This is a genomic window from Phenylobacterium sp. P4_E10, from assembly GCF_056401675.1.
Map to the genome: position 1 here is coordinate 106,175 of NZ_JBFUIW010000002.1, position 217,498 is coordinate 323,672.

At 68.0% G+C, this 217,498-nt stretch carries 227 protein-coding genes, 1 tRNA gene and 2 pseudogenes (2 of these 230 cut by a window edge); 126 read left to right on the forward strand and 104 right to left on the reverse strand.

Features of this window, described 5'->3' with window-relative positions; genetic code table 11:
* Positions 1-913, forward strand: the 3' portion of a protein-coding gene (locus AC1DQJ_RS02540) for an MFS transporter (protein ID WP_477599949.1). It extends 422 nt beyond the left edge of the window; the window shows 913 of its 1,335 coding nt (coding positions 423-1,335); its start codon lies off the left edge, out of view; the stop codon is at positions 911-913.
* Between the two features lies 1 nt (position 914).
* The gene (locus tag AC1DQJ_RS02545; RefSeq protein ID WP_477599951.1) at positions 915-1,631 is read left to right on the forward strand and encodes a DUF599 domain-containing protein; all 717 of its coding nucleotides are present in this window, start codon (positions 915-917) and stop codon (positions 1,629-1,631) included.
* Here the strand turns inward: AC1DQJ_RS02545 and AC1DQJ_RS02550 are convergent.
* From AC1DQJ_RS02550 to msrA, 3 genes are read right to left on the reverse strand one after another with little or no spacing between them, the layout of a single operon-like run.
* The gene (locus tag AC1DQJ_RS02550) at positions 1,628-1,966 is read right to left on the reverse strand and encodes an MmcQ/YjbR family DNA-binding protein (protein ID WP_477599953.1); all 339 of its coding nucleotides are present in this window, start codon (positions 1,964-1,966) and stop codon (positions 1,628-1,630) included. The two genes, AC1DQJ_RS02545 and AC1DQJ_RS02550, sit on opposite strands and share 4 nt — an antisense overlap.
* Positions 1,963-2,307, reverse strand: coding sequence for an MmcQ/YjbR family DNA-binding protein (locus AC1DQJ_RS02555; protein WP_477599955.1), 345 nt, complete (start codon positions 2,305-2,307; stop codon positions 1,963-1,965). The genes AC1DQJ_RS02550 and AC1DQJ_RS02555 overlap by 4 nt, the downstream gene beginning before the upstream one ends.
* Positions 2,304-2,957, reverse strand: coding sequence for a peptide-methionine (S)-S-oxide reductase MsrA (gene msrA / locus AC1DQJ_RS02560; protein WP_477599957.1), 654 nt, complete (start codon positions 2,955-2,957; stop codon positions 2,304-2,306). Before msrA ends, AC1DQJ_RS02555 begins: the two co-directional genes overlap by 4 nt.
* A 138-nt stretch (positions 2,958-3,095) precedes the next feature.
* On the opposite strand from msrA, the gene AC1DQJ_RS02565 reads away from it, so the two are divergent.
* The 3 genes from AC1DQJ_RS02565 (at position 3,096) to AC1DQJ_RS02575 (ending at position 5,069) form a co-directional block, all read left to right on the forward strand.
* Entirely contained in the window at positions 3,096-4,010 is a 915-nt protein-coding gene (locus AC1DQJ_RS02565) for a tetratricopeptide repeat protein (RefSeq protein WP_477599959.1), read from the forward strand.
* Positions 4,011-4,063: 53 nt separating this feature from the next.
* Positions 4,064-4,930 (forward strand): hypothetical protein, encoded by an 867-nt coding sequence (locus AC1DQJ_RS02570; RefSeq protein WP_477599961.1) that lies wholly within the window; start codon positions 4,064-4,066, stop codon positions 4,928-4,930.
* A 49-nt stretch (positions 4,931-4,979) separates the two neighbouring features.
* A tRNA-Ser gene (locus AC1DQJ_RS02575) sits at positions 4,980-5,069 on the forward strand.
* Here AC1DQJ_RS02575 and AC1DQJ_RS02580 read toward each other — a convergent pair.
* The 4 genes from AC1DQJ_RS02580 to AC1DQJ_RS02595 form a co-directional block, all read right to left on the reverse strand.
* Positions 5,061-5,237: a hypothetical protein gene (locus AC1DQJ_RS02580; RefSeq protein ID WP_477599963.1), complete on the reverse strand. Its 177-nt coding sequence runs from the start codon at positions 5,235-5,237 to the stop codon at positions 5,061-5,063. The two genes, AC1DQJ_RS02575 and AC1DQJ_RS02580, sit on opposite strands and share 9 nt — an antisense overlap.
* A gap of 147 nt (positions 5,238-5,384) precedes the next feature.
* Positions 5,385-6,005, reverse strand: coding sequence for a DUF502 domain-containing protein (locus AC1DQJ_RS02585; protein ID WP_477599965.1), 621 nt, complete (start codon positions 6,003-6,005; stop codon positions 5,385-5,387).
* 181 nt (positions 6,006-6,186) lie between these two features.
* Positions 6,187-6,561, reverse strand: coding sequence for a DUF6491 family protein (locus tag AC1DQJ_RS02590; protein ID WP_477599966.1), 375 nt, complete (start codon positions 6,559-6,561; stop codon positions 6,187-6,189).
* Positions 6,562-6,659: 98 nt separating this feature from the next.
* Positions 6,660-8,051, reverse strand: a complete 1,392-nt coding sequence (locus AC1DQJ_RS02595) for an L-serine ammonia-lyase (protein WP_477599968.1) — start codon at positions 8,049-8,051, stop codon at positions 6,660-6,662.
* Positions 8,052-8,139: 88 nt separating this feature from the next.
* Here AC1DQJ_RS02595 and AC1DQJ_RS02600 point away from each other — a divergent pair, with 88 nt between their 5' ends.
* Positions 8,140-8,676, forward strand: coding sequence for a GNAT family N-acetyltransferase (locus tag AC1DQJ_RS02600; protein ID WP_477599970.1), 537 nt, complete (start codon positions 8,140-8,142; stop codon positions 8,674-8,676).
* Between the two features lie 55 nt (positions 8,677-8,731).
* Here AC1DQJ_RS02600 and AC1DQJ_RS02605 read toward each other — a convergent pair whose 3' ends face one another.
* On the reverse strand, positions 8,732-11,350 hold the full coding sequence (locus AC1DQJ_RS02605) for a TonB-dependent receptor plug domain-containing protein (protein ID WP_477599972.1): 2,619 nt from the start codon (positions 11,348-11,350) through the stop codon (positions 8,732-8,734).
* Between the two features lie 657 nt (positions 11,351-12,007).
* Here AC1DQJ_RS02605 and AC1DQJ_RS02610 point away from each other — a divergent pair.
* The 5 genes from AC1DQJ_RS02610 to AC1DQJ_RS02630 all read left to right on the forward strand — a co-directional run bounded on the left by AC1DQJ_RS02610 (position 12,008) and on the right by AC1DQJ_RS02630 (position 17,168).
* A complete protein-coding gene (locus AC1DQJ_RS02610; protein WP_477599974.1) occupies positions 12,008-13,612 on the forward strand; it encodes a flavin monoamine oxidase family protein in 1,605 nt (534 codons plus the stop codon).
* A 57-nt stretch (positions 13,613-13,669) separates the two neighbouring features.
* Entirely contained in the window at positions 13,670-14,161 is a 492-nt protein-coding gene (locus tag AC1DQJ_RS02615; protein WP_477599976.1) for a RidA family protein, read from the forward strand.
* Between the two features lie 112 nt (positions 14,162-14,273).
* A complete protein-coding gene (locus AC1DQJ_RS02620; protein WP_477599978.1) occupies positions 14,274-14,789 on the forward strand; it encodes a Rid family hydrolase in 516 nt (171 codons plus the stop codon).
* Positions 14,789-15,988 carry an alanine racemase gene (locus tag AC1DQJ_RS02625; RefSeq protein ID WP_477599980.1) on the forward strand — a complete coding sequence of 400 codons (1,200 nt, stop codon included), beginning with the start codon at positions 14,789-14,791 and terminating at the stop codon, positions 15,986-15,988. The genes AC1DQJ_RS02620 and AC1DQJ_RS02625 overlap by 1 nt, the downstream gene beginning before the upstream one ends.
* 67 nt (positions 15,989-16,055) lie before the next feature.
* Positions 16,056-17,168, forward strand: coding sequence for an S-(hydroxymethyl)glutathione dehydrogenase/class III alcohol dehydrogenase (locus AC1DQJ_RS02630; RefSeq protein ID WP_477599982.1), 1,113 nt, complete (start codon positions 16,056-16,058; stop codon positions 17,166-17,168).
* A 48-nt stretch (positions 17,169-17,216) separates the two neighbouring features.
* On the opposite strand, the gene AC1DQJ_RS02635 is transcribed toward AC1DQJ_RS02630, so the two are convergent.
* A complete protein-coding gene (locus AC1DQJ_RS02635) occupies positions 17,217-18,578 on the reverse strand; it encodes a hypothetical protein (RefSeq protein ID WP_477599984.1) in 1,362 nt (453 codons plus the stop codon).
* Positions 18,579-18,719: 141 nt separating this feature from the next.
* Here AC1DQJ_RS02635 and AC1DQJ_RS02640 point away from each other — a divergent pair, with 141 nt between their 5' ends.
* Positions 18,720-19,505: a hypothetical protein gene (locus AC1DQJ_RS02640; protein WP_477599986.1), complete on the forward strand. Its 786-nt coding sequence runs from the start codon at positions 18,720-18,722 to the stop codon at positions 19,503-19,505.
* Here AC1DQJ_RS02640 and AC1DQJ_RS02645 read toward each other — a convergent pair.
* The 5 genes from AC1DQJ_RS02645 to AC1DQJ_RS02665 form a co-directional block, all read right to left on the reverse strand.
* Positions 19,477-19,884, reverse strand: coding sequence for a cupin domain-containing protein (locus AC1DQJ_RS02645; RefSeq protein WP_477599988.1), 408 nt, complete (start codon positions 19,882-19,884; stop codon positions 19,477-19,479). The genes AC1DQJ_RS02640 and AC1DQJ_RS02645 overlap by 29 nt on opposite strands.
* A 65-nt stretch (positions 19,885-19,949) precedes the next feature.
* On the reverse strand, positions 19,950-20,750 hold the full coding sequence (locus AC1DQJ_RS02650) for an aminoglycoside 3'-phosphotransferase (protein WP_477599990.1): 801 nt from the start codon (positions 20,748-20,750) through the stop codon (positions 19,950-19,952).
* A gap of 105 nt (positions 20,751-20,855) precedes the next feature.
* Complete coding sequence (locus AC1DQJ_RS02655) at positions 20,856-22,739, reverse strand: acetyl/propionyl/methylcrotonyl-CoA carboxylase subunit alpha (protein ID WP_477599991.1); 1,884 nt, start codon at positions 22,737-22,739, stop codon at positions 20,856-20,858.
* 2 nt (positions 22,740-22,741) lie between these two features.
* On the reverse strand, positions 22,742-24,334 hold the full coding sequence (locus AC1DQJ_RS02660) for a carboxyl transferase domain-containing protein (protein ID WP_477599993.1): 1,593 nt from the start codon (positions 24,332-24,334) through the stop codon (positions 22,742-22,744).
* A complete protein-coding gene (locus AC1DQJ_RS02665) occupies positions 24,331-25,488 on the reverse strand; it encodes an isovaleryl-CoA dehydrogenase (RefSeq protein WP_477599995.1) in 1,158 nt (385 codons plus the stop codon). The genes AC1DQJ_RS02660 and AC1DQJ_RS02665 overlap by 4 nt, the downstream gene beginning before the upstream one ends.
* Before the next feature lie 110 nt (positions 25,489-25,598).
* Here AC1DQJ_RS02665 and AC1DQJ_RS02670 point away from each other — a divergent pair, with 110 nt between their 5' ends.
* Positions 25,599-26,456 (forward strand): LysR family transcriptional regulator, encoded by an 858-nt coding sequence (locus AC1DQJ_RS02670; protein ID WP_477599997.1) that lies wholly within the window; start codon positions 25,599-25,601, stop codon positions 26,454-26,456.
* 208 nt (positions 26,457-26,664) lie between these two features.
* On the opposite strand, the gene AC1DQJ_RS02675 is transcribed toward AC1DQJ_RS02670, so the two are convergent.
* Entirely contained in the window at positions 26,665-27,189 is a 525-nt protein-coding gene (locus AC1DQJ_RS02675; protein ID WP_477599999.1) for a GNAT family N-acetyltransferase, read from the reverse strand.
* Between the two features lie 97 nt (positions 27,190-27,286).
* Between AC1DQJ_RS02675 and fghA the strand changes: the two genes are divergently transcribed.
* Complete coding sequence (gene fghA / locus AC1DQJ_RS02680; protein WP_477600001.1) at positions 27,287-28,120, forward strand: S-formylglutathione hydrolase; 834 nt, start codon at positions 27,287-27,289, stop codon at positions 28,118-28,120.
* 23 nt (positions 28,121-28,143) lie between these two features.
* Here the strand turns inward: fghA and AC1DQJ_RS02685 are convergent, their stop codons facing one another.
* Positions 28,144-29,010 carry a dienelactone hydrolase family protein gene (locus AC1DQJ_RS02685; RefSeq protein ID WP_477600003.1) on the reverse strand — a complete coding sequence of 289 codons (867 nt, stop codon included), beginning with the start codon at positions 29,008-29,010 and terminating at the stop codon, positions 28,144-28,146.
* A 112-nt stretch (positions 29,011-29,122) separates the two neighbouring features.
* Here AC1DQJ_RS02685 and AC1DQJ_RS02690 point away from each other — a divergent pair, with 112 nt between their 5' ends.
* Both AC1DQJ_RS02690 and AC1DQJ_RS02695 read left to right on the forward strand, forming a co-directional pair.
* The gene (locus AC1DQJ_RS02690; RefSeq protein WP_477600005.1) at positions 29,123-29,356 is read left to right on the forward strand and encodes a hypothetical protein; all 234 of its coding nucleotides are present in this window, start codon (positions 29,123-29,125) and stop codon (positions 29,354-29,356) included.
* The gene (locus AC1DQJ_RS02695) at positions 29,353-30,180 is read left to right on the forward strand and encodes a PIG-L deacetylase family protein (protein WP_477600007.1); all 828 of its coding nucleotides are present in this window, start codon (positions 29,353-29,355) and stop codon (positions 30,178-30,180) included. Before AC1DQJ_RS02690 ends, AC1DQJ_RS02695 begins: the two co-directional genes overlap by 4 nt.
* Positions 30,181-30,186: 6 nt before the next feature.
* On the opposite strand, the gene AC1DQJ_RS02700 is transcribed toward AC1DQJ_RS02695, so the two are convergent.
* From AC1DQJ_RS02700 to AC1DQJ_RS02710, 3 genes are read right to left on the reverse strand one after another with little or no spacing between them, the layout of a single operon-like run.
* The gene (locus AC1DQJ_RS02700) at positions 30,187-31,944 is read right to left on the reverse strand and encodes an amylo-alpha-1,6-glucosidase (RefSeq protein WP_477600009.1); all 1,758 of its coding nucleotides are present in this window, start codon (positions 31,942-31,944) and stop codon (positions 30,187-30,189) included.
* Between the two features lie 52 nt (positions 31,945-31,996).
* A complete protein-coding gene (gloA, locus tag AC1DQJ_RS02705) occupies positions 31,997-32,512 on the reverse strand; it encodes a lactoylglutathione lyase (RefSeq protein WP_477600011.1) in 516 nt (171 codons plus the stop codon).
* Position 32,513: 1 nt separating this feature from the next.
* Positions 32,514-33,497 carry a helix-turn-helix transcriptional regulator gene (locus AC1DQJ_RS02710; RefSeq protein ID WP_477600013.1) on the reverse strand — a complete coding sequence of 328 codons (984 nt, stop codon included), beginning with the start codon at positions 33,495-33,497 and terminating at the stop codon, positions 32,514-32,516.
* 84 nt (positions 33,498-33,581) lie between these two features.
* Here AC1DQJ_RS02710 and AC1DQJ_RS02715 point away from each other — a divergent pair, with 84 nt between their 5' ends.
* Positions 33,582-33,965: a hypothetical protein gene (locus AC1DQJ_RS02715; protein ID WP_477600015.1), complete on the forward strand. Its 384-nt coding sequence runs from the start codon at positions 33,582-33,584 to the stop codon at positions 33,963-33,965.
* 132 nt (positions 33,966-34,097) lie between these two features.
* Here the strand turns inward: AC1DQJ_RS02715 and AC1DQJ_RS02720 are convergent.
* Positions 34,098-35,048 (reverse strand): annotated as a pseudogene (locus AC1DQJ_RS02720) (NAD(P)H-dependent flavin oxidoreductase); the annotation flags it as partial.
* Between the two features lie 137 nt (positions 35,049-35,185).
* Here AC1DQJ_RS02720 and AC1DQJ_RS02725 point away from each other — a divergent pair.
* Complete coding sequence (locus AC1DQJ_RS02725; RefSeq protein WP_477600017.1) at positions 35,186-35,698, forward strand: hypothetical protein; 513 nt, start codon at positions 35,186-35,188, stop codon at positions 35,696-35,698.
* A 13-nt stretch (positions 35,699-35,711) separates the two neighbouring features.
* Here the strand turns inward: AC1DQJ_RS02725 and AC1DQJ_RS02730 are convergent, their stop codons facing one another.
* The 3 genes from AC1DQJ_RS02730 to AC1DQJ_RS02740 all read right to left on the reverse strand — a co-directional run bounded on the left by AC1DQJ_RS02730 (position 35,712) and on the right by AC1DQJ_RS02740 (position 37,937).
* Positions 35,712-37,277, reverse strand: coding sequence for a carboxylesterase/lipase family protein (locus tag AC1DQJ_RS02730; RefSeq protein WP_477600019.1), 1,566 nt, complete (start codon positions 37,275-37,277; stop codon positions 35,712-35,714).
* An 85-nt stretch (positions 37,278-37,362) separates the two neighbouring features.
* A complete protein-coding gene (locus AC1DQJ_RS02735) occupies positions 37,363-37,638 on the reverse strand; it encodes a putative hemolysin (protein ID WP_477600021.1) in 276 nt (91 codons plus the stop codon).
* A 50-nt stretch (positions 37,639-37,688) separates the two neighbouring features.
* Positions 37,689-37,937 (reverse strand): DUF333 domain-containing protein, encoded by a 249-nt coding sequence (locus AC1DQJ_RS02740; RefSeq protein WP_477600023.1) that lies wholly within the window; start codon positions 37,935-37,937, stop codon positions 37,689-37,691.
* Positions 37,938-38,285: 348 nt separating this feature from the next.
* Here AC1DQJ_RS02740 and AC1DQJ_RS02745 point away from each other — a divergent pair, with 348 nt between their 5' ends.
* Positions 38,286-38,597, forward strand: coding sequence for a GNAT family N-acetyltransferase (locus tag AC1DQJ_RS02745; protein WP_477600025.1), 312 nt, complete (start codon positions 38,286-38,288; stop codon positions 38,595-38,597).
* Positions 38,594-38,905, forward strand: a complete 312-nt coding sequence (locus AC1DQJ_RS02750; protein ID WP_477600027.1) for a GNAT family N-acetyltransferase — start codon at positions 38,594-38,596, stop codon at positions 38,903-38,905. The genes AC1DQJ_RS02745 and AC1DQJ_RS02750 overlap by 4 nt, the downstream gene beginning before the upstream one ends.
* Here the strand turns inward: AC1DQJ_RS02750 and AC1DQJ_RS02755 are convergent.
* From AC1DQJ_RS02755 to AC1DQJ_RS02770, 4 genes are all read right to left on the reverse strand, one after another.
* Positions 38,902-39,198 (reverse strand): UBP-type zinc finger domain-containing protein, encoded by a 297-nt coding sequence (locus tag AC1DQJ_RS02755; RefSeq protein ID WP_477600029.1) that lies wholly within the window; start codon positions 39,196-39,198, stop codon positions 38,902-38,904. The genes AC1DQJ_RS02750 and AC1DQJ_RS02755 overlap by 4 nt on opposite strands.
* On the reverse strand, positions 39,195-40,013 hold the full coding sequence (locus tag AC1DQJ_RS02760; protein WP_477600031.1) for a hypothetical protein: 819 nt from the start codon (positions 40,011-40,013) through the stop codon (positions 39,195-39,197). Before AC1DQJ_RS02760 ends, AC1DQJ_RS02755 begins: the two co-directional genes overlap by 4 nt.
* 76 nt (positions 40,014-40,089) lie before the next feature.
* On the reverse strand, positions 40,090-41,166 hold the full coding sequence (locus AC1DQJ_RS02765) for an acyl-CoA dehydrogenase family protein (protein WP_477600032.1): 1,077 nt from the start codon (positions 41,164-41,166) through the stop codon (positions 40,090-40,092).
* A 1-nt stretch (position 41,167) separates the two neighbouring features.
* A complete protein-coding gene (locus AC1DQJ_RS02770) occupies positions 41,168-42,355 on the reverse strand; it encodes an acyl-CoA dehydrogenase family protein (RefSeq protein ID WP_477600034.1) in 1,188 nt (395 codons plus the stop codon).
* A 570-nt stretch (positions 42,356-42,925) separates the two neighbouring features.
* Here AC1DQJ_RS02770 and AC1DQJ_RS02775 point away from each other — a divergent pair.
* From AC1DQJ_RS02775 to AC1DQJ_RS02830, 12 genes are read left to right on the forward strand one after another with little or no spacing between them, the layout of a single operon-like run.
* Positions 42,926-44,830 carry a HAMP domain-containing methyl-accepting chemotaxis protein gene (locus AC1DQJ_RS02775; RefSeq protein WP_477600036.1) on the forward strand — a complete coding sequence of 635 codons (1,905 nt, stop codon included), beginning with the start codon at positions 42,926-42,928 and terminating at the stop codon, positions 44,828-44,830.
* Positions 44,831-44,860: 30 nt separating this feature from the next.
* A complete protein-coding gene (locus AC1DQJ_RS02780; protein ID WP_477600038.1) occupies positions 44,861-45,142 on the forward strand; it encodes an STAS domain-containing protein in 282 nt (93 codons plus the stop codon).
* 11 nt (positions 45,143-45,153) lie between these two features.
* Entirely contained in the window at positions 45,154-45,519 is a 366-nt protein-coding gene (locus tag AC1DQJ_RS02785; protein WP_056017186.1) for a response regulator, read from the forward strand.
* Positions 45,520-45,546: 27 nt separating this feature from the next.
* Complete coding sequence (locus AC1DQJ_RS02790) at positions 45,547-47,862, forward strand: chemotaxis protein CheA (RefSeq protein ID WP_477600041.1); 2,316 nt, start codon at positions 45,547-45,549, stop codon at positions 47,860-47,862.
* 2 nt (positions 47,863-47,864) lie between these two features.
* Positions 47,865-48,338: a chemotaxis protein CheW gene (locus AC1DQJ_RS02795; RefSeq protein WP_477600455.1), complete on the forward strand. Its 474-nt coding sequence runs from the start codon at positions 47,865-47,867 to the stop codon at positions 48,336-48,338.
* Positions 48,335-49,210: a CheR family methyltransferase gene (locus AC1DQJ_RS02800; protein WP_477600043.1), complete on the forward strand. Its 876-nt coding sequence runs from the start codon at positions 48,335-48,337 to the stop codon at positions 49,208-49,210. Before AC1DQJ_RS02795 ends, AC1DQJ_RS02800 begins: the two co-directional genes overlap by 4 nt.
* A complete protein-coding gene (locus tag AC1DQJ_RS02805; RefSeq protein WP_477600044.1) occupies positions 49,207-50,244 on the forward strand; it encodes a protein-glutamate methylesterase/protein-glutamine glutaminase in 1,038 nt (345 codons plus the stop codon). The genes AC1DQJ_RS02800 and AC1DQJ_RS02805 overlap by 4 nt, the downstream gene beginning before the upstream one ends.
* Positions 50,244-50,633 carry a response regulator gene (locus AC1DQJ_RS02810; RefSeq protein ID WP_477600046.1) on the forward strand — a complete coding sequence of 130 codons (390 nt, stop codon included), beginning with the start codon at positions 50,244-50,246 and terminating at the stop codon, positions 50,631-50,633. Before AC1DQJ_RS02805 ends, AC1DQJ_RS02810 begins: the two co-directional genes overlap by 1 nt.
* Positions 50,630-51,190, forward strand: coding sequence for a chemotaxis protein CheD (locus AC1DQJ_RS02815; RefSeq protein ID WP_477600048.1), 561 nt, complete (start codon positions 50,630-50,632; stop codon positions 51,188-51,190). Before AC1DQJ_RS02810 ends, AC1DQJ_RS02815 begins: the two co-directional genes overlap by 4 nt.
* Positions 51,190-51,555, forward strand: a complete 366-nt coding sequence (locus AC1DQJ_RS02820; protein ID WP_477600050.1) for a hypothetical protein — start codon at positions 51,190-51,192, stop codon at positions 51,553-51,555. The genes AC1DQJ_RS02815 and AC1DQJ_RS02820 overlap by 1 nt, the downstream gene beginning before the upstream one ends.
* A 13-nt stretch (positions 51,556-51,568) precedes the next feature.
* Positions 51,569-52,165: a response regulator gene (locus AC1DQJ_RS02825; RefSeq protein ID WP_477600052.1), complete on the forward strand. Its 597-nt coding sequence runs from the start codon at positions 51,569-51,571 to the stop codon at positions 52,163-52,165.
* The gene (locus AC1DQJ_RS02830) at positions 52,162-52,611 is read left to right on the forward strand and encodes a hypothetical protein (protein WP_477600054.1); all 450 of its coding nucleotides are present in this window, start codon (positions 52,162-52,164) and stop codon (positions 52,609-52,611) included. The genes AC1DQJ_RS02825 and AC1DQJ_RS02830 overlap by 4 nt, the downstream gene beginning before the upstream one ends.
* A gap of 6 nt (positions 52,612-52,617) precedes the next feature.
* Here AC1DQJ_RS02830 and AC1DQJ_RS02835 read toward each other — a convergent pair whose 3' ends face one another.
* The 3 genes from AC1DQJ_RS02835 to AC1DQJ_RS02845 all read right to left on the reverse strand — a co-directional run bounded on the left by AC1DQJ_RS02835 (position 52,618) and on the right by AC1DQJ_RS02845 (position 55,243).
* The gene (locus AC1DQJ_RS02835) at positions 52,618-53,091 is read right to left on the reverse strand and encodes a hypothetical protein (RefSeq protein WP_477600056.1); all 474 of its coding nucleotides are present in this window, start codon (positions 53,089-53,091) and stop codon (positions 52,618-52,620) included.
* A complete protein-coding gene (locus AC1DQJ_RS02840) occupies positions 53,088-53,687 on the reverse strand; it encodes a response regulator (RefSeq protein ID WP_477600058.1) in 600 nt (199 codons plus the stop codon). The genes AC1DQJ_RS02835 and AC1DQJ_RS02840 overlap by 4 nt, the downstream gene beginning before the upstream one ends.
* A gap of 65 nt (positions 53,688-53,752) precedes the next feature.
* Positions 53,753-55,243 (reverse strand): CehA/McbA family metallohydrolase, encoded by a 1,491-nt coding sequence (locus tag AC1DQJ_RS02845; RefSeq protein ID WP_477600060.1) that lies wholly within the window; start codon positions 55,241-55,243, stop codon positions 53,753-53,755.
* A gap of 147 nt (positions 55,244-55,390) precedes the next feature.
* Here AC1DQJ_RS02845 and AC1DQJ_RS02850 point away from each other — a divergent pair, with 147 nt between their 5' ends.
* On the forward strand, positions 55,391-56,521 hold the full coding sequence (locus tag AC1DQJ_RS02850; protein ID WP_477600062.1) for a zinc-binding dehydrogenase: 1,131 nt from the start codon (positions 55,391-55,393) through the stop codon (positions 56,519-56,521).
* A 140-nt stretch (positions 56,522-56,661) separates the two neighbouring features.
* Here the strand turns inward: AC1DQJ_RS02850 and AC1DQJ_RS02855 are convergent, their stop codons facing one another.
* Both AC1DQJ_RS02855 and AC1DQJ_RS02860 read right to left on the reverse strand, forming a co-directional pair.
* Positions 56,662-57,801, reverse strand: a complete 1,140-nt coding sequence (locus AC1DQJ_RS02855; protein ID WP_477600064.1) for a thiolase C-terminal domain-containing protein — start codon at positions 57,799-57,801, stop codon at positions 56,662-56,664.
* A gap of 14 nt (positions 57,802-57,815) precedes the next feature.
* Complete coding sequence (locus AC1DQJ_RS02860) at positions 57,816-58,208, reverse strand: Zn-ribbon domain-containing OB-fold protein (protein WP_477600065.1); 393 nt, start codon at positions 58,206-58,208, stop codon at positions 57,816-57,818.
* Between the two features lie 172 nt (positions 58,209-58,380).
* Between AC1DQJ_RS02860 and AC1DQJ_RS02865 the strand changes: the two genes are divergently transcribed.
* Positions 58,381-58,833: a DUF1810 domain-containing protein gene (locus AC1DQJ_RS02865; RefSeq protein WP_477600067.1), complete on the forward strand. Its 453-nt coding sequence runs from the start codon at positions 58,381-58,383 to the stop codon at positions 58,831-58,833.
* Here AC1DQJ_RS02865 and AC1DQJ_RS02870 read toward each other — a convergent pair.
* On the reverse strand, positions 58,778-59,467 hold the full coding sequence (locus AC1DQJ_RS02870) for an ArsR/SmtB family transcription factor (protein WP_477600069.1): 690 nt from the start codon (positions 59,465-59,467) through the stop codon (positions 58,778-58,780). The genes AC1DQJ_RS02865 and AC1DQJ_RS02870 overlap by 56 nt on opposite strands.
* Positions 59,468-59,549: 82 nt before the next feature.
* Between AC1DQJ_RS02870 and AC1DQJ_RS02875 the strand changes: the two genes are divergently transcribed.
* The 3 genes from AC1DQJ_RS02875 (at position 59,550) to AC1DQJ_RS02885 (ending at position 60,900) form a co-directional block, all read left to right on the forward strand.
* Positions 59,550-59,858, forward strand: coding sequence for an NIPSNAP family protein (locus AC1DQJ_RS02875; RefSeq protein WP_477600071.1), 309 nt, complete (start codon positions 59,550-59,552; stop codon positions 59,856-59,858).
* Positions 59,855-60,178 (forward strand): antibiotic biosynthesis monooxygenase family protein, encoded by a 324-nt coding sequence (locus tag AC1DQJ_RS02880; RefSeq protein WP_477600072.1) that lies wholly within the window; start codon positions 59,855-59,857, stop codon positions 60,176-60,178. The genes AC1DQJ_RS02875 and AC1DQJ_RS02880 overlap by 4 nt, the downstream gene beginning before the upstream one ends.
* 83 nt (positions 60,179-60,261) lie before the next feature.
* A complete protein-coding gene (locus tag AC1DQJ_RS02885; RefSeq protein WP_477600074.1) occupies positions 60,262-60,900 on the forward strand; it encodes a glutathione S-transferase family protein in 639 nt (212 codons plus the stop codon).
* 5 nt (positions 60,901-60,905) lie between these two features.
* Here the strand turns inward: AC1DQJ_RS02885 and AC1DQJ_RS02890 are convergent, their stop codons facing one another.
* The 3 genes from AC1DQJ_RS02890 to AC1DQJ_RS02900 are packed head-to-tail and all read right to left on the reverse strand — an operon-like array spanning position 60,906 to position 63,632.
* Positions 60,906-61,325 (reverse strand): hypothetical protein, encoded by a 420-nt coding sequence (locus tag AC1DQJ_RS02890; protein WP_477600076.1) that lies wholly within the window; start codon positions 61,323-61,325, stop codon positions 60,906-60,908.
* Positions 61,322-62,341: a phosphotransferase family protein gene (locus AC1DQJ_RS02895; RefSeq protein WP_477600077.1), complete on the reverse strand. Its 1,020-nt coding sequence runs from the start codon at positions 62,339-62,341 to the stop codon at positions 61,322-61,324. The genes AC1DQJ_RS02890 and AC1DQJ_RS02895 overlap by 4 nt, the downstream gene beginning before the upstream one ends.
* A gap of 7 nt (positions 62,342-62,348) precedes the next feature.
* Positions 62,349-63,632, reverse strand: coding sequence for a cytochrome P450 (locus tag AC1DQJ_RS02900; RefSeq protein ID WP_477600078.1), 1,284 nt, complete (start codon positions 63,630-63,632; stop codon positions 62,349-62,351).
* A 269-nt stretch (positions 63,633-63,901) separates the two neighbouring features.
* Between AC1DQJ_RS02900 and AC1DQJ_RS02905 the strand changes: the two genes are divergently transcribed.
* The 3 genes from AC1DQJ_RS02905 to AC1DQJ_RS02915 all read left to right on the forward strand — a co-directional run bounded on the left by AC1DQJ_RS02905 (position 63,902) and on the right by AC1DQJ_RS02915 (position 67,458).
* The gene (locus AC1DQJ_RS02905; protein WP_477600079.1) at positions 63,902-64,984 is read left to right on the forward strand and encodes an Rv3169 family protein; all 1,083 of its coding nucleotides are present in this window, start codon (positions 63,902-63,904) and stop codon (positions 64,982-64,984) included.
* A gap of 211 nt (positions 64,985-65,195) precedes the next feature.
* Complete coding sequence (locus AC1DQJ_RS02910) at positions 65,196-66,101, forward strand: AAA family ATPase (protein ID WP_477600081.1); 906 nt, start codon at positions 65,196-65,198, stop codon at positions 66,099-66,101.
* Positions 66,102-66,105: 4 nt separating this feature from the next.
* Positions 66,106-67,458, forward strand: a complete 1,353-nt coding sequence (locus AC1DQJ_RS02915) for a VWA domain-containing protein (protein WP_477600083.1) — start codon at positions 66,106-66,108, stop codon at positions 67,456-67,458.
* Here the strand turns inward: AC1DQJ_RS02915 and AC1DQJ_RS02920 are convergent.
* The 8 genes and pseudogenes from AC1DQJ_RS02920 to AC1DQJ_RS02955 form a co-directional block, all read right to left on the reverse strand.
* On the reverse strand, positions 67,421-67,852 hold the full coding sequence (locus AC1DQJ_RS02920; protein ID WP_477600085.1) for a hypothetical protein: 432 nt from the start codon (positions 67,850-67,852) through the stop codon (positions 67,421-67,423). The two genes, AC1DQJ_RS02915 and AC1DQJ_RS02920, sit on opposite strands and share 38 nt — an antisense overlap.
* Positions 67,853-67,892: 40 nt before the next feature.
* Positions 67,893-68,246, reverse strand: a complete 354-nt coding sequence (locus tag AC1DQJ_RS02925; RefSeq protein WP_477600087.1) for a hypothetical protein — start codon at positions 68,244-68,246, stop codon at positions 67,893-67,895.
* Between the two features lie 192 nt (positions 68,247-68,438).
* Positions 68,439-68,705, reverse strand: coding sequence for a hypothetical protein (locus tag AC1DQJ_RS02930; RefSeq protein WP_477600089.1), 267 nt, complete (start codon positions 68,703-68,705; stop codon positions 68,439-68,441).
* A gap of 157 nt (positions 68,706-68,862) precedes the next feature.
* Positions 68,863-68,982, reverse strand: a pseudogene (locus AC1DQJ_RS02935) (LuxR C-terminal-related transcriptional regulator); the annotation flags it as partial.
* A 149-nt stretch (positions 68,983-69,131) separates the two neighbouring features.
* Complete coding sequence (locus AC1DQJ_RS02940) at positions 69,132-72,464, reverse strand: carboxyl transferase domain-containing protein (protein WP_477600091.1); 3,333 nt, start codon at positions 72,462-72,464, stop codon at positions 69,132-69,134.
* Between the two features lie 52 nt (positions 72,465-72,516).
* Complete coding sequence (locus AC1DQJ_RS02945; protein WP_477600093.1) at positions 72,517-73,728, reverse strand: TetR family transcriptional regulator; 1,212 nt, start codon at positions 73,726-73,728, stop codon at positions 72,517-72,519.
* A 16-nt stretch (positions 73,729-73,744) separates the two neighbouring features.
* The gene (locus AC1DQJ_RS02950) at positions 73,745-75,925 is read right to left on the reverse strand and encodes a xanthine dehydrogenase family protein molybdopterin-binding subunit (protein ID WP_477600095.1); all 2,181 of its coding nucleotides are present in this window, start codon (positions 75,923-75,925) and stop codon (positions 73,745-73,747) included.
* A 3-nt stretch (positions 75,926-75,928) separates the two neighbouring features.
* Positions 75,929-76,396, reverse strand: coding sequence for a (2Fe-2S)-binding protein (locus AC1DQJ_RS02955; protein WP_477600097.1), 468 nt, complete (start codon positions 76,394-76,396; stop codon positions 75,929-75,931).
* Positions 76,397-76,673: 277 nt separating this feature from the next.
* On the opposite strand from AC1DQJ_RS02955, the gene AC1DQJ_RS02960 reads away from it, so the two are divergent.
* A complete protein-coding gene (locus AC1DQJ_RS02960) occupies positions 76,674-77,003 on the forward strand; it encodes a UrcA family protein (protein ID WP_477600099.1) in 330 nt (109 codons plus the stop codon).
* Positions 77,004-77,070: 67 nt separating this feature from the next.
* Here AC1DQJ_RS02960 and AC1DQJ_RS02965 read toward each other — a convergent pair whose 3' ends face one another.
* The 3 genes from AC1DQJ_RS02965 to AC1DQJ_RS02975 all read right to left on the reverse strand — a co-directional run bounded on the left by AC1DQJ_RS02965 (position 77,071) and on the right by AC1DQJ_RS02975 (position 79,856).
* Positions 77,071-77,841, reverse strand: coding sequence for a DUF4908 domain-containing protein (locus AC1DQJ_RS02965; RefSeq protein WP_477600100.1), 771 nt, complete (start codon positions 77,839-77,841; stop codon positions 77,071-77,073).
* A 52-nt stretch (positions 77,842-77,893) separates the two neighbouring features.
* Entirely contained in the window at positions 77,894-78,619 is a 726-nt protein-coding gene (phbB, locus tag AC1DQJ_RS02970) for an acetoacetyl-CoA reductase (RefSeq protein WP_477600102.1), read from the reverse strand.
* Positions 78,620-78,680: 61 nt separating this feature from the next.
* Entirely contained in the window at positions 78,681-79,856 is a 1,176-nt protein-coding gene (locus tag AC1DQJ_RS02975; RefSeq protein ID WP_477600104.1) for an acetyl-CoA C-acetyltransferase, read from the reverse strand.
* A 179-nt stretch (positions 79,857-80,035) separates the two neighbouring features.
* Here AC1DQJ_RS02975 and phaR point away from each other — a divergent pair, with 179 nt between their 5' ends.
* Both phaR and AC1DQJ_RS02985 read left to right on the forward strand, forming a co-directional pair.
* Positions 80,036-80,656, forward strand: a complete 621-nt coding sequence (gene phaR / locus AC1DQJ_RS02980) for a polyhydroxyalkanoate synthesis repressor PhaR (RefSeq protein ID WP_477600106.1) — start codon at positions 80,036-80,038, stop codon at positions 80,654-80,656.
* Between the two features lie 31 nt (positions 80,657-80,687).
* Positions 80,688-81,008, forward strand: coding sequence for a hypothetical protein (locus AC1DQJ_RS02985; RefSeq protein ID WP_477600108.1), 321 nt, complete (start codon positions 80,688-80,690; stop codon positions 81,006-81,008).
* Here AC1DQJ_RS02985 and AC1DQJ_RS02990 read toward each other — a convergent pair.
* The 3 genes from AC1DQJ_RS02990 to AC1DQJ_RS03000 all read right to left on the reverse strand — a co-directional run bounded on the left by AC1DQJ_RS02990 (position 81,005) and on the right by AC1DQJ_RS03000 (position 82,666).
* A complete protein-coding gene (locus AC1DQJ_RS02990; protein WP_477600110.1) occupies positions 81,005-81,319 on the reverse strand; it encodes a DNA-binding protein in 315 nt (104 codons plus the stop codon). The two genes, AC1DQJ_RS02985 and AC1DQJ_RS02990, sit on opposite strands and share 4 nt — an antisense overlap.
* Before the next feature lie 122 nt (positions 81,320-81,441).
* Positions 81,442-81,870 (reverse strand): hypothetical protein, encoded by a 429-nt coding sequence (locus tag AC1DQJ_RS02995; RefSeq protein WP_477600112.1) that lies wholly within the window; start codon positions 81,868-81,870, stop codon positions 81,442-81,444.
* A gap of 67 nt (positions 81,871-81,937) precedes the next feature.
* Positions 81,938-82,666 (reverse strand): glycosyltransferase family 2 protein, encoded by a 729-nt coding sequence (locus AC1DQJ_RS03000; RefSeq protein ID WP_477600114.1) that lies wholly within the window; start codon positions 82,664-82,666, stop codon positions 81,938-81,940.
* 48 nt (positions 82,667-82,714) lie between these two features.
* Here AC1DQJ_RS03000 and AC1DQJ_RS03005 point away from each other — a divergent pair, with 48 nt between their 5' ends.
* Complete coding sequence (locus AC1DQJ_RS03005) at positions 82,715-84,388, forward strand: ArnT family glycosyltransferase (protein WP_477600116.1); 1,674 nt, start codon at positions 82,715-82,717, stop codon at positions 84,386-84,388.
* On the forward strand, positions 84,385-85,293 hold the full coding sequence (locus AC1DQJ_RS03010) for a hydroxymethylglutaryl-CoA lyase (protein WP_477600118.1): 909 nt from the start codon (positions 84,385-84,387) through the stop codon (positions 85,291-85,293). Before AC1DQJ_RS03005 ends, AC1DQJ_RS03010 begins: the two co-directional genes overlap by 4 nt.
* On the opposite strand, the gene AC1DQJ_RS03015 is transcribed toward AC1DQJ_RS03010, so the two are convergent.
* The 7 genes from AC1DQJ_RS03015 to cysS form a co-directional block, all read right to left on the reverse strand.
* Positions 85,290-86,228 carry a glycosyltransferase family 2 protein gene (locus AC1DQJ_RS03015; protein WP_477600120.1) on the reverse strand — a complete coding sequence of 313 codons (939 nt, stop codon included), beginning with the start codon at positions 86,226-86,228 and terminating at the stop codon, positions 85,290-85,292. The two genes, AC1DQJ_RS03010 and AC1DQJ_RS03015, sit on opposite strands and share 4 nt — an antisense overlap.
* A complete protein-coding gene (thrS, locus tag AC1DQJ_RS03020; RefSeq protein ID WP_477600122.1) occupies positions 86,225-88,207 on the reverse strand; it encodes a threonine--tRNA ligase in 1,983 nt (660 codons plus the stop codon). The genes AC1DQJ_RS03015 and thrS overlap by 4 nt, the downstream gene beginning before the upstream one ends.
* The gene (gene yidD / locus AC1DQJ_RS03025) at positions 88,204-88,479 is read right to left on the reverse strand and encodes a membrane protein insertion efficiency factor YidD (protein ID WP_477600124.1); all 276 of its coding nucleotides are present in this window, start codon (positions 88,477-88,479) and stop codon (positions 88,204-88,206) included. The genes thrS and yidD overlap by 4 nt, the downstream gene beginning before the upstream one ends.
* A gap of 56 nt (positions 88,480-88,535) precedes the next feature.
* Positions 88,536-88,985 (reverse strand): iron-sulfur cluster assembly scaffold protein, encoded by a 450-nt coding sequence (locus AC1DQJ_RS03030; RefSeq protein WP_477600126.1) that lies wholly within the window; start codon positions 88,983-88,985, stop codon positions 88,536-88,538.
* Positions 88,982-89,524: an SRPBCC family protein gene (locus AC1DQJ_RS03035; protein ID WP_477600128.1), complete on the reverse strand. Its 543-nt coding sequence runs from the start codon at positions 89,522-89,524 to the stop codon at positions 88,982-88,984. Before AC1DQJ_RS03035 ends, AC1DQJ_RS03030 begins: the two co-directional genes overlap by 4 nt.
* A gap of 19 nt (positions 89,525-89,543) precedes the next feature.
* Complete coding sequence (locus AC1DQJ_RS03040) at positions 89,544-89,873, reverse strand: GIY-YIG nuclease family protein (protein WP_477600130.1); 330 nt, start codon at positions 89,871-89,873, stop codon at positions 89,544-89,546.
* 139 nt (positions 89,874-90,012) lie between these two features.
* Entirely contained in the window at positions 90,013-91,416 is a 1,404-nt protein-coding gene (gene cysS / locus AC1DQJ_RS03045) for a cysteine--tRNA ligase (protein WP_477600132.1), read from the reverse strand.
* A 209-nt stretch (positions 91,417-91,625) separates the two neighbouring features.
* Here cysS and folE point away from each other — a divergent pair, with 209 nt between their 5' ends.
* The 7 genes from folE (at position 91,626) to AC1DQJ_RS03080 (ending at position 99,532) form a co-directional block, all read left to right on the forward strand.
* Positions 91,626-92,258: a GTP cyclohydrolase I FolE gene (gene folE / locus AC1DQJ_RS03050; RefSeq protein ID WP_477600134.1), complete on the forward strand. Its 633-nt coding sequence runs from the start codon at positions 91,626-91,628 to the stop codon at positions 92,256-92,258.
* A gap of 182 nt (positions 92,259-92,440) precedes the next feature.
* A complete protein-coding gene (gene hisI / locus AC1DQJ_RS03055) occupies positions 92,441-92,833 on the forward strand; it encodes a phosphoribosyl-AMP cyclohydrolase (protein WP_477600136.1) in 393 nt (130 codons plus the stop codon).
* On the forward strand, positions 92,830-93,459 hold the full coding sequence (locus AC1DQJ_RS03060) for a LysE family translocator (protein ID WP_477600138.1): 630 nt from the start codon (positions 92,830-92,832) through the stop codon (positions 93,457-93,459). The genes hisI and AC1DQJ_RS03060 overlap by 4 nt, the downstream gene beginning before the upstream one ends.
* Positions 93,460-93,910: 451 nt before the next feature.
* Positions 93,911-94,825 carry a helix-turn-helix domain-containing protein gene (locus AC1DQJ_RS03065; protein WP_477600140.1) on the forward strand — a complete coding sequence of 305 codons (915 nt, stop codon included), beginning with the start codon at positions 93,911-93,913 and terminating at the stop codon, positions 94,823-94,825.
* 56 nt (positions 94,826-94,881) lie between these two features.
* Positions 94,882-95,838, forward strand: coding sequence for an RluA family pseudouridine synthase (locus AC1DQJ_RS03070; protein ID WP_477600457.1), 957 nt, complete (start codon positions 94,882-94,884; stop codon positions 95,836-95,838).
* 218 nt (positions 95,839-96,056) lie between these two features.
* Complete coding sequence (gene rpoH, locus AC1DQJ_RS03075; RefSeq protein ID WP_477600142.1) at positions 96,057-96,944, forward strand: RNA polymerase sigma factor RpoH; 888 nt, start codon at positions 96,057-96,059, stop codon at positions 96,942-96,944.
* A gap of 278 nt (positions 96,945-97,222) precedes the next feature.
* Complete coding sequence (locus AC1DQJ_RS03080) at positions 97,223-99,532, forward strand: TonB-dependent receptor (protein WP_477600144.1); 2,310 nt, start codon at positions 97,223-97,225, stop codon at positions 99,530-99,532.
* On the opposite strand, the gene AC1DQJ_RS03085 is transcribed toward AC1DQJ_RS03080, so the two are convergent.
* The 3 genes from AC1DQJ_RS03085 to AC1DQJ_RS03095 form a co-directional block, all read right to left on the reverse strand.
* On the reverse strand, positions 99,529-100,341 hold the full coding sequence (locus AC1DQJ_RS03085) for a response regulator (protein WP_477600146.1): 813 nt from the start codon (positions 100,339-100,341) through the stop codon (positions 99,529-99,531). The genes AC1DQJ_RS03080 and AC1DQJ_RS03085 overlap by 4 nt on opposite strands.
* Positions 100,342-100,409: 68 nt before the next feature.
* Positions 100,410-101,696 (reverse strand): adenylosuccinate synthase, encoded by a 1,287-nt coding sequence (locus AC1DQJ_RS03090; protein WP_477600148.1) that lies wholly within the window; start codon positions 101,694-101,696, stop codon positions 100,410-100,412.
* 173 nt (positions 101,697-101,869) lie between these two features.
* A complete protein-coding gene (locus AC1DQJ_RS03095) occupies positions 101,870-102,478 on the reverse strand; it encodes an acyloxyacyl hydrolase (protein WP_477600150.1) in 609 nt (202 codons plus the stop codon).
* Between the two features lie 107 nt (positions 102,479-102,585).
* Here AC1DQJ_RS03095 and AC1DQJ_RS03100 point away from each other — a divergent pair, with 107 nt between their 5' ends.
* On the forward strand, positions 102,586-103,005 hold the full coding sequence (locus AC1DQJ_RS03100) for a VOC family protein (RefSeq protein WP_477600152.1): 420 nt from the start codon (positions 102,586-102,588) through the stop codon (positions 103,003-103,005).
* Positions 103,002-103,982 (forward strand): threonine ammonia-lyase, encoded by a 981-nt coding sequence (locus tag AC1DQJ_RS03105; RefSeq protein ID WP_477600154.1) that lies wholly within the window; start codon positions 103,002-103,004, stop codon positions 103,980-103,982. Before AC1DQJ_RS03100 ends, AC1DQJ_RS03105 begins: the two co-directional genes overlap by 4 nt.
* Before the next feature lie 6 nt (positions 103,983-103,988).
* Here the strand turns inward: AC1DQJ_RS03105 and AC1DQJ_RS03110 are convergent, their stop codons facing one another.
* The gene (locus tag AC1DQJ_RS03110; protein WP_477600156.1) at positions 103,989-104,489 is read right to left on the reverse strand and encodes a hypothetical protein; all 501 of its coding nucleotides are present in this window, start codon (positions 104,487-104,489) and stop codon (positions 103,989-103,991) included.
* A gap of 348 nt (positions 104,490-104,837) precedes the next feature.
* Here AC1DQJ_RS03110 and AC1DQJ_RS03115 point away from each other — a divergent pair, with 348 nt between their 5' ends.
* Both AC1DQJ_RS03115 and AC1DQJ_RS03120 read left to right on the forward strand, forming a co-directional pair.
* Complete coding sequence (locus AC1DQJ_RS03115) at positions 104,838-106,607, forward strand: hypothetical protein (RefSeq protein ID WP_477600158.1); 1,770 nt, start codon at positions 104,838-104,840, stop codon at positions 106,605-106,607.
* A 136-nt stretch (positions 106,608-106,743) separates the two neighbouring features.
* The gene (locus AC1DQJ_RS03120; RefSeq protein WP_477600160.1) at positions 106,744-107,607 is read left to right on the forward strand and encodes a toll/interleukin-1 receptor domain-containing protein; all 864 of its coding nucleotides are present in this window, start codon (positions 106,744-106,746) and stop codon (positions 107,605-107,607) included.
* Between the two features lie 13 nt (positions 107,608-107,620).
* Here the strand turns inward: AC1DQJ_RS03120 and AC1DQJ_RS03125 are convergent, their stop codons facing one another.
* The 3 genes from AC1DQJ_RS03125 to AC1DQJ_RS03135 are packed head-to-tail and all read right to left on the reverse strand — an operon-like array spanning position 107,621 to position 113,332.
* The gene (locus AC1DQJ_RS03125; protein ID WP_477600162.1) at positions 107,621-110,761 is read right to left on the reverse strand and encodes an efflux RND transporter permease subunit; all 3,141 of its coding nucleotides are present in this window, start codon (positions 110,759-110,761) and stop codon (positions 107,621-107,623) included.
* Complete coding sequence (locus AC1DQJ_RS03130) at positions 110,761-111,897, reverse strand: efflux RND transporter periplasmic adaptor subunit (protein WP_477600164.1); 1,137 nt, start codon at positions 111,895-111,897, stop codon at positions 110,761-110,763. Before AC1DQJ_RS03130 ends, AC1DQJ_RS03125 begins: the two co-directional genes overlap by 1 nt.
* Position 111,898: 1 nt before the next feature.
* Positions 111,899-113,332 carry a TolC family protein gene (locus AC1DQJ_RS03135; protein ID WP_477600166.1) on the reverse strand — a complete coding sequence of 478 codons (1,434 nt, stop codon included), beginning with the start codon at positions 113,330-113,332 and terminating at the stop codon, positions 111,899-111,901.
* A gap of 240 nt (positions 113,333-113,572) precedes the next feature.
* Between AC1DQJ_RS03135 and AC1DQJ_RS03140 the strand changes: the two genes are divergently transcribed.
* The gene (locus AC1DQJ_RS03140) at positions 113,573-115,222 is read left to right on the forward strand and encodes a M28 family metallopeptidase (protein WP_477600168.1); all 1,650 of its coding nucleotides are present in this window, start codon (positions 113,573-113,575) and stop codon (positions 115,220-115,222) included.
* A gap of 17 nt (positions 115,223-115,239) precedes the next feature.
* Positions 115,240-116,043 carry a DUF72 domain-containing protein gene (locus AC1DQJ_RS03145; protein WP_477600170.1) on the forward strand — a complete coding sequence of 268 codons (804 nt, stop codon included), beginning with the start codon at positions 115,240-115,242 and terminating at the stop codon, positions 116,041-116,043.
* Between the two features lie 70 nt (positions 116,044-116,113).
* Here AC1DQJ_RS03145 and AC1DQJ_RS03150 read toward each other — a convergent pair whose 3' ends face one another.
* Positions 116,114-116,422 (reverse strand): hypothetical protein, encoded by a 309-nt coding sequence (locus tag AC1DQJ_RS03150; protein ID WP_477600172.1) that lies wholly within the window; start codon positions 116,420-116,422, stop codon positions 116,114-116,116.
* Positions 116,423-116,661: 239 nt separating this feature from the next.
* Between AC1DQJ_RS03150 and AC1DQJ_RS03155 the strand changes: the two genes are divergently transcribed.
* The 13 genes from AC1DQJ_RS03155 to AC1DQJ_RS03215 all read left to right on the forward strand — a co-directional run bounded on the left by AC1DQJ_RS03155 (position 116,662) and on the right by AC1DQJ_RS03215 (position 128,887).
* Complete coding sequence (locus AC1DQJ_RS03155; protein ID WP_477600174.1) at positions 116,662-118,596, forward strand: methyl-accepting chemotaxis protein; 1,935 nt, start codon at positions 116,662-116,664, stop codon at positions 118,594-118,596.
* A gap of 132 nt (positions 118,597-118,728) precedes the next feature.
* Positions 118,729-119,646, forward strand: a complete 918-nt coding sequence (locus AC1DQJ_RS03160) for an SDR family oxidoreductase (RefSeq protein WP_477600176.1) — start codon at positions 118,729-118,731, stop codon at positions 119,644-119,646.
* 45 nt (positions 119,647-119,691) lie between these two features.
* Positions 119,692-120,015 carry a hypothetical protein gene (locus AC1DQJ_RS03165; RefSeq protein WP_477600178.1) on the forward strand — a complete coding sequence of 108 codons (324 nt, stop codon included), beginning with the start codon at positions 119,692-119,694 and terminating at the stop codon, positions 120,013-120,015.
* 69 nt (positions 120,016-120,084) lie between these two features.
* Positions 120,085-120,708 (forward strand): TetR/AcrR family transcriptional regulator, encoded by a 624-nt coding sequence (locus tag AC1DQJ_RS03170; protein ID WP_477600179.1) that lies wholly within the window; start codon positions 120,085-120,087, stop codon positions 120,706-120,708.
* A 5-nt stretch (positions 120,709-120,713) separates the two neighbouring features.
* Positions 120,714-121,772: an alpha/beta hydrolase gene (locus tag AC1DQJ_RS03175; RefSeq protein WP_477600181.1), complete on the forward strand. Its 1,059-nt coding sequence runs from the start codon at positions 120,714-120,716 to the stop codon at positions 121,770-121,772.
* Positions 121,753-122,730: an NADPH:quinone oxidoreductase family protein gene (locus AC1DQJ_RS03180; RefSeq protein WP_477600183.1), complete on the forward strand. Its 978-nt coding sequence runs from the start codon at positions 121,753-121,755 to the stop codon at positions 122,728-122,730. The genes AC1DQJ_RS03175 and AC1DQJ_RS03180 overlap by 20 nt, the downstream gene beginning before the upstream one ends.
* Before the next feature lie 118 nt (positions 122,731-122,848).
* The gene (gene map / locus AC1DQJ_RS03185) at positions 122,849-123,595 is read left to right on the forward strand and encodes a type I methionyl aminopeptidase (protein WP_477600185.1); all 747 of its coding nucleotides are present in this window, start codon (positions 122,849-122,851) and stop codon (positions 123,593-123,595) included.
* Positions 123,596-123,672: 77 nt separating this feature from the next.
* Positions 123,673-123,807: a 50S ribosomal protein L34 gene (gene rpmH / locus AC1DQJ_RS03190; protein ID WP_056017364.1), complete on the forward strand. Its 135-nt coding sequence runs from the start codon at positions 123,673-123,675 to the stop codon at positions 123,805-123,807.
* 33 nt (positions 123,808-123,840) lie between these two features.
* The gene (gene rnpA / locus AC1DQJ_RS03195; RefSeq protein WP_477600187.1) at positions 123,841-124,242 is read left to right on the forward strand and encodes a ribonuclease P protein component; all 402 of its coding nucleotides are present in this window, start codon (positions 123,841-123,843) and stop codon (positions 124,240-124,242) included.
* A 12-nt stretch (positions 124,243-124,254) separates the two neighbouring features.
* Positions 124,255-126,066 carry a membrane protein insertase YidC gene (yidC, locus tag AC1DQJ_RS03200; protein WP_477600189.1) on the forward strand — a complete coding sequence of 604 codons (1,812 nt, stop codon included), beginning with the start codon at positions 124,255-124,257 and terminating at the stop codon, positions 126,064-126,066.
* Positions 126,063-126,713 (forward strand): ribosome biogenesis GTP-binding protein YihA/YsxC, encoded by a 651-nt coding sequence (gene yihA, locus AC1DQJ_RS03205; RefSeq protein ID WP_477600191.1) that lies wholly within the window; start codon positions 126,063-126,065, stop codon positions 126,711-126,713. The genes yidC and yihA overlap by 4 nt, the downstream gene beginning before the upstream one ends.
* Before the next feature lie 205 nt (positions 126,714-126,918).
* Entirely contained in the window at positions 126,919-128,061 is a 1,143-nt protein-coding gene (locus tag AC1DQJ_RS03210; protein WP_477600193.1) for an acyl-CoA dehydrogenase family protein, read from the forward strand.
* A 79-nt stretch (positions 128,062-128,140) separates the two neighbouring features.
* Positions 128,141-128,887 carry a Crp/Fnr family transcriptional regulator gene (locus AC1DQJ_RS03215; protein WP_477600195.1) on the forward strand — a complete coding sequence of 249 codons (747 nt, stop codon included), beginning with the start codon at positions 128,141-128,143 and terminating at the stop codon, positions 128,885-128,887.
* Positions 128,888-129,046: 159 nt separating this feature from the next.
* On the opposite strand, the gene AC1DQJ_RS03220 is transcribed toward AC1DQJ_RS03215, so the two are convergent.
* A complete protein-coding gene (locus AC1DQJ_RS03220) occupies positions 129,047-130,306 on the reverse strand; it encodes a Xaa-Pro dipeptidase (protein WP_477600459.1) in 1,260 nt (419 codons plus the stop codon).
* Positions 130,307-130,476: 170 nt separating this feature from the next.
* Between AC1DQJ_RS03220 and argB the strand changes: the two genes are divergently transcribed.
* The 4 genes from argB (at position 130,477) to AC1DQJ_RS03240 (ending at position 133,723) form a co-directional block, all read left to right on the forward strand.
* Positions 130,477-131,391: an acetylglutamate kinase gene (gene argB / locus AC1DQJ_RS03225; RefSeq protein WP_477600197.1), complete on the forward strand. Its 915-nt coding sequence runs from the start codon at positions 130,477-130,479 to the stop codon at positions 131,389-131,391.
* Entirely contained in the window at positions 131,388-132,050 is a 663-nt protein-coding gene (locus AC1DQJ_RS03230) for a pyrimidine 5'-nucleotidase (protein WP_477600199.1), read from the forward strand. The genes argB and AC1DQJ_RS03230 overlap by 4 nt, the downstream gene beginning before the upstream one ends.
* Complete coding sequence (gene dapD / locus AC1DQJ_RS03235) at positions 132,050-132,880, forward strand: 2,3,4,5-tetrahydropyridine-2,6-dicarboxylate N-succinyltransferase (protein WP_477600201.1); 831 nt, start codon at positions 132,050-132,052, stop codon at positions 132,878-132,880. Before AC1DQJ_RS03230 ends, dapD begins: the two co-directional genes overlap by 1 nt.
* Before the next feature lie 333 nt (positions 132,881-133,213).
* Positions 133,214-133,723 (forward strand): hypothetical protein, encoded by a 510-nt coding sequence (locus AC1DQJ_RS03240; protein ID WP_477600203.1) that lies wholly within the window; start codon positions 133,214-133,216, stop codon positions 133,721-133,723.
* Here the strand turns inward: AC1DQJ_RS03240 and AC1DQJ_RS03245 are convergent.
* Positions 133,720-134,367: a hypothetical protein gene (locus AC1DQJ_RS03245; RefSeq protein ID WP_477600205.1), complete on the reverse strand. Its 648-nt coding sequence runs from the start codon at positions 134,365-134,367 to the stop codon at positions 133,720-133,722. The genes AC1DQJ_RS03240 and AC1DQJ_RS03245 overlap by 4 nt on opposite strands.
* Positions 134,368-134,552: 185 nt before the next feature.
* Between AC1DQJ_RS03245 and dapE the strand changes: the two genes are divergently transcribed.
* Positions 134,553-135,701, forward strand: coding sequence for a succinyl-diaminopimelate desuccinylase (gene dapE, locus AC1DQJ_RS03250; protein WP_477600207.1), 1,149 nt, complete (start codon positions 134,553-134,555; stop codon positions 135,699-135,701).
* A 125-nt stretch (positions 135,702-135,826) separates the two neighbouring features.
* On the opposite strand, the gene truA is transcribed toward dapE, so the two are convergent.
* Entirely contained in the window at positions 135,827-136,564 is a 738-nt protein-coding gene (gene truA / locus AC1DQJ_RS03255) for a tRNA pseudouridine(38-40) synthase TruA (protein WP_477600209.1), read from the reverse strand.
* Entirely contained in the window at positions 136,564-137,490 is a 927-nt protein-coding gene (fmt, locus tag AC1DQJ_RS03260; protein ID WP_477600211.1) for a methionyl-tRNA formyltransferase, read from the reverse strand. Before fmt ends, truA begins: the two co-directional genes overlap by 1 nt.
* Before the next feature lie 92 nt (positions 137,491-137,582).
* On the opposite strand from fmt, the gene AC1DQJ_RS03265 reads away from it, so the two are divergent.
* Complete coding sequence (locus AC1DQJ_RS03265) at positions 137,583-137,891, forward strand: hypothetical protein (RefSeq protein ID WP_477600213.1); 309 nt, start codon at positions 137,583-137,585, stop codon at positions 137,889-137,891.
* A 91-nt stretch (positions 137,892-137,982) separates the two neighbouring features.
* Here AC1DQJ_RS03265 and def read toward each other — a convergent pair whose 3' ends face one another.
* The 3 genes from def to AC1DQJ_RS03280 are packed head-to-tail and all read right to left on the reverse strand — an operon-like array spanning position 137,983 to position 141,789.
* Positions 137,983-138,492, reverse strand: coding sequence for a peptide deformylase (gene def / locus AC1DQJ_RS03270; RefSeq protein ID WP_477600215.1), 510 nt, complete (start codon positions 138,490-138,492; stop codon positions 137,983-137,985).
* Between the two features lie 15 nt (positions 138,493-138,507).
* Positions 138,508-139,779, reverse strand: coding sequence for a DNA recombination protein RmuC (locus tag AC1DQJ_RS03275; protein WP_477600217.1), 1,272 nt, complete (start codon positions 139,777-139,779; stop codon positions 138,508-138,510).
* Positions 139,780-139,833: 54 nt separating this feature from the next.
* Positions 139,834-141,789: a TonB-dependent receptor plug domain-containing protein gene (locus tag AC1DQJ_RS03280; protein WP_477600219.1), complete on the reverse strand. Its 1,956-nt coding sequence runs from the start codon at positions 141,787-141,789 to the stop codon at positions 139,834-139,836.
* A gap of 470 nt (positions 141,790-142,259) precedes the next feature.
* Between AC1DQJ_RS03280 and typA the strand changes: the two genes are divergently transcribed.
* The gene (typA, locus tag AC1DQJ_RS03285) at positions 142,260-144,092 is read left to right on the forward strand and encodes a translational GTPase TypA (protein ID WP_477600221.1); all 1,833 of its coding nucleotides are present in this window, start codon (positions 142,260-142,262) and stop codon (positions 144,090-144,092) included.
* A 145-nt stretch (positions 144,093-144,237) separates the two neighbouring features.
* Here typA and AC1DQJ_RS03290 read toward each other — a convergent pair whose 3' ends face one another.
* From AC1DQJ_RS03290 to AC1DQJ_RS03300, 3 genes are read right to left on the reverse strand one after another with little or no spacing between them, the layout of a single operon-like run.
* Entirely contained in the window at positions 144,238-145,308 is a 1,071-nt protein-coding gene (locus AC1DQJ_RS03290) for an HlyD family secretion protein (RefSeq protein WP_477600223.1), read from the reverse strand.
* A gap of 1 nt (position 145,309) precedes the next feature.
* Positions 145,310-146,896, reverse strand: coding sequence for an MFS transporter (locus tag AC1DQJ_RS03295; RefSeq protein WP_477600225.1), 1,587 nt, complete (start codon positions 146,894-146,896; stop codon positions 145,310-145,312).
* Positions 146,897-146,938: 42 nt separating this feature from the next.
* Entirely contained in the window at positions 146,939-147,400 is a 462-nt protein-coding gene (locus AC1DQJ_RS03300; protein ID WP_477600227.1) for a GNAT family N-acetyltransferase, read from the reverse strand.
* 41 nt (positions 147,401-147,441) lie between these two features.
* Between AC1DQJ_RS03300 and AC1DQJ_RS03305 the strand changes: the two genes are divergently transcribed.
* The gene (locus AC1DQJ_RS03305; protein ID WP_477600229.1) at positions 147,442-148,608 is read left to right on the forward strand and encodes an aminotransferase; all 1,167 of its coding nucleotides are present in this window, start codon (positions 147,442-147,444) and stop codon (positions 148,606-148,608) included.
* Positions 148,609-148,714: 106 nt separating this feature from the next.
* Positions 148,715-149,227, forward strand: coding sequence for a hypothetical protein (locus AC1DQJ_RS03310; protein ID WP_477600231.1), 513 nt, complete (start codon positions 148,715-148,717; stop codon positions 149,225-149,227).
* A gap of 33 nt (positions 149,228-149,260) precedes the next feature.
* On the opposite strand, the gene AC1DQJ_RS03315 is transcribed toward AC1DQJ_RS03310, so the two are convergent.
* Positions 149,261-150,025 carry an SDR family oxidoreductase gene (locus AC1DQJ_RS03315; protein ID WP_477600232.1) on the reverse strand — a complete coding sequence of 255 codons (765 nt, stop codon included), beginning with the start codon at positions 150,023-150,025 and terminating at the stop codon, positions 149,261-149,263.
* Between the two features lie 87 nt (positions 150,026-150,112).
* On the opposite strand from AC1DQJ_RS03315, the gene AC1DQJ_RS03320 reads away from it, so the two are divergent.
* The 6 genes from AC1DQJ_RS03320 (at position 150,113) to AC1DQJ_RS03345 (ending at position 156,839) form a co-directional block, all read left to right on the forward strand.
* Positions 150,113-151,078, forward strand: coding sequence for an alpha/beta fold hydrolase (locus AC1DQJ_RS03320; protein ID WP_477600234.1), 966 nt, complete (start codon positions 150,113-150,115; stop codon positions 151,076-151,078).
* A 74-nt stretch (positions 151,079-151,152) separates the two neighbouring features.
* Positions 151,153-151,905, forward strand: a complete 753-nt coding sequence (locus AC1DQJ_RS03325) for a sulfite exporter TauE/SafE family protein (RefSeq protein ID WP_477600236.1) — start codon at positions 151,153-151,155, stop codon at positions 151,903-151,905.
* 62 nt (positions 151,906-151,967) lie between these two features.
* Positions 151,968-153,443 carry a M20 family peptidase gene (locus AC1DQJ_RS03330; protein ID WP_477600238.1) on the forward strand — a complete coding sequence of 492 codons (1,476 nt, stop codon included), beginning with the start codon at positions 151,968-151,970 and terminating at the stop codon, positions 153,441-153,443.
* Between the two features lie 58 nt (positions 153,444-153,501).
* Entirely contained in the window at positions 153,502-154,113 is a 612-nt protein-coding gene (locus AC1DQJ_RS03335; protein ID WP_477600240.1) for an ATP-dependent Clp protease proteolytic subunit, read from the forward strand.
* A 1-nt stretch (position 154,114) separates the two neighbouring features.
* On the forward strand, positions 154,115-155,716 hold the full coding sequence (locus AC1DQJ_RS03340) for an alpha-amylase family glycosyl hydrolase (RefSeq protein ID WP_477600242.1): 1,602 nt from the start codon (positions 154,115-154,117) through the stop codon (positions 155,714-155,716).
* 16 nt (positions 155,717-155,732) lie between these two features.
* On the forward strand, positions 155,733-156,839 hold the full coding sequence (locus AC1DQJ_RS03345; protein WP_477600244.1) for a Rieske 2Fe-2S domain-containing protein: 1,107 nt from the start codon (positions 155,733-155,735) through the stop codon (positions 156,837-156,839).
* On the opposite strand, the gene AC1DQJ_RS03350 is transcribed toward AC1DQJ_RS03345, so the two are convergent.
* Entirely contained in the window at positions 156,822-157,790 is a 969-nt protein-coding gene (locus AC1DQJ_RS03350; RefSeq protein WP_477600246.1) for a hypothetical protein, read from the reverse strand. The genes AC1DQJ_RS03345 and AC1DQJ_RS03350 overlap by 18 nt on opposite strands.
* Before the next feature lie 118 nt (positions 157,791-157,908).
* Between AC1DQJ_RS03350 and AC1DQJ_RS03355 the strand changes: the two genes are divergently transcribed.
* Positions 157,909-158,691: an alpha/beta fold hydrolase gene (locus tag AC1DQJ_RS03355; RefSeq protein WP_477600248.1), complete on the forward strand. Its 783-nt coding sequence runs from the start codon at positions 157,909-157,911 to the stop codon at positions 158,689-158,691.
* 7 nt (positions 158,692-158,698) lie between these two features.
* Complete coding sequence (locus tag AC1DQJ_RS03360; protein ID WP_477600250.1) at positions 158,699-159,103, forward strand: VOC family protein; 405 nt, start codon at positions 158,699-158,701, stop codon at positions 159,101-159,103.
* A gap of 7 nt (positions 159,104-159,110) precedes the next feature.
* On the opposite strand, the gene AC1DQJ_RS03365 is transcribed toward AC1DQJ_RS03360, so the two are convergent.
* A complete protein-coding gene (locus AC1DQJ_RS03365; protein ID WP_477600252.1) occupies positions 159,111-159,743 on the reverse strand; it encodes a glutathione S-transferase family protein in 633 nt (210 codons plus the stop codon).
* 73 nt (positions 159,744-159,816) lie between these two features.
* Between AC1DQJ_RS03365 and AC1DQJ_RS03370 the strand changes: the two genes are divergently transcribed.
* The 5 genes from AC1DQJ_RS03370 to AC1DQJ_RS03390 all read left to right on the forward strand — a co-directional run bounded on the left by AC1DQJ_RS03370 (position 159,817) and on the right by AC1DQJ_RS03390 (position 164,414).
* Positions 159,817-161,457 carry an acyl-CoA dehydrogenase family protein gene (locus AC1DQJ_RS03370; protein WP_477600254.1) on the forward strand — a complete coding sequence of 547 codons (1,641 nt, stop codon included), beginning with the start codon at positions 159,817-159,819 and terminating at the stop codon, positions 161,455-161,457.
* A gap of 681 nt (positions 161,458-162,138) precedes the next feature.
* A complete protein-coding gene (locus tag AC1DQJ_RS03375; protein WP_477600256.1) occupies positions 162,139-162,792 on the forward strand; it encodes a TetR/AcrR family transcriptional regulator in 654 nt (217 codons plus the stop codon).
* 195 nt (positions 162,793-162,987) lie between these two features.
* Positions 162,988-163,605, forward strand: coding sequence for a TetR/AcrR family transcriptional regulator (locus tag AC1DQJ_RS03380; protein ID WP_477600258.1), 618 nt, complete (start codon positions 162,988-162,990; stop codon positions 163,603-163,605).
* Positions 163,606-163,638: 33 nt separating this feature from the next.
* The gene (locus AC1DQJ_RS03385) at positions 163,639-163,842 is read left to right on the forward strand and encodes a twin transmembrane helix small protein (RefSeq protein ID WP_477600260.1); all 204 of its coding nucleotides are present in this window, start codon (positions 163,639-163,641) and stop codon (positions 163,840-163,842) included.
* A gap of 2 nt (positions 163,843-163,844) precedes the next feature.
* Entirely contained in the window at positions 163,845-164,414 is a 570-nt protein-coding gene (locus AC1DQJ_RS03390; RefSeq protein WP_477600262.1) for a cob(I)yrinic acid a,c-diamide adenosyltransferase, read from the forward strand.
* Here the strand turns inward: AC1DQJ_RS03390 and AC1DQJ_RS03395 are convergent.
* Complete coding sequence (locus AC1DQJ_RS03395; RefSeq protein WP_477600264.1) at positions 164,411-164,719, reverse strand: hypothetical protein; 309 nt, start codon at positions 164,717-164,719, stop codon at positions 164,411-164,413. The genes AC1DQJ_RS03390 and AC1DQJ_RS03395 overlap by 4 nt on opposite strands.
* A 159-nt stretch (positions 164,720-164,878) precedes the next feature.
* Here AC1DQJ_RS03395 and AC1DQJ_RS03400 point away from each other — a divergent pair, with 159 nt between their 5' ends.
* Together AC1DQJ_RS03400 and AC1DQJ_RS03405 are read left to right on the forward strand one after the other, a co-directional pair.
* Positions 164,879-165,625 (forward strand): electron transfer flavoprotein subunit beta/FixA family protein, encoded by a 747-nt coding sequence (locus AC1DQJ_RS03400; RefSeq protein ID WP_477600266.1) that lies wholly within the window; start codon positions 164,879-164,881, stop codon positions 165,623-165,625.
* Complete coding sequence (locus tag AC1DQJ_RS03405; RefSeq protein ID WP_477600268.1) at positions 165,625-166,569, forward strand: electron transfer flavoprotein subunit alpha/FixB family protein; 945 nt, start codon at positions 165,625-165,627, stop codon at positions 166,567-166,569. Before AC1DQJ_RS03400 ends, AC1DQJ_RS03405 begins: the two co-directional genes overlap by 1 nt.
* A 79-nt stretch (positions 166,570-166,648) precedes the next feature.
* On the opposite strand, the gene AC1DQJ_RS03410 is transcribed toward AC1DQJ_RS03405, so the two are convergent.
* A complete protein-coding gene (locus tag AC1DQJ_RS03410) occupies positions 166,649-167,020 on the reverse strand; it encodes an energy transducer TonB family protein (protein ID WP_477600270.1) in 372 nt (123 codons plus the stop codon).
* Positions 167,021-167,145: 125 nt separating this feature from the next.
* Between AC1DQJ_RS03410 and AC1DQJ_RS03415 the strand changes: the two genes are divergently transcribed.
* The 6 genes from AC1DQJ_RS03415 (at position 167,146) to AC1DQJ_RS03440 (ending at position 172,784) form a co-directional block, all read left to right on the forward strand.
* The gene (locus AC1DQJ_RS03415; protein ID WP_477600272.1) at positions 167,146-168,024 is read left to right on the forward strand and encodes a LysR substrate-binding domain-containing protein; all 879 of its coding nucleotides are present in this window, start codon (positions 167,146-167,148) and stop codon (positions 168,022-168,024) included.
* Positions 168,025-168,168: 144 nt separating this feature from the next.
* Entirely contained in the window at positions 168,169-169,047 is an 879-nt protein-coding gene (locus AC1DQJ_RS03420) for a 3-hydroxybutyryl-CoA dehydrogenase (RefSeq protein ID WP_477600274.1), read from the forward strand.
* 101 nt (positions 169,048-169,148) lie between these two features.
* Positions 169,149-170,456, forward strand: coding sequence for a flagella assembly cyclic-di-GMP phosphodiesterase TipF (gene tipF / locus AC1DQJ_RS03425; RefSeq protein ID WP_477600276.1), 1,308 nt, complete (start codon positions 169,149-169,151; stop codon positions 170,454-170,456).
* Positions 170,457-170,508: 52 nt separating this feature from the next.
* Positions 170,509-171,372 (forward strand): TIGR01459 family HAD-type hydrolase, encoded by an 864-nt coding sequence (locus AC1DQJ_RS03430; RefSeq protein ID WP_477600278.1) that lies wholly within the window; start codon positions 170,509-170,511, stop codon positions 171,370-171,372.
* A 43-nt stretch (positions 171,373-171,415) separates the two neighbouring features.
* The gene (locus AC1DQJ_RS03435) at positions 171,416-171,844 is read left to right on the forward strand and encodes a MaoC family dehydratase (RefSeq protein WP_477600280.1); all 429 of its coding nucleotides are present in this window, start codon (positions 171,416-171,418) and stop codon (positions 171,842-171,844) included.
* Positions 171,845-171,848: 4 nt separating this feature from the next.
* The gene (locus tag AC1DQJ_RS03440; RefSeq protein ID WP_477600282.1) at positions 171,849-172,784 is read left to right on the forward strand and encodes a bifunctional riboflavin kinase/FAD synthetase; all 936 of its coding nucleotides are present in this window, start codon (positions 171,849-171,851) and stop codon (positions 172,782-172,784) included.
* A 128-nt stretch (positions 172,785-172,912) separates the two neighbouring features.
* Here the strand turns inward: AC1DQJ_RS03440 and AC1DQJ_RS03445 are convergent, their stop codons facing one another.
* Positions 172,913-173,308 carry a GreA/GreB family elongation factor gene (locus tag AC1DQJ_RS03445; protein ID WP_477600283.1) on the reverse strand — a complete coding sequence of 132 codons (396 nt, stop codon included), beginning with the start codon at positions 173,306-173,308 and terminating at the stop codon, positions 172,913-172,915.
* Positions 173,309-173,789: 481 nt separating this feature from the next.
* On the opposite strand from AC1DQJ_RS03445, the gene ileS reads away from it, so the two are divergent.
* The 3 genes from ileS to AC1DQJ_RS03460 all read left to right on the forward strand — a co-directional run bounded on the left by ileS (position 173,790) and on the right by AC1DQJ_RS03460 (position 177,882).
* On the forward strand, positions 173,790-176,702 hold the full coding sequence (gene ileS, locus AC1DQJ_RS03450) for an isoleucine--tRNA ligase (RefSeq protein WP_477600285.1): 2,913 nt from the start codon (positions 173,790-173,792) through the stop codon (positions 176,700-176,702).
* Between the two features lie 52 nt (positions 176,703-176,754).
* Entirely contained in the window at positions 176,755-177,240 is a 486-nt protein-coding gene (lspA, locus tag AC1DQJ_RS03455; protein WP_477600287.1) for a signal peptidase II, read from the forward strand.
* Between the two features lie 78 nt (positions 177,241-177,318).
* Entirely contained in the window at positions 177,319-177,882 is a 564-nt protein-coding gene (locus tag AC1DQJ_RS03460) for a DUF3035 domain-containing protein (RefSeq protein WP_477600289.1), read from the forward strand.
* Between the two features lie 77 nt (positions 177,883-177,959).
* Here the strand turns inward: AC1DQJ_RS03460 and AC1DQJ_RS03465 are convergent, their stop codons facing one another.
* A complete protein-coding gene (locus tag AC1DQJ_RS03465; RefSeq protein WP_477600291.1) occupies positions 177,960-178,616 on the reverse strand; it encodes a DUF4142 domain-containing protein in 657 nt (218 codons plus the stop codon).
* 182 nt (positions 178,617-178,798) lie between these two features.
* Positions 178,799-179,770, reverse strand: coding sequence for a TraB/GumN family protein (locus tag AC1DQJ_RS03470; RefSeq protein ID WP_477600293.1), 972 nt, complete (start codon positions 179,768-179,770; stop codon positions 178,799-178,801).
* 63 nt (positions 179,771-179,833) lie between these two features.
* Between AC1DQJ_RS03470 and mutL the strand changes: the two genes are divergently transcribed.
* Positions 179,834-181,708: a DNA mismatch repair endonuclease MutL gene (gene mutL / locus AC1DQJ_RS03475; protein ID WP_477600295.1), complete on the forward strand. Its 1,875-nt coding sequence runs from the start codon at positions 179,834-179,836 to the stop codon at positions 181,706-181,708.
* 124 nt (positions 181,709-181,832) lie between these two features.
* On the opposite strand, the gene AC1DQJ_RS03480 is transcribed toward mutL, so the two are convergent.
* Both AC1DQJ_RS03480 and AC1DQJ_RS03485 read right to left on the reverse strand, forming a co-directional pair.
* The gene (locus AC1DQJ_RS03480) at positions 181,833-182,417 is read right to left on the reverse strand and encodes a GDYXXLXY domain-containing protein (RefSeq protein WP_477600297.1); all 585 of its coding nucleotides are present in this window, start codon (positions 182,415-182,417) and stop codon (positions 181,833-181,835) included.
* Positions 182,414-183,466: a DUF2157 domain-containing protein gene (locus AC1DQJ_RS03485; RefSeq protein WP_477600299.1), complete on the reverse strand. Its 1,053-nt coding sequence runs from the start codon at positions 183,464-183,466 to the stop codon at positions 182,414-182,416. Before AC1DQJ_RS03485 ends, AC1DQJ_RS03480 begins: the two co-directional genes overlap by 4 nt.
* A 101-nt stretch (positions 183,467-183,567) precedes the next feature.
* On the opposite strand from AC1DQJ_RS03485, the gene AC1DQJ_RS03490 reads away from it, so the two are divergent.
* On the forward strand, positions 183,568-183,969 hold the full coding sequence (locus AC1DQJ_RS03490) for a VOC family protein (protein WP_477600300.1): 402 nt from the start codon (positions 183,568-183,570) through the stop codon (positions 183,967-183,969).
* Positions 183,970-184,018: 49 nt separating this feature from the next.
* Here AC1DQJ_RS03490 and AC1DQJ_RS03495 read toward each other — a convergent pair whose 3' ends face one another.
* The gene (locus AC1DQJ_RS03495; protein ID WP_477600302.1) at positions 184,019-185,629 is read right to left on the reverse strand and encodes an ATP-binding protein; all 1,611 of its coding nucleotides are present in this window, start codon (positions 185,627-185,629) and stop codon (positions 184,019-184,021) included.
* 378 nt (positions 185,630-186,007) lie between these two features.
* On the opposite strand from AC1DQJ_RS03495, the gene AC1DQJ_RS03500 reads away from it, so the two are divergent.
* Positions 186,008-186,283, forward strand: coding sequence for a YjhX family toxin (locus AC1DQJ_RS03500; protein ID WP_477600304.1), 276 nt, complete (start codon positions 186,008-186,010; stop codon positions 186,281-186,283).
* Here AC1DQJ_RS03500 and rsmD read toward each other — a convergent pair.
* Both rsmD and AC1DQJ_RS03510 read right to left on the reverse strand, forming a co-directional pair.
* Positions 186,266-186,841 (reverse strand): 16S rRNA (guanine(966)-N(2))-methyltransferase RsmD, encoded by a 576-nt coding sequence (gene rsmD / locus AC1DQJ_RS03505; RefSeq protein ID WP_477600306.1) that lies wholly within the window; start codon positions 186,839-186,841, stop codon positions 186,266-186,268. The two genes, AC1DQJ_RS03500 and rsmD, sit on opposite strands and share 18 nt — an antisense overlap.
* On the reverse strand, positions 186,841-188,622 hold the full coding sequence (locus AC1DQJ_RS03510) for a pseudouridine synthase (protein ID WP_477600308.1): 1,782 nt from the start codon (positions 188,620-188,622) through the stop codon (positions 186,841-186,843). The genes rsmD and AC1DQJ_RS03510 overlap by 1 nt, the downstream gene beginning before the upstream one ends.
* Positions 188,623-188,628: 6 nt before the next feature.
* Between AC1DQJ_RS03510 and tadA the strand changes: the two genes are divergently transcribed.
* Positions 188,629-189,075 carry a tRNA adenosine(34) deaminase TadA gene (gene tadA / locus AC1DQJ_RS03515; protein ID WP_477600310.1) on the forward strand — a complete coding sequence of 149 codons (447 nt, stop codon included), beginning with the start codon at positions 188,629-188,631 and terminating at the stop codon, positions 189,073-189,075.
* Positions 189,076-189,259: 184 nt separating this feature from the next.
* A complete protein-coding gene (locus tag AC1DQJ_RS03520) occupies positions 189,260-190,135 on the forward strand; it encodes an SDR family NAD(P)-dependent oxidoreductase (RefSeq protein WP_477600312.1) in 876 nt (291 codons plus the stop codon).
* Here the strand turns inward: AC1DQJ_RS03520 and AC1DQJ_RS03525 are convergent.
* The 5 genes from AC1DQJ_RS03525 to AC1DQJ_RS03545 form a co-directional block, all read right to left on the reverse strand.
* Entirely contained in the window at positions 190,132-190,716 is a 585-nt protein-coding gene (locus AC1DQJ_RS03525) for a GNAT family N-acetyltransferase (RefSeq protein WP_477600314.1), read from the reverse strand. The two genes, AC1DQJ_RS03520 and AC1DQJ_RS03525, sit on opposite strands and share 4 nt — an antisense overlap.
* Positions 190,713-191,471, reverse strand: coding sequence for a TSUP family transporter (locus AC1DQJ_RS03530; RefSeq protein WP_477600316.1), 759 nt, complete (start codon positions 191,469-191,471; stop codon positions 190,713-190,715). The genes AC1DQJ_RS03525 and AC1DQJ_RS03530 overlap by 4 nt, the downstream gene beginning before the upstream one ends.
* A 305-nt stretch (positions 191,472-191,776) precedes the next feature.
* Complete coding sequence (locus tag AC1DQJ_RS03535; RefSeq protein ID WP_477600318.1) at positions 191,777-193,093, reverse strand: acyl-CoA dehydrogenase family protein; 1,317 nt, start codon at positions 193,091-193,093, stop codon at positions 191,777-191,779.
* Positions 193,094-193,465: 372 nt separating this feature from the next.
* Positions 193,466-193,852 carry a VOC family protein gene (locus AC1DQJ_RS03540; RefSeq protein WP_477600320.1) on the reverse strand — a complete coding sequence of 129 codons (387 nt, stop codon included), beginning with the start codon at positions 193,850-193,852 and terminating at the stop codon, positions 193,466-193,468.
* A gap of 65 nt (positions 193,853-193,917) precedes the next feature.
* A complete protein-coding gene (locus AC1DQJ_RS03545) occupies positions 193,918-194,337 on the reverse strand; it encodes a hypothetical protein (protein WP_477600322.1) in 420 nt (139 codons plus the stop codon).
* Between the two features lie 217 nt (positions 194,338-194,554).
* Between AC1DQJ_RS03545 and groES the strand changes: the two genes are divergently transcribed.
* Entirely contained in the window at positions 194,555-194,842 is a 288-nt protein-coding gene (groES, locus tag AC1DQJ_RS03550; RefSeq protein ID WP_477600324.1) for a co-chaperone GroES, read from the forward strand.
* A gap of 51 nt (positions 194,843-194,893) precedes the next feature.
* Positions 194,894-196,537, forward strand: coding sequence for a chaperonin GroEL (gene groL, locus AC1DQJ_RS03555; RefSeq protein WP_477600326.1), 1,644 nt, complete (start codon positions 194,894-194,896; stop codon positions 196,535-196,537).
* A gap of 65 nt (positions 196,538-196,602) precedes the next feature.
* Here groL and AC1DQJ_RS03560 read toward each other — a convergent pair whose 3' ends face one another.
* Positions 196,603-196,956: a phage holin family protein gene (locus tag AC1DQJ_RS03560; protein WP_477600328.1), complete on the reverse strand. Its 354-nt coding sequence runs from the start codon at positions 196,954-196,956 to the stop codon at positions 196,603-196,605.
* A gap of 79 nt (positions 196,957-197,035) precedes the next feature.
* Between AC1DQJ_RS03560 and AC1DQJ_RS03565 the strand changes: the two genes are divergently transcribed.
* A complete protein-coding gene (locus AC1DQJ_RS03565; protein ID WP_477600330.1) occupies positions 197,036-197,239 on the forward strand; it encodes a tautomerase family protein in 204 nt (67 codons plus the stop codon).
* Positions 197,240-197,335: 96 nt separating this feature from the next.
* Positions 197,336-197,899, forward strand: coding sequence for an EF-hand domain-containing protein (locus AC1DQJ_RS03570; RefSeq protein WP_477600332.1), 564 nt, complete (start codon positions 197,336-197,338; stop codon positions 197,897-197,899).
* 53 nt (positions 197,900-197,952) lie between these two features.
* Here the strand turns inward: AC1DQJ_RS03570 and AC1DQJ_RS03575 are convergent, their stop codons facing one another.
* From AC1DQJ_RS03575 to AC1DQJ_RS03590, 4 genes are all read right to left on the reverse strand, one after another.
* Complete coding sequence (locus tag AC1DQJ_RS03575) at positions 197,953-198,789, reverse strand: TIGR00282 family metallophosphoesterase (protein WP_477600334.1); 837 nt, start codon at positions 198,787-198,789, stop codon at positions 197,953-197,955.
* 6 nt (positions 198,790-198,795) lie between these two features.
* Entirely contained in the window at positions 198,796-199,371 is a 576-nt protein-coding gene (locus AC1DQJ_RS03580) for a 5-formyltetrahydrofolate cyclo-ligase (protein WP_477600336.1), read from the reverse strand.
* Between the two features lie 240 nt (positions 199,372-199,611).
* Complete coding sequence (locus AC1DQJ_RS03585; protein WP_477600338.1) at positions 199,612-199,938, reverse strand: cell division protein ZapA; 327 nt, start codon at positions 199,936-199,938, stop codon at positions 199,612-199,614.
* A 4-nt stretch (positions 199,939-199,942) separates the two neighbouring features.
* Positions 199,943-200,230, reverse strand: coding sequence for a DUF4164 family protein (locus tag AC1DQJ_RS03590; RefSeq protein WP_477600340.1), 288 nt, complete (start codon positions 200,228-200,230; stop codon positions 199,943-199,945).
* 147 nt (positions 200,231-200,377) lie between these two features.
* Here AC1DQJ_RS03590 and tkt point away from each other — a divergent pair, with 147 nt between their 5' ends.
* Both tkt and purT read left to right on the forward strand, forming a co-directional pair.
* Complete coding sequence (gene tkt, locus AC1DQJ_RS03595) at positions 200,378-202,348, forward strand: transketolase (protein WP_477600342.1); 1,971 nt, start codon at positions 200,378-200,380, stop codon at positions 202,346-202,348.
* 77 nt (positions 202,349-202,425) lie between these two features.
* The gene (gene purT, locus AC1DQJ_RS03600; RefSeq protein WP_477600343.1) at positions 202,426-203,628 is read left to right on the forward strand and encodes a formate-dependent phosphoribosylglycinamide formyltransferase; all 1,203 of its coding nucleotides are present in this window, start codon (positions 202,426-202,428) and stop codon (positions 203,626-203,628) included.
* Between the two features lie 8 nt (positions 203,629-203,636).
* On the opposite strand, the gene AC1DQJ_RS03605 is transcribed toward purT, so the two are convergent.
* Complete coding sequence (locus tag AC1DQJ_RS03605) at positions 203,637-204,008, reverse strand: MliC family protein (protein WP_477600345.1); 372 nt, start codon at positions 204,006-204,008, stop codon at positions 203,637-203,639.
* Positions 204,009-204,191: 183 nt separating this feature from the next.
* On the opposite strand from AC1DQJ_RS03605, the gene gap reads away from it, so the two are divergent.
* From gap to AC1DQJ_RS03625, 4 genes are all read left to right on the forward strand, one after another.
* The gene (gene gap / locus AC1DQJ_RS03610) at positions 204,192-205,199 is read left to right on the forward strand and encodes a type I glyceraldehyde-3-phosphate dehydrogenase (protein WP_477600347.1); all 1,008 of its coding nucleotides are present in this window, start codon (positions 204,192-204,194) and stop codon (positions 205,197-205,199) included.
* 87 nt (positions 205,200-205,286) lie between these two features.
* Positions 205,287-206,477 (forward strand): phosphoglycerate kinase, encoded by a 1,191-nt coding sequence (locus AC1DQJ_RS03615; RefSeq protein ID WP_477600349.1) that lies wholly within the window; start codon positions 205,287-205,289, stop codon positions 206,475-206,477.
* Between the two features lie 23 nt (positions 206,478-206,500).
* Positions 206,501-207,586: a class II fructose-bisphosphate aldolase gene (gene fba / locus AC1DQJ_RS03620; RefSeq protein ID WP_477600351.1), complete on the forward strand. Its 1,086-nt coding sequence runs from the start codon at positions 206,501-206,503 to the stop codon at positions 207,584-207,586.
* Between the two features lie 112 nt (positions 207,587-207,698).
* Complete coding sequence (locus AC1DQJ_RS03625; RefSeq protein WP_477600353.1) at positions 207,699-207,962, forward strand: hypothetical protein; 264 nt, start codon at positions 207,699-207,701, stop codon at positions 207,960-207,962.
* Here the strand turns inward: AC1DQJ_RS03625 and AC1DQJ_RS03630 are convergent.
* The gene (locus AC1DQJ_RS03630; protein ID WP_477600355.1) at positions 207,959-209,617 is read right to left on the reverse strand and encodes an MFS transporter; all 1,659 of its coding nucleotides are present in this window, start codon (positions 209,615-209,617) and stop codon (positions 207,959-207,961) included. The two genes, AC1DQJ_RS03625 and AC1DQJ_RS03630, sit on opposite strands and share 4 nt — an antisense overlap.
* Before the next feature lie 104 nt (positions 209,618-209,721).
* On the opposite strand from AC1DQJ_RS03630, the gene AC1DQJ_RS03635 reads away from it, so the two are divergent.
* A complete protein-coding gene (locus AC1DQJ_RS03635) occupies positions 209,722-210,021 on the forward strand; it encodes a GIY-YIG nuclease family protein (protein WP_477600357.1) in 300 nt (99 codons plus the stop codon).
* A gap of 74 nt (positions 210,022-210,095) precedes the next feature.
* Here the strand turns inward: AC1DQJ_RS03635 and bfr are convergent, their stop codons facing one another.
* Complete coding sequence (gene bfr, locus AC1DQJ_RS03640) at positions 210,096-210,587, reverse strand: bacterioferritin (RefSeq protein ID WP_477600359.1); 492 nt, start codon at positions 210,585-210,587, stop codon at positions 210,096-210,098.
* A gap of 110 nt (positions 210,588-210,697) precedes the next feature.
* Entirely contained in the window at positions 210,698-210,883 is a 186-nt protein-coding gene (locus AC1DQJ_RS03645; protein WP_477600361.1) for a (2Fe-2S)-binding protein, read from the reverse strand.
* Between the two features lie 204 nt (positions 210,884-211,087).
* Between AC1DQJ_RS03645 and AC1DQJ_RS03650 the strand changes: the two genes are divergently transcribed.
* The 5 genes from AC1DQJ_RS03650 to AC1DQJ_RS03670 all read left to right on the forward strand — a co-directional run bounded on the left by AC1DQJ_RS03650 (position 211,088) and on the right by AC1DQJ_RS03670 (position 215,229).
* Entirely contained in the window at positions 211,088-212,503 is a 1,416-nt protein-coding gene (locus AC1DQJ_RS03650; RefSeq protein ID WP_477600363.1) for a cytochrome ubiquinol oxidase subunit I, read from the forward strand.
* Entirely contained in the window at positions 212,500-213,525 is a 1,026-nt protein-coding gene (gene cydB / locus AC1DQJ_RS03655; protein WP_477600365.1) for a cytochrome d ubiquinol oxidase subunit II, read from the forward strand. Before AC1DQJ_RS03650 ends, cydB begins: the two co-directional genes overlap by 4 nt.
* Positions 213,509-213,670 (forward strand): hypothetical protein, encoded by a 162-nt coding sequence (locus tag AC1DQJ_RS03660; RefSeq protein ID WP_477600367.1) that lies wholly within the window; start codon positions 213,509-213,511, stop codon positions 213,668-213,670. Before cydB ends, AC1DQJ_RS03660 begins: the two co-directional genes overlap by 17 nt.
* A 10-nt stretch (positions 213,671-213,680) precedes the next feature.
* Positions 213,681-214,328 (forward strand): thiamine phosphate synthase, encoded by a 648-nt coding sequence (thiE, locus tag AC1DQJ_RS03665; RefSeq protein WP_477600369.1) that lies wholly within the window; start codon positions 213,681-213,683, stop codon positions 214,326-214,328.
* 106 nt (positions 214,329-214,434) lie between these two features.
* Complete coding sequence (locus AC1DQJ_RS03670; RefSeq protein ID WP_477600371.1) at positions 214,435-215,229, forward strand: inositol monophosphatase family protein; 795 nt, start codon at positions 214,435-214,437, stop codon at positions 215,227-215,229.
* An 11-nt stretch (positions 215,230-215,240) separates the two neighbouring features.
* Here the strand turns inward: AC1DQJ_RS03670 and AC1DQJ_RS03675 are convergent, their stop codons facing one another.
* Positions 215,241-215,696 carry a cupin domain-containing protein gene (locus tag AC1DQJ_RS03675; protein WP_477600372.1) on the reverse strand — a complete coding sequence of 152 codons (456 nt, stop codon included), beginning with the start codon at positions 215,694-215,696 and terminating at the stop codon, positions 215,241-215,243.
* A gap of 57 nt (positions 215,697-215,753) precedes the next feature.
* Here AC1DQJ_RS03675 and AC1DQJ_RS03680 point away from each other — a divergent pair, with 57 nt between their 5' ends.
* Complete coding sequence (locus AC1DQJ_RS03680) at positions 215,754-216,779, forward strand: glycerophosphodiester phosphodiesterase (RefSeq protein WP_477600374.1); 1,026 nt, start codon at positions 215,754-215,756, stop codon at positions 216,777-216,779.
* Positions 216,780-216,851: 72 nt separating this feature from the next.
* Here the strand turns inward: AC1DQJ_RS03680 and AC1DQJ_RS03685 are convergent, their stop codons facing one another.
* On the reverse strand, positions 216,852-217,498 hold the 3' end of the coding sequence (locus AC1DQJ_RS03685) for an ABC transporter transmembrane domain-containing protein (protein ID WP_477600376.1). It continues 1,204 nt past the right edge of the window; 647 of the gene's 1,851 nt are visible here — the last part of the coding sequence; its start codon lies beyond the right edge, outside the window; it ends in the stop codon at positions 216,852-216,854.

The following is a 217,498-nucleotide window of genomic DNA, read 5'->3' on the forward strand; positions in this document are numbered from 1 at the left end:
CCTGTCAGTCGGCGGCGAGTACGGCGCCAGCGCCACCTACATGTCGGAAATGGCCAGCCGAGCCCGGCGCGGCTTCTGGTCCAGCTTCCAGTACGTGACCCTCATCATGGGCCAGCTGCTGGCGCTGGGGGTGCTGATCCTGCTGCAGAACGTGATGGACAAGGCCGCGCTCGAAGCCTGGGGCTGGCGCATTCCGTTCTTCATCGGGGCGGTGCTGGCCGTGGTCGTGTTCTGGATCCGCAGCCGGCTGGACGAGAGTCCCTCGTTCGAGGCCGCAAAGCTGTCGGGCGCGCCGCGCGCCACGACCATGCTGCTGTTCATGAAACACCCGCGCGAGAGCGTGATCATCTTCTGCCTGACCGCGGCGGGCTCGCTCGCCTTCTACGCCTACACGACCTACATGCAGAAGTTCCTGGTCAACACCTCGGGCTTCGACAAGAATCAGGCGACGACCATCACGGCCGCGGCGCTGTTCATCTTCATGTGCTGCCAGCCGCTGTTCGGCTACCTCTCCGACCTGATCGGCCGCCATCGCTCGATCGCCATCGCCTTCGGCCTCGGCGCGGCCCTGACCTATCCGGTGATGACGGCGATCGCCGGCGCGAGCAACGCCTGGACGGCGTTCGGGCTGATGACCCTGCTGCTGGTGGTGCTGTCCGGCTACACGGCGGTCAGCGCCATCGTGAAGGCCGAGCTCTTCCCGGCCCACATCCGCGCTCTGGGCGTCGCCCTGCCCTACGCCATCGCCAACGCGCTGTTCGGCGGCACGGCCGAGGCCGTCGCCCTGTGGTTCAAGAAGCAGGGCATGGAGAGCGGCGCGTTCGTGTATGTCGCCGTGATCATGGGCGTGGCGTTTGTCGTCGCCCTGCGCATGCGCGACACCAATCGCGAAAGCCTGATCGCCGAGGACTGACGTGAACTTCCTGAACGCCCTGTCAGCGGCCGACTTCGCCGCCATCGCCTTCTTCGCGATCGCCTGGCTGGCCTATGAGCCGCTGCTCAAGGCGGCGGCCGGCGGCAAGCGGCTGATCAACACCGACATGACGGTGATCCGGGCCTCCTGGATGCGGACCATGGCCAGTCGCGACAACCGCTTCATGGACGGGCAGTTGCTCGGCCATACGCTGAACTCCGCCTCGTTCTTCGCCTCGTCCAACCTGATCCTGATCGCTGGCGCCGCCAGCGTGCTGTTTGGCGGCGAGGGCGCGTTCCGCAGCGCCTCCAGCCTGATGGTGCTGAAGACGTCGTCGCGGCTGCTGTTCGAGGCGCAGATCGCTCTGGTGCTGATCACCCTGGCGCGCGGACTGCTGGATTTCATCTGGGCCATTCGGCAGATGAACTACTGTCTGGCGGTGATCGGGGCGACGCCCGACAACGACGACGTCGAGTTCCAGCGCAACTATGCCGACGCGGCCGCCCGGCTGCTGAATCCGGCGCTGTCGTCGTTCAATCGCGGCATCCGCGGCTACTACTTCGCCCTCGCCGCGGCGGCCTGGCTATTTGGCCCGGCGGCCTTCGCCCTGGTCACCCTTTCGGTCCTGGCCTTGCTGGCGTCACGCCAGCGCGGCTCGCCGTCGGCCCGGGCGATCAGCGACGCGCGTCGCATTCTCGAGTCTCGGAAGGACACCTAGAGCCCGAGCTCGGTCCGCGCCTTGCGGGTCAGCTTGGCCGCGATCAGTTGGTGCGAGCTCTCCAGCCATCCGCTCGCCTCGTCGATGCCCACCTCGTCCAGGTCGACGATCACCCAGTGCCCCTTGGCCAGATAAGGCGCCTGACGGCCCGGCCCGCCCTCGTCGGTCAGCACCGCGAAGCCGATCTCGCTGACCTTGAAGGAGAGGCCGCCACGCAGGCCGCAGATGGCGAACACCTTGTCGCCGACCTTGTAGACGTCCGAGCCGCCCCACTGGACGATCTTCGTCACCGCCGGCAGGGCGAACGCGGCGGCCTCGACCTCCTCGCGGGTCATGCCAGGCCGATCTCCGCGCGCTGCTTCTTGGTCAGCTTGGCGGCGACCAACTCGTGCGAGGTCTTCAGCCAATCGGCGACCTCGGCGGCGTCGAGCGCCGCCAGATCGTCGAACATCACCCACTTGGCGCGGGCCATGTAGGGCGCGGGGCGGGCGCGGCCGGACTCGGTCAGCGCCTCGAAGGCGATGTCGGTCACCTTGAACGAGCAGTTGGTGTAGCCGCCGTTTGTGCCGGCGAACATCTTGCCGCCGACCTTGTAGATGCAGTCGTCGCCCCACTGGACGTCCATCGTCGCTCCCAGCAGGGCTCGGGCGGCGGCGTCGAACTCCTCGCGGGTCATGCGCTGACGCCGACCCCGATCGGGCAGGTCACGCCGGTGCCGCCGATCCCGCAGTAGCCGGCGGGATTCTTGGCCAGGTACTGCTGGTGATAGTCCTCGGCGAAGTAGAACTCCGGCGCCTCGGCGATCTCGGTGGTCACCGGGCCAAAGCCCTGGTTTGAGAGCGCCAGCTGATAGGACTGCAGCGAGGCGGCCGCGGCGGCGGCCTGGGCGTCGTTGTGGACATAGATGCCCGAGCGGTACTGGGTGCCGATGTCGTTGCCCTGGCGCATGCCCTGGGTCGGGTCGTGGTTCTCCCAGAACACCTTCAGCAGGTCCTCATAGGTGACGGCCCGCGGGTCGAACACCACGCGCGCCACCTCAGCGTGGCCTGTACCGCCGCTGCAAACTTCCTCGTAGGTCGGGTTCGGGGAGATCCCGTTCTGGTAGCCGACGGCCGTCACCCAGACGCCCGGGACCTGCCAGAACTTGCGCTCGACGCCCCAGAAACAGCCCATGGCGAAGTCGGCGATCTCCAGCCCCTCGGGATAGGGGCCCTTCAGCGGCCGGCCATTGATGAAGTGGGCCTCGGCCGTCGGCAGCGGCGTCGCGCGGCCCGGCAGAGCGGTGTCGATGGTGGGAAGGTCGAGGGACTTCTTGGCGAAAAGCATGGCGCGCCCAATGGTGGAAATTCGTCGGCGAAGATAGGACCCGCGAGCCGCGATTGCACGCGCTCTCCAGCTTCGCATCCCGCTGACATAACAGCGTTTTCGTGGGATACTTGAGTCAAAGGCAGGGAGAAGCCGCCGATGGGCAAGTTTCGACAGGTCCTGATGGCCGCGATCGTCGTCAGCTTCACAGGCGCAGGGGTCAGTCTGGCGGCCGGAAGCGGCGGAGGCAGCACCGACATGCCGTCCGCCTCGGGTCCCTCCTACGATCCTGCGGCCGAGTACATGAAGGGCGTCGCGGCCCTGAACGCTCAGAACTACAGGGACGCCGAGCGGTCCCTGTCGCACGTGGTCGACGCCGCTCCGAAGAACGCCGAGGCCTGGCGGCTGCTAGGCATGGCCAATGCCGGCCAGAACGACCTGAAGGGCGCGCGCAAGGCCTATGACCACGCCGTCAAGCTCGACCCCGACAACATCCAGGGCCGCCAGGGCCTGGGCGTGGTGCTCGGCGGGCTGAAGGACGCCAAGGCGCAGGAACAACTCGACTGGCTGAAGGCGCGCAGCGCCGGCTGCGGGAGCTGCGCCGACGCCGCGGCGCTGAAATCGGCGACCGACGCGGTGGAGGCGGCGATGGGCGCCGCGCCGGCGGCGGCGCTCAGCGGGCCGATGATCCTGGCTGGCCCACAGGCTGGAGACGGGGCCTATCTGAAGGCCGTCAGCCTAATCAACGAGCACCGCTATGACGAGGCGCTGGTCTCACTGGACAAGGCGCGCGAGGCGTTCGGCCCGCACCCCGACGTCCTGACCTACCAGGGCTATGTCTGGCGCAAGAAGGGCCAGTTCGACCGCGCCGAAGCCTATTACCGCCAAGCCCTGGCCGTGGCCCCGACCCACAAGGGCGCCAGCGAATACTATGGCGAGCTGAAGGTGGAGCGCGGCGACATGGCCGGCGCCAAGGCCCTGCTCGCCCGTCTGGACCAGACCTGCGCCTATGGCTGCGCCGAGGCCGAGGAACTGCGGCGTTGGATCGAAGTCGGCGGCGATCCGGCGCTCTAGGCGCCGCCCTCGTCGTTGGCCTCGCCAGCCTCGCCGCCGCGCAGGCGCCCACCTTGCGCGCCATGGGATGGCTGGCCCCAGGTTCCGACCCCGCCCTCGCCCTGACCTCCGAGCCGACCGAATGCTACGCGCCCGCCCCTGAGGTTCGCGCCTCCGCCGAGATCGGCCGCGCGGCGTTCCGAACGCCGGTGCTGCTGGGCGGCCAGGCGGCGCGGGCCGGACTGTCGTGCGAGAGCTGCCATCGCGGCGGGCGCAGCAATCCCGACTTCCTGTTTCCCGGCGTCTCTGGCGCGGCCGGTACCGCCGACGTGACCTCCTCGCTGTTCTCCTCGCACCGCGGCAACGGCCGGGACGACCCTGTGCCGATCCCCGACTTGTCAGGGCCGCGCGAGCGGCTGAAGGTGGCGACGGAGGGCCTCGCCCCGTTCATCCGCGGGCTGGTGGTCGAGGAGTTCGACGGCCGCGAGCCGCCACCGAGCGTGATGTCGGGCCTGGTCGACTATGTCGGCGCCCTGCGGCCGCAGGCCTGCCCGGCGAACGCCTCGCGGCCGGTGACTTCGGCGGGACTGATGGACGACGCCCGGCGCGCGGCCATTGCGGGAGCCACGGCGGAGGATTCGGCGACGAGGCTGCTGATGATCGCCTCGGCGCGGGCCAGGCTTGGATTGATCGACGAGCGCTATGCCGCGCCCGGCCTTGCCCCCGAGCGCAGCGCTCTGCGCCGCGCCGACGCTGAGCTGGCGGCCCTCGCCCAGGCGGTGCGCGAGGGCGACCAGACCGCAGCCAAACGCCTTACGGAATGGGCCGCGCGGACTCCCAGCTTGGCCGGGCGGCTGGCCCGTCGCGAGCCCCAATCATTGTTCGATCCGAAATCCCTTCGCGCTGCGGCGCAAGCGCGCTTGCCCGCGAAGGCGTCATGAGTATATTGCGCGCCTTCCGCGAGGGGCGCGTGCGTTCCTCATGGCCTGTGGTGAGGTGGCGGAGTGGTCGATCGCGCACGCTTGGAAAGCGTGTATAGGTGAAAGCCTATCGAGGGTTCGAATCCCTCTCTCACCGCCATTTTCCGTATTGAAGCGACACTTTGAATGCGAGCCGCCAACGCGGCGCGCTGGCGCGCGGCGGATCGGCCGGGTGCGGGATAAAGGGACGCTCGCAGGGCAGCAGGTCGTCGGGAAGTTCCTTGGAGAGAATTTTTCCGGTCGCTATGCCCGCCAGGAAACTCGTCATGTCGCAGTCGAACACTTCAAAACTACCCGGGCGCGGGGACGCTATCCGTCATTGTTCGTCCAGGAATTGTTGCGTCGCTATCGACAACACGCCGCAGATCGGTGGCTACGGACGCGCGGTCACGGCCTGGTCATGCGAGCCCCGGCGCTAGTCGAGCTTGCCCGCCCGCTTCAGGCTCGCCAGCTGTTTGTAGATCTCCTCCGAGCCCTTGCCGCGCCCGCGCATGATGACCCAGAGCTGCTTGAGCGTCAGGTCGGTGCGATGGATCTGGTCGGCGTGCGCATAGGCCACAGATCCTGACGACATCTGCGGCGAACCCGGAAGGTAGACGGCGTGCCACTCGCCCTCGGCCTCCAGCAGCAAACCCATAGCCCAGCCGGCGTCCGTGGGCACCAGGACGATCGGCATGTCTTCGTCCTTGGCGTCGTCCTCCGACCCGACCTTTTTTGCGACTCCCTGAAGCAGGCTGAATTGCGGAAAGGCCGCCGCGACGCCTTCCTGAATCGAATCCAGGACGGACTGCCCGGCGCCTGTGCGGGCGAACAGGCCCACCAGGAAGGCTCCCAGGATGACGCCGAACACCGCGGCCACGGTGCTAGCCGCGATTCCTCCGACGCTGGTGACACCCAAGGCCGTGACGACCGGTTCCGTGAACCCCGTCATCAGCCCGACTATTTTGCTCACCACGAACAACACGACGAAGATTGGCAGTAAAAACAGCGCGCCGCCGATCAAGGTGGATCGCGTGAACTCACGCGCCTGCTTCAAAGACGCCCGACGGCGCTTGGCATCACTTGATAAGGCCATGACACATCTCCTGAACGGGAGCCGCTCCCAGCAGAACCTGCATCGACCTTTTCCGGCCCAATGTAGAGACACGTTGCCGTTAGGCCGCCGAGACGGTCGTTTGGTGATAAACGCCGCTCAGCCTTCCAGGGCCATACGGCGGCTACTTCGCCTTTGCGGCGGCGATCTTCGGCGGCGGGGCGGAGGTCGTCAGGCTGTTGATCTGGCAGGACTTCCCATCGACCAGGATCTCGCCGAACTTGTCGAGCGTGCCAGCGCCGCGCGGGACGAAGCCGATCTTCAGAGCGTCGTCCAGGCCCCAGCAGCGGCTCACCAGTTCAGCCCGATACCAGAGGCGTTGATTGTCCTCGATCCAGAGAGCGGTCTCGCCGTCCGCCTCGAAGTTGCGGATGCCCACGCTGTTGGCGAACGGGATGCCGGCTTCGACGCCCAGTTGGCGCTCAACAGGCGGGCTCTCGGCGATGGCGCCCGCGGCCAGCAGGCTCGCGGCGCCCAGGACTGTGATGAAGGTCTTCATCGGAGAGGTCTTTCGCAAACTCGCCCCACTCGAGGTCGAGTGTGGCCGGCCTCCATTGAACGCCCATCGAGAGCGCCGTTCACTCGCCATCTAGCCGCTCAGCATTCGACGATGTTGACGGCCAGGCCGCCGAGCGAGGTCTCCTTGTAGATCTCGCTCATGTCCTCGCCGGTGCGCTTCATGGTGGCGATCACCTTGTCCAGCGAGACAGTGTGCTGGCCGTCGCCCAGCAGAGCCAGGCGCGAGGCGTCGATGGCCTTCACGGCGCCCATGGCGTTGCGCTCGATGCAGGGGATCTGGACCAGCCCGCCGATCGGGTCGCAGGTGAGGCCAAGGTTGTGCTCCATGGCGATCTCGGCGGCGTTCTCGATCTGAGCGTTGGTCCCGCCCAGCGCCGCCGTCAGCCCGGCCGCGGCCATCGAGCAGGCGACCCCGACCTCGCCCTGGCAGCCGACCTCGGCGCCCGAGATCGAGGCGTTGCGCTTGTACAGCGAGCCGATGGCCGAGGCGGTCAGCAGGAAGTTCCGCCGCCCTTCGGCGTCGCCGCGATGGAAGCGGTCGTAATAGCGCAGCACCGCGGGCAGGAGCCCGGCTGCGCCGTTGGTCGGCGCGGTGACCACGCGACCGCCCGAGGCGTTCTCCTCGTTCACCGCCAGCGCCCAGAGGTTCACCCAGTCGAGGGCGGCCAGGGGGTCGGAGATGTTGCGCTCGAGCTTGGCCATGAGGTCGGTATGGATCTGGCGCGCGCGGCGGCGGACATTCAGGCCGCCCGGCAGGCAGCCGTCCTGGCGCATGCCGCGCTCGATGCAGGCCTCCATGGCGACGAAGATTGCGTCGAGGCCGGCGTTGACCTCTTCGGCGCCGCGCACCGCGGTCTCGTTGGCGAACGTCAACTCGCCGATGCTGAGGCCCGCCTGCTCGGCCTGTTCCAGCAGCTCAGCGCCCGAGGCGAACGGATAGGGCTGGGCGACAGTCCTGGCGGGCGCCGCATTGGTCGCGATCTCCGCCTCGTCGAGCACGAAGCCGCCCCCGACCGAGAAGTAGAGCCGCTCATCCAGCAGCGCCTCGCCGTCATAGGCCCGGAAGGCCAGGGCGTTGGGGTGCTGCGCCAGGCGCGTGCGGCCTTCCCAGAGGATGTCGCGCGCGGCGTCAAATTCGATCTGCGGGCCGCCGGCCCCAAGCTGCAGGCGGCCGCTGGCGTGGATCGCCTCCAGTGCGGCGTCGGCGGCGTCGGGATCGATGCTGGCGGGCATGAAACCCGCCAGGCCCAGGATCACCGCCCGGTCGGTGGCGTGGCCGCGGCCGGTCAGGGCGAGTGAGGCGTAGAGCGCCACCTCGACTCGGGTGGTCCGCGCCAACAGACCCGCCTGGCCCAGCCGTTCCAGGAAACGACCGCCGGCGGTCATGGGACCCATGGTGTGGGAACTCGAGGGCCCGACACCCAACTTGAACAGATCGAAGGCGCTGGCCATGGTCGGTTGGTAAGCCATTGCGCGAACGCCGCCAAGGCGGGGCAGACATTGGCTGTTGCCCGAGGTTTGAGGTGACGCCGACCGCCGGTTTGGCTAGGCCGGCGGCATGACCAGTCCCTTGACCATACGCCTGGCCACAAGCGCCGACATTCCCGCCCTGAAAGGGCTGATGGAGCGCGCTATCAGCCAGCTGCTGCCGGCGTTCCTGGCGCCCGAAGAAGTCACCGCTTCGCACGAGGTGATGGGCCTCGACACCCAGCTGATCGAGGACGGCGTCTATTTCATCGTCGAGGTCGATGGGGCGTTGGCCGGCTGCGGCGGCTGGAGCCGGCGCGCGACCCTGTTCGGCGGCGATCATTCATCCGGACGCGACGCGGCCTTGCTCGACCCAGCCGTCGACCCAGCGCGGGTACGGGCGATGTACACCGATCCCGAGTTCACCCGCCGCGGCGTCGGGCGGCTGATCCTGGAGACCTGCGAGGCGAAGGCCGCCGCGGAAGGCTTCAGCCGCTGCGAGATGGCCGCGACCATGGCCGGCGAACCGCTCTACGCCGCCTGCGGCTATCAGCGGATCGAACCGTTCGAGGCGGAGACATCGGCCGGGGTGAAGGTGCCGCTGGTGCGGATGGGCAAGTCGCTCTGAACGCAATCGGGCGGCCCTTGCAGGCCGCCCGACCACTCATACCTGAGCCGTCAGATCAGAACTTCATCTGGATCTTGGCGTAGTAGAAGCCGCCCTGCCAATCGACGATCGAGTCCGATCGGTAGATCCGGCCGTTGGTGCCTTGCTCGCCGGTGAGGTCCCGGGTCGGATAAGTGTCGAAGAGGTTCCGCACGCCCAGCGTCAGCGTGTAGGAGTCGTCGATGTCCCAGTTGCCCTCGACGTCGAACTGGACCTCCGGATCCCAGGTCTGAACCGTCGGGATCGAGACGCTGTACATGTTCTTGTACGAGCCATAGACGTTCGCGCGGCCCATGATCGAGAACGCGCCCATGTGATGGGTCGCGGTCAGGACCGAACGCCAGTGCGGCGTCGAGTGCTTGAAGTCGAAGATGTACTCGCCGTCGAAGAAGGTCCGGGTCGTACCGGTCGCGTCGACGAACTTCTTCACCTCCTCGACCACCGGGTTGTTGATGTTGAACGAGGCCGAGAAGTTGGTGCTCTGCCCGTTCTCCCAGGCGCGGGCGTAGGTGGCGACCAGGTCCAGGCCGGTGATGCTGGCGTCGAAGGCGTTCTGGAAGAAGTTCACCTGGCCGATGGTGTCCGCGCCGGGGATGCCGGCGGCGACCATCGCGGCGGTGATGGTCGGCGTCACCGTGATCGGGGTGATCGCGTAGAACATGTCGTCGACCTTGATGTGGTAGGCGTCGACCGTGATGTTCAGGCCGTCGAACAGCTCCATGGTCAGGCCGACCGAGTAGTTTTCAGACTTCTCGGGACCGAGCGGTGCGGCGCCCAGATACTGAGCGACCGGATTGGTGGCCGGGAACAGGCCTTGAGCGACCGGCACGCCATTGTTCACCACCGTCGAGGTGTAGGTGGTGAAGGTCTGGCCGGTGGTCGGCGCACGGAAGCCAGTGCCGACGGAACCCCGGACCGCAATGCCGTCGACGATCTCGAAGCGCCCGGCGACCTTGTAGTCGACGGTCGAGCCGAAGTCGGAGAAGTCCTCGGCGCGCAGCGAGGCCTGCACGAACAGCCGGTCGGTCACGTCGAGGCTGGCCTCGGTGTAGACCGCATAGGAGTCCCGGGTCAGGCGGCCCGAATAGAGCGGCGGAAAGCCCGGCGCGCCGTTGGAGCCGACCCCAAGCACCGCATAGACCGGGTTGGTGATGGTCCGCCCGTCGAGGATGATGGTCGAGCTGTTGCAGACGATGCCGGCGTTCTGCGGCGCGGTCGGCCGCAGGGTCCGCTGGGCGACCGCGGTTTCGTTGGTGCAGAAGTCGTGTGGGTCTTGCGTCGAGTACGGGCCGGCCGTGTAGGACGCCACATCGCCGGTGAGGATCTCATAGCCTTCCTTGCGGTATTCGGCGCCGAAGGCGATGGCCAGGGGGTTCTCGGTGAGGCCGGTGGCGATCGCGTAGGTGAAGTCGGCGTTGAGCGACCATTCGTCTGCGACCAGCGAACCGACATGGAATTCCGTCGGGCTCGCCTGGCCCAGCGAGAAGTTCACTGTCTCGGTCAGATCATAGGCCAGTTCGTTGCGGCCGTAGCGGCCCGAGAGGTCGTAGCCCAGGCCGTTCAGCACTTCGCCCCGGAAACCGCCGGCGACGCTGTAGTCGTAGACGTCGCCGAAGAACTGGGGCGTGAAGCCGCGCGGGAAGATCTGGTTGGCGCGGAACAAGGCCCCGGTACGGGTATAGACGTAGTCGTCGGCCTGGTTGGTGGTCGCGCCGATGTCGATCGGCGGGCGATAGTTGAAGTCTTCCTTGGCGTGGCTCTGGCCATAGTTGCCGAAGATGTAGAACTCCAGGTTGTCGGAGAACTCGTAGCCCGCATTGACGAACACGCGCAGGGCTTCGGATTCCGGCTGGCCCCACTTCTGCCAGACGTCGGGGATGCGGCCAGGGCCATAGCCCACGGACTGGGCGTAGGCGGCGCTGTATGCCGAACCCGGCGCGGTGGTTTCGGTCGGGAACAGGGCCGAACAGAAGCCGGCGAGCTGGTTGGGGATGTTGCGGTTGCAGTACTGCGTGCCGCGGCTGGTCGGCTGGTCGGTGGTCCACTCGAACGACGCGCTGACGAAGCCGGAGTCGCCGATCGCGAAGCCCTTGTTGCCGCCGATGATGATGCCTTCGCCGTCCTTCTCGTAGTACTGGCCGACCTGGGCGGTCAGCGTGCCGCCCTCGGAATTGTCCTTCAGGATAAAGTTGATGACGCCGGCGATGGCGTCCGACCCGTATTGGGCGCCGGCGCCGTCGCGCAGGACTTCCACCGACTTCAGCGCCGCGGACGGGATCTGCGAGGCGTCGGCCGACTGGCTGCCGTCGCCGCCGGTGGTGACAAGCGCGGCGCGATGGCGGCGCTTGGAGTTCACCAGCAGCAGGGTCTTGTCCGACGACAGGCCGCGCAGGGCCGCCGGGCGGATGAAGGTGGCGCCGTCGGAGATCGGCTGGCGCGTGATCGTGTAAGACGGCACCAGGGTCTTCAGCAGGTCCTGGGTGTCGGAATGCGAGATCGCCTCGATCTCGGCGGCGTTGAATGAGTCCACCGGCACCGGCGACTCCATGACCGTGCGCGGCAGGGCGCGCGAGCCGGTCACCACGACCTCGTCGATTTCCGAGGTCGCCGCCGCGGTAGTCTGCGCGATAGCCAAGCTAGCCGAGAATAAAGTCGCGAGAGAGACGCCCGCGAGCAGTCCTATACGCATTTGTTTTCTCATGATTATTGCCCCCACAGCAATGACGGCCCCGATCGGCCGCAAGTCGTCACAAATTCGTCCTGGAGTTTTTCAGGAGATCGGATGCTTCGCGGCGGCCGTCTGTTCAGACACCGCAAGCAGGCGCGACATCCCCATGTCGCGAAATGCATCTACTGAATTGAACAACTGCAAAAACATAGCGGACACTCTCCAAAACGGTGAGCTGCCCTTGTCCCTGGGAGTCCCTAATAGTACTTTTTATTTATATTAACGCCGCCCCAGGACATCTCGACAATTCTCGTCGGACGTCATGAATTCACCAGGCTCGTCATGGAACTTTTGCACTGTCAACGAGGTTGGATTGACTCCCCGCTCAGCAGCACTCATGCCGCAAAAACGCTCATCGCTACGGCTTCTTTTTAATCAACACAGAACTTGTAGATTTTGAGCGACTGCGGCTAGCTTCAGGTCATGCCGAATATTGAGGCTGATACGCCTCAAGTTTGAACAGGCACGCACCTTCCGCGCCCCACCGCGCCAACCCCGCTTGAACGGTGGGCCTCCGGCGACCGGTCATGGCGCTCTTAGTAGTCGTGATCGGGGGATTGAGTGATGGGGATCAGCAGAAGACTATTCCTGCATCGTGCAGGCGCGGCGGGGGGATACGGCGCGGCCTATTCGGCGATGCGGACGCTTGGCCTGATGGGCGCGGTGGCGTCGGCGGCGACGCCGGCCATGGCGGCTGACGCCGGGCGAGGCAAGCGGGTGGTGATCCTGGGCGGCGGCATCGCCGGCCTAGTGGCGGCCTATGAGCTGGAGCGCGCCGGCTACGGGGTGACCTTGCTGGAGGCGCGCGATCGTCTGGGTGGGCGCAACTGGACGCTGCGGGACGGCTCCAAGGTCGAGATGGTCGGCGAGGAGACCCAGACCGTCCGGTTCTCCGAGGGCCTCTACATGAACGCCGGCCCGGCCCGGATCCCCAGCCACCACGAAGGCCTGCTCTCCTACTGCCGCAAGCTGGGCGTGCCGCTGGAGGTGGAGATCAATTCCAGCCGCAGCGCCTATCTCTGGGCCGACGACGCGAACGGCGGCCGGAAATTCCAGATGCGCCAGGGGGTCAACGACACCCGCGGTTACCTCTCCGAACTGCTGGCCAAGGCGGTCAACAAGGGCGCGCTCGACCAGGACCTGTCGGTCGAGGACAAGGAAAAGCTGCTGCCCTTCCTGCGCCAGTACGGCGACCTGACCAACGACATGGCCTTCAAGGGCACCGAGCGCTCGGGTCTACTGCAGGCGCCGGGCGCGGCCGACCAGTTCGCCAAGGCCCGGGATCCGGCGGCCTTCCGTGATCTGATCAATCACCCGCAGATCGGTTCGACGCTGTTCGAAGACAACATCAACATGCAGGCGACCATGTTCCAGCCGGTCGGCGGCATGGACCAGATCCCGGCCGGCTTCGAACGGGCGATCAAGAGCCCGATCATCAAGAACGCCGAGGTCACCCAGATCCGCGCCGACGCCAAGAGCGTGAAGATCACTTACCGCGACCGGGTCAGCGGCAAGGTCAGCGTCGTCGACGGCGACTACACGATCATCACTCTGCCCCTCGCCCTGCTGGCCAAGATCGACAACAACTTCGCCAAGGACGTGAAGGCGGCGATCGCCTCGGTGCCCAACGACTTCTCCAACAAGATCGGCTTCGACTCGCCGCGCTTCTGGGAGAAGGAGCAGATCTACGGCGGCATCTCCTTCGTCGGCGGCGAGACTAGCCTCGTCTGGTATCCGTCCAACGGCCTGCACACCGAACGCGGCATGCTGCTGGCCTGCTACGGCTCCGGCGGCCGGGCCGAGGGCTTCGCCAAGCGCCCGCTGGCCGAGCAGGTCGCGATGGCGAGGGCGGTGATCGGCAAGCTGCACCCCGGCCATGCCGAGGGGTTGACCAATCCGGTTGTCGTCAACTGGAGCAAGATCCCCTTCAACATGGGGCCCTGGCCGCGCTGGGGCGAACGCGGCGGCGTGCAGGAGGGTCACTTCGACTCGCCCGAATACCGCCTGCTGAACCAGCCGCACGGACGTGTTCATTTCTCGGGCGCCCACCTCAGCCAGACGCCCGGCTGGCAGGAGGGCGCGGTGTTCTCGGCCCAGCGGACCATCGCGGCCTTGTCGGCTCAAGTCCGCGACAGCACCCTGACCGAGGCGCGGCACGCGGCGGCTTGATCAAATTGAAGCTTTACCGGCCCAATGGCCGAGCCACATTCAAGGGACCTCATTCACATGCGTAGAGCCATTATCGCCGCCGCCCTGCTGGGCCTGGCGGCCGCGACGCCCGCCGCCGCCCAGGTCAAGCGGATCGGCGCCCCGACCTCGCCGATCCTGCAGGCCGCGGTCGTCCCGGCCGGGACCGACATCATGTACGTCAGCGGCATCACCCCGCCGGCCCTCAACGCCGGCGCTCCTGCCGGCACGCCGGTGGAGTTCGGCGACACCAAGACCCAGACGCTCGGCGTGCTCAAGCGCATCGAGGACATCCTGAAGGCCGAGGGCCTGACCCACGGCGACGTGTTCATGATGCGGGTGCTGCTGGTCGGCGATCCGGCCAAGGGCGGCAAGATGGACTTCGCCGGCATGATGGAGGGCTACAATCAGTTCTACGGAACCGCCGCCCAACCGAACAAGACCGCGCGCATCACCAGCCAGGTCGCCGCCCTGGTGGCGCCGGGCATGATGGTCGAGATCGAGGTTCAGGCGGCCAAACCGAAAAAGTGACAGTCGTCGGCGGGTTTTCGTCGAACGTGACCTCTCTCCGGTCGATGCAATCTTCCCCCGCTGGCGCGATTGGGTCTCTCGTCGGATGTTTCGCCATCTGATCGAGAGACCCATGCGCGCCCTGCCTATCGCAGCCCTGCTGCTCTGCGCCGCCAGCCCGGCGGCCGCCCAGGAATTTCCCCTCCGCATCCCAGCGCCAGGCGGCGAGGTCATCCTCCCCAGCGCCGCCGCCAAGCGTGAGCACGACGAGTGGCGCTACGCCGCCGCGCGCCGGGTAGGCGACACCCTCTACATCTCCGGCGTGGTGGTGTTCCGCGCCAAGGACGAAGGGACCGACGCGGCCGCCTTCAAGCTCCAGGCCCGCCGCGGCTTCGAACAGCTGAAGCGCACCTTGACCGCCTCGGGCGCGACCTTCGCCGACGTGGCGATGATCAACTCCTTCCACGTCTGGGACGGTCCAAACTTCAAGGGTACCAAGGACGAGCAGTTCGCCGCCTTCGAGGAAGTGGTCGGCGAATACTTCAAGCCGCCCTATCCAGCCTGGACCGCGGTTGGTACGACCGGGCTCCTGGGTGAGACCGGAATCGTAGAAGTCCAGCTCATCGTCCATTCGCCGGCGAGGAAATAGTGACCGACCGCTTGGGACCGCCTGTCCACTTTCAGCCTCCGACCACCCCGGCCCTGGTGGTCCGCCGCGAGGCGCTGGAGCGGAACCTGGCGGCCATGCAGGACGCCTGCAGCGCGGCAGGCGCAAACCTCCGCGCCCACGGCAAGATGCACAAGTGCACGACCCTCGGCGCCCGCCAGGTCGAGCTCGGCGCGGTCGGACTCTGCTGCCAGACGGTTGGCGAGGCCCAGGCCTACGCCGCCGCCGGCGTGCCTGATCTGCTGGTGACCTCGCCGCCGGCGCCCTGGGGCGCGGAGAAGATCGCCGCCATCGCCAAAGGCGGGTCCCGCATCGCCGTGGTCGCCGACGACGCAGGCCAGATCGCGCGCCTGTCGCAGGCCGCGACCGCCTCCGGGACGACCATCGGCCTGGTGGTCGACATCGACCTCGGCACCCACCGCACCGGCGTGTCGCCCGAGCAGGTCGCCGCGCTGGCTCGTCTGGCCGCCGACGCGCCGGGCCTTCAGTATCGCGGCATCCAGGCCTATCTCGGCCACCTGCAGCACCTGGCCGACCTCGAGGCGCGCCGCGCCGCCTGCCAGGTGACCCGCCAGCGGCTGGGCGCCCTGGTCGGCGAACTGACCGAGGCCGGCCTGAAGCCCGAGCTGGTCACCGGCGGCGGCACCGGAACCTATGTCGAGGACCTGGCCAGCGGCGTGTTCAACGAGATCCAGGCCGGCTCCTACGTGTTCATGGACGTGGAATACGAGGACTGCGGCGCGATCGACGGCCAGGCCTGGCCGTTCGAGCAGTCGCTCTACATCGCCACCAGCGTGGTCTCGGCGCGTCACAAGACCCACGTGGTCTGCGATAGCGGACTGAAGGCCCACTCGGTCGACGGACCGCCGGCCCGCGTGGCGGCCGGCGCGCCGCAGGGAACCCGCTGGCGGCCGATGGGCGACGAGCATTCAGCCCTGTTCCATCCGGCGATGATGGGGGTGGTGAAAGCGGCCGGCGCCGACTTCGCAGGCGGCATCGCCGCGGCCGACGAGGACGCGTCGATCGCCTGGCCGGCCGACGCGCCCAAGGTCGGCGACATCGTCTGGCTGCAGCCTGGGCACATCGACCCGACCATCAACCTCTACGACGCCCTGCTGGTAGTGGCCGAGGACGGCTCCTTCGAGACCTGGCCGGTCGACGCACGGCGCAGCTCACGCTGATCGTGGCTTTTCCTGCGCGCCCCCGCGGCGTAGGCAGGGGCCACACGCCACCGCCCATGAGGACGCCATGAAGACCCGCGCCGCCGTCGCCTTCGAAGCCAAGAAGCCGTTGGAAATCGTCGAGGTCGACCTGGAGGGTCCCAAGGCCTTCGAAGTGCTGGTGGAAATCAAGGCGACCGGCATCTGCCACACCGACGCCTACACGCTCGACGGCCTGGACTCCGAGGGCATCTTCCCCTCGATCCTGGGCCATGAGGGCGCCGGCGTGGTGGTCGAGGTCGGGCCGGGCGTCACCAGCGTCAAGCCCGGCGACCACGTGATCCCGCTCTACACGCCCGAATGTCGCCAGTGCAAAAGCTGCCTTAGCCGAAAGACCAACCTCTGCACCGCCATCCGCGGCACGCAAGGCAAAGGGCTGATGCCCGACGGCTCCAGCCGCTTCAGCTACAAGGGCCAGGCGATCGCCCACTACATGGGCTGCTCGACCTTCTCGAACTACACGGTGCTGCCCGAGATCGCGGTGGCCAAGATCCGGCCCGACGCCCCGTTCGACAAGGCCTGCTACATCGGCTGCGGCGTCACCACCGGGGTCGGCGCGGTGGTCAACACCGCCGGCGTCGAGCCGGGCTCGAACGCTGTCGTCTTCGGGCTCGGCGGCATCGGCCTCAACGTCATCCAGGGCCTGAAGATGGTCGGCGCCGACATGATCATCGGGGTCGACATCAACCCGGCGCGCGAGGACTGGGGCCGCAAGTTCGGCATGACCGACTTCGTCAATCCCAACGACATCGGCGGCGCCGACATCGTCCAGCACCTGGTCGCCCTAACCGACGGCGGCGCCGACTACACCTTCGACTGCACCGGCAACACCCACGTCATGCGCCAGGCGCTGGAGGCCTGCCACCGCGGCTGGGGCGAGAGCGTGATCATCGGCGTGGCCGAGGCCGGCAAGGAGGTCTCCACCCGCCCGTTCCAGCTGGTCACTGGCCGCGTCTGGAAGGGCTCGGCCTTCGGCGGCGCGCGCGGGCGCACCGACGTGCCGAAGATCGTCGACTGGTACATGGACGGGAAGATCCAGATCGACCCGATGATCACCCACGTCATGCCGCTCGAAGACATCAACAAGGCCTTCGACCTGATGCACGCCGGCGAGAGCATCAGAAGCGTGGTGGTGTTTTAGGGGGGCGGGGCAGGAGAGGCCCGACCGCATGCGGCTACGCGAGCGCGCTCAGTAGCGGGATACGGGCGCTCGTTCCGCCCCACCCATCTCCAACCCGATCTGGGAGCCCAAAGACGCGCCCGCAAACCCGGTCATCTTTCCAACGTCTGCAGGCAGCCACCAGTCGACACGATAGTTGGGAAGCTCGGCGTGCCCGAGCAGTTGGGGATCGGACATCGATGCAAACTCGCCGAATTTCGACTCAGTCGTCCCGTTGAGCGTCGAGGCAGGATCGACGACCGTGTAGCCTCGGCTTAGGTATCGACGTTCACCTCGTCCTATCGGAAGCTCGCCTCGCGCTCTTGTCTTCAGCATTGACAGGCGCTCCCCCAGCTTTCCCTTCCGCCCATAGCCCAGCGCCTTTGCTTGGACAGCGCCGAGGACATCGCCAACGTGGCCCAGCGCCGCTCCGCCGGCGCTGCCCCGAATGGCAGCATCATAAGAAATGGGTCGCCCATTGAAGGCGTCCTGAAGCATCGAAGTGGCGGCCCCCTCGACCGCGCCCGCCGTGCTCGGAGCCCGAAAGATTGCGAAAGGGGCCGCGACCGCGCCACCGCCGACCGCGCCAATGAAATCTCCGAGTGTCCCTTCCCCGCCCGTGGCGATATCCACTGCGGTCTGCGCTGCGCCGTTCGCAAGACCCGCGGCGCCGCTGAGAATGGCGACCTCGCCAGCGGTCGTACCTAGCCGTGGGACATTTCCAAGCGCCGTTGCGGAACGCAGTTGGGAAAGCACTTTTGGAGCGGCGGCGCGAGCCGCGGTCGCGGCTGTCCGCGTGCCTAACGTCAGGGCTAGCCCGGCGGCTTGGCCACCCTTCCTCGCCAGCGCTCGATTCGAGCTGTCGTACGCGTCACGCGCCAACTCGTTTTCGTGGTGCTTACTGTACTTCTCGAGAAATGGCCGATCACTTCGGTCTGCAAGCGCACTCATGCCGCCTGCAAACTCATCGGCGAGACCGAATGTCAGGGTGTCCGCAACGCCGCGGACGGCCGCATCCGCCTGGAGCCCAGCCTCGTAGACTCTGTCGAGAATGCCCGTCCCCGCCGGCCTAGGCGCCGGAGTCTGTGATCCGTGCTGTGATCGAACGGCCGGGGTGGGCTTCGCTGCTTTGGGTTGGGAAGCCACATTTGCTGCCTTGGGGCCCTTCTTGGCCTGCGCTTGCAATAGCTGACCATTCAACTTCTCTGCGGCGGTCAAGCCGGCGCCGATCTTACCGATGGCCGCATTCGCATCTGCGGTAAGCCGTTCGGCCCGTCGGCCGATCCGGTCAAACACCGTCGCGGCTATTGCGTTCGCGTCACGCCACATGTTCTCCGGCTGCACCGGGACCAAGCCAAGCGGCGTCGCAAGCGTGAAGCCTCGTTGGGCCATCCGCATATCTCCAGCGTCATGGAAGAGGAACCGGCGCACATCGCATTGCTCGCCGAACGATGATTTTATAACCTATGGTCGCAAGCTTGACAAGAACAAATCAGGAACATTAGGCTTGCCGCGAGAGAGGGAGAGAACCCAATGGGACTGCTGTTCTACCTTCCGGCCGTGTTCGGCATCCTGCGCCATCGGCACTGGCCGTACTGGCGCTGGGTCGTCGTGATGCTCGTCTGGGTGAACGTGATGTGGCTGCTGTTCGCCGAGGGAGGACTGGTTACCGGACCCATCGAGCAGTCGGACCACGCGTACATCATGGGACTTCTCGCGCTACCGATCGTGGTGACAATCTGGGGCGGCATCTTCTTCATCGTTCGCCGGCTGTACGCAGAGGCCAAGGCGACCGGCCTTGGACCTGCATCAGTCAAACCGGCTTCGGGCTTGCGGAAGGGCGCCGAGCTCATCGCGCTGACCTTGGCCTGCGGGCTCGCGCTCTATTTGAATGTCATTGCGATTTTTCCGGGCCAAGCCTCAAAGGCGGAGCCAGTGGCTTCGGCTGCAACAGTGGAGGCGGACATCGACCGTTCGGTCGAGATAGCCAATCAATCCATCCCTCGAAAACTCGACGACATCACCACCGTTGTTGGCGCTGGCCGCGAGGGGCGGACCTTCGTCATCGACCACGAGATTTCGTCGCCCGACGTAACGCGAGAAGTCCTGGAGAGCTATCTGCAGCAGCAGAAGGTCGTTGAGGCCTGCGCGGACGAAGGGATTCAGAAACTGCTCGGCCACGGTGGCGCGCTTCGCTATCGCTACAAGCTGGTGTCTGGCGCCGACCCCGTCGAATTCAATCTGGCTGCGGCCGACTGCGGCGCGGTCGGCGCAAGGGCTGCTCCCGCTCCTACTTCCCCGCCAGCGGGTACGAGATGATCAGGTTGAGCGGCTCCGGGCCAACCTGGCGGATCCCGACATTGGCCCCGCGGAACAGGTAGGCGGCCACGCCCGGGGTCAGGCGGGTGGTGACGCCGTCGGAGGTGACGTCGCCCTCTCCAGAGAGCACGTAGTAGACCTCGTCATGATCGATCGGGTGCAAGCCGATGGCGGCGCCGACGTGCAGCACCCGGCGGCGGAACTCCATGGCCCGGCCCGGCACGGCGTCGCTGATCCGGTAGGCGGTGCTCATGCCAATGGCGCCATGTGGCGGCGGCTCCTGGCGCACGACGTCCTGCTCGTGGACGATCACCGCGGCCGGCGCGGCGGCCTGAACCGGCAGAGCCAGGGCGCTGAGGATCAGAGCTAGTCGCAGCATCGGCAGGCCTCCGGTGGTCGGTCCACGCGACAATGACACCGGTTACCGACACAGGGCAATCACGCTCAGAAGAACTCGTCCATCAGCCGGTAGAAGGCGCAGGCGGCCTCGTCGACGGCGGCCAGCGGATAGTGCTCGCGCAGCAGGGCGGCGGCGTCGACGTGCGGGTGGTTGAACCTCGCCGAGCGCAGGAACAGGGCGAGGTCCTGCCAGGGATCGGCGAGGCCGAAGCGGCCGAGGTCGAGCAGGGAGACCGGCCGGCCCGGGGTCCAGATGAAGTTCGGCAGGCTGGCGTCGCCGTGGGTGAGGACCAAGCGCTCGCTCGCCGGGCGGGTGGCGCGGGCGTGGGCCAGGGCCTGGGGCGCGGTCCAACCGGCGCGCTCGTCGTCGAAGTCGTCCTCGTCGACCAGGCCGGCGGCGACGTTGCGCTCCGCCAGGGCGAACTTGGCGGCCAGGCTCATGTCGAACGGGCAGCCGGCCGGGTCGAGGCCGTGCAGGGCGGCGAGGGCCTGGACGGTGGCGGTCAGCGCCGCCTGCGCCTGCTCGGGCGCCACGTGGGACACCGCCTCCCCTGCCAGCCGCTCGCTGACTAGGGCCAGGCCGCCGTCGAATGGGCCGCTCCAGACCGCGCGGGCGGTCGGGACCCGGCCGTCCAGCCAGGCGGCGACCGCGATCTCGCGCGAGAGCAGTTCGACATTTTCCTGCAGTTCGCGGGGCGCAAACTTGACGAACAGATCGCCGGCGGCGGCGACCAGATCGCCCGACCGACCATGGGCGACCAGCCGGACCTCGGCGCAGGTCGGCTGGCCAGCGGCCTCCAGGATCAGTCGGACATAGCCGCCGACATCGTTTGCTTCATGGTGCATCGGAACGCCCCCACGCCGCGGCGACGGGCGGGGGCTCCGGGCTGCGGCGGCTCACTCGCCCCTAAGATAGGGGGCAACGTCGAGATTCCGACACCGGCGGCGAAACTATCCCGCCGCCAGCCGCGCCAGAGTGACGCCCTCGCTGACCTGGTCGCCGACGCTGACGGCGAGGCTCTCGACTTCGCCGTCGAACGGGGCGGTCAGGGCGTGCTCCATCTTCATCGCCTCAAGGGTCAGCAGGGCCTGGCCGCGGACCACCTTGTCGCCGACGCTGACCGCGACGGCCACCACCTTGCCCGGCATCGGCGCGCGGATCGCGCCGTCGCCGGCGCCTCCGTGGGCCGCGTCCTTGATCGGCGGGCGCGGGGTCAGGATGAAGGTCTCGCCGGCGTCGAACACCACCACCTCGCCGTCCCCGGTGAGCAGCACGTCCTCGGGGATGTCGTCGCTGGAGAGTGGAGCGTCGAAGCCCCGGTCGTCCTGATAGAGCCGCATGGTCGCGGCCGGGGCGGCGTTGAGCCGGAAGCCGGTCAGTCCGCGCCAGGGATCGGCCAGGGCCTCGTCGTCCGCTTCCAGGGTCAGGGCCATGGCGGCGGCGGCCAGCGCGTTTGGCGACGGATCCGGCCGCGCGGCAAGCGCCTCCAGCCGCGCCTCGATGAAGCCGGTGTCGACGTCGCCGGCGATGAAGTCCGGGTGGTCGAGGCAGCGGGCCAGGAAGCCGGCATTGGTCTTCACCGGCCAGACTTCGACCTCGCTGCAGGCCTGGGCCAGCAGGTCGCTGGCGCCCTCGCGAGTGGCGGCATGGGCGATCAGCTTGGCGATCATCGGGTCGTAGAACGGCGAGACCTCGCCGCCCTCCTCCACGCCGGTGTCGACCCGCACCAGGTCCTCGGGCAGGTGGAAATGCTCCAGCACTCCGATCGAGGGCAGGAAGCCGCCGGCCGGGTTCTCGGCATAGAGCCGCGCCTCGACCGCGTGGCCCCTCAGCGCGATCTGGTCCTGGGCCAGCGGCAGCGGTTCGCCCGAGGCGACGCGGATCTGCCATTCGACCAGGTCGACGCCGGTGACCGCCTCAGTGACCGGGTGCTCGACCTGCAGGCGCGTGTTCATCTCCATGAACCAGATGCGGTCGGGCTTGAGGCCCTCGCTGGCGTCGGCGATGAACTCGACGGTGCCGGCCCCGACATAGCCGACAGCCTTGGCGGCCTTGACCGCGGCCTCGGTGACCGCGGCGCGGGCGGCCTCGCTCATGCCCGGCGCAGGCGCTTCCTCGATGACCTTCTGGTGGCGGCGCTGCAGTGAGCAGTCACGCTCAAAGAGGTGGACGACATTGCCCTGGCTATCGCCGAACACCTGCACCTCGATGTGGCGCGGGCGGGTGACATAGGTCTCCAGCAGCACCCGGTCGTCGCCGAACGAGGCGGCCGCTTCCCGCTGGCAGGAAGTGAGGGCGGCGGCGAAGTCCTGCGCAAGCTCGACTTTGCGCATTCCCTTGCCGCCGCCGCCGGCCACCGCCTTGATCAACACGGGGTAGCCGATCCTGTCCGCCTCGGCCTGCAGCCGGGCGGGTGTCTGGTCCTCGCCGAGATAGCCGGGCGTGACGGGCACGCCGGCCTGCGCCATCAGCGACTTGGCCGCGTCCTTCAGGCCCATGGCGTTGATCGCCGCGGGCGGCGGGCCGATCCAGGTCAGGCCCGCGTCGGTCACGGCCTGCGCGAACTGGGCGTTCTCCGACAGAAAGCCGTAGCCGGGGTGGATGGCGTCGGCGCCGGTCATCAGCGCCGCCTCGATGACCTTCTCACCGACGAGATAGCTCTCGCGCGCCGGCGCCGGGCCGATCAACACGGCCTGCTCGGCCATGCGCACGTGCGGCGCGTCGGCGTCGGGCTCGGAATAGACCGCCACGGTGGCGATCCCCATGGACTGCGCGGTGCGAAAAACCCGGCAGGCGATTTCGCCACGGTTGGCGACCAGAATGCGCTTGATCATGGTCACATCCGGAAGACGCCGAACCGGGTTTCCGGGATCGGCGCGTTGAGGGCGGCGGAGATGGAGAGGCCCAGCACGTCGCGCGTCTGGGCCGGGTCGATGATGCCGTCGTCCCACAGGCGGGCGGTGGCGAAGTAGGGCGAACCTTCGTGCTCGTAGCGCTCGCGGATCGGGGCCTTGAAGGCCTCTTCCTCTGCCGGCGTCCACTTGTCGGCGTCGCGGTGGACGGTGGCCAGCACGCTGGCGGCCTGCTCGCCGCCCATCACCGAGATGCGGGAGTTGGGCCAGGTCCACAGGAAGCGCGGAGAATAGGCCCGGCCGCACATGCCGTAATTGCCGGCCCCGAACGAGCCGCCGATCAGCACGGTGAACTTCGGCACCTCGGCGCTGGCGACCGCGGTGACCAGCTTGGCGCCGTCCTTGGCGATGCCGCCGGCCTCGTACTTACCGCCGACCATGAAGCCGGAGATGTTCTGCAGGAAGACCAACGGGATCTTCCGCTTGCAGGCCAGCTCGATGAAGTGGGCGCCCTTCAGCGCGCTCTCGGAGAACAGCACCCCGTTGTTGGCCAGGATCGCCACCGGCTGGCCCCAGATGCGGGCGAAGCCGCAGACCAGGGTCGTGCCGTAGAGCGCCTTGAACTCATCGAAGTCCGAGCCGTCGACGATGCGGGCGATCACCTCGCGCACATCGTAGGGCGCGCGCACGTCGGTCGGGACGATGCCGTACAGCTCCTGCGGATCGTAGGCCGGCGGCCGCGGATCTGTCAGGTCCTGGTCGACCAGCTTGGTCGTGTTCAGGTTGGCGACGATCGAGCGGACGATGGTCAGGGCGTGCTCGTCGTCCTCGGCCACATAGTCGACGACGCCGGAGCGGCGGCCATGGGTGTCGGCGCCGCCGAGCTCCTCGGCGCTGATCACCTCGCCGGTGGCGGCCTTCACCAGCGGCGGGCCGCCCAGGAAGATGGTGCCCTGGCCGCGGACGATCACCGTCTCGTCGCTCATCGCGGGGACGTAGGCGCCGCCGGCGGTGCACGAACCCATGACGCAGGCGATCTGCGGGATGCCCGCGGCGCTCATCCGCGCCTGGTTGTAGAAGATGCGGCCGAAGTGCTCGCGGTCGGGGAAGACCTCGGCCTGGTGCGGCAGGTTCGCGCCGCCGCTATCGACCAGATAGACGCACGGCAGGTGGTTCTGCATGGCCACTTCCTGGGCCCGCAGGTGCTTCTTCACCGTGGTCGGGAAATAGGCCCCTCCCTTCACCGTGGCGTCGTTGGCGAGGATCATCACCTCGCGGCCGGAGACCCGCCCGATGCCGGTGATGATGCCCGCGCCGGGGGCTTCGTCCTTGTAGAGCCCGTGAGCCGCCAGCCCGGCAACTTCCAGGAACGGGGAGCCGGGATCGAGCAGCCGCTCGACCCGCTGACGCGGCAGCAGCTTGCCGCGCGAGGCGTGCCGATGGCGCGACTGCTCGGGACCGCCCAGCGCCGCGTGGGCGGTGTGCTCCGCCAGTTCGGCGACCAGCGCGCGGTTGTGGGTGTCATTGGCCTGATAGGCCGCGCCCGACTTGTCGATGGCGGTGGCGAGCTTGGTCATGCGCCCAGCAATTCCCGGCCGATGAGGAAGCGACGGATCTCGTTGGTTCCGGCGCCGATGTCGTAGAGCTTGGCGTCGCGCACCAGGCGCTCGACCGGAAACTCCTTGGTGTAGCCGGCCCCGCCCAGGGCCTGCACCGCCTCCAGGCTGACCTTCACCGCATTCTCGGAGGCCAGCAGGATCGCGCCGGCGGCGTCGAAGCGCGTGGTCAGGCCCGCGTCGCAGGCCTTGGCGACTGCGTAGACGTAGGTCCGGGCCGAGTTGAGGGCGACATACATGTCGGCGATCTTGCCCTGCATCAGCTGGAACGAGCCGATCGGCTTGCCGAACTGCTTGCGCTCCCGGACATAGGGCAGCACCACGTCGAGGCAGGCCTGCATGATGCCGAGCGGACCGGCGGCGAGCACCGCGCGCTCATAATCCAGGCCGCTCATCAGCACGCCAGCGCCGCCGTTCAGCGGGCCCATGACGTTCTCGTCGGGGATCTCGCAATCCTCGAAGACCAGCTCGGCGGTGTCGGAGCCGCGCATGCCCATCTTGTCGAGCTTGGGCGAGACGCTGAAGCCCGTCATGCCCTTCTCGACCAGGAAGGCCGTGACGCCACGACTGCCCTCGTCCGGCGAGGTCTTGGCATAGACTACCAGGGTGTCGGCGTGCGGGGCGTTGGTGATCCAGAACTTGGTCCCGTTCAGCACATAGCGATCGCCGCGATGGTCGGCGCGCAGCTTCATCGAGATCACGTCGGAGCCCGAGCCGACCTCGCTCATCGCCAGCGAGCCGACATGCTCGCCGCTGATCAGCTTCGGCAGATAGCGGCGCTTCTGGTCGGGCGTGCCCCAGCGGCGGATCTGGTTGACGCAGAGGTTGGAGTGCGCGCCGTAGGACAGGCCCACCGACGCCGAGGCGCGGCTCACCTCCTCCATCGCCACCACGTGCTCGAGATAGCCGAGGCCGAGGCCGCCGAATTCCTCCTCCACCGTGATGCCGTGCAGGCCGAGCGCGCCCATCTCCGGCCACAGCTCTCGGGGGAAGGTATTGGTCTCGTCGATCTTCGCGGCGATCGGGGCGATGCGGTCGGCGGCGAAGCGCGCCGTGGTCTCGCGGATCGCGTCGGCGGTCTCGCCGAGGCCGAACTGGAAGTTGGGACCTGACATTGTGCGCTGCCTTCTGCGGGGCCGTCCGGGACTAGCCTCGCAAAACTAGCGACCCATGGACAATCCACAAAATTGAACGTTCATGATGCATATGATAGATCACGCCTATCATGGATCGCTACCTGCTGCGCTACTTCCTGGCCATCGTCGAGACCGGGAACTTCAGCCGGGCGGCGGCGCGCGAGAACGTGGCTCAGCCCACCCTCTCGGCCGGCATCGCCAAGCTCGAGGGGGAGTTGAAGGCGCGACTGTTCGACCGCACCAATCGCCGCGTCCACCTGACCGAGGCCGGAAGCCGCTTCCTGGTCCACGCCCGCCGCATCGAGCATGAGTTCAATCTGGCCCAGGCGGCGGTGTCCGGAGCGGCCCAGCCGCAGCTGCTGCGGGTGGCGGTGTTGTCGACCATTCCCACCGCCCTCGTGTCGGAAGCGCTGGCCGGGCGGAATGACCGCTCCGAGCAGGTCGAACTGCTGGAGGGCTCCGAACGCGAGGTGCTCAGTCTGCTCGATCGAGGCCGGGCGGACGTGGCCGTGACCATCATCAATCCGTCTACGGAGCGTTTCGCTAGCGAGCGGCTGCATGAGGAAGGCTACAGCCTCGCCCTGGCCGTCGGCCATCGGCTGGCCGGGGCCGGCAGCCTGGACGGCGAGGCGCTTGCTGACGAGGTGATGATGGTGCGCCGCCACTGCGAGGCGCTCCCCCACACCAGCCGCTACTTCACCGATCGCGGCGTACGTCCATTCTTCAGCTACCGCGGGACCAGCGACGACAAGATCCTCAGCCTGGTGGCCGCAGGGCTCGGCATTACGGTGATGCCGGACGGCTACCAGGCCGAAGGCGTGGCGCGGGTCGCGCTGGAGGGCTTCACCCCGCGGCGCACGCTCGGGCTTTGCTACGCAGGCGAGGCCGCACGTCATCGCACCAGCGGCTTCGTGGCCGCCGCGCGCGAGATTCTCGGCGCGCTCTAGACTTACTTGGTCGAGGGGGCCGCCACCCCCGTGGGGCGGGGATGGCGGCTCGGTCTCGCAAGCGGACATGACCACGCCTGCGAAACAGACGGCTGCGATGGAACGCGAGCTTCACCGCAAACAGACGACGTCGGCGAGGACGACCCGGCCGCCGACGTGCCCTCAAGGGAGTAATGGCCAAGCACAGCCGTAGTTCCCGATCAGCGTGTCAAACCTGCAGTTCGGCGAGTTGGGCGGTCATGTAGCGGGCGTCGTCGCCATAGCCGGCCACCTTGGCGGCCAGTTCAGGCGCCAGGTCGTTCTGCGGCTGATAGCCGAGCTTTTTCCAGAAGCTCCAGGCGCCCTGCACGGCGACCAGATCGCCGCGAACCAGCCCTGCCTCCATCGCCGCGCGCGAGGCCGCGCGCACCAGGTCGCGGCCGAGTCCCAGTCCGCGGGCCGCATGGCTGATGGCCAGGTCATGGACAAACCAGTTGTCGGTGGGCGGCGGCGGCGGAAGATGGGTCCCGATCGCCGGAGGACTGCCGGCCGGCCAAGGGTGGCTGAGGATATAGGCCATCAGCCCGCCTGCCGCGTCGAGCGCGGCCCAGCAGAACGGCGCGGCGACCGCCAGTCGGCTGGCCAGTTCTTCCTGTGTCTCATGGAAGTGCGGCTGGAAGACCGTGGTCTGCAGCGCCGCGACAGCCGGCATGTCGTCGATGCTGAGCGGGCGAACGGTTGGCGAGGCGGTCATGCCGCCTGTTTAGCGCCTTCGTGAGGCGGGCGCACGGCGCGACGCACTTGAACACTGGCCGTTTGGATTTCACCTGGATCGGAAAGGCTCTAGGACGATGGGCATGGAAATCCTTCAACAGTACAAGGTTCACGGCGGCACGCTCAGCTATGTGCGCCATGACAGCCCCGCCACCGGCACGCCGATGCGCTTCTCGCTGTTCGTCCCCGGCGAGGCGAAGGAACCGGTTCCCTATCTGATCTGGCTGTCGGGCCTGACCTGCACCGAGGACAACTTCACCACCAAGGCTGGCGCCTACGGTTATGCCGCGCAGGCGGGGGTCGCGATCCTGGCGCCTGACACCAGCCCGCGCGGCGAAGGCGTGGCCGACGATCCGGCCTACGACCTCGGCCAGGGCGCCGGCTTCTACGTCGATGCGACGCAAGCCCCCTGGGCGCCCCACTTCTCGATGGAAACCTACGTCGTCGCCGACCTGATCGAGACGGCCGAGGCCGCCTTCCCGCTGGACGGCGCGCGGCGCGGGATCTTCGGCCACTCGATGGGCGGGCACGGCGCCCTGACCCTGGCCCTGCGCCATCCGGAGCTATTCAGGACCGTCTCGGCCTTCGCGCCGATCGCCTCGCCGACCCGCTGCCCCTGGGGGCGCAAAGCGCTCGGCGCCTATCTCGGTCCGGACGAAGCTGCGTGGGCCGAGCACGATGCGGCACTGCTGCTGGAAAGCGGTCGTGGCCGCGGTCGAGCGATCCTGGTCGACCAGGGCGGCGGCGACAATTTCCTGGAGGAACAGCTGAAGCCGGCGTTGCTGGAAGCGGCCGCTGCGAAGGGCGGCGCGGCCCTGACCCTGCGCATGCAGGCGGGCTACGACCACTCCTACTTCTTCATCACCAGCTTCATCGGCGACCATGTCGCCTGGCACGCAGCCCGGCTCTAGAAGCCGGGCGCGCGCCGACGCCCCTAGACCAGGGCGCGCTTGTAGAGGGCCAGCAGTTCGGCCCAGGCCTTCTCGGCGGCGGGCTCGTTGTAGACGGCGCTGCCCTTGACGGTCCAACCGTGGGCCGCACCCTCATAGACCTCGACGTTGCTGGGCCGCTTGGCCGCGTCGAGAGCGACCTTCAGCTTCTCCTTCGCCGTCGGGTCGGCCTTGTCGTCGTTGTCGGCGACCGCCACCAGGTACTCGGCGTGAGACTTGGGCAGCGTCAGGTGCGGGCTGGTCGGCGCATCGGTGACCAAGCCCCCGCCATGGAAGCTGGCCACAGCGCCGACGCGGTTCGGAACGGCGCCGGCGGTGCGGAAGGCCAGAGGCCCGCCCATGCAGTAGCCCTGGGTGCCGACCTTCTTCTTCGTGTCGGTCTGCGGCTGAGCGTCGAGGAAGGCCAGGTACGCCGCAGCGTCCTTGTCGGTGCCTTCGGGCGTCACGCTGGCGCGCAGCGGCGCCAACTTGGCGCGGTCGTCCGGATTGGCGAAATTGAAGCTGCCTTCGACCACCGGCGCGTGCTTGACGCGGTAATAGAGATTGGGAACCAGCACCACATAGCCTTCGGCGGCCAGGCGCTTGCCCATCTCGCGGAACACCGGGCGCAGGCTGACCACGTCTGGCCAGATCACCACCGCCGGCCATTTGCCCTTGCCTTCGGGGTAGTACAGCGCCGCGTCGGCGACGCCGTCCGGCGTCTTGATCTCAACGTCCTTCTCGACCACCGGCGCAGCCGCGTGAGCCGATCCAGCCGCAACCCCGGCCGCCGCCACGGTCATCAGGCCGAAAGTTCGGCGCGACACGGTGGGATCCTCGATCAAGCCCTGATGAATATCGTCGTCGCACATGGCGGTTTCCTCCCTCTCTCAGCCCAGTCTGTTTCAGCCCATGGAGCGGCGCATTTGTTGCGCGGATGTGTCGGCGTGAAAAGGCCCGCGGCCGGGGCGCGGGAAGATGACAATGCCCGCCGATCCCGCCAGTCTCACTGGTATGACCCTCGCTCCCCTGCCCGCCCAGCCCGCCGATGTCCCCTGGCCCACCGAAGCCTGGCCGCAAGGCGACCTGCCCAAAACCCTCAAGCGCGAGCGCTTCGAGGGGGTGTTGGCGGACGCCTTCGACAGCGACGCGACGCCGCTCGACAAGAAGGACGCGCTGAAGGTCTGGGTCGGGAACGTCGTGGATTGCTTCCGATGATCTGGCTGCCGGCCCTGGCGCTGGCCGCGGCGGCCGGCGGCGCGTTCCTGGTCGCGCGGCGCAAGCTGAACGATGACGGGGTTCCGGTCGCCAGCGATCTGTTCCCGCCGGGCGCCCCGCGCAAGGCCATGGCGATCTGGGCGCATCCTGACGACGAGATCACCAGCGCCGGAACCTTCGCGGCGATGACCCAGGCCGGCGCCGAGTTGACCCTCGTCTACCTGACCGCCGGAGAGGCTGCCAAGGACACCGGTTATGCGCCGGCCGAGCTGGCGGGCGTGCGACGGCTGGAAGCGCAGGCGGCCGGCAAGCAACTGGGCGCGGCGCACGTCGAGGTCCTGGCCTTTCCGGACGGCGGCCTGACCAGGGCCGATCCGGTCGCCGCCAAGGCAGCGATCGCCGGACTGATCGCGCGGTTCGAACCCAGCGTGGTGATCGCCTTCGACGAGAAGGTCGGCTTCTACGGCCACCCCGATCATGTGCAGGCCGGGCGTTGGGTCCGCGAGGTGATCGAGGCCGGCGCCCCTTCGGTGCGGCGGCTCTATCAGGCGACCTTGCCCCAAGCGTTGATCGCCTTGGCGCTGAAACTGGTGGCGGCGTTCCGCAACCACTATCCGAAGGAGCCTGCGGCCGGCCTTCCCGCCCCGACGGTGGCGGTGAACATCGCCGCCCAGGCCGCGGTGAAGCGTCGCCTGCTGGACGTCCACGGCTCGCAGGCCAAGGTCATCGCCGACGTGCAGCCCTACTATGACAAGGCGCCAGCCTGGCTCTACTACCGGCTATTCGACCGTGAGTACTTCGCGCTGGCGGTGGATCGGCCATAGGCAGGCTCAGTCCGCATCTCCCCGCAGCACCACGTCGCGATATCTGAGCGCGACGGCCGCCGGCATGGCCGACCAGCCCTGCAGAAGCGAGCCGCGGCCCCAGGGCGGGGCGAAATATTCGACGGCGCCCATCCAGCCGTTCTCCAGGCAGGTCTGCCACCAGCGCACCATCGGGTAGCGCCACCCGGAGAGCCCGCGCCGCAGGCGCTCCTCGGCATACATGCCGTCCAGCCAGGGCCAGTCCGAGCCGTTGTGATAGCGGTAGGCGAACCCCGACTTCGAGCGGGTGTCGGCCTTGTGCTTGAACGGCGGGAACACGCACATCACCCCCCAGTCGCCGAAGCTCTGGGTCTGGTTGTGGCGAGACTCCAACTTCTCGCGGACGGCGGCCAGCACCTTGAGAGCGCGCTCCTCCGGCACCGCGTCGTGGCGCAGCAGGGTCAGGCTGTCGAGGGTGAGGTGGTCCTCCAGGATCGGCTCGACCTCGGCCAGGCCCTCGGGCGCGGCGTAGTCGGCGTACCAGCCGCCATCCTGCCAAAGCGCCTGCTCGATCGCCTGGCGCGCCCCGGCCGCGACTTCCCGCGCCTGGCTCGCGAGGCTCGGATCGAGCTTGGCGCCGAGCGTGGCGATAGCGTCCAGCGCGCCGATCCAGAGACCTAGATCGTACGCCACGTAGCCGCCGCGATAGACGTTGTCCGCCCAGTCGCGGTCGTGGCGCGGCTTCACCGGCAGGCCGTGCTCGGTGAATTCGCGATAGCGGTTGAAGATCGCCTTCACCAGCGGCCAGTGGCGCTCGGCCGGTTCGCTGTCGCCGGTGACGCGGGCGTAGTCGCCGATGGTCAGTATGAAGAACAGCGGCGAGTCGAAGTGATCGCTCCACCAGTCGGTCGAGCGGGTGTGAATCCAATCCATGCCGAAGGCCGTGGTCCGCAGATCCTCCCAGGCCAGGGCCTGTTCCGAGCCGGAGACGATGACGCCGCTCGGGGCCTCGCCGTCCGCCTGGACGCCGGAGGCCAGGACCTCGATCTCCTCGTGGACGATGGCCGGGGCCAGATCGAGCAGCAGTTGCAAGGTCCAGTAGCCGTCGCGGTAATAGGTCCGGGCGGGGGCCGAATAATGCAGGCCGGCGGCGAGACCATCGAAGCGGCCGCGTTCGTCGCGACGGACGCTGGAGAGCGCCGCATGGGTTCCCTGCATCACCATGCTGCGCATCAGCGCATCCGCCTCGGGCAGGCGATCGCAATGGGCGGCGTAGCCCAGCGCCTCGGCCACGATGGTCTCAACGGTAAAATGCAGCGCGCGTTCGGCCTCGCCGAGGTCGACTCCGGCGGCGACCACCAGGTCCGGGCCGCGCTGTTCGATCAGGATGCTGGCCCAGGGCAGGTCGATCCGCCGGCGGTCTTTCCCGCGCCCCTTCTCGCGGACCACCCGCGTGCTCGGATGGTGCATGCGGTCCCAGGAGGCGCAGCGGCGGGCCGGTGTGAAGCCGCGATAGGTCGCCCCGCGGATCACCATGACCGGCGCTTCCTGCGCCGCGTAGATGCCGCCGCTCGGCGTGGTGAGCATGTTCGGCCCATGCACGTAAGGTCCGGCCAGCGGCGTAAAGCGCAGCCGGCCAAGATCGCCTTCGCCCCACAGCGCCAGCTCGCCGAAGCCCGCCGCCGACAGCTCGCCCTGCAGCCGTGGAGCCATCACCGGCAGCAGCACCGGAACAGTGCTCTCGACCAACCCGTCGGGGCGGGCAATGAGGACGGGTTCAGGCATTTGCGACTGCCGCTCCGGTTGGGCTGCCTGGAAGAACGCGGAAGGGCGGCGGTTAGTTTTGCATCGCCCGCTTGGCGGTGATCAGGGCGCTCAGGTTCGGCCCGGAGACGATCTCGATCCAGTAACCGTCCGGATCAAGGACGAAGGCCAGTCCCCTCATCGCGCCTTCGTCCGGGCGCTTGACGAATTTCACGCCGAGCTCCTCGAAGCGGGCGCAGGCGGCCGCGACGTCCGGAACCGACAGGCCGATATGGCCAAAGCCGCGCGGTTCGCTATTGCCGTTGTGATAGGCGAAGGCCTCGTCGGCCTCGGTGCCCCAGTTGTGGGTGAACTCCAGCAGCGCCGGCTGCTCGAACACCCACTTCACCCGCTCGGCCGGGTCGCTCGGGATCGGCCCGCCCGGATAACCCATGAAGTAGAGCGAGAACTTGGCGGCCGGAAAATCGTACCGGTCGAGCAGGGTCATGCCGAGCACGTCGCGATAGAACGGGATCGTCTTCTCGGGATCCTTGATGCGCAGCATGGTCTGGTTCAGCACGAAGCCGGCCGTCTCGGATTTGTCGCTCATCTCAGCTGGTCCCGTGCGCCTTGGCCGCCACGGCCAGTTCCTCGCGCATCACGCTCCTTAGCCGCTGCGGCCCAATGATTTCCACCTTGTCGCCCCAGGTGAACAGGTGCCAGGCCAGCTCGCGCATGCCGCCGGCCGTGAAGCGCACCAGAACCCCGCCGTCAGGCAGCGGCTCCAGCGTCTGGGTCGGGTGGAAGCGCCAGCCCATGGCCTCTTCAGCGCCGTGCGGCAGCACCCGCAGGACCACCTCCTCGACCTCGTCCTGATAGATGCCGAAGCTGCGGTTCATGAAGGCCTGCAGCGAGAAGCCCTCGGGCCGCGCGCCGGAGGTTTCGGACACCTCGATGTCGCGCAATCGGTCCAGGCGCCAGGTGCGCGGCTCGGCGGAGTTTCCCTCGCCGCCGACCAGATAGTTGGAGCGCCCGAACAGCAGGCCGAACGGCGTGATCTCCCGCACGCGCCCTGGCGAGGATCCGCCCTCGTACCGGAACCGGAGCCGCTTCAAGGACTTAATGGCTTCGCGCACGGCGCCGAGCACCTCATCGTCCTCGAAGGGACGTGGCCCGGCGTGGATCGCCATGGTTTCGGCCTCCAAGAGGGCCTCCAGGTCAGGCGCGAGCTTACGGCGCGCGCCCGCGCGGATGGCGGAGAGGACCTTTTGCTCCAGAGACAGCAGAGCCCCGGCCCGGCTCCTGGCCCCAGCGGCCTTGTACTGCTCGGCCGCCGCACGCAGGGCGGCGAACTCGTCGGCGCTGGGCGCCTGGAAGATGCCGTCCAGTCCCGCAGGAATGCGGAAACGGCGGGTGGGCGGATCGTCCACCTCCTCCATCTGAGGGAACGCCTCGCGCACGGCGTCGCGCATCCGCTCTGCCGTCCGGCGACCGACGCCCAGCCGCTCGGCCATCTCGTCCAGGGTCAGGCCCTCGGCCGACGCCGCCAGCATCCTGGCCAGGTCCAGCAGCCGCGCGGCCTTTTCGTGACGCATGAGAACTTATCCAGAACAACTGTACGTCCGATTCTGACGCACCGGCACTCTATCAAGATCCTGCCGATAGCAAAGGAGCTCCCGATGCCCGCCGCCGCCCGAGTGACCCCGTTCCGCCGTTCCTACGTCGAACCCCAATTCCTGTTCGACGCCCGCCGCCCGCTGATCCCGGCCAGCGCCGAGATGATCGACCAGGTCATCACCCACGCCGACGTGGCGGTGCGCCAGTCGAACGGCCGCATGAAGCTGCGCCTTTCGGCGGCGATGATCGAAGACCTGCAGTTCCAAGGCAAGCTCGGCGACGACGCCGCCCGCCTCGCCGACCTGACGGTGATCTGGGACGACCACGAGGGCCAGGTGGTCACGGTCCGCGACGACGCCCGCCTGCGCGACGCCGCCTCCCGCTGGGCCGACTGGGACGCCCTGTTTGACGAGGAAAGCTTTCGCCCGGTGAGCGCGGCGGCCTGACGGAAACCAAGTTGCTCCCCTTCTGGGGGAGCTGTCAGCCGAATGGCTGACTGAGGGGATTTTCGACTTGAGGAGCAATCCCCCTCCGTCTCGATGCTAAGCATCGATCCACCTCCCCCACGAGGGGAGGAACTAGGCAGGCCCCCAGCGCTTGCCCATGACCTTCACCGTCTCCTCGAATTCGGCGACGGTCTCGGCGATCACCTGGGCGACCGGCTTGACCTCGTCGATGCGGCCGGCGACCTGCCCGGTCAGCGGGATCGACTTCTCGAGGTCGCCGCCGAAGTACATCTCCTTGGCGTGGGCGAACTCGCCCATCACCCCTTCGCCGCCCTCGCGCTCGTAGGCCGAAGTCTTCTCGGTGCGCAGCGCCCGCAGCGCCGGTCCGGGCCCGAAGCGGTTGAGGAAGACGGTGTCAGTCTCCTTGGCGGCGACGATGGCGTCCTTCCAGTTCTGGTGCACCGGGCTCTCGGCGGCCGAGACCATCCGCGTCCCCATCTGCACGCCCTCCGCGCCCAGGGCGAAGGCCGCCGCCATCGAGCGGCCGTCGGTGACGCCGCCAGCCGCGATCACCGGCACGTTCACCTTCGAGCAGACCAGCGGCAGCAGCACCATGGTCGAGACGTCGCGCGCGTTCTTGAACCCGCCGCCCTCACCGCCCTCGACCACCAACCCGTCGACCCCGGCCTCGATCGCCTTCAAGGCCGCACCGAGCGAGGGCACGACGTGGAAGACGGTCAGCCCAGCCTCCTTCAGCGCCGAGCAGTATTTGTTGGGATCGCCGGCCGAGGTGGTGACGAACTTCACGCCCTGATCGACTACGAACGAGACGATGTCCGGGTCGCGCACGAAGGCCTGGGCGATGTTCACCCCGAACGGCTTGCTGGTCAGCAGGCGCATCTTGCGGATCTCCTCGCGCACAGCGTCGAGCTCGCCCGAGGAGGTTTCGATAATGCCCAGGCCGCCGGCGTTGGAGACCGCCGAGGCAAGCTGCGAGCGGGCGATCCAGCCCATCGGCGCCTGGACGATCGGATACTCGATGCCGAGCATCTCGGTGATGCGGGTCTTGATCATGGCGCGCCTCTCCCAAACGCTTGTTTGAACCCATAGGGCGGCGGCGCCGGCGGCGCGTCAAGCGGCGCCCCGAGGTGAACCCAGATTATGAGTTGCGAGTCATTCGCAGTAGCAATACGGTTCGAGCCTCGCAGGAGCGCCCCCGCATGCCCCACCACCAGCTAGACGACCACGCCCGGCTCGGCGACCTCTCCCAAGGCGAGCACATGCTGCTCTGGGCGTTCCGCGCGGTGGCCTTCGGGGCGGGCGACTGCCACATGGTCCGCCGCCAGTTCGAGGAGGCTTGCGGGTCGCTAGGCCTGGAGGCGCTGACCGCCCTCAATGTCTTCGTTCGCGAACTGGGCCTGAACGGCCGCCGCCGGATCACTCTTGCAGCCTCCGGCTCCTATCGGCTCACCCGCGACGAGCAGTCGGTGCTGGCGGTGTTCGCCTCCGCACAAGCCGAAGATTACTGCCGGATGGAATCGCACCTTGCCTGGTTGCTGGCCGACGCGCCGCGCGCGCCGTTCCCGGCCGCCGCCTGCCTGGTCGCCCAGGCCCTGGCGATGAACGGCCTGGTGCTGCGCTTGCCAACGGTAGAGGCCGCCCACGTCCCGGCCGCCGCCCAACTCGACGCGCGAGACGGCGTGGTCACCCCGTTCCGGCGGCGCGCCTCCTGATGTCGTCGCGCGCCTACGTGCCCGGCTGAACATAGGGCACGGCGGCGAACAGCCGCCGCTCGCCGCTGCGCGGGTCCTCGACCATCCGGCTCTGCGCATCGACGACCAGGGTCGCCCTTCGCGTCAGCTCGTAGGGAACCCAGGCCGGCAGCCCCGCATGGTTGGGATCGCCATTGCGCGCCAACGCCGCGAAGGCCCCGCTGAGCTGCTCGGAGGCGCGCTGGCGCTCCGGCGACGGCGCATAGGGCGATCCGGGCGCGCTCAGATTGTCGAACGCCAGCGCGATGTCGGCGGTATGCATCGCTCGCAGCCGACCGCCCTCGATCGTGGTCGGAAGATCGAGCTGGTAGACGAAGGCCGGCGCGCCGGCCCGCGCCCGCTCCTCGGCCTCGATCAGCTGGCCGCGCCACGAGCGGCCGGCCGTCACCGCGGCGAAGAACACGTCGCTGGGCCCATAGTCCGGATAAAGCCGTCGATACTCCGCCACCACATGGTTCGGCTCGATATCGACCCGCATTTCGGGTGCGAGGCGCCCCGCCACCTCGTCCCAGCCCATGGCGAAGGGGTCGGGTTTGGACGCGGCCAGGAACGCGCGCGCCTCGTCGTGGGCGTTGCCGAGGATGAGCGGGATCTTCAGCCCCAGCGGATGAGCGTCCGGGAAGAACGGGTGGCGGTGCAGGCTTCGCTGATCCAGCACCGGGCCAAAATAGAGCCGGCCGGGGGTGAACGGATCGGCCGCCGCCAGGCCCTCCACCAGCTTCTGGGCCGGTAGGGAGGCAACTTCCGCGGCGCGATCGGGCGGCAGGCCCACCGCGTCCAGGAACACGGCCATCCGGTCGGCCGCGTGCAGCGGTCCCGAGGCGGTGACCTGCTGGCCGCTCATGGTAGCCGCGGCATGGAACAGGCCGGCGGCTGCCGGCATGGCCATCAGGGTGGCGATCTTCGCCCCGCCGCCCGACTGCCCGAACAGCATCACCCGTGAAGGATCGCCACCGAACTCGGCGATGTTGTCCCGCACCCACTGCAGCGCCAGCACAAGGTCGAGCATGCCGGCGTTGCCGGAGTCGGCGAAGCGACCTGGCAGATAGCCATAGCCGAACACGTTGAGCCGGTGATTGAGCGTCACCACCACCACGTCGTGACGCGCTGCCAGCCGCCGCCCGTCATAGAGCGGCGATGATCCGGACCCGGACGCATAGGCGCCGCCGTGCAGATAGACCATCACCGGCCGCCGCGCCCCGTCGCGTAAGCCCGGGGTCCAGAGGTTGAGGAACAGGCAGTCCTCGCTGGCCGCCTCGCCCGCCCCGAGGACCGGCTGGGGACAGGCCGCGCCGTAGCGCTCGGCGGCCTGGACCTCGCGCCAGTGGGTCGGCGCGGCCGGAGGCTGGAAGCGCGCCGTCGGGGCGCCGTAGCGTACGCCCTTGAACACCTTCACCGGCCCGTCGGCATAGCCGCGCACCGAGCCGTGCGCGGTGCGGGCGATCGGCGCAGCCCCCGCGGCGTGAACGCCGCTGGGTGTCAGACCCACGGCCGCCCCTATCGCCAGCAGCCGCCGACGCCCAATACGCACCTGGTCCATGAGCTCCTCCGAGGCGGAGCCTATCTAAATTGACACCGGTATCAATCGTAGAGCCTTGGATGCGCGGACCGCGGGGCGGCGGCGGCTACTTGGTCTTCTGCTCGATGCAGATCTTGTCCTGCAGCAGCGCCCACTCCTCGCAGACCTTGCCGTCAGGCAGCTTGCACCAGCCCCATTCCTGGCCGCGCTTGCTGACGGTGATCTGGCTGGTTCCGCCGAGCTTGCTGCAGTTCTTGGCGGCGGGATTGGGCTTCTCAACGACCGGCTTGGCCGCCGGCGCAGGGGTCTGGGCGCCGGCCGGGACGGCCAGCATCAGGATGATGGGTGTGACGAAGGCGGTCGCGCGAAGGCGGTCGAACATGGTCGAAAGCTCCTGTCTAAGCTGAGCCTATGACGATTTCCGAGGGAATGTCACAGCCTTGGATCGGCGCAGAGCTTCTCGCCCAGGAAAACGTCGGCCGCGCAGATGCGGCCGTCCTGCAGCCGACACATCTTGGCCGGTCCATCCGGGCCGTCGCGGGTCTCGATCGTTCCGCCCTCAGCGCGGCAATGGTCGCCCGCGGGGTCGGCCGGACCAGCCACCGGCAGGGGGCCCTTCTTGCTCTCGGCGCAGGACGCCAGCAGCAGCGACACCGCCAAAACCACCCATCGGTTGGTCATGCAAACCTCCAGCGACGATTCCCTACAATCAGGCCGCGACCGCGGAACGTCCAGCGCACGGTCTGGTGTCTTCAGCCGCAGGCCGCAAGGTGAGAAACATCGCTATTCGGATTTGCCCCCCCAAAGGAGAGTGGCTTGGCGGGCTTCACGCACTTCGAGCGGGCGACCGGGACGTCGATCAACCTCGTGTTCGACGTCCGGCCATAGGCGGGCGGCCGCTGCGCCTGCTCAGCTTCTGTGCAGGCGCAGCGGTCTCGCGCCGCAATTCCCCAATTTGCATCCTTGGCCCGCCGACAGCTTGGCGGTTGGCCCACGCGCCTCTATCTCAAGGGACGAGTGGAGGAACCCATGTCCGACCTGCCCGACGTCGTCCGCACCGACAAACGCCTCGAAATCCGGGTCGGCGAGGACGTCGCTTTCGCCGAGTACCAGCTGGAAGGCGACAGCGTGATCTTCCCGCATACCGTGGTGCCCGAGGCCTTCGCCGGCCAGGGGGTTGGTAAGCGGCTGGTCGAAGCGGGCCTCGCCTTCGCCCGCGAACAGAAGCTGTGGGTGCGGCCGCACTGCCCGTTCTTCCACGCCTACATCTCCAAGCGCCCGGAGTTGCAGGAGCTTGTGCACCCCGACGAGCGCGCCGGCCTGAAGGTCAAGGAGGCGTGAGCCCCGCCGCGAACCAAGTCGTCCGCACGCCTACCCGGTTCGAGATCGCCCTGCCGGGCGGCGAGGCGGCCTTTGCTGACTATGAGGTCAAGGGCGACAGCATCGTCTTCCCGCATACGGTCACCCCCAAGGCCTTCGCCGGCCAGGGGCTGGCCTCGCGACTGGCGCAAGCCGCCCTCGCCTACGCCGGCGAGCAGGGCCTGAAGGTGCGGCCGCACTGCGCCTTCTTCCGCGCCTACATCGCCGAGCGTCCGGAACTTCACGACATAGTCCACCCCGACGAGCGCGCCGCGCTCCAGTCCGGCTAGTAGCGCCAGCCCGGCGGATGCGCCGTGGTGTTCCCTTCCAGGTCGAGCATCACCTCGTCGACATAGCACCAGCCCCAGCCCTCCGGCGGGTCATAGGTCTCCATGATCGGATGGCCGGTGGCCTTGAAGTGCTTGGTGGCGTGGGTATTTGGACTGTCGTCGCAGCAGCCGACGTGGCCGCAGGCCCGGCACAGGCGCAGGTGCACCCAGCCCGAACCAATCTTGAGACACTCCTCGCAGCCGTCGGCCGAGGGAGCGACCTCCTTGAGATAGGCGCCGTGCGTGCAGGTCATGGGCTCAGCCACTCCGCGAGGTTCTGGAAATAGCGCTCGGCCGACCTGCGGCCGCGGGGGTCGACGAGGATACGGTCGGACGGCGCCTCGCTGACGAAGCTCGGGCAGCCGGCGCGCGGATCGAGATTGTAGTCGGCGAAGTGGTGAAAGGTGGATTGGGCGACCGCGCGGCCGCCCTCCCCCTCGAAGGCCACGATCAGATTGAAGCGCGCACCGCTGACCTGGCTGATCCCGGTGGCGATCACCCGCGCCCCTTGAACCTCGGCCGGCGCGCTGATCGCGCCCTCGTGCGGATGGGCGGGTAGGAATCCGATCAGGCCGCCCTCGCCGTCGCGCAGCAGCGGATGGTCCTCGGGGCTGATCGTCTGGAACTCGCCGTTGGCGCCGGAGTGGTAGTTCGGCCAGTCGATGTCGAGCGTCACCAGGTCGTCGCGGCAGCAGCGCGCCGGGTCTGTTTCCGGATTGATCGTGTGAAAATGGTGGGCGCGGCCCACGGCGCCCAGCGAGCGGACCGAGCAGCCGAGGTCCTGGTGGTCACGGGTCACCAGCAGCCCGCCGCCGCGAGCGTTGAAAGCCCCGATCGCCGCGCACTCCTCGGTGCTGAGGCCGTCGCCGACATCGACCGCGAACAGCCACAGCTGGTCGAATTCGCCGTCCGCCAAACCCAGCAACATCGGGTCGGATCCCGGCTCCCGGTCGCGGGCGACCACCTGATTGCCGAGGCTGCGCAGGTGGCTTGCGAGGATGGAGAACCGGCCGACGTGCCAGTCGTCCTCGGTCGTCGGGATCGTCGTCTGGATCAGGATGCGCGCCATGCCGAAGACGTAGCGCGTCGAGGCGCGGGCGCAAGCGCAGCGCTCCTGATTCCGCCCGTTGGGCGGAGACTGCCTGCTAGGCCGTCAGCCCCTGGATCTGGGCGGCGATGCGGCGCACGCGCTCGGGGCCACCCAGGAGTTGCCGGTTCAGTCCAACGCGCTTGAACCAGAAGTGCAGGCCCAGCAGGTCGGTGATGCCCATGCCGCCATGCACCTCGGTCGCGGTGCGAGCGATGAAGCGGCCGACCTCCGAGGTGTGGGCCTTGGCGTGGGCGGCGGTCAGGCTGGCCTCTTCCGGCGCATCGTCGAAGGCGTAGGCGGCGTACCAGACCAGCGAGCGGCACGGCTCCAGCTCGGCGGCCATCTCCGCGCACATGTGCTTGACCGCCTGGAAGGAGCCGATGACCCGGCCGAACTGGCGGCGTTCCTTGGCGTAGGCCACCGCCTTCTCGATCATCACCTGCGCGGCGCCCAGGGTGTCGGCCGCCAGCAAGGTCCAGGCGGCGTCGCGCACCGCGTCCAGGGCGTGGGCGTCGAGCGGCTCGGCAGGAACGGCGTCCAACTGCAGCTCGCCAAGCCGGCGGGTCAGGTCGATGCTGGTGACGACCGAGCGCGTCAGGCCAGGCGCATCACCGGCCGCCAGGTGCAGCCCGCCGGCCGTGTCGGCCACCAGGAACAGGTCCGCGGTCATCGCGTCGGTGACGAACAGCGCCCCGCCGCTCAGCGTCCCGCCGGAGACGGTCACGCCCATGCCGTCGCGCGCGCCGGACACCGCCTCGGCGATGGCCAGGCCCACCTTCACCTCGCCCGAGGCGATCTTCGGCAGCCAGCGCGATTGCTGCTCGGCGGTTCCGCCGCGGCTCAGCGCCACCGACGCAGCCACCGCCCCCAGAAACCCCGAAGGCGCGACGGCGCGGCCGAGCGCTTCGGCCGCCAGCGCGGCGTCCAGCAGGCCCAGGCCCAGGCCGCCGTGCTCCTCGGCGATGACGACGCCGGGCAGGCCGAACTCGCACAGTGCGGCCCAGATGTCCGCGCCGGGGTCGGCGCGATCCGCGGCGAAGCTGCGCACGCGGTCGAGCGGGGCGGCGGCCTCCAAGGTCCGGGCCAGGCTCTCCTGCATCAGCCGCTGGTCGGTGGTGATCGAGAAATCCATGTCAGGCGCTCGCCAGCTTGGGTTCGCGCGGCAGGCCAAGGCCTCGCTCCGCGATGATGTTCTTTTGGATCTGGGCGGTGCCGCCGCCGATGATCAGGCCCAGGTCAAACATGTAGTTCCACTGCCAGGACCCGTTGGCCCGCAGGTGCGGCCCGTCCTCGTAGAGCACGCCCAGTTCGCCCAGGGCGTCGATGGCCAGGGCGGCGATCTGGTGGTTGAGCTCGCAGCCCTGCAGCTTGACCACCAGCCCGGCCATGCCCGTGGGCTCGCCCGCCATCGCGGCGGTCATATTGCGCAGGCCGTTGAACTTCATGGTCATCACCCGCGCCTGCAGCTGCATCAGCCGGTCGCAGAAGACCGGGTTGTCGATCAGCCGCTGGCCGTCGACGGTTTCGGTCTTCATCAGCTCGATCAGATTGTGCAGCCGCGCCTCGGTGGCGTTGGGGTCGCCGAGCATGCCGCGCTCGTGCTTCAGCGTGGCGTTGGCGACGAACCAGCCCTTGCCGCGCCCGCCGACCACCGCGCTCTTGGGCACACGCACGTCGGTGAAGAACACCTCGTTGAACTCGGCGGAGCCGGTCATGGTCTTCAGCGGCCGCACCTCGATCCCCGGCGTCTTCATCGAGAACAGCAGGTAGGAGATGCCGTCGTGCTTGGGCGCGTCGGCCTCGGTGCGCACCAGGCAGAAGATCATGTCGGCCTGGGCCGCCGTGCTTGTCCAAATCTTCGAGCCCGAGATCACGAAGTCGTCGCCGTCCTCCACCGCCTTGGTCTGCAACGAGGCCAGGTCCGACCCGGCGCCCGGCTCCGAATAGCCCTGGCACCAGACCACCTCGCCGCGCAGGGTCGGCCCGATCCAGCGCTGCTTCTGCTCCTCGGAGCCGACCTCAAGCAGGGTCGGGACCAGCATGGAAATGCCTTGGTTTGCAAATCCCCTCGGCGCCCCGACCCGGGTGAACTCCTCGGCGATGATCCGGGTCTTCAGGACGTCCGGCGACGCGCCGTAGCCGCCATATTCCTTGGGGATGGTCCGAGCCGCATAGCCGTTGTCGATCAGCAGCCGCTGCCATTCCAGCGCCGCATCGCGCGGACGGGCCGCGTCGCCGACGTAGCGGTCGCGGTGTTTCGTCAGGAAGCTGCGAACCTCGTCGCGAAACCTGTCCATCTCAGGCGTGAATCTGAGGTCCATCGGCGTCCTCCCTGGGCGTCTGACGCTAGGCGAGCACCCGGCGGCGACGGCGGCAAGTATGACCCGGCGGAAGGCGGGCCCGCGCCCGAAGCTCCACAATTCTCAAATTGGACTTTCGTTCAATATGAGATGGGCGTCACTAAACTACTTTAGACTGCAGACCTCACCATTATTCTCGCATGGGTAAAATACCCGCTCACCTTTTGCGGCGCCACTTTGACGAGCGCCCCGCGCCTAGTCACGTCTTGGCTAAGGCCAGCGAATTTCAGGGAAACTTCCGCCCTTGCAATCATGAGTAACCAATTCTTCAGCAGCAAGCGCCTAACGGGAAGGCAAGGGGCGCCAGGAAATCACTGCGCACTCCGCGCTACGTCGCGAAGTATTCGATGAATAACAGTCTGGCGTCTGGAGGCGGGTAATGCCTGTATTTCAGAGAACATCGATCTTCAAGCGGAGTGCGGCAAGAACAGCGAAGATACCGGGATTTCGAAAATCTCGATCCACCTGACCCCGAACGGCGCCAACGCCCTCCTGCAGCCCAGCTGCCGATCCTGAGCCCCGAGGACCCCTGTGTTTTTCGACAACCTGAAGATCTCCCGCAAACTGGCCCTCGGCTTCGCTGCGGTGACCCTGACCATGGCCGGCATGGGCGGCGCGATGCTGCTGAACCTGCGCACGCTCGACCACGCGCGCGTGGAGATCAAAGAGAGCCGCGAGGTTCTCAGCGCGCTGGATGAAGCCAAGTTCTTCATGACCCGACAGGAGAACAGCTACCGCGGCTACCTGCTGTCGAAGAACGACTACTACGTCGAGCGGGTGAACAAGCACCGGGGCAACTTCAAGAAGCGCCTGGACGCAGCCCGCGTCGGCCTGCAGGACAGTCCTGAGCTCGCCGCCAAGATCGACACCGCCGCGGCCTCCGCCGACAAGTGGTACGTCGAGATCTTCGAAGCCGGCGTGAAGCTGGCCTCCGATCCGGCGACCATCGACCAGGCGATCGCCATGGTCGGCCCCGATGGCGCGGCGGACTCCGTCATCGCCCCCGCCGAAGACGCCATGGACGCCGTGCAGACGGCGATGACCGAGGAAATGGCGCAGCTGCAGGCGCAGCAGATCAAGGCCTCGCGCACCGCCACCGCCAGCCTGGCCATCGGGCTGAGCCTCGCGGTGCTGATCGCCATTTCGCTGGGCTGGCTGCTGACCCGAATGATCGCCGGACCCGTGAACGCGATGACCTCCGCCATGCGCCGGCTGGCCCAGGGCGACTTCACCGCCATCGTCCCGGCCATGGGCCGCAAGGACGAGGTCGGCCAGATGGCCGAGGCGGTTTCGGTGTTCAAGGAAGCTGGCATCGAAAAGCTGCGGCTTGAGGGTCAGACCGCCGAGCAGCGGAAGGCCGCCGATGAGGAGCGCGCCCGCAACGAGGCCGCCCGCGCCGCCGCCGCTCAGGAACAGGCGCTGGTCGTCCAGGGCCTGGCCGAGGGCCTCGACCGCCTGAGCCAGGGTGACCTGACCCATCGCATCACCCGCGACTTCCCGGCCGACTACGTGAAGCTGCAGAACGACTTCAACGCCGCCATCGGCCAGTTGCAGGACGCGATGAGCGTCGTCGTCACCAATGTCCGCGGCATCAAGAGCGGCGCGGGCGAGATCTCTCACGCCGCCGACGACCTGTCGCGCCGGACCGAGCAGCAGGCGGCCAGCCTGGAGGAGACCGCCGCCGCGCTCGACGAGATCACCGCCACCGTCAACAAGACCGCCAGCGGCGCCAAGACCTGCTCCGACGTGGTGCTCGGCGCGCGCGGTGACGCGCAGAAGAGCGGCGAGGTCGTGCGACAAGCCGTCGCGGCGATGAGCGAAATCGAAAAATCGGCGCAACAAATCAGCCAGATCATCGGGGTGATCGATGAGATCGCTTTCCAGACCAATCTGCTGGCCCTGAACGCCGGGGTCGAAGCCGCCCGCGCCGGGGAAGCTGGCCGTGGGTTCGCGGTGGTGGCCTCCGAGGTGCGGGCCCTGGCCCAGCGCTCGGCCGAAGCCGCCAAGGAAATCAAGACCTTGATCTCCGCCTCCAGCCAACAGGTCGGCCAGGGCGTGCATCTGGTCGGCGAAACCGGCGAGGCTCTGCAGCGCATCGTCAGCCGGGTCGCCGAGATCGACGGCCTGGTCGGCGAGATCGCCGCGAGCGCCCAGGAACAGGCTGTCGGCCTTCAACAGGTCAACACCGCTGTTAACCAAATGGATCAAGTCACCCAGCAGAATGCCGCCATGGTCGAAGAATCGACGGCCGCGAGTCACGCCCTGGCGAATGAAGCCGAAGTGCTGGCCGGCTCCGTCGCACGGTTCAACATCGGCCAGCCGCAAGCCCCCGCCGCCGCGCGTCGCGGACCGACGGTGCAGCTGAAGCGGTCGAGCCGTGAGGGCTCGGCGCTCCGTAGGCCGGAGCCCGAGACCGACGGGTGGGAAGAATTCTAGGGGCCCGCGGGCCCCATGGGGGAAGTACAGATGTCGGAGACGCTTGCGCCCGCGGTCGTCAGTCTGCCGCCGGTCCTGGACCTGCAGGCCGCTGAGCCGCTGCGTGCGGAACTCATGGCCCTGCGGGGCCGGCCACTGACTTTGGACGCCTCCCAAGTGACTCGGCTCGGCGGGCTATGCCTGCAAGTTCTGATGTCGGCCCGCAAAATCTGGTCCGAGGACGGCCTAAGCTTAACTGTGGATCAACCGTCTTCAGGCTTTTCAGAGCAATTGGCCGCCTTCGGCGAGCCCGAGCTGCAATTCGAGTCCTAAGGGGGATTCTCGTGAGCAAGACCGTTCTGACCATCGACGATAGCCGCACCATGCGGGAAATGCTGAACCACGCGCTGGTTCAGGCCGGCTACACCGTCATTCAGGCCGTCGATGGCGTTGAAGGACTGGAAGTCCTGCAGGCCAATGGCGCCGACGTGGTGATCACTGACATCAACATGCCTCGCCTTGATGGCTTCGGCGTGATCGAGGGCGTCCGCGCCAATCCCGATCACCGGGCCACGCCGATCCTGGTGCTGACCACTGAAAGCGACGCAGCCAAGAAGGAGCGGGCCCGCGCGGCCGGCGCCACCGGCTGGATCGTGAAGCCGTTCAATCCCGTGAAGCTGGTCGAAGCCGTTCGTCGCGTCGCCGCTTAATTTCCCTATCCGATCCGGAGCGCTTCGTTGGATCCGTTCGAGAGCATCAAGCAGACCTTCTTCCAGGAGTGCGATGAGCTCCTGACCGACGCCGAACAGGGTCTGCTGGCCATGGAGGCCGGCGACGCGGACAGCGAAACCATCAATGCCGTGTTCCGGGCGGTCCACTCCGTGAAGGGTGGCGCCGGCGCGTTCGGGCTCGAAGAGCTGATCCGTTTCGCCCACGTCTTCGAAACGGTGATGGACGATCTGCGCTCCGGCAAGATGGAGCTCACCGACGAAGTCGCCAAGACGCTGTTGCGCGCCTTCGACGTCCTCGCCGACCATGTGGCCGCCGCGCGCGACGGCGGGTCGGTCGACGAGGCCCGGTCCACAGGCATGCTCGGCGAACTGAAGGGCTTGATCGGCGACGAGGGCCTCGACGACGCGGGCGACCTGGGCGACGACGAGGACTTCGGCTTCGTCCCGATGGTGGTTTCCATCGACGACGACAGCGCCGAGGCTCCGGCCGCGGACCTTGGTCTCGACTTGCCGCCGCCGGTTTCGCTGGACGACGACGCGGCCGCCTTGGTCCCCGGCGGCGCCTGGATCATCGAGTTCGCGCCCAAGACCGAGATGTACGCCAAGGCCAACGAATCTGGCCTGGTGCTACGTGAGTTGGCCCGGTTGGGCGAGACGCAGGTTCAACTGGACGACAGCGCCCTGCCGCCGCTGGACCAGCTGGCGGCCGAGGCCTCGTATCTGAGCTGGACCATCCGCCTGACCACTGAGGCGGACGAGGCCTCGATCCGCGAAGTCTTCGAGTTCGTCGAGGACGACTGCGTTCTCTCCATCCGTCGCGAAGGCGACGACGAACCGGCGCCCAAGGCCGAGGTTCCGCACACCGATGACGATCTGGCCAAGGCCAGCGCCGATGCGCCCCTGGACCTCGCGGCGCTGCTGGCCCGCGTCTCTGGCGACGCGCCCGTGGCCGAGGCCGCGCCCGAACCTGTCCCCGACGTCGCCGCGCTGATCGCCCGCGCCCAGGCTGAGGCGGTTCCCGCCGCCCCCGCGCCGCAGCCGGCCGCTGCGCCGGCGCGCGCCCCGGCCACGCCGCCCGCCAACGCCAACAACACAGCCCAGCCGGCCGCCGCGCCCCAGGCCACGATCCGCGTCGACCTCGACCGCGTCGATCGCCTGATCAACGCGGTCGGCGAACTGGTCATTCAGCAGGCGATGCTCTCACAGCGCGTGCTGGAGAGCGGCCTGGCCCGCTCGTCCAACGTCGTGCTGGGCCTTGAAGACCTCGAACTGCTGACGCGCGAGATCCAGGACAGCGTCATGGCCATCCGCGCCCAGCCGGTGAAGAGCGTCTTCCAGCGCATGCCGCGTCTGGTCCGCGAAGTCGCCGACATGGTCGGCAAGCGGGTCCGCCTGGTCATGGAAGGCGAAGGCACCGAGGTCGACAAGACCGTCATCGAGCGCCTGACCGACCCGATCACCCACATGCTGCGCAACGCCATCGACCACGGGCTGGAAACGCCTGAGGGTCGGGCCGAGGCGGGCAAGCCGGCCGAGGGTGTGGTGCACATGCGCGCCCTGCACCGCGGCGGGCGCATCGTCATCGAAATCCAGGACGACGGCCGCGGCATCAACCGCCCGCGCGTGCGCGGCATCGCCGTCGACAAGGGACTGATCGCCGAAGACGCGGTGCTGTCGGACGAGGAAGTCGACAACCTGATCTTCCTGCCCGGCTTCTCGACCGCCGAGACCATCTCCGACATCTCCGGCCGCGGCGTCGGCATGGACGTGGTCCGCCGCTCGATCCAGGCCCTGGGCGGCCGTATCTCCATCTCGTCCGAACCCGGCAAGGGTTCGAAGTTCACGATGTCGCTGCCGCTGACCCTGGCGGTGCTGGACGGCATGGTGGTCACCGCCGCCGAACAGACACTGGTCGCCCCGTTGTCGGCCATCGTCGAAAGCCTCACCCCGCGCCCCGAGGACGTCCACTACGTCGGCGGCAAGGATGCCGTGATCCGCATCCGCGACACCTTCGTGCCCCTGATCGACGTGGGGGTCTCGCTCGGCTTCCGTGACGGTCCGATGGAGGCGGGCCAGGGCGTGGCGATCCTGGTCGAGAGCGAGGGCGGCGGCAAGGCGGCCCTGCTGGTCGACGCCATCCAGGGCCAGCGCCAGGTGGTGATCAAGAGTCTGGAAGCCAACTACCAGCAGATCGACGGCATCGCGGCGGCGACCATCCTCGGCGACGGCCGCGTGGCGCTGATCCTCGACGTAGACGCCCTTGTGACCACGCAGCATCGGCGCAAGCCGACGCCGCGCAGTGAGAAGCGAATGGCCGGATGAGCATGACCGACTCCATGACCCAAGCCGCCGGCGCCGGCGCGCGCCGTGAGCTGATCGCCTTCCGGATCGCCGACCAGGAATTCTGCGTCGACATCATGCAGGTGCGCGAGATCCGCGGCTGGACCACGGCCACCCCCCTGCCGCGAACCCCCTCCTACATGAAGGGCGTCATCAACCTGCGCGGCGCGGTCCTGCCGATCGTCGATCTGGGCGCGCGCCTGGGCCTGAGCACCAGCGAGCCCAGCGCCCGCCACGTGATCATGGTGGTGAACGTCGGCGGCCGCACGCTCGGCTTGCTGGTCGAAGCCGTCAGCGACATCATCAATGTCAGCGACGACATGGTGCAGCCGACCCCGGACGTCGCCTGCGACCAGGTGAAGACTTTTGTGAAGGGCCTGTTCGCCATCGACGGCCGCATGGTCAGCCTGATTTCGTTGGACCGAGTCCTGCCGGAGACTGAGGCAGAGGCGGCATGAGCGGCACCCTCGATACGCGTCCCAGGGGCGGGGGCGGGCTTGTCGAAGGCGAGTTCCTGTTCACCGAAGACGACTTCAAGCAGATCGCGCAGATCCTGCACAGCCACGCCGGCATCGCCCTGGCGGAGGGCAAGGCGGCGCTGGTCTATTCCCGCCTGGCCAAGCGCCTGCGATCGCTCGGCATGCGCTCGTTCCGCGAGTATTGCGCCCTGATCGAGGACCACAAGGAGGTCGATGAGCGGCAGGCGATGATGGCCGCCCTGACCACCAACGTGACCCGCTATTTTCGCGAGCCGCATCACTTCGATCACCTCCGCGACGTGGTGATGCCAGCCTTGGCCGAGCGGGCCCGCAAGGGCGGCCGCGTGCGCCTGTGGTCGGCGGCCTGCTCCAACGGCCAGGAGCCCTACTCCATGGCCATCACGGTGCTGAACGCGCTGCCCGAGGCCGCGAGCCTGGACGTGAAGATCCTGGCCACCGACATCGACCCGAACATGGTCGCCGAGGGCAAGGCCGGCATCTACCGCGAAGACGCGATCACCCCCGTTCCGCTGGAGATGCGTCGCAAGTGGTTCAAGAAGGCGCCCGGCGGCTGGGAAGTGGCCGACGAGCTGCGCCAGCTGGTGGCCTTCCGCGAGCTCAACCTGATCGGCGACTGGCCGATGCGCGGCAAGTTCGACGCCATCTTCTGTCGCAACGTCGTGATCTATTTCGACGAGCCGACCCAGGAACGGATCTGGAGCCGTTTCGCCCCCCTGCTGGAGACGGGCGGCGCCCTCTATATCGGCCACTCCGAACGCGTCACGGGTCCGGCGACCGCGCAGTTCGAGACCACCGGCCTGACCACCTATTCGTTGCGAGGCCGTCGATGAGTATCGGAGTCCTGGTCGTCGACGACAGCGCCACCATGCGCGGCCTGATCGCCGCGGCGCTGAAGCGCGACCCTGAAATCGAAGTGCTGGGATTTGCGAACGACCCGATCGAGGCGCGCGACCAGATCAAGAAGCTCAATCCCGACGTCGTGACCCTCGACATCGAGATGCCGAAGATGAACGGCCTCGATTTCCTCGAGAAGATCATGCGCCTGCGTCCGACGCCGGTGGTGATGGTCTCCACCCTGACCCAGTCGGGCGCCGACGTGACCCTGGAAGCCCTCGAACTCGGCGCGGTCGATTGCGTCGGCAAGCCGGTGGGCGGCGTCACCGCCCAGGACGCGTTCTCCGAGCTGACCTTGAAGGTGAAGGCGGCCGCCAAGGCTCGGGTCAAGCCTTACAACGGCCCCACCGCGCCTGTCGAACGCGACGGCGACTACCGCGCCTCCGACATGATCCTGGCGATCGGATCGTCGACCGGCGGCGTCGAGGCGCTGATGACCATCCTCGCCAACTTCCCTGAGACGTGCCCGCCGACCGTGATCACTCAGCACATGCCGGCGACCTTCACCAAGAGCTTCGCCGCTCGGCTGGACAAGATCTCCGGCGCCCACGTCACCGAGGCCCGCGACGGCGACCGGCTGCAGTCCGGCCACGTCTATGTCGCCCCCGGCGGCGACTTGCACATGGAGGTGGTGTCCTCCTCGCACCCGGTGGTCCGGCTGCGGGCCGGCGAACCGGTCAACGGACACCGCCCGTCCGTCGACGTGCTCTTCGAGTCCGTCGCCAAGCTCAACCGCCCGTCCGTCGGCGCAATCCTGACCGGCATGGGCCGGGACGGCGCCGCCGGCCTGCTGTCCATGAAGAAGTCCGGCGCCCGCACCCTGGGCCAGGACGAGTCCTCCAGCGTCGTCTACGGAATGCCGCGTGTCGCCTTCGAGATGGGCGCCGTGGAGAAGCAGGTGGGCCTTTCCCGGATGGGCCCTGCAATCTTGACCCTCTGCTCCGCCGCAGACACTCATAGGAGCGCCTGATGCCTACCGCCGCCAGCATCAAGACCCTGATCGTCGACGATCAACAGACGATGCGCTCTCTGGTCCGCACGAGCCTGCACGCCCTCGGCATCACCCAGACGCGCGAAGCGCCCGATGGCGAGGAAGGCCTGCGCCAGCTGATCTCCGCGCCCGCCAACCTGGTGATCACCGACTTCAACATGCCCAAGCTGGACGGGCTGGGTCTGCTGCGCGCGATCCGCGCCCATGGCCCGACCTCCAAGACCGCGGTCATCATGCTGACCGGTCGCGCCGACCGCGAACTGGTGCAGCGGGCGGTGCAGTTCGGGGTCAACAACTATCTGGTGAAGCCCTTCACCACCCAAACGCTCAAAGAAAAAATCGAAGCGGTGTTCGGCCCACTCACATGATCGTCGAGAACGTCTCAGGCCGACCGGGCAAGCGGATCCATGTGGTGCAGGGTGAGCACCACATCTCCAGCGACCCGGATGTCATGCTGACCACGATCCTCGGATCGTGCGTCGCGGTGTGCATGCGCGACGCCAAGACCGGCGTTGGCGGCATGAACCACTTCCTTCTACCGACGGGCAAGGTCGAGGGCGTCGACGAGGGCCGCCGCTACGGGGCCTACGCGATGGAACTGCTGATCAACGAACTGCTGCGCTCGGGCGCGCGCCGTGACCGGCTGGAAGCCAAGCTGTTCGGCGGCGCGCGCATGTTTGGCGGCCTGTCGGACGTCGGCGCCTCCAACGCCGCCTTCGCCGAGAAGTTTCTCCGCGACGAAGCCATTCCGGTGGTCGGATCTAGCCTGGGCGGCCTGTCGGCCCGCCGCGTGCAGTACTGGCCGACCTCGGGCCGGGCGCAACAAAGAACCGTCACTGATAACGCGGAGCTAACCCGTCTGCGCGAACCTGTGGCGCGGATCCCTGCGCCGGTCGAGGACGAAGGGTCCGTGGAGCTGTTTTGATGAGCCATTCCGCCGTTGTCCGCACCCCAGAGGTCCTCGCCTCCATCGCCCAGGAGCTGGAGCATGCGGGCGAGCTGTGCGACCGGCTGGAAACGCTGGTCACCCAGCTGGTGCGCGCCAGCCGGGGCGAGCCGCTGGCCATCGCCCTGCACGAAGCGCAGACCCTGGACGTGCTGACCCAGCACCTGGCGGCCCTGGCCAACTTCACGCGCAAGCTCGCGATGCAAGCCGAGAGCGATGCGTACGACCTCACCGACGCCGTCGCCGGCGTCACCCTGGGCGAACTCGCCAACCGTCTGGCGCGCGTCACCCGCGAAGCTCCTGCGCTCGCCAAGGCGGACGCCGGGGACCTGGATCTCTTCTGAAACGACCGCCGACATGGCTCTCGACCCCAAGATCAGGATCAACCTCGACCGTTCGGTGGTCCTGCTGGTCGACGACAATTCGCAGGCCCTCGAAGCCCTGACCGCGATGTTCAGGGGCTTTGGCGTGCGCAAGCAATTCAAGTCCAGGTCCGGTTCCGAGGCGATGCACGTCGTCAAGACCCAGGAGCTGGACCTGATCGTCATCGACTCCTCGATGCCCGACATGGACGGCTACGACTTCGTGCACTGGCTGCGCCGCGAAGGGCCTGAGGCCGCGCGCTTCACGCCGGTCATCATGCTGACCGGCCACGCGGCTCGCACCATGGTCGAGAAGAGCCGGGATTCTGGCGCCAATTTTGTCGTCTCGCGGCCGTTCACGCCCGAGATCCTGTTGCAGCGCGTGTTCTGGGTGGCCAAGGACGAACGCCAGATGGTGGTGGCCGAGGGCTATGTCGGCCCTGATCGTCGGTTCAAGAACCTGGGCCCGCCCTTGGGTGTGAAGGGCCGGCGCAAGGACGATCTGTCAACGCACATTGGGATGGCGAAGGATCCGAACATGGATCAGTCGGACATCGACATGCTGCTCAAACCGATGAAGGCGCAACTGTGAGCGAAGCTGAATTCGTCAAGGTCAAGTACCGCTTGACCGATCAGGTGGCCCGTCCCGGCGGCATGACCGCAGGCCTGGCCAGCGAACGCGCCCAGCGCGAACTGGCCGCGCACGCCGGCGACGCGATGAAGTCGCTGGGCAACATGATCGGCCGGCTGGAAGCCATGGGCCGCGAGCAGAACGTGTCGCTGGACACGGTCTATGAGGAAGGCTCGACCATCCTCGACATCGCCGGCCTGTTCGACAAACGCGTGCTGTGCGACGCCTGCTACAGCCTCTGCGAGCTGGTCGATCGTCAGCGTACGCACAATCGCGCCGACTGGACCACGATCGTCGTCCACGTCAATGCGCTGCGCCTGCTCTGGACCAAGGACGGCCAGGACCCGGATTCGCTGAAGTCGGTGGTCGACGGCCTGTGGTCGATCACCGATCGCCTCGCGCCGTAAGCCCTTCTATTCCGGCTTGGCGTAGCGCTGGCTGACCTGGCGCAGGCCGGCCAGAATCGCCTGCGTCCCCGCCTGGTCTGCCGCGCCCTCGGTGTGCAGCAGCAGGCGGAACGCGCGCAGATGCACGGCCACGGCGTTGGCGTCCCAGCGCCCCTGCCCCTTCAGATAGTCGAGCAGGTCCGACAGGCTGATCAGCGCGGTGTCGACCGAGGCGAGGCCGCAGACGCTCGGCACCCCGATCGGCTTGGCGACAATGGCGTAGAGCTCGCCGAGCAGCGCTTCGTCGAACTCGCCGCCCGCGCGCGCGGCGCAGGCCTCGGCCTCATCCAGCACCGCCTTCAGTTCGCCCAGGCATTCGCTCTTCAGGCCGGCCAGGCCCGCGCCGGCCCGTTGCACCGCTTCGGCCACCGGCAGCCCGCCAGGGGTGCGCAGCAGCTTCGCCAGCCTCACCGGAGGGGTAAAGATTTTCACAGCGCTCATAGCTCAACGCGCCTCGTCTTCATCAGGCTGTCGATGACGTCCTGATCCATGTTGGGGGTGTCCGCCTCGCCGAGGTCTCCCTGGAGATCATCGCGACGGCGGCCGGTCATGCCGGCTGGCACCCCATCGTTCTTGAAGCGGCGGTCGGGGCCCAGATAGGTGTCGCACTCGACGAACCGCCGCCCCTCCTTGGCGATCCACAGAATCCGCTCGAGCACGGCGATCGGCGTCAGCGGCTTGGCCATGACGAAGTGAGCGCCGCAGTCGCGCGCCCGGGCCACCGCATTGCTGGGCGTGTGGCCGGAGGTCAGCAACACCGGCGCATAGCAGTTCGGTTCGATGCGGCTGCGGCGCAGCCACTCGACGAAGTCGTAGCCTTCGCCGCCGGGCATCGCGTCGCAGATGATCAGGTCGGCCTCGACCCTGGAGATCGTATCCTTGGCCTCGGCGACCGTTTCGCAGCGGTGGAGCGCCTTCACGCCGAAGCCGGTCAGGATCTGGAGCATGATGCTCATGCCCATGGCCGATTCATCGAGCACCAGCACCGAGGCGCGCTCGAGGTTGAAGCGGACGCGGGATTCAGGATTCAGACCCATGCATTCCCAAACCTAGGGGTGCGTGGTTAACAAGAGTTTCCGCAACCCTGGACTGCTGCGACCGGTCAGGGCGTCAGATAGATCGGATTGCCGAGCAGCAGCAGCTTGCCTTCGGCCGAGCGGACATCGACCCGCAGCCAGCGGCGGGCGCCGTCCGCCGCAACTTCGAAGACGATGGTCTGATCGGCCGAGCTGACCGCGGGATCGATCAGCCGCGCGAGTTTGGCGCCGTCGCCGGCCAGGCTGATGCGCCCGCCCATGACGCCCGCGACACGCGCCCGCACCTCGACCTTCGCCCCCGCCGGCGCCTTCAGCTGGTCGCCCATTTGCGCCTGCGCGCCGCCCGTGCTCGCGGTCACCTCCAGCAGCCGCTCGCCGGTTCCGGCCACATCGACGAATACATGCCCCTTGCGGATCGCCTCGAGGATGGCCGGCTGGCTGAGCTCGCCAGCCCGCACCACGGTCGTGGGCATGCCGATGGCAGGCGCCTTGGTCGGATCGAGCGTGGCGTCGTGGTTGTCCGAGCCGCCAATGGCGCTGATCCGCCGGCCTTCGTCCAGCCGCGCCTCCCAGAAGCCCAGGCCCGACATCGGCCCCTCCGCCACCCCGCCATTGACCACCTCGATCGCCTGGATGCGGTCGAAGTCGGTGTTCGGCGCCGTCCAGCCGCAGCCCATGCAGAGCTCGCCGGAGGGCAGGCCCGGGTGATTGATCGATAGCAGCCCGCCCGCCCGCTCCGCCTGCGTCTGGACGGCCGCAATGCTCGGCGCGTGCGGCCCGCCGACTTGGAAGTCGATGAACGCCGTCGGCCCAAACAGATTGGCGTGGCCGTAGAAGGTGGTGATCTCCCGCCCGGGAATGATCAGCAGGTCGTCGTAATACGGAGCCAGCTCCCGCAAGGCCTCGAAGTGCGAAATGGTGTTGTGGTCGGTCACCGACACGAAATCGAGCCCACGAGCGGCGGCCGCGTCCAGGCTCTTGAACACGGGGCACGGGACCTTGGCGCCTCCACGCGACTTGCAGGAGCCGTCGCTGTGCCCGGAGTGCATGTGCAGGTCGCCGCGCCACCAGCGGTCCCCCGTCGCGACCGCCGTATCTGAGAATCCGCCGAACGGCGCGCCGGCCTTCTCGAACCAGACCTTGGCCACATAGTCGGCGCGGGCGTCCTTGCGGATATTGGGCGCGCCGAGGATCAGCTTCCAGGTCCCGGCCTTCAGCGATCCCGCCAGGTAGGACGGCGTCGCTTCGGTTTCGCTCAGCGTGAAGCGGTTCTTGTTGCCGCCGCTCCAGCCACGGAATCTATCGGGATCTCGCAGGCCCAGGTCGATGACCGACTTCTGCTCCTTGCCCGTGTAACTGAACTCCACGGTCATCCGGTCCACGCCCGCCGGAACCTTGAAGGGCAGTTCCGCATAGGTCTCGTGCGCCGCGCCGGTGAGCGACCCGCTCAGGGTCAGGTCCGGCGGTGGCGGGCTTTCCGCCCGCGCCGCCGCGACCTCGAAGAAAAACGCCAGCGCGACGAGCGCGACCGCCCCCGCACGCAAGCCTTGCTGCACCGTCCCGATCATCAGAAGCGGTATAGCACGGCTGCCCGGAACGCGCCGCCAAGGTCGCCGCTCAAAAATCCGACCGGTCGTGCGATTCTGATTGCCGCGGCGTCACCGGATCCATATTTACGACGTAAGCAACAATTGGAGACGGCCATGGGTACGAGCCTGCAACTGCGTTCGCTGGTGAAATCGAGCGGCGAACTGGAACTCTCGCTGGCGCGGGTGCCGATCCCCGAGCCGGCCGCCGATGAGGTTCTGGTTCGGATCGAGGGCGCCCCGATCAACCCGTCCGATCTCGGCCTGCTGCTGGGTCCGGCCGACATCGCCGGCGCCAAGGTCAGCGGCTCGGGCGACGATGTCGTCTTCACCGCCCCGGTCCCGCAGCAATTCCTGCGGGCGCTGAAGGCGCGCCTGGACGACTCCATGCCGGTCGGCAACGAAGGCGCCGGCGTCGTCATCGCCGCCGGGTCCTCGCCGGAGGCCCAGGCCCTGCTCGGCAAGACCGTCGCCCTGCTCGGCGGCGCGACCTACGCGCAGCATCGCACCGCCAAGGCGGCCGACGTGCTGCTGCTGCCGGACGACGCCACCCCCGCTGACGGCGCCTCCTGCTTCGTCAATCCGCTGACCGCGCTGAGCATGGTCGAGGTCATGCGCCGCGAAGGCCACACCGCCCTGATCCACACCGCAGCGGCCTCCAACCTCGGCCAGATGCTCAACAAGATCTGTATCCAGGACGGCGTGGCCCTGGTGAACATCGTCCGCAGCCAGGAGCAGGCCGAGCTGCTGCGCGGCCTCGGCGCCAAGTATGTGGTGGATTCCACCGCCCCTGACTTCATCGACGCCCTGACCGACGCTATCGACGAAACCGGCGCGACCCTGGCCTTCGACGCGATCGGCGGGGGCAAGCTGGCCTCGCAGATCCTCTCGGCGATGGAAGTCGCGGCCAACCGCAAGGCCACCGTCTACAGCCGCTACGGCTCGTCGACCTACAAGCAGGTCTACATCTATGGCGGCCTCGACACGCGCCCGACCGAACTGGCCCGCAACTTCGGCCTGTCGTGGGGTGTGAACGGCTGGCTGCTGACGCCCTTCCTGGCCAAGATCGGCGCGGCCGACGCGGCCAAGCTGCGCGCCCGCGTGGCAGCCGAACTGAAGACCACCTTCGCCAGCCACTACGTCGCCGAGCTCTCGCTGGCCGAGGCCCTGCAGCCCGACGTCATCGCGGCTTACGCGCGCAAGGCGACCGGCGAAAAGTACCTGATCAACCCGAACAAGGGCGTCTAGGTCGGGACCTAGCCCACGGATGTCATCCCGGGTTTCGCCGAAGGCGAAGACCGGGATGACACTCTGGGCATCAAAAAAATGCTGCACCCACGCCTTGCAGCATGGGTGCAGCATAAACTGCGGTAAGTATTTGTTTTAGCTTACTTCTCGTTCGTGAAGATCACCGTGCCGGACGAGGCGAACATGCCGCCGACGCCGTGGGCGACGCTGATCTTGGCGCCTTCGATCTGAGCCGCGGCGGTGCCGCGCATCTGCCGCACGCTCTCCTGCAGCGCATACATCCCGTACATGCCCGAGTGCATGTAGGAGAGGCCGCCGCCGTTGGTGTTCAGCGGCAGCTTGCCGCCGATCGCCGTGTTGCGCTCACGGATGAAGTCCTTGGCCTCGCCCGGCTTCACGAAGCCGAGGTCTTCCAGGCCGTAGAGCGGCAGGTGGGCGAAGGCGTCGTAGATCATCAGGTGATCGACGTCGGAGTGCTTGATGCCGGCGTCTTCGAACGCCTTCTTGCCCGAGATCTTGAACGCGGTGGACGACGTGAAGTCGTACATCTGCGAGACCATCGGGGTTTCGACGCTCTCGCCCGTGCCGAGCACGTAGACCGGCTTTTGCGGGAAGTCCTTGGCGCGGTCGGCGCTGGTCAGGATCAGCGCGCCGCCGCCGTCAGTGACGAGGCAGCACATCAGCATCCGGAACGGCCAGGCGATCATCGGCGAGTTCAGCACGTCGTCGACGCTGATCGGATCCTTGAAGCTGGCGCGCGGGTTCTTGGCCGCCCACTCGCGCTGGATGACCGCCACAGTCGCCAGGTCTTCCTCGGTGACGCCGTAGGTCTTCATGTAGCGAAGCACCGGCACGGTGAACATGGTCGGCGGGCCGACCGGGCCGAACGGCATCTCGAACTGGCCCATCAGGCTGGACGGCGCACGGCCAAAGCCCCCGGCCCCGACCCGCGAACGGCCCGATTCGCCGTGGGTGATCAGGATGGTCTTGGCGTGGCCCGCGGCGATGGCGGCGGCCGCATGGCGGACGTGCAGCATGAACGAGCAGCCGCCCACCGACGTGCCGTCGGCATAGGTCGGCTTGATGCCGAGATAGTGGGCCAGTTCGACTGGGCTGATACCGGCGGTGGCGACACCGTCGATGTCGGCCGGCGTCAGGCCGGCGTCGGCCATGGCGTTCAGCGCGGCGTCAGCGTGCAGGCCGATCACGGACACGTCCGGAATCTTGCCCATCTTCGTGGTTTCCGCGGCCCCGACGACCGCGACGGAATTCTTCTGCATTGTCTTAAGCCCTCTTACGACTTGGCCGGCTGGAAGAAGGGCAGCGAGATGGTGTCGCTGAACTTTTCGAAGACGACCTCGACAGGCATGTCGAGGACCAGGGCTTCAGGGGTCTGCGGGCAGTTGACGATGTTGGTCATCATGGTCGGCCCTTCCTCGAGCTTCACCACCGCGATGGCGTAGGGCTCGGTCCCCATGTCGGGGCGCGGGCGATGGTTGATCACGTAGGAATAGAGGATCGCCTTGCCGCTGGCCTTGAAGACCTCGACGTTGCGCGAGCCGGTCTTCGGGCAGAACGGGCGCGGCGGGAAATAGGCTTCGCCCGTTTCCTTGTTGCGCTGGAGGAGCAGTTCGCCCCGGGCGGCGCCTTCCCAGAAATGCAGGGTTTCGGGCGTTGGTTCAGGCAAGATTCTCGCCATCTCGAAATTCGTCCCCAATCAAAATTGACGTCTGAAATTGGCCCGCGGCGACGCGGGCGCGGCAGAAAACCCCGAGAGCGACCGATTGTCGATGCCGACGTTAGGAAAACCGCAAATCTCCGCCGGACCCAGGCTATCGTGGCAGGCGCAGGAGCAGGCCATGTCCGACCCTTTCGACCTCTCGCGCTTCCTGGCGGCTCAGGAAGGAACCATCGGCGCCGCGCGCGCCGAACTGGCGGCCGGCCGCAAGCAGAGCCACTGGATGTGGTTCGTGTTTCCGCAGATCGCCGGCCTGGGCGCAAGCGCCATGGCCCAGCGTTACGCGGTTTCTTCGGCCGAGGAGGCGGCGGCCTATCTCGACCATCCGGTGCTCGGCTCGCGGCTGCGCGACCTGACCGAACTCGCCAACGAGGCGGCTGGATCGGCCCACGAGGTGTTCGGCGCCCCCGACGACCTGAAGTTCCGCTCCTCGGTGACGCTATTCAACGCCATCGCCCCCGACGAGGCCCCATTCCGCAACGCCCTGGTCCGCTACTTCGGCGGCGAGCGCGACCCGCTCACCTTGGAGATTCTGGAAAGGCTTGGCGGAAGCTCGCCAGGCCCGGCGCGCTGAACGCGACCACGCGGCAGCCCTCCAGCCGCCGCGCCCAGCCACGGGCATAGATCTGGCTCAGTAGCGCCTTGCCGAGCGCCCCGCCCAGGTGGCTGCGCCGCACGCTCCAGTCCAGGCAGGCCTTGCAGAGCGGCCGCCCGTTCCGGGCCAGGCCGTCCGGCTCGATGCCGAAGGCGCGCATGAAGACGCCGCCCTCCGCGCTCAGGCTGAGCGCTCCCGCGCGGTCCTCGACCAGATCCCGCGCCACCAGGCTGTCGAGCATCGCGACGCCGAGAGCTCCGGCCAAATGGTCGTAGCAGACCCTGGCCGCGCGCAGCGCCGGCTCGCGCGGGCCCGGTTGGAACCGCAGCGCGCCACTGCGGGCCGCCAAGCCGGCCAGGGTCTCCATCAACTCGGCGACCTCCTCGCCGGCCAAGGCGTAATAGGCGTGGCGGCCCTGTCGGCGCGGGGTGACCAGGCCGCCTTCGGTGAGCTTGGCGAGGTGCGAACTGGCCGTCTGGGCGGTGACCCCAGCCTCCCGTGCGAGTTCGCCGGCCGTGAGCGCGCAACCGCCCATCAGTGCGCTCATCATGTTGGCGCGGGCCGGGTCGCCGAGCAGGGCGGCGATCGCCGAGATGTCTGGGCCGTGTTTCATGACGCCATCCTAGCGCACCCAGCGCGGCGAACCTTCGACCCGGATCGAAGCATCGGGGCCTCCTGCGAGCTATGCCGAGCGCATGACCATCACCTGCGCCATCCGCTATGTCATCGATCCGTTCCAGCGCGACGCTTTCGAGGCCTATGCCCGCAACTGGCTGAGCATCATCCCCGCCTGTGGCGGCGACCTGCTCGGCTACTTCCTGCCGCACGAGGGGACTGACAACATCGCCCACGCGATGATCTCGTTTCCGAGCCTGGCGGCTTACGAGGCCTATCGCGCCCGGCTGAAGACTGACGCCGCCGGGGCGGCGAACTTCGCCTTCGCCCGCGAGAAGCGGTTCATCCTCTCCGAACAGCGGACCTTCCTGACGCCGGTGACGCCATGATCGCCGTCATCTTCGAGGGATCGTCGGCCGAAGGACGGCAGGGCGACTATCTCGACACCGCCGCGGCGCTGCGGCCGCTGCTGGACGGCCTCGACGGCTTCATCTCGATCGAGCGGTTCGAGAGCCTGACGACCCCGGGCAAGTTGCTTTCCCTGTCCTTCTGGCGCGACGAGGCGGCGGTCGCGACATGGCGCGGCGATCCCAGTCATCGCGCCGGCCAGGCGGCGGGACGGAACGGGATATTCGCCGACTATCGGCTGCGGGTCGCCGAGGTGATCCGCGACTACGGCCTGCACGACCGCGACCAGGCGCCGGCTTAGATCCTCCCGCCTGACGTTCGGCTGCTGCCAAACCGCTGTCAGCAGCCCCGGGATATGACGGTCGCAATCAATGGGAGCCGACCATGTCCGACCTCGTCTTCTACACCAACCCCATGTCGCGCGGCCGCATCATCCGCTGGATGCTCGAAGAGGTCGGTCAGCCCTACGAGACCAAAATCCTGCGCTGGGAGACCGGAGAGGCGAAGGCGGCCGACTACCTCGCGATCAATCCCATGGGCAAAGTGCCGGCCATCGTCCATGACGGGGTGGTCGTCACCGAATGCGCCGCCATCTGCGCCTACCTCGCCGACGCCTTCCCCCAAGCCGGTCTGGCTCCGCCCGCGCACAGTCCGCTTCGCGGTCCCTATTATCGCTGGCTGTTCTTCGGAGCTGGCCCGATCGAGCAGGCCGTGGCCGCCAAGATGGTGAACCTGGAACCGACGATCGAGCAACGCAGGTCGCTGGGTTTCGGCTGCACCGAGGACGTCCTGGGCGCCGTCGAGGGAGCGGTCAAGGACCGCCCCTATCTCGTGGGAGACGGCTTTACCGCCGCTGACCTCTATCTCGCCTCCCACCTGTCCTGGGGGATGAACTTCGGGACGATCGAAAAGCGCCCGGCGTTCGAGACCTATGTGGAGCGCCACCTACAGCGCCCCGCCGCCCTGCGGGCCGACGAGATCGACGACGCGCTCATCGCCGCCGAGGCGCAGCCGACGTCCTGAGCACATCAGACCGGCGAGGAGGCGACCTTGCGCCGCTCTGTCGAGGCGAGCAGTTCGGCCCAGATCGCCGCTTCCAGGTCGCGGGCGCTCTTGGCCTCGGCAGCGGTCTGCAGCTCGATCAGGGCGGCGCGCAGGGCGTCGTTGCCGGCCTTCAGAGCGCTGATCCTCAGGTCGTCGTCGGCGCCTGACGCCAGGTCCGCAAAGTCGAGGCCGACCTCGCCCGCCCGCGCGAGCAGGACGCGGATGGCCCGGTTCTCCGCCACCAGTCGCGCCGCCATGCCGTCCCAAGCCTCTGCGGCCATGCCCAGCAGCGCCGCCGACAGCCCCAGCGCGCCGGCCCGGTCGGCCGGGTGCACGTCGGGCATGGCGTTGCGCACGCAAAGGCCGGCGATCTCGGCGAGCACGGCCGGAACGGGGGGGATCATAGGCGTCCCATCACTTGCAGGGCGGCGCGGTCCTGGGCGTTTTGAAGCGCCCAGGGCGGATAGACCATGATCGGCTCGCGGTTGCCGCCGTCGAGCCAGGCTCTAGCCGACGATATCCAGATCGCCTGGCCCTTCACGCAGTTGAACAACTCCCACCAGTGCAGGGCGGCGGGGTCGGCCGTGAGGCCGCTGGCCCGCTCCCAGACGCCGATCGCTTGGTCGCGCGGCAGCAGGCCGCCGGCCAGGCCCTGGCCGAACGACCAGACCGGGTTGAGGCTCCAGCCCAGGTCCTCCAGCGGGTCGCCGAGGTGGGCCATCTCCCAGTCGAGGACGCCGTGGATGCCGCCGGCCTGGTCGTAGAGGAAGTTGCCGGTCCGGTAGTCGCCGTGCACGACGCCGACCTTCTGCGCCGGACGCGGCGGATTGGCCCGCAGCCAACGGATCGCCGCGCGGATGATCGGCAGCGGCTCGGCCTGGTCGTCGTCGAGCACCTTCTCCCAGTAGCTGAGCTCGCGATCCCAACAGGCCTCGGCGGCCACCGCCGGCATGACCTGCGTCAGGCCCAGCGCCTCCGGATCGGCCTTGGCGATCTCGCCGAGGATCGTCCACTTGCGCTCGCCCAGCCGGCCTCGCGTCGCGACGTAGGGCGGCCCGAACAGCAGCTGCGGCGAGGCCTGGAAGCCGGCGATCTCCTCGGCGATGAAGAACGGGTGGTCGAGGGCCTCGTTCGCCTCCTCCAGCCACAGCATCTCCGGCACCGGCACCGTGCTGCCGGCGAAGGCGCGATAGGCCTCGAACTCGATCCGCCGCTCAGTGTCGATCAGCGAAGCCGGCGGATCGCGCCGCAGGATCAGCCTGCGCTCGCGCGCCGCCCCGTCTTCGTCCCAGGTCAGCCGGAAGCGATAGGTCTCGCGAGAAGCGCCCCCGGAGATCCGGCCCAGGTCGTGCACCGCGATATTGCTCGCGGCCGGCATACGCGTCGCGATGTACGCCGCCAGCCGCGGTTCCAACGCCATCCCGGACTCAGTGCATCTTGAAGCGGATGGGCAGGGTCTTGGGGCCGTTCACGAACACCGCCTGGGACTGCTTCGGCACGCCGGCCAGCTCCAGGGACTCGAGCCGCGGCAGCATTTCTTCCCAAAGGATCCGCATCTCCATCTTGGCCAGGTGTTGACCCAGGCAGAGATGGGCGCCGTACCCGAACGCCAGGTGCTTGTTGGGCTTGCGGTCGACGCGGAAGGCGTTGGGATCGTCGAAGACATCTTCGTCGCGGTTGCCCGAGGCGTAGCAGAGCATCAGCCAGTCATTCTGAGCGAGCTTGCGCCCCCCGACCTCGGCCGCCTCGGTGGCGGTGCGCATGAAGGTCTTCACCGGGGTGATCCAGCGGATGCTCTCGTCCACCAGGCCCGGGACCAGCGATGGGTCGGCCTTCACCTTGGCGAACTCGGCCGGATTGGCGGCCAGGCCCCAGATGGCGCCGGCGGTGGAGGACGAGGTGGTGTCGTGCCCCGCGGTCGCGACGATGATGTAGTAGCTCATCGCCTCGAAGTGACTGATCGGCTGGCCGTCGATCTGCGAATTGGCGATCAGAGTGCCCAGGTCGTCGGTCGGATTGGCGCGCTTGTTCTCCGAGAACTGGGTGAAATAGTTGATGAAATCGGTGAGGACGCCCATGTCGATCTTGGAGGGGTCTTCGGCGTTCTCCGGCTTCTGCTTGCGGCCCAGCTCCGGATCGGCGGCGCCGAACAGCTCCTGGGTGAGCATCAGCATCCGGCCTTCGTCCTCCTCCGGCACGCCCATGATCTCCATGATCACGTGCAGGGGGTAGTGCAGCGCCACCTGGTTGACGAAGTCGACCTCGCCGCCTTGAGCGGCCATTTTGTCGACGGTGGCGCGGGCGATCTTGCGGATGCGCTCCTCCATGGAGCGCAGGTTCTGCGGCAGGAACCAGGCCTGGGTGAGGACCCGGTATTTCATGTGGTCCGGCTGATCCATGTGGATCAGGGTGCGCAGCAGGTGCGGGCTGCCGCCGGTCATCTGACGGATGCGGGCGTCGGCGTCCTTGCCAACCAGGGTCGGCGATCGCACGCCGTTGGCGAAGAGCGCGTTCTGGCGGCTGATCTCCAGAATGTCGGCGTGCTTGGTGGCGACCCAGAACGGATCGACGCCCTCGATCTCAGCCAGACCAAACGAGTTGTTCGCCCGCAGCCACTTATAGGTGTCGTGGATGCGTCCGTCCGCATAGGCGGTAGGGTCGACCAGATTGGCGGCGTGCTCGTCCGGAATGCGCGCTGTGTTGCTGCTCATGTCTCTTTGGCGCCCACTGCTGGTTCACCCCACGTAACCTTACGTGGCGTCAGCAAAGAGCGGCCTCCCTTGTCTTGTTATCTTTGTTCACTTGATACTGCCGCAACAGGCGTCGTCGCAATACCGTCAATCGACGAAGACAAGATCGCCACAGAGCCCTTTAGCTCTAGGTGAAGTCACCTGGAGCGTTGAAAAGGGCTCTCAACAAGGAGTTGGGAGCGTGATGGCCGCATCACGCTCCGGTCCAAGACGTCTGGGAGGACGCCAGCATGCTGACCAAGGCCGACGATTTTCCGATCCACCAGACGCCCGAGCCGATCGCCTACGCCGGCACCGACCGGAATTTCTACGATCGCTACTTCTTCAACGGCTATCAGCCCGACGGGACCGAGTTCTTCGCCATCGCCTTCGGCGTCTATCCGCAGCTCAACATCGCCGATGCGCACTTCTCGGTGATCCGCGACGGGGTCGAGCACTGCCTGCACGCCTCCAAGGTGATGAACATGGAGCGGCTGGACCTCGCCTGCGGCCCGATCCGCATCGAGGTTCTCGAGCCGCTGCAGAAGCTGAAGGTGACGGTGGAGCCGTCCAACGGCTTCGCCGCCGAGATCGTCTTCGAGGGCCGCAGTTTCCCGATCGAGGAGCCGCGTTTCACGCGGCGCATCGGGCCCCGCGCCTTCATGGACTACACCCGGCTGACCCAGAACGTGCGCTGCACCGGCTGGATCGAGGTCGACGGCGTCCGCAAGAGCCTGGCCGCCGGCAGCGTCGGCACCCGCGACCGCTCCTGGGGCGTCCGCCCGATCGGCGCGCCCGATCCTCAGCCCCCGGTCCCGATGACCATGGGCGGCTTCTTCTGGCAGTGGACGCCGCTGAACTTCGCGGACCGCAGCGTCTTCTTCCACGTCAACGCCGACCCCGACGGCCGCCCCTGGAACACCCGCGCGGTCATCGCTCCGGACGGCGCCGCCCATGACGGCTTTTATGAAACCGAGGCGGCGACAATGGACGAGGTCTCGCTGATCGCCGGAACCCGCCACGCCAGCACCGGAACGCTGAGCATCCCCCTGGCGCAAGGATCGGCCAGCATCCGCTTCAAGCCGTTCCTGACCTTCCTGATGCGCGGCATTGGCTATGGCGCGCCGGCTTGGCGCCACGGCGGCTACAAGGGCGACCTGGTGGTCGAACGCGAGGACATCGACCTCGGCGCCGTCGACATGGCCTCGATGGAGAACGTCCACATCCAGGCGCTGAGCCATGTGACCCTCACCCTGCCGGGCGAGGCGCCGGTCGAAGGCATGGGCGTGTTCGAGCAGCTGATCGCCGGGCCGTATCGGCCGTACGGGGTGTAACCAAGGTCGCCATGGCCGGGCTTGTCCCGGCCACCCGAGCGGCATCCCAACACACGTTTGAACCAGCGCTTGCACGCGGCCGCCGCCCCCTGCACACTCGCGCCCATTGAAGACTAGCGGCGCCATTACGCGCGACTTTTGAAAGTTTGAGACTTTGACCGTTTCTTCTCCCGCGGCGAATAACGCCGCGCAGCCGGACGTCCTGTCTTCCGTGGACGCTCTGATCGAAGGGCTGGCCAGCGTCGGCTACATCGCCTCGCGCCGCATCGCCACCGCCCTCTACATGGCCATCCACCTGCAGAAGCCGATCCTGGTCGAAGGCTCGGCCGGCGTGGGCAAGACCGAGTTGGCGCTGTCGACCGCCGCCCTGCTGGGTCAGCCGCTGATCCGCATGCAGTGCTATGAGGGCCTCGACGAGTCCAAGGCGCTGTACGAGTGGAAGTACGGCAAGCAGCTCCTCTACACCCAGATCCTCAAGGACCGGATGGGCGCGGCCCTTTCCGACGCCGAAAGCATGGATGCGGCGATGGATCGCCTGCACGGCATCGGCGATCTGTTCTTCTCCGAGCCCTTCCTGGAACCGCGCCCGCTGATGAAGGCGCTGCGGGAAGACGATGGCTGCGTCCTGCTGATCGACGAGATCGACAAGTCCGACGAGGCGTTCGAAGCCTTCCTGCTGGAAGTGCTCTCGGCCTACCAGGTCTCGATCCCGGAACTGGGCGTCATCAAGGCCAAGACCCCGCCGCTGGTTTTCCTGACCTCGAACAACATCCGCGATCTGGGCGACGCGCTGAAGCGCCGCTGCCTGCACCTGCACATTCCGCTGCCCGACGCCGACCTCGAGCGGAAGATCGTCGCCAGCCGCGTGCCGAACATCGAGGCCACCCTGACGGCCTCGCTGGTCGCCTTCGTGCAGTCGCTGCGCACGCTCGACCTGCGCAAGTCGCCGTCGATCTCCGAGACCGTCGACTGGGCCCGCGCCCTGATCCTGCTGAACGCCGACAGCCTGAACCCCGAGGTGGTCCGCGACACCCTCAACGTCTTGCTGAAGTTCGAGCCGGACATCGCCGCGGTGGAGCCGCAGATCTCCGAACTGCTCCGCCGCCCGGCAGCCTAAGACGATGCAGGGCGCTCTGGAGGACTTCTTCCGGGCCCTGCGGGCCGCGGACGTCAAAGTCTCGCCTGCAGAGGCGATCGACGCTCACCTGACGGTGGCCAAGGTCGGCTTCGAGGATCGCGAACTGTTCAAGGACGCGCTGTGCGCGACCCTGGCCAAGACCTCCGACGAGGTGATCCGCTTCGACGCCACCTTCGAGACCTTCTTCCGCCGCGACGAGCTCACCTTCGAGCCGCCGCCGCAGGGGGAAGGCGACCCGATGGAAGGGCTGCCCGAGGGGGCCGAGCAATCGGACCTCGCGCGCATGCTGATGGAGGGCGACGCCTCGGGTCTGGCTCAGGCCATGGAGGAAGCCGCCGAGCGGGCGCAGGTCTCGCAGATTCGGCTGACCACCCAACGCTCGCGCCTGACCCGGCGCCTGCTCGAGGAAATGGGCCTGGCCGAGATCGAGCAGATCATCGCCGCGGCCCGCAAGCTCGAGGGCGGCGGCGATGCGGCCGACCGGCTCGAGGCCGGCAAGCGCCGTCTCGCGCAGGAAGCCCAGCGCTACATGGAGCGCCAGCACGAGCTCTACGCCTCAGGCTCGGGCAAGATGCTCCGCGAGGAGATGCTGGCTCGCAAGGCGCTGAACGCCGACGGCGGCATCGATCCGGCCGACCTGGTGATGATGCAGGCGCTGGTGAAGAAGATGGCCAAGCGTCTGGCCGACCGCTACTCGCGCCGCCGCAACCGGGCCCGCAAGGGCCACATGGACATCCGCCGCACGCTGCGGAAGTCGATGCCCTACGGCGGCATGCCGTTCGAGATCATCTGGAAGACCGAGAAGGTCGACAAGCCGTCGATCGTCTGCATCTGCGACGTGTCGAAGTCGGTGGCCGCCGCCGCCCAGTTCCTGCTGACCTTCCTCTATTCGCTCAACGAGGTGGTCGATCGGATGGAGGCCTACGCCTTCTCGGGGCGGCTGATCAGCGTCAACGACATCCTCGACGACGAGCACGTCGACAGCGCGATCTTCCAGGTGCTGCGCACGATCGGCTTCCAGCAGACCGACTACGGCAAGTCGCTGGAGGACTTCTGCGAGAACCATCTGGACCATGTGGACCGGCACACCACCGTCATCTTCCTGGGCGACGGGCGGTCGAATTATGCCGATCCGCGGCTGGATCTGATGGCCACGATCCACAATCGCGCCCGCTCGGTGATCTGGCTGAACCCCGAACCGGAGAGCTACTGGTCCCAGGGCGACAGCGTCATGTATCGCTACGAGCGGTTCTGCCACGTGGCCAAGACCTGCAACACGCTGGGCCAGCTCGAGCGGATCATCGAGGATGTGCTGCGTACCTACGTGCCTCACTAGCTTCGGAGGCGCCATAGGCCAGGGCGGCGAGGAAGCAGAAATAGAGCACGTAGAGGCTGGCCATGTAGCCGCGCCCCAGGAGGGTGGCGTCGGCGAGCTTGGCCGCATGGCAGAGCACGGTCAGAGCCTCGCAGGCCCAGGCCCCTATCAACCAGCGTCGGGGATAGCGCCAGAGCATCAGGGTGACGAAGACCAGCACGCTGGCGTCCACGGCGGCGATGCCCCAGAGCGGCTGACGCAGGCCGCCAATCGCCTGGACCAGCGGCGTGACGAAGAAAGCCGTCAGGCTGACCAGAACGGTCGCCCGCTCGGGGAAGCCGCCCTTCCAGAGCACCCAGACGGTGACCAGGGCGGTCGCGAGACCGCCGATAAGCTGAATTGGTGTGTCGAACATCGCGCCCCGCCGCGCAATGGACGGCGGGGCGCGCGCTCCGTCAAGCGGCCGTCGGAACGACGCGCAACTCGGTGGCCGCAAGATCGGCTTGGGTCACAGGCTTGTCGGCGCCGGTGCCGTGCAGGGTGGCCGGCCGCACGCCCAGCTGGGGCGAGGCCTTTTCGAACGCGGCGTGCGCCGTCATGGCATGCTCGCGCGCCGAGCCGAGCGCGTCGATCGTCCGGGTCAGGGCCGCCACCGCCTCATGGCCGAGCACGGCGGAGTAGTTGTGCTCGCGGCGCATGGCGCTGGTCTGGGCGATCAGCAAGGCGGCTCGTTCGAGCGCCGCATCCAGGGCGGCCTCGGTTTCGAACAGGGAGGTGGCGATGGCCTGGGCCAGTTCGCGACGTTGCATGAGTAGTCCTTCCTCCACGCGCTGCACGCATGGGACGTTTTGGGTTGTCGGGTTGTGAGGCGCTTGCGGCGGAGACCGCTCAGGCGCCGGTAAGCCAGGTGTCGAACGTCTGCATCAGGTGCCCGAGCTGCACGGCGATGGCCAAGCCACCGATGAGCAATGTTCCGGCGACCAGAGTGAACAGCATTGCGCTCAGCAGTCTTCGCCAAGCGGCGCCGTGGGTCCCTGCCCCAGCCATCTCCACTGAGGCGGCTGTGCGTCGACGGGCAACAAGACGAGCGCGATGCAGATAATCTCGCGCAGCAGATCGAGCTTGGTGAGATATGGCCCCATCTCCCGCGTCACCTGCAGCAGGTGATGCACCGTTTCCTTCTGTTGTGCGGTCTCCGCCAGACTGTCGAAAATCGCCTCCAGGTCGCCCCAGGTCGATTGTGGTAGTCCTGTCGCCGTATGTTGCATGCACACCCCCTTTCGAGAGGGAGGACAGCATCTCGTTCACATTGGCGGCGAGGGGGAGCGGCGCCCCTACGTGATCATTGCGTATGTCGCCGACCAGCATCCGCGCGGCGTCGCGGCGGTTCGCAGCGCCCAGTTTCTTGATCGCGCGCTCGATGTGCTTGTCGACGGTGCGGGCCTCGAGGCCGAGTTCGCGCGCGATCTCCTTGGACTGCAGGTGTCGCGCCACCCCCATCAGGCATTGCCGCTCGCGTGGCGTCAGCGCACCTAGCTGATCCATCAGCTTCCCCCGCCCCTTGCGGCCAGAGCAGAGGACGGGTCCGTCCGCCGCGCCCAGGTCGCGAGGTCTCACGGCCAAGTTTGCTTAACGCCTGACCAGACGCAAGCCGCGCGGCCCGCGACCCTACGTCCCGCAGGCGGGAAAGACCGTCACCAGCTGTCGATCCAGCGCAGTTTCTTCTCGGTGCGGACGGGCAGCGGCGGCAGCGACTTGAGCCCCGCGAGCACCCATCGCCGGGTGTCCGCCGGGTCGATGACGTCGTCAAGCGCCGGGCCCATGGCCTGGGAGAGCGCCTTGCCGCGCGCATAGGCGGCCGCAACCATCTCGTCGAACCTGGTCTTGCGCGCCGCAGGGTCCTCGATGGCGGCGAGCTCGTTGCGGTAGCCCAGCTTTACGGAGCCCTCCAGCCCCATGCCGCCAAACTCGCCGGTCGGCCAGGACACGCTGAACATCGAGGCCTGGTAGGAGCCGCCGGTCATGGCGATGGCCCCCAGGCCGTAGCTCTTGCGCAGGATCACCGAGAACAGCGGCACGGTGAGGTTGGCGCCGATCACGAACAGGCGCGAGCAGTGGCGGATCAGCCCCGTCTTCTCCGCCTCCGGGCCGACCATGTTGCCGGGGGTGTCGGAGAGCGACAGCAGCGGGATATCGAACGCCTCGCAGAGCTGCATGAAGCGCGCGGCCTTGTCGGAAGCGTCGGAATCGATCGCGCCGCCAATGTGCTGCGGATTGTTGGCGAACACGCCGACCGGACGCCCCTCGATCCGGATGAAGGCGGTGATCATCGCCAGTCCGAACTTCGGCCGCAGCTCCAGTACCGAGCCGTCGTCGGCGATCAGCTCGATCACCTTGCGGATGTCGTAGACCCGCAGGCGGTTCTCCGGGATTGCGCGGCGCAGCAGCCGCTGGTCTGCGCAGGTCCAGTCCTTCAGCGTCCCCTGGAAGTAGGAGAGATACTGCTTGGCCAGGCGCACGGCGTCGGCCTCGTCCTCGGCCAGGACGTCGATCGTGCCGTTGGCCTGCATGACCTTCAGCGGGCCGATCTCTTCGGGACGGAAGACGCCGAGGCCGCCGCCTTCGACCATGGCCGGCCCGCCCATGCCCAGCGACGAATCCTTGGTGGCGATGATGACATCGCAGCAGCCGAGGATCGCGGCGTTGCCGGCGAAACAGCGGCCTGAATTGATCCCCACCAGCGGCACGGCGCCGGAGAGACGGCCCCAGAACTCAAAGCCGCGCACGAACCCGCCGCCTTCGGTGTCGCCCGGCCGGCCGCCGCCGCCCTCGGTGAAGAACACGGTCGGCAGGCGCCAGCGTGCGGCGATCTCGCTCATCCGGTCGAGCTTGTCGTGGTTGTGCGAGCCCTGGGTGCCGGCCAGGACGGTGTAGTCGTAGGCCATCACCGCCACCCGCGAGCGCTCCTCGTCGAACCGCTCGCCGTTCACCGCACCCAGGCCCATGACCATGCCGTCGGCCGGGGTCTGGGCGATCAACTCGTCGAGCGTGTTGCGACGGCGGCGCGCGGCGACAGTCAGGGCGCCGTACTCGGTGAAGCTGCCAGGGTCGCAGAGGTCCTCGATGTTCTCGCGGGTCGTGCGCTGGCCAGTCTTGCGGCGGCGCGCCACCGCTTCTGGCCGCGCCTCGTCCAGGGTCAGGCGATGCCGCTCCAGCGTTTCAGCCAGATCCGGCCGGATATGGTCGAGGTCGACCTGCTCCTCGGTGTCGAGCGCGCCGCCGGCCACCTCGGCAGGTTCGATGAAGGCCAGGGCGTGCTCCTCGAAGACCGTATCACCCTCGCCGGCCGCCACCAGTCGCACGACCCCGGAGAGCTCGGCGACAACCACGTGCTCCATCTTCATGGCTTCCATCACGAACAGCGGCTGACCGGCGCGCACCTCGTCGCCGACCTGCACCATCAGTCCGATGACCGTGCCCTGCAGGGGCGCGCGGACCGGCTTGGTCCCCTCGGGCCCTTCGACCCCCTCGTCCGCTTCGTCCGCCGCCGTCTCGGCTTTGCCGTGGTGCAGGACCGCCAACGGATCGGAAGCGTCGATTTGGGCGCCCGCCCGCTTGGGGGCCGCGGCGGCCACGGCGTCGAAGTAGAGCTTCGGCGCATCGACGGCCTGGCTCAGCTCCTCCATCCGCTCTTCGATGAACCGGGTATGGGTCTCCCCCGACACGACGCCCGGATGGGCCAGAAGGCTCTGCAGGAAGCCGATGTTGGTGGCCGCGCCGGTGATCTTGAATTCGGCCAGGGCGCGGCGGGTCTTGGCCGCCGCCGTCGGCAGGTCGCCGGCCTGGACGATCAGCTTGGCCAGCAACGAGTCGAAACGTGTGCCGGTTCGGTAGCCAGCGTATCCGAACCCGTCGACCCGCACCCCGGGCCCCGAGGGCGGCTCGTAGGCCGACAGCACGCCGCCAGAGGGCTTGGCCGAGCCGTCAGGGCTCATGGTCTCCAGATTGATCCGGGCCTGGATCGCCACGCCGCGTGGACTGGGAACCTGCGCCTGCGTCAGGCCGAGCTCAGCCAGCGAGCGGCCGCGCGCGACATCGATCTGTATACGGACGAGATCGAGTCCGGTGACCGCCTCGGTCACCGTGTGCTCCACCTGCAGCCGCGGATTGGCCTCGATGAACACCGCCCGGTCGCCGTCGACCAGGAACTCGACCGTGCCGAGATTGCGGTAGTGCGCCGCCCGGCCCAGAGCGACCGCGGCCTCGAACAGCCGCTGGCGGGTCTCCAGCGGCAGGTCGTCGGCCGGCGCGATCTCGATGACCTTCTGGCGCTGGCGCTGCAGGCTGCATTCGCGGTCCCACAGGTGGGAGACCACCTGGCCGTCGCCGACGATCTGCACCTCGACATGCCGGGCGTGCGGCAGGAACTCCTCCACATAGAGCGAGCCGTCGCCGAACGCCGCCTGGGCCTCGGAGGCGCAGCGCTCGAACGCCTCGCTCAGTTCGCCCGCCGACCGGACCGGCCGCATGCCGCGCCCCCCGCCCCCGGCGACCGCCTTGACCATGATCGCGCCGCCCGGCCCCAAGCCCTCCAGGAACAGCCTGGCCTCGGCCAGGGTCGTCGCGCCCGCGGTCCCCGCCAGCGTCGGGACATCGCATTGAGCGGCCAGCGCCCGGGCCCTGATCTTGTCTCCGAACACGACCAGGGCCTCCGGAGTCGGCCCGACAAAAGTGATCCCCGCCTCGGCGCAGCCCCGCGCAAAGGCTGCGCTCTCCGACAAGAAGCCGTAGCCGGGATGGATCGCATCGCAGCCCTGATCGCGGGCGACCCGCAGAAGCTGCTCTGCATCGAGATACGCTGCCGGACCCGACTGCTGCAGGGCGTGGGCCGCATCGGCCTTGCGGATGTGGAGCGAGGCCGCGTCGTCGCTGGAATAGACCGCCAGGGTCTCGACGCCCATCTCCGCGGCGGTGCGGGCGATGCGGATAGCGATCTCGCCGCGATTGGCGATCAGCAGCTTCTTCACTCGGCGTTCCCTCGGGCTTTTTCCTACCTTGCCCGGGCGCAGCGGCGGCCGTCTACGCCTGCTTGGAGAGCAGCCCCTCGAAGAACGGTCGGACGTAGTAGGCCGCGGCGGTCTGCGGGGTGACCGCAGGCGCCCAGTGGTGCAACTCGGCGGCGGCGTTGATCATCGCGGTCAGCATCTGGGCGCCGATATTGACATCGACCGGCCGCACCGAGCCATCCGCGACGCCGTCGGAAATCAGCGAGGCGAAGCGATCGGAGATCCGGTCGAACTGGGCGATCAGCTTCGGCTGGAGGGCTTCAGGGGCCGAGGTCAGGGCCGATGCGCGCAGCAGCGGCGCATTGCCCGCCATCTGGTACTCCACCAAGGCCGCCGCGATGCTGGTCAGGGTCTGCAGGCCGCTGGCCGAGGCCTCCTCCGCCTGGCGGATGGCGCGGCGCATGACATCGAAAGTCCGCTCGAAACAGGCGACGACCAGTCCATCCTTGGTCTCGTTGTGGTGATAGAAGGCGCCCTTGGTGACGTTCAGCCGCGCCGAGATCTTCTCGACCGACGCGCCGACATAGCCTTCCTCATTGATGAGCTGGGTGGCGGCGCGCAGGAAGAGTTCCCCGGAGGCGTCGCCGTTGGCGGGTATCAGGGCCGGCAAGGCCACTGGATTCCAGACCGCGCCGGGCGCCGCCAGGCCGTCCGCCATGATCGACAGCACCCGCTGGGAGACCCGCGCGTAGTCCTCGGGGTCATGCCGGTGCAGCCAGACCACCGCCCAGAACATCTCGGAGACCAGCAGCAGCGTGCGCGCGCCAAGCGCCGGACGCGGCAGATCGCGGGTCTCGCGGCCTTCGAGCAGGCCTCGCACGCGCCGGAACATATCCACATAGGCGGTGTTGACCGGAGCATAGTTCAGCGCCCGCACATCGTTGAAGGCGGCGATCGGCTCTGCCTCGCCCAGGAAGGTGCGGCGGCGATAGTCGAAGTAGGCGTCAAGGAAGAGCTTCAGGCGATCCCGGACGCCCTCGCCGTGCTCAGCCTCGGCGGCCAGCCGGTTGAAGCGCTCGATGCCGTCCAGGAAGCAGGCCGCCGCCAACTCTTCCTTGTTCTTGAAGTAATAGATCACCCCGGTCGGCACGAGGCCGAGCCGGGTCGCGACGTCGGCCAGCGTCATGCCCCGCACGCCCTTGCGGTTCAGCACCTCGACGGCCGAGCCGACAATGGCGCTCTTTCGCTGTTCAAACCGCTTGGTCGGCGCGCGTAGGGTGCTCATTTGATGCCGCGTGCGCTCACGAGGATTTCAGCAAGGCGGTGTCGATGGGCAGCTGACGAATCCGCTTGCCGGTGGCCGCAAAGATCGCATTGCAGAGCGCCGGTACGATCGGCGGAAGGGCTGGTTCGCCAAGGCCGGTCGGCGAATTGTCCGACTTGATGAAGTGGGTCTCGATCGGCGGCGCCTCGTTGATACGCATCAGCGTGTAGTCGCTGAAGTTGCTTTCGACCGTCGCGCCGTTCTCGATGCTGATCTTCTGGTGCAGCGCGCCAGACAGGCCGTCGAGCACAGAGCCCTCGATCTGGTTGAGGGCGCCGAACGGATTGATCACGTGACGGCCGACATCGGCCGCGACCCAGACCTTCACCAGCTTGATCGCGCCGTCGGGAGCGACCGCCACCTCAACCACCTCGGCGAAGTAGCCCAGGTGGCTGTAGTGGAAGGCGATGCCCAGGCCCGAGCCTTTCGGCAGCTTACGGCCCCAGCCCGACTTCTCGGCCGCCAGCTTGACCACCGCGGCCATACGGCCGGCGGCATAGCCGGAGGGCGCCTGGCCGACCATCGGCGCATCGCCCAGTAGCTTGAGGCGGAAGGCGACCGGGTCGGCGCCGGCGGCGTGAGCGAGTTCGTCGATGAACGACTGCACCACGAAGGCGATGGCGTTGGAACCTGGCGCGCGCAGCGGCCCCGTCGGCACGCCGCAGGGGATCATCGACAGGTCGTAGCGGTAGTTCGGAAGGAAGCGGGCCGGGAACTCGGTCGGCGACATGCCGGCGCTGCGCGCGGGCGTGCCATTCTCGCCGAGGGTCACGAAGTGATTGTGCCAGCCGACGATCTCGCCCGCCGCATCCACCCCGCCCTTGAGGAAGTGCCAGCCGGCCGGACGGTAGAAGTCGTGGCGCATGTCGTCTTCACGCGTCCACAGCAGTTTCACCGGCGCGCCGACCTGCTTCGAGATCCAGGCCGCCTCTACCATGTAGTCGTTGCTCAGCCGGCGGCCGAAGCCCCCGCCGCAGCGGATCATGTGGATGGTGATGTCGTCGGGAGCGACGCCCAGGGTCTTGGCCACCAGCTGGCGGCCCGGCTCCGGATTCTGGGTCGGCGCCCAGATCTCGACCTTGCCGTCCTTGAAGTGGGCGGTGCAGTTCTGCGGTTCGAGGTTGGCGTGCGAGATGAACGGGTAAGCGTAGGCGGCCTCCACCGTCTTGGCCGCTCCGGCCAGCGCCGCGGCCACGTCGCCGTCGTTGCGCTCGGTCTTGCCCGGTGCGGCCTTCGAGGCCGCGAGGGCCGCCGTGGCGAAGGCGGCATCGGACTGCTTGGACGTCGGATGGTCGGCCCAGCTGATGTTGAGCTTGTCGCGGCCCTTGCGCGCGGTCCACCAGCTGTCGGCGACCACCGCAACGCCGGGCAACAAGCCATCCAGCGACGTCCCGCCCTCGACCACGAAGGCGTCGCGGACGCCTTTCACGCCCTTGGCGGCTGAGAGATCGGCGCTCGCCACCTTGGCCCCGAACACCGGCGCCTTCTCGAAGGTCGCATAGAGCATTCCGGGCACCACTACATCGATGCCGAACAGCGGCTTGCCGGTGACGATCGCGGCGGTGTCGACCTGGCGCATCGGCTTGCCGATGATCTTGTAGTCCTTGGGGTCCTTGAGCGGGACGGTCTTCAGATCGGGAACCGGCGCGCTGGCCGCCTTGCCGACCAGGGAGCCGTAGGTCGCCTTGCGGTTCGAACCCTTGTGATGGACCACGCCCGAGGCCGTCGTGCACTCGGAGGCCGGAACGCCCCAGCCTTGAGCTGCGGCGACCACCAGCATCACACGGGCCGCGGCGCCGACCCGGCGCAGCTCGTCCCAGTGCAGCGGCGTGGCCATGCTGCCGCCGGCGAACTGGCGGCCGAAAGTGGCCGGGTCGTTGCCCGCCTGCTCGGTGCGCACGGCCGACCAGTCGACGTCCAGCTCCTCAGCGATCAGCATCGGCAGCATGGTCTTGATGCCTTGGCCGATCTCGGGGTTCTTGTTGACGATGGTGACCACGCCGTCGGGCGCGACCCGCACATAGGCGTTGAGCTTGCCGGGAGCCGGCGCGCCCTCGGCCGCCTGCGCCTTCGAGGCCATGGCGAAGGGAATGACCAGCCCGGCCCCGGCCAGGACTTCGCGGCGCGAGGCCGAGGGCTGCAGCGATCCGTCAGCCATGGCCTAAGCCTCCGTCTTCTGGCCGGAGGCCAGCTTTATCGCCGCCCGGATGCGGGTGTAGGTGGCGCAGCGACAGATGTTGCCGGCCATGGCCTCGTCGATGTCCGCGTCGGTCGGCTTGGCGTTGCTGGTCAGCAGGGCGGTGGCCGACATGATCTGGCCGGCCTGGCAGTAGCCGCACTGGGCGACGTCGAGCTCGGTCCAGGCGGCCTGGACTTTCTTACCGACGGCGGCTGCGCCGATCCCCTCGATTGTGACGATCTTGCCGGAGCCGATGCTCTCGACTGGCAGCGAGCAGGAGCGCACCGGCGCGCCATCGACGTGCACGGTGCAGGCGCCACACTGAGCGACACCGCAGCCGTATTTGGGTCCGAGGATGCCGAGTGTGTCGCGAAGCACCCAGAGCAGAGGCGTATCGCCCTCGACATCCGCCGAGAGGTTCTTGCCGTTCACATTCAATTTGAAGGCCATGAAAGCCGCCCTCCCCTTATTTGCCGTGAACCTAAGGGGTCGGGTGGTCACGCTGCAAGGGCGGCGTCCAATCTTCTCGAAGGCGCAGGGACGGGCACGGCGACAATTCGTTACAGAAATTACAGAATGAATTCTCTGTAATGAATAGTTATTGCTTCGGTTACTTTCTTAAATAAACGTCATTACCCCGCTTTAACAAGACTTGGAGAATTTTGAAGCGCTATCTCCCAGTCATCGGCGGCCCGCAAAGCCCCACAGACGAATTGGGAGAATTCAGATGTTCAAGCTTAGCAGCAGCACCCTTGCCGGCGTCGCGACCCTGGCCCTGGCGACCGTCCCCGCGTTTGCCCTCGCCACCAGCGCGCACGCCGGCCCGGTCGTCGTAAAGATTTCGGATATCGACACGTCGTCGGCGCAAGGCGCCCAGATCCTCGACCAGCGGGTCACCGTCGCGGCGCGGAAGTTCTGCACGGCTCCCGCCAACCAAGGCGGCCTCCCGGCCCAGTCGGCTTGCATGCAGAGCGTTCGTCAGGAAGTTCAGGACAATCTGACCGCCCGCGACACCATGACGGCCAAGAAGCAATCGACCGAACTTGCGCGGCGCTGAAGCTCAGCCCCCTCCCCCAGCCCTGCGCACAAGGCCCGCCCTCCGTGGCGGGCCTTTCTTTTGGGGCTCAGCGGGCGCCGGTCGCCTGCATGATGCGGTCGGACGAGGGACGCCCGGCTAGGCCGTCGGCCGGCGCCACGGTGATGCGCATTTCGCCGCCGACAAGCGTCGCAGCGGGTTTGCGGCCTTCGACCAACGTCACCTTTTTCAGCTTGGACAACAGATTCCTGCCGTCGGGCCGACGTGAGAGCCGCACCACCGCCTCGGCCGTGATGCTGGCCGCGTCGGCCACCACGGCCGAGGAGGCCGGCGAGGCGTCCGCCTCGAAGGGAATCAGCCGACGCGCCGCACGGGTCGCGCGGGCGCTGGCCTGCGCCAAACGCTCGAGCAGCACCTGCGGGCTGAGCGGCGTCAACCGCAGGGCGCCGCCGGCGCCGGTCAGGGCCGCAGGCGATCCGCCCGGACGGTCCTGGGTGAACAGGGTGAGGCCGCCAAGCCGCGTGGCCCTCAGCATCGGTTCGCCCAGGTCGTTCTTGTAAATCACGTCGCCACGCGGCGCTGGATGGGGGCGCAGGGCCCAAATCTCCGAGCTCCCCTCGAACTTCATGTAGACGCGGGTCTGGCTGCGATCGAGGACGAAGGCGTCGCCGTCCTCGCTGACGTAGCGAGCGACCGGCGGGCTGACCTTGCGGCCAGTCGCCGGCTTGTCGCCGAACAGACCTTCGCGAAGTGTCTGCGGACCGGCGAAAGCATCGGGCGCATAGCCGAGGCTCAACGTCGCGGCGAGCGCCGCGACGAAGAGTGGCAGGTACGCTGACGCCGGTCTTTCGCTCACCATCGAGCTAGGCAGATGCCCTTCGAGTGGGGCGCTTTTTGGACGCGCGCCAAGCTTAGCCGGCCATGTACTGGCCACCGTTCAGCGACAATGTCGACCCGGTGACGTAGCCCGCATGTTCGCCGGCCAGGAAGGCCACCATGTCGGCGATCTCCTCGCCCTTGCCGAGCCGCCCGACCGGGATCTGGCCGATGATCGCGGCGAGGACGTTTTCCGGCACCGCCTGCACCATCTCCGTATCGATGTAGCCGGGGCAAATGCAGTTGACGGTGACGCCCTTGCGGGCGTTCTCCAGGGCCAGCGCCTTGGTGAAGCCGATGACCCCGGCCTTGGCGGCCGAGTAGTTGGTCTGGCCCATCTGGCCCTTCTGGCCGTTGATCGAGGAGATGTTGATCACGCGGCCCCAGCTGCGGTCACGCATACCTTCGATGACATGGCGGGTCATGTTGAAGACACTGTCCATGTTGACCCGGATGACTTCAGACCACTGCTCGGGCGTCATTTTGTGGAAGACGCCGTCGCGGGTAATGCCGGCGTTGTTCACCAGCACCTCGATGGGCCCAAGCTCGGCGGTCACCGACTCGACTGCGCGAGCGCAGTCGTCGAAGACGCCGACATTGCCCTTCACCACCATCACACCCAGCTCGGAGGCGCAGGCCTTGGCCGCCTCCTCGTTGCCGGAATAGCCCGCAGCGACTTCGAAACCGTCGCTCTTCAGCCGTTCAACGATCGCACGGCCAATGCCGCGGGTCCCGCCAGTCACGAACGCAACTCTGCCCATCGGGCTCGCCTCCCTTGCTACGCCTCCGACGCCGGTTGGCCCGACGCTCCTTATCGGTTCGTCAGACGGCCTCGACGCACATCGCCACGCCCATGCCGCCACCGACGCATAGGGTCGCCAGACCCTTCTTGGCGCCCGAACGTTTCATTTCGTGGACGAGCGTCGTCAGAATGCGTGCGCCGGAGGCGCCGATAGGGTGGCCGATGGCGATCGCGCCGCCATTGACGTTGACCTTGGCCGGGTCGAGCCCGAGGTCGCGGACCACGCAGATCGATTGAGCCGCAAAGGCCTCGTTGGATTCGACCAGATCCAGGTCTCCGACGCTCCAGCCCGCCTTTTCGAGCGCCTTGCGGCTGGCCGGGATCGGCCCGGTGCCCATGATCTCCGGATCCACCCCCGCATTGGCCCAGGATGCGATACGCGCCAGCGGCTTCAGGCCCCGCTTGGCGGCCTCGTCGGCGCTCATCAGCACCAGGGCCGCTGCGCCGTCATTGAGGCCCGAGGCGTTGGCGGCCGTGACAGAGCCGTCCTTGGTGAAGGCCGGACGCAGGCCCGAGACGCTTTCCAGTGTCGCGCCGTGGCGGATGTACTCGTCCTGATCGACGATCGTGTCGCCCTTGCGGCCCTTGATGGTCACAGGGGCGATCTCGCCGGCGAACTTGCCGGCCTTCTGGGCGGCCTCGGCCTTGTTCTGGCTGGCGACGGCGAACTTGTCCTGCTCCTCGCGGGTGATCTGCCAGCGGGCGGCGATGTTCTCGGCGGTCTGGCCCATGTGGTAGCCGTGGAAGGCGTCCCAGAGGCCGTCCTTGATCATGGTGTCGACCAGGGCGAGGTCGCCCATCTTCTGACCGTTGCGGAGCTGCTGGGCGTGCGGCGCCTGGCTCATGCTCTCCTGGCCGCCGGCCACAACCACCGACGCCGAGCCGTCCGCGATTTGCTGAGCGCCCAACGCCACGGCGCGGAGGCCCGAACCGCAAAGCTGGTTGAGACTCCAGGCTGGGCTTTCCACCGGAATGCCGGCGTTGACCGCGGCCTGACGGGCCGGGCCCTGCCCAGCGCCGGCCTGCAGCACCTGACCCATGATCACCTCGCCGACATCGGCGGCGGCGATCCCGGCGCGCTCGATCGCGGCCTGAATGGCGACCTTGCCGAGGTCGTGGGCCGGGAGGCTGGCGAGGGCCCCGTTGAACGATCCGACCGGGGTGCGAACGGCCGAGACGATGACGACGTCGGTCATAGCGGGGCTCCTCAAGCTCTTAAGGGTTTCAATCTATCGGTAAACGCCGGAGCTTGGGCAAGGGGCGAAACCGACTCGCCTCATCGGAACCCCGACTTTCCGAACGCGCTCGCATCCGCGATACTGCGGTGCAAGAATGAGAATCCGCCTTGGGGGGCGGGCTGATAAAGGATTGCGGGATGGCAGACACCCAGGGATCCGACGACGGCCGCGTCGTCATCAAGAAGTATGCGAACCGGCGGCTCTACAACACCGCCTCGTCCTCCTACGTCACGCTTGAGCACCTGTCCGACATGGTGAAGCAGGGCGTGGACTTCGTCGTCTATGACGCGAAGACCAACGAGGACATCACGCGAACCGTCCTGACCCAGATCATCTTCGAGGAAGAGAGCCGCGAGGGGCAGAACCTCTTGCCGATCCAGTTCCTGCGCCAGTTGATCGGGTTCTACGGCAACTCCATGCAGGCCTTCCTGCCCAGCTATCTCGAGCTGTCGCTGGCGACCTTCGCCGAGCAGCAGGAGCGCATGCGTTCGCAGTTCGCCAGCATCGGCCAAGGCTCTGGCCTCGGCGCCGGCCTGGGCGGGGCTTACGAGGATCAGATCCGCCAGAACCTGGCCATGTTCGACCGGGCGATGAAGATGTTCTCGCCGTTCGCCTATACGCCGCGGCCGGAAGAGCCGGCCAAACCTACTCCGGCCCCGGCGCCCGAGGCCGCCGCTGGCGGCGATGAGACGCTCAACGCGCTGAAAAAGCAGATGGCCGAGATGCAGGCGCAAATCGAGAAGCTGGCCAAACGCTAACTTAACCCAACCGGGCCTAGGCTCTCAGGTCATGACGTCGCCGATCGACCCAATCCGCCGGTCTAGTCCGGCCCGACGCGTCAAGCGCTCCGACGACGCCGCCCGCGCGGAGTCGTCGGACCGCAGCGTGCCGGCGATCTACGAGCCTGCGCCACCGCCTGCGCCCGCCAACGGCGCGCGGCCGGAAGCAGCGTTCGCCGCGCAGATGCTCGGCCAGGACGGGCAGAAACGCGGGCTGCGCGGGGGCAAGGAAACGCTCGACAGCGCCCGCAGCCTCTACAACAAGATCGAGTATTCGGGCTCGGCGGACCGCCGTTCGCCCAAGGGCGGCGCGGCCAAGACCGACGTCTAGCGCGCCCTGAGCCGGGCCACTTCGGCTTCCAGCGCGGCCAGACGCTTTTCCAAGGTCAGCACCCGATCGGCCAGGCCATCCTGGCCGGGGACCGGCGTGGACACCCCCGCGCGGTTGGCGATTTCTGCCGCCGGCACGCCCAGCAGGTCGGCGAAAATGCCTACCTCCTCGGCCGAAAGTTCCCGCTGGTCCTTGAAGACCAGGACGATATCGGCCTCGCTCAACCCGGCCGCGGCGGCCAGAATACGGGCGTTCAGCCCGCGCTCGGCCAGCTTTTCCTCGAACCATTGCCGGTCAAAGAACAGGGCCATCAGCTCTGGCGCCAGTCTTGCTCAACGGGGTGTGAATCCATCGCCGTCGGGGCTTTCATGTTCGCCATCGCCACCCGCCTGTTCGACCTTGCGGTCGTCACCCTGATCTTCTCGGCGCTAACCTAGAGCGCGTCCTGGCCGAAATCGACGTCACGGCGCGCCGAGACAATGGTGACGATGAACCCGGCCAGCACGTCCAGCAGGACCATGGTCGAGAGCAGGAAGAAGGTGGACGTCGCGAAGGCCGGCGAGAGCAAGAACTCCACCAGGCAGGCGACGAACAGCAGCATCGAGAGGGCGTGATTGACGATCGCCGTCCGCCGACTGGTGGTCGATTTCAGCAGCTCGATGAACAGCACCACCAGCCCGACGAGCAACAGCAGATCGCCAAGCGTCACCGGCCACTGCGCGCCGGACGTCATCGCAACCTCGAACATCGGCTCGGTCATGCGGATCGTGGCTTCCTGCGAGTGGAAGCCGCCGGCCAGCGTCAAGGCGAGCAGGTTGTAGGCGAGCACGGGCAGGGCCAGCAGCGGCAATGCGGCGAACATAGAAACCCCTCCCCCTCTCGGATCGAGCAGGAGCTTCCGCTGCTTTTCCAGGCGCGACAAGGCGCGCCTAGAGCTCTTCGACGCGTCCGGGCAGCCGCGAACGCGACTGCAGCCACATCACGCCGAACAGGTCCGAGAGCGAAGCCCACAGACGGCCGAGGTTGGTATACTTCGACTGTCCGGTCTGACGGTGACGATGGTTCACGGCCCGAAAGTCGACCTGGTAGCCCTCGCGCAGCATCAACGCCGGCAGATAGCGGTGGATGTGGTCGAAATACGGGAGCCGCAGGAACGCCTCGCGCCGGAAGGCCTTGAGGCCGCAGCCGGTGTCGTTGGCCGTGTCCTTGAGCAGCTTCTTGCGCACACCGTTGCCGAATTTCGACGCGAACTTCTTGGCCGAGCTGTCCTGGCGCTTGACCCGCTCGCCGCCGACCAGGACCAGGTTCTGCGATCCGGCGTTGAGGGCGTCGACCAGCTTGGGGCCGTCGGCCGGATCGTTCTGGCCATCGCCATCGAGCGTGACGATGACGTCGCCGCGGGCGGCCAGGATGCCGGTGCGGATCGAGCGGCTCTGGCCCGAATTGCTGGTGTGGCTGAGGACGCGCAGCTGTGGGATCTCGGCCTTCAGCGCGGTGAGCGCCGCGCGGGTGCCGTCGCGACTGCGGTCGTCGACGAAGATCATCTCATAGTCGCGGCCGGCGAAGGCGGCGGCGATTTCACGTGCGAGGTCCGGCGCCGCGCCTTCCTCGTCGAAGACGGGGACGACAACGGAGATGTCGGGCGTTGATTTGGCCATGCCCCTCCATAGCGGAAAATTCGGCGCGCGGGTGCTATCAACTGGGCCATGAGTCTACAGGCCTATCTTGATCGCTTCAGTCAGGGGTGGCGCGCGCCAGCCTTCGCCGCGCTTGTCGCCCTGCTCGCGGGCTTGCCGGGCGTGTTCGCGATGCCGCCGCTGGACCGCGACGAGAGCCGATTCGCCCAGGCGACAGCGCAGATGCTGGAGTCCGGCGACTTCGTGGTGATCCGCTTCCAGGACCAGCCGCGCTTCAAGAAGCCGGTCGGCATCCATTGGCTGCAGGCCGCCAGTGTGGCGCTTGTGTCGCAGGCCGAGGACCGAGAGATCTGGGCCTATCGGCTGCCGTCGCTGCTCGGCGCGATGCTGGCGGCGGCGGCGTGCGCGTGGGGCGCATCGGTGTTCTTCGGCGGGCCGACCGGCTTGCTGGCCGGGGCGATCCTGGGTTCGAGCTTCCTGCTCTCGACCGAGGCCTTCATCGCCAAGACCGATGCGGTGCTGGCCGGGACCACAACCCTAGCCATGGCCGCGCTGGCCAGGATCTACGCGGCCTCGCGCGATGGCCCGCCGGCCGGCCGGATCACGCGCCTGCTGTTCTGGCTGGGGCTTTCCGCCTCTATCCTGGTCAAGGGGCCGGTGGGCCTGATGGTGGTCACGCTCACGGCCCTGTCGCTGTGGGCCTGGGATCGCAAAGCCCCCTGGGCGAAGAACCTGGGCTGGACCTGGGGCCTGATCCTGATGGCGGCGATCATCGGGCCCTGGGCGGCGGCGGTTACGGTGGCCACGGACGGCGGCTTCTGGACCACCGCGTTCGGCGCCGACTTCGCTCCCAAGCTGGTGGGCGGCCAGGAGAGCCACGGCGCCCCGCCCGGCTATCACACCCTGCTGACCCCGCTGCTGATCTTCCCGGGCGCGTTGCTGTTGCCGGCGGCCGTGGCGCTGGGCTGGCGGACGCGCAACGAGCCGGGCGTGCGTTTTGCCCTCTGCTGGCTGATCCCGGCCTTCTTCGTCTTCGAGGCCACCCCGACCAAGCTGGTGCACTACACCCTGCCGACCTACGGCGCCTTCGCCTGGCTGATGGCGGCGGCGGTGATGCGCCCGCCGATCGGACCCGTCGCCCGCTGGGTAGGCATCGCGCTCTCGGCCCTGGTCGGCGTCGTGTTCGGCGCGGCGGTGTTCTACCTCTACGGCGAGTATGGCGATCGCAGCGACCTGCCGGCCACCCTCGCCACCGCCCTGCTGCTGGCCGCCGCGGGGCTCACCGGCGCCTATTTGCTCTGGCGCGGCGAGCCCTTGAAGGCGATCTGCGCGGCCATCGCCCTGACCGTCCTTGGTCATGGCGCATTCGCCGCCGCCTTCGCTCCGAACCTCGAGCCGCTATGGCTCTCGCGACGCACCGAGGAGGTGCTGGCCCGCGCCCAGCTGCTGCCGCGGCAGGGCATCGCTCCGCCCCCGATCGCCGTCGCCGGCTATGCCGAGCCGAGCCTGGTCTTCGCCCTGGGCACCTCGACGGACCTCGGCGACGTGCCCGAGGCGATCGAGGCGCTGGCCGATCAGCGACCAGCCGTGGTCGAGGGCCGCGAGCAGAAGGCGTTCGAGGCGGCGCTGAAGGCGCAGGGGATCAAAGCGCGCGAAATCGGCCGTGTTGAGGGCCTGGACTACTCCAACGGCGACGAGACGACTTTACGAGTCTACGCCCCAGCCCCATCTGAGGGACCATGAGCCGTTTCATCGAAATCGTCGAAGTCGGCCCGCGCGACGGGCTGCAGAACGAGAAGGCGATCCTGGACGTCGGGCAGAAGCTCGACTTCATCGGCCGCCTGCAGGCGGCCGGCGCCAAGCGGATGGAGGTGGTGTCCTTCGTCAATCCCAACCGCGTGCCGCAAATGGCCGGGGCCGAGGAGATCATGGCCGCCCTGCCGACCGAGGCCGGCCTCTCGCGCATCGGCCTGGTGCTGAATATGCGCGGCTGGGAGCGCGCGGTGGCCGCCGGCTGCGACGAGGCCAATGTGGTGGTCTGCGCGTCAGATGGCTTCGGGATCCGCAACCAGGGCGCCAATGTCGCCGAGCAGATCGAAGCCATGCACGCGATCGCGGCGCGCAAGGCCAGCGACGGCGGGCCGCCGATCTCGGTCACCTTCTCGACCGCGTTCGGCTGCCCGTTCGACGGCGAGGTTCCGCAGGAACGGGTGGTCTCGCTGGCCCGCGAGGCGGCGAACGCCAAGGTCGACGAGATCGCCCTGGCCGACACCATCGGCGTAGCCGACCCCTGGATGGTCCGCGCCCGGGTCGAGGCGGTCCGCGAGGTGATCGGCGACATCCCGCTGCGGCTGCACTTTCACGACACCCGCAACACCGGACTGGCCAACGCCTTCGCCGGGGTCGAGGCCGGGGTCGACATCCTGGACGCCAGCTGCGGCGGCCTGGGCGGTTGTCCGTTCGCGCCGGCGGCGACCGGCAACATCGGCACCGAAGATCTGGTCTACATGCTGGAGCGGGCCGGCTTCGAGACCGGCTACGACATCAAAGCGCTGATGGAGACCGCGCAGTGGATGGCGGCGATCCTCGACAAGCCGATCGCCGCGTCGATCAGCCGCGCGGGCCTGTTTCCGCCCGAGGCCGCCTAGGCGGCGCGGCCGCGGATGCGCCACATCACCGGGCGGGCGATCGCAGTGCAGACGATGATCGGAGACAGGATCAGGGCCAGCAGCCGCTCGCCCAGGCCCTCGGCCCGCTTGCGGAAGTAGCGGGCCAGACCGACACCTTTATGGAACTCAACCCGTAGCGGGCTGGCGTGGCTGGTATGGCCCAGGTGGATCACCTCGGCCTTGGGCTGGAACAGCACCGCGCCGCCGGTCTGGCGCACGCGCCAGCAGAGATCGACGTCCTCGACGTGCAGGAAATACCCCTCGTCGAAGCCCTGGACGACCTCGAAGTCCTCACGGCGCATGCAGAAGCAAGCCCCGGAGATCGTAGGGACGGCGGTCACGCCTTCGGGCGCGGTCTCAGTCTCCCAGTGCACCTCGTAGCGGCGCCATGCCGGGACCCGGCGCGACAGGTGGCTGAGGCTGAGCAGGGCGCTCACCGGGGTGATGTCGCCGCGGCGCGCGCCGCGCTGCTCGGTGCGGTCGGCGTTGAGCACCCGCCCGCCGACCAGGGTCGGGACGGGACGCCCGTCGATGGCGCGCACCAGCTCGGCGACGCAGCCCGGCTGCAGGAAGGCGTCGGGATTGAGGAACACGATGACGTCGCTGGCCGCGGCCCGGGCGCCGAGATTGGCGCCGCGGGCGAAGCCGACATTGCCATGCCCCTGAAGCAGCCGCACACGCCCGTCGCTGTCGGCCAGGCGCTTGATGCGCGAGGCCTCCATGCGGGTCGAGCCGTTGTCGACGATGACCAGTTCATCGACCAGCGGGTCTGCGAGGACGCATTCGATGCTCTGCTGAAGCGCCTCGCCGGTCATGTAGACCACCATGACGACGGAGACGCTCTGGCGCGGCTTCAGATAATCCTGTGTCGGAGCTGGCTCGTAAGCAACGATCGGTGCGGCGATGCCGTTCATCCAGCCTCCCTGACCCCGACCGCGCCCGCCTCGGGCGAAGCACCCCGAAGCACACGCTGCCGTGCAACATCTGGCGGACTCGCCTCTAAGGCAAGTGTCTTAACCGCCTCGTCAACCGTGAGGATAGACTGCCCGTCGGAGCCGAAACGCCTCAGAGCCACTTTGCCTTCCTCAGCTTCTCGCCTGCCGACAACTGCGATAACCGGCGCCTTGGCGAGACTATGTTCCCGAATCTTGTAGTTGATTTTCTCGTTCCGCAGATCCGTTTCAACCCTGAGACCGGCGGCGCTCAATTCTTGAGCCACTGACAAGGCATAATCATCGGCATCTGACGTAATTGTGGCGACGACGACCTGCGTCGGGGCCAGCCACAGCGGGAATGCGCCGGCGTAGTGCTCGATCAGCACGCCGATGAATCGCTCCAGCGAACCGCATATGGCGCGGTGCAGCATGACCGGCCGCTGTTTCGACCCATCCTCGGCCGTGTATTCGGCGCCGAGCCGTTCGGGCAGCACGTAGTCGAGCTGGATCGTGCCGCACGTCCACGTCCGGCCGATCGAGTCCTTCAGGATCCAGTCGAGCTTCGGCGCATAGAAGGCGCCGTCGCCCTCGGCGATCACCGGCTCCACGCCGGCCTTGCGGGCGGCGATCAGCATCTGCGACTCGGCCTTGTCCCAGAACTCGTCGCTGCCGGCCCGGATTTCAGGACGGGTGGCTAGCGCGATGTGGTCGCGCTCAAGCCCGAAGTCGGCATGGATGGAGTTGGCCAGCTCGATGAACTTCGCCGTCTCCTCCTCGATCTGGTCCTCGCGGCAGAAGATGTGGGCGTCGTCCTGGGTGAAGGCGCGCACCCGCATCAGGCCATGCAGTGCGCCCGACGGCTCGTAGCGGTGGCAGGCGCCGAACTCGGCCATGCGCAGGGGCAGGTCGCGATACGACTTCTGGCCGAACTTGAAGATCTGCACGTGGCCCGGGCAGTTCATCGGCTTCAGCGAGAGCTCTTCGCCCTCCTCCGTCTCGCAGACGAACATGTTCGGCCGGTACTTGTCCCAGTGTCCCGACTTCTCCCAGAAGATCCGGTCGAGCACCTGCGGCGTGCGCACTTCCTGATAGCCGGCCACTTCCAGGCGGCGGCGGACGTAGGACTCCACCGTGCGCCAAAGCGTCAGGCCTTTCTCATGCCAGAAGACCATGCCCTTGCCCTCTTCCTGCATATGGAAGAGGTCCATGGCGCGGCCGATCTTGCGGTGGTCGCGGCGCTCGGCTTCCTCCAGGCGATGGAGGTGCGCCTCGAGGTCGGCCTCGGTCGCCCAGGCCGTGCCGTAGATCCGCTGGAGCTGCGCGTTGCGGTGATCGCCACGCCAGTAGGCGCCAGCCAGCTTCATCAGCTTGAAGGCCTTGCCCACCGACTTGGTCGACGGCAGGTGCGGGCCGAGGCACAGGTCCTTCCACTGGCCCTGGCGATAGACCGTGATCGTCTCGCCCGCCGGCAGGTCGGAGATGATCTCGGCCTTGTAGGCCTCGCCGATCTCCTTGAAGTGGTTGATCGCCTCGTCGCGATCCCAGACCTCGCGGACGATCTTCTCGTCGCGATCGACGATCTCCTTCATCCGCTGCTCGATCTTGGCGAGATCGTCGAGGCTGAACGGCGTGTCACGCGCGAAGTCGTAATAGAAGCCGTCCTCGATCGCCGGGCCGATGGTCACCTGCGTACCGGGGAATAGCTCCTGCACCGCCTCGGCCATCACGTGGCTGGCGTCGTGGCGGATGGTCTCTAGCGCCTCGGGGTTCTCGCGCGTCAGGATCTCGAAGGCGCCGCCCTTGTCGAGCGGACGGTCGAGGTCGCGCAGCTCGCCAGCGAGCTTCACGAGCACCGCCTTCTTCTCCAGCGACTTGGCGATGGAGGCGGCGACCTCACGGCCCGTGACACCGTCTTCGAACTGGCGCTGGGAGCCGTCGGGGAAAATCAGATCGATCATGTTTCACACGTCCATGTCCGCGAGGCCGACCCGTCCTGGGTCTTGTCGCGCGGTTGGGGGACCGGGTCGTAGCCCGCGCCTCCCCAGGGATGACAGCGGCACAACCGCCGGGCCGCGAGCTTGGAGCCGCGCCAGGGGCCATGCAGGATCAGGGCCTGAGCCGTATATTCCGAACAGGTCGGAAGAAACCGGCACTGGCGCCCGATCAGGGGCGAAAGCGTCAGCTTGTAGGCGCGGAGGGCGCCTCGGACGCAGGTTTCATAGAATGTCATGCCGGCTCGCAGGCGTGCGATTCAGTCGCAGCGATTACGCTGAGCGACCCTCAGGATCAAGCCGCGCCGGCGCTGCTAGTTCGTTCCACGGCGCGGCGGACAGCCTCGGCCGCGGCCTCGAACGCCAGAAGCGTGGAGGCATGGCGGGCGGGATAGTCTTTCACCGGGGCCAACATGGAGAGATCCGCAAAACGTCCTTGGGGCGCATCTGCGCCGTGCTTGAGCATAGCACGGAACTGATCGCGGGCCATCTCGATCTCCGGAAGGCTGGCGCCCAGCACATTTGCGCCGAGCACCGCGGCCGAGGCCTGGCCCAGCGCGCAGGCCTTCACGTCCTGGGCGAAGTCGGCGACCCGGTCGCCCTCGACCACCACATCGACGATCACGCGGCTGCCGCACAGCTTGGAGACCTTCTCCGAGCTGGCGTCCGGCGCGGGCAGCCGGCCGAGGTGGGGCATGTTGGCCGCCAGCTTCAGCAGTTTGGCCGAGTAGAGGTCGTCGATCATGTTGTGGATGTAGGAGCGCCGCCCTGGGCGCGCCACGCGTCCTCTGCGCGCGCCTTCAGCGCCTCGTTCATCGCCTGGAACCCGCGATAGATCTTCCGACCCATGCGACGCGCGACGGTGGGCCCCAGCAGCCCCCCGATCAGCTCGCCGTTGGAGAAGATCGTGCTGGCGGTGTCCAACTGCTCAAGCTCCAGGAACCGGGTCGTCGAGACCAGGCCGCCCAGCATTTTCAGGCGCCAGTGGATCTGGTCGTTGGGCACCCACTCCAGGATCACCGGCTTGATCTGCTGCGGCGGCTCGCCTTCCAGAGCCAGGGTCAGGTCGAGCTGTGAGCCGATCCGGATGACGCCGTGGGCCAGCGGGTAGAGCGGGTTCCACTCATGCCAGCGCTCCAGATCATATAGGATTTCCCAGATCGTCTCGGCCGGGGCCTGGACGCCGATACGATGTTCAACGCGCACGCCGCTGGGCCCGGCGGGGGCCGGGGTCTTGAACTTGAAGCCTGCGCCGGCCGTGAAGGTCTTTGGGCCAAGGGCCATTAGCGCACACTAACCCCGCTCATCCCCGCGAAGGCGGGGACCCAAGCGGCGCAACGGCCGCCCAGCAATTCAAGGTCTCGTAGAGATCGTCCCAACGCGGGTTCAACTCCTCAATGAGCCTGATCTTCCAGGCTCTATTCCACTTCTTGATCTGGCGTTCACGACGAAACGCATATTCGCGCTCGTCGTGCACCTCGTACCAGGCCAGTCGGACGACATCATACTTGGCCGTGAAGCCGCGATAGGCCTTTTCCTTGTGCTTCCATACCCGAGACGCAAGGTCATCGGTGTGTCCGCAATAGAGCGTCCCATAAGGGCCGCTCGCCATCAGATAGGTATAGAAGGACACCCCGCCCTCCGCTCATCCCCCGGAGGCGGGGACAAGCAGAAGCTTACACAGACGAGATCCTGAACAAACCAGGAACGCACCTGATGCGAAAGCGAGGATGTCGGTCCGCTTGGGTCCCCGCCTTCGCGGGGATGAGCGGCTAAGTGGATTCCTTGATCCGCCAGGTCGCGCCAGCGGGGCCGTCCATAACCTCGATATTCAACGCGGTGAGCTCGTCGCGGATGCGGTCGGCGGCGGCCCAGTCCTTGGCGGCCCGCGCCTCGACCCGCTGGGCGATCAGCGACTCGACCCGCTCACGCAGTTCGTCGGTGACGCCGCCCTGGAACCAAGCCTCCGGATCGCCGAGCAGGAAGCCCAGCAGGTTGGCGGCGGCCAGCAGTTCGCCCTTGGCCTGGCCGCGGCCCTTGCCGGTGGCGGTCTCCAGCTTGGTGGCCATTCCGAACAGCTCGGCGAAGGCGGCCGGCGTATTGAGGTCGTCTTCCAGCGCAGCCATGAAGGCCGCCGGCGGCGGCACGTCCTCGGCCTCCACCTCGCTGGAGCGGCGCAGCGCGCCGTACAGCCGGTCGAGAGCCTTGCGCGATTGCTCGATCAGCTCGCCAGTCCATTCGAGCGGCGCGCGGTAGTGGCCGACCAGCAGCGCCCAGCGCAGGGCCTCGCCGGGCGCCTGGGCGATCAGGTCGTGAACCAGGGCGACATTGCCCAGGCTCTTGGACATCTTCTCGGCCGCCATGTTCAGGAAGCCGTTGTGCATCCAGTAGTTGGCGTAGGCGCCGCTCCCGTCCTGGCCATGGTCGTGGCCGGCGGCGCAAACGCCTTGCGCCATCTCGTTCTCGTGGTGCGGGAACAGCAGGTCGATGCCGCCGCCATGGATGTCGATCGGCAGGCCGAGCGTCTGCTCGATCATCGCCGAGCACTCGATGTGCCAGCCCGGGCGGCCGGGGCCCCAGGGGCTTTCCCAGACCGGTTCGTTCTCCTTGGAGGGCTTCCAGAGCACGAAGTCGGCGGGATGCTGCTTGTAGGGGGCGACATCGACGCGCGCGCCGGCGATCATGTCCTCCATCGGCTGGCGCGACAGTTTGCCGTAGTCGCCATAGGTCTGCGTGTTGAAGAGGACGTGGCCCTCGGCGGCGTAGGCCGAGTTGTTGCCGACCAGCTGGCCGATCATCGCGATGATCGCATCCATGGTCTGGGTGGCGCGCGGCTGGTGCGTCGGGCGCAGCGCGCCAAGCGTGGCCATGTCGTCGTTGTAGATGGCGAGGTAGCGGTCTGTGATGACGTCGATCGCCACCCCTTCCTCGGCCGCCTTCTTGTTGATCTTGTCGTCCACGTCGGTGACGTTGGCGGCGTAGATCACCGCCTTCTCGCCGTAGGCGTCACGCAGCAGACGGAACAAGACGTCGAAAACCACGACCGGCCGGGCGTTGCCGATATGGGCGTAATTGTAGACCGTGGGCCCGCAGACATACATCGTCACCCGGGCAGGATCCTTGGGAACGAAGGGCCGCTTTTCGCGGGCCATGGTGTCGTAGAGCGAGAGGGCCATCGGGTCCTTCATGAAAACTGGCGGCGGCCTAGTTGAAAACTGACGCCGGGTAACGGTTGCCCGCCAAGGGGTTGGCCCCATATACATTCGGTCCGGCCGCGAGGCCACGGTTCCGTCCGTGGTTTAGCGCCTGGTTATGGGGTGGCACGCGTCATTTCCGGGACCTTCGTCCCGGCGCAACTCAGGCCCCGGAAAGAAACCGCTCACACATGGACGCTCCCAGTCGCGACCGAACCCTGATCGGCGCCCCCGGTCTTGATCTTGAAGCCGTGAAGCGCCCGACGCGCGAAGAGGCTATGGAAGCCGTGCGCACGCTGATCGCGTGGGCGGGCGACGACCCCCGCCGCGAAGGCGTGATCGATACGCCCAAGCGCGTGGTCGACGCCTATGGTGAGTGGTTCGAAGGCTATCAGCTCGATCCCGCCAAGGAACTCTCGCGCACCTTCGAAGACGTGCAGGGCTATGACGACATCGTCATGCTGCGCGACATCGAGGTGGAGAGCCACTGCGAGCACCACATGGCTCCGTTCCTCGGCAAGGCCTATGTCGCATACATGCCGACCAACCGGGTCGTCGGCATCTCCAAGCTGGCCAAGGTGGTCGAGATCTTCTCGCGTCGCCTGCAGACCCAGGAGACCATGACCCAGCAGATCGCCGATGCGATCACCGACAGCCTGCGTCCGGCCGGCGTGGCGATCCTGATCGACGCGGCGCACCAGTGCATGACCACCCGCGGCGTGCACCACCGCCACGTCTCGACGATCACCACCCAGTTCACGGGCGTCTTCAAGACCGACGCGACCCTGCGTCAGCGCTTCCTGGACTTCGTCAACAAGCGCTAGGCTTTCGAACGTCAGGCCTTCCGGCGGGAGGCCTGACGTCAGCCGCTAGCGCGCAGGCCAGCGAGCCGGAACGAATCCGATCAAATTGAATCGGATTTCGTTCCACCCTCTATCAATTTAGAGCATTTTCTGCGCCGAACCGGCATCCACTTCGGCGGAAAATGCTCAGGCCACATGCGCCCATGACCGACTTCCCCACCGCTTCTTCCAAGCAGGCGCTCGAACACGGCGACGTTCTGAGCCCGCGCTTTGACGCCAATGGTTTGATCGCGGCCGTCGCCACCCATGCCGAGACTGGCGAGGTGCTGATGTTCGCCTGGATGAGCCCGGAGGCTCTGGCCAAGACCATCGAGCTGGGCGAGGCGGTCTACTACAGCCGCTCGCGGGGCGAGATCTGGCACAAGGGCGCGACCAGCGGCCAGATCCAGCAGGTCGTCGAGATGCGGATCGACTGCGACCAGGACTGCGTGTGGCTGAAGGTGCTCCCGCAGGGCGACGGCGGCGCCTGCCACGTCGGTTTCCGCTCCTGCTTCTATCGCGTGGTCGAGGACGGCAAGCTGGTGGAGCGGCCATGAGCCCACTCGAGGCTGTGCTCGGCTTCACCGCCGCGGCGGCGGTGATGACCATGGTCCCAGGCCTCGACACCGCCCTGGTGCTGCGGGCCGCGGCGGTGGAAGGGCCCAAGCGTGCGGCGCTGGCGGGTCTTGGCATCGTGCTCGGCTGCCTGGTCTGGGGCGCCGCGGTGGCTGCGGGCCTGGGCGCACTGCTGGCCGCCTCGCAGACCGCCTTCACGATCCTGAAGTGGGCCGGCGCGGCCTATCTGCTGTGGCTCGGGATCGGCCTGATCGCCAAGCCGCGCAAGACCTTCGCGCTCGACACGGGCGCCGCGCCGAACGCCGGGAGCGACTTCGCCTGGATGCGGCGCGGCCTGATCACCAACCTGCTGAATCCGAAGGTCGGAGTGTTCTACGTTTCGCTGCTGCCGCAGTTCATGGCCCAGGGCGTGCCGGCCGGGCCGTTCCTGTTTCTGCTGGCGACGATCCACGGCGTGCTGGGCCTGGCCTGGTTCACGCTGCTGATCGCAGCGACCCGGCCGATCGCCAGGACCCTGCGGCGGCCAGCCGTGATCGCCTGGCTGGACCGGCTGACGGGCGGCATATTCCTGGCGTTCGCTGCCCGGCTGGCGCTGGAGAAGGCCTAACCTCGTCCGCTCATCCCGGCGAAGGCCAGGGCCGGCCGTCGCCCCGGTTCCGAGCTCAGGCGGCGGTAAGAGCCCCCAGACCCATTCGGCTCCGGTCCTCACCGAGATGAGCGAACCGCCTGGCGCAGGCGCCCGCGGGCGACACAGGGGCGGACGACCGCCTGATGGGGCCGCCCGCCTCTGGTCATGGCGATCCTTATCGTGGGGACTCTCGGATCACCGCAGAGCCGCCCCGGCCGGGACGCCGGGTTGGCGGCTCTGATCATTCGTGCCGTCTGGCTGCCACGTGTGTACGGCGAACAGCGTTCTCTGAGCAGTTGCAGCGGCCTGCGCAACGGTTGCAGCGCGGGGAAGCAACCGCTGCACGGCGACATGCAACCGTTGCATTCCACCGCGCAACCGTTGCATGCTGGGTTGCATTTCATTGCGGCTATGGAATCATCGAGCCGCCATGCACCTCTCCACGCCCTTCTCCGAGAAGCTGGACCTGGTCCTGAAGGCGCTCTCCATGAGCCGCGGTCGGCTGGCCGCCGACCTGGGGGTCGACAAGTCTCTTGTCGGACGCTGGGCGTCCGGCGCGGTGACGCCCTCGGCGCATAACCTGGAGAACCTGACCAAGCTGGTGGCGGGGCGGCGCGCCGGCTTCACCATGCTGGACTGGGACCGCGACCTCGCCAGCCTGGCCCAGGTGTTCGGCGTCGAGCCGGCCCTGCCCCGCACGCCCGAGCCGAAGACCAACGGCGCGGCCGCCCACGGCCTGCCGCTGCCGGGCATGGACCTGGTGCGGATGATGACCGACCGCCGGGCGGCGACCTATGAAGGCTTCTGGCGCAGCACCCGGCCCTCAATCGCCATGCCCGGCGAGATCTTCCACGACTACGGCCTGATCCGCCGCGGCGCCGACGGCCTGCTGCGCTTCGCCATGGGCGGCTCGGGACTGCTGTTCGACGGCTGGATGCTGCCGGTCGAGGGCCAGCTGTTCGCCATCCTGTTCGACACCGTCGGCCAGACGCCAGTGTTCCTGATCTTCAACGGGGTCTCGCTGCACAAGGCGGTGCAGCTGGACGGCCTGATCCTGGCGGCGGCGCTGAACGCCGCGCGCACGCCCTCGGCCTACCCTGTGGTCCTGGAGCGGATCGGGGACTTGACCGGAGACGTCGAAACCGACGACGAGCACTTCAAAGAGCTGCTAAAGCTCGACACCGCCGCCACCAAGGAAACCGCTCCAGAGTCCATGCGCAAACACCTGATCCGCGACATCGGACCGGCCGCCGCCGCATCGGGCGCGGGCGAGCTGTTTCTGCTCTCGAGCTGGGCGAATAGCCTGTCGAAGGGACTTTCGTCCGGCGGACACCTGCAAGGGTGAGCCAAGTCGATATCGAAGACGACGACCTCCCGGCGGACGAACTGCCCGCGGAGGGCATGGACGCGCGGATCGTCACGATCGCGCCGGAGGCCGCCGGCGCGCGGCTGGACAAGACCCTGGCCGAGCACCTGCCGGACCTGTCGCGCGGCCGCATCCAGGCGCTGATGGCCCAGGGGCTGGTCAGCCGCGGCGGCGTGCAGATGAGCGACGCCTCGGCCAAGGCCCAGGCCGGCGACTATCAGCTGCTGATCCCGCCGCCGGCCCCGGCCGAGCCGCAGCCCGAAGACATCCCGCTGACCATCCTCTTCGAGGACGCTGACCTGATCGTGCTGGAGAAGCCGGCCGGCATGGCGGTGCACCCGGCGCCGGGCAGCGAGACCGGCACCCTGGTCAACGCCCTGCTGCACCATTGCGGCGACAGCCTGTCGGGCATCGGCGGGGTCGCGCGCCCCGGGATCGTCCACCGCATAGACAAGGAGACCTCGGGCGTGATGGTGGCGGCCAAGTCCGACGCCGCCCACCAGGGGCTTTCGAAGCTGTTCGCCACGCACGATATAGATCGGGTCTACGTCGCGCTGGTCCGCGGCGCGCCGCAGCCGGTCCAGGGGACGATCGAGACCCGGATCGGCCGCTCGCAAAGCGACCGCAAGAAGATGGCGGTGCTGAAGACCGGCGGCCGCGAGGCGATCACCCACTACCGCACCGAACGCACGTTCGGCGGCCCCAAGCCGCTGGCCGCCCGTATCTCCTGCACCCTGGAGACCGGCCGCACCCACCAGATCCGCGTGCACATGGCCTCCAAGGGGACGCCCTGCCTGGGCGACCCGGTCTACGGCTCAGGTCCGCCGGCCGGTCCGGTGCGGGAAGCTGTGGCGGATGCAGGCTTGAAACGTCAGGCTTTGCACGCCGCGGTGCTGGGGTTCATCCATCCCGTGACTGGCCAAGCTTTGCGCTTCGAGAGCCCCCTTCCGGCCGATATGGGGCGCCTGGAAGCTAATCTGTCAGCTTTGTAAGAAAGCTTGTGCCCTTGCGGCCTTGAAGGCGCCAACTTCGGCCTGTAGAAATACCTGACTAGAGCAGTCGGATTTTCGGGCCTGCCGGTTTCTCCCAAACCTGGGCCTTACGCCAGCCGCAACCAATACCTATCTGAATGGTTGGAGGGGGCGGACGGTGACGCGCGCGTATCGCGCAGCGACCCGAAAACCCGCCGAGTAAGAAAGGGGATATATCCATGGCCGCTAACGCGCTCGCCGTGATGTCGCCGGAAGGCGGACTGAGCCGGTACCTGACCGAAATTCGCAAGTTCCCGATGCTGGCCAAGGACGAGGAGTTCATGCTCGCCAAAGCCTGGCGTGAGCACGAGGACTCCGAAGCCGCACACCAACTCGTCACCAGCCACCTGCGTCTCGTGGCCAAGATCGCCATGGGCTATCGCGGCTATGGCCTGCCGATCGGGGAAGTGATCTCCGAAGGCAATGTCGGGCTGATGCAGGCGGTGAAGAAGTTCGAACCGGACAAGGGCTTCCGCCTGGCGACCTACGCCATGTGGTGGATCCGCGCCTCGATCCAGGAATACATCCTGCGCTCGTGGAGCCTGGTGAAGATGGGCACGACCGCCGCGCAGAAGAAGCTGTTCTTCAACCTGCGCAAGGCCAAGAGCCAGATCAGCGCCTTCCAGGACGGGGACCTGCATCCCGACCAGGTCAGCCTGATCGCCACAAAGCTGGGCGTGCTGAACGAAGAAGTGATCTCGATGAACCGCCGGCTGTCGGGCCCCGACGCCTCGCTGAACGCGCCCCTGCGCGTCGACGGCGAGAGCGAGTGGCAGGACTGGCTGGAGGACGAGACTTCGGTCAGCCAGGAGACCTATGTCGCCGAAAACCAGGAGCGCACTCAGCGCATGACCCTGATGGAAGCGGCCTTGACCGAGCTGTCGGACCGGGAACGCCACATCCTGACCGAACGCCGGCTGAAGGATAACCCGACCACTCTGGAAGAGCTGGCCGCGGAATACGGCGTCAGCCGCGAACGCGTCCGCCAGATCGAGGTCCGGGCCTTCGAAAAGCTGCAGAAGTCGGTGACCGCCGCAGCCCGCGACAAGAACCTGATCGAGGCTTAGGCCTTCTTCGCCGAAGCGAACTCAAGGCGCCGCAGCCACCCACTGCGGCGCCTTTTGCCTGCCTGAAGTAGACATCGACGCTTGCCAGGAATTCTGGCGCGCCTGGCCTACCAATCCAGATTTCCTGAAACACCAGATCACGCCAGTAAATATTTACTCGGCGCGTCTTGAGCAATTCTAGCACTTTTCAAAGATATACTCGCTAACCTTCGCCGCCATCGACCTGAACTATCCCTCAAGCGCCGCAGTATCCCTGCGCCGCTTCTATGGGGATAGAAATGCACTTCAAACAGTATGGATTATCGCTGCGCGGGCTCCTGCTCGCCAGCACGCTGGTCTCGTCCACCTGGGCGCCCCCCGTGCTGGCACAGCAGATCGACGAACTGGTAGTGACCGGCAAACGGGTGTCGGAAGCAGCCGTCGCCATCGGCACTGACGAGCCGACAGCCACGGTCTCGATCACGCGCGAGGCGCTATTGTCGGCGCCTGCCGGGATCACCGGACTGAAGATGCTGGAGAGCCTGCCTGGCTTCAACGTCCAGGCCAACGACGCCCTGGGCATGTACGAGTTCGGCAACTCGGTGAGCGTGCGGGCTTTTTCGTTCACCCAGATCGGCTTCCTGTTGGACGACGTGCCGATGGGACGTTCCGACCAATTCGGCGGCTCGCCGATCTACCGCTATGTCGACAACGAAAACCTGCTGCGGGTGCAGGCGTCATCGGGCGCCGGCGACGTCAGCCTGCCGAGCTACGCCTCGCTGGGGACCATCGTCGACTACTTCACGACGCCGCCAAAGGAGCAACTGGGCGGCGCAGTCAGCCTGACCGCAGGCTCTGACGGGCTGTTCCGCAACTTCCTGAGGGCGGACACTGGGGAGCATGACGGCTGGAGCGCCTATCTCGCCCGCTCCGACATCCAGTCGGGTCTGTGGCGCGGGGCCGGCGAGATCGACCGCGAGCACATCGAGGGCAAGGTCCGCTACCGCTTCGACGGCGGCGCCGAGATCACTCTGCAGGGCGTCTACAACGACTACTTTGACTATGACTCCCCAGCCATCACCATGGCCCAGTACGTGGGGCCGCCGGACCAGTTCGGTCGCCAGGGCCGCTTCTTCCCGTACCTGGACTATGTGCCGGTGTTGCCGGTCACCGCGCCGGGGATCACCTATTCAAACACCGCCTACAACCAGTACTACAAGCAGGCGATCAACTCGCGGACCGACTACCTCTGGGCCGTTTCGGCGAAGACCCCGGTCGGCGAGAACATCGACCTTTCGGCCACCGCCTACTACGAGGACAAGGAGGGCTACGGCGTATCGCCCGAGGCCTACGCCACCTCGCTGGCCAGCTACAACGCCGAGCGGCTGATTGTGCCCGGCCTGTTCGCGCCCAAGGGCCTGCAATACGGCCTCTCGACCATCAACGGCGAGCGCAAGGGCCTCACCGCCAAGGGGGATTGGCGGGTCGCAAACCACGCCGTACAGGCCGGCCTCTGGTTCGAAGGCGACGACTATCACCGCACCCAGGCCCGTTATAACCATGCCGGTGGCGCCCCGGACGGCGACCCGCTGCTGAGCGAACCGGTGCACCTGCAGCGCAACTACACGTCCACCCGCCAGACGACTCAGTTCTTCCTGAAGGACGTGATCGGCCTGCTGGACGATCGACTGAAGCTGGACGTCGGCTTCAAGGGGCTGTGGATCGACTACGAGATCAGCGGCTATCGCAACCCCGGGGACTATATCGCCCGACGCCAGCCGACCCTTACGGCCAAGTGGGAGGACGGCTTCCTGCCCCAGGTTGGGGCGGTCTACAACCTGACCGACCGCGAACAGGTATTCGCGTCCTACTCCGAGAATATGGCCCTGCCCCGCGGCGCTGATGACGTGTTCTCCGCCGCCAGCCCGACCGTACCGGCCCCGGACCCGGAGACGGCCAAGAACTGGGAACTGGGAATCCGGACCAACCGGCCGACCTTCAACGCCTCGCTGGTGGCCTACCAAACCAGCTTCGCCAACCGCCTGCAGTCGTTCGCACAGATCGTGCCGGGCTCGACCACCACCGAGACCTTCTTTCAGAACGTCGGCGAGGTGGACGCTTATGGGGCCGAGTTCTCCGGCCAATGGAAACCGGACGTGCTGGCGGGCAGGACCTATTTCAACACCAACCTCAGCTACAATGTCGCCGAGTTCCAGGACGATTACGCGACGATCGTCGGCGGCGTTCCGACTACGGTGGCGATCGCCGGCAAGACCGTGCCGGACTTCCCTGAATGGGTGTTCCAGGGCGGGGTGACGTTCGAGTTGACCGACTGGGCCCTGTTCAACCTTTCGGCCCGCCACATCTCCGAGCGCTACAGCAACTTCATCAACACCGAGAAGGTCGACGGCTATACCGTGTGGAACGCCTATCTCGACGTGGGCGAACTGGGCACGGGGCCGCTGAGCCATCTGAAGTTCCGGCTCAATGTCGATAACATCTTCGACGAGGACTATCTGGGCACGATCACCACGACCACCACCGGCCTGGCGACCTTCCGCCCGGGCCCGCCACGGTCAGTGCAGCTCACGCTGTCGGCGGAGTTCTAGGCCGCCCGATCCTTGGCCGCCGCGTCCTTGGGCAGGAAGGCCAGCAGGGGCGCGGCGTGCTTAGCCATGTCTTCGGGGACCAGCACGCCGGTCTGGGCGGCGCTGGCGAGGTGGAGTTGGAACTCAGTGACTGCGGCGGCCAGCTTGGTGTTCCTGGTCGTCGCCGCGCCGCGGTGCAGCTCGACCATCTGGGCCAAGAGGGCGCGCATGGCCTGGGCCGGATCGCTGGCGATGGCCGGGATCGCCGAGCGCACGATCTTCAGGGCCTGGACGATGCGCTGGTCGTCGGGCGTGACGGCGTCCGAGCGGCGCTTGCGCGGGCCCGTATAGTCGCCGGAGTTGAAGCGCCGCCGGTCGGGACCGACGTACTGGACCGCTTCCACCCAGTCGCGCGGATGCAGGGTGACCGCTTCCAGGCGGCGCAGCAGATCCTTGGCGGTGTAGGGCTTGCGTAGGAATTCGTGCACGCCGGCGTCGCGGGCGGCCAGGATGGCGCCGGCGGTGGCGGTGGCGGTGATCATGATGATCGGGGCCATGCGGCAGGCCGCATCGGAGCGGCGCAGTTGGCGGGCGAACTCGACGCCGTCGACGTCGCCGCCGGCCAGTTCGACGAAGATCAGCTGCGGGTTCACCTGGCGCGCGGCCTCAAGGCCCTTGCGGGTCGTGACCGCGTTCCACAGCTGGACCGGGGCGATATTGCGCATGAGATCGGCCAGCAGCCTGGCGCTGGCCGTGGCCGGGTCAACGATCAGCACCCGCTGCATCAGCGGCGCCATGCGCTGAATCTGTTTCAGGTCTTCGTTGAACACGAGGGGGCGGGACTCCGAAATCTCGCCCCCAGAATGTTCCCAACGTCCTTAAGAACGCCTTACGTCGATCAGTCCTGGAAAGGATCGCGGACCATTATGGTGTCGTCGCGCTGCGGGCTGGTGGAGACCATGGCCGCTGGAGCGCCGATCAGCTCCTCGACGCGGCGGACATACTTCACCGCGTTGGCCGGCAGGTCCTTCCAGGAGGTGGCCCCGGCGGTGCTTTCGCTCCAGCCGTCCATCTCCTCGTAGACCGGTTCGATGGCCGACTGCTGCTTGAGGCCGGCCGGCAGGTAGTCGAGCACCTCGCCGCCGATCTTGTAGCCGACGCAGATCTTCAGCTTGGGCAGGCCGTCGAGAATATCGAGCTTGGTCAGGGCGATGCCGTCGATGCCGTTCAGCGCCACCGACTGGCGGACCAGCACGGCGTCGAACCAGCCGCAGCGGCGCGGACGGCCGGTGACCACGCCGAACTCCTTGCCGACCGTGCCCAGGTGCTGGCCGATCTCGTCGAACAGCTCGGTCGGGAACGGACCTTCTCCGACCCGGGTGGTGTAGGCCTTGACGATGCCCAGCACGTAGCCGGGGCCCTTGGGGCCAAGGCCCGAGCCCGCGGCGGCCTGGCCAGCCACAGTGTTGGAAGAGGTCACATAGGGATAGGTGCCGTGGTCGACGTCGAGGAGCGCGCCTTGAGCGCCCTCGAACAGCACACGCTTGCCCGACTTCACCACGCCGTCCAGCAGCTTCCAGGCCGGCTGGGCAAAGGGCAGGATCTTCGGCGCGATCTCTTCCAGCGCGGCGAGCAGTTGGGCGCCGTCGTATTCGGGCAGGCCCAGACCGCGACGCAGCGGGGTGTGGTGGGCCAGCAGGCGGTCGATCTTGGCCTCCAGCGCGTCGCGGTCGCGCAGGTCGTCGACCCGGATGGCCCGGCGGCCGACCTTGTCCTCATAGGCCGGGCCGATGCCGCGGCCGGTGGTGCCGATCTTGTTGACCGCGGCGGCTTCGCGCGCCTGGTCGAGGTCGCGGTGCAGCGGCAGGATCAGGCAGGCGTTGTCGGCCAGGACCAGCAGGTCCGGGGTGATGTTCACGCCCTGGCCGCCCAGCTTGGCGATCTCTTCCAGCAGGTGCCAGGGATCGACCACGACGCCGTTGCCGATCACAGACAGCTTGCCCTGCACGACCCCCGAGGGCAGTAGGCTGAGCTTGTAGACCTGGTTGCCGACCACCAGGGTGTGGCCGGCGTTATGGCCGCCCTGGAAGCGAACGACGACGTCCGCCCGGTTCGACAGCCAGTCGACGAGCTTGCCCTTGCCTTCGTCGCCCCACTGGGCGCCGATCACGGTCACATTGGCCATTTCAGGTACGATCTCCCGGCCTGCCGAGCGGGTCCGACCACGCCCTTCGACAGGCTCTCGGCGGGTGGACTGGATCGATTTTAGGAAGCGAAAGCGCGGCCCAGGGGCGGCAGCTCTCGGTTCGGCGGGGGTAAACCAGTGGGGAGGGCCGGCGTCAAGCCCTCTCCCCGGAATCAGAAGCGGCGGAGGAGCCGCACGCCGGCCGCATCCATGCCCTGGTTCTTGCCCTGGGCGAACACCTGGCCGTTGGAGATGTGGACCCAGGAGAGCTCGGCCGACCAGGCGTTGTCGACGCGCAAGCCGAGCGCCAGCTCCGGCTGGAGCAGGACCTTGGAGCCGAAGTCGATGCGGCTGCGATAGAGCTTGAGGCGGCGCTCGATCTCCTCGGGGGAAAGGCCCGGCGCGTTGACCGGCGGCAGGTCGACCTCGCCGTCGGTGATGGCCAGGCCCAGGCCCGGGCGGACATAGAGGCGCTCGGTCAGGGCGATCGGCCAGGACAGGCCCGCGGCGGCGAAGTTGGAGGTGTTCTCGCTGTTGAGGGAAACGAACATGTGCGCCTGTGGGCGGCCCAGCACCTTCAGGCGCCCGATGCGTGCGCTGCGCACGCCAAGGTGCAGGTCGGTCCCTTCCTCGCGGCCCGGCGCGCCGACGCCGATCGCCTCGCCGATGAAGGTGACGTCGTGCGCGTAGACGCCCAGCAGCCATTCGCCTGCCTGCGCCGCGCCCACGCAGAACACCGCCGCCGCGACGCCAAGCGCCGCTGCGATTGAGCAGGATTTCATCGTCCGTAACACCCCCGAGTACAGGCTTGACCCTAGCGGGGGGACACCGCGCCGAAAAGGGTCTCCCATAGTCGCCTCGCCGCACGGCTCGGGTTATGACTGCGCCCATGACCCGACCGCGTTTCCACCTCGCATTTCCTGTCCGCGACCTCGCCGAAGCGCGCGCCTTCTACGGCGACCTGCTGGGCTGCCCGGAGGGCCGCTCGAGCCCCGACTGGATCGATTTCGACTTCTATGGCCACCAGATCGTCGCGCATCTGTCGCCGGAGGAGTGTGGCCATCGGAACACCAGCTCGGTCGATGGCGAAGACGTGCCGGTGCGCCACTTCGGGGCGATTCTGGCCCTGCCCGAATGGCACGTGATGGCCGGCAAGCTCGAGGACGCGGGGATCAAGTTCGTGATCGAGCCGCAGATCCGCTTCGAAGGTCAGCCCGGCGAGCAGGCGACGATGTTCTTCCTCGACCCCTCCGGCAATGCGCTGGAGTTCAAGGCCTTCGCCGACGACTCGATGGTGTTCGCAAAATGAGCCTGACCCTCGCCGACATCGAAGCCGCCGCCGGGCGGCTGGCCGGCCACGCCGTCGAGACCCCGCTGATTGAGAGCCCGGCGCTCAACGACCGGCTCGGCCGCCGGGTGCTGATCAAGCCCGAAACCCTGCAGCGGGTCGGGGCCTTCAAGTTCCGCGGCGCCTATAACCGCCTGGTCCAGCTGTCGGCGGAAGAAGCGCGGCGCGGCGTGGTGGCGTTCTCGTCGGGCAACCACGCGCAGGGCGTGGCGCTGGCGGCCAAGCTGCTGGGCATGCCGGCCCTGATCGTCATGCCCTCCGACGCCCCGGCGGTGAAGGTCGAGGCGACGCGCAGCTACGGCGCCGAGATCAAGCTCTACGACCGGCTGACTGAGAGCCGCGAGGCGATCGCCGCAGCGGTGGCGCAGGAGCGCGGCGCCGTTGTCGTGCCGGCCTTCGACGACCTCGACATCATCGCCGGCCAAGGCACAGTCGGGCTGGAGCTGGTGCGCCAGGCCAAGGCGCGTGGGGTCAGCTTCGACGTGGTGGTCTCGCCGGTCGGCGGCGGCGGGCTGATGGCCGGCGTCTCGACCGCGGTGAAGGCGCTGTCGCCGCAGACCGCCGTGGTCGGGGTGGAGCCGGAAGCCTTCGACGACACCCTGCGCTCGCTGCAGAAGGGCGAGCGGATCGTCACCAAGCCGACCACGCGGTCGCTGTGCGATGCGCTGGAGAGCCCTGCCCCCGGCGAGCTGACCTTCCCGATCATGCTGCAGACCGTCGCCGACGTGGCGTTGGTCAGCGACGCCGAGGTCGCCGAGGCGATGCGCTACGCCTTCGCGGTGCTCAAGCTGGTGGTCGAGCCCGGCGGCGCCGTCGGCCTCGCCGCCCTGCTGAGCGGCAAGGTGAAGAGCTGGGGCGACGGGACCACCGGCCTGGTGATGTCCGGCGGCAACGTCGACCCCGAGCTGTTCGCCAGGGTCCTGCGCAAGGAGTTCTGAGCTCTCCTAGAGCTTGACGGAGGTCGCCTTCGCGCCGTCCGTCGTGACCCGGCGCATGATCGCCATTTCCTGGCCCGCCCCTCCGGCCGCCGGTTTCACGACCGTAATCACGAACCACGCCCCCTGCGGCAGTCCGCTGAAGATGAACCGGCCCGAAGCGTCGCAGGTCGCGCGCTTGACGAAGGCCGAATAGTCGCTGCTGCGTCCGGGCGGCGTGCGCCCGCGAACGTCCGAGGCCAACAACGTGGCGGAGGACGGCGACTTGTACAGGATCTCCATGCGCCGTCGCGTCCAGGGCGTCTCGGGCGTCAGCACGACGCCGGCGTCGGCGCAGGAATAGGGCTGGCCGTCGGCCTTGTAGCGGAGCTGGCCCTCGATGCGTCCCTTGCCGGCCGCGGTCGACCAGGCGAAATCCGAAGTCCTGAACTCGGCGTTGGCCGGCCGCGCCGTATTTGTCGCGACCGCAGCAGGCGGCGGCGAGGTCGTCGCGCAAGACGCCAGCAACATCGCAACGCCAATACCGCCCAGCGAGCGGGAATTCGAACGAACAGCACTTGCGCGGCTTTGGAACGCCCGCGCGTCTTCGAGCTTAGCGGCCATCGACGTCTTTCAGATATTTGATCCCGAGCGGAAGACAAAACGATTGCCCAACAGGCTTGGCAATTGCAACATCTATCGGCCAAGGAACGAACCTAATCAGCAATTGCTGAAAGTTTCCGCAGACCATCAAGCGCCCCACAATCCGATGCGCTAGAGTACAATTTCGCCTTGAACTCGAGGTCCAACGCCGCTCGATAGGGCGCGGCAAACTCCGGGAAGTGATCAATGCCAGGGTACGACATCGGTCATTCAACCATGACCCGGCAAGCACTTGGCGAAGACTCCTCGCCCCGACAGGTCGAGCCGCCGCCGGAAGCGCAAGGCGCGTCCGAACCGATCACGCTGCAGGTCGCCTTCGCCGGTCACAACCGCGCGCCGGACCTCGGCCACCGCCCCCCTGTGCTGCAAGGACTGTTCGCAGCCTTCGCGCTGATCAAGGCGGCGAACAACGGCCCCGCACGGCTGTTGACAGGACTGGCGTCCGGCGCTGACGAACTTGCCGCCGCCGCCTGGCGGCAGTCGGATCTGGGGCCCATTCACGCGGTTTTCCCCTTCCTCCACGACGCCGAGGCCCCGATGGTCGGGCCGAACGGGGCCGCGGAGACGGCGACCTGGCTGGACGGCGCGGCGGCCGAGGCGGAAGGGCGGAACCCTCACCTCAAGCAGACCCGCCTGATCGTTGAAACCGCCGACCTGCTGGTGGTCGTATGGACCGGAGAGCGGGCGCGGGGCGCCGGGGGTACGGCCGACGCCGTGCGATGCGCCCTGGATCTTGGCCTGCCGGTGCTCTGGATCAAGCCCTCGGAGCCTCACGCCCTGCGCCTGATCCGGTCCGAGGACCTGCCGTCGGACTTCGACTTCACCGAGTTCCAGGAGGCGTTGCAGGCCGGTCGCCAGGCGCATGTGGAATTCGCCTCGCCGGAAAACCTGCGCGAGGCGCTCAGCGCCCGCGCCCCCGAACCCGCGGCGTGGGAGCCGCCCGCCGCGGAAACGCCTCAACGCCTGCTCGGGCGCATCGAAGACTGGCTGCACGGCTGGCTCTGGAAGACCTACGGGATCTTCCGCAAGCTGGTCGGAGGTCGGGTGGAGCCGGTGCCGCCCGGACCGGACGTGCCAGCCGACCTCGCTAGTCAGCCGGGATTCCAGATCCTCACCGCGGCCTATCTGAAGGCCGACAGTCTGGCCAATCGGCTGTCGGCGGTACATCGATCCGAGCAAGTCCTGCTGATCATAGCCATGGTGACAGCGGCGATCATCGGCTCGGCCTGGGTGGTCTGGCCCGCATTCAAGATCACCGCCGTGACCATTGAACTGCTGTTGGCGCTGGGCGCGCTGTGGGTGTGGTCGGGCGCGCAGAAAGCGCGGCAGCACGAGCGCTGGAGCGAGGAGCGCCTTCTGGCCGAGCAGCTGCGGCATGAGCGCGCCGGGTGGGCGCTGGGCGTCAGCGTCGCCAGCACCGGCGGCCGCGACCTGCACCGCCGGACCGACGACCAAGGCCGGCAGACCCTGCGCTCGGCCGGGCTGCCGCACGGCAAGTTCGATCCCGACCGGGTCCGGCGCTGGGGCGCCTGGTCAATGAACGAACTGATCGATGGGCAGTCGGCCTATCACCGAGTGATCAGCGCCCGCGACGGCCGGATCGCGCACCGCATTCATATGGTCGAAGATTGCAGCTTCATCTTCCTGCTGCTGGTGCTGGGCGGATATCTCGCCTTCTACATCGTGTTTCATCTCGCCCACGCCCACCCGCCCCACTGGATGGTCGGCACCGTGGCCATGACCGGCACCATCGTGCCAGCGATCGCCGCGGCCTCGATGGCCATGGAGGCTAAGCTGGAATTCGCCGAACAGAGCGAACGCAGCCAGCGGGTCGCCACACACCTGGACGAACTGTCCCGCCGGATCGAGCCCGATCCCTCGTTCAGCAGGCTGCAGAGCGCGGCCCGCTCGGCCATGCGCTGGCATATCGCTGAGGCTAGCCAGTGGGGGGAAGGCGCGCAGCGGCGGCGGCTGTTCAGGCCTTAGGCACAGGCCCGACCGCCTGCACCACCATTAGTCGCGAGATGGGCGAAGGATTCCCCTAGCGAGCAAGGGGGCTTGCCACGTACGGTCAAGCTAGGACTTAATGACAAGTTAACAACGTGACCTACAGGCGCTTGATATGACTGCCGATGTGTTCATCAGTTTCGCGTCAAAGGACCGAAAGGTCGCGACGACGCTATGCCAATCGCTAGAGCGGCGCGGCGTCAAATGCTGGATTTCGGCGCGCGACATCCTGCCCGGCGAGAACTTTCAGGTGGCCATCGTGCAGGCCATTCGGCACGCGCGCATTCTGTTGCTGGTCTTCACGGCCAACTCCAACAACTCCGAGGAAATGACCAAGGAACTGGCGCTCGCGAGCCAGCAGAAGATGATCGTCATCCCCCTGCGGGTGGAGGACGTGACGCCGAGCGACGCGTTCGCCTACGAGTTCGCGACCCGGCAGTGGATCGACGCCTTCGCCGATTGGGAATTCGCAATCGACCAACTCTGCCAACGGATCGGAAATGCGCTGGAGGCCCAGGGCGCCGCCGCGGCCGTGCCGGTCCCCCTCGAAGCGCCTCAGCCGCCGGCGCCTGCGGTGCTGGCTCTCGGCGAGATGGTCCGTAAGGCCGCGTCAGCGCCGCCGCCCGCCGAGCCAAGCCCGGACGCGCCGGAGTCCGCACCCGTCGACGAGTTATCGCCCGCCGCCAAGCGCCCTGTGGGCCGGCTACTGATGATCGCCGCGGCGATCGCGGCCGTGGTCGGCCTGGGTTTGGCCGCACCGCGCCTACTCAATTCCAGGGCCAAGCCGGCCACCCCCATGCTGGCGGTCGCCAGGCTGGAGCCGGTCGTGGCCGTCCCGACCCCCGAGGTCGCCGTCACTGCTCCTGCAGCGCCGCCCGTCGCCGAGGCCGCGCCGCAAGAAGACAAGCCGGCCCCGCCGCCGAAGCGCAAGGCCCGCAAGCCGGTCGAGACCACGGTCCACACCGACATCCCCTACTGACCGGCAGTACCGGCTAGAGACGATCCTCAGGCGCCGGCGGTGCCGGGGCGTCGCGCGGGGTGACCAGGCGAGCCAGCTTCGGTCGCAGCCAGTTCTCGAAGTCGTCGACGAACTCGTAGACCACCGGTACCAGCACCAGCGACAGCAGGGTCGAGGTGATCAGGCCGCCGATCACGGCCACGGCCATCGGCTGGCGGAACTCGGCGCCCTTCTCCAGCGCGAAGGCGGTCGGCAGCATGCCGGCGGCCATGGCCATGGTGGTCATGACGATGGGCCGCGCCCGCTCGCGGCAGGCTTCGATCAGGGCCGCGCGCTGCTCCATGCCGTCGCGCTCGCGCTCGATGGCGTACTCGACCAGCAGGATGGAGTTCTTCGCCGCGAGGCCGAGCAGCATCAGGAAGCCGATCAGCGAGGGGATGGACAGCGACAGGTTGAAGATCAGCAGGCCTAGAAACGCCCCGCCGACCGCCAGGGGCAGCGCGGAGAGGATGACGATCGGCTTGAAGAACGATCGGAACAGCAGGACCAGCACGCCGTAGATCATTCCCACGCCGGAGAAGACCGCCAGGCCGAAGGAGGCGAACAGCTCCTGCATGGCCTCCAGGTCGCCGGTCTGGGCCGGGGTCACTCCGGCCGGCAGGTTCTTCATGATCGGCAGCTTGTCGACCGCCTTGTTGGCGGTGCCCATCTCGACGCCGTTGAGCTCGGCCTGAACCGTCTGCTGACGCTTGCGGTTCAGGCGCTCGATCCGCGCGGGACCGGCCTGGAACTGCACATCGGCCACGGCGTCGAGGGTGGTGACGCCGCCGGTGGCGGTCGGCAGACGCAGGGACTTGATCCGATCGATGTCGGCGCGGGCGTCGGCCGGCAGGCGGATGCGGATCGGCAGGCGACGCTCGCCGTCGGTCAGCTTGGCGACGTTGGCGTCGATGTCGCCGACCGTGGCGACGCGGGCAGCCTGGGCGATGGTCTCCACCGAGACGCCCAGACGGGCGGCCTCGTCGGCGCGCGGGACGATGATCACTTCGGGCCCCACCGGCGGGGTCGAGGGCCGGGGATCAGCGACCTCGTTCAGGGTGCGCATCTGCTTTTCCAGCTCGAGCGCGGCGGCCTGCAGCTTTTCGGGATCGTCGCCCTGCAGGATCTTCTGGAGCCCTGCCTGGCCCTGGAAGTCGAGGAAGCTAACGCGCGCGTCGGGCACGGTCAGCAGCTGGTCGCGCATCTCCTTGCGGATCTCCGCGCCGCTCTTGTCGCGATGGCCCGAGAGCAGGACGGTCATGGTGCCGCTGCGCAGATCATTGCCGCCGCCGCCGCTGAAACCGGGGCCGCCGGCGCTGACGGTCGAGCCGATCTGGGAGAAGACGCCGGTAACCTCCGGGCGGGACTCGAAGATGGTGGTCAGCCGCCGGACGGTGTCCTCCATGTCGGTGGCGGTGGCGCCGGGCGGGCCCTGGATATTCACATAGAGGTAGTCGGGGTCGCCGGCCGGCTGGAAGCCCTGCGGCAGCATCGGCACCAGGGCCAGCGAGGCGACGAACACCACGCCGCCGACGATCGAGGCGATGATCCGGTGGTCCAGCGCCCACTCCAGGGCGTTGCGATAGAAGCCCTCGAACGGCTTGCGCGGCTTGGGGTGCGTCGCCGGCTTCAGCAGGTAGGCGGCCATCAGCGGGGTCAGCAGGCGGGCGACCACCAGCGAGAACAGCACGGCGATCGAGACGGTGATCCCGAACTCGCGGAAGAACTGGCCCGCCATGCCGGCCATGAACGACACCGGGGTGAACACCACGACAATGGCGAAGGTGGTGGCGACCACGGCCAGACCGATGGCGTCGGCGCCTTCCATGGCCGCCTGGAACGGACGCATCCCCTGCGCCACGCGCTTTTCGATGTTCTCGATCTCGACGATGGCGTCGTCGACCAGGATGCCGATGACCAGGGTCAGGGCCAGCAAGGTGACCACGTTCAGCGAGAAGCCGAACAGGTTCATGAAGAAGAAGGTCGGGATCAGCGACACAGGCATGGCGAAGGCGGTGATCGCCGTCGAGCGCCAGTCGCGCAAGAACAGGAACACCACCAGGGCGGCCAGGATCATGCCTTCCAGCAGCACGTGCTGGGTGGCCCGGAAGCTCGCCCGCGTCTCGTCCACGCTAGAGAAGATCTTGGTGAAGGTGACGCCCTTGTACTGGCCTTCGGCCTTCTGCAGGGCGGCGATGATGTTGTCTTCGACGGCTACGTCGCTGGAGTCGCGGGTCTTCATGACCATGAAGCCGACCACCGGCTGGCCGTTCAGCCGCGCGAAGCCGCGCACCTCGGAGGAGCCGTCGCCGACCTCGGCGATGTCGGTCAGCTTCACGAAGCTACCGGTCCCGGTGGGAATAGTGAAGTCGCGCAGAGCGTTGAGCGTCTCGACCGAACCCAGCACGCGCAGGGTTTGCTCGCGGCCTCCGACCTGCAGCCGGCCGCCGGGCGCGTCTAGGTTGGCGGCGCGCAGGGCGTTGTTGACCTGGGCGGCGGTGAGACCGCGGGCGTTGAGCCGGTCCGGGTCGATGATGACGTTGATTTCGCGGGTGACCCCGCCGACGCGGGCGACCTGGGCGACGCCCTTCTCGCCCTGCAGCAGGCGCGCGACGGTGTCGTCGATGAACCAAGAGAGCTCGACGTCGGACATGGCCGGCGCGGCGACCGCGTAGGTGAGGATCGGCTGGCTGTCGAGCTCGACCCGGGTGACGGTCGGCTCGTCGATTTCCCGCGGCAGGATGGCCCTGGCCTGATCGACCCGGGAGCGGACCTCGTCGGTCTTCTTCTGCAGGTCCTCGCCCAGCTCGAACTCGATGCTGGTGGTCGAGACCCCCTGGGTGACGGTCGAGTAGATGTTCTTGACGTTGGGGATCCCGGCCATCGCGTCCTCGATCGGACGGGTGATCTGGGTCTCCATTTCCCCAGGCGCGGCGCCGTTCTGAGTGACGGTCACCGAGACCATCGGGAACTGCACGTTGGGGAACATTTTCACGTAGAGGCCGCTGTAGGCCACGATCCCCGCGAGCAGCAGGGCGACGAACAGCACCGCCACCGGCACTGGATTTTTGATCGCCCAGGCCGAGATGCGCATCCCGCCGTAGCCACCGCCGTCGTTTTCGTGAGAAGCGGACATCAGTGCTTCGCCGTCGCTTGCGCCGCCGGCTTGGCCGGGGCGACGGGCGCGGTGGCGTCGATCGGCTTGACCACGTCGCCGTCGAGGAGGAAGGCCGCGGCGTTCTGGATCACCCGGGTTCCGGCCGGCGGCCCCTTGATCAGGCTGACCAGACCGCCGCCGCGGGCGCCGGTGGTGACGATCATCCGCTTGACCTTGTTGTCCGTGCCGACGGTCATCACGCTGGCGCCATCGGCGTCATAGCGGATCGCCGTTTCGGGGACCGTCAGGCTCTGGCCGCTGGCGTCGTTGAACACCGCGCGGCCGAAGCCCCCAGCTCGGATGTCGCTGCGGACCGGCAGCAGAATGCGCACAGAGCCGAGCTTGGTCTGGGCGTTGACCTGGGGCGAGACGATCCGCACCTGACCGGCCGCCGTGCCGCCGGACGGCAGGGTCACGGTGGCCGTCTGGCCGACCCTCACGCGGGCGAGATCGTCTTCCGAGAGATCGGCGGAAAGTTCGATCTGGCCGTCGCGGGCGATGCGGAACCAAGGCGAGGCGCCGCCGCTGGCGAGGTCGCCGGGACGAACCGTGCGCTCAAGCACCAGCCCGCTCACCGGGGCGGTCACGGCCAGCTTGCCCTGGCGGGTCTGGACGTCGCGATAGCCGGCGGCCTGGGCGTTGGCGGTGGCGCGGGCGGCCTTGGCCTGGTAGCGCCGCTGGTCGATGGCTTCCTGGCTGAGAACGCCCTGGCCGTCGAGCCCGACCACGCGGGCGGCGTCCGCCTCGGCGAGTTGCGCCTGGGCCTCGGCCTGGGCGGCGAGCGCCTTCTGCTGTTCCAGTTGGGCGTTGATCAGCACCCCGTCGAGCTGGGCGAGGGTCTGGCCGGCCTTCACCTGGGCGCCCTCCTCCACCAGCACGCGGGCGACGCGGAAGCCGTTGACCTCAGGGTTCACGGCCGCCTCCTCACGCGGGATCAGCGAGCCCGAGGCGCTGAGCGCGCCGGTGACGGCGCGGTTCTCGACGCGGACGACACGGACGGCGCGGGCGCCGGCGGCCGGATCCTTCTTCGGCGGCTCCTTGGGTCCGCAGGCCGCCAACACCAGGGCCGAGGCAAGGCCGACCGAGAGCGTCAGGATGGTCTTGGTTCTCGTCACTTTAGCGAGCCTCTTTATTCGTCGGGGCGGACTCCAGCGGCCAACCGCCGCCGAGCGCCTTGTAGGTTTGGACCGCCCGCCGCAGGGCTTGGACCTCAGCGGCGGTCTTCTGGGCGCGGATCACGCGCCAGGCGGATTCGGTGTCGAGCGTCGTCTGCAGGTCGATGAAACCGGCGACGAAGCCCTTGTTGGACGCCTCGTAGGCGCGCTTGGCGCGGACCTCGCCGTCAGTCAGCAGGACCACCCGACGACGGTCGGATGCGAGCTGGACCAGCGAATTCTCGGCCTCGCCAAAGGCAGTCTGGACGGTCTTCTCGTAGGCGATGACCGCCTGCTCGGTGCGGGCGTCCTGGGCGTCGAGCTCGGTCATGAGCCGCGGGATGTCCAGCACCGGGATGACGACATTGGCGCCGATCGTCCAGGTCTGGATGGTGTTGGAATAGTTCGGCTGCACCGCGTCCTGCAGGCCGATCCCGGGGATCAGATTGAAGGTCGGGAAGAAGGCCAGCTTGGCGTAGTCGAGACGGCCGAGGGCCGAGGCCAGCATGGCCTCGGCGCGACGCACGTCCGGGCGCCGGGCGAGCAACTCGCCGGGAACGGTCGCCGGAACCTGCGGGACCTCGCCAACATCGGCGTCGATCGGCAGGCTGGCGATGGGATCGACGCCGCGCCCGGTCAGGATCAGCAGGTTGCGGCGCTGAGCTTGCAGTTCGGCTTCGAAAGCAGCGACCTGGCTGCGGGCCTGGGCGAGGTCGCTGGCGACGCGGTCGGCGTCCGAGGTGGCGGAGATCCCGCGCTCGGCGCGGATGCGGACGATGCGATAGAGCTCGCCGCGGATCCGCTCGGTGGCGCGGGCGTCGTCGAGCTGAATGGCCAGGCCGCGGGCCTGGAAATAGCTGTCGGCCACCGCCGCCGCGAGGCTGGCGCGGGCGCCTTCGTAGTCGAGCCGGGCGGCGGCCATCTCCGCGTCGGCCGCACGGCGCGCGGCGAAGATCCGGCCGAACAGGTCGACCTCCCAGCTGACGTCGAAGTTGACGGTGCTCAGCTCGCTCTCGCCGATGGTCGAGAAGCCGGGCACGCTAAGCTGCGCGCCATTGACCAGCCGGCTTTCGGACTTGCTGGTCTGGCCGCGAATATTGCCCTGAGGCAGGAAGGCGGTGAGCGCGCCTGATCGGGTGGCGCGGGCCTCGCTCAGCCGGGCGGCGGCCGTGCGCGCGTCCGGGCTGGAGGCCAGGGCCTGGTCGATCAGGCCGGTCAGCTGGGCGTCGTCGAACGCCAGCCACCAGCTGTCGAGGTCCACGGCGGCGGCCGGTGCGACGGGCGCCTCATAGGCGACCGGCAGCCGGGTGTCGACGTCGCGGGTCGAAGCGCAGGCTGCAAGCGTAAGGCTGGCCAGGCCGGCCAGGGACGTGGCCGCGAGGGAGGCTGGACGCATCATTCTTTCATCGTTGGAGCTCTGTGCAATCGCCACGGCCAGGTCGGCCGAGTGGGCAGGCGCGGCGCAGATCTCGGGATCGGCGGTCCGTTCTTAGTCGTGGTCGCGCTTCAGGTCGATTGCAGAGCCGAGACAATCAGAAACCAGCGCCGCCCTGTGGCGCGTTGGTCGCAGCCCCCTTTCGCGAGCGGCGCCGTCGAACTAGGGTTCGGCGCAATTCCACCCCCCATTGAGTGATCTATGAAAAAGTTTCTTCTCGCGGGCGCCGCCATTTGGGCTGTTTTCTCTACGCCGGCCCTCGCTGGCGACATCGATCCGGCCAAGATCGCCGAGCATGTGAAGGTTCTGGCGTCGGACGCATATGAGGGCCGCGCCCCGGCCACCGAAGGCGAGAAGAAGACCGTCGCCTACATCACCGAGCAGTACAAAGCCGCCGGCCTGAAGCCGGGCGGCGACCTGGTGAACGGCCAGCGCAACTGGACTCAGGACGTGCCGCTGGCGCGCTTTGAGAACAAGGGCCCGGTCGCGGTCAGCGTCACCGCCGGCGGCCAGAAGCAGACCTGGGCTCAAGGCGAGCAGGTTGCCCTGCGCGCCGCCCAGACCGGCGCGACCCGCGTCAGCGTGAAGGACGCCCCGGTGGTGTTCGTCGGCTATGGCGTCACCGCGCCTGAGCGCAACTGGGACGATTTCAAGGGCGTCGACCTGAAGGGCAAGATCGCCCTGGTGCTGGTCAACGACCCCGATTTCGAAACCGGAAAGGGCGACTTCGGCGGCAAGGCGATGACCTATTACGGCCGCTGGACCTACAAGTTCGAAGAAGCCGCGCGCCAGGGCGCCGTCGGCTTCCTGGTGATCCACGAGTCGGCCCCGGCCTCCTACGGCTGGGCGACGGTGAAGAACTCCAACACCAACACCGTCTTCGACATCATCCGCGACAAGCCGACCGAAGCTCACGCCCAGGTCGAAGGCTGGATCCAGCGCGACAACACCGTCGAACTGTTCAAGGCCGCCGGGCTCGATTTCGACGCCCTGAAGAAGCAGGCCCAGACCCGCGACTTCAAGCCAGTCGAACTGAAGGGCGTCACCTTCTCGGCCGACTATGAGGTCGACGTGCAGAAGATCGTCTCGAAGAACGTGGTCGGGATGGTCCCCGGCTCCAAGCGCCCCAACGAGACTGTCATCTACTCCTCGCACTGGGACCACATCGGCGTCGGCCTGCCGGACGCCAAGGGCGACCGGATCTATAACGGCGCCGTCGACAACGCCGACGGCATCGCCACCATGATCGAGATCGGCCGCGCCTTGGCCAAGGGGCCGCAGCCGGAGCGGTCGGTGGTGCTGCTGGCCGTGACCGCCGAGGAGAAGGGCCTGCTGGGTTCGGAGTACTACGCCGCCAACCCGCTCTACCCGCTGGCCTCGACCGTCGCCGATATCAACATGGACGGCCTGTCGCCCGTCGGCCCGGCCAAGGACTTCACCACTTCGGGTGACGCCGCCTCGACCCTGCAGGACGCGCTGATCGAAGTCGGCAAGGGCAAGGGCCGGGTCTACACCCCCGATCCCCGCCCGGAGGCCGGCTCGTTCTTCCGCTCGGACCACTTCCCGTTCGCCAAGCGCGGCGTGCCGGCGATTTCGTTCGGCTCGGGCCGCGATCTGGTCGACGGCGGCAAGGCCGCGGGCGACGCGTTCTCCAAGGCCTACACCGCCGACCGCTACCACCAGCCGGCCGACGAATACGATCCGAGCTGGAACCTTGAAGGCATGGCCCAGGACGGCCAACTGATGCTCGACCTCGGCCGCCGCCTGGCCAACTCGACCATCTGGCCGGAGTGGAAGGCCGGATCGGAATTCAAGCAAACCCGGGACGCCACGGCGGCCCAGCGGAAATAGCACCAGCGAGGACAGAGATGGCGCAGGCAGGTTTGATCCGCGCAGGGATCGGGGGCTGGACCTTCGAACCCTGGAGAGGGGTGTTCTATCCTCCGGGCCTGAAGCACGCCGACGAATTGGCCTACGCCAGTCGCCATCTCACCGCGCTGGAGATCAACTCCACCTACTATTCGAGCCAGAAACCCGAGTCCTTCGCCAAGTGGGCGGCCGCCACCCCAGACGGCTTCGTCTTTACGCTGAAGGCCTCGCGGTTCTGCACCAACCGCAAGGTGCTCGCCGAGGCCCGGGAGTCGGTGGCCAGGTTCGTAGGCCAGGGGATCGTCGAGCTGGGTGACCGGCTCGGTCCGATCCTCTGGCAATTCATGCCGACCAAGAAATTCGACCCCGACGATTTCGCCGGCTTCCTTGACCTGCTGCCGGCCAGCCACGGCGGCCTGAAGCTGCGTCACTGCGTCGAGGTGCGGAACGCCAGTTTCGTCGATCCGGCCTTCGTGAAGCTGTGCCGCGACCGCAACGTGGCCATCTGCCTCTCGGAGAACGACAACTACCCGTTGATCGCCGACATCACCGCCGACTTCGTCTACTCGCGCCTGCTAATGGGCTCCGACAAGATCGAGACTGGCTACGAGCCCAAGGACCTGGACGCCTGGGCCGAGCGGTTCGGCGAGTATTCGCAGGGGCGCGTGCCCGGCGACCTGCAGCCGGTAGACCGCACGGGGCCAGCAGAAGGTCCCCGCGACACCTTTGTCTTCTTCATTCATGAGGGAAAGGTGCGGGCGCCGGCCGCCGCGCAGGAACTCATCAAGCGAGTCAGCAAGTAACCCTAAACGCAAAACGCCCCCGGCCTGAGCCGAGGGCGTGATCTGCAAGAATGCGAATTCTTGTTGCGGCTTAGGCGCCGCCGGGGAAGCGCATCGGCACCTTCACGGTCCCGGTCTTCGAACCCATCGGCAGGGCGTCGGCCACGCACAGGGCGGCCTTGTCAAAGCCCTTACCAGCCTTGCTGTCTTCCAGGACCTTGCAGCCCGACAGCTTGCCAGAGTCGGCATTGCACTCGAGCATGACAACCGCGGCGTCGCGGGTATTGGCATGCTTGGTCAGGCACTTCGACATGCTTTCTTGGAAGTCAGCCGCAGTCGACGCGCCGGCAAACGCCAGGCTGAGAGCGATACCGCCCCCGATCTTGATGAGATTTTTCATCGCCCCACTCCTTTCTAGATAACGGACGCAGGCTCTTCTATGGGGCATTCAGGTTAAGAGAGTCTGATGGGCGCAATTTTGATTTGGTTAATACCAAGTAAATCGCCTCGACCAATTTATGGTGTCTTTGTATTTATTACGCGCGCGCGACGTCCTTAAAATCCGGAAGTTCAGTGACGATTGGTTAGCAACCTCACGGCATTTTACACCAAAGGGTAGACTTCGTGGGGGAACTTTCGGTGAAGCGCTTTCGGCTCGTAGACTTGCCGCTGATCGCAAAGATCGGCTTCGCTCCTGCATTCGCGCTTGTGATGCTGGCTCTGACCGCCGGTGGCGCAGTCATCATCCAACGCGGACAGGCTGCCGACCTCACTCAGGTCGTGCACAAGGACCTGCCCAACAGTCTGCGGCTGCAGAAGGTCTCGGAGCGGATCACCGCCGTCCATGGTCAGCTCTACTTCCTGTTGACCCACCAGGCGGCCACGATCGAGACCGACAAGATCGAAGGCGATAGCCAGGCGATGCTGGCCGAGGTCGACGCCATCACCAAGGAAGTCCAGGCCATCGCCGCCACGGCGCCGCCTTCGCAGAAGAAGTCCTTCGACGACCTGATCAAGGCGCTGAAGAGCACCCGCGACGCGCTCGACGTCATCGCCGCGATGATCACCGCCGACTTCGGCACCGCCGCCGGCTTCGCCGCCCCGTTCGAAGAAGAATATTCGAACATGTCGGGCATGCTGAACAAGATCGTCGCCGCCAACGGCGCCCTGACCGACGCCAACGCCAAGGCCAGCGAAGCGCGCTCCAACACCGCCCAGATGGTGACCATGGTCGCCGCCCTGGCGACGCTGCTGATCGCCGGCGCTCTGGCTTGGGCGCTGACCATGATGCTGCGCCGCGACGTCAAGCAGATCGCCGGCGCCACCGAGGGCCTGGCCCGCGGCGACAACGCCATCGACCTCGACAAGCTGGCCCGCAAGGACGAGCTGGGCGCGATCGTCTCGTCGCTGACCATCTTCCGTGACAACCAGCTGCACCTGGAGAAGCTGCGCGTCGAGCACGAGCAGACCGAGGCCGCCGCCGAGGTGACCCGCCGCCAGAACGCCGAGGCCGCCGAGGCCATCGCCGAAGAGCAGGCCATGGTCGTCAACTCGCTGGCCCAAGGCCTCGACAGCCTGGCCGCCGGCGACCTGACCTACCGCCTCAACGCCGAGTTCCCGGGCGACTACCGCAAGCTGCGCGACGACTTCAACGCCGCCTCGGCGAAGCTGGAAGAAGCCATGAGCGCAATCGCCGGCGCCACTGCCTCGATCCAGTCGGGCGCGGGCGAGATCAGCACCTCGGCCGACGACCTGTCGCGCCGCACCGAGCATCAGGCCGCGACCCTGGAAGAAACCGCCGCAGCGCTGGATGAGATCACCGCCACGGTCAACAAGACCTCGGAAGGCGCCAGCCATGGACGTGAGGCCGTCGCCGCCGCCAAGACCGACGCCGAAGAAGGTGGCCTGGTCGTCGGCCGCGCGATCGACGCCATGGGCCAGATCGAGAGCTCGGCCAAGCAGATCAGCCAGATCATCGGCGTGATCGACGAGATCGCCTTCCAGACCAACCTGCTGGCCCTGAACGCCGGCGTCGAAGCCGCCCGCGCCGGGGAAGCTGGCCGTGGCTTCGCGGTCGTCGCCTCCGAAGTGCGGGCCCTGGCCCAGCGCTCGGCCGAAGCGGCCAAGGAGATCAAGACCCTGATCAGCGCCTCCTCGGCGCAGGTGAGCGAAGGCGTGAACCTGGTCGGCGAGACCGGCAAGGCGCTGGAGCGCATCGTCCGCCAGGTGGCCGAGATCTCCAACGTGGTCGGCGAGATCGCCGCCTCGGCCAAGGAAGAGGCCCTGGGCCTCGGCCAGGTGAACACCGCGGTCAACCAGATGGACCAGGTGACCCAGCAGAACGCCGCCATGGTCGAGGAATCGACCGCCGCCAGCCGCGTGCTGGCCGACGAGGCGCACGAACTGGCCCGGCTGGTCGCCCGCTTCAAGGTTACCGGCGGCCGCGTCCAGACCGGCGCCCGCACCGTCGCCCATCGCCCGTCCGCCTCGGCGCCGTCGCGCCCGGCGACGCGCGGCGCCACGGCCCTGGCCCACGCGCCCCAGGCTGACGAAGAGACCTGGGAAGAGTTCTAAGACCCAATACAAGACGTCCAGGAACGAAGGGGGTCGCCGTCGGCGGCCCCCTTTTTTCGTTGTCCGGCTACGCCACTTGACCGACGCGGCGTCAGGCCGCGCGCACTCGCCTCAACGACAGGAGGAAGCGCGATGGCCCAGCTCTCGATGGACGACCTGATGTTCAAGCCCGGCCTGATGACCGGGGAACGCATCCTGATCACCGGCGGCGGCACCGGCCTTGGCAAGGCAATGGCCGAGGCCTGCCTGATGCTGGGGGCGGAGGTCTATATCTGCGGCCGCCGTGGCGGCGTGGTGGAGGCCACTGCGGCGGAGCTGACAGCGGCGCACGGCGGCAAGTGCGTCGGCCTGGCCTGCGACATCCGCGTGCCGGAAGCGATCAGCGAGATGCTCGATACGATCTGGTCCGACGGCGGGGCGCTCACCGGCCTAGTCAACAATGCCGCCGGCAACTTCATCAGCCGCACCCAGGACCTGTCGCCGCGCGCCTTCGACGCCATCGCCAACATCGTGTTCCGCGGCGCGTTCTTCGTGACGCTCGACTGCGGCAAGCGTTGGATCGCCGAAGGCCGGCCGGCCTCGGTGGTCTCGATCCTCACCACCTGGATCTGGAACGGCGGGCCGTTCACGGTGCCCTCGGCGATGTCCAAGGCCGGCATCGCCACCATGAGCCAGTCGCTGGCGGTGGAGTGGGGCGACCACGGCATCCGCTTCAACAACATCGCACCAGGGCCCTTCCCGACCGAGGGCATGAGCGCGCGGCTCAACCCGGGCCAGGGCGAAGAGACGGGCGGCGCCTATTCCGACATGAGCGGCAACCCGATGGGACGGGTCGGGGACATGCGCGAACTGGCCAATCTGGCGGTCTATCTGCTGCATCCGCTGTCGGCCTATGTGAACGGCCAGACCATCGCCATCGACGGGGCCTCCTGGCAGGCCTCAGGCGGCAACTTCTCGCGGCTGCGGGGCTGGACCGACGATCAGTGGAAGGCGGCGCGCGAGGCGATCCAGGCGACCAACGCCAAGGATCGGGCCGCGCGGACCGTCTGATCATGGTTAACCAGACCTTAAACCGCACCGGCCCAGGACTTGGCCATGCGCGCGCTTCCCATCCTGCTCGGCCTCGTGCTCGCCTCCGCCTGGCCGGCCGGGGCCCAGCAGGCCCTGCGCGGGCCTGTGAGCGCGGCCAAGACCCCGGCCGCAGCGCAGCCGGCCTCCCCCACCCTACCGGCCCTGCTGGCCCCGCTGGCGAAGCCCTCGAGCGCCGACGCCGACCAGTGCCGGCTCAACTGCGCCAGCGGCTACTACTTCTGCCTCTCGACCGAGACGGCGGAGGACTGCGCGCCGAGCTGGATGCAATGCCGCTCGGCCTGCGAAGCGCCAACCCGGCGACAGGTCATCTCCTCGATCCGCCCCTGACGCGAGATCGTTTGGATTTTGCTCCGGCCTGGTCCTAATATGACGCGCGTCACCTTTTTCGAGTCAGACATGTCCGAAGTCGCCTATCTTCCCGCCGGCAAGCGCGAACTGACCAAGGTCGCCAACCGGCAGGCCATTCTAGACGCGGCGCGCGAGGTGTTCGGCGACATGGGCTATGAGACGGCGACGGTGCGCGACATCATCCGCCGCACCGGGCTCGCGGCCGGGACGTTCTACAACTACTTCAAATCCAAGGACGAAGTTTACCTGGCCCTGGCCAGCGAGGGCGCCCGCCAGTTCGCGCCGCTGCTGAAGGCCCAGCGCGCCCAGTCGGCCAACTGGGAAGAGTTCGTCCACGCGGCCATCGAGGCCTATTACCTGTTCATAGCCGACGCTCATCGGAGCTGGCTCAGCCAGCGCCCGCCCGGCGAGACCCAACCGCACGTTCACGGCGAGACGCCGGAAATGGCGGCGGTGTTCAACGAGGTGCGCGAGGCGATCGTCGAGGAGATCGCCCGCGGCGGCGCCCCGGCCGCCGACCCGGATTATCTGGCCGCCTCCTGCATCGCCATCGCCCGCGACGTCGGCGAGAAGATGCTGGCCCGCCGGCCGATCGACACCAAGGGCGCGACCGCGTTCGCGGTGGCGATGATCCAGGGCGGACTGAAGGGCCTGCAGCAGGGCGGAGCCTGACGCGCGTGGCTGACGGCTCAGTTCAGCGCGTTCTGGCCCGCACCATCCTATCCCTGCCATCGCCCGTGCTGCGGCTGATGTCCGGCGGCGCGGCGGTCTATCGCGGCGGCCGCACCCTGGACCCGCGCTTCCAGTTCATGGCGGCGCAGGCGGCGCGGATGCCGGCCATGACCGCGATGAGCCCAGAGGAGGCCCGGCGCAGCACCACTGAGGGCGGCAAGATCTATGGCGGCCGGCCGGAACTCGGCGTCAGCAGCGAGCCGCTCTCGATTCCGGTCGGCGAGCGGAGCATCACGGCGCGGGTGTATCGACCCGAGGGCCAGGACCCTGCGGCGCCGGCCATCGTCTTCGCCCACTTCGGCGGCGGAGTGATCGGCGACCTGGACACCAGCCACGCGTTCTGCGGCATCCTCGCAAAGGTTTCGCGGGCGCCGGTGATCTCGGTGGAGTACCGGCTGGCGCCGGAGCACCGCTTCCCCTCCGGACTGGACGACGTGCTGAGCGCCTACCGGTACGTCCGCGACCACGCCGACCGCTTCGGCGCGCCAGCCGGCCACGCGGTGATCGGCGGGGACTCGATGGGCGGCAACTTCACCGCCGTGGTCTGCCAGGAGCTGCGCCGCAACGGCGAGCCGCAGCCGGACCTTCAGCTGCTGATCTACCCTTGCGTGGACGTCGCCAGCGAAACTCAGTCGATGACCACCTATGCCGAGGCCTTCCCCTTGTCGCGGGCGACGATGGACTGGTTCATGGGTCACTACATGGGCCCGGAAGCCGACCCGGCCGATCCGCGCCTGTCGCCGATCCGCGAACAGAACCTGGCCGGCCTGGCGCCGGCCGTGGTGGTGACCGCAGGCTTCGACCCGCTGGTCGACCAGGGCGAGGCCTATGCCAAGCGCCTGCAGGCGGCGGGCGTGCCGGTGGCCTATCGCTGCTACGAGAGCCTGGCCCACGGCTTCACCGCCTTCACCGGCGTCGTGCCGTGCGCGGACGTGGCCTGCCGGGAGATTGCGGGCATGGTCCGCGAAGGCCTGGAGGGACGGATTGCGCGCACTGTTGGTTGAGGACCTTGCCCCCGACTACGGCGGCTGCATCCTGAAGGAGATCGACACTCCGGCCCCCGCGCCCGGCGAGGTGCAGATCAGGGTGAAGGCCGCGGCGGTCAACTTCCCCGACCTGCTGCAGACCCGCGGCGAGTACCAGCACAAGCCGCCGCTGCCGTTCATCCCGGGCATGGAGATCGCCGGCGAGGTCAGCGCCCTGGGCGAGGGCGTCAGCCAGTTCCAGCTCGGCGACTCGGTGGTCGGCGGGGCGCGGATCGGCGGGTTCTCGGAGTACGCGGTGACCCCGGCGGCGGCGCTGCGCAAGAAGCCGGACGGCCTCTCGTTCGGCCAGGCGGCAGGTTACGCCACAGCCTATCTGACCGCCTATGTCTCGCTGGTGCGCCGCGCCCAGGTCGAGGCCGGCGAGTGGGTGTTGGTCCACGGCGCGGCCGGCGGGGTCGGGCTGGCGGCGGTGGACCTGGCCAAGCATCTCGGCTGCAAGGTCATCGCGGCCTCGGCCTCGAACGACAAGCTGGCCGTGCTGCAGGCCGAGTACCAGCCCGACGCGGTGGTCAACGTCACGGGCGGCTTCCGCGAAAAGGTCAAGGAAATCACCGGCGGACGCGGAGCCGACGTGATCTACGACCCCGTCGGCGGCGATGTGTTCGACGAGAGCATCCGCTGCATCGCCTTCAACGGCCGCATCCTCTCGATCGGCTTCACCTCCGGCCGCCAGCCGGTGCTGCCGGTCAATATCGCGCTCATCAAGGGCTTCTCGGTGATGGGCGTACGGGCCGGCGAATACGGCCGCCAGTTCCCCGAGAAGGGCCGCGAGAACCAGGCCGCTATCTGGGCCCTGGCCGACAAGATGAAACCCCGCGTGGACAAGGAGTATCCGCTGTCCGAGTGGCGCGCGGCGTTCGACTCCCTGGCCCAGCGCAAGGTGGTCGGCAAGACCATCGTGCGGCCCGACCTCTAGGGCGGCGGGAAGCCGAGGGGCGGTCAGACACATAATTCGCCGAATGGGCGCTGCGCCGTCCCCGGAGCGGCCACAATCGCCTATATGACTGCTGCCGCAGCGACGGAGAGCAGGCGCGATGACGATCGAGAAGGAAGACGAACTCGAGGGCCTCAAGGCCGCCGGCCGGCTCGTCGCGCGCACATTGGAAGCCATGGGCCAGGCCCTGGAGCCAGGCATCACCACCCGCGAGCTCGATCAGCTGGGCCGCAAGATGCTGGAGCTGGAGGGGGCCCGCTCGGCGCCCGAGCTGACCTACAACTTCCCCGGCGCGACCTGCATCTCGGTCGGCCCCGACTGCGCCCACGGCATTCCCGACGACCGCCGCATCGAGGCCGGGGATCTGGTCAATATCGACGTCTCGGCCGAACTGAACGGCTTCTTCGGCGACACCGGGGCGAGTTTCGCCGTGCCGCCGGTCAAGCCGAACATCGAGCGCCTGTGCCGCGACGGCCGCCGCGCCATGTGGGCGGGCATCCGCGCGGTGCGCCCGGGCGGCAAGCTCAACGAGATCGGCAAGGCCATCCAGGGCTTCGCCGACAAGAACGGCTATTCGCTGGTGACCAACCTGGCCAGCCACGGGGTCGGCCGCTCGCTGCATGACGACCCCGGCGAGATCCCGACCTGGTGGGAGCCGGGCGACCGCCGCCGCATCCACGAGGGCCTGGTGTTCACCATCGAGCCGTTCCTGTCGCTGGGCGCCGACTGGGTGGAGGAAGGCGACGACGGCTGGACCCTGACCCCGCCCGGCCACGAGCCGACCGTGCAGTACGAGCACACCCTGGTGGCCACCAAGCGCGGGCCGGTGATCCTCACCCTGGCCTAAAAGGCGCCTGAGGTGGTTGACTCCTCCCCTCGCCTCCCTTAGGAACCGCCCCTCAATTTTATACCGGAGCTAATCTCGTGAAGCGGACTTTCCAACCGTCCCGACTGGTGCGTGCACGCCGTCACGGTTTCCGCGCGCGCATGGCGACCAAGAACGGCGCCAAGATCGTGGCTCGCCGTCGCGCCAAGGGCCGCAAGCGTCTGACTGCCTAAGACGTCCAACGTCTTAAGGGATAAGGTGTCGGCATGACCGACGCCCCTACAGTCATTGAGCGCATCCAAAAGCGTTCAGACTTCCTCGCCGCCGCGCGGGCGCCTTCGTGCGCCAAGGGCGCGGTGGTGATGCAGGCCCGTCACCGGGCCGACGATTCCTCCAGGATTCGTGTCGGATTCACCGCCACCCGCAAGATCGGGGGAGCGGTCGTGCGCAATCGCGCCAAGCGCCGGCTGCGCGCCGCAGCACAGGCGCTTTTGCCGCAACTCGGCAGACCCGGCTTTGACTATGTTTTGATCGCCCGTAACGGCGCGCCCACCCGGGCGTGGCCGCGTTTGCTTGACGATGTGAAAACCGCGCTGATAAGCCTCGCGGCCGAAAGCGACAGCCCGTCCCGCGCCGCCTCGCAGCGCGCCCCTTCTCCCTCCGCCTGAGCGCGCGTCCCTATGCAAGAGAACAACAACCGCAACACGATCATCTTCGTGATCGCCGCGGTGGCTATCCTGATCGCGTACCAGTTCTTCGTGCTGGAACCGGCCACCAAGAAGCGCAATGCCGAGATGGCCCGCCAGAAGGCGGCGGTCGCGGAGTCGCAAGGCTCCGTCGCCCCCAACGGCGTGGCGGTTCCCGGCGCGGTCCCGGGCACGGTCGTGGTGCCGCGCCAGCAGGCGGCGGCCGCCAGCCCGCGTGCGGCCATCGACTCCCCGGCCCTGGCCGGATCGGTGTCGCTGCGCGGCGCGCGGATCGACGACCTGTTCCTGAAGAACTACCGCACCACGGTGGCCAAGGACTCGCCGCCGGTTGAGCTGCTGCGCCCCGAGGGCGCCAAGCACGCCTTCTTCGCCGAATTCGGCTGGACCGGCTCCAACCTGCCCGGCCTGCCCACCGCCGACACCGTCTGGCAGGTGGTTGAGGGCTCGACCCTCGCCCCCGGCAAGCCGCTGACCCTGCGCACCACCAACGGCCAGGGCCTGACCTTCACGCGGAAGATCGAGCTGGACGACAAGTTCATGTTCACGGTGACCGACACCGTGGCCAACCTCGGCGCCGGGACGGTGACGGTCGCGCCGTACGCCTCGGTCCAGCGCCAGGGCATTCCGTCCGAACTCGGCCGCACCCAGATCGTCCACGAGGGCGCTATCGGCTGGCTCGACGGCGAGCTGCGCCAGGTGAAGTACGGCAAGTGGCTGAAGGAAGGCGGCGGCCCGTCGCTGTCGTCCGTCGGCGGCTGGACCGGCATCACCGACAAGTTCTGGCTGACGGCGCTGATCCCGGCCCAGGACGAGCACATCCAAACCCAGTTCCGGGTCACCCGCGCCGGGCCGACCGACATCTTCGAAGCCAACTATGTCGGCCGCCCGCACGTCATTCCGGCCGGCAAGCAGATCACCCAGACCACCCGGCTGTTCGCCGGCGCCAAGACCGTGCCGGTCCTGAAGGACTACGAGAAGGCGCTGGGCGTGCCGCACCTGGACATGGCCGTGGACTGGGGGAACTTCTGGTTCATCACCCGGCCGATGTTCATGCTGCTGGACTACTTCTACCGCCTGGTCGGCAATTTCGGGATCGCCATCCTGCTGCTGACCGTGACGGTAAAGCTGCTGTTCTTCCCGCTGGCCAACAAGAGCTACGAGTCGCTCACCAAGATGAAGAAGGTGCAGCCGCAGGTCGAAGCGCTGCGCACCAAATTCAAGGAAGACCCCGCCAAGCAGCAGCAGGAGCTGATGGCGCTCTATCAGCGCGAGAAGATCAACCCGCTGACCGGCTGTCTGCCGATGCTCGTGCAGATTCCGGTGTTCTACGGCCTCTACAAGGTGCTGACGGTCACCATCGAAATGCGGCACGCGCCGTTCTTCGGCTGGATCCAGGACCTGTCGGCCAAGGACCCGCTGACCATCTGGAACCTGTTCGGCCTGCTGCCCTACAACCCGGCGACCATCCCGCTGCTCGGGCCGATCCTGAACTCGGACCTGCTGCACCTGGGCCCGCTGGCCCTGCTGTACGGCCTGACCATGTTCCTCTCGACCGCCATGAACCCGCCGCAGCCCGATCCGGTGCAGCAGAAGATCTTCCAGTTCATGCCGATCATGTTCACCTTCATCATGGCCCCGTTCGCGGTCGGCCTGTTGATCTACTGGAGCTGGTCGAACATCCTGACCATCCTCCAGCAGTACGTGATCATGCGCCGGTTCAAGGTCGACAACCCGATCGACCAGATCATCGCCAAGGTGACCGGCAAGCCGCGAGAAGTCGGGTGAGCGAGGACCCGCTCTTCACCGAGGACCAGCTGGAGGAGGCGCGCGTGCTGTTCGCGCGGCAGGCCAGCTTCCTGATGGGGGCGGTCTCGATCGACGGCCTGCCAGCGGGCGACCTGCCCGAGGTGGCCTTCGCCGGCCGCTCCAACGTCGGCAAGTCGTCGCTGATCAACGGCCTGGTCGGCCACAAGGGCCTGGCCCGAGCGTCGAACGAGCCGGGCCGCACCCGGGAGCTGAACTTCTTCATGCTGGACGATCGGCTGCGGCTGGTCGACCTACCCGGCTATGGCTGGGCCAAGGCCTCGAAAACCACGGTGAAGAAGTTCCAGAATCTGGGCCGCGACTTCCTGCGCGGCCGCGCCAATCTAAAGCGCGCCTACCTGCTGATCGACGCCCGCCACGGCCTGAAGGACGTGGACAAGGAGCCAATGGACGCCTTCGACAAGGCGGCGGTCTCCTATCAGATCATCCTGACCAAGGCCGACAAGCTAAAGCCCGCCGAGGTCGAGGCGGTGCGGCTGCAGACCGAAGCGGCGATCAAGAAGCGTCCAGCGGCGTTCCCGCGGGTGCTGGCCACCTCCTCCGAGAAGGGGACCGGCCTGCCTGAGCTGCGGGCCGAGATCATGTCCGCCTGCGAGATTTCGCTCTGAGCTAGCTGCTCCCCCCGCTGGGGGAGCCGTCAGCCCGCTGGCTGACTGACGGGCCTTGCCCAACGATTGCAATCCCCCTCCGTCGCGCTACGCGCGCCACCTCCCCCAGTGGGGGAGGATCTGAGGTCGCGCTGACGCGGGGTCACGCTTTTCGCTGGGCGGGCTGCGTGGAACAACGGGGCCAGGATAGATCCAGGACATCCCCATGCTGACCACCGCCGGCCGCACGGCCTATGACGCCGATCTCGAGCTGTTCCGCGATCAGGTGCGCAAGTTCTTCGACAAGGAGCTCTATCCGAACCTCGACCGCTGGGAGGACGAGGGCATCGTCGATCGGGAGTTCTGGAGGGCTTATGGCGCGGCCGGGCTGCTGTGCCCGCAGGTCCCGGCGGAGTACGGCGGGCTGGAGCTGGACTACCGGTTCAACGCGGTGATCGGCGAGGAGCTGGCCTATGCCGGGTGCTCGGCCGGGGTCACCCTGCAGTCGGACATCACCGTCGACTATCTGATCAACTACGGGTCCGAGGAGCAGAAGCGCAAGTTCCTGCCGGGCATGGTCTCGGGCGAGATCATCACAGCCATCGCCATGACCGAGCCAGGCGCCGGCTCCGACCTCCAGGGCGTGAAGACCACCGCCAAGCGCGACGGCAACCACTATGTGATCAATGGCAGCAAGACCTACATCACCAATGGCCAGAACGCCGACGTGGTGATCGTGGTCGCCAAGACCGACCCGGCCCTGGGCTCCAAGGGCATCTCGCTGATCCTGGTCGAACGGGGGGCCGAGGGCTTCGAGCGCGGCCGCAACCTGGACAAGGTGGGGCAGAACTCGGCCGACACCTCCGAACTGTTCTTCAACGACGTGCGCGTGCCGATCACCAACTGCCTGGGCGAGGAAGGCCGCGGCTTCGCCCACCTGATGAACCAGCTGCCGCAGGAGCGCCTGCAGATCGCGGTCGGGGCCCAGGCCGGCGCCCAGCGCGCCTTCGACGAGGCGGTGAAGTTCACCAAGGAGCGCAAGGCGTTCGGCCAGTCGATCTTCGACTTTCAGAACACCCGCTTCACCCTGGCGGCGCTGAAGACCAAGCTGCAGGTCGGCTGGGCGCACCTGGACTGGGCGATCAAGCGGCACGTGGTCCGCGAGCTGACCGCCGCCGAGGCTTCGGCGGCCAAGCTGTTCCACACCGAACTGCAGTGGGAAGCATGCGACACCGCCCTGCAATTGCATGGGGGCGCCGGCTACATGAACGAGTATCCTATCGCCCGGCTGTGGCGAGATGCGCGGGTGCAGCGGATCTATGGCGGCACCAGCGAGATCATGAAGGAAGTCGTCGCGCGGACGATCTGACCGAAGGGTCGGCAAGCCGACAGCCGGACTTGGGGCGCCGTAGTACGGCTTGGCCGTGCCCGCGGCCGGGAGATCGCGCATGAGCATCGTCGACGAACCACACAAGCCGGCGGCCATTGTCCCGCGAGCGGCCAACCGGCTGCTGGCGGCGACGGCGGCCCGCGACTACGCGCAGATCGAGCCGCAGCTGGACGTCGTGCTGCTGGACCGCGGACAAGTGCTGTTCGAGCCTGGCGACGACGTGGTCACTACCTACTTCCCGGCCCACCGGACCATGGTCTCGCTGCTGATCGTCACCCGCGACGGGCATGAGATTGAGGCCGCCACCATCGGCCGAGAGGGCGCGGTCGGCGGGATTGTCAGCGAGGGCAACAAGCCGGCTTTCGGGCGGGCGGTGGTGCAGATCGCCGGCTCGGCCCTGGCCATTCCGACCAAGGCGCTGGAGAGCATCAAATGCACGTCGCCGAGCTTCGGCGAACTGTTCGCGCGCTATGCCGACGCCCTGCTCGCCCAGATGATGCAGTCGGTGGCCTGCAACGCCCTGCACTCGATCGAGGAGCGCTGCTGCCGCTGGCTGCTGGCCACCCACGACCGGGCGGGCGAGCAGATCATTCAGCTGACCCAGGAGGCGCTGGCCGAGATGCTCGGCGTCCAGCGGACCACCATCAACGGCGTGATTCAGTCGCTGGAGGCCAAGGGCCTGCTGCGGCCGCACCGCGGGCGGGTGGAGATCATCGACCGCCCAGGCCTCGAGCGCGCCGCCTGCGAGTGCTACGCCGCCGTCGAGGCCCACTTCCAGAAGATGCTGCCGCAGGTGGCGCTGTAGGCGAGCCCAGTTCCTCCCCCAGCGCGCAGCGCGATTTGGGGGAGGTGGCGCGTCGCTCTTCGGCGACGTGACGGAGGGGGCTGGAGCCACGGATGAAGTGGTCAAAGTCCCCCTCAGTCAGCTTCGCTGCCAGCTCCCCCAGAGGGGGAGCATCTGAGGTTATGGCGCCTTGACCACCTCGCCGCCCTTCATGACGAAGACCGGCTTCTGCAGCACGGTGACGTCGGCCAGCGGGTCCCCAACGACGCCGACCAGATCGCCATAGGCGCCGACCGCCACGCGGCCGACGTCCTTCTCCTGGCCAAGCGCCTGGGCGGCGTTGACGGTGGCGGCCTGGATCGCCTGCAGCGGCGTGGCGCCATAGCGAACCATGACGGCGAACTGCTTGGCGTTGTCGCCGTGCGGATAGACCCCGGCGTCGGTGGAGTAGATCTGCTTCACGCCGGCCTTCAGGCTCTTGCCGAAGTTCTGGCGCTGGATCTCCCCGATGTCGCGGTCCTTCTGGAGGTTCTCCTCCAGCACGCCGTTCTTCTTGCCCTCGGCCTGGGTGTAGTCGGTGTTGTAGATGTCCATACCGAAGTAGGTCCCGTGCTGGACCGCCAGCTTGATCCCCTCGTCGTCGACCAGGCTGGCATGCTCGATGGTGTCGATGCCGGCCAGGATCGCGGCCTTGATGCCGGGCGCGCCGTGGGCGTGGGCGGCGACCTTCATGCCGGCCATGTGCGCCTCCTCGGCGACGACCTTCATCTCCTCGAGGGTCATCTGCTGGGCGCCGGGCGCATCGCCGCGCGAGAACACCCCGCCGGTGGCGCAGATCTTGATCACCTGGGCGCCGTACTTGCGCAGGGCGCGGACCGAGCGGCGGGCCTCGTCTGGGCTGTCGGCGTTGTAGGGCGACTTCTGGTCCATCGAGGGCGGGAAGAAGGTTTCGTCGCAATGGCCGCCGGTGGCCCCGAACGAATAGGCGGCGGTGACGATGCGCGGCCCGGCGATGAAGCCGTTATCGATCGCCTCGCGCAGGCCGACGTCGCCGTAGAAGGCCGAGCCGACGTTGCGCACGGTGGTGAAGCCGGCTTCCAGCGTGTCCTTGGCGTGGCGCGTGCCGATCGCGGTCCAGTAGGCGTCGGAGAACTGGTAGCCGGTGTAGCCGCCATAGAGCGGCGAGGAGGTCAGGTGCACGTGCATGTCGATCAGGCCGGGCAGCAGGGTCACGCCCGGCAGGCTGACCTGGACCGCGCCGGCGGGGACCACCTCGCCCTGGCGGCCGACTGAGACGATCCGGCCGTCGGTGACCACCACCAGCGGCTTGTCGGCGACCTTGCCGGTGGCTGGATCAATCAGGCGATCGGCGCTGACCGCGACGGTGACGGCCTGCGCAGGCAGGGCGAGCGAAGACGCCGCGAACGTGGCGGCGAGCAGGACTGAACGCAATGGAATCCCCCAGGACTAGTCGTGGCGGGACGCTAGCACGGCCAGCCGGCGCGTCGAGGCGGTGACAGGGGCTCTGCGGTCCGCTATCGGAGCGCGCGAGTGAATGACGCGGCCGCAGGCGCCTGCGGCGCATCCGGCTTCATAAGAGGGCTCGAGCCTTGACCGACGACACCGAAGAGCAGGGCTGGGCCACGGCCAAGACCCTCGCCGAGGCCCTGCCCTACATCCAGATCTATGACCGCGAGGTCGTGGTGATCAAATACGGCGGCCACGCCATGGGCGAGGAGAGCGTCGCCAAGCTGTTCGCGGCCGATTCCGTGCTGCTGAAGATGCTGGGCGTCCATCCGGTGGTTGTGCACGGCGGCGGCCCGCAGATCTCGCGGATGCTCGACAAGGCCGGTGTGAAGTCGACCTTCGTCGATGGCCTGCGGGTGACGGACGAAGCCACCATGGAGGTCGCCGAGATGGTGCTGTCGGGCGCCATCAACAAGGAGATCGCCAACTGGATCACCTTGGCCGGGAGCGAGGCCGACGTGCGCGGCGTGGGCCTGTCGGGCAAGGACGCCCGGCTGATCACCGTCGAGAAGGCGCACCGGACCAAGAAGGACCCGGACAGCCAGATCGAGCAGGTCGTCGACCTGGGCTATGTCGGAGAGCCGACGCGGATCGATCCCAAGCTGATCGAAGCGCTGATCTATGCAGACGAGGACTACATCCCGGTCGTGGCGCCGATCGGCGTCTCGGTCGCGGGCGAGACCTACAACATCAACGCCGACACCGTGGCCGGAGCCCTGGCCGGGGCGCTGAACGCCAAGCGCATGCTCCTGCTGACCGACGTGCGCGGGGTGCTGGACAAGAACGGCGACCTGATCCGTCAGATGACCGTGGGCGAGGCCCGCGAGGCAATCGCCTCCGGCGTCGCCACCGGCGGCATGATCCCCAAGCTGGAGACCGCGATCGCCGCGGTGGAGTCCGGCGTCGACGCGGTGGTCATCCTGGACGGCCGGCGGCCGCACGCCATGCTCACCGAACTGTTCACCGAGCACGGCTCGGGCACCCTCATCCGCGCATGAGGCCCGACCTCTCGCACATCGACACCTGGCTCTTCGACCTGGACAACACCCTCTACCCCGAGGAGTCCGGGTTCATGCGGGAGGTCGAGGGCCGGATGACCGCCTTCGTCGAGAAGGTCACCGGCCTGCCGCGGGACGAGGCCTACGACCTGCAGAAGAAGTATCTGGCCGAGCATGGCCTGACCTTGAAGGGGTTGATGCTGAACCACGGCGTCGACCCCGCCGATTTCCACGCCCTGTTCCACGACCTCTCGCTGGAAGTGCTGTCCCAGGACGCCGAGTTGCTGGCGGCGCTGCAGCAGCTTCCTGGCCGGCGGCTGATCTTCACCAACGCCGACGACAAGCACGCCGAGCGCGTCCTGGCGCACCTGGGCCTGCGCGACTTGTTCGACGACGTGTTCCACATCGCCTCGTTCGGCTTCGCCCCCAAGCCCGACCCGCTGGGCTTCCAGCGGATGATCGACGCCCACGGCCTGGACCCAGCCGCCACCTCGTTCTTCGAGGACTCCGAGCGTAATCTGAAGCCGGCCGCCGACCTCGGCATGACCACCGTCCTCGTGGGGCCGCAGGCGCTTGCCTCCTCCGCCCCGTTCGTTCACCACCGCACCGCAAAGCTGGCGCCGTTCCTGTCCTCGGCGCGCCTCAAGGAATCCCTCTGATGTCCGATGACCTGAAGTCCGTGATCGAAGCCGCCTGGGAAGCCCGCGATGGCGTCAACACCAGCACGCAAGGGCAGGTCCGCGAGGCGGTGGAAGAAACCCTCAACCGCCTGGACAGCGGCACGCTACGCGTCGCCTCGCGCGGCGATGACGGCGTGTGGACCACCCACCAGTGGGCCAAGCAGGCGATCCTGCTGTCCTTCCGGCTGAGCGCCAACAAGCTGATCGACGCCGACGCGCCGCATCCCTACTGGGACAAGATCCCGCTGAAGTTCACCGGCTGGGACGCCGCCAAGTTCGAGGCCGCCGGCTTCCGTGCGGTGCCCGGCTGCGTCGTGCGCCGCGGCGCCTACATCGCCAAGAACGTGATCATGACCCCGTCGTTCGTGAACATCGGGGCCTATGTCGACGAAGGCACCATGGTCGACACCTGGGCCACGGTCGGCTCCTGCGCCCAAATCGGCAAGAACGTCCACCTGTCCGGCGGCGCCGGGATCGGCGGCGTGCTGGAGCCGCTGCAGGCCAATCCGACCATCATCGAGGACAACTGCTTCATCGGCGCCCGCTCGGAAGTGGCCGAGGGCGTGATCGTCCGTGAAGGCAGCGTGCTGTCGATGGGCACCTTCATCACCTCCACCACCCGCATCGTCGACCGCAAGACCGGCGAAGTGTTCATGGGCGAAGTGCCGCCCTACTCGGTGATCATGCCGGGCTCGATGCCCAGCCCGTTCGGCGAAGGCCTGCCCTCGATCAACTGCGCGGTCATCGTCAAGACCGTCGACGAGCGCACCCGCGCCAAGACCTCGATTAACGAGCTGCTGCGCGACTGATTCGCCGCGATTCGCCGCTTTGGGGGCCGTTCGCCCCCGAAATCCGCATCCGGTCGCCCCACGGCGGCCGGATGTTTGCGTTTCAGGGCCATTCATCCACAGGAAACGGTGGATATCAGGACCCCGCTCGACAGTTAACTATAGCATTCGCTTCTCGCGATACTTGCTGAAAGTTAGCCTCCTGTGTGAGGCGAGTATCGCGCCGCAGAGATTGAGAAACATCCTTAATGTAACTTCGCGGCTAGTTCGGAGCCCGTTGTTATTTCAGGACATTGAACTCTGCTGCTCGACCTGAGCCCGCCGCACGTTAACTTTAAATGCAGGGCCCGAACAATGATCGCAGCGACTTCCCTGGCCGCCGCCGTCGCCGAGCTGACGCCCGACGACACCATCATCGAGACCGAGGGCTGGACCGGTCCGTCCGAGGGCTATCTGGAACAGGACGCCATGCGGTTCTTCTACCGCTGGGGCGGCCACCTCTCGGCGACCCTGGTGAAGGTGCGCACGCGGTTCGACGGCGATCTGGACCAGTACCTGCTCTATCTCGTGTTCCTGCTGGCCGAGATCTCCGAGAAGCTGCCGCGCGGCCCGCGCCCGCCGCAGACCTTCCGTCGCCGCCGCGGCCTCAACGCCTTGAGCCTGGCCGACATCACCCAGATCCCGCGCGAGACCACCCGCCGCAAGCTGCTGGCCCTGGTCGAGCGCGGCTATCTGGTGCGCGAGGACGACGGCCTGTTCACCCTGGGCGAGGCCTATGACGCCAACCAGTTCTTCACCGACCTGAAGCCGCTGTTCTGGGATGCGGTGCGGCTGGAGGGCGAAGGCGCCCTTCCCGCACGCTAGTCGATGCTGTCGAGCGTGCGCCAAAGACTACGGATGGCGAGGGCGCGCATGGCCGCGTCCTCGGTCTCCAACGGGGCCAACCCCAACTTCTGAAGACAATCGTTGAGCGCCAGCGGCTCATTACGCGAAAGCCGGATCCCCTTGCGCCGCGCCACCGCCTGAAACCGCCGCCAGACGCATTCCGAGCCCTCGGCCAGGCCAAGGGCCGGCTCGGGCAGCATGCCGGTCTGCAGCACGCGGTGGAAGGCCACCAGGGTCGCCCTGCGGCAGAGGCGGGCGAGCAGACCCGAGAACTCCGCCTCCTCCATCGGCTCGACCGCCAAGTCCTCGCTCGCGAAGCCGCCGACCATGGTGGCGGGGCTGCTGGAGCGGACAAAAGCGCTCAGCACGACGTTGCCGCGATCGTCGGCGAACGCGTACTGCATCACCAGTTGGCGGCCGTTGGCGCAAACCGAGCGCACCGCGAAGTAGAGATGATCGCTGGCCGAGACATCGCAGGTCTGCTTTGGCGGCGTCGCCAGGGCCATCAGCTTGGGCGCTCCGAGGCCGGCGCCCTTGGCCAGGGCTTCGACGACCCCGCCCGCGCCTCTCGGCCTGTCGGCCGTTGGCGGGGGAGGCGCCGCCGTCTTGAAGATACTGAACATCGCCTTGGAGGCCCCCGCTACGCCTTAGGCATAATTCGGTGATGCGGACTCAGCGTCGATACGCAGCCTTCCCAATACGGGATGGTAAACGACCATTAAGCATCCCATTCTGGGCGCCGACTCTTGACCCCGCTGCGACTCAATCGCCATTGCCCGCGCCCGCCTGCGCCGCTACCAGCGAGGCCATGCCTCAGCTCGACCCCGTCGCCCTCACCCAGGAACTCATCCGCCGCCCGTCAGTGACCCCCGCCGACGAGGGCGCGATGGACATCGTGCAGCGCACGCTCGAAGCGCTGGGCTTCGCCTGCCGCCGCATGAAGTTCGGCGAGATCGAGAACCTTTACGCCCGATATGGATCGGCCCGGCCGAACCTCTGCTTCGCCGGCCACACCGACGTGGTGCCGGTGGGCGACGGGGCGGCCTGGAGCCGCGAGGCGTTCGCCGCCGAGATCGTGGACGGCATGCTGATCGGCCGCGGGGCGGTGGACATGAAGAGCGCCGTGGCCGCCTTCGCCGCCGCCGCCGCCAAGGCCATCGCCGCGGACCAGGTGAAGGGCTCGCTGTCCTTCCTGATCACCGGCGACGAAGAAGGCGTGGCGACCCACGGCACCAAGATGGTGGTCGAGGCGCTGAAGACCGAGGGCGAGATCATCGACCATTGCGTGGTCGGCGAGCCGTCCAGCGCCGAGAGCTTCGGCGACATGATCAAGATCGGCCGCCGCGGCTCGATCAACACCTGGATCACGGTCGACGGCCGCCAGGGCCATGTGGCCTATCCGCACCGCGCCGCCAATCCGATCCCGGTCCTGATCGACCTGCTGGCGCGGCTGCAGAACCACGTGCTGGACGAGGGCTATACCGGCTTCCAGCCCTCGAACCTGGAAGTCACCACGGTCGATGTGGCCAACGGCGCCACCAACGTCATCCCGGCCCAGGCCAAGGCGCGGCTGAATATTCGCTTCAACCCGGCCCACAAGGGCGCCGAGCTGGCCGCCTGGATTGAGGCCGAAGCCGCCAAGTCGCGCGAGGGGTTCGCCGGGACCATCACCGTCGAGCCGGTGATCAGCGGCGAGGCCTTCCTGACCGCGCCGGGCGACTTCACCGACGTGGTCGCGGCGGCGGTGCAGGACGTGGCCGGGGCCGCTCCGGAGCTGTCGACCACGGGCGGCACCTCCGACGCACGGTTCATCCGCGACCTTTGCCCGGTGGTGGAGCTGGGCCTGGTCGGCAAGACCATGCACGCCGTCGACGAACGCGCGCCGGTGCAGGAGATCCACGACCTGCAGCGGGTCTACGAGCGGCTGATCGAGCGGTACTTCGTGGCGTTTGCTTGAGCTCTCGGTGCGCCTCCGCTGGGGGAGCTGTCAGCAAAGCTGACTGAGGGGGCTTTGTGAGCAGTCCCCCTCCGTCTCGGCGTACGCGCCGATCCACCTCCCCCAAGAGGGGAGGATCTCGCGGACTAGTACGTCACCCCGGTCAGGTAGAGGCCGTCGGCGGGGGCGACCGGGCCACAGGCCTTGCGGTCGCGCGCTTCCAGTGCGGCCTTCACGTCGTCGGCGTTCCAGCGGCCGATGCCGACTTCGCCGAGCGTGCCGGTCATCGAGCGGACCTGGCGGTGCAGGAACGAGCGCGAGGCGAATTCCAGCAGCACGTACTCGCCCTCGCGCCAGGCGCGGGCGACGTCCAGGGTCTTCATCGGCGACTTCGCCTGGCACTGCATGTGGCGGAAGGTGGTGAAGTCGTGATGGCCGATCAGCACCTGGGCGGCGTCGTGCATCGCCTGCGCGTCCAGCGGCTTCTTGACGTGCCAGACCCTGCCGCGGTCCAGCGCCGGCGGGCTCTTTCGGTTGAGAATGCGGAAGATGTAGCGCCGCTCCTTGGCCGAGAACCGCGCATGCCAGTCGCCCTGCGCCACCTCGGCGTCGATCACCGCGATCGGCTCGGGGACCAGGTAGGCGTTCATGGCGTCGCGCACGACCTCGGGCCGCCAGTCGCGCTCCAGGTCGATGTGGATCACCTGGCCGGTGGCGTGGACGCCGGTGTCGGTACGGCCGGCTGCCTGCAGCCGCAGGGTCTGGCCGCTGAACGACTTCACCGCACGCTCGATCGAGCCCTGTACCGAGGGCAGATCCTCCTGGGCCTGGAAGCCGCGATAGGGCCGGCCGTCGTACTCGATGGTGAGCTTGTAGCGCGGCATCAGCCGAGCTCGGTCCCGGTCGGCACGGGCGAGCCGCGCAGGAAGACCTCGGCGTCCTGCGGCCCCTTGCCCTCGCGTTGGACGCGCATCAGACGCACCGCACCCTGGCCGCAGCCGATCAGCAGGGCGTCGTCGAGGGCCTGGCCGGCCGGGCCGTCAACGTCCTCGACCCGGGAGAGCAGCGCCTTGACCCGCACCGGGCCCTTGGGGGTCGGCAATTGGAACCAGGCGCCAGGGAACGGCGAGAGGCCGCGGATCTTGTGATCGATGTCGGCGGCCGGCTTGCTCCAACGGATGCGCGCTTCCTTGGGACGGATCTTCTTGGCGTAGGTCTCGCCCTCGGCAGGCTGGGGCGTGGCGCCAGTCTCTCCGCGCTCCACCGCGGCCATAGTGCGGGCCAGCAGGCCAGAGCCCACCTCGGCCAGCCGGTCGTGCAGGGTTCCGGATGTCTCCAGGGCGTCGATGCGGACGCTTTCAGAGGCAAGGACAGGCCCTTCATCGAGGCCTTCAGTCATCTGCATGACCTCGACCCCGGTGATCTTGTCGCCGGCCATGATCGCGCGCTGGATAGGTGCGGCGCCGCGCCAGCGCGGCAGCAGCGAGGCGTGCAGGTTGAAGCAGCCAAGCCGCGGCGCATCGAGCACGGCGGCCGGCAGGATCTGGCCGAACGCCACCACCACGCCGGCGTCGAGATTGAGGGCGGCGAAGGCCTCGATCTCGGCCGGATCGCGCATGGAGCCTGGGGTGCGCACGGGAATGCCCCGCTCTTCGGCGTAGGCGTGGGCCGGCGAGGGTTTCAGGGTCTGGCCGCGGCCGCGCGGCGCTGGCGGCTGGGAATAGACGCAGGCGACCTCATGCCCCGCCTCGACCAGGGCGGCGAGGGCGGCGACAGCGAAGTCCGGCGTTCCGAGAAAGGCGATGCGCATTACGCCTGCATGTAGCGGCGGCGGACGAATTTAGGAACCACAAGCAAGCTTCGCCGTTCCATCTGCCGTTCGGGTAGGGAGAACATACCGACATGCGAAACCTGATGATCCTCACCCTGGTGGCCACCGGCCTGGCGCTGAGCGCCTGCTCGCAGTCCACCCAGGACTCCGCCAAGGCCACCGCCGACAATGCCGCCGCCGACGCCAAGGCGGTGACGGCGGACGTCGCGGCCGACACCCAGGCCGCTGCCGCGGACGCCAGTGTTGCGGCCAAGGAGGCGGCTGGCGACGCCAGCGCCGCAGCCAAGGACGCCGCCTCTGACGCCAAGGCCGCCGCCGACCGCGCCGCCGCCGACGCCAAGGCCGCCGTGCACGACGCTACCGCGCCGGAAAAGCAATAGGCTGCTGAACGGCGCCGCGGCCGGCAAGCCGCGGCGCCGCTTCGTTCTCATCATTTTGCCGGAACACGCGCCCGCGGAAGGCGCAGGCGCCTCAGGCGGCGCGGGCCTGCTTCTTGACCTTGGCCACGGCGCGGTCGCGCTTCAGCCGCGACAGGTGGTCGATAAACAGCACGCCCTGCAGGTGGTCCATCTCGTGCTGGATGCAGACCGCGAACAAGCCGTCGGCGTCCTCGACCACTTCCTCACCCTGATAGTTCAGGTACTTCAGCTTCACCCGGGCGGGCCGCTCGACCTCGTCATAAATGTCGGGGATCGACAGGCAGCCTTCTTCGTAGGGCGCGGTTTCGTCGGAGGCCCAGACGATCTCGGGATTGACGAAGTAGCGCGGCGCCTTCTCCTCGTCGGGACCTGAGATGTCCATGACGATGACCCGCTTGGCCACGCCGATCTGTATCGCGGCCAGGCCGATGCCGGGGGCGTCGTACATGGTCTCGAGCATGTCATCCATGAGCGCACGCAGCTCATCATCGACCTTCTCGACCGGCTGCGAGACCAGCTTCAGGACGGGGTCGGGGACAACGAGGATTTCACGGATAGCCATAGGAACGCAGGTAGGTCAGCGACCCTTTGCCGTCAAGGCGGCGAGGCGTCCCGGTTCCTGGCTTTCCGGCTCCGCCGCCAGCTTGGCGAGCGGGCGGATCCCTGTCTCCACTGGCGCGAGTTCGGCCAGCTCCTTGCCCTCGTGGTCGACCTTCAGATCCTCGAATCGGCGGGCCTGGGTCATGACCTGGGTCTCCAGCGAGCCGACGAACTGGTTGTAGCGGCCGACCGCCGCCTCCAGCGCCTTGCCGACCGAGGCCGCATGGCCGCCCATCACCGAGATCCGCTTGTAGAGCTCGCGGCCGAGCTTGGAGATCTCCTGGGCGTTGGCGGCCTGCTCCTCGACCCGCCAGCCGTAGACCACCGCCTTGCAGAGCGCGAACAGGGTGGTCGGGGTGACCACCAGCACGCGGCGGTCCATGGCCTCGCTAAGCAGGTCCGGCGCGCGCTCCAGCGCCGCGGCTAGGAAGCTGTCGCCGGGTATGAACATGGCCACGAAGTCGGGCGAGCCCTGGTTGAACTGATCCCAGTAGGTCTTGGCCGACAGTCCCTGCATGTGGGCGCGGACACTCTGGGCGTGGCGCATGTAGGCGGCCTCGCGCACCGCTTCATCGGTGGCGTCCTGGGCGTCCAGGAAGGCGTTGAGCGAGCACTTGGCGTCGATCACGAACACCGCCCCGCCCGGCAGGCGCACGGTGACGTCGGGCCGGCGGCGGCCCTCGTCGGTGTCGGTCGAGGTCTGTTCGTCGAAGTCGTAGCGATTGTGCAGGCCGGCGGCCTCCAGCACGTTGCGCAGGGTTTGCTCGCCCCAGCGCCCCTGGACGCCGGCCCCGCGACGGAGGGCCGCAGACAGCTTGCGCGCCTCGGCCTGGGTGGCGCTGGAGGCCAGCAGTAGCTGGTTGATCTGCTCCTTGAGGCCGCCAGTCTCCTCGGCGCGGGTCTTCTCGACCGCCACCACCTGCTCTTGGAACTTGGCCAGGGTCTCGGCGACCGGCTTGAGCTGGGCCTCCAGGCGGGCCTGGGCGAGCTGCTCTCTATTATGGAAAGTCTCGTCGGCGCGCTTCATCACCTGCTCGGCGATGGCGGCAGCGGCCTGGGACTGCAGGAAGCCGGCGTTCTTGGCCTCATGTTCCTCCAGCACCCGCAGCCGAGCGGCGGCGTCCTGCAGCTCGAAGGCCCGCGCCTCGGCGCGATTGGCGCGGCTGCGTTCGGTCAGCGCCCAGGCCAGGGCCGGGATCGCCGCGAGCAAGGCGGCCAACAGGGCGAGCAGAATGGAGTCGAGGTTCATGCTCCGTTCCTATACGGAGTCGCGCCGCCCCGCGAGACTGCAAAGACCGCCCGCCTAGCCGCCGAACTTGAGGCGCACGCCGCCATTGACGACGAAGCCGTCGGTCGGCGCCCAAGCGTCGACGGTCCAGCGCCCGTCCGGCGCGCGCATCGGCAGCAGCATCGGGTCGTACTTGGTCTGGCGGACGTTCAGCAGGTTCTCCAGGTTCAGGAACACCCGCACGTCGCCGAGCACCACCTCGGCCAGCAGGCCCAGCTCGAAATAGGGCTCACTGCGCGACCGGTAGGGGTTTCCCTCCAGGTCCTGCTCGCCGGTGTAGTAGGCCTCGAACCCCACCCGCCCTTTGCCGTGCCGCTCCCACATGGCGACCATGCCGGCGGTGTGCTGTGGGGTCAGCGGAACCGTCCTGCGTCCGGGCTCGAACGGATCGGGCTCGGTGGCGTCGACAAAGACATAGCTGCCGGTGACCGTGAATTCCTGCCAACGATAGCGGACCAACGCCTCCGCGCCGCGGGTGCCGGTCTCGCCTTCGACATTGACCAGCCTGACGCGATCGGCCGAGACATCCTCGACCCGCACGGCGTCGCGGATGTTCGAGGCGAACAGGATGAGGTTGGCCTCCAGCGGCCCCGCGGCGTACCCGCCTTCCAGCGACGCCGACTCCGCGGTTTCGGCCTTTAGGCCCGCGAGGGGTTCCAGCCGCGATAGTCCGGCCGCCTCGATTTCCTCGATGAACGGCGTCGGCGCATAGAAGCCGCGGCCGAGCGAGGCGCGGAACGTCCAGGGTCCGGGCCGATAGAGCGCCGACAGCCGGGGACTGAACTTGGAGCCGTATTCGCTGTGATCGTCCCACCGGGCGCTGGCGGCGAGGGTCAGATCGTCACTCAGGTCGTGCTCCACCTGGGCGAACAGCGCCGGCGTGGTGAAGGTGTAGTCGAACTTCGGGAAGGTCTCGGACCGATAGCCGTCCCGTTGCATGACCAGCCCGCCGATCCATGAGGTCCGCTCACCTTCGCCTGACAGCGAGGCTTCGGCGAACAGGGTGTCGTGCCGATCGTCCTCGACGGTGTCGCCGTAGCGGTGATTGTGGTCCTGCATCATGCCCGAAGCGCGCAGATGCAGCGCGCCAAGGCCCTGCAACGGGAACTCGGCGACCACGCCGCCGTCGAACCGGCGGCTGTCCTGGGTCTGTGGGAAGGGCTGGCGGTCAGGCGTGGTGCGCCCGCTCAGCGTGCCGCCTTCGCGCTTCTCGTCCATGGCGCCGAGGGTGAAGTAGGCGCTCGCGCCGCCCTGCCCCTCCCAGAACAGCCGGGGCCGCACCGTCCAGCGCTCATATCCCGGGATGTCGATCCAACCGTCGCCGTCGAGGTCGACTTCGCTCTGTCGATTGAAGCCGCCGACCACCGAATAGCGCAAGTTCTCGTCGATCGGCGAGGACCCGTACGCCGTCACGTCCTGGCCGTTGCGGCTGGTGAGGTTGAGCAGCACCTCGCCCTCCGGCGCTTCAGACGGGCGGCGGGAGACCAGGTTGATCACCCCGCCCAGGGCGGACGGGCCATAGAGCGCCGAGGCCGCGCCCTTGATTACCTCCACTTGGCCGAGGTCGGTCGGCGGGATCTGCAGCAGGCCCAGCGACGAAGCCTGGCCGCCATAGAGCGGCAGGCCGTCGGCCAACAGCTGCGTGTAGCGGCCGCGCATGCCTTGCACGCGGATGTTGGAGGCGCCGAGCCCGGGCGAGGTGACCTGCACTCTCAGCCCGCCGGTTTCGCTGAGCAGCATGGCGATGTTGCCGGGCCGCATCAGGATCTTCTCTTCGATCTCTTCGCGGTCGATGACCTCGACGCGGATCGGCTCGTCCTGCACTCGTCGCCCAGAGCGCGTGGCCTGGACGACGACCTCGTCGACCTCGGCCTCTTCGCCCGCGTATTCCTGCGCCTGCGCGTTTGACGCGCCGGATACGAGCGCGGCGGCGGCGAGGAGGCTTGAGAGAGCGGGAACACAGCGACGCACGAGCGACCTTCCTGACATCCGGCACGGCCGCGCTGGCCGCGTTCGGCGCCGGGTGTAGATGCTCCAGTCGCTGTAGGAGCAAGCGGTGACACGACTGTCCCGCGAAGGAAAATTCGAGGCCTGGCTTCAGGCCAAAAAAAAGCCGGACCCGAGGGCCCGGCAGTTCATTAGGGAGGAAACGCCCAGGAAGGGCAGAAGCGGCAGCGCCGCCTCACAGTTCGAAGATATACGGTGCGACGCACAAAACAACAAGCGATTTTGTGCTTTCGTCATCACATTTTCTGTAAGCCTAGAAAAAATCCGTTACAAATCAGTGAGATTTGAAACGCCGTACCGGCCACTCAGAATGCTGCGTCGCACAATGGCCTGATATCCGCGTTCGGCGCCGCGGCGAGAAGGCGCTGGCTAATTGGCCTTTAGTCACCTAAAAGCCCGCGCTTCCCCACATAGGGCCTCCCAAAGCCAAATCAATGTCGCTCCGCAACATCGCCATCATCGCCCACGTCGACCACGGCAAGACTACGCTCGTGGATCAGCTCCTTGCCCAGTCGGGCATCTTCCGAGCCAATGAGGCGACGGTTGAGCGCGCCATGGACTCGAACGACCAGGAACGCGAGCGAGGGATCACCATCCTCGCCAAGTGCACCAGCGTGCTCTGGAACGGTAAAGCGGGCGAGACCCGCATCAACATCATCGACACCCCCGGCCACGCCGACTTCGGCGGCGAGGTCGAGCGCATCCTCGGGATGGTGGACGGCTGCGTCCTGCTGGTGGACGCCGAAGAAGGCGTCATGCCCCAGACCAAGTTCGTGCTGGGCAAGGCGCTGAAGATGGGCCTGCGGCCGATCCTCTGCCTCAACAAGGTCGACCGCGCCCACGCCGATCCGGACCGGGTGCTGAACGACGCCTTCGACCTGTTCGCGGCCATGGGCGCGAGCGACGAGCAGCTGGATTTCCCGCACATCTACGCGTCGGGCAAGAACGGCTGGGCGACGATGGACCTCAGCCAGCCGAACGACAATCTCGGCCCGCTATTCGACCTGATCGTCGATCACGTGCCCGAGCCGAAGGCGGCCCCCCGCAAGGACGAGCCCTTCCAGATCCTGTCGGTGCTGATCGAAAACGACCCGTTCCTGGGCCGCCTGCTGACCGGCCGCATCGAAAGCGGCAAGGCCATTCCTGGCCTGCCGATCAAGGCGCTGTCGCGAGACGGCAAGGAAATCGAGCGCGGCCGCATCACCAAGGTGCTGGCCTTCCGCGGCCTGAAGCGCCAGCCGATCGAGGACGCCGAAGCCGGTGACATCGTCGCCATCGCGGGCCTCTCGAAGGCCACCGTGGCCGACACCCTGTGCGCCATGGAAGTCACCGAGGCCCTGCCCGCGCAGCCGATCGATCCGCCGACCATCTCGATGACGGTCTCAGTGAACGACAGCCCGCTGGCCGGCCGAGAAGGCGACAAGGTCCAGAGCCGGGTCATCGCCGCCCGCCTGATGAAGGAAGCTGAGTCCAACGTCGCCATCCGCGTGACCGAGACCAGCGAGAAGGACGCCTACGAGGTCGCCGGCCGCGGCGAACTGCAGCTGGGCGTGCTGATCGAAGGCATGCGCCGCGAAGGCTTCGAACTGTCCATCAGCCGTCCGCGGGTGGTGTTCCAGCAGGACCCGGAGACCGGCGAGCGCCTGGAACCGATCGAAGACGTGATGATCGACGTCGACGACGAGTTCACCGGCATCGTCATCGAGAAGCTGTCGGCCCGTAAGGCCGAGCTGAAGGACATGGGCCCGTCGGGCGCGGGCAAGACCCGCATCAGCCTGATGTCCCCCTCGCGCTCGCTGATCGGCTATCAGGGCGAGTTCCTGACCGATACCCGCGGCTCGGGGGTGCTGAACCGCGTGTTCAGCCACTACGAGCCCTACAAGGGTGCGATCGACGCCGGCCGCAAGGGCGTGCTGGTCTCGAACTCCGACGGTGAAACCGCCGCCTACGCGCTGTGGAACCTGGAAGAGCGCGGCACCATGTTCGTGGGCGCCGGCGAGAAGACCTACCAGGGCATGATCATCGGCGAGAACAGCCGCGCCGACGACCTGGACGTCAACCCGATGAAGGCCAAGCAGCTGACCAACGTCCGGGCCTCCGGCAAGGACGAAGCAGTTCGCCTGACCCCGCCGCGCCGGATGACTCTCGAGCAGGCCATCGCCTATATCGAAGAGGACGAACTGGTCGAGGTGACCCCCAAGTCGATCCGCCTGCGCAAACAGGTGCTGAACCCGTCGTTCCGCAAGCGGCGCACCAAGGAGGAATAGTGACGGGCGGCCCGGCGGCTGGGGACATTCCGAGTTCGAACCGCCAAGCCGCACGCGAGCGGGCTTTCCGCCTGCTCGCCGTCACCGTTACGGCCCTCTTCCTGACCCGTCGCGCGCTCGACGGCGCGCTGGCGGCCGTGCAGCACTAGCCTCGTCGGCGGGTCTCGACGCTCACCACCGCCGACATGCCCGGACGCAACTTGGCCGTCGCCGCCTGATCGAGGTCGAGGGCGATGCGCACCGGAATGCGTTGCACCACCTTGGTGAAGTTGCCGGTGGCGTTGTCCGGCTTGATGACCGCGAACTCCGATCCCGCCGCAGGTCCGATCCGTTCGACCTTGCCCTGGAAGGTCACGCCGGGCAGCGCGTCGATGCGGACCTTCACGGGCTCGCCGACCCCGACGTCCTTCACCTGGGTTTCCTTGAAGTTGGCGATGATCCAGACACCAGGCGGCGCCAGGCCCATCAGCTGGGTTCCCGGCGTCACGTACTGACCGACCTTCACCCCGACCTCGCCGACCTGGCCGTCGACCGGCGCCTTGATCCTGGTGTTCGCCAGGTCGATCTCGGCGAGGGTCAGCGCCGCCTGGGCGCGCGCCACCGCGGCCTCGAGCGCGGCGCGGTTCACGCCGACCGAGGCGAGGTCCTCCTGCGCGACCTGTCCCTCGGCCTGCGATTGGCTGACGGCGGCCTGGGCCTGCTGCACCGCCAGGCGCAACCGGTCGAGCTCGGCCGCAGCCAGCCAACCCTTTTCCACCAGCGGCTCGGCGCGCCTGAAGTCGGCCTGCGCCTTGGCGAGAGCCGCCTGGGCGCTGGCCTCCTGCGAGCCGACCAGGCCGATATTGGCCTCGCCGCGCCGGCGTTGCTGCTCCCAGTTGGCGAGGTTGGCCTCTTCCGCGGCTAGGCCTGCCCGGGCCTGCTCGACCCGCTCGCGATAGTTCCGGTCGTCAATGACCACCAGGGTCTGACCGGCCTTCACCTGCATGAAATCCTTGATCAAGACCTCCGTCACATAGCCGTCCAGCTTGGGGCTGATGACGGTGACGGCCCCGCGGACATAGGCGTTGTCGGTGCTCTGCACCCCGGTGTCGAAGGGCGGAAGGCGCCAGGCGAACAGCACCAGCAGCACGCCGCCGATCGCAGCCGCCACAATCGGGATCGCAGCGCGTGACCAGGGACGCGGAGGGGCGGGCGCTTCGGGCTGGGCTTGGCTCACGTCAGGCGGCCTCCGCGGGTCTGAGGGCGGCGGCCCGGTCCCGCGCGTCTTCGCGCAGACGCAGGGCCAGGAGATAGACGAAGACCAGCAGCGACAGCACCGCGATCAGCCGGAACACGTCGCCATAGGCCAGCACCGTGGCCTCGCGCGTGGCGACCTGGCCGAGCAGGGCCAGCCCCTCCCCCTGGCGCAGGGCCGGATCGGTGATCGCGCCGGCATAGGCGCCGGCGTACTGGCGTACCCGAGCGGCGACCTGCGGGTCGCTGAGCGCCAGCCGCTCGACGATCTGGGCCGAATGGTATCGTTCGCGCGCGATCACGAAGGTGCCGAGGAAGGCCGAGCCGGCCAGGGCTCCGAGGCTCTGGCCCGCGCCGAAGATCACCGCGAACGAGACGAGGAATTCCTGGCCCTGGCGCATGGCGCGGCTGAACCCGGCCAGCATGGCGGCCGGCAGGAACAGCGCGCTGGCGAAGGCGATCAGCCCTTGCGAGAAATACATCTGCGTCGGCCGCGTCAGGTTGGTGACCTGGCTGTCCCACCAGGCGGCGGCGGCGATCAGCAGGAGGGCGATCAGGGCCGGGGTCGAGACCCGCGCCGGGTTGATCGTCAGCGCCACCCCGATCACCCCGGCCAGGGTCGCCCAGAACATCACCCAGGAGAGCCCGCGCATCTGGTCGTTGTTCATGCCCATGGCCTGCAGGAAACCGAAGGCGCCGACCCCCTGCTCCGACAGCACCAGCCGGAACAGCAGGATGATCACCACCAGCCGCAACATGTCGGCGCTGGAGAGCCAGCGGATGTGCAGCAGCGGCTGCTTGCGGTGCAGTTCGACCAGAACCGAGGCGGCCAGCAGCACGATGGCCGCGGCCAGCGCCCAGCCCAGCCAGGGCGCGTCCAGCCACCAGACCAGCCGGCCCTGGGAGAGCACGGCGCAGAGCAGCGCCACCCCCGGCGCGAACAGGGCGAAGGTGACGAAGTCGCGGCCCTGGAACATCTTCACCCGCGGCACTGGCGGCACTCGGACCAGATTGACCGCGGCCAGGCACAGCAGGCTGAGCGCGATCTCCAGCAGGTAGAGTCCGTGCCACTGGCCGATCTGCAGCAGGTCGGACGACACCAGCCGCGACAGCGGCGCGGCCAACTGGCTCCAGCCGACGCCGAGCGCGATGCCCATCGGGCGGCGGTGCTCGGGCACGGCGGCGACCATGTAGAGCAGGGCCAGGGTCGACAGCGCGGTGGCCGCCACGCCCGAGGCGGCGCGCACCGCGATGGCCGAGCGCAGGTCGTTGGTGAACAGGTGGGCGACGGCGATGAGGATGAACAGTCCGAGCCCGATATCAGCGAACAGGCGCAGGCCGAACTGGAAGCGGAACTTGATCGCCAGCAGGCCGATGGTGGCGTTGGTGGCGGTGTAGGCGGTGGCCAGCCAGGCGGCCTCGGTCGGAGAGGCGCCCAGCGCGCCTTGGATCCAGGGCAGGTTGTTGTTGATCAGGTTGAAGCCCAGGCCCTGGGTCAGGCCAAGCAGCAACGAAACCCCGCCAAAGGTGGCGAAGCGCTTCCAGTCCGCCGGCGGTTGCGGTCCGCCCATCCCTTCCCGCTCCCCTGCGCCACGGCGGACGGGGCGGGCAAGCTAGAGTGGGCGCTCCATCCAGACGTCACAACGCGCGTAGTCGGTCGCTGGTCGCACCGCCGGGTCGAGATCGGTGAATCCCATGGCCCGGTAGAGGCCGATCGCCGGGGCGAGGCCGGAGTTGGTCTCAAGGTAGAGGCGGTGGGCGCCCGCGACCTTGGCCTCGTCGATGCAGGTCTGCATCAGCGCCCGACCTAGCCCCGTGCCGCGCGCCGTTTCCGTGACGGTCATCTTGGCGACCTCGAAACCACCATCGGCCATGACGATCAGCGCCACGCAGCCGATGGCCTGGCCGTCCATCTCGGCCATGAAGATCTTCCCGCCCTTAGCCAGGATCTTGCCGGCCGGATCGTCGAGCACCTCGCGGTCCTTGGCTTCGATGACGAAATGCTTGGAGATCCAGGCTTCGTTGAGCTGTCGCCAGGCCTCGGCGTGGCGGGGTTCGAAAGGGGCGATCCGCATGGGTGGACATATCCCTCCGTGAGCTGTGCTAGGCAACCGTCATGGCCAATCCGATCTTCGCAAACCTGCCCACGACCATCTTCGAGGAAATGTCCGGCCTCGCCCGCGAACATGGGGCGATCAACCTGGGCCAGGGCTTTCCCGACGATCCGGGCCCCGAGCACATCCGCGCCAAGGCCGCCGACGCGGTGCTGAACGGCTACAACCAGTATCCGCCGATGGCCGGCCTGCCGGAGCTGCGTCAGGCGGTGGCCGCGCACTATTTCCGCAGCCAGGGACTGGAGCTCGACTGGTCGCGCGAAGTCACGGTGACGTCCGGCGCGACCGAAGCGTTGGCTGCGGCCTTCCTCGGGCTGATCCAGCCGGGCGACGAGGTGGTGGTCTTCCAGCCGCTCTACGACGCCTATCTGCCGCTGATCCGCCGGGCCGGCGGCGTGCCGCGCCTGGTGCGGCTGAGCCCTCCGCACTGGCGCTTCGACCGGGCCATGCTGGAAGCGGCTTTCGGGCCGCGAACCCGGTTCGTGGTTCTGAACAACCCGATCAACCCGGCCGGGGCTGTGCTGCCGGCCGAGGACCTGGCGCTGCTGGCGGAATTCTGCGTGGCCCACGACGCCATCGCCATCTGCGACGAGGTCTGGGAGCAGGTGGTGTTCGACGGCGCCCGGCACCTGCCGCTGATGGGCTTTCCGGGGATGCGCGAGCGGACCGTGAAGATCGGCTCGGCCGGCAAGATGTTCGGCCTGACTGGCTGGAAGGTCGGCTTCCTGTGCGCCGCTCCCGAGCTGACCAGGGCCCTGTCGCGCACCCACCAGTTCCTGACCTTCACCACCCCGCCCAACCTGCAGTCGGCGGTAGCCTTCGGGCTGGAGAACAGCGGCGACTGGTTCTCGGCCATGCCCGCGGCGCTGCAACGCTCGCGCGACCGGCTGGCGGAGGGCCTGCAGCGGGAAGGCTTTGCGGTGCTGCCGACCCAGGGGACCTACTTCCTCAATGTGGACCTGACCGCCTCGGGCGTGGAGGAGAGCGACCGCGACTTCGCCCTGCGCGCCGTCAGGGAGGCTGGCGTGGCCTCGATTCCCGTCTCGGCCCTCTACGAGGAGGACAAGGTGACCAGCATCCTGCGCCTGTGCCTGGCCAAGCAGGACGCGACCCTGGACGAGGGCGTCGCGCGCCTGGCCAAGGCCCGGGAACTGTCGCGGCGCGGCTGAGCGCGCCGCGACGGCCGGGCTCGTGTCCCGCGGAGGTTGTCTCAAGTTCCGGTTGCGCGCACGGTGGGATTATCCTTGCGCGAGACAGTTTCGAGAGGGACGACCGATGCAACTGCGCCTGAGACAAGCGGCTCATATCGGCCTGGCCCTAGCAACCGCGAGCGCCGGGTTGAGCGCGGGCGGCGTCGCCAGCGCCCAATATTTCCCGTACCTGGCCTCGCGGCCGATCACACCCTACGGACCGGCCGATCCGTGCGCGCGCACCGCGGCCGAGCGGCGGCTGGGCTGGGGCGTTGTCGGCCTGCTGGCCGGGGCCTGGGCCGGCGGYGCGGCCGCGGCGGCGGGCGTGGTGGCCGAGGGCGCAGCGTTGGGCGGATTAGTCGGCTCGATCATCGGCGGCAACGCCGGGGCGCGTTCGGCGGCCTGTGGCACCGCGGCCCTGGCGGCGGCGCAAGGCGCCTATGGCCCACTTTACGGCCAAGGCGGGAGCGGCCATCCGACCTACGCCGCGGCCGGCCCGCAGCCGGTGTCGTTCTACGAGTATCGCCGGACGGTTCGGACAGAGGAGCAAGCTCCGCCGCCGCAGAACTGGGGGCCGCCCCCGCAGCCGCGGAACTAGGGCGGCCGCCGGTCGCCCGGCGGCCTATCCCGATCAGCAGGTCGAGCCGCCGTCCACGACGATGGCCTGGCCGGTCATCCAGGACGCGGCCTTCGAGGCCAAGTACACCGCCGCGCCGGCGATGTCGTCCGGCTCGCCCAGGCGGCGCAGCGGGGTGTTGGCGCTGGAGCGCTTCTCGGCTTCCGGCGTGTCCCACAGCGCCTTGGCGAAATCGGTCTTCACCAGGCCCGGCGCGATGCAGTTGACGCGGATGTTGTCCGGGCCCAGCTCGACCGCCAGGTTGCGGGCCAGCTGGAAGTCGGCGGCCTTGGAGATGTTGTAGGCGCCGATGCCGGTGGAGCCGCGCAGGCCGCCGATCGACGAGATGATGATCACCGAGCCGTCCTTGCGCTCGCGCATCTGCGGGGCGGCCATCTGGATCAGCCAGTTGTTGGCGATGATGTTGTTGTCGAGGATCTTGCGGAACTGATCGTCATTGATCTGCGACATCGGCCCGAAGAACGGGTTGGTCGCGGCGTTGCAGACCACGATGTCGATCTTGCCGAACGCCTTGACGGTCTCATCCACCAGGCGCTGCAGATCCTCCTTGGAGGAGATCGAGGCCGGGACGGCGATCGCGGCGCCCGGGTGCTTTTCGTTGATCGCCGCGGCGACCTCGTCGCAGGGCCCGGCCTTGCGCGAGGAGATCACCACCTTGGCGCCGTGCTCGGCCATCCGCTCTGCGATCGCCTTGCCGATCCCTCGCGAGGATCCGGTGATGACGGCGACCTTGCCGGTCAGGTCGAACAGTTCGCCCATGGCGTTCCCTCCAAACACGTGTTTGATTTTGTCGTCGTCATTTGCAGCAGCGGGCGACGCCGGGTCAAGCAATCAGGGGAGAACCGCGTGCCAGAGTTCCGCGACATCGAACTTCCAGACGCTACGCTGCGCGCGGCCATAGAGGGCTCCGGGCCGCTGGTGGTGATGGTCCATGGATTTCCCGAGAGCTGGTACAGCTGGCGTCACCAGATGGGCCCGGTCGCGGAGGCCGGCTTCACCGCCTGCGCGATCGACGTGCGCGGCTATGGCGGTTCGTCCAAGCCGGAGCCGATCGAAGCCTACGACATGGAGCACATGGTCGGCGACGTGGCGGCGCTGATCGAGGCGCTGAGCCCCGACGCGCCGGCGGTGCTGGTCGGGCACGACTGGGGCGCGCCTATCGTCTGGAACACCGCCCTGGTGCGGCCCGACCGGGTGCGGGCGGTGGCGGGATTGTCGGTGCCCTACACGGGCGTGCCCAAGCGGCCGTTCAGCGACATGATCGAGGCGGTGTTCACCAGCCGCGGCAAGTTCTTCTACCAGGCCTGGTTCCAGAACGTCGGCCCGGCCGAGGCCGAACTGGAGCGCAACGTCCGCGACTCGCTGCGCAAGTTCTACTACGCGATCAGCGGCGACGCCCCGGACGGGACCTGGCCCAACAACAAGACCCACGGCCAGAGCCTGCTGGAGGGCCTGGTCGACCCGAACCCCTTCCCCGCCTGGCTGAGCGACGCCGACCTCGACTACTACGTCGGCGAGTTCGAGCGCTCCGGATTCCGCGGGCCGCTGAACCGCTACCGCAACCACCAGCGCGACTTCGACTACCTGCGCCAGTTCGAGGGCCGGAAGATCGAACAGCCCTCGCTGTTCGTCGGCGGCGAGCGCGACCTGGTGCTGGCGATGCTGGGCAAGGGCGACCTGATGGCGCTGATGGGCGCGGAGATGCCCAACCTGCGCGGCGCCGACATCCTCCCCGGCTGCGGCCACTGGACCCAGCAGGAACGGCCCGAAGAGGTCAACGCCCGACTGATCCCCTGGCTGAAGTCGCTCTAGCCTTCGTGTTGCGCGAAGGCTGACCTCGGCGAAGGCGCATTGCGAAGCTGCGTGCGCGCCGCCAGCCTGAGGGAATGGTCGACAATCTTCTGCTGCTGACCGGCGCGGGCCTGCTGGCCGGGGCGATGAACGCCCTGGCCGGCGGCGGCTCGTTCGTCACCCTGCCGGCGCTGATCGCGGCCGGCGTGCCTTCGGTGGCGGCGAACGCTTCCAGCACGGTCGCGCTCTATCCGGGAGGGCTGGCCAGCGCCTTCGTGTATCGCGGCGGGCTGGGCGAGGTGGCGGGCGCGCCGGTGCGTCCGATGCTGGCCATCACCCTGGTCGGCGGGCTGGTCGGCGCGCTGCTGCTGCTCTGGACGTCGTCCTCGGCTTTCGACGCCATCCTGCCCTGGCTGCTGCTGGTCGCCACCCTGGCCCTGGCGTTCGGGCCCAGCATCGCCCCCTGGCTGCAGCGCCACGCCCGCCTCGGCCCGCGCCCGATCCTGGCTCTGCAGTTCGCGCTCGGCGTCTATGGCGGCTATTTCGGCGGCGCGGTCGGTCTGATGATGATGGCGGCCTGGAGCCTGCTGGCCGGCGTCGACCTTAAGCAGCTCAATCCGGCCCGCACCCTGATGGTCAGCGCCGCCAACACCGTCGCGGTGCTGTGCTTCGCCCTGGCCGGAGCGGTACGCTGGCGCGAGGCCCTGGTTCTGGGCGCCGCGGCCCTGGTCGGCGGATATCTCGGCGCGCACGCCGGCAAGCGGCTGGACGCCCGGGCGGTCCGCGCCGGGACCATCGCCCTCTCCGTCGTCATGACGGCCGTGTTCTTCGTCCGCGCCGCACGCTAGCGGCGGGGCTTTTCTTCCCCAAGGGCGCCGCCTTATGGTCGCCGGGCGTCGGGGAGAGACACATGAAGTTCATCGGCAAGATCGCACTCGGGCTGCTCGGACTGGTGCTGCTGCTGGCCGCCGTCGTGGTCGTGCGCACGCTGACATACAAGCCCGCTGCGGGCGCCGACCTGACCAAGGTGAAGCTGGCCGCGCCGGTCGCCGTCGACAGCGCCAAGGCCGCCGAGCACCTCTCCCAGGCCATCCAGTTCCAGACCATCAGCCACCAGGACCCGGCCGAAAACCAGATGGCCGAGTGGGACAAGCTGCACACCTGGCTGCAGACGACCTACCCCGCCGCCCATGCCGCCATGACCCGCGAGATCGTCGGCGGCCACACCCTGGTCTACACTTGGAAGGGTTCGGACCCGAGCCTCGCCCCCGTCGTGCTGATGGCGCACCAGGACGTGGTGCCGGTGACGCCGGGCACCGAGGAAGACTGGAAGCAACCGCCGTTCGAGGGCCGGATCGTCGACGGCGCGGTCTGGGGCCGCGGCTCGATCGACGACAAGGGCTCGCTGGTCACGCTGTTCGAGGGGGCCGAGACGCTGGCGGCGCAGGGCTTCAAGCCGCGCCGCACCGTGATGATCGTCTCCGGCCATGACGAGGAAGCCGGCGGCAGCGGCGCCCAGGCCGCGGCTGCGCTGCTGAAGTCGCGCGGGATCAAGGCGCAATTCGTGCTGGACGAAGGCCTGGCGATCATCTCCGACAACCCGATCACCGGCGGCCCGGTCGCCCTGATCGGCATCGCCGAGAAGGGCTACGCGACCCTGATGGTCACGGCCGACGCCGAGGGCGGCCACTCGTCCGCCCCGCCGGCCGATTCCGGCGGCGTGCTGACCCTCTCCAAGGCGGTGACCAAGATCGCCGAGAACCAGTTCCCGCTGAAGCTGAGCGGCCCGGGCGGGTCGATGCTGGAAGCGCTGGCTCCGGAGGGGGGCTTCCCGATCCGCATGGCCATGGCCAACCGCTGGCTGTTCGAGCCGCTGATCCTCAAGCAGGCTTCCGCAACGCCGGCCGGCGCGGCCCTGCTGCACACGACCATCGCGCCGACCATGCTGAAGGGCAGTCCCAAGGAGAACGTCCTGCCGCAGGACGCCACCGCCTGGATCAACTACCGCATCGCGCCCGGCGACAGTTCCGCCGACGTGATGGCGAAGGCCAAGAGCGTGGTCGGCGATCTGCCGGTCGGATTCTCCTGGAGCCGGCCGCCGAACGAGCCCTCGCCGGTGTCATCGATCAAGTCGGACGCCTGGATGACCGTCGCGGCGCTGGCCAAGGACACCGCCAAGGCGCCGGTCGCACCGGGCCTGGTCACGGCCGGCACCGACAGCCGCTACATGACTGGCGTGGCCACCGACGTCTATCGGTTCCAGCCGATGGTGTTCTCGCTGGAGACCATCAAGATGATCCACGGCACCAACGAGCATATGACCCTGGAGAATCTGGAACGAGCCGTTCAGTTTTATGCGCGATTGATCGCTACGTCGGCCGGGTAGCCCTTGCGAAGCGCGGCCGCGCATCGCACGTTCCGTGCAACTGAATTGGAGACCTCTTATGCGTAACTGGCGCCTGGACGAAGACGAAGACAGCGAAGACGGCGCCCGCAAGCCCGACATGCCGATGACGGCGGGGCCTGTGCAGAACGCGCTCTACAAGTCGCGCACCGTGCTCATTTTCGGTGAGATCGACATGCGCCTGGCCGAGCGGGTCACCGCCCAGCTCCTGGCCCTGTCGACGGAAAGCGACAAGCCGATCAAGGTGGTGATCAACTCGCCCGGCGGTCACGTCGAGAGCGGCGACACCATCCACGACATGATCAAGTTCTGCGGTCCGCAGGTGAAGGTGATCGGCACCGGCTGGGTGGCCTCGGCCGGCGCGCACATCTTCCTGGGCGCCACCAAGGAAAACCGCCTCTGCCTGCCCAACACCCGCTTCCTGCTGCACCAGCCGATGGGCGGCGTGCGCGGCCAGGCCAGCGATATCCAGATCGAGGCCGAGGAGATCGTGAAGATGCGTGAGCGCGTCAATCGCATGATCGCCAAGGAAACCGGGCAGACCTACGAAAAGATCGTCAAGGACACCCAGCGGAACTTCTGGATGGGCGCCGAGGCCGCCGTCGAATACGGCCTGGTCTCCAAGATCATCCACAACGCCAGCGAGGCGTAGGATGGTGACCGCGCCCTGGTGGAAGGGCGCGGTCGTCTACCACGTCTACGTGCGGAGCTTCTTCGACTCCGACGGCGACGGCCACGGCGACCTGCGGGGCGTCCTGGCCAAGCTGGACTACATCGAGAGCCTGGGTGTCGACGCCATCTGGCTCTCGCCTGTCCACCCCTCGCCCAACCGCGACTGGGGCTACGACATCTCCGACTATGAAGGCGTCCATCCCGACTACGGAACGTTGGACGACCTGGGCGACCTGATCGACGCCGCTCACAAGCGTGGCCTGAAGGTGCTGCTCGACGAAGTGCTGTCGCACACCTCCGACGAACACCCCTGGTTCGCCGACAGCCGCGACGGCGGCGCCGAAGGGCACAAGGCAAGTTGGTACGTCTGGGCCGATCCGGCCAGGGACGGGACCGCGCCGAACAACTGGCTGTCGGTGTTCGGCGGCCCGGCCTGGGCCTACCAGCCGGCGCGCCGCCAGCACTATCACCACAAGTTTCTGCGCCAGCAGCCGAAGCTGAACTGGCGCCACCCGGACGCCAAGGCCGCGGCCCTGGACGTGCTGGATTTCTGGCTGGCCAAGGGGATCGACGGCTTCCGGCTCGACGTCGCCGGGACCTTCCTGCACGACGACACCCTGACCGACAATCCGCCGGTTCCGGCGCAGGACCGGGCGCGGCGTCACTGGGCCCACGCCAGCGAGATGCAGCGCCACCTGCACGACTCCAATCTGCCCGAGAACGTGCCGCTGCTGGACGAGATCCGTCGCCGGGTTGACGCCTTCGACGAGCGCTTCGTGTTCGGCGAGTTCTCCGAGGAAGAGGAACGCTGCGGCGCCTATTCGACGCCGGAAGAGGGGCTGCACTCGGCCTACACCTTCGTGCTGCTGCACGCCCGGCGGCTGTCGCCGGCGATCTTCCAGGCCCACTACGAGACGCTGGACCGCTTCCCCGGCCATTGGCCGTGCATCTCGTTCTGCAATCACGACATCCCGCGGACGGCGACGCGGTTCGGCGGCGGCGAGGCGATCGCGCGGCTGATGCTGGCCCTGCTGCTGACCCTCAAGGGCACGGTGCTGCTCTACCAGGGCGAGGAGCTCGGCCTGCCCGAGGCCCAGAGCCTGACCCGTGAACAGATCCGCGATCCGGTCGGCGACCTCTACTGGCCGATCGCCAAGGGCCGTGACGGCTCGCGCACCCCGATGCCCTGGACCGAGGGCGACAATATGGGCTTCACCGCCGGCAAGCCGTGGCTGCCGCTGGCGGTAGAGCATGCGGGCCTGGCGGCGGCGACCCAGGAAGCGGACCCGGCCTCGACGCTGGCCTATTCGCGGGCCCTGCTGGCGATGCGCCGCGACCACCACGCCCTGAGCCGCGGCGAGCTCGAAACGATCACCGCGCCCGAGCCGATCCTGGCCTTCATCCGCCGCGATGGCGACCAGCAGGTGGTCTGCGTGTTCAACATGGGCGCGGCGCCCGCCGTGTTCGGCGACGAACGGCTGGCCGGCGCCAGCGTCCTTGAGCCAGGCGCCGGCGACGCCAGCCTCGACGGCGCAGCTCTGCACCTAGGACCGCATTCAGCCCGGTTCCTACGGCTGGCGTGACGCGTTAGAAGACCCCATGCCCGACGGCGACACCAAGACAGCCCAAGCCCCCGCGACCGACGCCAAGTTCGGCCGCGGCTTCCTGCATGACATCTGGTACTTCGCCGCCATCGGCAGCGACCTGAAGCCGGGCAAGCTGCAGCGCTACGAGCTGCTCGGCGAGCCGATCCTTCTGGGCCGCGACCGGGCCGGCAAGGTCTATGCGCTCAAGGACATCTGCCCGCATCGCGCCGCGCCGCTGTCGGCCGGCAAGTTGGTCCGCGAGGCCGACGGCGCCGAGAGCGTCGAGTGCCCCTATCACGGCTGGCGCTTCAAGACCGACGGGGCCTGCGCGGCGATCCCATCGCTGGTCGACGACCAGGCGATGGACGTCAGTCGCATTCGGGTGCGCCGCTATCCGGCGGCCGAGAGCCAGGGCCTGGTGTTCGTCTGGATCAGCTCCGACCCGCGTTTCGCCGGCGAGCCCTCAGAACCGCCGCCGGAGTTCCCTGGCGTAGTCGGCGGCGGGCCCAAGCTGGTCGACCGCATGGATTTCGACGCCCACATCGACCACGCGGTGGTCGGGCTGATGGACCCGGCCCACGGCCCTTATGTGCATCAGCAGTGGTGGTGGCGCTCGGCCAAGAGCCAGCACGAGAAGGCCAAGAAGTTCGAGCCGCGCGAGCAGGGCTTCGCCATGGTTCGGCACGAGCCCAGCAAGAACAGCCGCGCCTACGCCATCCTCGGCGGCGAGCCGCTGACCGAGATCACCTTCCGCATCCCGGGCATGCGCTGGGAGCACGTGACGGTCGGCCAACGCCAGGTGCTGTCGCTGACCTGCCTGACCCCGCTGTCGGAGACCAAGACCCGGATCACCCAGATCGTCTGGTCAGACCACCCGGCCTTTCTGTTCCTCAAGCCGTTCATCGCCGCCGGCGCGCGCGCCTTCCTGCGCCAGGACGGCGACATGGTGAACCTGCAGAACGAGGGACTGCGCTACGACCCGTCGCTGCTTTGGATCGACGACGCCGACCGGCAGGCCAAGTGGTACCAGCAGCTGAAGCGCGAATGGACCGCCAGCCGCAAGGCCGGGCGCGCCTTCGAAAATCCTGTCGAGGCCGCGACCCTACGCTGGCGCAGCTAGCGGCTGGGGCTTCGGCGGCGCGGTCAGTTTCAGGTCCTCGATCGGGATCGGGCCAAAGCCGCGGTCGATCTCCCAGCTGATCCGCGCGCCGAGCGTCGTCACCGTCGAGACCGGCTCCATCCGGCGTAGGTCCATCGACCGGAGCGCCTCATGCGTGATCCGCACGTGCATGATCGGATGCTGCTCCAGGCCATCGCGGGTCTTGCCTGGCAGGAAGCCGCGGGCCAGGACCTCGATCTGGTCGATCGGAACCACGGACATCACCTCGACCCCGGTCCGCAGGACGGCCGAGCAGACATTGGCCAGGTGCATCTCGCGGCGGACGGCGATGGGCAGATGGGCGTGCACGCTGCGGCCGTTGTCGTTGAGCCCAACGCTCTCGTCCGGCATGGCGTCGAGTTCTAGCACGTCGAGATGCACGATCAGTTTGCCGGCGACCGGCATGTCGATCCCGAGCCCCTCCAGCACCGGCGCCAGCTCCGCGGCCGGAACGTGGGCCTTGAGCGCCGTCTCGATGGCGCCGATGTCGAGCGCCATCATCGCGCTGGCCAGTTCGACATCCAGATTGTGCAGCTCGGCGTTGCGCTTGGCGCGGGAGAACAGCTCGGCGTCCTTCTTGGCCGCCTCCAGCACCTTGGCGGCCAAGGCCCGGCGGCGATCCTGCTGCAGGCCCAGCAACCCGTCGATGAGGCCAGGGCGATAGTTGGTCATGGCGTGGCGCGCCTTCTTCTCCAGCGCGTTGGCGCGGATGGCGGGCTCGACCAGACCGGTCTCGAGGATTTCGCGCCAGTTCCGGCGCTCGTACTTCACGCAATGGGCGCGGGTGAGCTGCTCGAACAGCACCTCGTAGCGCGCGGCCAGATCGGGCGCCGTGCTGCGCTTCACGCCCTCACGCGCCTTGCGCTCGCGATCGCGCAGGGCTTTCTTGGTCGCCCGGTCGACACGGCTCACGGTGGCGATAATTGTACGTGGGGCGCCCGCAGCGTCCATCCCAGTTCCCCCTCGGCGGCGTTTCCGCTCTTAATTTCTGAATATCGACGTTTTCTCTCACCGCATCATTAAGAAAATCATGGACTTCACGACAACCGACGGCTTCGAGATCGCCTTCGACGACAATGCGCCCGAGGCCTATGAGCGGGCCATTCTGCTGGTTCACGGTTTCGCCTCGAACCGCAACGAGGGCTGGAAGCGCACCGGCTGGTACACGGCGCTGGAGCGCCGCCGCTTCCGGGTGATCGCGCTCGACCAGCGCGGCCATGGCCAGAGCGCCAAGCCGCACGACCCACAGGCCTATCAGCGCGAGCGCCTGTCGCGCGACGTGATTGAGCTCATCGACCATCTGGGGATCAACCGGGTTGATCTGTTCGGCTATTCGATGGGCGCGCGCACGGCGCTCACCGCCGCGCTGCTGGCGCCGGAGCGGTTCTCGAACCTGATCCTGGGCGGCGTGGGCGACAAGCTGTTGGAGGAGCGTCCCGGATCGCGCGGCGACGTCATGGGCCAGGCCATGCTGGCCGAGGATCCGGAGACCATCACCGAGCCCTTCCTGCGCAGCTTCCGCCAGTTCGCCGACGAGCAGGGCGAGGACCGCCAGGCCCTGGCCGCGCTCAGCCGCACCCAGAACCCGGCCCTGGACGTCGCGGCCTTCGCGACCCTGCCGATGCCGGTGCTGGCGGTGGCCGGATCGCGCGAATCGAACGGCGATCCAGAGGTGCTGGCAAAGTCGTTCCCGCTCGGGCGCGGCGTGGTGGTGCCGGGCTGCGACCACTTCTCGGCCATCCCGCACGCCCTGACCAAGGCGGCGGTGTTCGACTTCATCGACGGCGTGCTGGACGATCCTTGGGCGCGGTGACAGGGCGATGAAGCCGAAGATCAGCCTGATCGGACTGGGAGTGCGCGACTTCGATCGGGCGCTGGCCTTCTATCGGGACGGCCTCGGCTTCACGCCGCACAACTACACGGCCGGCGAGGACCACGTGATGTTCAAGCTCGAGGGGACGTGGCTCTCGCTCTACCCTCGCGACAAGCTGGCCGAAGACGCGACTGTCCCGGACGATGGCCACGGTTTCAGCGGCTTCAGCCTGGCGCACAATGTTGGCTCGCCGGCCGAGGTCGACGCCGTATTCGCCCACGCCGTCTCGGTCGGGGCCGCGCCGGTGAAGACCCCGCGCGAGGTGTTCTGGGGCGGCTATTCCGGCTATTTCGCCGACCCGGACGGCCACCTCTGGGAGGTGGCCTACAATCCGTTCACCGACCTGACCTGAAGGCTTCCTAGCTCTTCGGACCGAGGTTGTAGGGGCCGCCCTTCTCCAGCGCCTTGCGATAGGCCGGGCGGGCCTGGAGACGGTGCACCCAGGCGGCGATGTTCGGGTAGACGGCGAAGCGGCCGAAGGCGCCCGCGACCTCGCCGACGAAACTCATCTGGATGTCGGCGGCGGTCAGTTCGGCGCCCATCAGATAGTCGCGACTGGCCAGCGAGCGATCCAGATAGCCGAGGTGGTTGGCCATCTCGCCCTCGATGCGCGGCTGCAGCGGGGCGCCGGCCGCGCCCAGGCGCGCAACGTACATGTTCAGCATCAGCGGCAGCATGGCCGAGCCCTCGGCGTAGTGCAGCCACTGTTGGTGCTGCTCGTACTCGGGCGTGCCGGCCGGCGGCGCCAGGCGGCCGGCGGCGTGGTGGCGCAGGATGTAGTCGATGATCGCGCCGGACTCGATGACGGTGGCGCCGCCCTCGGTGACCACTGGCGACTTGCCCAGCGGGTGGATGGCGGTCAGCTCCGGCGGAGCCAGCCGGGTCGTGGCGTCGCGGAAGTACGGCTTGATCTCGTAGGGAAGGCCCAGTTCCTCCAGCAGCCAGAGGATGCGCTGAGAGCGCGAGTCGTTGAGGTGATGGACGACGATCATGGCGCTTCCTCTGCTTTGCTAAAGGCGTACCGGGCCGCGTGACGGGCCACAAGCTTCGCCTATAGTCGGGGCCATGATCTTGCAGGACCTCCCCGCCCGCCTCGACGACGCCGCCCTCGCCGCGGAAGGCTATGTGGCCCAGGCGCGCGCCGGGGTGAGCGCCCGCGTCGTCCGCGATGGTCTGCTCGACCGCGCCCTGCTGGACGCCCAGCAGCACGTGGCCCACGGCCTGGCCTGGGCGGCGGCCTACGCCGAGACCCTGCGCCAGACGGCGGCCTGGGCCCGCGCCCTGGCGGCGCAAGGCGCGCTGGGCGAAGCCGAGGCGCTGCCCGCCCAACTGCTGGCCTTCGAGTATCTGAGCCAGCTGGCCGGCGGCCTGCCGATGAACCAGGGCGAGACCTTCCGGCCGGGCGATCTCGACCTCGACGCCGGCGCGCTGGAGCCCGCCATCCGGGCGCTCGTGCCGGGAGCCTCCCAGGCGGTGAAGCTGCGCATCGTCGACCTGCTGGAGGCCGCGGTCGGCCGCCCCTCGCTGGAAGCCAGCGGGCTCGACGAGACGCTTAAGCACATCCGCGACCAGTTCCACGGCTTCGCCCAGGAGAAGATCGTCCCGTTCGCCCATGGCTGGCACCTGCGCGACGAGCTGATCCCCCTGCCGCTGATCGAGGAGCTGGCGGCGCTCGGCGTCTTCGGCCTGACCGCGCCGGAGGCCTATGGCGGCTCGGGCCTGGGCAAGGTGGCGATGTGCGTGGTCTCGGAGGCGCTGTCGCGCGGCTGGATCGGGACTGGCTCGCTAGGCACCCGATCGGAGATCGCCGCCGAGCTGATCCTGGCGCACGGGACCGACGAGCAGAAGCAGCGCCTGCTGCCGGCCATCTGCTCGGGCGAGACCATCCCCACCGCGGTGTTCACCGAACCGGAGGCCGGCTCGGACCTCGGCTCCCTGCGCACCCGGGCGGTGCGCGAGGGCGACAGCTGGAAGGTGACCGGCGCCAAGACCTGGATCACCCACGCCGCGCGCGCCGACCTGATGACTCTGCTGGTCCGCACCGATCCGGCCTCCAAGGACCACCGCGGGCTGTCGATGTTCCTGGCGCAGAAGCCGCGCGGCACGGTGGCCGATCCGTTCCCTGCCCACGGCATGAGCGGCGGCGAGATCGGCGTCATCGGCTATCGCGGCATGAAGGAATACGAGATCGGCTTCGACGGCTTCGAAGTCCCACACGCCAACCTGCTCGGCGGCCTGGAGGGCCAGGGCTTCGCGCAGTTGATGGCCACCTTCGAGAGCGCCCGCATCCAGACCGCCGCGCGGGCCATCGGGGTGGGCCAATCGGCGCTGGAGCTGGCGGTGGACTACGCCCTGGCGCGCCGGCAGTTCGGCCAGCCGATCGCGCAGTTCCCGCGGGTCGCCAACAAGGTCGCGCTGATGGCCGCCGAACTGCTGGGCGCGCGCCGCCTGACCTGGTTCGCCGCCCGCGCCAAGGACGAGGGCCGCCGCTGCGACCTCGAGGCCGGCATGGCCAAGCTGGTGGCGGCGCGGATCGCCTGGGCCGCCGCCGATAACGCGGTGCAGATCCATGGCGGGACCGGCTTCGCCACCGAGCAGCCGGTCAGCCGCGTGTTGGCCGACGCCCGGATTCTCAACATCTTCGAGGGGGCTGGAGAGATTCAGGCCCAGGTCATCGCCCGCCGGCTGCTCGAAGGCGCCAACTGAGCTTAGCGCGCCAAAGCTGCACGCGTTCTTGCAGCCTTACTGCCATAAGATCGATCAGGGCCGCCTCGCCGCAAGTGAGGCCTTGCAGATACTGAGACTCCGCCGCGCTGTCGCAGTCACCCGCGCTCAACCGTCAGTCCCGACCGAAACGATTTCGCGCTGACCGGGTGCGGTATACGCAACTGCTTGCGTCTAGGTAACTGAGATCGGCGCTCGGCGCCGCCCCCCGTAGGCGAACGACTTCTAACGCACGACGTTTTACGAGCATGCTCAGCGAGTCGCGATTTTTGTCATCGGCGGGCGGTCAGCGCGGCAGGCGCGGATTCAGCAGGAAAACGCGGGTCTGCGACGCTGCGCCACACGGCAAAGCCTCGCCTCCCACGCTACATGGATTGGCGTACTCGCATCGCGGAACGAGTTCGCTGAACGCACTCAACCAAACCCTTCGCTTGGACGCGCCGTATCGAAGGGCTAAGAGGATTTTGTGGTCATGACGACCTGCGTCACTGCCGTCCGACTCCCCCCGGGCGGCCGCCTAGCAGTAGAAACGAATAGCGGACTCCCCGCCGGGCTGCGCAACTCTGCGCTGCATGACGTGGAACTGCTTGAGATGGTAGCGGAAGAGTATTGCGTAGAGTTCGAGAAGCGCAGAGCGCCGACTACGACGAGGCTCGTGGTCCAATGAAGCACGTTTCCAGCAACATCGAAGTCGCCAGCGAAACCCAGGTTCGCGTTCCGACCCGTCGCGCGCTCGCCAAGCAACAGACCCGCGCCAAGGTCCTGTCGGCCGCCCGCCGCCTGTTCTCCGAGTCGGGCTACGAAGGCGCGACCATCCGGGACATCGCCGCCGAAGCCGGCATGTCGACGGGCGCGGTTTTCGCCAACTTCACCGACAAATCCGACCTGTTCCGCGAGATCATGATCGCGGACATGGAAGCCCTGGTCGAAGCCATGCGTGACGGCGCCTCGCGCGGTCGCGGCGTGGACGACGCCATGCTGAAGCTCTTCACCGCCGGCTACTCGTTCTACAAGAGCCGCCTGCCGCTAGCCCGCGCCGCCTTCGGCATCTCCTGGATGCCCGAGCAGGGCCAGGAGCTGCGCGACCTGGCGCCGGTGCAAGCGGTCCAGGACCTGTTCACCGAGCAGCTCAACCAAGGCGTCGAGCGCGGCGAACTCTCCCAGGAAGCCGAAGTGAAGCTGCGCAGCCAGATGCTGTTCGACAGCTACCTGGCCAACTTCCAGGAAGCCATCTTCGGCGGCTGGAGCATCGATGCGCTCCAAGCCAAGTCCAAGGATCAGATTCGCGTGATCCTGGCCGGCGCGCGCCGGGGCTAAATCAGTCTAACTGCCCGAGCTTGCGAGATCTGGCCCCCGGGGTCAGATCTCAGCTTGGCTTTTGCACTGCAATAATGGGGCTTTAGCCCCGCGGCGAACTGTCGCATCTTTCCCCATGACACATTCCTCACGCAGGATTCGCCGTAAGCAACTTACGGGGAGGCCTGCGCACTCGTGGCAGGCTGGGGGAAGAACTTGAGCGTACGTAAGTCCCAGAAGGAGGCGACGCGGCAACGCGTGATCGACGCCGCCCGCGATCTGTTCGAGACCAAGGGCTATGACGCCACCACAGTGCGCGAGATCGCCACCCAGGCCGCGGTCTCGGTCGGCAGCGTCTTCACCACCTTCGCATCCAAGGGCGACATCCTCAGCCAGGTCATGGCCGACCGGCTGGACGGCCTCTACGCCGAACTCGACCGCCTGGCCCCGCATCTGCGCGGCTCGACGGCCGATCGGCTGCGCTCGATCTTCGCCATCCACTACGCCTTCGAGACCCGCCGCACCCGGCTGTTCCTGGCCCACATCGCCGCGGCCTACAACTGGACGCTCAGCCCCTCCAGCCGGCCCTACGGGCGCAATCCGCGGCTGCGCAACGTGATCCGCGACTGCCTGGCGGACGGGGTCGCCCGCGGCGACGTCGATCCCAGCACGGACCTGGAGATCGCGGTCGACGCCCTGATGGCCTCCTATGCCTGGACCTATCGCCTGGCCGCCTGGGACGACGCCGACGCCGAGGCGATGAGCGCCGTGATGGATCGTCACATCGGCCTGATCGCCCACGGATTCCGCGTCCCGCAGGCCGCGAACCAATAGGCCGCTCGCCCCGATCTCGGCTAAGATCGCGGCATGAACATTTTCACCTACCTGATCCCGATCAGCCTGGCGGCGGTGACCATCACGCTGTTCATCGGCCTCTACGCGCTGTTCCGCGGCGGCGACTTCGGCCGCTCCTATTCGAACAAGCTGATGCGCCTGCGCGTGGTGATGCAGGCCATTGCGGTCGCCATCCTGGTGCTGGCCGTCTGGTGGCGCGCCAAGTTCGGCGGCTGACCTTGGTCGTCCTCAATAAGATCTATACCCGGACCGGCGACGGCGGCTCCACCCGCCTGGCGACCGGCGAGCCGGTCTCCAAGGCCTCGCTGCGGGTCGAGGCCTATGGCGCGGTGGACGAAACCAACGCCTGCCTGGGCTTGGCGCGGCTGCACACCGCGACCGATCCGGAGTTGGACGCCATGCTGGCGCGGATCCAGAACGAGCTCTTCGACCTGGGCGCGGACCTAGCCGCCCCGCCGCGGGCCGACGAAACCAACACCCTGCGGATGGTCGCCTCGCAGGTCGTGCGGCTTGAGCATGAGATCGACTCGATGAACGCGGCCTTGCCGCCGCTCGCCTCGTTCATCCTGCCGGGCGGAACGCCCGCGGCGGCCCATCTGCATCTGGCCCGCACGGTCGCCCGCCGCGCCGAACGCATCGCCGTGGCCCTGGTCGAGGCCGGCGAGACCGTCGGCCCGGAGGCAATGCGATATCTCAACCGGTTGTCGGACTTCCTGTTCGTCGTCGCGCGCCACGCCAACGACCGCGGCGCCAGCGAGGTCTTCTGGCAGTCGGGCGCGACCCGCTAGTTCTTCGCGGCGGTCGCGTTCTTCGCGGGCGTCGCGGCCTTGCCCGCCGGCTGATCGCCGCGCGCCTTGGCAGCGTCGGCCTTGGCCGCCGCGCGGCTGGTCTTGTCGACGATCGGTCGGCCGGTGATGTCGGAGATCTGGACCGGCCGCGCGCAGGTGCGGCTGCGCCAGTCCCACCAGTCGCCCGCCGCCTCGCACTTCTGGCCAGGCCAGACCCAGCCGACATGATAGGCGAAGGCGCCGACGCTCAGGATGAGGAAAAGGCCCAGGAAGATCAGCTTCAGGCGGTCGATCGTACGGTTCATGCGGTGCTTCTAGTCGTCGGCTTACGCGGCTGCTAGCGCCTTCCTCGGCCGAAAATGCGGCGAAGTGTTACCCCGCGCTGGCTTGCAATGCTCGGAGGAACCGTTATTGCCGCATCGACCGAATTTTTCGCAAAAACTAATTTGAGGCGCTAGCTACCCATGAAGGTGTTGGTCCCGGTCAAACGGGTGATCGATTCAAACGTCAAGGCCAGGGTTAAGTCCGACCAATCGGGCGTCGACCTCGCCAATGTGAAGATGTCCATCAATCCCTTCTGCGAAATCGCAGTCGAGGAGGCCGTCCGCCTGAAGGAGAAGGGCGTCGCCTCCGAGGTGGTCGTCGTTTCCATCGGACCGGCTCAGGCTCAGGAAACCCTGCGCCAGGCTCTGGCCATGGGCGCTGACCGCGCCGTGCTGATCCAGACCGACCAGGACCTGGAGCCGCTGGAAGTGGCCAAGGTGCTCAAGGCGGCGATCGCCGAAGAGAACCCGAACGTGGTGATCATGGGCAAGCAGGCCATCGACGGCGACAACAACGCCACCGGCCAGATGCTCGCGGCGATCCTCGATTGGCCGCAGGCGACCTTCGCCTCGGCGATCGAACTGTCGGCCGACAGCGCCAAGGTGACCCGTGAAGTCGACGGCGGCCTGCAGACCATCGAGGTCGGCCTGCCCGCCATCATCACCGCGGACCTGCGCCTCAACGAGCCGCGCTACGCTTCGCTGCCGAACATCATGAAGGCGAAGAAGAAGCCGCTGGACGTCAAGGAAGCCGCCTCGCTGGGCGTCGACCTGAAGCCGCACCTGAAGGTCCTGAAGGTCGCCGAGCCCGCCAAGCGTTCGGCCGGCATCAAGGTTGAAACCGCTGGCGACCTGGTCGCCAACCTCAAGACCGCGGGAGTCCTCTAATGGCTGTTCTCGTCATCGCCGATCACGACAACGCGTCGCTGAAGGACTCCACCAACAAGACCGTCACCGCCGCCCTGGCCCTCTCGGGCGACGTGGACGTGCTGGTCGCCGGCAAGGGCGCCAAGGCCGCGGCTGACGCCGCCGCCAAAGTCGCCGGCGTGCGCAAGGTGCTGCTGGCCGAAAGCGACGAGCTGGGCCAAGGCCTGGCCGAAGCTGTCGAAGCCACCGTGGTTCCGCTGATGGCCGGCTACGACGCCGTCCTGACCCCGGCCACCTCGCAGGGCAAGAACTTCAGCCCGCGCATCGCCGCCAAGCTGGACGTCGCGCAGATCTCGGAAATCATCGAAGTCGTCAGCAACGACACCTTCGTGCGCCCGATCTACGCCGGCAACGCGCTGGAAACCGTCCAGTCGTCGGACGGCAAGAAGGTCATCACCGTCCGCGCCACCGCCTTCAAGGCGGCCGCTGAAGGCGGCTCGGCCTCGGTCGAGACCGTTCCGGCCGGCGCCGTGACGGTCAAGGTGAAGTTCGTCGACCAGCAGCTGGTGAAGTCGGCCCGTCCGGAACTGGCCGGCGCCAAGATCGTCGTCTCCGGCGGTCGCGCCATGGGTTCGGCCGAAGAGTTCCAGAAGATCATCGAGCCGCTCGCCGACAAGCTCGGCGCTGCGGTCGGCGCTTCGCGCGCCGCGGTGGACGCCGGCTATGCGCCGAACGACTACCAGGTCGGCCAGACCGGCAAGGTCGTCGCTCCGGAACTGTACGTCGCCGTCGGCATCTCGGGCGCCATCCAACACCTGGCCGGCATGAAGGACTCCAAGGTCATCGTGGCGATCAACAAGGACGCCGACGCGCCGATCTTCCAGGTCGCCGACTTCGGTCTGGTGGCGGACTACAAGACCGCCGTGCCGGAACTGATGGAAGCCCTGACCGCCGCCGGCAAGTAAGCCGACGACGGTTCCAGGAACCAAACGATCAGGGGGCGGTCCTTCGCGGGACCGCCCCTTTTTCATGCCTGCTGCTCTGTCAGCGGGCGGCGACGGCAGGGGGCGGAGCGGAGACGCCCAGGGTGAAAGTCATTTCCCGCCCGACCAGCTCGACGGGCGCAAGCTCGGTGCGCAGGTTGCGCAGGGCCGCCACGGCTTGGCTGTCGAGTTCCGGCGAGCCGGACGACTTCACCACCCGCACGCTGTTTAGCCGATCCGAACCGATGCCAACCCGCACGCTGAGGCTCTGGCCGGCGAGGTCGACGCTCCGCTCGGCCAGCCGCGCCTCGGCGTCGGCGGTGGTCGCGGCCGCATACCGGGCGCCTGAGGCCGGGCTGGCCTGAACCGGGGAAAGGGGAGCCGCGGCCAGCAGTAGGCCGACCGCGCTCAGCACAAGAAGCTGGGCCTTCATGGAATTGTCCTGGAATTGTCGGGGTTTGGGGGAGGAACGGCGCCGCCCCGTTGATATGCGCCTGCGCCACGCCCAGATCGAACGATGATTGTTGTCCCAGCTTGTTACGGGAGCTGACAACCCGCGTGGTCCGCCTGCCGCCCTTCTTCGCCCTCCGCGCCCTTGCCGCCGCGGCCCGTCGACGTAGCTACAGCCGCGCCGCCGAGGAGCTGTCGGTCACCCACGGCGCGGTCAGCCAGCAGATCCGCAAGCTGGAAGCCGAGCTCGGCGCGGGGCTGTTCGTCCGCCAGGGCAACGCCATGATCCCCACCCCAGCCGCGGAGAAGCTGGCCGGCGAGGTCGAGCGCGCCCTGCGCATCCTGCAGGACGGTGTGGCGGCCTTCTCCGGAGCGGCCGAGCGCGATCCGCTGGTCGTCAGCCTTGAGCCGCAATTCGGCACTCGCTGGTTGCCGCTACGCCTGCCGCGGCTGCTGGCCGATCCGGCCGGCGCCAACGTCGACTTCGTCATCGAATCGCGGACCGCCGACTTCGTCACCGATGGGGTCGATATGGGCGTGCGCTACGGAAGCGGCGAAGACCAGGGCGTCGAGAAGGTGCTGCTGTTCTGCGAACAGCTGTTCCCCGTGGCCAGTCCAGACCTAGCCGCACAGCACTCGGTCCGGGAGCCCAAAGACATCCTGGCCACCCCGTTGCTGCGCCACCGCCACCGGCCCTGGAGCATTTGGCTTTCCGCCTTCGACCTCGCCGACCCGCAGCGCGGGCCCGAATTCGAGGACTCGCTGATGCTGCTGGAATCGGCGGCCCAGGGCATGGGCGTGGCCCTGGCGCGCGGTAGCCTGGTCGAGCAGGACCTGGCCAGCGGTCGGCTGGTGCGGCTGCTGCCTCACGCGGTCGACAACGAGTTCGCCTTCTACATCGCCTGGCGCGCCGACAGCCCGAAACTTCGGCGGATACACGCTCTGCGCGACTGGCTGCTGGCCGAGGCGGGCAACGGCGGGGCCTGATCGGGCGCAAGCCGGTTTTTCCACATCGCGGCTACGCTGCGTCGCAGCAAAAGCCTTGGCCTGAGCGCCATTCCCCATGTTAGAAACCCGTCACAAGCGGGCGTACCGGGGATCGCGCCAGCGTTACTGAAGGCAATTTTCGGCATGGTTCAGATCAAGTCGGTCGGCATCATCGGCGCCGGCCAAATGGGTTCGGGCATCGCTCATGTCTGCGCCCTGGGCGGCTACGACGTCCTGCTGCACGACGTCAGCCCAGAGCGCATCGAAGCCGGCCGCTCGCTGATCGAGAAGAACCTCGCCCGCCAGGTCTCCCGCGGCCACGTGGATCAGGCCGCGATGGACGCGGCCATGGCCCGCATCAAGGCCGCTCCGGAACTGCAGACCGTCGGCGCCGCCGACATCGCCATCGAGGCGGCCACCGAGAACGAAGAGGTCAAGAAGACCATCTTCAAGGCGCTGACCCCGCACCTCGGGCCCAACACCATCCTGGCGTCCAACACCTCCTCGATCTCCATCACCCGCCTGGGCGCGGCGTCCGATCGCCCCGAGCGGTTCATCGGCCTGCACTTCATGAATCCGGTTCCGGTGATGAAGCTGGTGGAGATCATCCGCGGCATCGCGACCGACGCGCCGACCTACGAGACCGCCGTCAACTTCGCCAAGTCGCTGGGCAAGACCACGGCCAACGCCGAGGATTTCCCCGCCTTCATCGTCAACCGGATCCTGGTGCCGATGATCAACGAGGCGATCTACACCCTCTACGAAGGGGTCGGCACGGTCGACGCCATCGACACCGCCCTGAAGCTGGGCGCGAACCATCCGATGGGCCCGCTGGAACTGGGCGACTTCATCGGCCTCGACACCGTTCTGTCGATCATGAACGTGCTCTACGAAGGCCTGGCCGATTCCAAGTACCGCCCCTGCCCGCTGCTGGTGAAGTACGTCGAGGCCGGCTGGCTGGGCCGCAAGACCGGTCGTGGGTTCTACGATTATCGCGGCGAAACCCCGGTCCCGACCCGCTAAACCCATTCTGGGCGCCTAACAGGTGTGAAGCGTTCGTTAATCCATTCGACTTGTCACGCTTCCGCATCCGATAATCCAAGCGATTCGGAAACCGCGGGCACATGCGACAGTTCACATCGGTGGCGCTTTCGGCCACCTATCTCTGTCTAGCGCTGATCGTCGCCCTGCTGCTGTGGCGCAACGGGGGCGGCTGGGCTGCGGGCGTGTCGGCCCTGGTCGGCGGCCTCGGCCTTTGCTTCGCCGTCCATGGCCTGGTCCTGCAAACCCTGAAGCTGCGCGGCCTGCGCAATGAACTGGACGCCGTGCGCGAGGCCCAGCGCGTCATGCTGGCCCAGATGGAGCAGGTCGACGCCCGGATGAGCGAAGTGGCCGAAGCGGTCAGCGACGACGCCGACCGTTCCGAAGCCCTCGAAGGCGAGGTCCACCTGCTCGAAGGCCTGGTCCAGCAGCTCGGCGATCGGCTGGAAGAGCGCGTGGTCGCCGCGACCGTTTCGCCGCTCCGCCCGGAGATCAACTACCGCCGCCACCAGTCGGCCGCCCTGCTCGACACCGTCCGCGAGGCCCTCGCCGAGAACCGCGTCGACCTCTACCTGCAGCCGGTGGTCGGCCTGCCGCAGCGCCGGACGGTCTTCTACGAAAGCTATTCGCGCCTGCGCGACGCCGGCGGCCGGGTGATGATGCCGGCCGAGTACCTGACCGTCGCCGAGCCGGAAGGCCTGGTCACCTCGATCGACAACCTGCTGCTGTTCCGCTGCGTGCAGATCGTCCGCCGCCTGGCCAAGCAGGACCGCAAGGTCGGGATCTTCTGCAACATCTCCACGGCCAGCCTGGCCGACGAGACCTTCTTCCCGCAGTTCCTGGACCTGCTGGCCGCCAACCGCGACCTGTCCGGCGCGCTGATCTTCGAGCTGGGCCAGGCGGCGTTCGACGCCCGCGGCGCGGTCGAAGCGCGCAACATGGGCAAGCTGGCCGAGCTCGGCTTCCGGTTCTCGATCGACAAGGTCACCAACCTCGACCTCGACTTCCAGGACCTCGCCCGCTCGGACGTGAAGTTCCTGAAGATCAGCGCTCCCGTGCTGCTGGACGAGCTGGTCGAGACCGAGGACGGCCTGGTGCTGCGCTCGATGCCCGACCTGGCCGCCCAGGACTTCTCCGCCCTCACCCGCCGCTACGGCGTGGAGATCGTCGCCGAGAAGGTCGAGAGCGAGCGCCAGATCGTCGACATCCTCGAGCTCGACATCACCTATGGCCAAGGCCACCTGTTCGGCGAGCCGCGGGCGATCCGCGACGCCGTCCTGGCCGAGGCCGACATCCCGCTCGAGGCGCCCGAGCCGGTCGCGCCCCGGCCCCGCACCCGCGGCGGCGTAGGCGTGCTGGCCACGCGGCACGCCGCCGCCACCCGCCTCTGACGCACCCGCCGCGCATTGACCGCAGGGCCGGCGCCCTTTACCGCCGCAGACCATGACCGCACCCGCCCTGATCAACGGCCTGTCGGCCGTCGCCGACCGCTACGACGTCCTGCTCTCAGATGTCTGGGGCGTGATCCACAACGGACGCGAAAGCTTCAAGGCCGCCTGCGAGGCGCTGGTCCGTTGGCGCGCCGAGCGCGGTCCGGTGATCCTGATCTCCAACGCCCCGCGCCCCTCCAGCGCCGTGCACAGCCAGCTCGACCAGCTGGGCGTGCCGCGCGAAGCCTGGTCGGCCTTCATCTCCTCGGGCGACGCCACCCGCATCCTGCTGAGCGCCCGCGCGCCGGGCCCGGCCTGGGCCATCGGCCCGGAGAAGGACGCCCCGCTGTACGAGGGCCTGGACCTGGCCTTCGCCGGCCCCGACGCCGCGGCGTTCATCTCCTGCACCGGTCCCTATGACGACGACGTCGAAGGCCCCGACGATTACGAAGAGCGCTTCAAGGTCGCGCTGGAGCGGGGGCTGCCGATGATCTGCGCCAACCCCGACCTGGTGGTGCAGAAGGGCGACCGGCTGATCTATTGCGGCGGGGCGCTGGCCCAGCGCTACGAGCAGATGGGCGGCCAGGTGATCATGGCCGGCAAGCCGCACGCGCCGATCTACGAACTCTGCCTGGCCGAGGCGCAGCTGATCCTCGGCAAGCCGCTGGATCGTTCGCGGGTGCTGTGCATCGGCGACGCGGTGATCACCGACGCCAAGGGCGCCAACGACCAGGGGCTGGACGTGCTGTTCGTCGCCAGCGGCATCCACGGCGCCGAGACGATCGGCGCGGACGGAGTGAACGCGCAGGCGGTCGAGGGCCTGCTGGCCAAGGACGGCGCCAAGGCGACCTACGCCATCGCCGACCTGGCGTGGTGAGCGAAAGCCGCTAACTAGAACAAGGCTGTCAGGAGCTGTGGGCTTGCACGGGTTTTATTTCGAGGATCTGAGCGTCGGCCAGTCCGCGGAGATCACCAAGATCGTCGGGGCCGCCGATATCGACGCCTTCGCGGCGGTCTCGGGCGACACCAATCCCGTCCACCTGGACGAGGACTATGCCCGCGGCACCACCTTCCAGGGGCGCATCGCCCACGGCATGCTGTCGGGAGCCTATATCTCGGCCGTGCTCGGCACCCGCCTGCCCGGCCCCGGGGCCATCTACCTGACCCAGTCGCTGCGCTTCCGCCGGCCGGTGAAGATCGGCGATCCGGTGGTGACCCGCGTGACCGTGCAGGCGCTGGACGAGCGCCGCGCCCACGTGACCCTCGCCACCATCTGCCAGGTCGACGGCAAGACCGTGGTCGACGGCGAAGCCGTGGTCATGGTCCCGCGCCGTCCCAAGGACGCCTGAGCCTATGCGCATCGTTCATGGGTGGAAGGGTCTCGAAGAGGCCGAGACGGGCGCGGCGGTCGCGCTCGGCAACTTCGACGGCGTCCATCGCGGCCACCAGCGGGTGATCGCGCAGGCCGCCAAGGCCGCCATGGCGATGAAGGCGCCGCTGGGGGTGATCAGTTTCGAGCCGCACCCGCGCCAGATCTTCCAGCCGAACGCCCCAACCTTCCGGATCATGAAGACCGACCAGCAGGCCAGGGCTCTGGCGGCGCTGGGCGTCGACGTCTTCTACGTGCTGCCCTTCGATCATGAGATGGCCAACCTCACCGACCGCGAGTTCGCCACCGACGTGCTGAAAGAGGGCCTGGGCGTGCGCCACGTGGCGGTCGGCTTCGACATCTCGTTCGGCAAGGGCCGCACCGGCAGTCCGGAACTAATGGAAGCCTATGGCCGGGAGCTCGGCTTCACGGTGTCCATCGCCGAGGCGCTGGGCGAAGGGGCGACGAAGTTCTCGTCGACCGGCGTGCGCGAGGCGCTGCGCGACGGCCGCCCGCAGGACGCCGCCGCCATCCTCGGCCGACCGTTCGCCATCGAGGGCGTGGTCGAGCGCGGTCGCCAGCTGGGCCGCACCCTGGGCTTCCCGACCGCCAATGTCGCGCTGACCGACTATGTGATCCCGCGCATGGGGGTCTATGCGACCCGCACCCGCCTGCCCGACGGCCGCGAGATCGCCGGCGTGGCCAATATCGGCGTCAATCCCACCGTGCCGGGCGAGATCGCCCCGCGGCTGGAGGTCTGGCTGTTCGACTTCGACGAGGATCTCTACGACCAGGTCATCGAGACCGACCTGGTCGCCTTCCTGCGCCCGGAAGAGAAGTTCGACAGCCTCGAGGTGATGGTCGAGCAGATCCACGCCGACGCCGCTCAGGCCCGCGCCCTGCTGCTGCCGGAGTTCTGAGGCGGTCCCAGGTCCTCCCCCACCGGGGGAGGTGGATCGATGCGCAGCATCGAGACGGAGGGGGCTTGGGCTCGAAGTCCCCCTCACCGGGCCTTCGGCCCGGAGCTCCCCCAGTGGGGGAGCATCTCTCAGTCCTCGATCCCCAGCACCTCGATCTCGCGGATCCGCTCGTCGGGGCCGATCCAGCGGAAAACGTCGCCGACCGACAAGCCGATCAGGGCCGCGCCCACCGGAGCGAGGACCGAGATGCGGTTCTCATCGACATCCGCCTCGCCGGGCAGGCCGACCCGCACGGTGCGTTCGCGGCCGACCGGGAGGTCGCGATAGGTGACCCTCGTGCCCAGCCGCACGAAGCGCAGGCGGCGGTCATGATGATCAGGGACGATGAAGAAGCGCTCCAGCTCCTGCAGCAGCAGGACTGCGCCCGGCGCCTCGGCGTGGCAGGCCCCGCCGATGGCGGCCAGCTTCTCGAAATCGGTCTCGGTGACCCGCACCTTGGGGCGGGCCTTGGTTCTCACGTTCATGGCAATTCTCTCAAGTATTTCCGCCGCGCAGGGGCGAACGCGCCCGGATGTTGCGGGCGGCGGAAGAGTGGAATGGAAGATCTTGGTCAGAAATCGCGCAGCCGTTCGCCGCGCGATGGACCAATGATCAGGATTTCGGATGCAACATCCCCGAACTCGCGGCGCACAGCCGCTATGAGCCCGGGGCTAGTCTCCTTCGACTAGGCGTCCCGCATGGTGCGCGCGGCGCGGCATGTTGGTGCGAATACACATCCTGCATTCAATCCTGACCGCCCGCGGCCGGGAAGTCAAATCGGCCCGGCGCCGCGGGCAAAGGGGCTCGCGCGCACGCGCGCCCTCTGCTACAGCCCCGGGCATGACTTCGGTTCGGAAATCCGCGCGAATTACCCGCCCGGCGTGACGCCGCCGGACGATCGCTCCAGCGCGCGCCGGGTTCCACCCGCATCAGTCCTCAAGTTCCGAGCCAAGCTGGAAAGTCCCTATGGCCGACGACGCCGACACTACTTCGCGCGACTACCGCGAAACCGTCTTCCTCCCCGACACGCCGTTCCCCATGCGCGCTGGCCTGCCGCAGAAGGAACCGCAGATCCTGGCCAAGTGGGCGGAGCTGGACCTCTACAACACCATCCGCGCCGAGCGGCAGCGCGCCGGCGCGCCGCTGTTCGTGCTGCATGACGGTCCGCCCTACGCCAACGGCGCCATCCATATCGGCCACGCCCTGCAGAAGACCCTGAAGGACTTCGTGGTCCGTTCGCGCTTCCTGCTCGGCTACGACGTCGACTACGTGCCCGGCTGGGACTGCCACGGCCTGCCGATCGAGTGGAAGATCGAGGAAGAACTGCGCGGCCAGGGCCGCCGCAAGGACGAGGTCACCAAGGCCGAGTTCCGCACCCGCTGCCGTGAATACGCCACCCAATGGATCGGCGTGCAGATGGCCGGCTTCAAGCGCCTGGGCGTCCTGGGCGACTGGGAAAACCGCTACGCGACCATGGACTACACGAGCGAAGCCGCGATCGTGGCCGAGTTCCACAAGTTCGCGGCCACCGACCAGCTCTATCGCGGCTCCAAGCCGGTGATGTGGAGCCCGGTGGAGCGCACCGCCCTGGCCGACGCCGAGGTCGAGTACCACGACCACGTCTCGCCGACGATCTGGGTGAAGTTCCCGGTGATCGAGGGCAGCCAGGCTGCGCGCGGCGCCAGCGTGGTGATCTGGACCACCACCCCGTGGACCATCCCCGCCAACCGCGCCGTCAGCTATTCGGACTCGATCGACTATGCGGTCTTCCAGGTCGAGGCCATGGAAGAGGGCCTGGAATTCGAGCCCTGGGCCAAGCCGGGCGACAAGCTGATCGTCGCCGAGAAGCTGGCGCAGGACGTCTTCAAGGCCGCCAAGATCGCCACTTGGCGCAAGATCGAGGCGGTCGATTGCCAGGGCATGGTGCTGGAGCACCCGCTGGCCGCGCTCGACACCCACTACGCCTTCCAGGTGCCGATGCTCGAGGGCGACCACGTCACCGACGACGCCGGCACCGGCTTCGTGCACACCGCGCCGGGCCACGGCGCCGACGACTACCTGGTCTGGCTGGCCCACGGTCATCGCGAGATCCCCGAGACCGTCGATCCGGACGGCGCCTACTATCCGCACGTGCCGCTGTTCGGCGGCCTGAAGGTGCTGGAGACCGAGGGCAAGAAGGCCGGCAAGTTCGGCCCGGCCAACGGCGCGGTCATGGACAAGCTGATCGAGGCTGGCCGCCTGCTGGCGCGCGGCCGGATGGAGCACTCCTATCCGCACTCGTGGCGCTCCAAGGCCCCGGTGATCTTCCGCAACACGCCCCAGTGGTTCATCCGGATGGACGAGCCGATCAACACGCCGCAGGTCGGCGGTCGCTCGCTGCGCGAGACCGCGCTGGACGCCATCGAGGCCACCACCTTCTATCCGGCCGCCGGCAAGAACCGCATCCGCTCCATGGTCGAGAGCCGGCCCGACTGGCTGATCAGCCGTCAGCGCGCCTGGGGCGCGCCGCTGGCCATGTTCGTCGACAAGGAGACGAACCACCCGCTGCACGACCCGGAGGTCGACCGCCGCATCGTCGAGGCTATCGAGGCCGAAGGCGCCGACGCCTGGTTCAACCGTCCGGTCACGGACTTCCTCGGCAACCACGATCCCGAGCGCTACGAGAAGATCGACGACATCCTCGACGTCTGGTTCGACTCAGGCTCGACCCACGCCTTCACCCTGGAGAACCGCGAGCACACCAAGTGGCCCGCCGATCTCTACCTGGAAGGCTCCGACCAGCATCGCGGCTGGTTCCAGTCCTCGCTGCTGGAGAGCTCGGGCACGCGCGGCCGCGCGCCCTACGACGCCATCCTCACCCACGGCTTCACCATGGATGAGAACGGCGAGAAGATGTCCAAGTCCAAGGGCAACGTGGTCGATCCCGAGGTGGTGATCCGCGAGAGCGGCGCCGAGATCATCCGTCTGTGGGCGGCGATGATCGACTATTCGGACGACAGCCGCATCGGCAAGACCGTGCTGCAGACCACCTCCGACGCCTATCGCAAGCTGCGCAACACCGTGCGCTACATGCTGGGCGCGCTGGCCGATTACTCGCCGGACGAAGCGGTCGAGATTGAGCAGATGCCGCCGCTGGAGCGCTTCATCCTGCACCGCCTGTGGGAGCTGGATGGGCAGGTGCGCGCCGCCTACGAGGGCTATGTCTTCCAGGACGTCATCCGCCCGGTGATCGAGTTCTGCCAGAACGAGCTGTCGTCGCTGTTCTTCGACATCCGCCGCGACAGCCTCTATTGCGACCGCCCCGACGCCCTGCGCCGCCGCGCCGCGCGCACGGTGATGGAAGCGGCCTTCGAGCGGATCACCGCCTGGCTCGCCCCGCTGATCCCCTTCACCATGGAAGAGGCCTGGAGCACCCGCTATCCGCAGGCCACCTCCAACAGCCTGCGCACTATTCCGGAAACCCCGGCCGAGTGGGCCAATCCGGCCGAGGCCGAGCGTTGGGCCAAGGTGCAGGCGGTGACCACCGCGGTCACCGGCGCCCTGGAGGTCGAGCGTCGCGAGAAGCGGATGGGCGGCGCGCTCGAGGCAGCTCCCAGCGTCCACGTCAGCGATCCGGCCCTGCTGGCCGCCTTCGATGGCCTCGACCCCGCCGAGGTGTTCCGCACCAGCCAGGCGACCTTGGCGGCCGGCGAAGGCCCTGCCGACGCCTTCCGTCTGCCAGAGGTTCCCGGCGTCGCCGTCGAGCCGCTGCGGGCCCAAGGCGCCAAGTGCGCCCGCTCCTGGCGGATCCTGCCGGAGGTGGGTTCCGATCCCCGCTACCCGGACCTGTCCCTGCGTGACGCTGACGCGGTGGCGGCCTGGGACGCTGCACGCGCTTGAGGCCGGGCCTGCGATCAGCCACAACTCCAGGCACACCGTCGAGGGAGCGTCCTTGAAATCAATCTCCAAACTCGGCTGGGCCGCCTACGGCCTGGCCGCCCTGGTCATCGTGGCTGACCAGATCTCGAAATACTGGATCCTCTACGTCTACGACCTGCCCGCGCGGTTCTCGACGCCGATCGCCGGCCCCTTCTCCCTGACCATGGTCTGGAACAAGGGCGTCAGCTTCGGTCTGTTCCGCGCCGAGGTGGATCTGGTGCGCTGGTTGCTGACCATCTTCTCGGTGGTGGTCGCCGTCGCGCTGGCGGTGTGGGTGCGCAAGGCGACTCGGCCGCTGCTCGGCGTCGGCCTTGGTCTGGTGATCGGGGGAGCTATCGGCAACGCCATCGACCGTGTCCGCTTCGGCGCGGTGGTCGATTTCCTGGATTTTCAGCGTCTGGGGTTCTTCCCCTGGGTGTTCAACGTCGCTGACAGCGCCATCACTATCGGCGTCGTCTTCTTGTTGCTCGATTCCCTGCGTAAGGAATCGGTCGCTTAATCGCGTTGGCGGGTTTCGCCGTATGCGCTATTCAACCTGTCCTTCACCGCCGGGGGGCGGCTTTCGGAGCTTAACTACATGAGTCTGAACCGTGTGCTTGCCGCTTCGGCCCTCGTGGCGGTCGCCGGCCTGAGCCTGGCAGGCTGCAGCTCGACCCGCAGCGCGCTCGGCATGACCAAGGTCACCCCCGACGAATTCCGCGTCGTGTCCAAGGCCCCGCTGGTGGTGCCGCCGGACTACGCCCTGCGCCCGCCGGCGCCCGGCGAGCCGCGTCCGCAGGAACTGCAGCCGGAAAGCGCCGCGCGCACCGCCCTGCTGGGCTCGCGCGAGGCCCAGGCCCGCTCGGACGGCGAAAAGGCGCTGGTCGCCAAGGCCGGAGCCGACAAGGCCGATCCGCTGATCCGTTACGTGGTCGACGACGAGACCGGCGACCTGGCTCACAAGGACAAGAACTTCGCCGACAAGGTGATGTTCTGGAACAAGGGCCAGCCGGCCACATCGACCGTCGCCTCCGCCGCCGACAACGCCCCGGCCCCGGTCGATCCGGCCGCCGAGGAAGCCAAGATCAAAGGCCTGACCGGCGACGCGCCGGTGGTCATCTCTCGCGAGAAGCAGACCCGGATCAAGCTGCCGGGCCTCTAGGACCCGATGTGATCCCGGAAAGCGCGCCGCGCTTGTCCGGGACCATCGCCCGACGGAATGGGCTGACGCCCGTTCCGCTATTTCGCTGCGGCCTGTAGTTCCTTCACCTTGTCCAGATGGGCCTGGACCGTCGGGATGCGCTTGGCCGCCGCGGGCTTCAAGTCCGCGCTCTCGCCGGCGTCGGCATATCCCTTCAGCATGGTCAGCTCCTCTTCCTGAGAAGCCTTTTGCTGGCTGAGATAGACCTTGTCGAAGTCCGCCGGGCTGGCGGCTTCCAGATTGGCGATCAGGCCCTTGTGGCGCGCATCAAGCTCGGTCGGGATCTTCTGCTTGGTGGCCTCGAACACGTGCTTCATCTGGTTGGTCAACGCCGTGTGGTCGGCGACCATCTTCTTTCCGTAGGCCTTCACGGCCGGCGTCTGGCCCTTGGTCTCGGCGATCTTGCCGGCCTGGACCTGATATATGTCCCCGGTCGTTAGGCCGGTGATGAGTGCTTCGGTGCTGTTGGTGGCGGCGGTGGTTGCGGCCGAGACCGCACCGACGGCGCCGGCAGTCGCGTCCTCAGCGGCGTTCACGGCCTCGGTCGCGGCTGCGGGGACCGCCGCTGCGGGGGCCTCGACCGCCGGAGCGGTGGCCGCGGTTTCGGGACCGGAAGCTTCGGTCGCCTTCTTCTCGCAGGCGGAAAGCGATAGCGCTGCCACGGCTGCGGCCGCGAAGAGCACGGCACGATTCATGATTGCATCTCCCTGTGGGACATCCCCCACCGTGGAACAACACCGTGAGGCTCGCGGCAACCGGGCGAAACCCTGGGGCGAGGGGGGAGTTGGAGCCCAGGCGCTAGAGCTTCCCCCCCGGCCCAGCTAGGGGCTCGCCGAAGCTTGCGGACCGGGAAAACCCGCTCCGGGCGCCAGGCTCTCTACCCCTCGTCCCCCGGCGTTTTGACCTCGTAACCCTTGGCGCGGAGCCGATCGAGCACGCCGCCTTGCGCCAGCAGCGTGCGCAGCGGCGCCACGGCGATCGCGTGGCCCGGAGTTTTCAGCGCCGCCTCGATGTCCTTGGCCAGGTCGGCCTTGACGCGCGCGTCGAAGGCCGACGCCCCGGGGGTCACGGCGATGCAGCGCTCATAGCTGCGCTCGGCTCCCAGCGCGCCGAGCACATTGCCCTCCGCCCAGGCCCGCGAGGCCGCCACCGTCCCGCCCGGGCCGGCCTCGACCTGAGCCAGCACCTCGTCCAGGCAGGCGCTGCCGGCCGCCTGCGAGGTCTTCAGCACCGCACCCAGCAGCGGGCCAAGGTCGTAGGTCCGCTGCACCACCTTCACCTTGCCGCGCTCGGCCAGCAGCTTGATCAGCTTGGTCGGGTCGGCGGTGGTCAGCCCCTCCTTCTCCCGATAGTCGCCGGTCAGGATCAGCGCCGCGGCCAGCGGATGGGTGGTCTTGTAGTGATCCGCCGGCTGGCCGACCTTCTCCCGCGCCGCCACGAACCGCGCCTTGGTCGAGGGATCCAGCCGCTCCTCGAACGGCGTGCTGGACTTCAGGCGCAGGTAGCTGAACGCCGCCCCGGGCGCGCCGGTCAGCTTCACCCGCAGCCCGCTGAACGGCAGGATGACGACGTTCGCCCCGTCCAGCCGGCGGGTGAGCTGGATCTGGTCCCACTGCTGGCGTTTCGGTGCGATCGTCGGCGCGCCCAGCACATAGACGGTCGAGTCGCCGTCCGAGACCCGCCACCAGGCCGGCCCCGGCAGCCGGGCGGTGACCACCAGCTCCTCGACCAGGGTGGCGTCGGGATCGTTGGGGTCCGGCGCCGCCGTGGTCAGCGGAACCTGCGCGCTGGCTGCGGTGGCGATGACGGCCAGGACCGCCACGGCGAGGACTCGATTGCTGCGGATCATACGCACCTTCCAGACCTGCCCCCCGGAATCGCCATATAGTGGCGAGCTAACCGAAGCGTGACCATGCCTATACGCCGCCTTCCGCCAGAGACCGTGAACCGCATCGCCGCCGGCGAGGTGGTCGAGCGCCCCGCCAGCGCCATCAAGGAACTGGTGGAGAACGCCCTGGACGCCGGTTCGCGTTCCATCGAGATCCAGGCCGACGGCGGCGGGCTGACCCGCATCCTGGTGGCCGACGACGGCAGCGGCCTGTCCGCCGACGAGCTGGCCCTGGCCATCGAGCGCCACGCCACCTCCAAGCTCGCCCCCGACGACGCCGGCGACTACGACCTGCTGCACATCCACACCCTGGGGTTCCGCGGCGAGGCCCTGCCCTCGATCGGCTCGGTGGCGCGGCTGGCGATCTCCTCGCGCGCCAAGGGCGCATCCGACGCCCACGCCATCCTGGTCGAAGGCGGCGCGGTCGGGGCGGTGACGCCCTCCGGCTTCCCCGGCCCGCACGGCGCGCGGGTCGAGGTCCGCGACCTCTTCTACGCCACGCCCGCGCGGCTGAAGTTCATGAAGTCCGAGCGCTCCGAGGCGCTGGCCATCGCCGACGAGATCAAGCGCCAGGCCATGGCCCACGAGGCGGTGTCCTTCGCCCTCGACCTCGACGGCCGCCGCACCCTGCGCCTGCCGGCCGAGAGCCAGGGGCCCGAGGGGCGGCTGGCGCGGCTCTCCTCGATCATGGGCCGGGAGTTCTCAGACAACGCCCTGGAGATCAACCACGAGCGCGAGGGCGTGCGGCTCACCGGGTTCGCCGGCCTGCCGACCTTCAATCGCGGCAACAGCGCCCACCAGTACCTGTTCGTCAACGGCCGGCCCGTCCGCGACCGGCTACTGCAGGGCGCGCTGCGCGGCGCCTATGCCGACTTCCTGGCCCGCGACCGCCATCCGCTGGTCGCCCTCTATCTCGACCTCGATCCGTCGCTGGTCGACGTCAACGTTCACCCGGCCAAGGCCGAGGTTCGGTTCCGCGATCCGGCCCTGGTGCGGGGGCTGATCGTCGGGGGCCTGCGCCACGCCCTGGCCGGCGCCGGCCACCGCGCCGCCACCACCGTGGCCAGCGACACCCTGGCCAACCTGCGGCCCGGCTGGTCGCCCCAGCCGAACTTCGCGCCGCACTATCCGCCGCAGCAGCCCTCGGCCCAGGGCTTCTCAGCCTGGCAGGCTGGCGGCTGGGCCCCGGCCATCGCCGCGGCCATTCCTGGCCTGACCGGGGTCTCGGCCCGCGCCGAGCCGCCGCCGGAGTGGCCGCCCCAGGGTGCGCCGGGACTGCAGGAAGGCCCCTCGCCGACCGTGGTCTTCGATCCGGTCGACTTCCCGCTCGGCGCGGCCCGCGCCCAGGTGCACGAGACCTACATCGTCTCCCAGACCCGCGACGGCGTGGTCATCGTCGACCAGCACGCCGCCCATGAGCGGCTCGTCTACGAACAGATGAAGGTCCAGATGGAGGGCGGCGGCGTCGCCCGTCAGGTGCTGTTGCTGCCCGAGGTGGTCGAACTCGACCCCGCCGAGGCCGAGCGCGTGGTCGCCCGGGCCGAGGAACTGGAGGCGCTGGGCCTGGTGGTCGAGTCGTTCGGCCCCGGCGCGGTGCTGGTGCGCGAGACCCCGGCCCTGCTGGGCGAGACCGACGTCTCCGGCCTGATCCGCGACATCGCCGACGATCTGTCGGAGAACGGTCAGGCCCTGGCCCTCAAGGAGCGGCTGGGCGAGGTCTGCGGCACCATGGCCTGCCACGGCTCGGTCCGCGCCGGCCGCCGCCTGACCGCGCCGGAAATGAACGCCCTGCTGCGCCAAATGGAGGCCACGCCCCACTCGGGCCAGTGCAACCACGGCCGCCCGACCTATGTGGAGCTGAAGCTGGCCGATATCGAGCGGCTGTTCGGCCGGCGGTGACCTTCAGGTGCTCCCCCACTGGGGGAGCTGTCAGCCGAATGGCTGACTGAGGGGGACTTCCGACTCTGCAGGCCCCCTCCGTCTCGGCGCTGCGCGCCGATCCACCCCCCCGGGAGGGGAGGACCTAGAACCACGTCAGATTCGTGCGCTTGTCGCCCACCACCACGCCCTTCAGCCGCGCCCGACCGTCCTGTCCCACCGAGACCACCGCAAAGGCGCTCGGCGGCTCGCCCGGGCGGCGCGCGCTCAGGGCCTGCTCGATGGCCAGGGCCTCGTCCTGGTCGGCGTGGAAGCGCCGGACGCCGAGATCCAGGGTGACGGCGTCGCCTGTCCCGTCGCCGAACGCCATCCGCGCGCAATAGACCCCGCCGCGCACCGCCACGTCGGCGCCGCCGCTCATGGCCGCCGAACGGCTCGCCGCGGCCGTGACAAAGCGGTGATGGCCAGCGGCCGCGCGCAGGCCCAGCCAGCCGCCTTCGCGATAGGCCGAGGTCTTCTGCGGGCACGGCTGGCCTACCGGCAACACCTGGGTCAGTTGCAGGGCGACATAGTGGCCGGTCAGCAGGTCGCGCGGATCGACCGCCTCCATCGGCAGCAGCACCTCGCGCCCGCCGGCCCTGGCGTTGTTCTCGAACACCACCAGGCCGATCAGCAGGGCGGCCAGGGCCAGGCCCGCGGCCAGGATGCGCGGCGGCAGGGCGCGGATCATGCCTTGGCCCTCCCGCGGGTCAGCACCCCGGCGATGATGGCGATCAGCGCGCAGGCCGCGAACAGCCCCGCCGCCGTCATCAGCCCCATCCCGAGGTCGAACAGGATGGCGCAGACCGCGGCGATCATCGCCACCACCCCGGCGGCGGTGATCATGCCCTGGCGGTCGTGCATGCCCAGCGCGATGGTCCCGCCGGCGAACACCAGCCAGCCGGCCCGGTGGGCGATCCGAAACCCGCCCTGCGGGTTGTCGAAGCCGGCCACCCCGTAGAGCGCCAACGCGCCCCAGGCGAACCACAGGAGGAAGATCAACGCCGTGCGCCGGTCGCTGAGCTGCCGCGCCAGGGCCGCCAGCCCGCCCAGCACCGCCGCGCCGGCCAGCAGGCCCTGCGCGCCGAAACGCTCATAGAACGAGATCAGCGCCACCAGCCCGACGATCAGCGCCAGGCTGGAGGCGTGGGCCAGCGGCTTGGAATTCCAGAACCAGGCCAGCGCCATGCCCACCGGCGCGGCGAAGATCAGCCAGCGCGAGGAGCCGCCATCAAACTCCCCGGCGAACTCGCCCAGCCCCAGCAGCGCCAGGGCGGCCACCGCCGCGGCGCTGGAGCGGCCGGCCAGGGCCAGCACTCCGGCCGCCAACCCGGCGCTGCGCAGCGCCCGCTGCGGGTCCCCGGCGATGTCGAATATCTGTCCGGTCAGGCCGATGGCCGCGGCGTAGATCAGCGCCGCCACCGCCAGCAGGGTGTTGGTCAGCAGCGGCCGCGCGCCGTCGCGGCTGGTGAAGGCGGCCGAACCGATCACCGCCAGGAACAGGCCCAGCACCAGGCCAAAGCGCGGCAGGCGCGGGATTATTCCCCAGTTGGCGGCGACGAAAGCGATCGCCGCGGCGCCCAGCAGCAGGCCCCCGATCACCGCCAGGGCGGACGAGGCGTCCACTCGCCGGCCCTCGCTGACGCTTGCAAGCATGGCTTCGCGGTTCGCGGCCGGCGCCAGTCCGGCCTCGATCCAGCGATCCAGGTCTTTCTGCAATCGAGCCTTGTAGCTCGCCATCGCCTCCTCCGGCCCCGCGCGTCGGGCGCGAGCCTCGCCCATGGCGCCGGCGGGATCAAGCCGGGGGTCTTGCGCGTTCTGATCCGCCAAAGGAGCACGACATGCAGTTGCACCGCGGCCGCCTCATCGATCACGTCCAACTCCGGGTTCGCGACCTCGACGCCGCCCGCCGCTTCTACAAGGCCGTGCTCGAGGTGATGGGCGTGCCGATGGAGGACGGACCCGGCTTCTTCTATGCCGACGAGCTGTTCGTCGACGCCGGCGAGCCGCTGACCCGCGTGCACCTGGCCTTCCAGGCGCCCGACCGCGCCGCCGTCGATCGCTTCCACGCCGCGGCGCTGGCCGCCGGCGGCCGCGACAACGGCCAGCCGGGCGAGCGCGACTATCATCCCGGCTACTACGCCGCTTTCATCCTAGATCCCGACGGCAACAACATCGAGGCCGTCCACCACGGCGATGCGCCGCGCTCTGCCCCCAGCGTGGTGATCGACGCGCCCGGCTGACCTACTCGCCGACTTTTTCCTCCCCATCAGGATGGGGGAGGAACTGGCGCTACGCCGCGGCCACGACGGCTTCCTCGGGAATATCAAACAGCCCGTTGATGGCGCTGAGCAGGCGCTCGGCCTTGATCGGCTTCTCTACGACCCCGTCCATGCCCTGGGCCAGGTAGCTGGCCGCGTCCCAGGGATCGGCGTTGGCGGTGATCGCCAGGATCGGCACCTCGGCCGCCGCGCTGGCCAGCCCACGGATGCGCCGCGTGGCGCCCACCCCGTCCAGGTTCGGCATCTTGATGTCCATCAGCACCAGGTCGAACCGCCCGCTGGCCACCGCGCTGACCGCCTGTTCGCCGTCCTCGACGCTCTCGCTGGTGCAGCCGAACATGCCGCAGAGGGTCTCGGCCACCAGCCGGTTGGTGGCGTTATCGTCGGCGATCAGCACGTGCAGGGCGCCGGGCCCCTGGCTGAGGTCCGGCTCGGCGGCGATCTCCTCCTGGGTCGGCGCCGGCAGGTCGAACAGCGGGAACTCGAAGTGGAAGGTCGAGCCGCTCTCGCCGCTCTCCACCCGAATGGCCCCGCCCATCTGCTCGACCAGCTGGCGGCAGATCGAGAGGCCAAGCCCGGCCCCACCTTCGCGCACCCCGGCCTCGGTCTGACTGAACGGCTGGAAGATCCCCGCCAGCCGGTCGGCGGGAATGCCGACGCCGCTGTCGCGGACCTCGCCCTGCAGCAGCACATGCACGTCGCTGCGGCGCGCCCGCAGGGTCACCTGCACGCCGCCCTGGCGGGTGAACTTCAGCGCATTGCCGATCAGGTTGTTGAACACCTGCTTGATCCGCACCGCGTCGCCCAGCGCCCACTGGTCGGCCGCGCCCTCATAGGCGAAGGCCAGCGACAGCCCCTTGAGCTCGGCCCGCGCGGTCCATAGCGCCGCCAGGTCGTCCAGCAGCACCGGCAGGCGGAAGCTGTCCTCGGCCAGGTCCAGCTGGCCGGCGTCGGCCCGGCTGAAGTCGAGCGCGTCGGTAAGCAGGCGCAGCAGGGTCTGGCCGGAGTCCTGGATGGTGGCGACATAGGGCTTGAGCGCCAGGTCGGCGAGCTTGCGCTGCAGGATGTCGGCGATCGCCAGCACCCCGTTCAGCGGCGTGCGGATCTCGTGGCTCATCACCGCCAGGAACTGCGACTTGGCGGTCAGGGCGCTCTGCGCCTCCTGCTTGGCGCGGTTCAGGGTCTCGGCCAGCCGGGTCATCTCCTCGGCGTGGGCGCGGTTGGCGGCGCTCGTGGCCTGCAACAGCGCCAGGGTCGAGCCGACCCCGGCATAGCGCCCGCCGCTGACCACCACGAAACCCTTCATCACCTCGCTGGAGCGCTCGGCCAGCACCTCGCCGCAGAACTCCGTCACCGGCGTGTCGCCGTCGGGCACCAGGGGCGCGGCGTTCATCAGCAGCGAGATCGGGCGCAGCGCATAGAGCGCCCTGCCATAGTGCGCCGCCATGGCGACGAAGAAGGCGTTGCGCTCGACCAGGCCGACCGGCCGCCCCTCCTCGTCGACCACAGCGATGGCCAGGGTGTCGGGCTCGGACTGGAAGCGGTCATAGACGTGCTGGCCCTGGGTATCCGGCGCAATCGGCGAGATCGGTTGAATCAGGTCGAGCAGGATGGCGGTCATAGGAAGCTTTCCGCTGTTCGAGCGGAACTTTAGACAATCCCGACTAATGACCGGTGAATATGACTTCGGTTTTCTTGGCATCATTGACGCCAATATTGTCACATAACCGTCACGCGTCCGTCATAATGCGCGATGGCAAATACAACAACCGAACCACTTCAAGTATTCGGTCCGCATCTGGACGAAACCACCTCGCTTCGCCATGATCAGCCCATACGGCTCCTTGTGAGGTTTTATGTCAGAGCTTGCGTTCGAGGCCCGGGCCTAACCGCCGAGCCGGCGTCTCGCCAATAGATCGGCTGTCAGGCCCCCACGTCCGCGCCCCGTTTTCGAGGCGGCCCGGGCGCGTTTCCTCATGCCTGAACGCTGGATATTTCCTTGAACATCTCCAAGCCGCAGCAACGCACGCTGCACGCCCTGGCCCAAGGCGGCCGGATCATCATCGAGCGCGACCATCGGGGCGACCTGATCTCAGCCGAATGCATCACCCGCGACGGGTGGACGCTCAGCGACTGCGACATCGCGCTCTTCAAGAGCCTGAAGCAGAAGCGGCTGATCGCCAGCCGCAATGGCCAGCCCTACCAGATCACCCGCGAGGGCCTGGTGAACCTGCGCAGTCAGCTCGACAACCGGACTTCAATGAGGGCCTGGTGAGAACTTGAGAAAATGGACGCGCGCGGCGCCGTAGTCGCGCGCGTCCAGCTTTTCGAAACCCTCGACCTCGAAGTCGGGCTCGTCCGAGCCGCGCTCGAACATCGCCACCGCGCCCTCGGCCAGCCAGCCGCCCGCGGCCAGCTTGGCCAGCGCGGTCTCGCCCAGCCCCTTGCCATACGGCGGATCCAGGAAGGCCAGGTTGAAGGCCGGACCGTCGGCGCCGGGCCGCACGCCCAAGTCCGTGGCGTCGCGGCGATGCACCCGGGTGCGCCCGAACAGGCCCATGGCGTCGACATTCTCGCGGATCGCACCACGCGCCTGCTCGTCGGTCTCGACGAACAGGCAGAAGGTCGCGCCGCGCGACAGGGCCTCGAAGCCCAGCGCGCCGGAGCCGGCGAACAGGTCGATGACCCGCAGCTCGCGCAGCCCCGGCGACCAGGCCGCGTGCTCAAGAATGTTGAACACCGCCTGCCGCGCCCGGTCCGAAGTCGGACGGGTCCGCTCTCCGGCAGGCGTCACGATCGCCTTGCCGCGAAATTCTCCCGAGACGATCCGCATCAGCCGCCCCGCTTAGGTCCCCGCGGCGCCGGCCTGGGGCCTGGGCGCGGCCCAGAGCTGGGGCCAGAGCGCGGCCCCTTCGGCGGCCCGGAATACGGACGATCGCCAGAACGCGGCGGTCGGCCCTCAGGCCGCCCTTCGAACTTGCCTTCGTAGCGCGGACGATCGCCTTGCGGGCGCGGCCCCTCGGAGCGAGGGCCTTCGGACCGCGGACCGCCCGGCTTGCCGCCGCGCGGCGGAGGCCCCGTGCGCGGGCCGCGCGGGCCATCGGACTTGCCTTCGTAGCGCGGACGATCGCCCTGCGGGCGCGGTCCCTCGGAGCGAGGGCCTTCGGACCGCGGACCGCCCGGCTTGCCGCCGCGCGGCGGAGGACCCGTGCGCGGGCCGCGCGGGCCATCGGACGCCCGGCCCTCCGGCCGCGCGCCGTAGCTGCGCGGCTTGGCGGAGTTGCCGTCGTTGGAACGCGGGCCGCGCTCGATCAGGGTCGCCCCCTTGCTCCGAGGCCGCTCGGCGCCCTCCTCGCCGCGCGGCCGGTCGAAGCGGCGCTCGCCGCCGCCGGCGGCGCGGGGCTTGTCGAACTTGCGTTCCGGACGGTCGCTGCGCGGACCATCGCTCCGCGCGGCCGGCCGGCCGCCCTTCTTGGGCGGGCCGCGGGTCGGCGCGGGCGGACGCGGCGGGGCCAGCGGATCGCCAGGCGAATAGGTGCGGATGCCGGATTCAGTGGACAGGCGGGAGGACCGGCGGCGCGGCGCCAGCGGCACAGCGGCGGCGGCGGCGGCCTCATCGGCCGGGCGCGGCGCACGGCGGCGCTTGACCGTGCCGGGCTTGATCTCGACCTTCGGCCGGGCCCAGCCGGACTTGTACTCGGCCTTCTTCTTGGGTTCGTCCGAGGCGGGCTTGCCCCCGGCGCCGCGCCGGCCGGTGCCGTCGTGCACCGCATGGGCGCCGGGCGGCACCTTCGGCGACTTGAACGCCGGACGCTCGCCGGTCGGAAGATTCTCCGCCGCGATATGGTCGGCCAGCTGCTCGCGGATCACCCGCGGGCCGACCTCCTCGATCTGGCCGATCGGCAAGGTGCCGAGCGCGAACGGACCGTAGGACATGCGGATCAGCCGCCCGACCTCCAGGCCGATCGACTTCAGCACCCGGCGGACTTCGCGGTTCTTGCCCTCGGCCAGGGTCACGGTGATCCAGACGTTGGCGCCCGACGGGCCGTCCTTGGCCTTGTCGATCTTGGCGTCGATGGCGCCGTAGCGGACGCCCTCGACGGTGACGCCGTCCTGCAGCTTGTCGAGGTCGGCCTGCGTCACCCGGCCGCGGGCTCGGACCCGGTAGCGACGCACGATGCCGTTGGTGGGCTGCTCGAGCGCCCGGGCCAGTTCGCCGTCATTGGTCAGCAGCAGCAGGCCTTCGGAATTGATGTCCAGCCGGCCGATCGAGATCAGCCGCGGCAAGCCCGGCGGCAGGGCGTCGAACACCGTCGCCCGTCCTTGCGGGTCGCGGTGCGTGGTCAGCAGGTCGACCGGCTTGTGATAGCGGAACAGGCGCGTGGGCTCTGCGGCGTCGACCACTTCACCGTCGACGGTGAGAATGTCGCCGGGCTCGACCTTCACCGCGGGGGTGGTCAGCACCTGGCCGTTCAGGGCCACGCGGCCCTCTTCAATGAGTTTTTCGACGTCTCGCCGAGAGGCTACGCCTGCTCGAGCCAGTGCCTTTGCGACGCGCTCTCCTTGACCGGAGGCCGTCTCATCGTTTCGTTGGGGGTCGTGGATCATGATCATCGCACCATGCGCATCGCCCTTCGAGCCGCGCAAGACGCCGCAGCACGCGGCGAGACACCTGTCGGGGCTGTCATCGTCGATCCGCGCACCGAAGAGATCATCGCGATCGGCGCCAACGGACCGATCGGCGCGCACGATCCGACCGCCCACGCCGAGATTGTCGCCCTGCGCGAGGCCGCCGCCAAGCTGGGCAACTACCGCCTGACCGACCTGACCCTGGTGGTCACCCTGGAGCCCTGCGCCATGTGCGCTGGGGCGATCAGTCACGCCCGCATCGGCCGCGTGGTGTTCGGGGCGGAGGATCCGAAGGGCGGCGCGGTGGTGCATGGCCCGAGGTTCTTCGAACAGCCGACCTGCCACTGGCGTCCCACCGTCACCGGCGGCGTCCTGGCTTTGGAAAGCTCAGCCTTGCTAAAAGGCTTCTTCCAGGCCCGACGGAAGAAAAAGGCCTAGGTTCGAAACTTGGCGGCCGTGCCCTGGCCGGCAGGTTCCTGGGCGCTGCGGGCGAAAACCTGCCGCTGCGCGAGGTTTTGCCGCCGCCCTGCCGATAGCGCCGGGCGGTGAAGGTCGGCGCTTGTCAGGCGAAATTCCGCCCCCGATGATGCGGCCAATAATTAGATCATTAGGAGGAAACGACATGGGTTTGCTGGACGGTAAGGTCGCCATCATTACGGGCGCAGGCGGCGGTTTGGGCGAGGCCTACGCCAAGCTGTTCGCCCAGGAAGGCGCGGCGGTCGTGGTCAACGATCTCGGGGGCCCGCGCGACGGCACCGGCTCCGACAAGGGCGCGGCGCAACGGGTCGCGGACGAGATCATCGCCGCCGGCGGCCGGGCCGCGGCCAACACCGACGACGTCTCCTCCATCGAAGGCGGCGAGAACATCCTGAAGACCGCCCTGGATAATTTCGGCCAGGTCGACATCCTCGTCTGCAACGCCGGCATCCTGCGCGACAAGAGCTTCGCCAACACCACCGAGCAGGACTGGGACCTGGTGGTGAAGGTGCACCTGAAGGGCACCTACTGCTGCACCATGCCGGTGTGGAAGTGGTTGAAAGACAACGGTAAATCTGGGACGATCATCATGACGTCGTCCACCTCGGGCCTCTACGGCAACTTCGGGCAGTCGAACTACGGCGCGGCCAAGGCCGGCATCTACGGCTTCATGCGCGTGCTCTCGATCGAGGGACGCAAGTACGGCATCCGCGTCATGGGCCTGGCCCCCGGCGCCTTCACCCGCATGACCTCCGACCTGCCCGGCTTCCGCGACCGCGAGCCGGACGCCATGGCGCTGCCGGAGAACATCGCCCCGGGCGTGCTCTACATGGCCTCGGACCTGGCCGCCGACCACACCGGCAAGGTGCTGGGCGTCTCCTCCCGCGGCGTGCGCGAGATCAAGATGATGCAGACCGACGGCTTCACCCCCGGACGGCCCTACACCGCCCAGGACGTGGCCGAGCACGCCGCCGAAGTGTTCTTCCCTGCTCCGCAGGAGAAGGCCGCCGCCAGCGCCTAGGCGAAGCCCGCCAGCCGTTCGTCCAGTCTCTGACGGACGGCTGGCCATTCCTCCGCCAGGATCGAGAAGATCACCGTGTCGCGGATGCGGCCCGTCCAGGTCACCCGATCCTGGCGCAGGATCCCCTCCTGCACCGCGCCGAGCTTCGTCACCGCCGCGCGCGAGCGGGCGTTGATGGCGTCGACGCGGTAGACCACCCGCCGCGCGCCGCTGTCGAAGGCGTGACCCATCATCAGTTGCTTGGCCGCCGGGTTTGCCGGCCCACCGCGCGCCTGCGGCCGATAGTAGGTGCCCCCGAGCTCCAGCACCGCGTTGGCCAGGTCGATGGCGTAGAAGGTGGTCAGGCCGACGACCTCGCCGCCGGCCACCACCGCATAGCCCTGCGTCCCGCCCTTGGCGTTGTCGTCCATCAGCTTGGCCCAGGTCGGATCGAAGTGCTCACCCGCCCAGGAGTAGGGATAGAGCTGCGTCCAGACGTCCTGGTCGGCGTTGCAGGCGGCGCGCAGGCCCTCGCGGTGCTGGTCGCCAATCGGTTCGAGCCGCACGAAGCGGTTCTCCAGGGCCTTGGGTTCGATCTTCATCCCCCGCCTCTCAGAAACAGTTGAGCGGCCTGGATCAGATAGAGGACGCCGACCCCGGTCACGATCCACTTTGTCCAGCTCTTGAAGTCCACATCGTTCATGCGGTCGAGGATGCGGCCGCCGACCACCGTGCCCAGCATCGACAGCGGTACGGCGAAGACGAACAGCCACCAGGGCGGGAAGTCCTTGGCGTGGGTGGTCAGCAGCGGGCCGCCATAGACCAGGATCTTGGCCAGGTGCGCGAACACCTGGGTGGCGGCCTTGGTCGCCACGATGGCGTGCCGCGTCAGGCTGGTGCGGACGAAGAAGATGTCGAGCAACGGTCCGGCCACTCCGGCCGTCAGGTTGAGCCCCGTCACCATCAGGCCCGAGGCGAAGGCCTGCGGCGGCCGGGCGGCGTCGAGGTTGATCCACCGCTGCGGCAGCCACAGCAGGAACGGCACCAGCCCCATCAGCAGGTAGAGCACCGGCTTGGACGGCACGAGCGAGATCAGGGCGACGATCCCGCCGGCGAGCGCCGAGGCCAGGGCGTACCAGCCGACGATGTCCCAGCGGACGTGCTTGCGATGCAGCACCGCCCGCCAGCCGTTGGCGACCAACTGCAGCAATCCGTGAGTGACGAAGGCGGCGGAGACCGGCAGCACCAAGGCCAGGCCGCCCATCAGGACCAGCCCCCCGGCCATGCCGAACACCCCTGACAATGTGGCGGTCAGGAACGCCAGGCCGATGATGAAGAGAGCCGCAAAGGTGCTCATCGCTTAGTCCTCTCAGGTTGCGATCCTTCGCGTTGAGGGGACACAGGCCCGTCAGGCTCCAGATCAGCTGCGCGTCGCGCGCGGGAAAGAGGTTGCGGGTCCGCCCGCCTGCCTTCCGGGGAAGGCCATCTGCTCCGGTCGGCCATTCGCGGCGGGACCTGGGCCTGGGGATCGCCTCGCGATCGACCCGGCGCTCGGGGAGCACTTCCCTCCTACACCCGAACAAGCGCGGCCGTCACGCCCGGCCCACGAAAAAGGCCCCGGCTTTCGCCGGGGCCCGATCGCGTCCTCGAAAGGAGGATGGCTTAGTTGCGGAACACCGCCGCGGTCGACGGATCGACCGGCATTTCGCGGTACTGCCGCACCTCGTTGCGGCCCACGACCATGTGGTGGACCTCGTCCGGGCCGTCGGCCAGGCGCAGGGTGCGGGTCGAGGTGTACATGCGGGCCAGCGGGGTCTTCTGCGAGACGCCCAGCGCGCCGTGCATCTGGATCGCCTGGTCGATGATCGTGCAGACGCGTTCCGGCACCATGGCCTTGACCATGTGGATCCAGATCCGGGCTTCGTCACGCGGGAGGATGTCCATGGCCTTGGCGGCCTTGAGCACCATCAGGCGCATGGCCTCGATCTCAATGCGGGCGCGGCTGACGATCTCGATATTGCCGCCCAGCTGGATGATCGGCTTGCCGAACGCCTCACGGGTCAGACCACGGGTCACCAGCAGGTCCAGAGCCTTCTCAGCCTGACCGATGGCGCGCATGCAATGGTGGATGCGGCCCGGGCCGAGACGCAGCTGACTGATCTCGAAGCCGCGGCCTTCGCCCAGCAGCATATTGCTGGCCGGCACGCGGACATTGTCGAACAGGATGTGCATGTGGCCGTGCGGCGCGTCGGGATCGCCGAACACGTTCATGGGGCCGAGGATCTTCACTCCGGGCGCGTCAGTGGGCACCAGGATCTGCGACTGGCGCAGGTGGGGCGGACCGTCCGGGCTGGTCTGCACCATGGTGATCATGATCTTGCAGCGCGGGTCGCCGGCGCCGGAGATGTAGTGCTTCTCGCCGTTGATCACGTACTCGTCGCCGACCAGGGTGGCGCGGGTGTTGATGTTCTTGGCGTCGGACGAGGCGGCATTGACCTCGGTCATCGCGAAGGCCGAGCGGATCTTGCCTTCCAGCAGCGGCTCCAGCCACTGCTTCTTCTGTTCTGGGGTGCCGACGCGCTCCAGCACTTCCATGTTGCCGGTGTCCGGGGCGGCGCAGTTCATGGTCTCCGACGCCATCGGCGCCTTGCCCAGCTCGACGGCGATATAGGCGTAGTCGAGGTTCGACAGGCCCTCGCCGGTGTGGGCGTCGGGCAGGAAGAAGTTCCACAGGCCGGCGGCCTTGGCCTTGTCCTTCGCGGCTTCCAGCACTTCGAGCTGGCCCGGCGCGTAGCTCCAGATGTCGGTTTTGCCTTCCCCCAGGCGGTGGAATTCCTCGGACATGGGCTGAACCACGTCCTTGATAAATTGCTTGACCTGATTGTACAGCGGCAGCGCCTTGTCCGACATGCGCAGATCGTTCAGTTCGTCCTGCGCGCTCAGCGTAAAGCTGGACTGCTTGGCGGCGGCCTCGGTCATCTGGGTCTCTCCTGCTGCGATCTTGTTGCCCGTAGTTTTGGCCCATATTTTCGCAGAATCAAACAAGCGTTTCAATCCTACGCGGTCAGGCGCACGGGCGCTGTTCCGCCCGGTCGCGACCGTCGAATTCAAGGCCTTGCTGCATAAGGGATTGCACGGCGGGGCTTCGCACTCGCCGCGGCGCCGTTCGTCAGGCGTAGAGCGGCGCGGGAAGGCTCGCGATCACCATCGCCGCCGCCAGGGCGAGGATGGCGAGGGCCGGCGCCAATTTGAAGATCGTTATCATGACCACACAGATGGGAGCGACCGGTCGGTATCACCAGCCGCAGTCCCTGCAAATTTCCTGATTGTCGCTTTAGGGCGGCTTGGGGCTCAGCCCTGGTGGCAGACGGCCTCGATATTGTGGCCGTCGGGGTCGAGCACGAAGGCCCCGTAGTAGTTCGGATGATAGTGGGCGCGGATGCCCGGCGGACCGTTGTCCTTGCCCCCCGCCGCGAGGGCCGCAGCGTAGAAGGCGTCGACCGCGGCGCGATCCTTGGCGGCTAGCGCCACATGCAACCGCCCGGTCGGTGGACCACCCGTGCCGATCCAGAAATAGGGCCGCCCCTCCGAGCCATAGCCGAGGTGTTGCGAGGCCCCGCCCGTCTGTTCGGGCGTGACCTCCATGACGACCCCGATCCCCAGCGGCGCCAGGGCCGCGTCGAAGAACGCGCGGGACCTGGTGAAATCGCCCACCGTCAGTCCGATGTGGTCGAGCATGGAGGCCTCCTTCCGTTTCCGCCCCGACTATGGAGCGGTCCTGTCCAGATCCTGTCAGCAGCCTGCTATTTGGCCGGCAGGCCCGCCGCCGTCGAACAAACGGCTTCGATCAACGCCTTGTCCTCGGGGCTCTTGGGCGCCGTGGCGTTGGCGATGCGCCAATTGGCCGACAGCTCCAGCGGCTTTTTGGGGGTGTAGCCGCCCAGGCTGATCAGGGTCTTGTCCTTGCAGTCCACGGCCAGCACCGAGCCGACGCCGTCGGGCTTGCCTGGACCGGACGGACCCATGCGCGGCTCGGCGCCGACCTTGCCGATCGCCTGCATGACGATGATTTTGCCGGTCTGCTGGTCGCGATAGGAATAGTCGGCGTCATAGGACCACTGCAGACCGTTTGCGCTGGCCGCGCCGTAGGGCTTCCAGGTCTCGGCCTGGACAGCGGTTGCGGCCAAGGCCGTGATGGCGGCGATCGCGAAAGCGCGGCGCATGATGGTCTCTCTCCTGGTGTTCCCTCGGCTCGGAACCTATCTGCCGGGCGCGTTAGTAACCAAGCGGAATCAAAAACCACGGTTGCACGCGCTTGACTCCCCCTGCCCCCACCCCTACCTCCGCGCTGCGTTAGCACTCAGGGGCAGCGGCTGCTAACGGCCGCCTCCGCCGTGCCGACGGCAAGCATTTCAACCGTCCCGAACGGAGACATAAGACATGGCGTTTCGTCCTCTGGGAGACCGCGTCCTCGTGAAGCGTGTCGAGGAAGAAGAAAAGACCAAGGGCGGGATCATCATCCCCGACACCGCCAAGGAAAAGCCGCAGGAAGGCGAAGTCGTCGCCGTCGGCCCTGGCGCCCGCGATGACAACGGCAAGATTCAGCCGCTCGACGTGAAGGCCGGCGACCGCATCCTGTTCGGCAAGTGGTCGGGCACCGAGGTCAAGATCGACGGCAAGGACCTGCTGATCATGAAGGAAAGCGACGTCCTGGGCGTGGTCGAGTAGCCACCCCTCCGCTTTTCCTCCCCCATTCACCTCTTTTGAAAGACGAGAAAAATGGCCGCCAAAGACGTCTATTTCTCCTCCGACGCTCGTGACCGCATGCTGCGCGGCGTCAACACCCTCGCCAACGCGGTGAAGGTGACCCTCGGCCCCAAGGGCCGTAACGTCGTCATCGAAAAGTCGTTCGGCGCTCCGCGCTCGACCAAGGACGGCGTCTCGGTCGCCAAGGAAATCGAACTGGCTGACCGCTTCGAGAACCTGGGCGCCCAGCTGATCCGCGAAGTCGCCTCCAAGACCAACGACAAGGCCGGCGACGGCACCACCACCGCCACCGTCCTGGCCCAGGCCATCGTGGTCGAAGGCCTGAAGTCGGTCGCGGCCGGCATGAACCCGATGGATCTGAAGCGCGGCGTCGACAAGGCCGTCCTGAAGGTCGTCGAAGAGATCAAGTCGACCGCCAAGAAGGTCACCACCAACTCGGAAATCGCTCAGGTCGGCACCATCTCGGCCAACGGCGACACCGAAGTCGGTGAAATGATCGCCAAGGCGATGGCCAAGGTCGGCAACGAAGGCGTCATCACCGTCGAAGAAGCCAAGAGCCTGGAAACCGAACTCGACGTCGTCGAGGGGATGCAGTTCGACCGCGGCTACCTGTCGCCGTACTTCATCACCAACGCCGACAAGATGGAGGTCGAACTCGAAGAGCCGCTGATCCTGCTCTTCGAAAAGAAGGTCTCCTCGCTGCAGCCGCTGCTGCCGGTGCTCGAAGCCGTGGTCCAGTCGGGCCGCCCGCTGCTGATCATCGCTGAAGACGTCGAAGGCGAAGCCCTGGCCACCCTGGTGGTCAACAAGCTGCGCGGCGGCCTGAAGGTCGCGGCCGTCAAGGCTCCGGGCTTCGGCGACCGCCGCAAGGCCATGCTGGAAGACATCGCCATCCTGACCGGCGGCGAGCTGATCAGCGAAGACCTGGGCATCAAGCTCGAGAACGTCACCCTCGACATGCTCGGCCGCGCCAAGAAGGTCTCGATCACCAAGGACGACACCACCATCGTGGACGGCGTCGGCGCCAAGGACGCGATCGAAGGCCGCATCAGCCAGATCAAGCGTCAGATCGAAGAAACCACCTCCGACTACGACAAGGAAAAGCTGCAAGAACGTCTGGCCAAGCTGGCCGGCGGCGTTGCGGTCATCCGCGTCGGCGGTGCGACTGAAGTCGAAGTGAAGGAAAAGAAGGACCGCGTCGACGACGCCCTCAACGCGACCCGCGCGGCCGTGGAAGAAGGCATCGTTCCCGGCGGCGGCGTCGCTCTGCTGAAGGCCTCGAAGGTTCTCGACGGCTTCAAGGGCGACAACGCTGACCAGGAAGCGGGCGTCGCCATCGTGCGCCGCGCTCTGCAGGCCCCGATCCGCCAGATCGCCGAAAACGCCGGCGTCGAAGGTTCGATCGTGGTCGGCAAGATCCTCGAAAGCACCTCGCCGACCTTCGGCTTCAACGCTCAGACCGAGCAGTACGTCGACCTGGTTCAGGACGGCGTCATCGACCCGGCCAAGGTCGTCCGCACCGCTCTGCAGGACGCCGCCTCGGTGTCGGGTCTGCTGATCACCACGGAAGCGGCGATCGTCGAAGCCCCCAAAAAGGGCGGCGCGGCCGGCGGAATGCCGGGCGGCATGGGCGGCATGGGCGACATGGACTTCTAAGTCCGACGCTCAGACCCAAGCGTCTGAAAAGTTTGAGGGCGGGGCCGCAAGGCTCCGCCCTTTTTCTATGCGCGCTTGGCGTCCCCGAGCACCATCGCGCCGACCCAGCTGGCCAGGCCAGTGATGATCGCCGCCATGATCCCCGACCAGAAGCCGTCGACGGTGAAGCCGGGCAGCATCCAGGCCACCAATCCGATCATCGCGGCGTTCAGCACCAGCAGGAACAGCCCCAGGGTGATGATCGTGAACGGCAAGGTCAGCACGAACAGGATCGGCCGCAGGACGGCGTTGACCACGCCCAGCAGCAGGGCGGCGATCAGCAGGTCGACGATGCCGTTGTAGCTGACCCCCGGCAGCAGATAGGCCGCCAGCGCCAGGCCGAGCGCCGCGAACACCAGGCGGGCGAAGAAACGGGTCATCGAAAGCTCCTTGATGCTTGCGGCGGAGCTTGGCGCGCTTAAGTGTCGGCGGCAACCAACCCCAGCACCGGAGTCTCCTATGCCGCTCGTCAACATCAAGGTCGCTGGTGAGGTCACCGAAGAGCAAAAGGCCAAGCTGATCGCCGGGGCCACCAACCTGATCGCGGACGTGCTGGGCAAGAGCCCGGCGGTGACCTGGGTGGTGATCGACGAGGTGCGGACCGAGAACTGGGGCACGGGCGGGATCAGCATCGCCGAGCGCAATCGAAGCGCCGCGAGCTGACGCGTTTCAGCTAAGTCACACGGCGCCCCGCTTTGGCCGTATCGATGGTCCAGCTAGGCCGTCGAGCGCCGGCCGGGCGCGGAGAGCACACAACCGATGTTTCGTATCGTCATCGCCGTCGCCGCCCTGGCCGCGGCTGGCCCCGCTTTCGCCCAGCCGGAGGGCCCGCCGCCCGGCCCGAGGCTGTTCATCAGCCCGTCCGGCGAGCCGTTCCGCAGTGATGACGGCCTGGCCGCCTGGTTGGCCGGCGCGGACGCCGACCACGACGGGGCGCTCACCCTGGCCGAACTGCGCGCCGACGGCATGCGTTTCTTCAAGGTGCTCGACGCCAACGGCGACGGTCAGGTCGATGGGCCCGAGAACACGGTTTACGAGACCAAGATCGCGCCCGAGATCACCCGCTTCGACTTCGGGGCCGGCCGTCCGCCCGGACCCAAGCCGATCATCCGCCGGTCCGACAAGCGCGAACCGCGGGTGGGCGCGGCCCGGTTCTCGCTGCTCAACGAGCCGCAGCCCGTGCGCGGCGCCGACGCCGACCTCAACCAGCGAGTCAGCAGCGAGGAATGGTCCAAGGCCGCCCGCCGCCGCTTCGAGATGCTCGACACCGACCAGGACGGCAAGCTGACCCTCGAAGGCCTGCGTCCGCGCCTGGCCCGGTAGCGACCAAGGCTGTCATCCCGGTCTTGCTGCGCAAACCGGAATGACACTCAAGGTCACGCGTTGGCCAGATCGACCTTCGGCACCGACTGGCTCAGCCGGCCGCCGACGCGGATCGGTTCGACCCGGCGGGCCAGACCCGTCGAATCGTCGGTCTCCACGAACACGCCGCAGACCGTGGCCGGGCCCTCGGCCGGTTTGTAGCGACCGCCGGAGATGCGGGTGGTGAAGCGCCGCAGCGGCTCTTCCTTCTGGTTGCCGATGACGCTGTCGTAGTCGGCGCAGGCGCCAGCGTCGGTCTGATAGGCGGTGCCGCCCGGCAGAATCTGGCAATCGGCGGTCGGGACGTGGGTATGGGTGCCGACCACCAGGCTGGTGCGGCCGTCGCAGAAGTGGCCCATGGCCATCTTCTCGGACGTCGCCTCGGCGTGCATGTCGACCACCACCGCGTCAGCGACCATGCCCAGCGGAGCCTTGTCCAACTCGCGATCGACGGCCGCGAACGGGTCGTCCAGCGAGTCCATGTGCACTCGGCCAAGCAGGTTGATCACGACGATGCGCTTGCCCGCCTGAGTCTCGAACAGATTGGCGCCGCGACCCGGAGCATCGGCCAGCACCGGATAGTTCAGCGGCCGGATCAGGCGCGGCTCGCGCACGATGTAGGTCAGCGCCTCCTTCTGGTCCCAGGAGTGGTTGCCCAGGGTCAGGCAGTCGGCCCCCGCGTCGAACAGTTCGCGGGCCGTGCTCTCGGTGATCCCGAAGCCGGCCGCCGCGTTCTCGGCGTTGATGATCACGAACTCCAGGCCGAGAGCTCGGCGCAGGGCGGGAAGATGGTCGGCGAGGCCGTCGCGTCCAGCGCGACCGACCACGTCGCCGAAGAAGGCGAAGCGCATGCGGAATTAGTCCTTTCGGACTTCGATATAGCCGGTTTCCGTCAGGATGGCGTCCAGCCTTTGATCATGCGGTTCCATGGCCAGCCGTTCGACCTCCTGGCCGGCGTAGGCGAGGCCCAGAACGAATACCGGACCGGAAGCGCGCAGCGCCGCCAGGGTGCGGTCGTAGTGGCCGCCGCCCTGACCCAGCCGACCGCCCGCACGATCGAAGGCCAGCAGCGGGCAGATCACCAGGTCCGGGCGCACCTGCGGCGCGGTCTGCGGCGGCGAAGGCACGCCGAACGCGTCGACGACCGGGTCGTCCTCGACCCGCCAGGCTCGAAATTCCAGCGGCGCGTCGGCCGCCAGCGTCACCGGCAGGGCCAGACGCCCGCCGGCCTTCACCAGCCGCGCGGCCAGCGGGGCAGGATCAAGCTCCACGCCGAGCGCGTGATAGCTCGCGAACCAGTCGAAGGCCGGAAGGCGATCGATCGGCAGGGCGGCCGCCGCTTCACGCGCCGCATCGGGCCGCGCTGCGTCCAGCGCCCGGCGACGCTTGCGCAGCCGCGTGCGAAGTTTGGTCTTGTCGGAGGGATCGTTCACCGCGCGATCCTAGCGCGAAGGGTGGCGGCGCCGCGAGAGCCGTGAAGGTCGGTTTTATCCCCTCGGACCTGGCTAACCAGGTGGGCTCCATATACCCGGGCCCACGGGCCCGGACAGGGACAGATCCCTTCGAAGAAATTAAGGTCTCTGGGATAGATTGCCTTCGACGAGAGCCACAGCAGACCCGCCGTCACGCAAGGTAGGGCCGCGGGGGGCCGGGTACAAGCGGTGGCGACGGCTTTAGCCCGCCGCCAGCTTCTCGATCCGCTTTGCGGCGTTCTCCAGCGCCCCGACGGCGCGGGTCTCGACCCGGGCCTGGTCGGACTGCAGGCGGGCCAGTTCGGACTGCACTACCGCCAGCCGGCCGCGCAGGTCCGACAGTTCGTCGGCGAGCAGCAGGGCGCCCATCAGGAACAGCCGCGTTTCGCCAAGCTGGCCCATGTCCTCGGAGACCTGGCGCACCTGGCGGTCGAACAACCGCCCCAGCTCGATCAGGTGGCCCTCTTGCCCGTCCTCGCAGCCGACCGCGTAGGGCCTGCCGTTCACGGTGATATTGACCTGAGCCATGGCGCTAAGCCTCCTCGGTCTCTGCTGCCGGCTCGGCCTCTCCGGCCAGCGCCGCCTTGATTTCAGCGATGGCGCGACCGAGGGCCGCAGACGCCTCTGCGCCAGCCGCCTCCAGCTCCTTCTCGCGCACCCGCGCCTGCTCAAGTTCGGTTTCAAGCTTGGCGGCGCCCTGGTCGAACAGCCCGCCCGACGGCTTGCCGCCGCCGGCAAGGCGTTGCTCGAGCTGAGAGATCGCCCGGTCCAGCCGCTTTACGGCTTGCTCAAGGGGCCCGTCGGCCGCCGGATCACGCATATTCCGACTCTCCGAAAGTGTGTTCATTAATCTATAGGGTGCTTCGGCCTTGCGCCGAAACCCGCCCTGTGGCGTGACGTTTCCTTGACCCTTCAGGTCTCGCGTGCGAGGGGCGCGCCAATCCCGCCAGTTTCACCGGAACAGATAATGCCCGCACCGCTGCAGACCATGGCCGACGCCATTCGCGTGCTCTCGATGGACGCCGTCGAGCAGGCGGCCTCGGGCCACCCCGGCATGCCGATGGGCATGGCCGACGTCGCCACGGTGCTCTGGACCAAGTTCCTCAAGTACGACGCCAGCGCCCCCGACTGGGCCGACCGCGACCGCTTCGTGCTGTCGGCCGGCCATGGGTCGATGCTGCTCTACTCGCTGCTGCACCTGACCGGCTTCAAGGCCATGCCCCTGGAGCAGATCAAGAACTTCCGCCAGTTCGGGTCCAACACCGCCGGTCACCCGGAGTACGGCCACACCCCTGGTGTCGAGACCACCACCGGTCCGCTGGGCCAGGGCCTGGCCACCTCGGTGGGCATGGCCATGGCCGAGCGCCACCTGGCCGCTCGCTTCGGGTCGGACCTGGTCGACCACCGCACCTGGGTGATCTGCGGCGACGGCTGCCTGATGGAGGGCGTCAGCCACGAGGCCATCAGCCTGGCCGGCCGGCTGAAGCTCAACAAGCTGACCCTGCTGTGGGACGACAATGACGTCACCATCGACGGCGCGGTGTCGCTGGCCGAGTCGGGCGATCAGCTGGCCCGCTTCAAGGCCGCCGGCTGGGCCGTGAAGGCGATCGATGGCCATGACGTCGGGCAGATCCGCCGGGCGCTGGCCTGGGCGACCAAGCAGGACCGCCCCAGCCTGATCGCCTGCAAGACCAAGATCGGCAAGGGCGCGGCGACCATGGAAGGTCACCACAAGACCCACGGCGCAGCCCTGGGGGCCACCGAGATCGCCGCCACCCGCGCCAAGATGGGCTGGTCGGCCGAGCCGTTCGCGGTGCCGGACGAAGTCGTGAAGCCCTGGCGTTCGGCCGGCCGTCGCGGCGCCAAGGACCGCAAGGCCTGGCAAACGCGCCTGGCCGCCTCGCCGCACGCCGGCGTGTTCCAACGCGCGGTGAAGGGCGAACTGCCCGCCGACGCCTTCGAGCGCCTGGACGCCCATATCGCCGAAGCCGTCTCCGCCAAGCCGGCCGCCGCCACCCGCCAGCATTCGGGCTCGGCGCTCGACGCCCTGTTCCCGGCGATCCCGGAAATGGTCGGCGGCTCGGCCGACCTGACCGGCTCGAACAACACCTTCGTCAAGAACACCCAGATCTTCGACACCCCCGACTATTCGGGCCGCTATGTGAACTACGGCGTGCGCGAGTTCGGCATGGCCGCGGCGATGAACGGCATGGCCCTGCATGGCGGCGTCATCCCCTACGGCGGGGCGTTCATGGTGTTCTCCGACTACAGCCGCCCGGCGATCCGCCTGGGAGCGCTGATGGGCGTCCGCGTGGTCCACGTCATGACCCACGACTCCATCGGGGTCGGCGAGGACGGCCCGACGCACCAGCCGGTCGAGCATCTGGCCAGCCTGCGGGCCATGCCGAACCTCAACGTCTTCCGCCCGGCCGACGCGGTGGAGACCGCCGAGTGCTGGAAGCTGGCCCTGACCAACACCAAGACCCCGACCTTCATGGCCCTCTCGCGCCAGAAGGTTCCTGCGGTGCGTGACAGCGCGCCGGAGAATCTCTCGGCTAAGGGCGCCTACGAACTGCGCGCCGCCAGCGCCGAGGCCCAGGTGACCCTCTTCGCGTCGGGCACCGAGGTCTCCGTCGCCGTGGCCGCCCGCGACCTGCTGGAGGCTGACGGCGTACCGACCCGCGTCGTCTCCACCCCCTGCTGGGAACTGTTCGAAGCCCAACCGGAATCCTATCGGCAGACGACCATCGGCAAGGCGCCGGTACGCATCGCCGTCGAGGCCGCCGCGTCGTTCGGCTGGGAGCGGTTCATCGGCGAAAACGGCGTCTTCGTCGGCATGCACGGCTGGGGCGCCAGCGCGCCCGCCGACCGGCTGTACAAGGAATTCGGCATCACCGCCGAGGCCGTCGCCGCCGCCGCCAGGGCCAAGCTGGGCTAGGCCCGCCTATCGTCAGCCGCGAGAGCCTCTGGCAGGTTTTCGCGGCCGACGTCCATAAACCTGCCAGGAGGGCTCGCATGCGCCTCGGAACGCCGCTGTCGCCCACCGCCGTCCGGGTGATGCTGCTGGGCTCGGGCGAGCTCGGCAAGGAAGTCGCCATCGAGCTGCAGCGGCTGGGCTGCGAGGTCATCGCCGTCGACCGCTACGCCGGCGCCCCGGCCCATCAGGTCGCCCACCGCAGCCATGTCATCGCCATGACCGACGCCGCGGCCCTCCGCGCCCTGGTGCTGGCCGAATGCCCGCACCTGATCGTGCCCGAGATCGAGGCCATCGCCACCGACGAACTGGTCCGGCTCGAGGCCGAAGGCGTCGCCACGGTCATCCCGACCGCCCGCGCCGCCCAGCTGACCATGAACCGCGAGGGCATCCGCAAGCTGGCGGCTGAGCAACTCGGCCTGCCCACCTCGCCCTACGCCTTCGCCTCGTCCGAGGACGAGCTGGCCAAGGCCGCGGCCGAGGTGGCCGGCTTCCCCTGCTTCGTGAAGCCCGTGATGTCGTCGTCCGGCAAGGGCCAGTCCTATGTCGAGGGCCCCGAAGGGATCGCCGCGGCCTGGCGCTACGCCCTGGAAGGCGGCCGGGTCGAGCAGCCGCGGGTCATCGTCGAGGGCAAGATCGAGTTCGAATTCGAGATCACCCTGCTGACCGTCCGCTCGAAGGGCCCCGACGGCGAAATCGCCACCAGCTTCTGCGCCCCGATCGGCCACCGCCAGGTGAAGGGCGACTATGTCGAGAGCTGGCAGCCGCAGGCGATGAGCCCCAAGGCGCTGGAACGGGCCCGGGATATCGCCGCCAAGGTCACCGGCGAGCTCGGCGGCCTGGGCCTCTTCGGGGTCGAACTGTTCGTCCGCGGCGACGAGGTCTGGTTCTCCGAGGTCAGCCCCCGCCCGCACGACACCGGCCTGGTCACCCTGGCCACCCAGTACCTCAGCGAGTTCGCCCTGCATGCCCGCGCCATCCTGGGCCTGCCGACCGACGTCGCCCAGCGCGAGCCGGGCGCCAGCGCGGTGATCTATGGCGGCATGGAGGCGGCCGGCATCGCCTTCGACGGCGTGGCCGAGGCGCTAAGCGTGCCCGGCGCGGACCTGCGCCTGTTCGGCAAGCCCGAGAGCTTCGAGCGCCGCCGCATGGGCGTGGCCCTGGCCCGCGGCGCCGACATCGACCAGGCCCGCGAGCGCGCCCGCGAGGCCGCTTCGCGCGTCAAGCCGGTGAAGGCAGACTAGCCGCCCGGCTAGGACCCTGCGGCCGAGCAGTTGACGCCCGGCGCCGAGGCGATGTCTTCGCCGGGCGCCAGCGGGCTGAGCTGGGCCTCGCTCATGCCCTTGGTCCACCACTGATAGCCGTCGCCGGTGTAGCGGGCGCCGCTGGCCGAGATGGCGATCTTCAGGTTGCGGCTCTTGCCGTCGACCTCGACCACCGCGGTGTCGGGATCGGGATAGCTGGCCCGCACCGTGCGCCCGTCTGGGCAGGCGTAGGTGGTGACCTTGGCCTCCGGCTTGGCCGCCTCGGCGGGCGCCTTGGCCTTTTCGGCAGCGGGATTGCAGGCCGCCAGCCCCAGGCTCGCCAGGGCGCCGATCGCCACCATCAGATGCAGTCTCGCCACGCCAAAGCTCCTTCGATTGTTACGGCGCTGCCGTAAGCGTCCGAGCCGATCTGGTGTTCCCTTGGAGTTGCGACAAGCGCTGCTGAAACGCTTTGAAGCCGCACTTGACTGCGCCAGGGGTTGACTCCTCTGCCTCCGCCCTCAAGAAACCGCCCCAAATCAACTGGCTCAGGAGTTTTCTCGATGACCGTTCGCGTCGCCATCAATGGTTTCGGCCGCATCGGCAGGCTGGTCCTGCGTTCGATCGTCGAGCATGGCCGCAAGGACATCGAGGTCGTGGCGATCAACGACCTGGGCCCGGTCGAGACCAACGCTCACCTGCTGCGTTACGACAGCGTGCACGGCCGCTTCCCGGGCAATGTCGTCGTTGACGGCGACACCATCGACGTCGGCTTCGGCAAGATCAAAGTCACCGCCATCCGCGACCCGAAGGACCTGCCGCACAAGGATCTGGGCGTCGACATCGCCCTGGAGTGCACCGGCCTCTTCACCTCCAAGGAAAAGGCCGCGGCCCACCTAGAAGCCGGCGCTAAGCGCGTGATCGTCTCGGCTCCGTGCGACAACGCCGACAAGACCATCGTCTACGGCGTCAACCACGACACCCTGACCAAGGACGACCTGGTCATCTCCAACGCCTCCTGCACCACCAACTGCCTGGCCCCGGTGGCCAAGGTGCTGCACGAGCTGGCCGGCATCGAGCGCGGCTACATGACCACCATCCACTCCTACACCGGCGACCAGCCGACGCTGGACACCATGCACAAGGACCTCTACCGCGCCCGCGCCGCGGCGATGTCCATGATCCCAACCTCGACCGGCGCCGCCAAGGCGCTCGGCCTGGTGATCCCGGAACTGCTGGGCAAGCTGGACGGCTCTTCGATCCGCGTCCCGACCCCGAACGTCTCGGTCGTGGACCTGACCTGGGTGGCCGGCCGCAAGATCACCAAGGAAGAGATCAACGAGGCCCTGACCGCCGCAGCCAACGGCCCGCTGAAGGGCGTGCTGGCGGTGACCAACGATCCGCTGGTCTCGATCGACTTCAACCACGAAGCCGCCTCGTCGACCGCGGCGCTCGCCCAGACCCAGGTGATCGACGGCACCCTCGGCCGCGTCCTCTCCTGGTACGACAACGAGTGGGGCTTCTCGACCCGCATGAGCGACACCGCCGTCGCGCTCGCGAAGCTGATCTAAGTCGAACCACGGGCGCCTCCGGGCGCCCGTTTTCTTTTCCGGACTGACCTGGACCCCGCTTCGCGGCGGGGCGACCGGAGCGATTGCATGACCTTCCGCACCCTCGACACCGCCGATCTGACCGGCAAGCGCGCCCTGGTTCGCGTGGACATCAACGTGCCGATGGCCGAGGGCAAGGTCACCGACGACACCCGCCTGCGTGCGATCCTGCCGACCATCGCCAAGCTGCGCGCCGGCGGCGCCAAGGTCATCCTGCTGGCCCACTTCGACCGGCCCAAGGGCAAGGTCGTGCCGGAGATGAGCCTGAAGCCGGTGGTCGGCCCGCTGGCCGCCCTGGTCGGCGCGCCGGTCGCCTTCGCCGGCGATTGCGTGGGCGAGGCCGCCAAGTCCGCCGTGGACGCCATGGCGAACGGCGACGTGCTGCTGCTGGAAAACACCCGCTTCCACGCTGGTGAGGAAAAGAACGATCCGGAGTTCGCCAAGGCGCTGGCCGCCAACGGCGACCTCTATGTGAACGACGCCTTCTCGGCCGCACACCGCGCCCACGCCTCGACCGAGGGCCTGGCCCGGCTGCTGCCGGCCTATGCGGGCGAGCAGATGCGCCGCGAACTGGACGCGCTGGAAGCGGCGCTAGGCAAGCCGCAGCGCCCGGTTCTGGGCATCGTCGGCGGCTCCAAGGTTTCGACCAAGCTCGACCTGCTGCGCAACCTGGTCACCAAGCTGGACAAGCTGGCGATCGGCGGCGGCATGGCCAACACCTTCCTGTACGCCCAGGGCCATGACGTCGGCGCCTCGTACTGCGAGAAGGAGATGGCCGAGACCGCGCGCGAGATCATCCGCCTGGCCGGCCAGAACAACTGCAAGCTCTTCCTGCCGCTGGACATCGTTGTCGCCGAGAAGATGGCGCCCGGCGCCCCGGCCCGCGTGCGCGGCCTGGGCGAGGTCGACGAGGACGAGCGAATCCTGGACGCCGGGCCCGAGACCGTGGAGCGGCTGTGCCGGGCCATGGACAACTCCAAAACCCTGATCTGGAACGGGCCGCTGGGCGTGTTCGAGATCCCGCCCTTCGACAAGGGCACGGTCAGCGCGGCCCGCCACGCGGCCGAACTGGTCAAGCAAGGCAAGCTGGTGGCCGTGGCCGGCGGCGGTGATACAGTCGCGGCCCTCAACGCTGCAGGCTCCGCCGACGACTTCACGTTCGTTTCGACGGCGGGCGGCGCGTTTCTTGAATGGATGGAAGGCAAGGAGCTGCCCGGTGTGGCGGCCTTGTCGATTTAACTAAGAACTACGGAGGGCAGGGCATGGCCCGGGTTACTTTGAGACAACTCCTCGATCACGCGGCCGAGTACGGCTACGGGGTTCCGGCGTTCAACATCAACAACATGGAACAGGCGCTGGCGATCATGGAGGCCGCGGAGGCCACCGATTCGCCGGTGATCATGCAGGCCTCGCGCGGCGCCCGCTCCTACGCCAACGACATCGTGCTGAAGCACCTGATCGACGCGATGGCGGAAATGTACCCGCACATCCCGATCTGCATGCACCAGGACCACGGCAACAACGAAGCCACCTGCGCGACGGCGATCCAGTACGGCTTTACGTCCGTGATGATGGACGGCTCGCTGAAGGCCGACGGCAAGACCCCGGCCGACTACGACTACAACGTCGAAGTCACCCGCAACGTCGTGAACATGGCCCACTGGGTCGGCGCCTCGGTCGAGGGCGAGCTGGGCGTTCTGGGTTCGCTGGAAACCGGCATGGGCGAGAAGGAAGACGGCCACGGCTTCGAGGGCAAGCTCGGCCATGACCAGCTGCTGACCGATCCCGACCAGGCGGTCGAGTTCGTGAAAGCCACCGAGGTCGACGCCCTGGCCATCGCCATGGGCACCAGCCACGGCGCCTACAAGTTCACCCGCAAGCCGGACGGCGACGTCCTGGCGATGAACGTGATCGAAGAGATCCATCGCCGCCTGCCCAACACCCACCTGGTGATGCACGGCTCCTCGTCGGTGCCGCAGGACCTGCAGGACATCATCAACCAGTACGGCGGCGAGATGCCCCAGACCTGGGGCGTGCCGGTCGAAGAGATCCAGCGCGGCATCAAGCACGGCGTGCGCAAGATCAACATCGACACCGACAACCGCATGGCCATGACCGGCGCGATCCGCAAGCTGCTCGCCGAGAAGCCGGGCGAATTCGACCCGCGCGGCTACATGAAGCCGGCCAAGGAAGCCATGCGCAAGATCTGCGTCCAGCGCTTCGAGGAGTTCGGCACGGCGGGCCACGCCTCCCAGATCAAGCCGATCCCGTTGTCGGAAATGGCCAAGCTCTACGCCAAGGGCGACCTGGCCCCGAAGATCGGCGTCAGCCGCCAGGCGGCGGAATAGGCCTCCATCGCCCACGCACTTCGTGAAAGCCGTCGCCCCTGCGGGCGGCGGCTTTTTCTTTGAAGGTTTCCGCCGCTGGAACCGACCCCGTCGCAGCGCGATATGCTGGGACATGAAGCACGTTCCCACCCTGATCGGCGTTCTGCTGGCCCTGGCCGTGTTGACGGCCCTGGCGGTCTGGTCGTTCACGATCAGCGCCAGGCTCGGCGGCGGCTGGGATTGGCTGACGCCGATCCTGCCGTTCGTGATCGCCGGCCTGCTGGCGGTCGGCGGCCTGACCGGCGTGCTGATGTGGCTGGCCTTCTATTCGGCCCGCCGCGGTTATGACGAGCCCTACGACGTCAACCAGCCCCGCGGCGGACGCCCCAAGAGCTAGTCGTCGATGTTGGCGCCGCGCATCTCGCGCAGGAACAGGAAGCCGATCACCGCGGTCGCTGCGGCCACGACGATCGGATACCAGAGCCCGAAATAGATGTTGCCGGTGGCCGCTACCATGGCGAACGCCGTGGTCGGCAGGAAGCCGCCGAACCAGCCGTTACCGATGTGGTAGGGCAGGCTCATCGAGGTGTAGCGGATCCGCGCGGGGAACATCTCCACCAGCGCCGCGGCGACCGGCCCATAGACCATGGTCACGTACAGCATCAGCAGGAACAGCAGGGCCACGACCATCGGCTTGTTCACCTGATCGGGGTCGGCCTTGGGCGGGTAGCCGGCCGTGTGCAGGGCCCCGGTCAGTTGCTTGGTCCAGGCGGCTTTGCGCTCGGTGAACTCGGCCTTGGTCAGGGCGACGCCGGCGAAGCTGGCGACCTCGACCTCGCCGATCTGCACGCGGGCGACGGCGCCCGGTTCGCCGGGCCGGTTGGCGTAGGTGACGCCGGCGTTGGCCAGCGCCGACTTGGCGATGTCGCAGGACGATGTGAAGGCGGTCTTGCCGACCGGGTCGAACTGGAACGAGCAGTCGGCCGGGTCGGCCACCACCACCACCGGGGCGCGGGCCGCGGCGTGGGCCAGGGCTGGGTTGGCCGCCTCGGTCAGGGCCTTGAAGATCGGGAAGTAGGTCAGAGCCGCCAGCAGGCAGCCGGCCAGGATGATCGGCTTGCGGCCGATCTTGTCGGACAGCCAGCCGAACACCACGAAGAACGGGGTGCCCAGGATCAAGGCGAAGGCGACCAGGGTGTTGGTCAGCGGGCCATCGACCTTCAGCATCTTCTCCAGGAAGAACAGGGCGTAGAACTGGCCGGTGTACCAGACCACCGCCTGGCCGGCGGTGAGCCCGACCAGGGCCAGCAGCACCACCTTGAGGTTCGACCACTGGCCGAACGACTCGGTCAGTGGCTTCTTCGAGGTCTTGCCCTCGTCGACCATCTTCTGGAAGACCGGGCTCTCGTTGAGCTTCAGGCGGATCCACAGCGACACCGCCAGCAGGATCGCCGAGACCAGGAACGGGATGCGCCAGGCCCAGGCCTTGAACACTTCCTCGCCGGTCATCGAGCGCACCGCCAGGATGACGATCAGGCTGAGGAACAGGCCCAGCGTCGCGGTGGTCTGGATCCAGCTGGTGTAGAGGCCGCGTTTCCCAGGAGGCGCGTGCTCGGCCACATAGGTCGCCGCCCCGCCGTACTCGCCGCCCAGCGCCAGGCCCTGGATCAGCCGCATGACGATCAGCAGCACCGGCGCGGCGACGCCGATCTGGTCATAGCCAGGCAGCAGGCCGACCGAGAAGGTCGACAGCCCCATCAGCAGCATGGTGACCAGGAAGGTGTTCTTGCGGCCCCAGAGGTCGCCCAGACGGCCGAACACGATCGCCCCGAACGGACGCACCGCGAACCCGGCCGCGAAGGCCAGCAGGGCGAAGATGTAGCCGGTGGTCTCGTTGACGCCCGAGAAGAAGTGCGCGGTGATGAAACCGGCCAGCGAGCCGTAGAGGTAGAAGTCGTACCACTCGAAAACCGTACCGGCCGACGCCGCGCCAATCACCAGCCGATGGCTCTTCTTCTCGACGACGCTCTCGCCCGCGACCGCTTCGGTCATGCCCGCTCCCCTTATCGTTGGGGGGAGCCTAGCGGGATTTCCCACCCTCTCAAGTTCGTCATGGCCGGGCTTGTCCCGGCCACCCATACGCACGAAGCTTCGCCATGGATCCGGTGCACGCGAACAACGCGGCCTACATGCTGGCCAGCGGAAAACATGGAACGCTGTACGTCGGCGTCGCCAGCGATCTGATCAGGCGCATCCAGCAGCACCGCGAGGGCGAGCGCCCCGGCTTCACCAGCCGCTATGGCGTGAAACGTCTCGTCTGGTTCCAGCGGTGCTTCACGGTCGTGGAAGCGATCGCGTTGGAGAAGCGGCTCAAAATGTACAAGCGCGATTGGAAGATCGCCTTGATCGAACAGGACAATCCCAATTGGGACGACCTGTTTCCCGGCCTGCTTTGACGGAGTCTATGGGTGGCCGGGTCAAGCCCGGCCATGACGAACTTGAGTGGGGGGGGGGCGCGAGCCCCCGCCCCCTAGTGCCCCTCGCCGCCTTCCAGGTCGCCCAGCGCGCTCTGCAGGTAGTTGGGCTCACCCAGCGACCGGACCAGGCTGAGCTGGGTCTCGAGGAAGTCGATGTGCTCTTCGGTGTCGGTGAGGATCTCGCGCAGGATCTGGCGTGTGACGTAGTCGGCCGCCGCCTCGCACTCCTTGATCCCCTCGATCTGGTCGACTCGGCCGCCCACTTCGACCGCCAGGTCCGCGGTCATGCATTCCGGCACGGACTCGCCGATCTTCAGCTTGTGCAGGTCCTGCAGATTGGGCAGGCCGTCGAGGAACAGGATGCGCTTGATGAGCTTGTCGGCGTGCTTCATCTCGCCGATGGACTCGTCATAGGTGATCTTGGCGAGCCGGGCGAAACCCCAGTTCTCGTACATCCGCGCATGCAGGAAGTACTGGTTCACGGCAGTCAGCTCATTGGTGAGCACGGCGTTCAGTCGCCGGATGATCGCCTTGTCGCCCTTCATACGAGCCTCCTCGAATCCAATTCGAGTGCAAACTCTTCCCGAGGGCGAGCTTAGTCAAAGCCTATGTTTGCAAGTAATTCCGCGTTTCGTTCGCACCTGCGAACAGAAGGCTACTCGGCGGCGTAGCGCAGGCCTTCTTCGCGCTCGCCGATCATCTTGCGCATGTCGCAGACGCAGCGGGCGCATTGGACTTGAGAGTCGCAGGCGCGAAACACTTCGGCTGGGCGCTTGGCGCCCGCCTCGATTGCGGCGCGGACCTCACGCTCGCGAATGCCGTTACAGTTGCAGACGTACAAGGCGGACTCTCTCCGGAGATGAAGCTTTGTACCAGATGCGAACGTCGTTGCAAATCATTTGCAAGTTGAGGGCCACGCTTCGAAGTGGTCCGGCGCCGCGGTCGATTGTCGCTGAACCCGAGCTTGGCCTCACGCGTTGTTCACATTCGGAGCGGCGCACAGGCGGTCCTCGCGTCGTCGCACCTATAGCTGGGGTCGGATGTGATGGACGTCGAAGCCCTGATGCTGTCGCGACTGCAATTCGCGTTCACCATCGCGTTTCACATCATCTTCCCAAGCTTCACCATCGGATTGGCCAGCTACCTGGCAGTGCTCGAAGGGCTGTGGCTCACCACCCGCAACGACGTATTCAAGACCCTCTACGTGTTCTGGGTGAAGATCTTCGCGATCTCGTTCGGCATGGGCGTCGTGACCGGCGTGGTGATGAGCTACCAGCTCGGTTCCAACTGGAGCGCTTTCTCGGCGATGGCCGCGCCGGTGATCGGGCCGCTGCTGGCCTTCGAGGTGCTGACCGCCTTCTTCCTGGAGGCCAGCTTCCTGGGGATCATGCTGTTCGGCTGGAAGCGGGTCGGGCCCGGCCTCCACTATACCGCCACGGTGCTGGTCGCGGTCGGAACCCTGATCTCGGCGTTCTGGATCATCTCGGCCAACAGTTGGATGCAGCACCCGACCGGCTTTGCCCACGCGCCGGACGGCGGCCTGATCGCCACCGACTGGATGGAGGTGATCTTCTCGCCGACCTTCCCGGCGCGGCTGGCCCACATGACCCTCGCGGCCTACCTGACCACCTCCCTGGTGGTCGGCGCGGCCTCGGCCTGGCGGCTGCTGCGCCGGCCTGAGGAGCCGGAATCGAAAATGAGCCTGCGCATGGCGGTCGGCATGTTCGCCATCGTCGCGCCGCTGCAGCTGGTGGTCGGCGACATCTCCGGCAAGGACGTGCTGCGCCACCAGCCGGCCAAGCTGGCGGCGATCGAAGCCTTCTGGGAGACCAAGGCTCAGCAAGCTTTCCACATCGCCGCCTGGCCCGACCGCGACAGCGAAAGCAACCGCTGGGAGATCTCGGTCCCCAAGGTCGGCAGCCTGATCACCGCCGGGTCGATCGACGGCGAGGTCAAGGGCCTGAAGGCCTTCGCGCCGCAGGACCGGCCGCCGGTGGCCGTCGTGTTCTGGGCCTTCCGGGTGATGGTGGGCCTGGGCGTGCTGATGATCGGCCTGGGCGCCTGGGGCGTCTGGCTCTACTGGCGCGGCGCGCTGGAAGACACGCGGCTGTTCCTGCGCGCCTGCATCGCCATGGGGCCGGCCGGCTTCGTGGCGGTGATCAGCGGCTGGATCGTCGCCGAGGTCGGCCGCCAGCCCTGGGTGATCACCGGGGTGATGCGCACCTCGGACGGCGTCTCGCCGGTCGGCGCGGGCCAGGTCTCGGCCTCGCTGCTCGGCTTCCTCGTGGTCTACGCGATCATCTTCTCGGTCGGGGTGCTCTACATCATTCGACTGGTCGCCGAAGGCCCGGTGGCCGGAGCGGACGAGCCGACTCCCGCAGTCCAGCGCGCGCCCGGCTCGGCGCTGGCCGCCGCGCCCGAGGACCCAGGCCCGGCCAACGGCAAAGGAGGCCGGCCATGACCCTCGACCTGCCGCTGATCTGGGCCGCGATCATCGCCACGGCCGTGCTGCTCTATGTGCTGCTTGACGGCTTCGACCTCGGCGTCGGCATCCTGTTCCCATTCGCCAAAAGCCCGGCCGACCGCGACGTGATGATGGATTCCATCGCGCCGGTCTGGGACGGCAACGAGACCTGGCTGGTGCTGGGCGGCGGCGGGCTGTTCGCGGCCTTCCCCTACGCCTACGCCGCGATCATGCCGGCGCTCTACATCCCGGTGATCCTGATGCTGCTGGCGCTGATCCTGCGCGGCGTGGCCTTCGAGTTCCGGCTGCGCGGCCGCCGCCGGGGCAAGGCGTTCTGGACCGCGGCCTTCGCCGGCGGCTCGCTGGTCGCGACCATCGCCCAGGGTTTCATCCTCGGAGGCTTCATCCAGGGCATCGCCCTCGACGGCATGGCGTTCGGCGGCCAGCCGTTCGACTGGCTGACGCCCTATACGGTGCTGGTGGCCGCCGGGTTGGTCGCCGGCTACGCCCTGCTGGGGGCCACCTGGCTGGTCTGGAAGACCGAGACCGAGCTGCACGGCGACGCGCGGCGCTGGGCCTGGACCGCCGCCTTCTTCACCGCCGCCCTGCTGGCCGCGGTCAGCCTCGCCACCCTCTATGTCCACCCGGAGGTCGCGCAGCGCTGGGGCTTCATCGGCGCCGCAGTCGACCCGCAGGTGTTCCTGCCGCACCTGCCGATTCCGCTGCTAGGCCTGATCGGCCTGGCGATCCTGGCGGTCGGGCTGTCGCGCCGCTCGCACGGCTGGCCGCATCTGGGGGCGAGCCTGCTGTTCCTGTCCGGATACGTGGGTCTGGCGGCCGGCTTCTTCCCGGACATCGTCCCCTACGACATGACCTTCCGCCAGGCGGCCAACCGGGACAATGCGCTCGGCCTGATGCTGGTCGGAGTGGCGATCCTGCTGCCGGTCATCCTCGGCTACACCATCTGGGTCTACTGGCTGTTCCGCGGCAAGGTGACGGCCGATGCGGGATATCATTGAAGGCCCGCCCGAGCCGGGCGCCCCCTCGCCGCCGCTCTGGAAGCGGCTGTCCTGGTTCGTCGGCCTGGCGATCGCCGCCTGCGCGGTCACGATGCTCGCCGCCTATGCCATGAAGGCGCTGTTGCCCGACTATCCGCACGGCTAGAAGGCGCAGCATGACCGCCGAATGCCGCCTCTACCTGATCACTCCGCCGAAGCTCGACGACCTGGCCGCCTTCGGCCGGACCCTGGCGCAGGCGCTCGACGCCGGCGACGTCGCCGCCCTGCAGATCCGCCTGAAGGACGCGCCCGACGAGGTGATCGGCGCCGCGGTCCACGCGCTCTCACCCATCGCCCAGGCCCGCGGCGTGGCGGTGATCCTCAACGACCGGCCAGACCTGGCCGCAAGGTTCGGCTGCGACGGCGTGCATGTCGGTCAGTCAGACGCGCCCTATGCCGAGGCCCGCAAGATCATGGGCCGCGACGCCATGATCGGGGTCACCTGCCACGACAGCCGCCACCTGGCGATGGAGGCGGCCGAGGCCGGCGCCGACTACGTCGCGTTCGGGGCCTTCTTCCCGACCATGACAAAGGAAGCCCCGACCCGCGCAGAGCCGGACATCCTGACCATCTGGCAGGAGACCATGGAGGTTCCCTGCGTCGCCATCGGCGGGATCACCGCCGACAACGCCGAGGGCCTGGCCAAGGCCGGCGCCGATTTCCTGGCGGTCTCGGCCGGGGTCTGGAGCCATCCGGACGGCGCCGCGGCGGCGGTCCAGGGGCTCAGCGCGGCGATCGCGCGGGGCGTGGCGGCGCGCGCATGACGGCCGCTCCTTGCCTTAAGCCCCTCTGCCCACTAGGTTCCGCGCCTCGATTTTCCCGCCCTTCCGGCGCGCCCGCGCATCTGCTGCGCCAGAACTGGATCCATCCGTGTCGACCCAATCCGCCCTACTGAAAGTCATGTCCGACGCCGCCCGCAAGGCGGCCCGGGGCCTCAACCGCGACTTCGGCGAGCTGTCCGAACTGCAGGTCTCGCGCAAGGCGCCGGCCGACTTCGTGTCCGCCGCCGACATCAAGGCCGAGCAGACGGTGTTCGAGGCGCTGGAGAAGGCCCGTCCCGGCTACAGCTTCCACGGTGAAGAGCGCGGCCTGATCGAAGGCACCGACAAGACCCACACCTGGATCGTCGATCCGCTCGACGGCACCACCAACTTCCTGCACGCCATCCCGCACTTCGCGATCAACATCGCCCTGCAGCGCGAGGGCGCAGTGGTCGCGGCGGTGACCTACAACCCGGTCACCAACGAGCTGTTCTGGGCCGAGAAGGGCAAGGGCTGCTTCGTCAACGACAAGCGTCTGCGCGTCGCCGGCCGCAAGCACCTGGACGAGGCGCTGTTCGGCACCGGGATCCCGTTCCTCGGCCACGGCCAGCACGCCAAGTTCCTTAAGGAGCTGCACCAGATCAGCCAGCGCGTCGCCGGCGTGCGTCGGATGGGCGCGGCTTCGCTTGACCTGGCCTATGTGGCCGCCGGCCGCCTGGACGGGTTCTGGGAACGCGACCTGAAGCCCTGGGACATGGCCGCGGGCCTGCTGCTGATCACCGAGGCGGGCGGCAAGGTCACCGACTGCGACGGCGGCGAGTCGATGCTGGAAAGCGGTCATATCTGCACGGCCAACCTCGACCTGCATCCGCTGCTGCTGGAAAAGCTCAAGGCCGCCGCCTAAGCGATCAGCGACTAACCTTCGAACTCTGATCCGAAGTCGCGAACGGCGTCGGCCATGAAGCCATCGCCCGCGGGCGGACCGTCGCGGTCGGTGCGGTAGCGGAGGAACAGCTGCTCGAAGCCGCCGGGATGGAAGCTGACCAGCAGTTCGACTTCCTCGCCGGAAACGTTGGCGTAGCCATGGCGGGTCCCCGGCGGCACGCGCACGAAGTCGCCGGCTTTCATGGTGGTCACCGTCTCGTCGAGCAGGAACTCCAGGCTGCCCTTGCGGACGTAGAAGGTTTCCTCGATCGCGCCGTGCCGGTGAGCGCCGTAATTTTGCACAGGCAAGCCGTCGCCAGCCGCCACGATCCACTCCATCAGCGAATAGCACCCGCCGGTGTCGGCGCCGGAAACCAGGATGCGGCCGCGGTCCGGGCCGTCCTCGAAAGGGACCCCGTCGCAGGTGCTGACGATCCGGTTGTCCATGCCGAACGCTTAGCACAACTTGACGAAAGCGTCGCCTTGGCCGGCTAGATCGCGGCCATGCAACTGACACGTCGCAGATTCGCCGCCTCCAGCGCCGCCCTGGCGTCTTCGGGACCGGTCATCTCGCGGGCTCCGGCCGGGCCCGTGGTCATCGCCCATCGCGGGGCCAGCGGCGAGCGGCCTGAACACACGCTGATGGCTTACCGCCTGGCGGTGGACGAGGGCGCCGACTTCATCGAGCCTGACCTCGTGGTCACCAAGGACGGCCACTTGGTGGTGCGCCACGAGAACGAGATCGCCGGCACGACCGACGTGGCCGCCCGCCCCGAATTCGCCGCCCGCCGGACGGCCAAGATCATCGACGGCGAGAAGGTCGAGGGGTGGTTCGCCGAGGACTTCACCCTGGCGGAGCTGAAGACCCTACGGACGCGCGAGCGGTTGCCGGACCTGCGGCCTGGCAGCGCCCGCTTCGATGGCCGCGAGTCGATCCCGACCTTCCAGGAGGTGATCGAACTGGCCAAGGCGCAGAGCCGCCGGCTCGGCCATCCGATCGGACTCTATCCGGAGATGAAGCACCCGACCTTCCTGGCCGGGGCGGGTCTGCCGATCGATCGGCTGCTGGCCGCAGCCCTGCAGGGCAACGGCCTCGACAGCCCCGAGGCCAAGGTCTTCGTGCAGTGTTTCGAGCCGGGACCGCTGAAGGCTTTCAAGGAGCTCTCCAAGGTCCGCCGCGTGCAGTTGGTGGGGGCGGCCGATCCGCAGATGGTCAGCGCCGAGGGCCTTAAGGCCATCGCGGCCTATGCCGACGGGGTCGGGCCGGACTGGTCGCTGGTGATCCCGACGACCGGCGGCGTGCTGGGCGCCCCGACCTCGCTGGTCGCCGACGCCCACGCCCAGAAGCTGGTCGTGCACCCTTGGACGGTGCGCGCGGAGAACCGGTTCCTGCCCACCGCCCTGCGCAGGGGAACCGCCCCCGGCGAACATGGCGAGGTGGCCAAGGTGTTCCGCGCGCTCTACGCGGCTGGCGTCGACGGCGTCTTCAGCGACTTCCCGCGCCTAGCGGTCGCCGCCCGCGGGGCCTAGAGCCAGGCTCTAGTTTAATAGTTTTGAGCGTGACGGGCGCCGCAACCGGCATCCACTTGCGGCTGTCACGCTTTAAGCGGCCGCCTCCCCGAACTGCAGCGCGGCCAGACGGGCATAGAGCCCGCCCTTGGCCAGCAGCTCGGCATGGGTGCCCTGCTCGACCACCTTGCCGGCGTCCATCACCACGATGCGGTCGGCCTTGAGCACCGTGGCCAGTCGGTGAGCGATGACCAGGGTGGTGTGGCCGACCATGGCGTCTTCCAGGGCGCGTTGCACCAGACGCTCGTTCTCGGCGTCGAGGGCGCTGGTGGCTTCGTCGAGCAGCAGGATCGGCGTCTCGCGGATCAGCGCCCGGGCGATGGCCAAGCGCTGGCGCTGGCCGCCGGAGAGGCTGCGGGCGCGGTCGCCCAGCGCGGTGTCGAAGCCCTGCGGCAGGGCGTCGAGGAAGCCCTCGGCCTGGGCGGCGCGGGCGGCGGCGCGGATCTCTTCTGCGCTGGCGTCCTGACGCCCGAAGCGGATGTTCTCGGCCGGCGAGCCGGAGAACAGCGGCGAGTCCTGCGAGACCAGCGCCATGCGCGCACGCACCCCGCCCGGATCGGCCTCGCGCAGGTCGACGCCATCGACCCGCACGGTCCCGCTGGTCGGGTCATAGAAGCGCAGCAGCAGCCGGAAGACCGTGCTCTTGCCCGAACCGGAGGGGCCGACCAGGGCGACCCGCT

Bases quoted from the DNA above. Each gene is read 5' to 3' on its own strand.
- AC1DQJ_RS02550 (WP_477599953.1), bottom strand. From the start codon at position 1,966: ATGACCCGCGAGGAGGTCGAGGCCGCCGCGTTCGCCCTGCCGGCGGTG.
- AC1DQJ_RS02555 (WP_477599955.1), bottom strand. From the start codon at position 2,307: ATGACCCGCGAGGAGTTCGACGCCGCCGCCCGAGCCCTGCTGGGAGCG.
- msrA (WP_477599957.1), bottom strand. From the start codon at position 2,957: ATGCTTTTCGCCAAGAAGTCCCTCGACCTTCCCACCATCGACACCGCT.
- AC1DQJ_RS02565 (WP_477599959.1), top strand. From the start codon at position 3,096: ATGGGCAAGTTTCGACAGGTCCTGATGGCCGCGATCGTCGTCAGCTTC.
- AC1DQJ_RS02580 (WP_477599963.1), bottom strand. From the start codon at position 5,237: ATGACGAGTTTCCTGGCGGGCATAGCGACCGGAAAAATTCTCTCCAAG.
- AC1DQJ_RS02590 (WP_477599966.1), bottom strand. From the start codon at position 6,561: ATGAAGACCTTCATCACAGTCCTGGGCGCCGCGAGCCTGCTGGCCGCG.
- AC1DQJ_RS02595 (WP_477599968.1), bottom strand. From the start codon at position 8,051: ATGGCTTACCAACCGACCATGGCCAGCGCCTTCGATCTGTTCAAGTTG.
- AC1DQJ_RS02600 (WP_477599970.1), top strand. From the start codon at position 8,140: ATGACCAGTCCCTTGACCATACGCCTGGCCACAAGCGCCGACATTCCC.
- AC1DQJ_RS02610 (WP_477599974.1), top strand. From the start codon at position 12,008: ATGGGGATCAGCAGAAGACTATTCCTGCATCGTGCAGGCGCGGCGGGG.
- AC1DQJ_RS02615 (WP_477599976.1), top strand. From the start codon at position 13,670: ATGCGTAGAGCCATTATCGCCGCCGCCCTGCTGGGCCTGGCGGCCGCG.
- AC1DQJ_RS02620 (WP_477599978.1), top strand. From the start codon at position 14,274: ATGCGCGCCCTGCCTATCGCAGCCCTGCTGCTCTGCGCCGCCAGCCCG.
- AC1DQJ_RS02630 (WP_477599982.1), top strand. From the start codon at position 16,056: ATGAAGACCCGCGCCGCCGTCGCCTTCGAAGCCAAGAAGCCGTTGGAA.
- AC1DQJ_RS02635 (WP_477599984.1), bottom strand. From the start codon at position 18,578: ATGGCCCAACGAGGCTTCACGCTTGCGACGCCGCTTGGCTTGGTCCCG.
- AC1DQJ_RS02640 (WP_477599986.1), top strand. From the start codon at position 18,720: ATGGGACTGCTGTTCTACCTTCCGGCCGTGTTCGGCATCCTGCGCCAT.
- AC1DQJ_RS02645 (WP_477599988.1), bottom strand. From the start codon at position 19,884: ATGCTGCGACTAGCTCTGATCCTCAGCGCCCTGGCTCTGCCGGTTCAG.
- AC1DQJ_RS02650 (WP_477599990.1), bottom strand. From the start codon at position 20,750: ATGCACCATGAAGCAAACGATGTCGGCGGCTATGTCCGACTGATCCTG.
- AC1DQJ_RS02655 (WP_477599991.1), bottom strand. From the start codon at position 22,739: ATGATCAAGCGCATTCTGGTCGCCAACCGTGGCGAAATCGCCTGCCGG.
- AC1DQJ_RS02660 (WP_477599993.1), bottom strand. From the start codon at position 24,334: ATGACCAAGCTCGCCACCGCCATCGACAAGTCGGGCGCGGCCTATCAG.
- AC1DQJ_RS02665 (WP_477599995.1), bottom strand. From the start codon at position 25,488: ATGTCAGGTCCCAACTTCCAGTTCGGCCTCGGCGAGACCGCCGACGCG.
- AC1DQJ_RS02670 (WP_477599997.1), top strand. From the start codon at position 25,599: ATGGATCGCTACCTGCTGCGCTACTTCCTGGCCATCGTCGAGACCGGG.
- AC1DQJ_RS02675 (WP_477599999.1), bottom strand. From the start codon at position 27,189: ATGACCGCCTCGCCAACCGTTCGCCCGCTCAGCATCGACGACATGCCG.
- fghA (WP_477600001.1), top strand. From the start codon at position 27,287: ATGGGCATGGAAATCCTTCAACAGTACAAGGTTCACGGCGGCACGCTC.
- AC1DQJ_RS02685 (WP_477600003.1), bottom strand. From the start codon at position 29,010: ATGTGCGACGACGATATTCATCAGGGCTTGATCGAGGATCCCACCGTG.
- AC1DQJ_RS02690 (WP_477600005.1), top strand. From the start codon at position 29,123: ATGCCCGCCGATCCCGCCAGTCTCACTGGTATGACCCTCGCTCCCCTG.
- AC1DQJ_RS02695 (WP_477600007.1), top strand. From the start codon at position 29,353: ATGATCTGGCTGCCGGCCCTGGCGCTGGCCGCGGCGGCCGGCGGCGCG.
- AC1DQJ_RS02700 (WP_477600009.1), bottom strand. From the start codon at position 31,944: ATGCCTGAACCCGTCCTCATTGCCCGCCCCGACGGGTTGGTCGAGAGC.
- gloA (WP_477600011.1), bottom strand. From the start codon at position 32,512: ATGAGCGACAAATCCGAGACGGCCGGCTTCGTGCTGAACCAGACCATG.
- AC1DQJ_RS02710 (WP_477600013.1), bottom strand. From the start codon at position 33,497: ATGCGTCACGAAAAGGCCGCGCGGCTGCTGGACCTGGCCAGGATGCTG.
- AC1DQJ_RS02715 (WP_477600015.1), top strand. From the start codon at position 33,582: ATGCCCGCCGCCGCCCGAGTGACCCCGTTCCGCCGTTCCTACGTCGAA.
- AC1DQJ_RS02725 (WP_477600017.1), top strand. From the start codon at position 35,186: ATGCCCCACCACCAGCTAGACGACCACGCCCGGCTCGGCGACCTCTCC.
- AC1DQJ_RS02730 (WP_477600019.1), bottom strand. From the start codon at position 37,277: ATGGACCAGGTGCGTATTGGGCGTCGGCGGCTGCTGGCGATAGGGGCG.
- AC1DQJ_RS02735 (WP_477600021.1), bottom strand. From the start codon at position 37,638: ATGTTCGACCGCCTTCGCGCGACCGCCTTCGTCACACCCATCATCCTG.
- AC1DQJ_RS02740 (WP_477600023.1), bottom strand. From the start codon at position 37,937: ATGACCAACCGATGGGTGGTTTTGGCGGTGTCGCTGCTGCTGGCGTCC.
- AC1DQJ_RS02745 (WP_477600025.1), top strand. From the start codon at position 38,286: ATGTCCGACCTGCCCGACGTCGTCCGCACCGACAAACGCCTCGAAATC.
- AC1DQJ_RS02755 (WP_477600029.1), bottom strand. From the start codon at position 39,198: ATGACCTGCACGCACGGCGCCTATCTCAAGGAGGTCGCTCCCTCGGCC.
- AC1DQJ_RS02760 (WP_477600031.1), bottom strand. From the start codon at position 40,013: ATGGCGCGCATCCTGATCCAGACGACGATCCCGACGACCGAGGACGAC.
- AC1DQJ_RS02765 (WP_477600032.1), bottom strand. From the start codon at position 41,166: ATGGATTTCTCGATCACCACCGACCAGCGGCTGATGCAGGAGAGCCTG.
- AC1DQJ_RS02770 (WP_477600034.1), bottom strand. From the start codon at position 42,355: ATGGACCTCAGATTCACGCCTGAGATGGACAGGTTTCGCGACGAGGTT.
- AC1DQJ_RS02780 (WP_477600038.1), top strand. From the start codon at position 44,861: ATGTCGGAGACGCTTGCGCCCGCGGTCGTCAGTCTGCCGCCGGTCCTG.
- AC1DQJ_RS02795 (WP_477600455.1), top strand. From the start codon at position 47,865: ATGACCGACTCCATGACCCAAGCCGCCGGCGCCGGCGCGCGCCGTGAG.
- AC1DQJ_RS02800 (WP_477600043.1), top strand. From the start codon at position 48,335: ATGAGCGGCACCCTCGATACGCGTCCCAGGGGCGGGGGCGGGCTTGTC.
- AC1DQJ_RS02805 (WP_477600044.1), top strand. From the start codon at position 49,207: ATGAGTATCGGAGTCCTGGTCGTCGACGACAGCGCCACCATGCGCGGC.
- AC1DQJ_RS02810 (WP_477600046.1), top strand. From the start codon at position 50,244: ATGCCTACCGCCGCCAGCATCAAGACCCTGATCGTCGACGATCAACAG.
- AC1DQJ_RS02815 (WP_477600048.1), top strand. From the start codon at position 50,630: ATGATCGTCGAGAACGTCTCAGGCCGACCGGGCAAGCGGATCCATGTG.
- AC1DQJ_RS02820 (WP_477600050.1), top strand. From the start codon at position 51,190: ATGAGCCATTCCGCCGTTGTCCGCACCCCAGAGGTCCTCGCCTCCATC.
- AC1DQJ_RS02825 (WP_477600052.1), top strand. From the start codon at position 51,569: ATGGCTCTCGACCCCAAGATCAGGATCAACCTCGACCGTTCGGTGGTC.
- AC1DQJ_RS02835 (WP_477600056.1), bottom strand. From the start codon at position 53,091: ATGAGCGCTGTGAAAATCTTTACCCCTCCGGTGAGGCTGGCGAAGCTG.
- AC1DQJ_RS02840 (WP_477600058.1), bottom strand. From the start codon at position 53,687: ATGGGTCTGAATCCTGAATCCCGCGTCCGCTTCAACCTCGAGCGCGCC.
- AC1DQJ_RS02850 (WP_477600062.1), top strand. From the start codon at position 55,391: ATGGGTACGAGCCTGCAACTGCGTTCGCTGGTGAAATCGAGCGGCGAA.
- AC1DQJ_RS02855 (WP_477600064.1), bottom strand. From the start codon at position 57,801: ATGCAGAAGAATTCCGTCGCGGTCGTCGGGGCCGCGGAAACCACGAAG.
- AC1DQJ_RS02865 (WP_477600067.1), top strand. From the start codon at position 58,381: ATGTCCGACCCTTTCGACCTCTCGCGCTTCCTGGCGGCTCAGGAAGGA.
- AC1DQJ_RS02870 (WP_477600069.1), bottom strand. From the start codon at position 59,467: ATGAAACACGGCCCAGACATCTCGGCGATCGCCGCCCTGCTCGGCGAC.
- AC1DQJ_RS02875 (WP_477600071.1), top strand. From the start codon at position 59,550: ATGACCATCACCTGCGCCATCCGCTATGTCATCGATCCGTTCCAGCGC.
- AC1DQJ_RS02880 (WP_477600072.1), top strand. From the start codon at position 59,855: ATGATCGCCGTCATCTTCGAGGGATCGTCGGCCGAAGGACGGCAGGGC.
- AC1DQJ_RS02885 (WP_477600074.1), top strand. From the start codon at position 60,262: ATGTCCGACCTCGTCTTCTACACCAACCCCATGTCGCGCGGCCGCATC.
- AC1DQJ_RS02890 (WP_477600076.1), bottom strand. From the start codon at position 61,325: ATGATCCCCCCCGTTCCGGCCGTGCTCGCCGAGATCGCCGGCCTTTGC.
- AC1DQJ_RS02895 (WP_477600077.1), bottom strand. From the start codon at position 62,341: ATGGCGTTGGAACCGCGGCTGGCGGCGTACATCGCGACGCGTATGCCG.
- AC1DQJ_RS02900 (WP_477600078.1), bottom strand. From the start codon at position 63,632: ATGAGCAGCAACACAGCGCGCATTCCGGACGAGCACGCCGCCAATCTG.
- AC1DQJ_RS02905 (WP_477600079.1), top strand. From the start codon at position 63,902: ATGCTGACCAAGGCCGACGATTTTCCGATCCACCAGACGCCCGAGCCG.
- AC1DQJ_RS02915 (WP_477600083.1), top strand. From the start codon at position 66,106: ATGCAGGGCGCTCTGGAGGACTTCTTCCGGGCCCTGCGGGCCGCGGAC.
- AC1DQJ_RS02920 (WP_477600085.1), bottom strand. From the start codon at position 67,852: ATGTTCGACACACCAATTCAGCTTATCGGCGGTCTCGCGACCGCCCTG.
- AC1DQJ_RS02925 (WP_477600087.1), bottom strand. From the start codon at position 68,246: ATGCAACGTCGCGAACTGGCCCAGGCCATCGCCACCTCCCTGTTCGAA.
- AC1DQJ_RS02930 (WP_477600089.1), bottom strand. From the start codon at position 68,705: ATGCAACATACGGCGACAGGACTACCACAATCGACCTGGGGCGACCTG.
- AC1DQJ_RS02945 (WP_477600093.1), bottom strand. From the start codon at position 73,728: ATGAGCACCCTACGCGCGCCGACCAAGCGGTTTGAACAGCGAAAGAGC.
- AC1DQJ_RS02950 (WP_477600095.1), bottom strand. From the start codon at position 75,925: ATGGCTGACGGATCGCTGCAGCCCTCGGCCTCGCGCCGCGAAGTCCTG.
- AC1DQJ_RS02955 (WP_477600097.1), bottom strand. From the start codon at position 76,396: ATGGCCTTCAAATTGAATGTGAACGGCAAGAACCTCTCGGCGGATGTC.
- AC1DQJ_RS02960 (WP_477600099.1), top strand. From the start codon at position 76,674: ATGTTCAAGCTTAGCAGCAGCACCCTTGCCGGCGTCGCGACCCTGGCC.
- AC1DQJ_RS02965 (WP_477600100.1), bottom strand. From the start codon at position 77,841: ATGGTGAGCGAAAGACCGGCGTCAGCGTACCTGCCACTCTTCGTCGCG.
- phbB (WP_477600102.1), bottom strand. From the start codon at position 78,619: ATGGGCAGAGTTGCGTTCGTGACTGGCGGGACCCGCGGCATTGGCCGT.
- AC1DQJ_RS02975 (WP_477600104.1), bottom strand. From the start codon at position 79,856: ATGACCGACGTCGTCATCGTCTCGGCCGTTCGCACCCCGGTCGGATCG.
- phaR (WP_477600106.1), top strand. From the start codon at position 80,036: ATGGCAGACACCCAGGGATCCGACGACGGCCGCGTCGTCATCAAGAAG.
- AC1DQJ_RS02985 (WP_477600108.1), top strand. From the start codon at position 80,688: ATGACGTCGCCGATCGACCCAATCCGCCGGTCTAGTCCGGCCCGACGC.
- AC1DQJ_RS02990 (WP_477600110.1), bottom strand. From the start codon at position 81,319: ATGGCCCTGTTCTTTGACCGGCAATGGTTCGAGGAAAAGCTGGCCGAG.
- AC1DQJ_RS02995 (WP_477600112.1), bottom strand. From the start codon at position 81,870: ATGTTCGCCGCATTGCCGCTGCTGGCCCTGCCCGTGCTCGCCTACAAC.
- AC1DQJ_RS03000 (WP_477600114.1), bottom strand. From the start codon at position 82,666: ATGGCCAAATCAACGCCCGACATCTCCGTTGTCGTCCCCGTCTTCGAC.
- AC1DQJ_RS03005 (WP_477600116.1), top strand. From the start codon at position 82,715: ATGAGTCTACAGGCCTATCTTGATCGCTTCAGTCAGGGGTGGCGCGCG.
- AC1DQJ_RS03010 (WP_477600118.1), top strand. From the start codon at position 84,385: ATGAGCCGTTTCATCGAAATCGTCGAAGTCGGCCCGCGCGACGGGCTG.
- AC1DQJ_RS03015 (WP_477600120.1), bottom strand. From the start codon at position 86,228: ATGAACGGCATCGCCGCACCGATCGTTGCTTACGAGCCAGCTCCGACA.
- thrS (WP_477600122.1), bottom strand. From the start codon at position 88,207: ATGATCGATCTGATTTTCCCCGACGGCTCCCAGCGCCAGTTCGAAGAC.
- yidD (WP_477600124.1), bottom strand. From the start codon at position 88,479: ATGACATTCTATGAAACCTGCGTCCGAGGCGCCCTCCGCGCCTACAAG.
- AC1DQJ_RS03030 (WP_477600126.1), bottom strand. From the start codon at position 88,985: ATGATCGACGACCTCTACTCGGCCAAACTGCTGAAGCTGGCGGCCAAC.
- AC1DQJ_RS03035 (WP_477600128.1), bottom strand. From the start codon at position 89,524: ATGGCCCTTGGCCCAAAGACCTTCACGGCCGGCGCAGGCTTCAAGTTC.
- cysS (WP_477600132.1), bottom strand. From the start codon at position 91,416: ATGGCCCTCTCGCTCTACGACACCATGGCCCGCGAAAAGCGGCCCTTC.
- folE (WP_477600134.1), top strand. From the start codon at position 91,626: ATGGACGCTCCCAGTCGCGACCGAACCCTGATCGGCGCCCCCGGTCTT.
- hisI (WP_477600136.1), top strand. From the start codon at position 92,441: ATGACCGACTTCCCCACCGCTTCTTCCAAGCAGGCGCTCGAACACGGC.
- AC1DQJ_RS03060 (WP_477600138.1), top strand. From the start codon at position 92,830: ATGAGCCCACTCGAGGCTGTGCTCGGCTTCACCGCCGCGGCGGCGGTG.
- AC1DQJ_RS03065 (WP_477600140.1), top strand. From the start codon at position 93,911: ATGCACCTCTCCACGCCCTTCTCCGAGAAGCTGGACCTGGTCCTGAAG.
- AC1DQJ_RS03070 (WP_477600457.1), top strand. From the start codon at position 94,882: ATGGACGCGCGGATCGTCACGATCGCGCCGGAGGCCGCCGGCGCGCGG.
- rpoH (WP_477600142.1), top strand. From the start codon at position 96,057: ATGGCCGCTAACGCGCTCGCCGTGATGTCGCCGGAAGGCGGACTGAGC.
- AC1DQJ_RS03080 (WP_477600144.1), top strand. From the start codon at position 97,223: ATGCACTTCAAACAGTATGGATTATCGCTGCGCGGGCTCCTGCTCGCC.
- AC1DQJ_RS03090 (WP_477600148.1), bottom strand. From the start codon at position 101,696: ATGGCCAATGTGACCGTGATCGGCGCCCAGTGGGGCGACGAAGGCAAG.
- AC1DQJ_RS03095 (WP_477600150.1), bottom strand. From the start codon at position 102,478: ATGAAATCCTGCTCAATCGCAGCGGCGCTTGGCGTCGCGGCGGCGGTG.
- AC1DQJ_RS03100 (WP_477600152.1), top strand. From the start codon at position 102,586: ATGACCCGACCGCGTTTCCACCTCGCATTTCCTGTCCGCGACCTCGCC.
- AC1DQJ_RS03105 (WP_477600154.1), top strand. From the start codon at position 103,002: ATGAGCCTGACCCTCGCCGACATCGAAGCCGCCGCCGGGCGGCTGGCC.
- AC1DQJ_RS03110 (WP_477600156.1), bottom strand. From the start codon at position 104,489: ATGTTGCTGGCGTCTTGCGCGACGACCTCGCCGCCGCCTGCTGCGGTC.
- AC1DQJ_RS03115 (WP_477600158.1), top strand. From the start codon at position 104,838: ATGACCCGGCAAGCACTTGGCGAAGACTCCTCGCCCCGACAGGTCGAG.
- AC1DQJ_RS03120 (WP_477600160.1), top strand. From the start codon at position 106,744: ATGACTGCCGATGTGTTCATCAGTTTCGCGTCAAAGGACCGAAAGGTC.
- AC1DQJ_RS03125 (WP_477600162.1), bottom strand. From the start codon at position 110,761: ATGTCCGCTTCTCACGAAAACGACGGCGGTGGCTACGGCGGGATGCGC.
- AC1DQJ_RS03135 (WP_477600166.1), bottom strand. From the start codon at position 113,332: ATGCGTCCAGCCTCCCTCGCGGCCACGTCCCTGGCCGGCCTGGCCAGC.
- AC1DQJ_RS03140 (WP_477600168.1), top strand. From the start codon at position 113,573: ATGAAAAAGTTTCTTCTCGCGGGCGCCGCCATTTGGGCTGTTTTCTCT.
- AC1DQJ_RS03145 (WP_477600170.1), top strand. From the start codon at position 115,240: ATGGCGCAGGCAGGTTTGATCCGCGCAGGGATCGGGGGCTGGACCTTC.
- AC1DQJ_RS03150 (WP_477600172.1), bottom strand. From the start codon at position 116,422: ATGAAAAATCTCATCAAGATCGGGGGCGGTATCGCTCTCAGCCTGGCG.
- AC1DQJ_RS03160 (WP_477600176.1), top strand. From the start codon at position 118,729: ATGGCCCAGCTCTCGATGGACGACCTGATGTTCAAGCCCGGCCTGATG.
- AC1DQJ_RS03165 (WP_477600178.1), top strand. From the start codon at position 119,692: ATGCGCGCGCTTCCCATCCTGCTCGGCCTCGTGCTCGCCTCCGCCTGG.
- AC1DQJ_RS03170 (WP_477600179.1), top strand. From the start codon at position 120,085: ATGTCCGAAGTCGCCTATCTTCCCGCCGGCAAGCGCGAACTGACCAAG.
- map (WP_477600185.1), top strand. From the start codon at position 122,849: ATGACGATCGAGAAGGAAGACGAACTCGAGGGCCTCAAGGCCGCCGGC.
- rnpA (WP_477600187.1), top strand. From the start codon at position 123,841: ATGACCGACGCCCCTACAGTCATTGAGCGCATCCAAAAGCGTTCAGAC.
- yidC (WP_477600189.1), top strand. From the start codon at position 124,255: ATGCAAGAGAACAACAACCGCAACACGATCATCTTCGTGATCGCCGCG.
- AC1DQJ_RS03210 (WP_477600193.1), top strand. From the start codon at position 126,919: ATGCTGACCACCGCCGGCCGCACGGCCTATGACGCCGATCTCGAGCTG.
- AC1DQJ_RS03215 (WP_477600195.1), top strand. From the start codon at position 128,141: ATGAGCATCGTCGACGAACCACACAAGCCGGCGGCCATTGTCCCGCGA.
- AC1DQJ_RS03230 (WP_477600199.1), top strand. From the start codon at position 131,388: ATGAGGCCCGACCTCTCGCACATCGACACCTGGCTCTTCGACCTGGAC.
- dapD (WP_477600201.1), top strand. From the start codon at position 132,050: ATGTCCGATGACCTGAAGTCCGTGATCGAAGCCGCCTGGGAAGCCCGC.
- AC1DQJ_RS03240 (WP_477600203.1), top strand. From the start codon at position 133,214: ATGATCGCAGCGACTTCCCTGGCCGCCGCCGTCGCCGAGCTGACGCCC.
- AC1DQJ_RS03245 (WP_477600205.1), bottom strand. From the start codon at position 134,367: ATGTTCAGTATCTTCAAGACGGCGGCGCCTCCCCCGCCAACGGCCGAC.
- dapE (WP_477600207.1), top strand. From the start codon at position 134,553: ATGCCTCAGCTCGACCCCGTCGCCCTCACCCAGGAACTCATCCGCCGC.
- truA (WP_477600209.1), bottom strand. From the start codon at position 136,564: ATGCCGCGCTACAAGCTCACCATCGAGTACGACGGCCGGCCCTATCGC.
- fmt (WP_477600211.1), bottom strand. From the start codon at position 137,490: ATGCGCATCGCCTTTCTCGGAACGCCGGACTTCGCTGTCGCCGCCCTC.
- AC1DQJ_RS03265 (WP_477600213.1), top strand. From the start codon at position 137,583: ATGCGAAACCTGATGATCCTCACCCTGGTGGCCACCGGCCTGGCGCTG.
- def (WP_477600215.1), bottom strand. From the start codon at position 138,492: ATGGCTATCCGTGAAATCCTCGTTGTCCCCGACCCCGTCCTGAAGCTG.
- AC1DQJ_RS03275 (WP_477600217.1), bottom strand. From the start codon at position 139,779: ATGAACCTCGACTCCATTCTGCTCGCCCTGTTGGCCGCCTTGCTCGCG.
- typA (WP_477600221.1), top strand. From the start codon at position 142,260: ATGTCGCTCCGCAACATCGCCATCATCGCCCACGTCGACCACGGCAAG.
- AC1DQJ_RS03295 (WP_477600225.1), bottom strand. From the start codon at position 146,896: ATGGGCGGACCGCAACCGCCGGCGGACTGGAAGCGCTTCGCCACCTTT.
- AC1DQJ_RS03300 (WP_477600227.1), bottom strand. From the start codon at position 147,400: ATGCGGATCGCCCCTTTCGAACCCCGCCACGCCGAGGCCTGGCGACAG.
- AC1DQJ_RS03305 (WP_477600229.1), top strand. From the start codon at position 147,442: ATGGCCAATCCGATCTTCGCAAACCTGCCCACGACCATCTTCGAGGAA.
- AC1DQJ_RS03315 (WP_477600232.1), bottom strand. From the start codon at position 150,025: ATGGGCGAACTGTTCGACCTGACCGGCAAGGTCGCCGTCATCACCGGA.
- AC1DQJ_RS03325 (WP_477600236.1), top strand. From the start codon at position 151,153: ATGGTCGACAATCTTCTGCTGCTGACCGGCGCGGGCCTGCTGGCCGGG.
- AC1DQJ_RS03330 (WP_477600238.1), top strand. From the start codon at position 151,968: ATGAAGTTCATCGGCAAGATCGCACTCGGGCTGCTCGGACTGGTGCTG.
- AC1DQJ_RS03335 (WP_477600240.1), top strand. From the start codon at position 153,502: ATGCGTAACTGGCGCCTGGACGAAGACGAAGACAGCGAAGACGGCGCC.
- AC1DQJ_RS03340 (WP_477600242.1), top strand. From the start codon at position 154,115: ATGGTGACCGCGCCCTGGTGGAAGGGCGCGGTCGTCTACCACGTCTAC.
- AC1DQJ_RS03345 (WP_477600244.1), top strand. From the start codon at position 155,733: ATGCCCGACGGCGACACCAAGACAGCCCAAGCCCCCGCGACCGACGCC.
- AC1DQJ_RS03355 (WP_477600248.1), top strand. From the start codon at position 157,909: ATGGACTTCACGACAACCGACGGCTTCGAGATCGCCTTCGACGACAAT.
- AC1DQJ_RS03360 (WP_477600250.1), top strand. From the start codon at position 158,699: ATGAAGCCGAAGATCAGCCTGATCGGACTGGGAGTGCGCGACTTCGAT.
- AC1DQJ_RS03365 (WP_477600252.1), bottom strand. From the start codon at position 159,743: ATGATCGTCGTCCATCACCTCAACGACTCGCGCTCTCAGCGCATCCTC.
- AC1DQJ_RS03370 (WP_477600254.1), top strand. From the start codon at position 159,817: ATGATCTTGCAGGACCTCCCCGCCCGCCTCGACGACGCCGCCCTCGCC.
- AC1DQJ_RS03375 (WP_477600256.1), top strand. From the start codon at position 162,139: ATGAAGCACGTTTCCAGCAACATCGAAGTCGCCAGCGAAACCCAGGTT.
- AC1DQJ_RS03385 (WP_477600260.1), top strand. From the start codon at position 163,639: ATGAACATTTTCACCTACCTGATCCCGATCAGCCTGGCGGCGGTGACC.
- AC1DQJ_RS03395 (WP_477600264.1), bottom strand. From the start codon at position 164,719: ATGAACCGTACGATCGACCGCCTGAAGCTGATCTTCCTGGGCCTTTTC.
- AC1DQJ_RS03400 (WP_477600266.1), top strand. From the start codon at position 164,879: ATGAAGGTGTTGGTCCCGGTCAAACGGGTGATCGATTCAAACGTCAAG.
- AC1DQJ_RS03405 (WP_477600268.1), top strand. From the start codon at position 165,625: ATGGCTGTTCTCGTCATCGCCGATCACGACAACGCGTCGCTGAAGGAC.
- AC1DQJ_RS03410 (WP_477600270.1), bottom strand. From the start codon at position 167,020: ATGAAGGCCCAGCTTCTTGTGCTGAGCGCGGTCGGCCTACTGCTGGCC.
- AC1DQJ_RS03420 (WP_477600274.1), top strand. From the start codon at position 168,169: ATGGTTCAGATCAAGTCGGTCGGCATCATCGGCGCCGGCCAAATGGGT.
- tipF (WP_477600276.1), top strand. From the start codon at position 169,149: ATGCGACAGTTCACATCGGTGGCGCTTTCGGCCACCTATCTCTGTCTA.
- AC1DQJ_RS03430 (WP_477600278.1), top strand. From the start codon at position 170,509: ATGACCGCACCCGCCCTGATCAACGGCCTGTCGGCCGTCGCCGACCGC.
- AC1DQJ_RS03440 (WP_477600282.1), top strand. From the start codon at position 171,849: ATGCGCATCGTTCATGGGTGGAAGGGTCTCGAAGAGGCCGAGACGGGC.
- AC1DQJ_RS03445 (WP_477600283.1), bottom strand. From the start codon at position 173,308: ATGAACGTGAGAACCAAGGCCCGCCCCAAGGTGCGGGTCACCGAGACC.
- ileS (WP_477600285.1), top strand. From the start codon at position 173,790: ATGGCCGACGACGCCGACACTACTTCGCGCGACTACCGCGAAACCGTC.
- AC1DQJ_RS03460 (WP_477600289.1), top strand. From the start codon at position 177,319: ATGAGTCTGAACCGTGTGCTTGCCGCTTCGGCCCTCGTGGCGGTCGCC.
- AC1DQJ_RS03465 (WP_477600291.1), bottom strand. From the start codon at position 178,616: ATGAATCGTGCCGTGCTCTTCGCGGCCGCAGCCGTGGCAGCGCTATCG.
- AC1DQJ_RS03470 (WP_477600293.1), bottom strand. From the start codon at position 179,770: ATGATCCGCAGCAATCGAGTCCTCGCCGTGGCGGTCCTGGCCGTCATC.
- mutL (WP_477600295.1), top strand. From the start codon at position 179,834: ATGCCTATACGCCGCCTTCCGCCAGAGACCGTGAACCGCATCGCCGCC.
- AC1DQJ_RS03480 (WP_477600297.1), bottom strand. From the start codon at position 182,417: ATGATCCGCGCCCTGCCGCCGCGCATCCTGGCCGCGGGCCTGGCCCTG.
- AC1DQJ_RS03485 (WP_477600299.1), bottom strand. From the start codon at position 183,466: ATGGCGAGCTACAAGGCTCGATTGCAGAAAGACCTGGATCGCTGGATC.
- AC1DQJ_RS03490 (WP_477600300.1), top strand. From the start codon at position 183,568: ATGCAGTTGCACCGCGGCCGCCTCATCGATCACGTCCAACTCCGGGTT.
- AC1DQJ_RS03495 (WP_477600302.1), bottom strand. From the start codon at position 185,629: ATGACCGCCATCCTGCTCGACCTGATTCAACCGATCTCGCCGATTGCG.
- rsmD (WP_477600306.1), bottom strand. From the start codon at position 186,841: ATGCGGATCGTCTCGGGAGAATTTCGCGGCAAGGCGATCGTGACGCCT.
- AC1DQJ_RS03510 (WP_477600308.1), bottom strand. From the start codon at position 188,622: ATGATCATGATCCACGACCCCCAACGAAACGATGAGACGGCCTCCGGT.
- tadA (WP_477600310.1), top strand. From the start codon at position 188,629: ATGCGCATCGCCCTTCGAGCCGCGCAAGACGCCGCAGCACGCGGCGAG.
- AC1DQJ_RS03520 (WP_477600312.1), top strand. From the start codon at position 189,260: ATGGGTTTGCTGGACGGTAAGGTCGCCATCATTACGGGCGCAGGCGGC.
- AC1DQJ_RS03525 (WP_477600314.1), bottom strand. From the start codon at position 190,716: ATGAAGATCGAACCCAAGGCCCTGGAGAACCGCTTCGTGCGGCTCGAA.
- AC1DQJ_RS03530 (WP_477600316.1), bottom strand. From the start codon at position 191,471: ATGAGCACCTTTGCGGCTCTCTTCATCATCGGCCTGGCGTTCCTGACC.
- AC1DQJ_RS03535 (WP_477600318.1), bottom strand. From the start codon at position 193,093: ATGACCGAGGCCGCCGCCAAGCAGTCCAGCTTTACGCTGAGCGCGCAG.
- AC1DQJ_RS03540 (WP_477600320.1), bottom strand. From the start codon at position 193,852: ATGCTCGACCACATCGGACTGACGGTGGGCGATTTCACCAGGTCCCGC.
- AC1DQJ_RS03545 (WP_477600322.1), bottom strand. From the start codon at position 194,337: ATGCGCCGCGCTTTCGCGATCGCCGCCATCACGGCCTTGGCCGCAACC.
- groES (WP_477600324.1), top strand. From the start codon at position 194,555: ATGGCGTTTCGTCCTCTGGGAGACCGCGTCCTCGTGAAGCGTGTCGAG.
- groL (WP_477600326.1), top strand. From the start codon at position 194,894: ATGGCCGCCAAAGACGTCTATTTCTCCTCCGACGCTCGTGACCGCATG.
- AC1DQJ_RS03560 (WP_477600328.1), bottom strand. From the start codon at position 196,956: ATGACCCGTTTCTTCGCCCGCCTGGTGTTCGCGGCGCTCGGCCTGGCG.
- AC1DQJ_RS03565 (WP_477600330.1), top strand. From the start codon at position 197,036: ATGCCGCTCGTCAACATCAAGGTCGCTGGTGAGGTCACCGAAGAGCAA.
- AC1DQJ_RS03570 (WP_477600332.1), top strand. From the start codon at position 197,336: ATGTTTCGTATCGTCATCGCCGTCGCCGCCCTGGCCGCGGCTGGCCCC.
- AC1DQJ_RS03575 (WP_477600334.1), bottom strand. From the start codon at position 198,789: ATGCGCTTCGCCTTCTTCGGCGACGTGGTCGGTCGCGCTGGACGCGAC.
- AC1DQJ_RS03585 (WP_477600338.1), bottom strand. From the start codon at position 199,938: ATGGCTCAGGTCAATATCACCGTGAACGGCAGGCCCTACGCGGTCGGC.
- AC1DQJ_RS03590 (WP_477600340.1), bottom strand. From the start codon at position 200,230: ATGCGTGATCCGGCGGCCGACGGGCCCCTTGAGCAAGCCGTAAAGCGG.
- tkt (WP_477600342.1), top strand. From the start codon at position 200,378: ATGCCCGCACCGCTGCAGACCATGGCCGACGCCATTCGCGTGCTCTCG.
- purT (WP_477600343.1), top strand. From the start codon at position 202,426: ATGCGCCTCGGAACGCCGCTGTCGCCCACCGCCGTCCGGGTGATGCTG.
- gap (WP_477600347.1), top strand. From the start codon at position 204,192: ATGACCGTTCGCGTCGCCATCAATGGTTTCGGCCGCATCGGCAGGCTG.
- AC1DQJ_RS03615 (WP_477600349.1), top strand. From the start codon at position 205,287: ATGACCTTCCGCACCCTCGACACCGCCGATCTGACCGGCAAGCGCGCC.
- fba (WP_477600351.1), top strand. From the start codon at position 206,501: ATGGCCCGGGTTACTTTGAGACAACTCCTCGATCACGCGGCCGAGTAC.
- AC1DQJ_RS03625 (WP_477600353.1), top strand. From the start codon at position 207,699: ATGAAGCACGTTCCCACCCTGATCGGCGTTCTGCTGGCCCTGGCCGTG.
- AC1DQJ_RS03630 (WP_477600355.1), bottom strand. From the start codon at position 209,617: ATGACCGAAGCGGTCGCGGGCGAGAGCGTCGTCGAGAAGAAGAGCCAT.
- AC1DQJ_RS03635 (WP_477600357.1), top strand. From the start codon at position 209,722: ATGGATCCGGTGCACGCGAACAACGCGGCCTACATGCTGGCCAGCGGA.
- bfr (WP_477600359.1), bottom strand. From the start codon at position 210,587: ATGAAGGGCGACAAGGCGATCATCCGGCGACTGAACGCCGTGCTCACC.
- AC1DQJ_RS03650 (WP_477600363.1), top strand. From the start codon at position 211,088: ATGGACGTCGAAGCCCTGATGCTGTCGCGACTGCAATTCGCGTTCACC.
- cydB (WP_477600365.1), top strand. From the start codon at position 212,500: ATGACCCTCGACCTGCCGCTGATCTGGGCCGCGATCATCGCCACGGCC.
- AC1DQJ_RS03660 (WP_477600367.1), top strand. From the start codon at position 213,509: ATGCGGGATATCATTGAAGGCCCGCCCGAGCCGGGCGCCCCCTCGCCG.
- thiE (WP_477600369.1), top strand. From the start codon at position 213,681: ATGACCGCCGAATGCCGCCTCTACCTGATCACTCCGCCGAAGCTCGAC.
- AC1DQJ_RS03675 (WP_477600372.1), bottom strand. From the start codon at position 215,696: ATGGACAACCGGATCGTCAGCACCTGCGACGGGGTCCCTTTCGAGGAC.
- AC1DQJ_RS03680 (WP_477600374.1), top strand. From the start codon at position 215,754: ATGCAACTGACACGTCGCAGATTCGCCGCCTCCAGCGCCGCCCTGGCG.